This is a genomic window from Streptomyces sp. NPDC037203, assembly GCF_055605065.1.
The window spans coordinates 861,334-1,078,280 of sequence record NZ_JBVJUC010000001.1 but is presented as its reverse complement, the minus strand read 5'-3'; the positions used below and the strand labels follow the sequence as shown (position 1 = coordinate 1,078,280).

Here is a 216,947-nt window from a genome sequence, read left to right as displayed (position 1 = left end):
TTGGTGATCGTCTCGATCGTGGTGAACGTCTTGGACGCGACGATGAACAGCGTCTCGGCCGGGTCCAGGTCACGGGTGGCCTCGTGCAGGTCCGCGCCGTCCACGTTCGACACGAAACGGACCGTCAGCTCCCGGTCGGCGAAGCTGCGCAGCGCCTCGTACGCCATCGCCGGGCCGAGGTCGGAGCCGCCGATGCCGATGTTGACGACATTGCGGATCCGCTTGCCGGTGTGGCCCGTCCAGGCACCCGAGCGCACCCGGTGGGCGAAGTCGCTCATCTTGTCGAGCACGGCGTGCACCTTGGGCACCACGTTCTCGCCGTCCACCTCGATCACCGCGTCCCGCGGCGCCCGCAGTGCGGTGTGCAGCACCGCCCGGTGCTCCGTGACGTTGATCTTCTCACCGCGGAACATGGCGTCCCGCAGCCCGAACACATCGGTGGCGGCGGCGAGTTCCCGCAGCAGGGTCAGGGTCTGATCCGTGATCAGGTGCTTGCTGTAGTCGATGTACAGATCACCGACCCGGACCACGTACCGCTCGGCGCGGTCCGGATCCGACGCGAACAGGTCGCGCAGGTGCAGCGGTCCCTCGGCGCGGTGGTCGGCGAGCGCCGTCCACTCGGGTCGGCGGGTCAGACGGGGATAATGGACGTCGGCCATCTCAGGCGTTCTCCTTGGCGGCCTCGCCCCGCAGGGCGATGGCGTACATCTCGTCGGCGTCGAGGCGGCGCAGCTCCTCGGCGATGAGTTCGGAGGTGGGGCGGACCTTCAGCGCGAGGGTGCGCGGCGGCTGGCCCGGCAGGGTGAGCGTCGCGAGCGGGCCCTCGGGGCGGTCCACGACGATCTCGCCGTCGCGGGTGCCCAGCCGTACGGCCGTGACCACCGGTCCCTCGGTGACCACCCGGTCGACGCTCACCCCGAGCCGCGCCTCCAGCCAGCGGGCCAGCAGCTCGGCGCTCGGGTTGTCCGCCTCGGCCTCCACGGCCGCCGACGTCACCTTCGCCCGCGCCTGGTCGAGCGCGGCGGCCAGCATGGAGCGCCACAGCGTCAGGCGGGTCCAGGCGAGGTCGGTGTCACCGGGCGCGTAGTTGCGGGCGCGGGCCTCCAGGACCTCCATCGGCCGTTCCACCGCGTACAGATCGGTGATCCGGCGCTGGGCGAGCGCGCCGAGCGGGTCCTTGGACGGGTTGTCGGGCGCGTCCACCGGCCACCACACGACGACCGGGGCGTCCGGCAGCAGCAGCGGCAGCACCACCGAGTCGGCGTGGTCGGACACGTCGCCGTAGGTCCGCAGTACCACCGTCTCGCCGGTGCCGGCCTCCGAGCCGACCCGGACCTCGGCGTCGAGGCGCGAGTGGGTGCGGTCGCGCAGGGTGCGGGCGTGCCGCTTGATGACGACCAGGGTGCGCGAGGGGTGCTCGTGCGAGGCTTCCTCGGCGGCCCGGATCGAGTCGTAGGCGTTCTCCTCGTCCGTGACGATGACCATCGTCAGGACCATGCCCACGGCCGGGGTGCCGATCGCTCGGCGGCCCTGCACCAGCGCCTTGTTGATCTTGCTTGCCGTGGTGTCGGTCAGGTCGATCTTCATGGCCTGCGCCAGCTCCGTCCGTCTCGTGCGAGCATCTCGTCGGCTTCCCGCGGTCCCCAGCTGCCCGACGCGTACTGTGCCGGACGGCCGTGCGCCGCCCAGTACTGCTCGATCGGGTCGAGGATCTTCCAGGACTCTTCCACTTCCTGGTGACGCGGGAACAGGTTGGCGTCGCCCAGGAGCACGTCCAGGATGAGCCGCTCGTACGCCTCCGGGCTGGACTCCGTGAACGACTCGCCGTAGGCGAAGTCCATGGACACGTCCCGGATCTCCATCGAGGTGCCCGGCACCTTGGAACCGAAGCGGACCGTCATGCCCTCGTCCGGCTGGACGCGGATCACGATCGCGTTCTGGCCCAGCTCCTCGGTGGCGGTGGAGTCGAAGGGGGAGTGCGGGGCCCGCTTGAAGACCACCGCGATCTCCGTCACCCGGCGGCCGAGCCGCTTGCCGGTGCGCAGGTAGAACGGGACGCCCGCCCAGCGCCGGTTGTCGATGCCGATCTTGATCGCGGCGAAGGTGTCGGTCTTCGACTGGGGGTCGATGCCGTCCTCCTCCAGATAGCCGACGACCTTCTCGCCGCCCTGCCAGCCGCCCGCGTACTGCGCCCGCACGGTGTGCCGGCCCAGGTCCTCCGGGAGCCGCACCGACTTGAGCACCTTCAGCTTCTCGGTGAGCAGCGCCTCCGCGTCGAACGCGATGGGCTCCTCCATGGCGGTGAGCGCCATCAGCTGGAGCAGGTGGTTCTGGATGACGTCACGGGCGGCGCCGATGCCGTCGTAGTAGCCGGCCCGGCCGCCGATGCCGATGTCCTCGGCCATGGTGATCTGGATGTGGTCGACGTAGCTGCGGTTCCAGATCGGCTCGTACATCTGGTTGGCGAAGCGCAGCGCCAGGATGTTCTGGACCGTCTCCTTGCCCAGGTAGTGGTCGATGCGGAAGACCTGGTCCGGCTCGAACACGTCGTGCACGATCGCGTTCAGCTCGCGGGCGCTGGCCAGATCGTGACCGAACGGCTTTTCGATGACCGCGCGCCGCCAGGAGCCCTCGGGCGGGCTCGCCAGGCCGTGCTTCTTCAGCTGCTGCACGACCTTCGGGAAGAACTTCGGCGGCACCGAGAGGTAGAACGCGAAGTTGCCGCCGGTGCCGCGGGAGGCGTCCAGTTCCTCCACGGCGTCCTTGAGCTGCTTGAACGCGGTGTCGTCGTCGAAGTCGCCGGGGATGAAGCGCATGCCCTCGGCGAGCTGCTGCCACACCTCCTCGCGGAACGGGGTGCGCGAGTGCTCGCGCACCGAGTCGTGGACGACCTGCGCGAAGTCCTGGTCCTCCCATTCGCGGCGGGCGAAGCCCACCAGGGAGAAGCCTGGCGGCAGCAGACCGCGGTTGGCCAGGTCGTACACGGCCGGCATCAGCTTCTTGCGGGACAGGTCACCGGTCACCCCGAAGATGACCAGACCCGACGGACCCGCGATGCGCGGCAGACGCCGGTCGCGGGTGTCCCGCAGCGGGTTCACCCAGTCGGCGGCCGGGGCGATGGGCACCCGGACCTCCTCGGGTGCCGGGGCCGGGCTCGCTTTCTCGGTCATCGCGCGTCAACTCCCTTGCTCTCCAGGGACTTCGCCACCGCGTCCAGCAGGTCCTGCCAGGCCGTCTCGAACTTGGCGACGCCCTCGTCCTCCAGCTGCTGGACGACCTCGTCGTAGGAGATGCCGAGCCGCTCGATCGCGCCGAGGTCGGCGCGGGCCTGCGCGTAGCCGCCGGTCACCGTGTCGCCGGTGATCTCGCCGTGGTCGGCGACGGCGAGCAAGGTGGCCTCCGGCATGGTGTTGACCGTGCCCGGCGCGACGAGGTCGTCCACATACAGGGTGTCCTTGTACGCGGGATCCTTCACACCGGTGGACGCCCACAGCGGACGCTGCTTGTTCGCCTTGTCCCCGGCGAGCGCCAGCCAGCGGTCCGAGGCGAAGACCTCCTCGTACGCCTCGTAGGCCAGCCGCGCGTTGGCGAGGGCCGCGCGGCCCTTGAGCGCGAGGGCCTCGTCGGTGCCGAGCGCGGTCAGCCGCTTGTCGATCTCGGAGTCCACGCGGGAGACGAAGAACGAGGCCACCGAGTGGATGGTGGACAGGTCGATGCCGCGCTCGCGGGCCTTCTCCAGGCCGGCCAGGTAGGCGGCCATGACCTCGCGGTAGCGCTCCAGGGAGAAGATCAGGGTCACATTGACGCTGATACCGAGCCCGACGACCTCGGTGATCGCCGGCAGGCCCGCCTTGGTCGCCGGGATCTTGATCATCACGTTCGGGCGGTTGACCAGCCAGAACAGCTGCTTGGCCTCGGCGACGGTGGCCGCCGTGCGGTGCGCCAGACGGGGATCGACCTCGATGGAGACCCGGCCGTCGCGGCCGTTCGTCGCCCGGTACACGGAGTCGAGGACGTCGGCTGCGTCCCGCACGTCGGCGGTGGTCATCATGCGTACGGCCTCGTCGACCGTCACGCCGCGCACGGCCAGCTCGGTGAGCTGCTCCTCGTACCCCTCGCCGGAGCCTATGGCCGCCTGGAAGATCGACGGGTTGGTGGTGACACCGACGGCGCTGCCGCTCGCCACCAGGCCGGCGAGGCTGCCCGAGGTGATCCGCCCCCGCGACAGGTCGTCCAGCCAGACGGACACACCCTCGTCGGCAAGGCGCTTGAGGGCTCCCGGAGTCGCGATTGCTTCGGTCACAGTGATCATCTTTCCTTGTGTGTCGGTGTCAGGCGCGCGCGGCGGCGAGCGATTCGCGGGCCGCCGCGGCGACGTTCTCGGGGGTGAAGCCGAACTCGGTGAACAGGGTCCCGGCGTCGGCGGAGGCGCCGAAGTGCTCCAGGGAGACGATCCGGCCCGCGTCACCCACATAGCGGTACCAGGTCAGCCCGATGCCGGCCTCCACCGCCACCCGCGCCTTCACGGCCGGCGGCAGCACCCGCTCGCGGTAGGCGCGCGGCTGCTCCTCGAACCACTCCACGGACGGCATCGAGACCACCCGCGTGCCGATGCGCTCGGCCTCCAGCCGCTCCCGCGCGGCCACGGCGAGCTGCACCTCGGAGCCGGTCGCGATGACGATCACCTCCGGCACCTCCGTCGAGGACTCGCGCAGCACATAGCCGCCCTTGGCCGCGTCCTCGTTCGGCGCGTAGACCGGCACGCCCTGGCGGGTGAGCGCGAGCCCGTGCGGGGCAGGGCTGGTGGCGTGCCTCTTCAGGATCTCGGCCCAGGCGATCACGGTCTCGTTGGCGTCCGCCGGGCGGACGACATTCAGCCCCGGAATGGCGCGCAGCGAGGCCAGGTGCTCGACCGGCTGATGGGTCGGTCCGTCCTCGCCGAGGCCGATGGAGTCGTGCGTCCAGATGTACGTCACCGGCAGCTGCATGAGCGCGGACATCCGCACCGCGTTGCGCATGTAGTCGGAGAACACCAGGAAGGTGCCGCCGTAGACGCGGGTGTTGCCGTGCAGGGCGATGCCGTTCATCTCCGCCGCCATGGAGAACTCGCGGATGCCGAAGTGGACGGTACGGCCATAGGGGTCGGCGGTCGGCAGCGGGTTGCCCTCGGGGAGGAACGAGCTGGACTTGTCGATGTCGGTGTTGTTGGAACCGGCGAGATCGGCGGAGCCGCCCCACAGCTCGGGCAGCACCGGGCCGAGCGACTGGAGCACCTTGCCGGAGGCGGCGCGGGTGGCGACCGACTTGCCCTCCTCGAACACCGGCAGGGCGTCCTCCCAGCCCGCGGGCAGCTCGCCCCGGCTGATCCGGTCGAACAGGGCGGCCCGCGCCGGCTCCGCGGTGCGCCACTCGGCGATCCGCTTGTCCCAGGCCGCGTGCGCCTCGGCACCCCGGTCCAGGGCCCGCCGGGCGTGCTTCAGGACCTCGTCCTCGACCTGGAAGGACCGCTCCGGGTCGAAGCCGAGGAGGCGCTTGGTGGCCGCGATCTCCTCCGCGCCGAGCGCCGAGCCGTGGGAGGCCTCGGTGTTGCGGGCGTTCGGGGCGGGCCACGCGATGATCGTGCGCATCGCGATGATCGAGGGCCGCCCGGTCTCGTTCCGCGCCGCTTCGAGGGCCGCGTACAGGGCCGGGGCGTCCACATCGCCGTCGGCGGTGGGCTCGACGCGCTGGGTGTGCCAGCCGTAGGCCTCGTACCGCTTCAGCACGTCCTCGGAGAAGGCGGTCGCGGTGTCGCCCTCGATGGAGATGTGGTTGTCGTCGTAGAGGAAGACCAGGTTGCCGAGCTTCTGGTGGCCGGCGAGCGAGGACGCCTCGGCGGAGACGCCCTCCTCCAGGTCGCCGTCGGAGACGATCGCCCAGACGGTGTGGTCGAAGGGGGAGGTGCCCGCGGGGGCCTCGGGGTCGAACAGGCCGCGCTCGTAGCGGGCGGCCATCGCCATGCCCACCGCGTTGGCGACACCCTGGCCGAGCGGCCCGGTGGTGGTCTCCACGCCCGCGGTGTGCCCGTACTCCGGGTGGCCGGGGGTCCGCGAGCCGTGGGTGCGGAACGCCTTCAGGTCGTCCAGCTCCAGCTCGTAGCCGGCCAGGAACAGCTGGGTGTACAGGGTCAGCGAGGTGTGGCCGGGGGAGAGGACGAACCGGTCACGGCCGGTCCACTCCGGGTCCGCCGGGTCGTGACGCATCACCTTCTGAAAGATCGTGTACGCGGCAGGTGCCAGGCTCATCGCGGTCCCCGGATGGCCGTTGCCCACCTTCTGTACCGCGTCGGCCGCCAGCAGACGGGCGGTGTCCACGGCCCGCCGGTCGAGATCGGTCCACTCGAAGCCACCGGAAGTGTGCGTGCTCATCTTCAAGAAGTCCTCGTTCAGTACGGAAGGGCTGGCCGGACGCGTTCAACCTTAAAAGTCTGACTTTTTCGACGGAAGGGCGGGATGTGTCACCCTGTGGTGAATCTGGGACAGTGATCGCGGAGCAGGGACGGCGCGAAAAGGACATGGCTGACACAACTCCCCAAGGGGACGGCGCGGCGGGCGACGACGGCATCAGAACCCTCCCCTTCCCGACCGAGCTGGCCGTCGGCGGTGTCGGCATGCGGATCGGCCGGATGGGGGCCGACCGCTCCTGGCGGACCGACATCCCGCTGGACCGTGTCCACCGCATCGACTTCCACATCGTCCTGCTGTTCACCGAGGGCCCCGTCCGCCACATGGTCGACTTCACCGAGTACGAGGCCGCGGCCGGCGACCTGCTGTGGATACGACCCGGACAGGTCCACCGCTTCTCCCGCGAGTGCGTGTACCGCGGAACCGTGCTGACCATGCAACCCGGCTTCCTGCCCCGCGCCACCGTCGAGGCGACCGGCCTGTACCGCTACGACCTGCCGCCGCTGCTGCACCCCGACGCGGCCCGGCTCGAAGCGCTGCGGGCGGCCCTGGAGCAGCTGCGCCGCGAGTACGAGGACACGACGACACTCCCGCCCAGCCTGCACACGGCCGTCCTGCGGCACGACCTGACCGCGTTCCTGCTGCGCCTCGCCCACCTCGCCGCCAGCTCGGCCCCCGGCTCACGGCAGCAGTCGGACAGCACCTTCACCCTGTTCCGGGACGCGGTCGAGCAGGGCTTCGCCACCAACCACAGCGTCAGCGCCTACGCCGACGCCCTCGGCTACTCCCGCCGCACCCTGGTGCGGGCCGTGCGCGCGGCCACCGGCGAGACCCCGAAGGGCTTCATCGACAAACGCGTCGTCCTGGAGGCCAAGCGCCTCCTCGCCCACACCGAGCTGCCCATCGGCCGGGTCGGCGCGGCCGTCGGCTTCCCGGACGCGGCGAACTTCTCCAAGTTCTTCCACCTGCACACCGGGCGGACGCCGGTGGCCTTCCGCGCCGAACTGCGGTAGCCGCCAAGGCTCTTGACCCGAGATCGTTCTGGGGGCGTGCGAGGCGGTGCGGAGCGCCGCGAAGGTACGGCAGACCCGCTGGTGCCGGGCTCCTGGCCGCAGAGGGCGGAAGGGCTCTGCGCCCCGCCGCCCGCCGACCCGCGGTCCTTCAATCCAGCTGGTACGCGTACACGGTCGTCGCCACCGCGCACACGCCCGGTGCGACCACCTCGGTGCGCAGGGTGTGTGTCGCCGGGTCGTAGTCGACGCCCTCGGCCTCGAACGTGCCCTTGCACACGCTCCGCTGGGGGAGCCCGAAGAGGCTGGAGACGCGGCCGGTGACCGGCCTGCCGTCCAGCGGGTGCGGCAGGTCGACCTGGAGGAGCGGCCTGCTCTGCGGGAACAGCTCGCCCGAGCCGTCGTCGGACGCGCACACCAGCCGGGTGGCCGTCACGAAGTCGCAGCCCTGGATGTCGCGGACCGGCTTGTCCAGGCTGATCTGCCCGGCCTGGGCCAGCGTCCCGCCGGTGCGCGGGGTGGCCGGGTTGAGCAGCGGCGCGGGGAACACCTGGAGCCGGTCTTGGTCCTCCCATTCGCCGGAGACCAGCCACTGCCCGTCGGGCGAGACCGCGGCGAAGGAGTTGTTCACCTTCTCGCCCGCGTCCAGCGGGTGCACGTAGTCGTACCGCTTGCCGTCCGGCGTGGTCACCTCGTACATCTTCGACGTGGCCGTGTCCGCGCCCTGGTAGGCGTCGAAGACGTAGCCGCGCGCGATGTCCGGATCGCCCACGTGGTTCCAGCCCTTGACCCGCAGATCCAGCGGGATGTCCAGCAGGCCGCGGTGCAGCAGCGAGCCGTCGGCCCGGCTGGCGAGGCCCTGGCCGCCGCCCAGCGTGTCGGTGTACGACGTCCCGGCCGCCGTCCACCGGGCCGGCTCGGACGCCGACGCGCTCGGGGCGGCACACACGAGAGCGCCCACCAAGGCGGTGAGCGCGGCGAATTGACGCTTCATCAGGCTCCAGTCACTTGCGTGCGGTCGGAAACCGCATGCAACCACGGATCGGCGGCCACCGGGTGACGGGGGCGCGTCCGGTGTGCCGGTTCCGGTCGACGGCGGGGCGTACTCCGGTCCGCCGTCCCGGCGCCTTCCGGGGCCGGCCAGGGGCGGGGGAGTGCGCCGGGAGGCGGCGGGCGGGGATGATGTGCCCTGGCAGGGCGTACGGGACTCGGGAAAGGTGCGTGGGACGTGAGGCTGACGATTCTGGGCGGTGGCGGCTTCCGCGTGCCCCTCGTGTACGGCGCGCTGCTGACCGACCGCGCCGAGGGCCGGGTCACCGAGGTCGTCCTGCACGATCTGGACGCCGGCCGGCTGCACGCGGTCTCCCGCGTCCTCGCCGAGCAGGCCGCCGGGACCTCCGGCGCACCCCGCGTCAGCACCACCACGGACCTCGACGAGGCCCTGCGCGGAGCCGACTTCGTGTTCTCCGCGATCCGTGTCGGCGGCCTTGCGGGCCGGGCGGAGGACGAGCGGATCGCGCTGGCCGAGGGCGTCCTCGGGCAGGAGACGGTCGGCGCGGGCGGCATCGCCTACGGGCTGCGCACCGTGCCCGTCGCCACGGACATCGCCCGCCGTGTGGCCCGCCTCGCCCCCGACGCCTGGGTGATCAACTTCACCAACCCGGCCGGACTGGTCACCGAGGCGATGTCCCGGCACCTCGGCGACCGCGTCATCGGCATCTGCGACTCCCCGGTCGGCCTCGGCCGACGGCTCGCCCGCGTCCTCGGCGCCGACCCGCAGGACGCCTTCGTGGACTACGCCGGGCTCAACCACCTCGGCTGGGTCCGGGGTCTGCGCATCGGCGGCCGCGACGAACTGCCGAGGCTGCTCGCCGACCCCGCACTGCTCGGCTCCTTCGAGGAGGGCAGGCTTTTCGGCCCCGACTGGCTGCGCTCGCTCGGCGCGATCCCCAACGAGTACCTGCACTACTACTACTTCAACCGGGAGACCGTCCGCGCCTACCAGGAGGCCGACCGGACCCGCGGCGCCTTCCTGCGCGACCAGCAGGCCCGCTTCTACGCGGAGGCCGGCCGCCCGGACGTCTCCGCGCTGCGCGCCTGGAACCGCACCCGCGCCGAGCGCGAGGCCACGTACATGGCGGAGAACCGGGAGGCCGCGGGCGCCGGCGAACGCGAGGAGGAGGACCTCTCCGGCGGCTACGAGAAGGTGGCCCTCGCCCTGATGCGCGCCATCGCCCGCGACGCCCGTACGACCCTCATCCTCAACGTCCGCAACCAGGGCACCCTCCCGAGCCTCGACGCCGACGCGGTCGTCGAGGTGCCCTGCCTGGTGGACGCCAACGGCGCCCACCCCCTGTCCGCCGCCCCGCTGCCCGCCCACGCGGCCGGCCTGGTCGCGTCGGTCAAGGCGGTGGAGCGCGAGGTGCTCGCCGCCGCCGAGACCGCCTCACGGGCCACCGCGGTCAAGGCCTTCGCCCTGCACCCCCTGGTCGACTCCGTGGCCGTGGCCCGCCGGCTGACGGACGGCTACCTCGCCGCCCATCCGGGTCTGGCCTACCTCAAATAGGCCGACCCGAAAGGCTCTTGAACGGCGCACGTGATTATGTTCTTGTGGACCAGACAATGCGCTGATCGGAGGGGGACACGGAGTGGAGCCGACGGCCGGTCCCGGCCAGTTGCTGGCCATCAGCGACCTGCACATCTCCTACCCGGAGAACCGGGCCTTCGTGGAGCAGCTGCACCCGACGGGCGACGAGGACTGGCTGATCGTCGCCGGTGACATCGCGGAGACCGTGGCGGACATCCGCTGGACCCTCGCCACCCTCGCGGCCCGCTTCCGCACGGTCCTGTGGGCCCCCGGCAACCACGACCTGTGGACCCACCCCAAGGACTCCGTACAGCTGCGCGGCGTCGCCCGCTACGAGCACCTGGTCCAGGTCTGCCGCGAACTCGGCGTCCTCACCCCCGAGGACCCCTACCCGGTGTGGCACGGCCCCGGCGGCCCGGTCGCCGTCGCCCCGCTGTTCCTCGGCTACGACTACAGCTTCCTGCCCGCCGGCTGCACCACCAAGGCCGAGGGCCTCGCCTACGCCGAGGGCACCGGCATCGTCTGCAACGACGAGTACCTGCTGCACCCGGACCCGTACCCGAGCCGCGAGGCCTGGTGCCGCGACCGGGTGGCGCGGACCGAGGAGCGGCTCGCCGCGCTGCCCGGCGACCTGCCGACCGTACTGGCCAACCACTACCCGCTGCACCGGCACCCCACCGAAGTGCTGTGGCACCCCGAGTTCGCCATGTGGTGCGGCACCGAGCTGACCGCCGACTGGCACCGCCGGTTCCGCGTCGCCACCATGGTCTACGGCCATCTGCACATCCCCCGCACCACCTGGCACGACGGGGTCCGCTTCACCGAGGTCTCCGTGGGCTACCCCCGCGAGTGGCGCAAGCGCTCGGGGACGCCGGGCACGGCGCGCCGCATCCTGCCGATGGAGGTGGAAGCCGGTGATCGAGCAGCTGCTCCCGGAAGCGGTCGTGGCCGTGGAGGCACTGCCTGACGACCCGCTGTGGGACGCCCCGCTCCACCCGGAGGAGGAGGTGCTCGTCGCCCGCGCCGTGGCCAAGCGGCGCCGCGAGTTCGCCGCCGTGCGCGGCTGCGCCCGGCGTGCCATGGAGAAGCTCGGCGTCCCGGCGGCGCCGGTGGTCAGCGGCGAGCGCGGCGCCCCGCGGTGGCCCGCGGGCATCGTCGGCAGCATGACCCACTGCGAGGGCTACTGCGCCGCCGCGCTGGTCCGGGCCACCGACCTCGTCTCGATCGGCATCGACGCCGAACCGCACGGCCCGCTGCCCGACGGCGTCGCCGGCTCCGTCTTCCTGCCCGCCGAGACGGCACGCCTGGGGCGGCTCACCGAACAGGACCCCGCCGTGCACTGGGACCGGATCCTGTTCAGCGCCAAGGAGTCGGTGTACAAGGCGTGGTTCCCGCTCACCCACGCCTGGCTGGACTTCTCCGAGGCCGACATCACCCTGCGCCCGTCCCCCGACGGCGCTCCGCACGGCACCCTGCACGCCGAACTCCTGGTCCCCGGACCGCTCGTGGGCGGTAGCCGCCTCCAGGTCCTGGAGGGCCACTGGGCCGCCGGGGACGCACTGGTGGCCACCACGGTCGTCATCCCGCACCCCGCCTGACCGGCGACGGCACCCGCGCGCCCCCGGCGGCCCCCGTCACCGCGGCCGGATCCCGGCGACGGCGGCCACCGCCCGCCGTCCGTTCAGCCGGCCGACGGGCACCACTCGCCCAGCATCCGGAAGAACTCCTCCTCGTTGCCCGCGAGACCCGCCTCGGCGAGGGCCGTCTCCGCCTCGGCGAGCACCGAGGGCGGCACCAGGGCGGGCGGCGCCCCCTGCGGTGGACCGTCGAACGCGGCGCGCACCGTGTGCAGCAGCCGCAAGTAGGCCCGGACGGCGGTGCGCTCATGGTCGGTCAGGACGGCGGTCGGCATCGGTCGGCTCTCCCCGGATAGGCGTCACGGTCACGCGCGCTGCGGCGCACGCAGACCAGCTTGCCGCCCACCACTGACAATCGGGCGAAACCGCCCCCGGCGCCGCGCCCCCGACCGCCCTCAGGACTCCGGCCGCTTCACGCTCTCCAGGAGCATGTCCAGCCATTCCGCGACCTTGTCCCGGTGCTGGTCGGTCGGCAACTGCGCGGCCCGCCAGGCTATTCCGCGCACCCCGTGGTCCTGGAGCAGCCGCTCCAGCGGATCCTCGGCGGGCCCGGCCGCGGCCCGCTCCCGGTCGGCCAGCTTCTGGAGCAGCTCCTGCTCGGTGCGCTGGAGCGCGCCGGCCAGCGCCTCCGGGTCCTCCGCCGTCAGGAACCCGGCGTGCACCCGGAAGAAGCGCTGCAACGCGTCGCAGTGCTCCATGGTGGGCCGCCGGTCGCCGTTGATCAGGGCGCCGGCCTGCTGCCGGGACATGCCCGCGCCGTCGGCGATCTCCTGCTGGGTGTACTTGCGGCCGTTCGGCTTCAGCCGGGTGCGCCGCAGCAGCCCGAGCCGCTGCAAGAACCGCGCCTGGACGTCGGGTTCGCCCGCCGGACGCCCGCTGAGCAGGGCCTTGACCACCGGCTCGGGCACCCCGCAGGCGACCGAGAGCCGCGCGACGTCGAAGACCTCGGCCTGGGACACCCCGAGCCGCTCGGCGAGCGCGGTGACGCGGGCGACGACGGCCGGCAGCTGGGCGGTCGCCGCGGCGCCCGGATCCTCGTAGCCATCCGTCACCGACAGAACTCCTACGTCTCTCGAGCAAGGGCGACAGGTGCGTCCGTGCATTCCGCATGCCCGGTACCGGGACCGGCGGTCGCCGTGAACTTCCCGGAGATTAGCCGGTGCCGTGAACCCACATCCAGGTGTCGCCACAACTGTGGCGAATTTCAGCCGTCAACCGGCCTGGAATGCCACGATAGTTGACATCACTCCTCGCGGGGAAGCAGGATCACATCGCCGCGTGAAGGCCGCAGAGGCAAGAGGGGTGACCTCCCGATGGCACATCAGGCAGGAGGGCAGCGGCCGGCGCCGCGGCCCGTCCCCGAGACCTCCGAGACCCATTCGTACCTACAGGACTACGGCGTGCTGCTGGACGCCGTGCCCTTCCCGTCCCTGGTGGTGGACCACCGCTGGGACGTGGTGCTGGCCAACGACGCCTACGCCACGCTGTTCGGCGGGGCGCGCCCGCACCCCACGGCCATGCCGGGGGACAACTTCCTGCGGTTCGTGCTGTTCCACCCGGACGCCGGGCTCGTCCTCGGCGACCACGAGGCGGGCTGGTGCCTGCCCATGCTGGCCCAGCTCAAGGGCGCCATGGACGCGTACGGCCACGATCCCGAACTCCAGGCCATCCGCCGGGACATCGCCCAGGACGCGCTCATGGAGGCGGCCTACCGGCAGGGCCTGCCGCACTGGATCCGTGCCGTCGGCGAGCGCGGCACCCGGCTCGACGGGGCCGTACGGCTGCTGCTGCACCCCGATCCGCGCCGGGGCCCCAGCGAGTGCCGGATCGTGGACGAGACCCCGCAGGCGCTGCGCGAACTGGGCTGCCGACGCCTGACCCTGGTCCCGCGCGACTCCCGCCGGGCCGCCGCCCCGGTGCGCCGTCCGCGCAGGCAACGCGCCACGCCGGCGCACCTGACGGTCGTACCGCCGCCCGAGGACTGACACCACAGGGCCGCCATCCGGGGTCCGGCCGCCGCTGGCGGGCCCCGCAGCTTTCACACAGGTGTCACCTCACCCTTCCCTGACGTTCGCCGCGCTTGGCACACTCGGCGCGGCAGTCACGGATGTCAGGACGAGAGGACCCAACCCCCCATGACCGGAGTCAACCGCCGGCGCTTTCTCCAGATCGCGGGCGCCACGACGGCGTTCACGGCGCTGTCGAGCAGCATCCAGCGCGCGGCCGCCCTGCCCGCGAACCACCGCACCGGATCGGTCGAGGACGTCGAGCACATCGTCGTCCTGATGCAGGAGAACCGTTCCTTCGACCACTACTTCGGTTCGCTGAGGGGCGTGCGCGGCTTCGGTGACCCGCGCCCGGTCAGCCAGAACGGCCGCTCCGTCTGGCAGCAGTCGGACGGCACCCGCGACATCCTGCCCTTCCACCCGGACGCCGACGACCTCGGTCTCGCCTTCATCCAGGACCTGCCGCACGGCTGGAACGACGGGCACACCGCGTTCAACGGCGGCAAGTACGACAAGTGGGTACCGGCCAAGTCCGCGACGACCATGGCGTACCTGACCCGCGCGGACATCCCCTTCCACTACGCGCTCGCGGACGCCTTCACCGTCTGCGACGCCTACCACTGCTCCTTGATCGGCTCCACCGACCCCAACCGCTACTACATGTGGACGGGTTACACCGGGAACGACGGCAAAGGCGGCGGCCCGGTCCTCGGCAACGACGAGAAGGGCTACGGCTGGACGACGTACCCCGAGCGCCTGGAGCAGGCGGGCGTGTCCTGGAAGATCTACCAGGACGTCGGCGACGGCCTGGACGCGAACGGCGGCTGGGGCTGGATCGACGACGCCTACCGGGGCAACTACGGCGACAACTCGCTGCTCTACTTCGACGCGTACCGCAACGCCCGGCCCGGCGACCCGCTGTACGACAAGGCCCGCACCGGCACGAACGCCAAGGCGGGCGAGGGCTTCTTCGACCGGCTGAAGGCGGACGTCAAGGCCGGGACGCTCCCGCAGGTCTCCTGGATCGCCGCCCCCGAGGCGTTCACCGAGCACCCCAACTGGCCCGCCAACTACGGCGCCTGGTACGTCTCCCAGGTCCTGGACGCGCTCACCTCCAACCCCGAGGTGTGGGCGAAGACCGCCCTGTTCCTGACCTACGACGAGAACGACGGCTTCTTCGACCACGTCGTGCCGCCCTTCCCGGCCGCCTCCGCAGCCCAGGGCAAGTCGACGGTCGACCCCTCGGCCGACCTGTACCAGGGCGGCGCCGGATACACGGCGGGGCCGTACGGTCTCGGCCAGCGGGTGCCGATGCTGGTGATCTCGCCCTGGAGCAAGGGCGGTTACGTCTGCTCCGAGACCTTCGACCACACCTCGATCATCCGCTTCATCGAGCAGCGCTTCGGCGTGCGCGAGCCGAACATCTCGCCCTGGCGGCGCGCCGTGTGCGGCGACCTCACCAGCGCCTTCGACTTCTCCCGCAAGGACGCCGGGCCCGTCGCGCTGCCCTCGACGGCCGGCTACCTGCCGCCGGACCACGACCGGCACCCCGACTACGTGCCCAAGCCGCCCGCGAACCCCTCGCTGCCCCGGCAGGAGCGCGGCAGCCGGCCCACCCGCCCGCTGAAGTACGCGCCTCTGGTGGACGGTTCGGCGGACACCTCGGCCGGCACCTTCACCCTCACCTTCGCCTCGGGGGCGCAGGCGGGCGCGGTCTTCCTGGTCACCTCCGGCAACCGCACCGACGGCCCCTGGTCCTACACCACCGAGGCCGGCAAGACGCTCTCCGACACCTGGAACTCGGCCTACTCCAAAGGCTCGTACGACCTCACCGTGCACGGCCCCAACGGCTTCCTGCGCGTCTTCAGGGGACGCAACAAGGCGGCGGGCCCCGAGGCGACCGCCCGGCACACCGGCGACCACGTCGAACTCACCCTCACCAACCGGGGGTCCGGCACGGCCCGGCTGAAGATAGCCGACGGCTACGGGGGCGCCCCGGTCACCGTGTCCGTACGGCCCGGCGCGAGCGTCCGGCACACCGTGGACCTCACGCACAGCCACCTCTGGTACGACCTGACGGTGACCTCGGTGGACGACCCGGCCTACCTGCGCGGCTTCGCCGGGCACGTGGAGAACGGGCTGCCCGGCGTCAGCGACCCGGCGCTCGCGACGGAGTGAACGGGCGATGAACACCGCTGCCGCCGAGCTGGTCAGGTACCGGTCAGAGCAGGGTAGTGTGCCCCGGTGACCACGCAATCAAACACCCCGGCAGGCTGGTACCCGGACCCGCACGGCGCGCCGCAGACGCTCCGTTACTGGGACGGAAGCCAGTGGACCGAGCACACGAACGATCAGACCCAGCAGGGCCGGCAGGCCGCGGGGGCCCAGCCGGGCATACCGCAGCAGCAGGCCCAGCAGGCCGCACCGCAGCAGCAGTTCCCGCAGCAGCAGGCCGCTCCCGACGCACGGGTGCAGCGCCAGGTGCAGCAGCAGGCGGGCGTCGTGGCCGGCGGCCCCGGCGGCGGCACCCTGTTCACCGAGCCGGTGCTGGTGGTGAACCAGAAGGCCAAGCTGATCGAGCTGACCAACGAGTACAAGGTCATGGATCAGAACGGCCGCGAGCTCGGCTCGGTCACCGAGGTCGGGCAGGGCGTGCTGCGCAAGATCCTGCGCTTCGTCTCCAGCTGGGACCAGTTCCTGACCCACAAGCTGGAGATCCGCGACGCCTACGGCCAGCCGCAGCTGCTGCTGACCCGGCCCGCGAAGATCTTCAAGTCGCGGGTGATCGTGTCCCGCCCGGACGGCTCGCAGGTCGGCGAGATCGTCCAGCAGAACATGATCGGCAAGATCAACTTCGCGATGAACGCGAACGGCCAGCAGGTCGGCGCGATCAAGGCGGAGAACTGGCGGGCGTGGAACTTCGCGATCGTCGACCACGCGGACAACGAGGTGGCCCGGATCACCAAGACCTGGGAGGGCCTCGCCAAGACGCTGTTCACCTCCGCGGACAACTACGTCCTCCAGATCCACTACCAGCTGCCCGAGCCGCTGCTGAGCCTGGTGGTCGCGACGGCGCTGACCGTCGACACCGCGCTCAAGCAGGACTCGCGGGGCTGGAACTGACCGCCTCCCGTACGGGGGCACGCGGCACAGCGCACACAGCACGGCGGAACAAGGGATACGGCGACGGCGGCCGGGGCACGCGGAGACGCGCGCACCGGCCGCCGACGTCTGCCCGCACCGCGGTCACAGCGCCGTGAGGTGCCCCGGCTGTTCGGGCCGTCCGGGCTGCTCCGGCAGCCGGGGGCGCAGCGCGGGTTCGGCCGCCGCGGTCCCCGGCCGCAGGGCGAGCACCGCGGCCACCGGATGGTCGTCCGGCTCCTCGCCGTCCGCGCGCTCCCCGGCGCCCCGCGGCTCGGTGACGCGGGTGAGCAGCACCACGCCACGGGCGGCGAGCACCGCCCCGGCGAGCGCCAGCAGCACCCCGCCCGCGCCGCCGGTCAGGCCCTGTCCGAGCAGGGTCAGCCCGATCAGCGCGGCGGCCACCGGGTTGGCCAGTGTGACGACCGCCAGCGGGGCGCCGAGGCCCCCGCGGTAGGCGGTCTGCGACAGCAGCAGCCCGCCCACGGCGAACGCCGCGACCAGCACCGCGACCACGACCACCTCGGTGCTCAGCACCGGCCCCGAGCGGTCGGTGGCGGCCACGGTCACGGTCTGGGTGAGCGCGGAGGCCACCCCCGAGGCGAACCCGGACGCGGTCGCGTGCCGCAGTCCGGGCCGGGCGCCGGGCCAGGACAGGGCGCCGATCAGCGCGGCCGTCGTACCGGCCACCGCCACCGCCTCCGGCAGGCTCAGCACCCGCGCGGGCGCGGGACCGGACGCGGTGACCAGGACTGCGCCGAGACCGAGCAGGGTGAGCGCCGTACCGCGCCACTCCACCGCGCTGACCCGCCGCCCGGCCGCCCGCGCGCCCAGCGGCACGGCCGCCACCAGGGTGAGGGCGCCGAGCGGCTGTACGACGGTCAGCGGGCCGTACTTCAGGGCCACCACGTGCAGCAGCGCCGCCGACGCGTTCAGCCCGACCGCCGACCACCAGGCGCCGGTGCCGAGCAGCCGCAGCAGCCCGGTGCCGGGGTCGCGGGCGGCCAGCCGCTCCTGGGCGACCGCGGCGAGGGCGTAGGCCACTGCCGAGACCAGGGACAGCGCGACGGCGAGCAGCTCGGCGGGGTTCATCGGCCCGCTCCCGCCAGGACCCGCTGGCGCTGGCGCGGGACGATCCGGCCGGTGCCGGTGCCGGTGCCGGTGCCGGCACCGGGGCCCGGCGCCGTGGTGGCGCGGTGCGGGGGGCGGAGCAGCGCGAGGGCGATGCCCAGCATGGCGGTCGCGGCGAGCGCGTCGAGCCAGAAGTGGTTCGCCGTGCCCACGATCACCAGCAGGGTGACCAGCGGGTGCAGCAGCCACAGCCAGCGCCAGCGGGAGCGGGTGGCCGTGATCAGGCCGATCGCCACCATCAGCGCCCAGCCGAAGTGCAGCGAGGGCATCGCGGCGAACTGGTTGGAGAGATGGTCGTGGGCGGGCGGGCCGTACACGGAGGGGCCGTAGATCCGGGCGGTGTCCACGAGGCCGGTCCCGGTCAGCATGCGCGGCGGGGCCAGCGGGAACGTGAAGGGCAGCACCAGGGCCGCCGCGGTGATCGCCGCGAGGACCCGGCGGGCCCAGACGTAGTGGGCGGGCCGCCGGAGGTAGAGCCAGACCAGGAAGGCGAGCGTGGCCGGGAAGTGGACCGTCGCGTAGTAGGTGTTGGCCGCCCGCACGAGCACGTCGCCGTGGAGCAGCGCCGACTGGACGGCGGTCTCGCGCGGCAGGTGCAGGGCCCGCTCCAGGTGCCAGACGTGATGGGCGTTGTGGAAGGCGCGCAGGGTGTGGCCGGTGGCCAGCTGCCGGCCGAGCTTGTAGACGAGGAAGAGTCCCGCGACGAGCAGGAACTCGCGCAGGAGACCCGGCCGCGCGGAGGCGTCCGGGCCCGTTCTTGCCCCGGCAGGCTCGGTGAGCGCAGTCATCTCCCGGCCCCCTTCGCTGACGATCGTGTGTGGCAACGCTTCGGTACGGTGCGGCACCTCTTTGGTACGTGTCCGTACCGATACGTTGGTGTACCGATACGCAAGTGTACCGATACGATTGGGTACCGGTACACTGGCGTATCGATTGAAGTGCGACACACTGGAATCCGGGCACAGGGCGCCCGCGGAGGGCGCCCTTGAGTGAGGGGAAGCGCGAACATGACGTCGCAGGCCGCGGAGGGACCGGAGACGGTCGTCGCCTCGCGCCGCTCCAAGATCACGCCGGAGCGTGAGCGGGAGTTCTTCGACGCCGTGCTGGAACAGATCCGGGAGTGCGGCTACGAGTCCGTGACCATGGAGGGCGTCGCCTCCAGCACCCGGTGCAGCAAGTCCACGCTTTACCGGCAGTGGAAGAACAAACCCCAGTTCGTGGCCGCCGCGCTGCGGGCCCGCGGGCGGGTGCGCTTCGCCGGGATCGACACCGGGTCGCTCGCCGAGGACCTGCGCCAGGCCGCGCGGGCCGCCGGCGACTGGTCCGGCAAGGACACCAAGCTGCTCCAGGCGCTCGGCTCCGCGGTGACCCAGGACCAGGAGCTGGCCCAGGCGCTGCGCGAGGCGCTGGTGCACCCGGAGATCGCCGCGCTCCAGGAGATCCTCGACCGCGGCGTGGCGCGCGGCGAGATCCCCGCGGACCATCCCGCGCTGGAGTTCGTCCCCGCCATGATGTTCGGCGTGCTGCGCGTGCGGCCCGTGCTCAGCGGCCAGTACGCCGACGCCGGCTACCTGCTCCGGTTCGTGGAGGCCACCGTGCTGCCCGCGCTCGGACTGAGATGAGACCCAGGCCGCCGTTCACGGGATGACTGAACGGCGGCCTGCTCGCGCCGCACCGTGGGGACGGGGGCGGCGCGCACCCCCGGCCGGGTGGGGCCCCCTTGAGCGGAGGGGGCCCCGCCCGGCCGAACATTTCGGCACCCGGCAGGGTGCGGGGGCGGCGGAGAGGGGTCAGACGTTCTGGCCGCTGCCGCCGCCGGAGGAGACCTTGATGCCCTTCAGGATCTCGTCGATGACCCCGGTGTCCTGCCCCACGTCGATGCCGAAGCGCACGACGACCATCTGCCGGGAGTCGTTCGGGGAGGGGAAGGCGACCGACTCGACCAGACCGTCGGCGCCCTTGCTGGTGACGGCCCTCCAGCGCACCATGTAGCCCTTCTGCCCGGCCACCGTCACCGCCTGCGCGGCCAGTTGCCGGTGCGAGGTGATGCTGCCGTAGGTGCTGCCGCCGTACGACTCCTTGGCGTTCGCCGCGATATCCGCCTTCGCGACCTGCTCCGCGGTGTCGCCGTCGGTGCCCAGGGCCACGGCGGGCGCGGTGTAGGCGCCGCCCGCGGTGCAGGTCTGGGAGCTGTTGCCGGGGCACTTGTAGGAGTCGTCCGAGGTGACCTGCGCGCCGACGCTGATCGCCTGCCCGGTCCAGCCCTTCGGCACGGGCAGGCTGACGCCGTCGATCGCGTCCGGCACGGTCCCGCCGCCCTTGATCTTGGGCGCGGGCGAGGGCGAGGGACCGCCGGAGCCGCCCGAACCGTCGGAACCCCCCGGTCCGCCGAGGCCGCCCGAGCCGCCCGAGCCGTCCTCGCCGCCCGAGGCGCCGCCGGATCCGCCGGAGCCTCCCGGTCCGCCGAACCCGCCGCCGTTCTGCCCGCCGCTCGCGCTGTGCTGCGCCCCGGCGCGGTCGCCGCCCTGGCCGCCGCCGTCGTCCGTGAGCGCGTACACCCCGATCCCGATGCAGGCCAGCACCGCGACCGCCGCGGTGACGGCTATGCCGGTGCGCAGCCCGCTCCGGGCGGGGGGCTGGGGCGGGGCGGGGTAGGCGGGGTAGCCGGTGTACGCCGGGTAGCCGGGCTGACCGGGGGCCTGCTGGTGATAACCGGGCTGGCCGGGGGCCTGCTGGTAGCCGGGCTGGCCGGGAGGAGGCTGGTGGCCGGGGTAGGCGCCGTAGCCATAGCCGTGGCCGGGGGCGGCGGAGGGAGCCTGGCCGGCGGGCGGGGGAGTGGTCCCCGGCGCCGGACCGGCGAGGGGGGTTTGACCGGCGGGCGGCACGGGTCCTGCCGGTGCCGCCGGGCCGCCATGCGGGGCAGGGTCCGTCGGTGCCGCCGGGTCCGCCTGTGCCGCTGCCTCGGCCTGCGTCGCCGGGCCCGGACCCGCCGCCGTGCCGGTCTCCGGTGCCTGGGCGCCGACCTGGGTCTGACCGGTCCTTGACGCCTTGCCGTCGTCCGGTGCCTGGCCGGTCTTCGCCGCCGGGTCCGTGGTCGCGGCCGTGTCCACGGGCGGGGTGGGCGTACCGCCGGGCGCCGCTGCTGTCGGGGGACCCCACGTCGCGGCCGTCCCGGCGGGGCGGATCCGGTCCGTCCATGCCTCGCCGTCCCACCAGCGCTCGGCGGGCGGACCGTCATGCGTCTGACCGGGGTCGGGGTACCACCCCGGAGGAGTCACCTGCGTCATGGGCCCACCGTATGAGGCAACCGTGAAAGTGTGATGAGAGGATCTGTCGCCAATCACTCGACCCCGGACATTTCACCTCCCGATTTCTTCGGCCGCCCCGGTCCGGCCCCCCTCCCCGTCCTCCACCACCAGCCGCACCGGCGCACACGCCACGCGCTCCCGCATCGGGAACCCGTGCCGCCCCGGTGTCACCGAACCCAGCACGCTCGGCCGCCGCGCCCCCGTGCTGCGCGGATCGGTGCCCGCGAGGCCGTGCACCGTGAGGAAGCCGAGGACGGCGAAGGCGTACGCCTCCTTCGCGGCGGCGGGCAGCCCGAGCTCGTCCGAGGAGCGCAGCGGGACCCGGCCGAGCAGCTCCCGCAGCAGGCGCACCAGCACCGGGTTGCGCATGCCCCCGCCGGACCCGATCACCTCGCTCGCGCCGACGGACCGCACCGCGTCCGCGACCGTCCGCGCGGTCAGCAGGGCGAGCGTGGCGAGGACGTCCTGCGGTCGGGCCCCGTCGAAGGCGCCGGCGGCCCGCAGATACCCGGCGTGGAACAGCTCCTTGCCGGTGGTGCGCGGCGCCGGCCGCGCGTAGTACGGCTCCGCGAGCAGCCGTGCCAGCAGCCGCGGGTCGGGGCGGCCGCGCGCGGCGAGGGCGCCGTCCGCGTCGTAGGCCAGCCGTCCGCCGCTGAACTCCCGTACCGCCGCGTCCAGCAGCGCACAGCCGGGACCGGTGTCGAAGGCGGTGCCGTCCGGTGCGGTCAGGTTGGCGATGCCGCCGATGTTCAGCGCCACCGGGCGGCCCGGCCGGCCCCGCAGCCACAGCAGGTCGAACAGGCTGACGAGCGGCGCCCCCTGGCCGCCCGCCGCGACGTCCCGTGCCCGGAAGTCGGCGACCACGGGCAGCCCGGTCGCCTCCGCGATCCACGCGGGCTGCCCGAGCTGCAGGGTGCCGCGCACCCGTCCGTCCGCCACCCAGTGGTAGACCGTCTGCCCATGCGAGGCCACCAACTCCGCACGGCCCGCGCACAGTTCCCGGTCCGCCCGCACCGCCGCCGCCGCGAACGCCCGCCCGATCCCGGTGTCCAGGCGGCACACCGCGTCGAACCCGCACTGCGCGGGCGGCATCGCCCGCGCGAGCGCCGCGCGCAGCGGCTCCTCGTACGGCGCGCTGACCATGCCGAGCGGCCGCAGCGTCAACGTGTCCCCGGTCAGCCGCAGTTCACCGGCCGCCGCGTCCACGGCGTCGTACGACGTCCCGGACATCAGCCCGATCACCCGCACCGCTTCCTCCAACCCGCGCTCGGGGAAGCAGCATTCGGTGGCTCATCCCGCCGACTTCCCTCCTGTGGTGTCCTCTTCAGCAGCGCGAGCCCGCTCACCGCGCACGCCGCCGCCGCGTAGTAGCCCGGCACGTCCGGGTTCCCGGTCCGGCGCACCGCCTCCGTGATGAACAGGCCCGCGCAGCCGGAGAACACCGCGTTGGACAGCGCGTAGGCGAGACCCAGGCCGGTCCAGCGGACACGGGAGGGGAACATCTCCGCGAGCAGGGCCGGGCCGGGGCCCGCCAGCAGGCCCACCACCGCGCCGGCACCGGCCAGGGCGAGAGCCTTCGCCACGACCGGGGTGCCCGGATCCTGGAGCAGACCGAGCACCGGCAGCGCACCCGCCACCACCAGCACCACACCCGCGAGCAGCACCGGCCGCCGCCCCACCCGGTCGCTGAGCGCCCCCGCCGGCAGGATCGCCGCGGCGAACCCCGCGTTGGCCACCGCCGCGGCCACCAGCGCCTGCGTGAACCCGGCGTGCAGCGCACTCTGGAGGTAGGAGGGGAGCACCACGAGGAAGGTGTAACCGGCCGCCGACCAGCCCGTCACCCGCGCCGCGGCCAGCACGATCGCACCCCAGCCGAGCCGCACGGAAGGAGACGCGGGCCGCTCCAGGAACTCCGGCGTCTCCGCGAGGCCGGTGCGCAGCCACAGCGCCAGCAGACCCAGCGGCACGGCGAGCAGGAACGGCAGCCGCCAGCCCCACGCGGTGAGCCGCTCCATGCCCAGCACGGCCGCGGTCACCGCCGTGACCCCCGCGCCGCCCAGCAGTCCCAGCGCCACCGTGAAGGACTGCCACGCCCCGTACACTCCGCGCCGCCCCGGCGGGGCGAACTCCGTCAGCACCGCCACCGCGCCGCCGAACTCCCCGCCCGCCGCCAGCCCCTGGACGATCCGCAGCAGCGTGAGCAGCCAGGGCGCGAGGGCCCCCACCGCGCCGTACGTCGGAAGCGCCCCGATCAGCGCCGTCGCGCCCGACATCAGCGCCACCACCCCGATCAGCACCGGCCGCCGCCCGTACCGGTCGCCCAGCCGGCCGAACAGGAGCGCGCCGAGCGGCCGGAAGAAGAACGCGAGCGCGAAGGAGGCGTACGTCCGCACCAGCCCCTGCACCGCGCCGCCGCCCGCCGGGGTGAAGAAGCGCTCGGCGAGCACGGTCGCGAGGAAGCCGTAGACCGCGAACTCGTACCACTCCACGAAGTTCCCGGCCGATCCCGCCGCCACCGCCCGCGCTCCGGGGGCCCGTCGTGTCGTACGTCCGCGCGCAACGCGCCCCGTATGAGTCACTGCTGACGCTCCGTCCGCCGACGACACCGCTGATCGGGGCGGGTCCGCGTCGCCCGGCCGCCCGGACTTTCACTCGGCTGTGCAACAGCTGCCCCGACCGTCCACCACATATCCCACCGGACGGCTACGCTCGGGGTCTGTACGTCATTCGGGCGACCTTGGGGAGGGAAAGGGATGACGGAGGGACGGCCGGCGGCGGCCGCTTCGGCTCCCCTGTGGGAGCGGGACGCGGAGATCGGCACCGTCGCGCGGGCCATCGAGGAGCTGCGCGCCGACAAGTCCTCCGCGGGCGGCCTGCTCGTCTTCCGCGGCGAGGCGGGCCTCGGCAAGACCGCGCTGCTGACCGAGACCCGCCGTATGGCCGAGGGCCGCGGTTGCGCCGTGTGGTACGCACGCGGCGCCGAGACCCTGAGATCCGTGCCCTTCAACGTCGTACGGCAACTGCTCCAGCCCGCGCTGCTGTCGCTGCTGCCCGAGGAGGCCCGCGAGTACCTCGGCGACTGGTACGACATCGCCGGTCCCGCCCTCGGCATAGCCGAACCGCAGGAGGAGAGCGCCGACCCGCAGTACGTGTGCGACGGCCTCGTCGCCGCCGTCCGCCGGCTCGCCCGCCGCGAATGGCCGCTCGTGCTGCTGATCGACGACGCGCACTGGGCCGACCAGGAGACCCTGCGCTGGCTCGCCGCCTTCGCCGAACGCCTGGACGACCTGTCCGTCCTCGTCGTGGTCGCGCGCAGGCCCGGCGAGGTCAGCGGGGAGAGCGCCCGCCTCCTCGACGCGGTCGCCGAGGCCGCGGGCCGTCCCGTGAACAACCTGCGCGCGCTCACCCCGGACGCCGCGGCCGGACTCACCCGCGCCACCCTCGGCCGGCACGCCGACGACGCGTTCTGCCGCGAGGTCTGGGCCGTCACCGCGGGCAACCCGTACGACGCCGTCGAGCTCCTCGCCAAGGTGCAGGAGAGCGAACTGTCACCGGTGGAGGCCCGCGCCGGGGAGCTGCGCGCCCTCAACCGCGCGGCCCGCGGCGGCGGACTGGTCGACCGGATCAAAGAACTCGGCTTCCAGGCCACCCAGTTCGCCTGGGCCGCCGCCGTCCTCGGCACCGGCATCACCCTCGGCTCCGTCGCCCGCCTCGCCACCATGGACGAGGAGGACGCCCGGCACTGCGCCGAACTCCTGCGCACCGCCCGCATCCTCACCACGCCCGACCCCACGGCCGCCGAACACCGCGGCGCCGACCTGGAGTTCGTGCACCCGCTGATCGCCTCCGCCGTCTACAACTCCATCCCGGCGGGCGTGCGCACCGCCATGCACGGCGTCGCCGCCGAGATCGTCACCGAGCTGGGCCGGGGCGCCGCCGAAGCGGCCCGGCATCTGCTGGTGGTCCATCCGGAGGCCGACGAGAGGCTGGTCGAGCGGCTGCGCGAGGCCGCCCGCGAACACCTCGCCGTCGGCGCGCCCGACGCCGCCCGCGTCTGCCTGGAACGCGCCCTGGAGGAGCCGCCCCGCCCCGACATCCACGCCCACGTCCTGTACGAACTGGGCTGCGCCACCCTGCTGACCGCGCCCGCCGTCACCATCGGCCACCTGCGCAGCGCCCTCGGCATGCGCGGCCTGGACGGCGGCGAACGCGTCGACGCCGTGGTCCGCCTCTCCCAGGCCCTGCTCCACAACGACCAGTTGGAGGAGGCCGTCCGCACCGTCGAGGCCGAGGCCGCCCGGCACGAACCGGGGCCCGTGCGGATGCGGTTGCAGGCGTTCCAGTACATGTGGGAGGGCATCCACGGCGAGAGCGCCGCACCGGCCCGCTCCCGCAGCCTCGCCGAACTCGCCGCCACCTGCACCGGCCGCGACAACACCGAGCGCGCGCTGCTGATCCTGCGCGGCTTCGACGCCATGACGCACGGCGAGAGCGCCGCCGAGATCGTCGAACTGTGCGACCGGGCCCTCGTCAACGGACGGCTCGCGCCCGGCCTCGGCTGGACCGACCGGGAGTGGGGCATCGAGCTGCTGATGATGCTCGGCAGCGCCTACGTCTACACCGACCGGCTCGACCGCGCCGAGAGCCTGTTCGCCGAGGCCCTGCGCGTGTACACCGGCGCCGGCTGGCACGGCGGCCATCTCTCCCTGGCCAACGCCTACCTGGGTCTCGCCTACCGCAGACAGGGCCGCCTGAGGGACGCCGAGACCACCCTGCGCGAGGCCCTCGTCCTGGCCGAACGGGTCGGCCGCCGCCTGCCGCTGCACTGGTCCGCCACCTGCGGCCTGGTCGACACGCTGCTGGCCCGCGGCCGGGTCCAGGAGGCGTGGTCGGTCGCCGAGCAGTACGGCTTCGCCCCGCCGTACCCGTCCACCATCGTGCTGCCCGACGTCCGTTCGGTGCGCGGCCGGCTGCTGCTCGCCGTCGGCCGTACCGAGGAGGGCGTCAACGAGCTGGAGGCCGCCGAGAAGACCGCCGTCTCCCGCGGCGGCCACAACCCGGTCCTCGCACCCTGGTCGGTCGATCTCGCCAGGGCCCTCGCCGGTCAGGACCCGGCCCGCAGCAAACGGCTCGCCGCCGACGCCCGCCGGCAGGCCGAGCGCTTCGGCACGGACACCGCCATCGGCGAAGCCCTGCGCTGCGCCGCCGCCCTGGAGACCGGCAGCCGCGCACTCCAGCTCGCCCGCCGCGCCGTCACCTATCTGGAGGCATCACCCTCCCAGTACGAACACGCGGCGGCCCGCATCGAGTACGGCATCCTCGCCCGCTCCGCCGCCGACCTGAACCGGGGCCTCGACCTGGCCCGCTCCTGCGGCGCGGACGGCCTGGTGGCACAGGCGAGGGCGGCGCTCGACGAGGGCGGGACGCGGTGACCCCCGCGCGCCGCAGGCCGTGACCAGGCGGCGGCGAAGGAGCGCCCGTCGCGCAGCCCCTCCGCCCGCCCGGAGCCGAGAGTCTCGGTGGAGGGGTGGGGCTGCCGACGTACCGCACGACGACCGTCGGCGGCGCGGGCCGGGGGCCGTCCGTGTCGGTCGCGGGGGTGCCGTCCAGCGCGATCAGCCAGCCATGCCGGGACCGGTGCCCAGGTGAAGGTGAAGCGGGCCGAGGGGTAGCGCACGGTCCGTGAGTCCACCGCGGTGCCCCCGGCGGGCGCCGCGCCGTAGCGGAACCCGTGGCCAGCGCGCCCTGACCCGGAGCGGAACGCAGCAGGCGCGCGGGGCGCGGATAGAGGTTGCGCGGCGCGGCCCGCGCGCTGTCCCGGTTGTAGGCGCCGGGCGACTCGGGCCGCACCGGCGCCTGCCCGAGCAGCTCCAGATCGGACTCGCGGGCGCTGCGCACCTGCCCGACGCGGAGCCGCCCGCGGCCGCGAAAGCCGGGGGCGGGGTCGGTACCGGGTGCTCATCCTGCCGTCCGCCGGGTCCGCCGCACCCCGAGGGCAGGACGGCGACGGGCACACCTGCCGCCACCCCGCCCCCGCGCACAACGCGTCTCCCGCGCACCCTCGCCACCCCGTCCGCCGTCCGTCATCGCTCGTCCGCCGTCCCGCGTCCGGCCGAGCGCCCACGCGGGTGATACCCGCTGCGCCCCCGTCCGGCGCCCGCACCGTGCCCACCAGGAGGTTCGGCGCCCGGACACGCGGGTACCCGGCCGCCACCGCAAAACGGACGTACGCGACCAAGGGAGCGCGACCTCATGAAGGCAGTCACCTGGCAGGGCAGGCGGGACGTGCGGGTGGAGGATGTGCCCGACCCGAAGATCGAGGAACCCACCGACGCCGTCATCCGCATCACTTCCAGCGGGCTGTGCGGCTCGGACCTGCATCTGTACGAAGTGCTCACCCCGTTCATGACACCGGGCGACATCCTCGGTCACGAACCCATGGGCATCGTGGAGGAGGTCGGCGCGGAGGTCACCAACCTGAAGCCCGGCGACCGGGTGGTGGTGCCGTTCCAGATCGCCTGCGGCCACTGCTTCATGTGCGACTCCGGGCTTCCCACCCAGTGCGAGACCACCCAGGTCACCGGCGAGGGGATGGGCGCGGCCCTGTTCGGCTACACCCGGCTGTACGGCGCCGTGCCGGGCGCGCAGGCCGAGTATCTGCGGGTGCCGCAGGCGCAGTTCGGCCCGATGAAGGTGCCCGACGGCCCGCCGGACGACCGCTTCGTCTACCTCTCCGACGTGCTGCCCACCGCCTGGCAGGCCGTCGAGTACGCCGCGATCCCGCCCGGCGGCAGCGTCGCGGTCCTCGGCCTCGGCCCGATCGGAGACATGGCCTGCCGCATCGCCATGGCACGCGGCGCCGAACGGGTCTTCGGCATCGACCTCGTGCCCGAGCGGCTCGCGCGGGCGAACCGGCGCGGCGTGACGACGTACGACCTCCGGGCCTTCGACGACGAGAAGGCGCTGATCCACGCCATCAAGGACGAGACCGGCGGCCGGGGCCCGGACGCGGTGATCGACGCCGTCGGCACCGAGGCCCACGGCAGCGCGGCGGCGCGGCTCGCCCAGCAGGCCACCGCCCTGATGCCGCGCGCGGTCGCCGCACCCTTCGCGGAACGCTTCAGCGTCGACCGGCTCGGCGCCCTGTACATGGCGATCGACCTGGTACGACGCGGCGGCACCATCTCCCTCAGCGGCGTCTACGGCGGCATGGCCGACCCGCTCCCGCTGCTCACCCTGTTCGACAAGCAGATTCAGATGCGGATGGGTCAGGCCAACGTGCGCCGCTGGAGCGATCAGATCATGCCGTACCTCACCGACGAGGACCCGCTCGGCGTCGAGGACTTCGCCACGCACCGGGTGCCGCTGTCCGAGGCGCCGCACGCCTACGAGATGTTCCAGCGCAAGGAGGACGGCGCGATCAAGATCCTCATGAAGCCGTAGCGGCATCCTGAGGCCCACGGAGGACCCCGGCAGGGGAGGGCTCAGCCCTTCTCGCCGAGGATCTCCGCGAGGTCGTACCGCACCGGCTCCTCCAACTGGGCGTACGTGCAGCTCTCGGGCGTCCGGTCGGGGCGCCAGCGGCGGAAGCGGGCGGTGTGCCGGAAGCGCTGCCCGTTCTCCATGTGGTCGTAGGCCACCTCGGCCACCCGCTCGGGCCGCAGCGGCACCCAGGACAGGTCCTTCTTGCCCGACCAGCGGCTCGGCGCGCCCGGCAGCCGGGCGCTCTCGTGCGCGGCCTCCTCGGCCCAGGCCGCCCAGGGATGTCCGGTGACGTCGTCCATCCGCAGCGGCGCCAGCTCCTCCACCAGCTCGGCGCGCCGCTTCATGGGGAACGCGGCCGACACGCCCACATGCTGGAGCCTGCCCTCCCCGTCGTACAGCCCCAGCAGCAGCGAGCCCACCACCGGGCCGCTCTTGTGCAGCCGGTACCCGGCCACCACGACGTCCGCCGTGCGCTCGTGCTTGATCTTGAACATGGCCCGCTCGTCCTGCCGGTAGCGCAGGTCGAGTGGCTTGGCCACGATCCCGTCGAGCCCGGCGCCCTCGAACCGCTCGAACCACTGCCCGGCCACCGCGAGGTCCGTCGTCGCGGGCGCCACATGCACCGGCGGTGTGACGTTTGCGAGGGCCCGCTCCAGCAGCGCGCGCCGGTCGGTGAGCGGCACGTCCAGCAGGGCGTGGTCGTCCAGCGCCAGCAGGTCGAAGGCGACGAAGGAGGCCGGGGTGCGCTCCGCCAGCGTCCGCACCCGCGAGGCCGCCGGATGGATCCGCTCGGTCAGCGCGTCGAAGTCCAGGTGCCCGTCCCGCGCGATCACGATCTCCCCGTCGAGCACGCACCGCTCGGGCACCCGCTCTCCAAGCGCCTCGACCAATTCGGGAAAGTACCTGGTCAGCGGCTTGCCGGTGCGGCTGCCCAGCTCGATCTCGACGCCGTCGCGGAAGACGATCGCCCGGAAGCCGTCCCACTTCGCCTCGTAATGCATGCCCGGCGGGATGCTCGCCACCGACTTGGCGAGCATCGGCTTCACGGGCGGCATGACCGGCAGCTCCATGGCTCCGATTCTGCGCGCGCCCGGTCGCACGCGCCCGGCGTGCGCACCCGTGTGCGCCCGGTGTGCGAGCCGCGCGGGGGACGCCTACGGTGGCCGCATGGCCGAAGCGGTGGAACTGGAGGTGGCCGGGCGGACCGTACGGCTGTCCAGCCCGGACAAGGTGTTCTTCCCCGAGCGGGGCTTCACCAAGCTCGACCTCGCCCGGTACTACATCGCGGTCGGCCCCGGCATCCTGCGCGCCCTGCGCGACCGCCCCACCACCCTGGAGCGCTACCCGGACGGCATCGAGGGGGAGTGGTTCTTCCAGAAACGCGCCCCCAAGGGCATGCCCGGCTGGATCCCGACCGCCCACATCACCTTCCCGAGCGGCCGCAGCGCCGACGAGATGTGCCCCACCGAGGAAGCCGCGGTGGTGTGGGCCGCGCAGTACGGCACGCTCACCTTCCACCCCTGGCCGGTGCGCGCGGGCGATGTCGACCACCCCGACGAACTCCGCATCGACCTCGACCCGCAGCCCGGTACCGACTACACCGACGCCGTCCGCGCCGCCCATGAACTGCGCGCCGTCCTGGACGAGTTCGGCGGGCTGCGCGGCTGGCCGAAGACCTCCGGCGGCCGGGGGCTGCACGTCTTCGTGCCCATCGAACCCCGCTGGACCTTCACCCAGGTGCGGCGCGCCGCCATCGCCGTCGGCCGGGAGATGGAGCGCCGGATGCCCGAGCGGGTCACCATCAAGTGGTGGAAGGAGGAGCGCGGCGCCCGTATCTTCCTGGATTACAATCAGACCGCCCGCGACCGCACCATCGCCTCTGCCTACTCGGTACGGCCCCGCCCGGCGGCCACCGTCTCCGCGCCGCTGCGCTGGACGGAGGTCGGCTCCGCCCACCCCCGCGACTTCGACCTGGCCACCATGCCGGCCCGGTTCGCCGAACTCGGCGACGTACACGCCGACATGGACGACCACGCCTACTCCCTGGACGCCCTGCTGGAGCTGGCCCGCCGCGACGAACACGACCACGGCCTCGGCGACCTGCCGTACCCACCGGAGTACCCGAAGATGCCCGGCGAGCCCAAACGCGTCCAGCCGAGCCGGGCCCGCGAGAACCCGGCGCCCTGATCGCGTACGGCACCCCACCGGACCCGGAACGCTCGTTATCCTGGCGGTAACCGGCCGATGAGGAGTCCCGTGGTGCCCGAGGCAGTGTCGCGTCCCACCCTGGAGGCCGTGGCCACCCGTGCCGGGGTGTCCAGAGCCACCGTGTCACGGGTGGTCAACGGCGGGTACGGCGTACGGCAGCCGCTGGCCGAGCGGGTACGGCGGGCCGTGGCCGAACTCGGCTACGTCCCCAACCAGGCGGCGCGCAGCCTCGTCACCAAGCGGCACGACGCCGTCGCCGTCGTCATCGCCGAACCCGAGACCCGCGTCTTCACCGACCCCTTCTTCGCGCTCCAGTTGCGCGGTATCAGCAAGGAACTGACCGCCCACGACAACCAGTTGGTGCTGCTGCTCACCGAGGGCCGGGACGACCACACCCGAGTCGCCCGGTATCTCGCCGGGGGCCATGTCGACGGCGCGCTGGTCTTCTCCCTGCACCTGGACGACCCGCTGCCCGGACTCATCCACGACGCCGGGGTGCCCACCGTGTTCGGCGGCCGGCCGGGCTGGCGGGACCGCACCGGCACGCCGGTGTACGTGGACACCGACAACCGGGGCGGCGCGCGCACCGCCGTGCGCCATCTCGCCGGGCTCGGCCGGACCCGGATCGCGCACATCACCGGCGCCCTGGACCAGACGTCGGCCGTGGACCGGCTCGACGGCTACCGGGACGTCATGGCGGAGACGGCCGACGGGGGTGGCGATCCCTCGCTGGTCGTGGAGAGCGACTTCACCCCGGCCGGCGGGGAGCGGGCCATGCGGGAACTCCTCGGCCGCCGCCCCGATGTGGACGCCGTGTTCGCCGCGAACGACCTGACCGCGCTGGGCGCGCTGCGGGTGCTGCGGGAGCGGGGCCTGCGGGTGCCCGAGGACGTGGCCGTGGTCGGCTTCGACGACATGCTGCCGCTGGCCGAGCAGTCCGATCCGCCGCTGACCACGGTCCGTCAGGACATCGAGCAGATGGGCCGCCTGATGGCCCGCCTGCTGCTGCGCGGCACCTCCGGTCTGCGCGGCACCCCGGCCGCGCACGGCGCCTCCGTCCTGCCCGGCGCCACCGCCCTGGACGTGTCCACCGTCCTCGGCGACACCGACCCGGTGGGCCTGACTACGGGACCCGGCGTGATCCTGCCGACCACGCTGATACGCCGGGCATCCGCCTGAGCCGCCCCACCGCGAGCCCCCGGCAGCCCGCGTCCGGCTCTCCCCGGCCGCCCCCGTGCGAGCCGGCCTACCGCCTCGCCCCCGCGCCCGCTCGCTCCCGAGCACCGTGCCCCGTACGGATCGGCCAGCCCCGCGACGCGCCCCACGCCCTCGACCGTCACCGGCGGGACGCTCACCGACCCACCGAGCCGCTCCGCCCCGGCCGCCGCCGCGATGTCCGGCGTGTGCAGCTCGGCCCAGCACAGCGAGCCCGGCGCGTTCGCCAGGTCCACGCCCCTGATCCTGCCGGGCTGCCAGACCCCGAACCGCACACCGGCCCGGCCGCGCAGCACGGCCAGGTGTCCCTGGCCCCTCACGTCGACCGGCCCGAACAGCACCTGCCCATGGGCCTGTTCGGCCGCCAGCCGAACAGGGAGCCGTAGAAGGACCGCGCGCCGTCGATGTCCGGCGCGCCTACGTCCAGCCAGTTCGGCGCGCCGTCGGCGAAATCGGTGGTGAGCATGGCCGCCCTCCTCGAAGCGGTGCCGTCCGTGCACCGCCGACTCTGGCACCGGCCACCGGCGATCGCCGCCGGAGCACCGCCGGGCGCGCCCTCACCCTCGGTGACCTCGCAGGCCCGATCGGGTTTCCGGAAATTCCGCGCGCCGCCGTGCAACCGGACGGCACCGCAGCGCATCATCGATGCGGCCGGAGGCCCCGGCGCCGGCGTTGAGCGGGCGTTGATCGAATGTTTTTCGCCGATCGGCATGCTCCTGGTCATGCACCTCGACACCATCACCCCGGCCGACCCGACCTGGCAGGCGCAGGCCTTGTGTGCGCAGACGGGGCCGGACTTCTTCTTCCCCGAGCCGGGCAGCTCGGTCCGCGAGGCGAAGCGCATCTGCGGGATGTGCGAGCTGCGCCCGGCCTGCCTGGAGTACGCCCTCGCCCACGACGAGCGCTTCGGCGTCTGGGGCGGACTGTCCGAGAAGGAACGCCTCGCCCTGCGCCGCACCTCCGGCTGACCGGCCGCCCACGACCGGCCGCCGTCCCGCACCGGGGCCGTGCCCCGGCCGGCGTCCCGCTCAGCCCGCGGCTCGCGCCGCCATCCGCGCCTTGCGTGCCGCCAGCTTCTCGTCGAACCGGGAGGCCTCCAGGTCCAGGCCGCCCATGAACAGGCCGAGTTCCTCCTGGGCGCGCCGCCCCTCGGGTCCGAGGCCGTCGATCCCCATGACCTTCAGGTGGCGCAGTACCGGCTGGAGCACGTCGTCGTGGTGGATGCGCAGGTTGTAGACCTCGCCGATCGCCATCTGCGCGGCGGCCCGCTCGAAACCGGGAATGCCGTGTCCGGGCATCCGGAAGTTGACGACGACGTCCCGGACCGCCTGCATCGTCAGATCGGGCGCCAGCTCGAACGCGGCCTTGAGCAGGTTGCGGTAGAACACCATGTGCAGGTTCTCGTCGGTCGCGATCCGGGCGAGCATCCGGTCGCACACCGGATCACCGGACTGATGGCCGGCGTTGCGGTGCGAGACGCGGGTGGCCAGCTCCTGGAAGGCGACATAGGCGACCGAGTGCAGCATCGAGTGCCGATTGTCGGACTCGAAGCCCTCGCTCATGTGCGCCATGCGGAACCGCTCCAGCTGGTCCGGGTCCACCGCACGTGAGGCGAGCAGATAGTCCCGCATCACGATGCCGTGCCGGCCCTCCTCGGCCGTCCAGCGGTGCACCCAGGTACCCCAGGCGCCGTCGCGGCCGAACAGGCTGGCGATCTCGTGGTGGTAGCTGGGGAGGTTGTCCTCGGTCAGCAGGTTGACGACCAGGGCGGTGCGGCCGATGTCGGTCACCTTGGACTGGTCCTTCGCCCAGGCCTCCCCGTCCTCGAACAGGGCCGGGAAGTTGCGCCCGTCGCCCCAGGGCACGTACTCGTGCGGCATCCAGTCCTTGGCGACCTTCAGATGGCGGTTCAGTTCCCCCTCGACCACTTCCTCCAGCGCATACAGCAGCCGGGCGTCGGTCCAGGCGGCGGACGGGCCGGCGAGATGGGGGGAAGTGATCGTCACGGGAACTCCAGGGGGACGCCGAACAGGGAGCACAAACGGGGGGTACCGGCGAGCGGTGCCGGGAAACCTACGAGATCGTAAGCTACGAATCCGTAGGTTACGAAACCGTAGGTTAAGGTGCCGTAAGGGAATGCCGGTCAGGCGTACAGCTCCCGCAGCCGGACGGACAGACAGGTCACCGAGCCCTCCAGCTTCTCGAACTCACCGATGTCGACGGTGACCACCTCGTAGCCGAGATCGGTCAGCAGCTCGGCGGTCTTCGGAGCGCTCGCCGCCATCAGCAGCTTGTGTTCGCCGAGCAGCACCACGTGCGCGCCGGACTCCTCGGGCACCGAGAGGAAGCCGGGGAACAGCGAGGGGCGGTCCACCCTCGGGATGTGCCCGATGACGGTGCCGTCCGGCAGCGCGGTCACGGCCGACTTCAGATGCAGCACCTTGCTCACCGGCACGGCCACCACCCGCGCGCCCAGCGGCTCGAACGCGGCCCGCAGCTGCTGCACACCGGCCGCGTCGGTCCGCCCGCTGCGGCCGACGTAGACCGTGTCGCCGACCTTCAGGACGTCGCCGCCGTCCAGGGTGGCCGGATCCCATATCCAGTTCACCGAGCAGCCCAGGGCGGCCACCGCCTCCTCCACACCGGCGGTCTCCGGGCGGCGGGACGCACTGCCCGGCCGGGTGATCAGCGCGACATTGCGGAACAGGACGACGGTGTCCTCCACGAACACCGAGTCCGGGCAGTCGTCGGCCGGTTCGACCTCGAACGTCTCCCAACCGTGCGCCCGCAGCGCCCCGACGTACGCCTCCCACTGCTCGGTGGCGAGCCCGACATCGACCTTCTGCCGCTCGACATGCGTCACCAGGCCCTCGGCGAGACGCGGGCTCGGGCGGCGGACGAGGGCCTTCTTGCTGGGCACGACGGGCCTTTCCAGTCGGGGATGGGGTGCCTGCGCCGCTGGTGCGGCACTGGTCCGCCATCATGCAGCCCGGCGCGCCCGGCACAAAACCCCCCGCCCTCCGGCCGCGCCCCTCCCCCGTACCTAGGTGTGCTGTTCGGAAGACCCTAGCCCACCTCCTCCGGCGCGATCTCCGTCAGTTCTCCGTCCGCCAGCAGCAGCCACCGGGTGATGCCGATCGACTCCAGGAACGGCAGGTCGTGGCTGCTCACCAGGAGGGCGCCCTGGTACGAGGCCAGGGCCGAGGTGAGCTGCCGGACGCTCGCCAGGTCGAGGTTGTTGGTCGGCTCGTCCAGCAGGAGCAACTGGGGGGCCGGTTCGGCCAGCATCAGCGCGGCCAGCGTGGCCCGGAAGCGCTCGCCGCCGGACAGGGTGGCCGCCCGCTGGTCGGCGCGCGCGCCCCGGAACAGGAAGCGGGCCAGCCGCGCCCGGACCCGGTTGTTGGTGGCGCCCGGCGCGAACCGGGCCACGTTCTGGGCGACCGTCAGCTCGTCGTCCAGCACGTCGAGCCGCTGCGGCAGGAACCGCAGCGGGACGTGCGCGGTGGCCGTGCCCGCCACGGGGGCCAGCTCCCCGGCGATCGTGCGCAGCAGCGTGGTCTTGCCCGCGCCGTTGCGCCCGACCAGCGCGATCCGCTCGGGCCCGCGCAGATCGAGGACCCCTTCGATCCGTGCCCCGTAGGCCATCGCCAGGTTCTCCAGGGTGAGCACCTGCCGGCCCGGCGGTACGGCGGTGTACGGCAGGTCGACGCGGATCTCGTCCTCGTCGCGCACCGCGTCCACCGCGTCGTCCAGGCGCTCCCTGGCCTCGGCGAGGCGCTCCTCGTGCAGGATGCGGTGCTTGCCCGCCGACACCTGGGCGGCGCGTTTACGGGCGCCCATGACGATCTTCGGCTCGCGCTTGGCGTCCCACATCTTCTGCCCGTACCGCTTGCGGCGGGCCAACTTGACCTGTGCGTCGGACAGTTCGCGCTGCTGCTTGCGCACATCCGCCTCGGCGGCCCGCACCATCCGCTCGGCCGCCTCCTGTTCGACGGCCAGTGCCTGCTCGTAGGCCGAGAAGTTGCCGCCGTACCAGGCGACCTCGCCGGCGCGCAGTTCCGCGATCTGGTCGACCAGGTCGAGGAGTTCGCGGTCGTGGCTGACCACGACGAGTACACCGGACCACGCGGCCACGGCCTGGTGGAGACGGCGGCGCGCGTACAGGTCGAGGTTGTTGGTGGGCTCGTCCAGGAGCAGCACGTCCGGACGGCGCAGCAGCAGCGCGGCGAGCCGGAGCAGCACCGACTCGCCGCCGGACACTTCCCCGACGGTCCGGTCCAAGCCGAGGTGGCCCAGGCCGAGTTCGCCCAGGGTGGCCAGGGCGCGCTCCTCGACGTCCCAGTCGTCGCCGACCGTCTCGAAGTGCCGTTCGGCCGCGTCGCCCGCCTCGATGGCGTGCAGCGCGGCCCGCCGCTCGGCGATGCCGAGGGCCGCGTCGACGCGGAGCGCGGTGTCCAGCGTGACGTTCTGCGGGAGGTAGCCGATGTCCCCGGTGGCCTTGACCGTGCCGTCGGCCGGCACGAGTTCACCGGCGAGCAGTTTCAACAGGGTCGACTTTCCGGACCCGTTGACGCCGACGAGCCCGGTCCTGCCGGGGCCGAAGGAGAGGTCGAGCCCCTCGAACACGGTGGTGCCGTCGGGCCAGGCGAAGGACAGGGACGTACAGGTGAGAGAGGACGATGACATGGAGGCCTCGCGGGGGAGTGGGTGCGGTTTCGCGGACGCGTCTGAAGACACCGCGGGGCGGGAACCGAAGGGTCACCCGGAGGCCGTACAGAAAAGGAAAAAAGGGCCTGTGCCGGAGGACGGCTCGAACGCCGAGGGTCGTACGCCACGCACACCTCACCGGTGCGACGCGGTGTCTTCGAACCTCAGACGAGCAACGTCCTTCTCCGATCGACGGCAGCAGAGTCGAGATAAACGGTAGGAGCACCGCCGCCGGGAGTCAAAACATTTACCGGCGCGGCGTGCGCGGACCGCGTTCCCGCAGTCAGGCGTCCCGCATCAGTTCCGCGAGGTGGTGGTCCAGGTCGAGCTGGAGGTGTTCGAGGCCGACCGGGACCAGCTCGCCGGTCGCCTCCAGGAAGCGCCGTATCTCGCCCGCGCGCACATGCACGACGGCGGTGCCCTCCGGGGCGTGGAACTCCAGCACGACGCGGTCGTAGCCGTACGGCCGCACCCGCACGTCACCCTGGCCCTCGGGAGCGCGCAGCCCGGCGGCGAGCAGTTCGCGGGCGAAGGTCCAGCAGACCTCGACGCCTTCCAGGGTGGCCGGGGCCGGGAAGGTCATCCGCACGGCAAACGGGTCACAGCGGTCGTAGCTCAGCGTGGCGGGGATGCTCGGCATGCGCGGTGCGGCGGCGACGAGGCGGGCTTCTACGGGCTGCTCGATGACGGTGGACAACGCCTTGCTCCCTCGTGACGGCTGGACTGCGGCCAAGTGACTCCCGGCACTGGAGGAGACGACGGAACGGGCCGGGGCGTGCACCTGGGAGACGAGTGACCTCGGTCACCGCGTTCATGCACCCGAGGCCGCCCCCGCCGGGTACGGCAGACGGCCCTCTGGACGGCGCCCCGGCCGTGGGCTAGCTTCGCCCGCCATGAGGCGCATGGGGAACGCGAGGGACAAGAGGGACGCAAGGGGCGCGAGGGGCGCCCGGCGGGTGGCCAGGCTGACCGCGGCGGGAGTCGCGTGCGGCGCGGCGCTGGCCGCACTGACCGTCCCGTCGGCCGCGGCTCCCGCCCGCCCCCGGGACGTGCACTGGGCGGCGAAGGACCCCGGCACCCCCCAGGTCCGTTTCCGGGGCCTGGCCGCCGTCGACCGGCACACCGCCTGGCTGGCCGGCACCGGCGGCACCGTCCTGCTCACCCGCGACGGCGGCACGTCCTGGCGCGACATCTCCCCGCCCGGCGCGTCCGGCCTGGAGTTCCGGGACGTCGAGGCGTTCGATGCGCGGCACGCCGTGGTCCTGGCCATCGGCGAGGGCGAGGCGTCCCGGATCTACCGCACCGACGACGGCGGGGCGAGCTGGACGGAGTCCTTCCGCAACACCGACCCGGACGCGTTCTACGACTGCCTGGCCTTCTTCGACCGCCGCCACGGCCTCGCGATGGGCGACCCCGTGGACGGGAAGTTCCGCATCCTGTCCACGAGCGACGGCGGCCGCTCCTGGCGGGTGCTGCCCGCGGCCGGCATGCCGCCCGCCCTGGACGGCGAGGCGGGCTTCGCGGCCAGCGGGCAGTGCCTGGTCACCGCCGGCCCGGAGGACGTCTGGCTGGCCACCGGCGGTGGCGCCCGCGCACGCGTCCTGCACTCCGCCGACCGCGGGCTGACCTGGACCGCCACCGACACCCCGGTCCCGGCCGGAGACCCGGCCCGCGGGGTCTTCGCGCTCGCCTTCCGCGACCGCACCCACGGGCTCGCCGTCGGCGGCGACTACCGCGCCGGCGAGCCCTCGCCGCAGGCAGCGGCCGTCACCCGTGACGGCGGACGCACCTGGCAGCCCGCCGCCACGCCGCCGCCCGCCTACCGCTCCGGCGCCGCCTGGCTGCCGCACAGCCGCGCCGCGGCGCTCGCCGTCGGCCCGACCGGCACCGATCTGACCACGGACGGCGGCCGCACCTGGCACACGATCGGCACCGGCTCGTACGACACCGTCTCCTGCACCCCCGACCTCGGCTGCTGGGCGGCCGGCGAGCAGGGCAGGGTGGCCCGGCTGGAACGGTGAGGTAGGCGCGCCGGGAGCCGGGTACTCGCGCCCCGAAGGCGCCGAGCCTTCGAGGTGAAAGGAGCGATCATGCCAGCCGGTTCCAGCCCCAAGCGCGAACGCCAGTACGAGCACATCAAGGAGAGCGCGCAGGAGCGGGGCGAGAGCGCGGGACGCGCCAAGGAGATCGCCGCGCGGACCGTCAACAAGGAGCGCGCACGGTCCGGCGAGTCCAAGACCGCGAGCCGCACCTCCACCCGGGACATGTCGTCCAGCAGGCGCGGCGGGCAGCGGTCGGGCAACCGCACCGGCCCCCAGGGCCCGACCCGCGACCAGTTGTACAACGAGGCGAAGCAGCGCGGCATCGAGGGCCGTTCGAACATGAACAAGGACCAGTTGCAGCGCGCGCTGAACGCCAAGAAGGGCTGAGCCGACGCGGGGAAGGCATGGAGAAGGGGCGGCCTCGAAGCGAGGAAGGGCCCGCCCGCCGCAACCGCCGCCCGCCGCGAACCGTCACCCGCACCGCCCCGGCGGCGGTGCGGCGCGGCGCGGGCACGTACAGTCGGCCGTCATGACGACCCTAGGCATACCGGCGGGCTGGCCCACCAGCGAGGAGGAGGCCCGCGCGGTCCAGGACGAACTGCGCGGCCGGGTGGTGCTCGACGAGCCGGGTCCGCCGCCCGGCGCGGGCCATGTGACAGGGGTCGACGTGGCCTACGACGACGCGCGCGACCTGGTCGCCGCCGCGGCCGTCGTCCTGGACGCCGCGACGCTCGGCGTCGTCGCCGAGTCGACCGCCGTCGCACGGGTGTCCTTCCCCTACGTCCCCGGACTGCTCGCCTTCCGCGAACTGCCCGCGGTCCTGGCCGCGCTCGACTCCCTGCCCTGCGCGCCCGGTCTGGTCGTCTGCGACGGCTACGGCCTCGCCCATCCCCGCCGCTTCGGCCTGGCGAGCCACCTGGGCGTGCTCACCGGGCTGCCCGCCATCGGCGTCGCCAAGAACCCGTTCACCTTCACCTACGAGGATCCCGCCGCCGCCCGCGGCAGCTCGGCCCCGCTGCTGGCCGGCGCCGAGGAGGTCGGTCGCGCCCTTCGTACGCGCGACGCCGTCAAACCCGTCTTCGTCTCCGTCGGCCACCGCGTGTCGCTGTCCAACGCCCTCGCCCACACGCTGGCCCTCACCCCGGCCTACCGCCTCCCCGAGACCACCCGGCGCGCGGACGGCCTGTGCCGCAGGGCGCTCAAGGAGGCGGCGCGGGAAAGGCCCGCTCAGTCGGCGGTGAGCCGCCAGACACCGACTTCCCTGTACTCGGAGTCGTAGACGGGCGAGCCGTCGCCGGGCTCCAGCGCGTAGTGGTGCAGATTGCCGCCCCAGTAGCGCAGGATCCGGCCCAGCTCGGCGGCCCGCTCCTGTGCCGTCGCGTTGTCGTCCACGGTCACTTCCAGCACGAACTGCACGGTTCCCGCGCCTCCTTGGGCTTCGTCCGGTCGGAGCGCCGATCGTCGCACGGGGGCGGACGCGCACCGCGCGGTTCCGGCCGCTACCGCCGCGTCGCCACCCGGAAGGTGATCCCCGCCGCCCGCAGCCGCCGCGTCAGCGCGTCGCCCATCGCCTGGGCCGTCGTCACCTGGCCGGACGTCTCCGGCAGGTCGTCGAGGGCGAGGCAGAGCGCGGCCTCGGCGAACATCTTGGCGGTCTCGTCGTAGCCGGGGTCGCCGCCGGCGACCTCGGTGTAGACGCGCCGGCCGCCGCCCTCGCCGACGAAGCGGACCGAGAACCAGCTCCTGGCCCGCCTCTCGGCACTGGGCCCCTCACCCGGACGGAGCCGTCCGGACAGCCAGTGGCGCAGGGGCGGGAGCTGGGCGGCGGCCACCGCCGCGCCGACCGCGGCCGTCCCGCCGAGCGCGACGGGCAGCCGGCGGACCGCCGCGAAGTGCCGGTAGCGGAAGTCGGGCCCGTACCGGTCGAGGGCGCGTGCCGAACGGCTCACGATCCGTGGATCGATGGTGGGCAGCGGCAGCGCCCACGCGCCGACCTCCGGGGCGAACCGCGGCGGCCCCGCCGGCGCGCTCACCCGGCGCCCGTGGCGCCGCGGCTCGTACCGGGCCCGGTCCCGCGCCGCGGCCAGCATCGCCCGGCCGCGCGCGAACTGGTCGAGCGCCGAGGCCAGCGTGCCGCCGGAGAACGCCGCGTCGGCCGTCACATAACCGTCCACCCGCAGCGGCACGCCCTCCGGGAGCTGCCGCACCGTGAAGTACACGCCGAGGTCGTGCGGCACGGAGTCGAAGCCGCAGGCGTGCACCAGGCGCGCGCCGGTCTCCCGCGCGCGTGCGTCGTGCCGTACGTACATCAGGTCCACGAACTCCGGCTCGCCGGTGAGGTCCAGGTAATCCGTTCCGGCGTCCGCGCAGGCGGCGACGAGTCCCTCGCCGTGGCGCAGGTACGGCCCGACGGTCGTGGCCACCACCCGCGCCCGCCCGGCCAGGTCGCGCAGCGAGGCGGGATCGGCGGCGTCGGCGCGCAGGACGCCGGGGTCCGCGCCCGCGGGCAGCCCGTCCCGCAGCCGCCGCAGCTTCACCTCGTCGCGCCCGGCGATCGCCCAGCGCAGGTCCCGCGGCGCGTGCGCCGCCAGGTAGTGCGCGGTGAGTGCGCCGACGAAGCCCGTCGCCCCGTAGAGCACCACGTCGTAGGGACGGTCCAGCCCGCTCATGACCCACCTCGCCTGTCCATGACACCCCTTGGTCGCGCAGCCCGCGCCGCTGTCGGTGGCCGAGGCTAGCGTGAGGACCGGGTGCCGCGGTCGGCCGGGTGATGCCCGACGGGACGGGCACTTGGCTAAGCGCTTGCTCGTTCAGGTCTTGTGCCGGATGAACGGCGTTCATAGCATCACCGGTGTTACATCAGTTGTGTCACACGCTTGGGGGACGGCATGAGCACGGCGGCAGCAGCAGGGCGGGGCCCGCTCGGCGGCGTGCGCGTGGTGGAGCTGGCCGGCATCGGGCCCGGCCCGTTCGCCGCCATGCTGCTCGCCGACCTCGGCGCCGACGTGGTCCGGGTGGACCGCCCCGGCGGCCCCGGCCTCGGCATCGACCCGGCGCACGACATCACCAACCGCAACAAGCGCTCGGTCGTGGTCGACCTCAAGTCCCCGGACGGCGCCGCCCGCGTCCTGGACCTCGCCGAACGCGCCGACATCCTGATCGAGGGCTACCGGCCGGGCGTCGCCGAGCGCCTCGGTGTCGGCCCCGCCGACTGCCACGCCCGCAACCCCCGCCTGGTCTACGGCCGGATGACCGGCTGGGGCCAGCACGGCCCCCTCGCCCAGCGCGCGGGCCACGACGTGTCGTACATCGCCCTCACCGGCGCCCTCGGCATGATCGGCCGCCCCGGCGAACCCCCGGCCGTGCCCGCCAACCTCCTGGGCGACTACGCGGGCGGCTCGCTCTACCTGGCCGTCGGCGTCCTCGCCGCCCTGCACCACGCGCGGGCCACCGGCACCGGCCAGGTCGTGGACGCCGCGATCGTGGACGGCACCGCCCACCTGTCCGCGATGATCCACGGCATGCTGTCCGCCGGCGCCTGGCAGGACCGGCGCGGCGCCAACCTGCTGGACGGCGGCTGCCCCTACTACGGCACCTACGAGACCGCGGACGGCGCTCACATGGCGGTCGGCGCCCTGGAGGAGCGGTTCTCGGCAGAGTTCCTGCGCCTGCTCGGCCTGGACCACCTCCAGGACGCGCGCACCGACCTCACCCGCTGGCCGGAACTGCGCGAAGCGATCGCCGCCCGCTTCCGGGAAGGCACCCGCGAGCAGTGGACCGCCCTGTTCGCGGACTCCGACGCCTGCGTGGCCCCCGTCCTGTCGCTGCGCGAGGCCCCGCACCACCCGCACCTGGCCGCCCGCTCCACCTTCACCGACCACGGCGGCATCACCCAGCCCGCCCCCGCGCCGCGCTTCTCCGCCACCCCGACCGCCGTCCGCACCCCGCCCGCGCTGCCCGGCGCCGACACCGAGGCCGTGGCACGGGACTGGGACCTGCCCGCACGCGCGGGCGGCCGGCCGGACGCGGGCGCCGACTGAGCCCACCGACCTCTTGGCTGCGCCACCCGAACCCGCCCGGCCGACCCTCCCGAAAGGCACCCCAGTGAGCACCGAAGCGTATGTGTACGACGCGATCCGCACCCCGCGCGGCCGCGGCAAGGCGAACGGCGCCCTGCACGGCACCAAGCCCATCGACCTGGTCGTCGGCCTCATCCACGAGATCCGCGACCGCTTCCCGGACCTCGACCCGGCCGCCGTCGACGACATCGTGCTCGGCGTCGTCGGCCCCGTCGGCGACCAGGGCTCCGACATCGCCCGCATCGCCGCCATCGCCGCCGGGCTGCCGGACACCGTCGCGGGCGTGCAGGAGAACCGCTTCTGTGCCTCGGGCCTGGAGGCCGTCAACCTGGCCGCGGCCAAGGTCCGCTCCGGCTGGGAGGACCTGGTCCTCGCGGGCGGCGTGGAGTCGATGTCCCGCGTCCCGATGGCCTCCGACGGCGGCGCATGGTTCAACGACCCGCTGACCAACCTCGCCGTCAACTTCGTGCCGCAGGGCATCGGCGCCGACCTCATCGCCACCCTGGGCGGCTTCACCCGCCGGGACGTGGACGAGTTCGCGGCGCTGTCCCAGGAGCGCGCGGTCAACGCCTGGAAGGAGGGCCGCTTCGACCGCTCCGTGGTCCCGGTCAGGGACCGCGCCGGCCTGGTCGTCCTCGACCGCGACGAGCACCCGCGCCCCGGCACCACCGCCGACTCCCTCGCCAAGCTCAAGCCGTCCTTCGCCGACATCGGCGAACTCGGCGGCTTCGACGCCGTGGCGCTCCAGAAGTACCACTGGGTGGAGAAGATCGACCACGTCCACCACGCGGGCAACTCCTCCGGCATCGTGGACGGCGCCGCGCTCGTCGCCATCGGCTCCAGGGAGGTGGGCGAGCGCTACGGCCTCACCCCGCGCGCCCGGATCGTCTCCGCCGCCGTCTCCGGCTCCGAGCCCACCATCATGCTCACCGGCCCCGCCCCCGCCACCCGCAAGGCCCTCGCCAAGGCCGGCCTGACCATCGACGACATCGACCTGGTCGAGATCAACGAGGCGTTCGCCGCCGTCGTGCTGCGCTTCGTCGAGGAGATGGGCCTGCCGCTGGAGAAGGTCAACGTCAACGGCGGCGCCATCGCCCTCGGCCACCCGCTCGGCGCGACCGGCGCCATGCTCGTCGGCACACTCGTGGACGAACTGGAGCGCCAGGACAAGCGCTACGGCCTGGTCACCCTGTGCGTGGGCGGCGGCATGGGCATCGCCACCGTCCTCGAGCGCATCTGAACTCCCCGCGGAACCAAGCGACTTCAACGGAGACGACTGTCATGACCGAGAGCACCACCATCCGCTGGGAGCAGGACGACACCGGTGTCGTCACCCTGGTCCTGGACGACCCCAACCAGTCCGCGAACACGATGAACCAGGCGTTCAAGGCCTCCATCGAGGCGATCGCGGACCGCGCGGTGGCCGAGAAGGACTCCATCCGGGGCATCATCTACACCTCCGCCAAGAAGACCTTCTTCGCGGGCGGCGACCTCAAGGAGATGATCCAGGCCGGCCCCGAGGACGCCCGCGCCGTCTTCGACACCGCGACCGCGATCAAGAGCGCGCTGCGCCGCATCGAGACCCTCGGCAAGCCCGTCGTCGCCGCCATCAACGGCGCGGCCCTCGGCGGCGGCTACGAGATCGCGCTCGCCTCCCACCACCGCATCGCCCTGGACGCCCCCGGCTCCAAGATCGGCCTGCCCGAGGTCACCCTCGGCCTGCTGCCCGCGGGCGGCGGCGTCACCCGTACCGTGCGCCTGATGGGCATCACCGACGCGCTGCTCAAGGTGCTGCTCCAGGGCATCCAGTACAACCCGCGGCGCGCCCTGGAGAACGGGCTGGTCCACGAGGTGGCCGAGACGCCCGAGGAGATGCTGGCCAAGGCGCGCGCCTTCATCGACGAGCACCCCGAGTCCCAGCAGCCCTGGGACGTGCCGGGCTACCGGATCCCCGGCGGCACCCCGGCCAACCCGAAGTTCGCCGCCAACCTGCCGGCCTTCCCGGCCAACCTGCGCAAGCAGACGGGCGGCGCGCCCTACCCGGCGCCGCGCAACATCATGGCCGCGGCGGTCGAGGGCTCCCAGGTCGACTTCGAGACCGCGAGCACCATCGAGACCCGCTACTTCACCGAACTGGTCACCGGGCAGACCGCGAAGAACATGATCCAGGCGTTCTTCTTCGACCTCCAGGCGGTCAACTCCGGCGCCAACCGGCCCAAGGACATCGAGTCCCGCCAGGTCCGCAAGGTGGCCGTGCTCGGCGCCGGCATGATGGGCGCGGGCATCGCCTACTCCTGCGCCCGCGCGGGCATCGAGGTCGTCCTCAAGGACGTCTCCCTGGAGGCCGCGCTCAAGGGCAAGGGCTACTCCGAGAAGCTGTGCGCCAAGGCCGTCTCCCGCGGCCGTACCAGCCAGGAGAAGGCGGACGCGCTGCTCGCCCGGATCACGCCCACCGGGGACGCCGCCGACGTCGCCGGCTGCGACGCGGTGATCGAGGCCGTCTTCGAGGACACCGCCCTCAAGCACAAGGTGTTCCAGGAGATCGAGTCCGTGGTCGCGCCCGACGCGCTGCTGTGCTCCAACACCTCCACGCTGCCCATCACCACCCTCGCCGAGGGCGTGGAGCGGCAGGCGGACTTCGTCGGTCTGCACTTCTTCTCGCCGGTCGACAAGATGCCGCTGGTCGAGATCATCAAGGGCGAGCGCACCGGCGACGAGGCCCTCGCCCGCGCCTTCGACCTGGTCCGGCAGATCAGCAAGACGCCGATCGTCGTCAACGACTCGCGCGGCTTCTTCACCTCACGGGTGATCGGCCACTTCATCAACGAGGGCGTCGCCATGGTCGGCGAGGGCATCGAGCCCGCCTCCGTCGAGCAGGCCGCGGCCCAGGCCGGCTACCCGGCCAAGGTCCTCTCCCTGATGGACGAGCTGACCCTCACCCTCCCGCGCAAGATCCGCAACGAGACGAAGCGGGCCGTGCAGGAGGCCGGCGGCACCTGGACCGCGCACCCGGCCGAGGCCGTCATCGACCGCATGGTCGACGAGTTCGGGCGCCCCGGCCGCAGCGGCGGTGCCGGCTTCTACGACTACGCGGAGGACGGCAAGCGCGCCGGGCTCTGGCCGGGCCTGCGCGAGCACTTCACCAAGGCCGGGTACGAGATCCCGTTCAAGGACATGCAGGAGCGGATGCTGTTCGCCGAGGCGCTGGACACCGTGCGCCTGCTGGAGGAGGGCGTGCTGACCTCCGTGGCCGACGCCAACATCGGCTCCATCCTCGGCATCGGCTTCCCGGCCTGGACCGGCGGCGTGCTCCAGTACATCAACGGCTACGACGGCGGCGCCGGGGCAGGTGCCGGCCTGCCGGCCTTCGTGGCCCGCGCGCGGGAACTGGCCGGGACCTACGGCGAGCGGTTCGAGCCGCCCGCGCTGCTGGTGGAGAAGGCGGAGCGGGGCGAGACCTTCACGGACTCAGCCGCCTGACGGCCCCCGGCCGCCGAGCAGCCCGCTCAGTTCTTCGCGCAGCGAGCGCTGGAACGTGGTCAGCAGCGCCTGCACCACCAGCGGGTGCATGTGGGCCGACAGGTCCCGCACATCGCGGGTGTCCCGCTCGGCCACCTCGCCGCGGAAGAGTCGGGCGAGCTCACGGGCCGCGGCGCGCGAGTGCTCCAGCAGCACCTCGCGCGCCGCGAGGATCGTGCCCTGCGACAACGGCACGTCCAGCAGTTCGAGCCCGAGCCGCAGCAGCCCCGAGTCGACCCGGAAGCCGACCGTCGCGCTCCCGTCGCCCGCGTCGCACGGGACGAGGACCCCGGACGCCGCCAGCCGCTCCAGCTCCTCGTCGGCCAGTGCCCGTCCCGCCCGCCGCTCCAGCTCGGCGCGCGAGAGCGTCTCCACGGAGTCCGGCGCCCAGGAGGCGACCACGGCCCGGTGGATGGCCAGGTCGTGGGCGGACAGGTCGGACGGCAGCTGCCGCAGGTACCGCTCGATGGCCGCCAGCGTCATCCCCTGCCGCTGCAACTCCTCGATCAACGCCAGCCGCGCCACGTGCTCCGCCCCGTACCGGCCCACCCGCCGGGGCCCGATCACCGGCGGCGGCAGCAGCCCCCTGCTCCCGTAGAAGCGCACGGTCCGCACCGTCACACCCGCCCGCGCGGCCAGCTCGTCGACGGTGAGGCTCATCTCCCCGGCATCGGTCGTCATGTGCAGCAGTATCGCTGTCACACCAGTACTGTGAAACCCGCCCGGCCGCCCCGCGTGCCGCGTGGTGAACATCATGTGGACGCTGAGAAGATCGTGTGAGAAGCAACGCTCTGTGACGTAGGCCACCGCGTAAGGCCCGGCGTGTCTGAGAAGCTGCTGGCTTGGTCTGTACCGCGACTCATCGGGGTGGTGCGGGCCAAGCCCTGCACGACCCCCGGACCCCGAGGTCCGGGCGCACCAGGAAGTGGTACCACCCGTGAGCAAGGACGCCGTGGAATCGGCGCAGGCCGCCGCCCCGACCCGGGCGGCGCAGACGCCCGCCGACGCGGGCGACGCCGGCTACAGCAAGGACCTCAAGGCCCGCCACGTCAACATGATCGCCATCGGCGGCGCCATCGGCACCGGCCTCTTCCTCGGCGCCGGAGGGCGCCTGCACAACGCGGGCCCCGCGCTCGCCCTGGCCTACCTGGTCTGCGGCATCTTCGCCTTCTTCGTCGTGCGCGCCCTGGGCGAGCTGGTCCTGTACCGGCCCTCCTCCGGGTCCTTCGTGTCGTACGCGCGTGAGTTCCTCGGCGAGAAGGGCGCCTACGTCGCCGGGTGGATGTACTTCCTGAACTGGTCGACCACGGGCATCGCGGACATCACCGCGATCGCGCTCTACACCCACTACTGGAGCTTCTTCACGCCCATCCCGCAGTGGGTGCTGGCGCTGATCGCGCTCGCCGTGGTGCTCACCGTGAACCTGATCTCGGTGAAGATCTTCGGCGAGATGGAGTTCTGGTTCGCGATCATCAAGGTCGCCACCCTGGTGGCCTTCATGTTCATCGGCATCTTCCTGCTGGCCACCCAGCACCATGTCGACGGCTACACGCCGGGCCTGAGCCTCATCAGTGACCACGGCGGCGTCTTCCCGCACGGCCTGATGCCGGTCGTCCTCGTCATGCAGGGCGTGATCTTCGCGTACGCGGCCCTGGAGCTGGTCGGCGTCGCCGCGGGCGAGACCGAGCAGCCGGAGAAGGTCGTCCCGCGCGCGGTGAACTCGATCATGTGGCGCGTGGGCCTGTTCTACGTCGGCTCGGTGGTGCTGCTCGCGCTGCTGCTGCCCGGCTCGGTGTACTCCGCCGACCAGAGCCCGTTCGTGACCGTCCTGTCCAAGATCGGCATCCCCGCGGCCGGCGACGTGATGAACCTCGTGGTCCTCACCGCCGCCATGTCCTCGCTGAACTCCGGCCTCTACTCCACCGGCCGCATCCTGCGCTCCATGGCGATGGCCGGCTCCGCGCCCAAGTTCACCCGCGTGATGAGCCGCAGCCAGGTGCCCTACGGCGGCATCCTGCTGACCTGCGGCATCTGCATCCTCGGCGTCGGCCTGAACTACCTGGTGCCGAGCCAGGCCTTCGAGATCGTGCTGAACGTCGCCTCGCTCGGGATCATCAGCACCTGGGTGATCATCATGATCTGCCACGCGATCTTCGTCCGCCGCGCCCGCGCGGGCCTGGTGACCCGGCCGCACTTCCAGCTGAAGTTCTCCCCGGTCACCGAGATCGTCACGATCGTCTTCCTGCTGGTCTGCCTCGGCATGATGTGGGACGACCACGAGGTCGGCCGCAAGACCCTGCTGCTGATCCCGGTGATCGCCGTCATGCTCGTGGCCGGCTGGTTCGGCGTCCGCCGCCGGGTGGCCGCCGCCGGCGACCAGGAACAGCCCGCCCCGGCGAAGTAGCCGCCCCCCTCCTGAGGGAGCGGGCCGACCCCGCACGCCCCGCGGCCTGCCGCCCTCCTGGCTCACCACGCGCACGCGATGAGCCGGGAGGGCGTCGGCCGGGGCCGGGATCAGCCCTCGTGACCCTGGTGCGCGGCCTCGATCTGCTTCCAGGACTTCGGCGGCGCGACCGGCGCCGGCGCGGCCGCGAACCCGCGCGCCGCCGACGCCGCCGGCTTCACCGGCTCGTACAGCCAGGTGTCGAAGAGGCCCGCCAGCGGTTTGCCGGAGACCTGTTCGGCGTACTTCTCGAAGCCGGCCACCGACGCGTTGCCGTAGGCGTGCGCCTTCGGCCAGCCCTTCAGGATGCGGAAGAAGGCCCGGTCGCCCACCGCCTCGCGCAGCGCCTGGATCGCGGCGGCGCCCCGGTCGTAGACGGCGTCGGCGAACTGGTCGTCCGGACCGGGGTCGCCCGGCTTGACGGTCCAGAAGGGGTCGTCGGCCGGATGCGAGGAGTACACCTGCCCGGCGAGCTGCCGCGTCGTGCCCTGGCCCTCGTGCTCCGACCACAGCCACTGCGCGTACGTCGCGAAGCCCTCGTTCAGCCAGATGTCCTTCCAGCCCGCGAGCGACACGTCGTCGCCGTACCACTGGTGGGCCAGCTCGTGCACCACCACGGAGGGGTTGGCGCCCTTCGCGAACTGCTTGGGGCTGTAGTAGACACGGGTCTGGGTCTCCAGCGCGTACCCGGTGGTCGTGTTCGGGACGTATCCGCCCGCGGTGGCGAACGGATACGGCCCGAAATAGTTGCTCAGCCAGTCGACGATCTCCCCGGTGCGCTCCACACTCGCCCGCGCGGCCGTGTCCGTGGCGCCCAGGTCCTTGCTGTACGCGTTGATCACCGGCACCCCGTGCTTCGAACGGCTCCGGGTGACGTCGAACCTGCCGATCGCGAGCGTGGCCAGATAGGTCGCCTGCGGCTTGTCCTGCCGCCAGGAGTAGCTGGTCCAGCCCCGCTTCGAGACGGCCGATTCCAGCGAGCCGTTGGAGATCGCCTGCGTGCCCTGCGGCACGGCGACCGACACGTCGTACGTCGCCTTGTCGCTCGGGTGGTCGTTGCTCGGGAACCACCACCACGCCGACTCGGGCTCGTCCGCCGCGACCGCGCCGTCCGGTGTGCGGTGCCAGGTGGTGAAGCCGTAGGCACTCTTGGTGGACGGCACCCCGCTGTAGCGCACCACCACCGTGATCGGGGTGCCCTTCGCCAGCGGCTTCTTCGGCGTGATCACCAGCTCGTGCTGCTCGGCGTGGGTGAAGGACGCCCTGACGCCGTTGACCCGCACCTCGCTCACGTCGAGCAGGAAGTCCAGGTCGAAGCTGGACAGGTCCTGGGTGGTCCGCGCCCTGATCGTCGCGGTGCCCTGCAACTCGTCCGTCTTCGGCTGGTAGCGCAGCCGCAGACCGTAGTGCGAGACGTCGTAGCCGCCGTTGCCGTAGTACGGGTAGTAGGGGTCGCCGATGCCCGGCGCGCCGGGGGAGTAGCTCGCGGCCGATGCCGGGATCGCCAGCAGGAGGGAGGCAGCCGCCAGCGCGCCCGGCGCGATGATTCTGCGGTACACGTCAGCTCCAAGTCGTCGGGTCTGCGGGTCCGTTCACGAAACTCCGCGCGAAGCACCCCGTGCCGAGCACTCGTTCGGAGTACTCCGCCCGGAGGTCTCTGTCCGGAGCCTATTCACCCCCTGCGCCCCTTGCCCTGTCCATGACCCCTGCTGTCACACGATCGCCATTCGGCCGCAATGAGCCACCCGCGTGCCGTAACGCACTCTTCTGTACGGGAGTTGACCGGACTATCGTCCGCGCATGCCCAAGAGCACATCTGTCCGAGCGCCGCTGCGCACGCGCCTCGCCCCGTGGAGAGCGCTCGCGACGGCGGCCGTCGCCGCCCTGCTGGCCGCCTTCCTCACCCCGGCCGCCGCCCAGGCCGCGCCGCCCCGCGAGAGCGCCCCCGTCTACTCCTACGCCCACGCCGTCCGCGAGTCCGTGTGGGTGGACACCGGCCTCGACGAGGACGGCGACGGCCGGTCCGACCGCGTCGCCGCCGACATCGTCCGCCCCGCCGAACCGGCCCGCGAGGGCCGCAAGGTGCCGGTCATCATGGACGCCAGCCCGTACTACTCCTGCTGCGGGCGCGGCAACGAGAACCAGGTCAAGACGTACGACGCGAGCGGCCATGTCGTCCAGATGCCGCTGTTCTACGACAACTACTTCGTGCCCCGCGGCTACGCCGTCGTCGGCGTCGACCTGGCCGGCACCAACCGCTCCGACGGCTGCGTCGACGTCGGCGGACGCTCCGACGTGCAGTCCGCGAAGGCCGTCGTCGACTGGCTCAACGGCCGCGCCACCGCCTACACGAGCCGCACCGGGACACAGACCGTCAAGGCCACCTGGACCAACGGCAGAACCGGCATGATCGGCAAGAGCTGGGACGGCACCATCGCCAACGGCGTCGCCGCCACCGGCGTCAGGGGCCTGCGGACCATCGTCCCGATCAGCGCCATCTCCTCCTGGTACGACTACTACTTCGCCCAGGGCGCCCCGCTCTACGACGGCGGCCCCGACGACCTCGCCGGATACGTCGAGAGCGACGCGGCTCAGGCGCACTGCGCGGCCGAGCAGAGGAAACTCGCCGACGGCAGCCCCCGCAGCGGCGACTGGACCCCGCTGTGGACCGAACGGGACTACGTCAAGGACGCGGCGAAGGTGCGCGCCAGCGTGTTCGTGGCGCAGGGCATGCAGGACCTCAACGTCCGCACCAAGCACTTCGGCCAGTGGTGGAACGCGCTCGCCGAGCACGGCGTCGAGCGCAAGCTCTGGCTGTCCCAGACCGGCCATGTCGATCCCTTCGACTACCGGCGCGGCGCCTGGGTCGACACCCTGCACCGCTGGTTCGACCACGAACTCCTCGGCTACGACAACGGCATCGACCGCGAGCCGGTGGCCGACATCGAACGCCACCCCGACCAGTGGGTCACCTCCGCCACCTGGCCGCCCGCCGGCACCCGCGCCACCACCCTGCACCCGGCCTCCGGCACCGCGCCCGGCGTCGGCACGCTCGGCCTGAACCGCGCCACCGGCACCGAGACCTTCACCGACGATCCCAAGCTCGGCGAGACCGACTGGGCGGCCCGGCTGACCGCGTCCACGCCCGAGAAGGCCGGCTTCCTCACCGCGCCCCTCACCCACGACCTGCGCCTTTCCGGCATGTCCCGGGTGACGGTCACGGCGACCCCGACCACCGCCTCGGCCCATCTGTCCGCGGTGCTCGTCGACGTCGGCCCGGACACCATCCGCGACTACTCCGACGAGGCCGAGGGCATCACCACGCTGAAGAACCGCACCTGCTGGGGCGCGAGCACGGCCGGCGACAGCGCCTGCTACCTGGAGACCGCCGCGAAGACCGCCAAGGTGGACTACACCGTCTTCAGCCGCGGCTGGGCCGACCTCGGCCACTACGCCTCCCTCGCCAAGGGCGTCCCGCTCACGCCGGGCAGGTCCTACACGATGACGCTCACCCTGGCCGCCACCGACCACGTCGTGCCCAGGGGCCACCGCCTCGCCCTGATCATCGCGGGCACCGACCACGGCCTCATCGACCCGCCGGCCACGAAGCCGGCGCTGACGCTGCGGCTGGGCGCCACCTCGGCCCGCTTGCCGCTGGTGGGCGGCGCCGGGGCCTTCACCCGCGCGACCTCCGGTACGACGGCGAAGGCCCCGGCCCCGCAGCTGCTGCGGGGCCTGAGCACTCCGCGCAGGCCGGGCCGCGTGCCGGGTGACTGACGACTGACGGCAGTGCCCCCAGGGGGCGCGCGCGATACGCCCCGCGCCTACGCGGCCGGGTCCAGCACCAACCCGGCCGCCTCGCGCGCGCACCCCCACGCCACCGTCACCCCGGCACCGCCATGGCCGTACGAGTGCACCACGGACCGGCCGCCGGGCAAGGACACCCGCTCCAGCCGTACCGCGTCCCGGTACGGCCGCAGCCCCACCCTGTGGGCCAGCACCCGTGCCCCGGCGATCTCCGGCCGCACCCGCGCGCACCCGGCGATGATCTCCGCGGCCGTGGCCGGGTCCGGCTCCAGCGACCAGTCGTCCTCCTGCGCGGTGCCGCCGAGGATCAGCCCGTACGGCTGCGGGATGAAGTACGCGGCGACCGGCGAGGAATGGTCGACGGACGTGTAGTACGTGTCGATTCCGGGGTTCTCCACCAGCACCAGCTGTCCGCGCACCGGCCGCACCCTGTCGTCCCCGGCGAGCGAACGCGCCCCGAGCCCGGAGCAGTTGACCACCACCTCGGCGGGCACCTCGGCGAGGCCGGCCACCTCGCGCCGCACCACGCTGCCCCCGGCCCGCACCAGCCGCCGCCGCAGCCACGCCAGATGCGCCGGCATGTCGATCACCGGCAGCCGCGCCGCCAGCCCGTCCGGCACCGCCCGCAGCCCCGGCACCCGGCCCGCCCAGTCGCCCAGCCGGTCCAGGCGCGCCCCCTGATGGACGCCGTCGACCAGCCGTACGCCCGTCTCCTCGGGAGCGTGGGCCAGCTCCTCGTAGACCTGGAGGGTCTCCAGCACCCAGGCGCCGGCGAGCCGCTCCGGCTCGATGCGGTACGGCCACCACAGGCCGCCCGCGACCGCCGACGTGGTCTCCTCGGCGGGCTCCCGTGTCCATACGCTCACCCGGCGCCCGGCCTCGGCCAGCACGACGGCCGTGGTGAGGCCGACGACCCCGCCCCCGACCACGATCACTTCGGCATCCGTCTCACGGCCCACGCCGCTCACGCTGTTCACGGGTGGACCATAGGCCCTGCCCCGCCGCCCCCGTCAGGGCCCGGCGTGGATCGGCTGACGTGGGGATACTCACAGCCGCCGGGACCGGCGTCCTCCCGGCGGGACCGGCCCGGCCGACGGGGCGCACTAGGATCGGCGTCCTGATGACTGCCACCCTCGTCGCCAAGAATCTCGCCGCCGGGCACGGCGACCGCTCGCTCTTTTCCGGGCTCGACCTCGTCGTGGCGCCCGGCGATGTGATCGGGCTGGTCGGTGCCAACGGCGCGGGCAAGTCCACCCTGCTGCGGCTGCTCGCCGGGCTCCTCGACCCCGAGGAGGGCGAACTGCGCCTGTCCCCGCCCACCGCGACCGTCGGGCATCTGCCGCAGGAGCCCGAGCGCAGGACCGGCGAGAGCGTGCGGGAGTTCCTGGCCCGCCGCACCGGTGTCGCCGAGGCGCAGCGGCTCATGGACGAGGCCACCCGTGCACTGGTCGACGGCGCACCCGGCGCGGACGACGCCTACGCGGTGAGCCTGGAGCGCTGGCTGGACCTCGGCGGCGCCGACCTGGACGAGCGTGCGGCGGAGGTCGCCGACTCGCTCGGCCTCGCCGTCGGCCTGGACCAGCCGATGACCTCCCTCTCCGGCGGCCAGGCGGCCCGCGCCGGGCTCGCCTCCCTGCTGCTGTCCCGCTACGACGTCTTCCTCCTGGACGAGCCCACCAACGACCTCGACCTCGACGGCCTGGAGCGCCTGGAGCGGTTCGTCACCGGGCTGCGCGCGGGCGCCGTCCTCGTCAGCCACGACCGCGAGTTCCTCACCCGCACGGTCACCAAGGTCCTCGAACTCGACCTGGCCCAGGGTCGGGTGAACCTCTACGGCGGCGGCTACGAGGCCTACCTGGAGGAGCGCGAGACGGGCCGGCGGCACGCCCGCGAGGAGTACGAGGAGTTCGCCGACAAGAAGGCCGCCCTCCAGGAGCGGGCGCAGACGCAGCGCTCCTGGATGGACAAGGGCGTCAGGAACGCCCGGCGCAAGGCGGGCAACGACAACGACAAGATCGGCCGCAAGTTCCGCACCGAGGCCAGCGAGAAGCAGGCCGCCAAGGCCCGGCAGACCCAGCGCATGATCGAGCGCCTGGAGGTGGTCGAGGAGCCGCGCAAGGAGTGGGAGCTGCGGATGGAGATCGCGTCCGCGCCGCGCTCGGGCGCCGTGGTGGCGACCCTGCGGGACGCCGAGGTGCGGCGCGGGGACTTCGGCTTCGGGCCGGTCAGCCTCCAGATCGACTGGGCCGACCGGATCGCGGTCACCGGGGCCAACGGCGCCGGCAAGTCGACCCTGCTGGCCGCCCTGCTCGGCCGCCTCCCGCTGGACCGGGGACACGCGGCCCTCGGCTCGGGCGTGCTCGTCGGCGAGGTCGACCAGGCCCGTGGCCTGTTCCACGGTCCGGAGACGCTGCTGGACGCCTTCTGCGCGGCCGTCCCCGACACCGAACCGGCGGAGGTCCGCACCCTGCTCGCCAAGTTCGGCCTCAAGTCGGACCATGTGCTGCGCCCGGCCGCGACCCTCTCGCCGGGCGAGCGCACCCGCGCCGCCCTCGCCCTGCTCCAGGGCCGGGGCGTCAACCTGCTCGTCCTGGACGAGCCCACCAACCACCTCGACCTGCCCGCCATCGAGCAACTGGAGTCCGCCCTGGACGCCTACACGGGCACCCTGCTGCTGGTCACCCACGACCGCCGGATGCTCGACGCGGTCCGGGTGAGCAGGCGCTGGGAGGTCGCGGCGGGGAAGGTGACCGAACACTGAGGCGCCGGGCCCCGGAGGTACGGCATCCTCGGGGGCCCGGCGGTCGGGGCGTCAGGTCAGGAAGGCAGCACCTTCCAGGAACCGGTGCCGGTGCCGCGGTCGGTGTAGGGGCTGGTGGAGACGGCGTACTTGGCGCCGCCGCCCTGCGAGGAGACGCCGTTGGTGTCGAGGAAGCCGCCGTCGGCGGAGCCGTAGTCGTTGAGCAGATGCACGATGTCGTCGGTGCGGATGTGGCCGTCGTTCGGCGAGGACCGCACGCCGAAGATGTGCCACTTGCCGGTGCCCGGACCCCGGTCCTTGGTCGTGGTGGCGGAGACCTTGTACTTGGCGCCCGCCTGGGAGGAGACACCGTTGGTGTCGAGGTAGGTGTGGTGGCTGCCGTACTGGTTGATCAGGTACACGACGTCGCCGCTGAGCACCCGAGCGCCGGTGGCCTTGCCGGTGGCGGAGACGACCCGCCACTTCGAGGTGGCCGGACCGCGGCTGTCGGGCCGGTTGTTGGTGCTCACGTCGTAGGTGGCACCCGGCTGGCTGGAGACGCCGTTGGTGTCGAGGTAGCCGCCGTCCCCGCCGTACTGGTTCTGGAGCAGGATGATGCTGCCGTACGTCAGCTCGCCTCGGGCTGCGGCGCCGGTGGCCGCCGCCGGAGCGGCGAACGAGGCCGCCGTGGCGGCGACAGCGGCGGCGGCCGTGCAGGCCGCCAGGCGCTGCTTGGTGGTGCGGAACACAGAGTCCTCCCCATTGCTTCGCACGCACGGTCACGTGCACGGAAGCGAGTGTGGAGGGGCGAGGTGGGCGCTGTGCCCGCTTCGTGTATTTCCTCGGCCCAAACCCCCCGATACGGGGAAAAGTCTGTTTCCGCCGGTGCCCCCTGGGGCGCGAGACACCGAAGGGCCGGAGCCGCGGGGGCTCCGGCCCTTCACCGACCGTCAGCGGGCCGGCCGCGCGTGTGCGCCGGCTCCGCGCGGGTCAGCGCTTTCCGGGGTCCAGCAGGCCCGCGCGGCGCAGCGCGTCGGCCATGGCGCTGTTCGCGGGGGCCGGCGCCTGCCGTCCGCCCCGGTCGCCGCCCCGGCCCTGGCGCTGCCCCTGACCGCCCTGCCGCTGGCCTTGGCCGCCGCCCTGCCGCTGCCCCTGGCCCTGTCCCTGGCCGGCCTGACCGCCCTGCCGCTGCTGGGGCGGGCGCGCCCCGCCGCGCTGGCGCTTGCCCCCGCCGGACCGGTCCGCCGGAGCCGCCTCGTCGTCCAGGCGCAGGGTCAGTCCGATCCGCTTGCGCGGGATGTCCACGTCCAGGACCTTCACCTTGACGATGTCACCCGGCTTCACCACGTCCCGCGGGTCCTTGACGAACGTCTTGGACATCGCCGACACATGGACCAGGCCGTCCTGGTGGACGCCGATGTCCACGAACGCGCCGAAGGCCGCCACGTTCGTCACCACGCCCTCCAGGACCATCCCGGCGGACAGGTCGGAGATCTTCTCCACGCCCTCCTTGAAGGTGGCCGTCTTGAAGGCCGGACGCGGGTCGCGGCCCGGCTTCTCCAGCTCCTTGAGGATGTCCGTGACGGTCGGCAGCCCGAAGGTGTCGTCCACGAAGTCGGCGGGACGCAGCGAGCGCAGGACGCCCGTGTTGCCGACGAGGGAGGCCACTTCCTGGCCCGACGTCTTCACCATGCGCCGCACCACGGGGTACGACTCCGGGTGCACGCTGGAGGCGTCCAGCGGGTCGGAGCCGCCGCGGATGCGCAGGAAGCCCGCGCACTGCTCGAACGCCTTCGGGCCGAGCCGCGCCACCTTCTTCAGCTCCGAACGGGAGGTGAAGGGGCCGTTCGCGTCCCGGTGCGCCACGATGTTCTCCGCCAGCCCGGCCGAGACGCCGGACACGCGGGCCAGCAGCGGCACGGAGGCGGTGTTGACGTCCACCCCGACGCCGTTCACACAGTCCTCGACCACCGCGTCCAGCGAGCGGGAGAGCTTCGTCTCGGACAGGTCGTGCTGGTACTGCCCGACGCCGATGGACTTCGGGTCGATCTTCACCAGCTCGGCCAGCGGGTCCTGGAGGCGCCGGGCGATGGAGACCGCGCCGCGCAGTGACACGTCCATGCCGGGCAGCTCCTGGGAGGCGTAGGCGGACGCCGAGTACACCGAGGCGCCGGCCTCCGAGACCATCACCTTGGTGAGGTTCAACTCCGGGTGCTTCGCGATGAGTTCGGCGGCGAGCTTGTCGGTCTCGCGGGAGGCGGTGCCATTGCCGATCGCGATCAGTTCGACTGCGTGCTCCCTGGCGAGCCGGGCCAGCTTGGCGAGCGCCTCGTCCCACTTGTTGGCCGGGACGTGCGGGTGGATCACGTCCGTGGCGACGACCTTGCCGGTGCCGTCGACCACGGCGACCTTCACCCCGGTGCGGAAACCGGGGTCCAGGCCCAGCGTGGCGCGGGTACCGGCCGGGGCGGCGAGCAGCAGGTCGCGCAGGTTGGCCGCGAACACGTTCACCGCCTCGTCCTCGGCGGCCGTGCGCAGCCGCAGCCGCAGGTCGATGCCGAGATGCACCAGGACGCGGGTGCGCCAGGCCCAGCGGACCGTGTCCGTCAGCCACTTGTCGGCCGGCCGGCCGCGGTCGGCGATGCCGAAGCGGTGGGCGATGATCCCCTCGTACGAGGAAGGCCCCTCGGTGGCCTCCTCGGGCTCCAGGACGAGGTCCAGCACCTCCTCCTTCTCGCCGCGCAGCATCGCGAGGATGCGGTGCGAGGGCAGTTCGGTGAACGGCTCGGCGAAGTCGAAGTAGTCGGCGAACTTGGCGCCCGCCTCCTCCTTGCCCTCCCGGACCTTCGCGGCGAGCCGCCCGCGCACCCACATGCGCTCGCGCAACTCGCCGATCAGGTCGGCGTCCTCGGAGAAGCGCTCGGCGAGGATCGCCCGCGCCCCCTCCAGGGCGGCCGCCGGATCGGCGACGCCCTTGTCCGCGTCCACGAACGCGGCGGCCGCCGTCAGCGGGTCCACCGACGGGTCGCCGAGCAGGCCCTCGGCCAGCGGCTCCAGGCCCGCCTCGCGGGCGATCTGCGCCTTGGTGCGCCGCTTCGGCTTGTACGGGAGGTAGATGTCCTCCAGACGCGCCTTCGTCTCGGCGCCGCGGATCCGGGCCGCCAACTCCTCGGTGAGCTTGCCCTGCTCGCGCACGGACTCCAGGATCGCGGTCCGCCGCTCCTCCAGCTCCCGCAGGTAGCGCAGCCGCTCCTCGATCGTGCGCAGCTGCGCGTCGTCGAGCATCTCGGTCGCTTCCTTGCGGTAGCGGGCGATGAAGGGCACGGTCGAACCGCCGTCGAGCAGTTCCACCGCGGCCTTCACCTGCCGCTCCCGTACGCCGAGTTCCTCGGCGATCCTGCCTTCGATGGATCCTGCTTCGATGGACCCGGGTGTCGTCACGATCCCGTACCGCCTTCTCCACTGAGGTTGCGCGGCAATTGTGGCAGGTGGCACCGGCCACCGTGGATCAGGGCGGCTTCCGGCGGGGCGCGGGCCACGGCACCGGGTCCGGCGACCGGCACGTGCCGGCCATGGCGGAAAAGGTGGGAAATTCGTCATTGCGGCCATCCGGCGCGCACCCGAAGAATCGGGGGCATCCCGCAGCGCACCCTCCTCTTCGCCGTCTTCGACGGGGTCCAGAGCCTGGACGTCACCGGGCCGCTCGAAGTGTTCGCCGGCGCCGAGGCGCACGCCCCCGGCACCTACCGGATCCGCACCGCCTCGCTGGACGGCGGCCCGGTGCGCACGTCCAGCGGGCTGACGCTCGTACCGGACGAGGCGCTCACCACGGCGGCGGACCCGCACACCCTGCTGGTCCCCGGCGGTGAGGGCACCCGCGCCCCCGATCCCCGGCTGGTCGACTGGCTGCGCGTCCACGGCCCGCGCCCCGCACGGCTGGTCTCGGTGTGCACCGGCGCGTTCCTGCTCGCCGCCGCGTCCCTGCTCGACGGCCGCCGGGCCACGACCCACTGGGCCTCCTGCGAGCGGCTCGCGCGCGAGCATCCGGCCGTGCGCGTGGAACCCGAGCCCATCTATGTCCGCGACGGCCGCGTCGCCACCTCCGCGGGCGTGACCGCGGGCATCGACCTGGCGCTCGCGCTGGTGGAGGAGGACCTGGACCGGGACGTCGCGCTCCGCCTCGCCCGGCATCTCGTGGTCTTCCTGCGCCGCCCCGGCAACCAGGCCCAGTTCAGCGTCCAGCTGGCCGCCCAGACCGCGCTGCGCGCGCCGTTGCGGGACGTGCAGCGGTGGATCACCGAGCACCCGGACGGCGATCTGAGCGTCGACGCCCTGGCCGCCCGCGCCGCGCTCTCCCCGCGCCACTTCGCCCGCGCCTTCCGCGACGAGACCGGCGTGACACCGGGCCGCTACGTCGACCGGGTCCGCCTGGAACACGCCCGCCGGTTGCTGGAGGCCACCCCCGCCGGCGTCGAGGAGATCTCCCGGTCCAGCGGCTACGGCACCCCCGAGGCCATGCGCCGCGCCTTCCTGAAGGCGTTCGGCACCGCCCCGGCCGAATACCGCCGCCGCTTCCGCCCCGCCACCGTCGACTGACCACGACCCAGGACCGGACCGCGGACGACCGACTGCTGCCGGGAACCACCGTCGGCCGACCGCCACCGCCGTCGGCCGGACCGAAAGGACTCACCGTGCAGATCGCCGTCGTCGTCTACGACCGTTTCACCGCCCTCGACGTCGTGGGGCCCTACGAGATCCTCAGCCGCATCCCCGGCGTGCGCCTCACCTTCGTCGCCGAGCAGGCCGGACCCGTCCGCACCGAGACCGGTTTCCTCGCCCTCACCGCGGACCGGGCCCTGCACGAGCTGCCGGACCCGGACATCGTCGTCGTCTCCGGCGGCCTCGGTACCCTCGCCCAGCTGGAGAACCCGGTCCTGCTGGACTGGCTGCGCACCGCCGACATCACGAGCACCTGGACGACCTCGGTGTGCTCGGGCTCGCTGCTGCTCGCCGCCGCCGGGCTGCTCGCGGGCCGCCGTGCCACCAGCCACTGGACGGTGCTGCCGATGCTGGAGAAGTACGGCGTCCGGCCCACCGGCGAGCGGGTGGTGACCGAGGGCAAGTACGTCACCGCGGCCGGAGTCTCCTCCGGCATCGACATGGCGCTCACCCTGGTCGGCCGGATCGCGGGCGACGAACACGCCCAGGCCGTCCAGCTGTGGACCGAGTACGACCCGCAGCCGCCCTACGACGCCGGGTCCCCCGAGAAGGCGCCCGCCCATCTGGTCGAGGAACTCCGGGCGGGCGGGCGGTTCACCGTGTCATAGCCGCCGAGGGGCTCCGCCCACGCGGCCGGGGCCGGACAGGAGCCACCCTCCCCGGCCCCCGGCCGCGCCCCGGTGCCGACGGCGGCTCGTGGCCCGGATCGGTACCCGCGGTACCCGCAGCCCCAGGGGGCGCCGGGGTACGGGACGTGCCGCGCGTCGGCGGCGACGACGGGGTGCGGACGGGCCACCGGACGGGCGGCGGCCAGGGCACCGGCGGCGCGCCCCTGCGGGCCCCTATGCGCCCCGCGCTCCGATGGTCGCCTCGCCCGGCCGGGTCCCGCTCACGCAGGCCGCGTCCGCTCGTGTCCCGTCCGCACTCCGGTCAGGCCGGCGCTCACGCGGGCGGGGTCCAGGTGAAGTGCGGGGTGCGGCGTTCCAGGAAGGCGCTCACGCCCTCCGCGGTGTCACCGGCGGCGCGGGCCTGCTCGGTCCAGTGGGCGTCCCGGTCCGCGCGGCCGTCCGCGAACTCCTTGGCGGCGGCCTGGGTGAGCCCCGAGCGGGAGACCAGCGTCCGCGTCAACTCGGCGACCCGCTTGTCGAGTTCGCCCTCGGGCAGCACCTCGTCCAGCAGGCCGGTGCGCAGCGCCCGCTCCGTGTCGATCAACTCGGCCGTGAACAAGAGGTACTTGGCGGTCGCCGGGCCCACCAGGGAGACCAGGCGGCGGGTCGAGGAGGAGGGGTAGACGATGCCGAGCCGGGCCGGGGTCACCCCGAACAGGGCGCCCTCCTCGGCCAGCCGGAGATCGCAGGCCGCCGCGAGCTGCACCCCGCCGCCCACGCAGTACCCGCGCACCGCGGCCACGGTCGGCTTCGGGAACGCGGCCAGCGCCTCCTCCGCCGCCACCGCGAGCCCCTGCGCCGGTCCGGCCGACTCCCGCAGCGTGGAGATGTCCGCGCCCGCGCAGAAGGTGCCGCCCTCGCCGGTCAGCACCAGCGCCCGTACCGCGGGATCGCGGGCGAGCCGGGCCAGCAGCGGCGGCAGCGCCCGCCACATGCCGGCCGTCATGGCGTTGCGCTTGGCCGGATGGGCGATCACGACCGTGGCGACGGAGTCGGTGACCTGGTGGGACAGCTGGGGCTCCATGCGCGGGATGCTATCCGGCCGCGCCCCGGAGTTACGAGCCCGCCCGTGTGGGGGACAAAGGGGGAGAATGCCCGTAGGGGAGGGTCCGGGGGGACTGCCGAGGAGGTGGCGATGGCCAGGGTGCGAAAGCCCGAGGACAGGGCGGCATCGATGCGCCAGGGGTTCGGCCTGCTCGCGGTGCTCGGCGTGATCCTCGTCCTCGCCGGAATCGTCGGACTCGTCTACACCGGGGTCGCCACGCTCACCTCGATGCTGCTGTTCGGCTGGCTGCTGCTGATCGGCGGGGTCGTCGGCCTGCTGCACGCGATCCAGGCCCGCGGCACCAGCTACTTCTGGCTCGGCGTGATCGTGGCCGCCCTGAACATCGCGGCCGGCGTCGTCGTCATCCGGCTGCCGCACGCCGCCGCCGCGGCGCTCACCATGTTCGCCGCGCTGCTGTTCCTGTCCGCCGGCCTCTTCCGGATGGTCGGCAGCATGGTCGTACGCGGCCCCCAGTTCGGCTGGACCCTCCTGCTCGGCGTCTTCGACCTGCTGCTCGGCATCCTGGTCCTCGCCCACTGGCCCGGCAGCAGCCAGTACGTCATCGGTGCCTTCTTCTCGCTCGCCCTGCTGTTCGACGGCCTCGGTCTGGTCGCCACCGGCTACGGCGGCCGCCGGATCGTCGGTCTCGTCAGCGAGCAGCGGCAGGCGTGAAAAGCAGTCCGACACGTGACGTTGTCATAAGCAGTCGGTCGCAAAGCGCTCGATACCCGGCGACTTCTGGTCAGGTGTCCGGGGCGGAGCCGGTCGTTGCCAACACTCGGTGCGTGGCGACAATCGAGCGCGAGGGTGGCGACCGGACGATGGACAACCACGGGCGCGAGGACGATCCGCGCCCAGCGGAGGGCGCCGGGCAGACGCCTCACCCACTGCCGTACGAGGGCGTCTGGCGGTTCACCGCCGCCGCGGTGGACGCCTCGGTCCCGCAGGCCCGGCACGCGGTGCGGGACCTGCTGCTGCGCCAGGGTGTGCCGGTCTCCGAGGAACTGGTGCAGGGCCTGCTGCTGATCGTCTCGGAGCTGGTCACGAACGCGGTCAAGCACGCGGCCCTGCTGTCGCCCGTGCTGGCGGTGGAGGTCGCGGTCGGCGCCGAGTGGGTGCGGGTGGCCGTGGAGGACAACCACCCCTACCGTCCGGCGGCCCTGGAGGCCGACCACGGCCGGACCGGCGGGCGGGGGCTGCTCCTGGTGCGCGAGGTGGCCCGAGAGGCGGGCGGGGTGGTCGAGGTGGAGCACACGGCGAGCGGCGGCAAGGTGATCTGGGCCGCCCTGCCGCTCAAGCCCGCGTCCCCCTAGGGCGACGCCACGGACGCCGGGAAGGCGTCACCAGCCCGCGGCCGGGCCCGTCAGCTCGCGGACCGCGGGGCGGGCCGCGTCCAGCACCGTCATGAACCAGGCCGAGAACGTGTCACGGGCATGCCGCTCGGCCAGCTCCTGCGCGGTCACGAAGGCGGTCGCGGCGACCTCCTCCGCGTCCGGCGCGGGCGGCGTCTGCACCAGGCCGACGAACAGGTGGTTGAACTCCTGCTCCACCAGGCCCGAGGCCGGGTCCGGGTGGTTGTAGCGCACGGTGCCCGCCTCGGCCAGCAGCGAGGGCGACACGCCCAGCTCCTCGTACGTCCGCCGGGCGGCGGCGGCGAACGGCGCCTCACCGGGGTAGGGGTGGCCGCAGCAGGTGTTGGACCACACGCCGGGGGAGTGGTACTTGCCGAGCGCCCGCTGCTGGAGCAGCAGCCGGCCCTGCTCGTCGAAGAGGAACACCGAGAACGCGCGGTGCAACTGCCCCGGCGCCTGATGGGCGGCGAGCTTCTCCGCGGTGCCGATGGTCACGCCCTTCTCGTCGACGAGTTCCAGCAGGATCGCCTGAGCGGCGCCGTTCGTCGAGCTGTGCGTCTCGGTGGCAGGTGTGATCGGCATACCCATCCTTCGCCTCGGTCTTCGCCCCCCCAAGTCTGCCGTACGAATCCGGCACTCCCGGCACTTCCCGGCACACCCGCATGTCAGAGCGTGCGACGGCGCCGGAAGGGGGACCCGGTAGATCATCGTGCCCCCACCTCGCGGAAGGGAACCGTCCGGGTGCCGTCGAACGGATGAACGACTTCCGGGTCGTACGACCCTGCCGGTTCTCCGCGCCGCCCGGCGCCCGCGGCTCAGTGGCAGAGCCGCGCCTCGTGCTCCGCGTGTCCGCCCGGCTCCAGCTGGAAGGTGCAGTGCTCGACGTCGAAGTGCGTGCCGACGCAGCCTTGGAGCTCGTGCAGCATCTTCTCGTGCCCGATGGCGCTGAGCGCCTCCGAGCTGACCACCACGTGCGCGGAGAGCACCGGCATCCCGGAGGTGATCGTCCAGGCGTGCAGGTCGTGTACGTCCTCCACGCCCTCCAGCGCCAGGATGTGCGCCCGGACCTCCGCCATGTCGACGTCCTTCGGCGCCGCCTCCAGCAGCACGTCCAGCGTCTCCCGCAGCAGCTTCAGCGTGCGCGGCACGATCATCAGCCCGATGACCAGCGAGGCGATCGGGTCGGCGGCCCTGAAGCCGGTGAGCAGGATCACCGCGGCCGAGATCATCACCGCGACCGAGCCCAGCGCGTCGGCGGCGACCTCAAGGAAGGCGCCGCGCACGTTCAGGCTCTCCTGCTGTCCGCGCATCAGCAGGACGAGCGAGACGGAGTTCGCCACCAGGCCGATCGCGCCGAACAGGATCATCAGACCGCCGTGGGTGTCCGCGGGGGTGACGAACCGCTGGACCGCCTCGTACAGCACGTAGCCGCCGACGCCGAGCAGCAGCAGGCAGTTGGCCAGGGCGGCGAGGATCTCGGCGCGGGCGTAGCCGAAGGTGCGGTTGGCGCTCGCCGGGCGGTTGGCGAAGTGGATCGCCAGCAGCGCCATGCCGAGGCCCACCGCGTCGGTCGCCATGTGCGCGGCGTCCGCGATCAGCGCGAGGGAGTCCGCGAGGAAACCGCCGGCGATCTCCACCACCATGATCGTCAGGGTGATGCAGAGGGCGATCCGCAGCCTGCCGCGGTAGGCGGCGGCGGCCGTGCCCGTGGGCGGCGCGTGGGTGTGTGCGTGCCCGTGATCGTGCCCAGCCCCCATGGCGGAACCGTCCTTCCGTGGTCGTCCGGGTGCCCAGTCAACTACGGGCGGGGGGTATGGGGCAACGCGGCACTGAACACCGTTGTCATGTGCCCTGACCTGCGGAAACGATCCGCTGGTCAGGGCCTGGTCAGGGCGGTGCGGGCCGCTCGCGGATCCCCTCGCGGGCTACTTCGCGTGGTGCAGCCGCCAGCCCTCCCAGGCCGAGCGCACCATCTCCTGCACGTCGCGGCGGGCGCGCCAGCCCAGTTCCCGCGCGGCGCGTTCGGCCGAGGCGACCGCGCGGGGCGCGTCGCCGGGCCTGCGGGGCTCCACCACCGGTTCCCGGCGGTCGCCGGAGACCTCGCCGATGACCGTGATCAGCTCCCGGACCGAGACGCCCCGGCCGCGGCCGATGTTCAGCGTCAGATCACCGGCCGGAGCGTCACCGGCGAGGCGGCGCGCCGCGGTGAGATGGGCCTCGGCGAGGTCGGCCACATGGATGTAGTCCCGTACGCAGGTGCCGTCCGGCGTCGGATAGTCGTCGCCGAAGATCCGGGGGGCCTCGCCGCGGGTGAGCCGGTCGAAGACCATCGGCACGATGTTGAACACCCCGGTGTCCGCGAGTTCCGGCGCGGCCGCGCCCGCCACGTTGAAGTAGCGCAGGCACACGGTCGAGATGCCGTACGCCCGCCCAGCCGCCCGGACCAGCCACTCGCCGGCCAGCTTGGTCTCCCCGTAGGGGTTGACCGGGGCGCAGGGGGTGTCCTCCGTGATCAGGTCCACGTCCGGGTTGCCGTACACCGCGGCGGAGGAGGAGAACAGCAGTCGGCGCACGTCCGCGGCGGCCATGGCGTCCAGGAGGGTGGCGAGGCCGCCGACGTTCTCCCGGTAGTAGCGGGTGGGCTCGGCGACGGACTCGGCGACCTGCTTGCGGGCGGCGAGGTGGACGACGCCGGTGACACCGTGCTCCGCGAAGACCTCGCGCAGGCGGGGCGGGTCGAGGGTGGAGCCGGTGACCAGCGGGATGCCGGAGGGGAGCCGGGAGGGGACGGCGGTGGAGAGGTCGTCCAGGACGACGACCTTCTCGCCGGCGCCGGTCATGGCGCGTGCCACGTGCGCCCCGATGTATCCGGCACCGCCGGTGATCAGCCACGTCATGCCTCCCCACCCTATGCTCGGCCGGTCCGGCCGCATAGCGGCGGGCCGTCGTGCCGCCGGGGCGGCGCGGGTGCGCGCGGGCGGCATCCGCCGGCGGGCGGCCCGGCCCCCGCCCGCCCGGTACCGCGCGGTGTCCCGGTAGCCCTCGGCGACCGCTCGGGTACGCCACGTCGACGCATCTGTCCCGGATGCCCGAGTCTGCGGCCGCGGTTTGTGGGGGCGGGGCGGGATCGCCCATGATGATCGCGGCAAAGGACGGGTCCCCGGAGCGTGGGACAGGCCGTGAACGGCCGGTGAACACGGGCTTCTGTTCATCCGATACCCTCTGCCGACATGCCGCCCGGCTGCCGCAGGCAAGGGGCGCCCACCATGCAGAAGACCGGCGCCGACGCGCCGGCACCCAGGGAGTGAGTACGGTTGCCGACCGCCATCGTCACCGGTCAGCCGGTTCCCGGATCGTCGCTCGAGAGCGATCTGCGGTCCCTCGGCTTCGACGTCCGGATGGCGGAGAGCACCGCCGAGACCGAGACCCTGCTGGCCGCCGCTCCCGCCGGTGACCGCGTCGCCGTGGTCGACGCCGGCTTCGTCGGCCATGTGCACGCCCTGCGGCTCGGCCTGACCGACCCCCGCTTCCCGCTCGCCGCCGTCCCCGGCGCCGTCACCGCCCAGCCCGCCGCCCGGCAGGCGCTGACCCGTGCCGTGGCCCGCGAGACCTCCTCGGGCGGCGGCACCGCGGTCGCCGTCGGCAGTCTCGCCGACCGGATCGTCACCGAGCTGGATGCCGACGGCAGCGAGGTCCACCGCCCCGAGCTGGGCAGCCTCGTCGCCGTCGTACCCGCCGACCCGCAGGCCCGCAACGAGGCGCGGCAGGCCGTCGCCGCCGTGGACGACGAGGCGGTACGCCTGAAGTCGGCCGTGAAGTCCCGTGACGGCTTCTTCACCACGCACTGCGTCAGCCCGTACTCGCGCTACATCGCCCGCTGGTGCGCCCGCCGCGGTCTGACCCCGAACCAGGTCACCACCGCCTCGCTGCTCACCGCGCTGATCGCGGCCGGCTGCGCGGCCACCGGCAGCCGCGCCGGTTTCATAGCCGCCGGCGTGCTGCTGATCGCCTCCTTCGTGCTGGACTGCACCGACGGCCAGCTCGCCCGCTACGCCCTGAAGTACTCCACGCTCGGCGCCTGGCTCGACGCCACCTTCGACCGGGCCAAGGAGTACGCCTACTACGCCGGTCTCGCCCTCGGGGCGGCCCGCGGCGGCCATGACGACGTCTGGGCGCTCGCGCTCGGCGCGATGGTCCTCCAGACCTGCCGGCACGTGGTCGACTTCTCCTTCAACGAGGCCAACCACGACGCCAGCGCCAACACCAGCCCCACCGCCGCCCTCTCCGACAAGCTGGACAGCGTCGGCTGGACGGTCTGGGTGCGCCGGATGATCGTGCTGCCGATCGGCGAGCGCTGGGCGATGATCGCGGTCCTGACCGCCTTCACCACCCCCCGGATCACCTTCTACGCGCTGCTCGTCGGCTGCGCCTTCGCCGCCGCGTACACCACCGCCGGCCGGGTGCTGCGCTCGCTGACCCGCAGGGCGCACCGTACCGACCGCGCCGCGCAGGCGCTGGCCGACCTCGCCGACTCCGGCCCGCTCACCGAGGCGGTCGGGCGTGTGGCCCGGCGCGGGCTGCCCGGCCTCGCGGTTCCCGCCGCCGCCCTGCTCGGCGGTGCCGCGGTCGTCGCCTGCTCGGCCTTGTGCGGCCCTGGCTCGGTGCTGCCGGTGATCGGCGCCCTGGTCTACGTCCTCACCTCGGCCCTCGCCGTCGCCCGTCCGCTCAAGGGCGCCCTCGACTGGCTGGTCCCGCCGTTCTTCCGCGCCGCCGAGTACGGCACCGTCCTCGCCCTCGCCGGCAAAGCGGGCGTGAACGGGGCGCTTCCCGCGGCTTTCGGGCTGGTGGCGGCGGTCGCCTACCATCACTACGACACGGTGTACCGCATCCGCGGCAACGCCGGAGCGCCGCCGGCCTGGCTGGTGCGCTCCATAGGGGGGCACGACGGGCGCACCCTGCTCGTCACCGTCCTGGCCGCGGCGCTCACCGCCGCGCAGTTCACGGCCGCGCTCACGGTGCTCGCCGTGGTCGTCGCCCTGGTGGTGCTCGCGGAGAGCATCCGGTTCTGGGTGTCCGCAGGGGCGCCCGCCGTACACGATGAAGGAGAAACCGCATGATCGGCCTCGTGCTGGCGGCCGGCGCCGGACGGCGTCTGCGCCCCTACACGGACACCCTGCCCAAGGCGCTGGTGCCGGTGGGGCCCGCGGGCATAGAGGGCGAGCCCACGGTTCTCGACCTCACCCTCGGCAACTTCGCCCGGATCGGCCTCACCGAGGTCGCGATCATCGTCGGCTACCGCAAGGAGGCCGTCTACGCCCGCCAGGCCGCCCTGGAGGAGAAGTACGGCCTGAAGCTGACGCTGATCGACAACGACAAGGCCGAGGAGTGGAACAACGCCTACTCCCTGTGGTGCGGCCGGGACGCGCTCAAGGACGGCGTGATCCTCGCCAACGGCGACACCGTGCACCCGGTCTCCGTCGAGGAGACGCTGCTGGCCGCGCGCGGTGACGGCAAGAAGATCATCCTCGCGCTCGACACCGTGAAGTCGCTGGCGGACGAGGAGATGAAGGTCGTCGTCGACCCCGAGAAGGGGATGACGAGGATCACCAAGCTGATGGACCCGGCCGAGGCGACCGGCGAGTACATCGGCGTCACCCTGATCGAGGGCGACGCGGCCGAGGCGCTGGGCGACGCGCTGAAGACGGTCTGGGAGACCGACCCGCAGCAGTTCTACGAGCACGGCTACCAGGAGCTGGTCGACCGCGGCTTCCGGATCGACGTCGCGCCCATCGGCGACGTCGACTGGGTCGAGATCGACAACCACGACGACCTGGCCAAGGGGCGGGAGATCGCGTGCCGCTACTGACCCGGCTGATCCCCTCGCCGGTCGTCGTGGACATCCGTCCGGGTGCCCTGGACGACCTGGCCGGTGTCCTCGCCGACGAGCGCGTCTCCCAGTCGGGCCGCCTCGCCGTCGCCGTCAGCGGCGGCTCCGGCGCCCAGCTGCGCGAGCGCCTCGCCCCCTCGCTGCCCGGCGCGTCCTGGTACGAGGTGGGCGGCGGCACCCTGGACGACGCGATCCGGCTGGCCGGCGAGATGAAGTCCGGCCACTACGACGCGGTGGTCGGGCTCGGCGGCGGCAAGATCATCGACTGCGCCAAGTTCGCCGCGGCCCGCATCGGCCTGCCGCTGGTCGCCGTGCCCACCAACCTCGCGCACGACGGCCTGTGTTCGCCGGTCGCCACCCTGGACAACGACGCGGGGCGCGGCTCCTACGGCGTGCCGAACCCGATCGCGGTCGTCATCGACCTGGACGTGATCCGCGCGGCCCCGGCCCGCTTCGTCAGGGCCGGCATCGGCGACGCCATCTCCAACATCAACGCGATCGCGGACTGGGAGCTGTCCCACCGGGTCAACGGCGAGAAGATCGACGGTCTCGCCGCGGCCATGGCCCGCCAGGCCGGCGAGGCGGTGCTGCGGCACCCCGGCGGCATCGGCGACAACGGCTTCCTCCAGGTGCTCGCCGAGGCGCTGGTGCTCAGCGGCATCTCGATGTCGATCTCCGGTGACTCCCGGCCCTCCTCCGGCTCCTGCCACGAGATCAACCACGCCTTCGACCTGCTGTTCCCGAAGCGCGCGGCCGCCCATGGCGAGCAGTGCGGGCTCGGCGCGGCCTTCGCCATGTATCTGCGCGGGGCCCACGAGGAGGCCGCGCACACCGCCGAGGTGCTGCGCCGGCACGGACTTCCGGTGCTGCCGGAGGAGATCGGCTTCACCGTGGACGAGTTCGTCCGCGCCGTGGAGTTCGCGCCGGAGACCCGGCCGGGCCGCTACACCATCCTCGAACACCTCGACCTCAAGCCGACCCAGATCAAGGACATCTACGCCGACTATGTCAAGGCCATCGGTAGCTGAACTCCGTCCGGTCGTCCATCCCGCAGGGGTGAAGGACCGGCGCAGCGGTGAGCACTGGGCGGGACGCCTCTACATGCGTGAGGTCTCCCTGCGCATCGACCGCCACCTGGTGAACACCAGGGTCACGCCCAATCAGCTCACGTACCTGATGACCCTGTGCGGTGTGCTCGCGGCCCCGGCCCTGCTGGTGCCGGGGATCTGGGGCGCGATCCTCGGCGTGGTCGCCACCCAGCTGTACCTGCTGCTGGACTGCGTCGACGGCGAGATCGCCCGCTGGCGCAAGCAGTACTCGCTCGCCGGTGTCTACCTGGACCGCGTCGGCGCCTACCTCACCGACGCGGCCGTACTGGTCGGCCTCGGGCTGCGCGCCGCCGACCTGTGGGGCGGCGGCCGTATCGACTGGCTGTGGGCCTTCCTCGGCACCCTGGCCGCGCTCGGCGCGATCCTGATCAAGGCGGAGACCGACCTGGTCGGCGTGGCCCGGCACCAGACCGGCAGGCCGCCGGTGCAGGAGGCCGCCGCCGAGCCGCGTTCCTCCGGGATGGCGCTGGCCCGCCGGGCCGCCTCGGCGCTGAAGTTCCACCGGCTCATCCTCGGCATCGAGGCCTCGCTGCTGATCGTGCTCCTCGCCATCGCGGACCGGATCCACGGCGACCTGTTCTTCACCCGGCTCGGCACCGCCGTCCTCGCCGGCATCGCCCTGCTCCAGACGCTGCTGCACCTGGTGTCCATCCTCGCCTCCAGCAGGCTGAAGTGAGCGCGGCCATGCGGGTCGGCGCCGTCGTCATCACCATGGGGAACCGGCCCGAGGAGCTGCGTGCCCTGCTCGACTCGGTCGCCGGGCAGGACGGGGACCGCGTCGAGGTGGTCGTCGTCGGCAACGGCTCCCCGGTGCCCGAGGTCCCCGCGGGCGTACGCACCGTCGAACTGCCGGAGAACCTGGGCATTCCGGGCGGCCGCAATGTCGGCATAGAGGCGTTCGGCCCCGGCGGTCAGGATGTCGACATCCTGCTTTTCCTGGACGACGACGGCCTGCTCGCCCGGCAGGACACCGCCCAACTGTGCCGCGAGGCCTTCGCCGCCGACCCGGAGCTGGGCATCATCAGCTTCCGCATCGCCGACCCCGAGACCGGCGAGACGCAGCGCCGCCATGTGCCCCGGCTGCGCGCCTCGGATCCGATGCGCTCCTCGCGGGTGACCACCTTCCTGGGCGGCGCCAACGCGGTGCGCACGAAGGTGTTCGCCGAGGTCGGCGGGCTGCCCGACGAGTTCTTCTACGCCCATGAGGAGACCGATCTGGCCTGGCGGGCGCTGGACGCGGGCTGGCTGATCGACTACCGCTCCGACATGGTGCTGTACCACCCGACGACCGCACCCTCGCGGCACGCCGTCTACCACCGCATGGTGGCCCGCAACCGCGTCTGGCTCGCCCGGCGCAACCTCCCCGCCCCGCTGATCCCCGTCTACCTGGGGGTCTGGCTGCTGCTGACGCTGGCGCGCCGGCCCTCGCGTCCGGCCCTGAAGGCCTGGTTCGGCGGCTTCAAGGAGGGCTGGGCCACATCCTGCGGTCCGCGCCGTCCGATGCGCTGGCGCACGGTCTGGCGGCTCACCCGGCTGGGCCGTCCCCCGGTCATCTGAGAAGCTTCTTACTTGAACAGCAAGCTTCTTACCGAGAGAGTCCGGGTTCTTACTCGTGAGTCACACAACGCATGACGCCGGTTTCGCGGTGGGCGCGATACCGGCGCCCGACGAGGGGCTGACGCCGGCCGAGCTGGCCGCCCGGTACGGGCTCGCCGTCAGCGGCGCCCGCCCCTCGCTGGTGGAGTACGTCCGCCAGCTGTGGAGCCGGCGCCACTTCATCCTCGCCTTCTCGCAGGCGAAGCTGACGGCGCAGTACAGCCAGGCCAAGCTGGGCCAGCTGTGGCAGGTCGCCACCCCGCTGCTGAACGCGGCCGTGTACTACTTCATCTTCGGCGTCATCCTGCACGCCAGCCGCGGCATGTCGCATGACGTGTACATCCCGTTCCTGGTCACCGGCGTCTTCGTGTTCACCTTCACGCAGAGCTCGGTCATGTCGGGCGTGCGCGCCATCTCCGGGAACCTCGGGCTGGTGCGCGCCCTGCACTTCCCGCGCGCCTCGCTGCCCGTCTCCTTCTCGCTCCAGCAGCTCCAGCAGCTGCTGTTCTCGATGATCGTGCTGTTCATCGTGGCGATCGGCTTCGGCAGCTATCCCGGCATGTCCTGGCTGCTGATCGTGCCGGTACTGGCGCTCCAGTTCCTGTTCAACACCGGCCTCGCGCTGATCGTGGCCCGCATGGGCGCCAAGACGCCGGACATGGCGCAGCTGATGCCGTTCGTGCTGCGCACCTGGATGTACACCTCCGGCGTGATGTTCTCCATCAGCACGATGATGGCGGACCGCCCGGAGTGGGCGGTGCGGCTGCTCCAGGTCAACCCGGCCGCGATCTACATGGACCTGATGCGCTTCGCGCTGATCGACGGTTACGGCGCCTCGAACCTGCCGCCGCACGTGTGGGCGATCGCGGTGTTCTGGGCCGTGGCGGTCTTCGCCGGCGGCTTCGTGTACTTCTGGAAGGCGGAGGAGCGGTACGGCCGTGGCTGAGCAGAACGCCGAGCGGAACCTTCAGCAGGGCGCCACGGGCACCGGCGAGCGCCGCCCGACGGTCATCGCGGACGACCTGCACATCGTCTACCGGGTCAACGGCGCCAGGACCGGCAAGGGCAGCGCGACGGCCGCCCTCAGCCGGATCCTGCGGCGCGGCGAGGAGCGGGGCGTGCGCAAGGTGCACGCCGTGCGCGGGGTCTCCTTCGTCGCCTACCGCGGCGAGGCCATCGGCCTGATCGGCTCCAACGGCTCCGGCAAGTCCACCCTGCTGCGCGCCATCGCCGGCCTGCTGCCCGCGGAGCGGGGCAAGGTCTACACCGACGGCCAGCCCTCCCTGCTGGGCGTGAACGCGGCCCTGATGAACGACCTGACCGGCGAGCGCAACGTCATCCTGGGCGGTCTCGCCATGGGCATGTCGCGCGAGCAGATCAGGGAGCGCTATCAGGACATCGTCGACTTCTCCGGAATCAACGAGAAGGGCGACTTCATCACGCTGCCCATGCGCACCTACTCCTCCGGTATGGCCGCGCGGCTGCGTTTCTCCATCGCCGCCGCGAAGGACCACGATGTCCTCATGATTGACGAGGCCCTCGCCACCGGTGACCGCAAGTTCCAGAAGCGCTCCGAGGAACGCATCCGGGAACTGCGCAAGGAGGCCGGCACGGTCTTTCTGGTCAGTCACAACAACAAGTCCATCCGCGACACCTGCAACCGCGTGCTGTGGCTGGAACGCGGTGAGCTGCGCATGGACGGGCCGACCGAAGAGGTGCTCAAGGAGTACGAGAAGTTCACCGGCAAGTGAACTGTTTCGGCCACAGCCCCGTCGGCAACCTTCCGGCGGGGCTCCGCGTCTGCAAAGGAAGCGTCAACTCCGAAGGCTGTCAGGAATCTTGACGCCGATCGGTGTGTTGTTGTGATCTGCGGGACACCCCCCGGAAGCTAGATGCGTTGTACAACGTAAGCTGTACCGGTGCCGGAAAGCGGCAAGTGGGGCGATAATGCGCGACACCCTGCGCCAGGCCACGCCCCGCGAATTGCCGGGCGGCGTGTCCGAAATAGTGTGTATTGGGTCGGCAGTGTAGAACGGGAGATGTGACGGCAATGGCTACGGAAACTCCCCAGCTCAACGCAGCATGTGCCGTTGCCGCTCCGGGCGTCGCCCGATGACGGCCATCCAAGCGGCGCCGGACCTGGAACGCGCCACCCTCGACAAGGCCGCGAGCGAGAACTTTCCCGTGGCCCCCTTCTTCCTGCCCCGCGACTGGCGCGACGACCTCATGGCGGTCTACGGCTTCGCCCGTCTGGTCGACGACATCGGCGACGGCGATCTCGCCCCCGGCGGGGCCGATGCCGAACTGCTCGGCGTGTCGGCCACCGAGGCCGGCGACCGGCTGCTCCTGCTCGACGCCTTCGAGGCCGATCTGCGCCGGGTCTTCGACGCCACCCCGCGCCATCCCCTGCTGCGCCGCCTCCAGACCGTCGTACGCCGCCGGGGGCTCACCCCCGAGCCGTTCCTCGGCCTGATCGCCGCCAACCGCCAGGACCAGCTCGTCTCCCGGTACGAGACGTACGACGACCTCGTCGCCTACTGCGAACTGTCCGCCAACCCCGTCGGCCGGCTCGTCCTCGCCGTCACCGGCACCTCGACCCCCGAGCGGATCCGGCTCTCCGACGCGATCTGCACCGCGCTCCAGATCGTGGAGCACCTCCAGGACGTCGCCGAGGACCTCCGCCGCGACCGGATCTACCTTCCGGCCGAGGACATGAAACGCTTCCATGTCACGGAAACCGATCTTTCCGCGAAAACCGCGGGCGCATCGGTGCGAGCCCTGGTTGCATACGAAGCACAACGCGCCCGCGATCTGCTGAATGAAGGCGCCCCCCTGGTGGGTAGCGTCCACGGCAGGTTGAAGCTGCTGCTCGCAGGGTTCGTGGCGGGGGGAAGGGCGGCGGTCCGCGCGATCGCCGCCGCCGAATACGACGTACTTCCCGGCCCGCCCAAGCCAGGCAAGGTCCAGTTGCTGCGTGAGGCGGGCGTGATTCTGCGAGGAGAGGGGTGATCCGGACCGTGGAGTCTGCGTCGCACGTGTCCGCACCGGTGCTCGCCGCCTACCGCTACTGCGAGACGGTGACCGGACAGCAGGCCCGTAACTTCGCGTACGGCATCCGGCTGCTGCCCACACCGAAGCGGCGCGCCATGTCGGCGCTGTACGCGTTCTCACGGCGTGTCGACGACATCGGCGACGGCGACCTTGCCGACGACGTGAAGGTGGCACGGCTCCAGGAGACCCGAGCCCTGCTCGCCCGGATCCGCGAGGGCCGCATCGAGGAGGACCACACCGACCCGGTGGCCGTCGCCCTCGCGCACGCCGCCGACGCCTTCCCGATCCCGCTCGGCGGCCTGGACGAGCTGATCGACGGCGTCGAGATGGACACGCGCGGGGAGACCTACGAGACCTGGGACGACCTGAAGGTCTACTGCCGCTGTGTCGCCGGTGCCATCGGCCGCCTCTCGCTCGGCGTGTTCGGCACCGAACCGGGCGCCCGCGGCGTCGAGCGCGCCGCCGAGTACGCCGACACGCTCGGTCTCGCGCTGCAGCTCACCAACATCCTCCGGGACGTCCGCGAGGACGCCCAGGGCGGCCGCACCTACCTGCCCGCCGACGACCTTGCCAAGTTCGGCTGTTCGGCCGGGTTCGAGCGGCCGGTGCTCCCGGAGGGCTCCGACTTCGCGGGCCTCGTCCACTTCGAGGTCCGCCGCGCCCGCGCCCTTTTCGCCGAGGGCTACCAGCTGCTGCCCATGCTCGACCGGCGCAGCGGCGCCTGCGTGGCCGCCATGGCCGGCATCTACCGCCGCCTCCTCGACCGCATCGCGCGCGACCCCGAGGCCGTGCTGCGCGGCCGGGTCTCGCTGCCCGGACACGAGAAGGCGTACGTCGCGGTGCGCGGCCTGTCCGGCCTCGACACCCGGCAGGTCACCCGTCACGGCGCCGGGCGGCCCGTCGGGAGGCGCGCCTGATGGACCTCACCGAACCAGGGGACTTCCGCCGGGCAACCCCGCGCCCCGGCGTGGCGTCCCTGACTGCGACGACCGTACGTGCACCGTTCAACCAGCACGGCCGGCACGCACGGAAGGACGCAGCATGAGCGACGGCGCACGCCCCGCACCGGGCCGCCGCACCCCCGACAGAGCGCCCCGCGGGGCCGTCGTGATCGGCGGCGGCCTCGCCGGCACCACCGCGGCACTCGCCCTGGCCGACGCGGGCGTCCGCGTCACCCTGCTCGAAGGCAGGCCCAGGCTGGGCGGCCTCGCCTTCTCCTTCCAGCGCGGCGGACTGACCGTCGACAACGGCCAGCACGTGTACCTGCGCTGCTGCACCGCCTACCGCTGGTTCCTCGACCGGATCGAGGGCGCGGCGCTGGCACCGCTGCAGGACCGCCTGGACGTGCCCGTCGTGGACCTCGCCAAGCCCGAGGGCAGGCGGCTCGGCCGGCTGCGGCGCGACCCGCTGCCCGTCCCCCTGCACCTGGGGCGCAGCCTGGCCGCCTATCCGCACCTCTCGCTCGCCGAGCGCGCCCTGGTCGGGCGGGCCGCGCTCGCGCTCAAGGGTCTCGACCTCGCCGATCCGACCCTGGACACCCAGGACTTCGGCAGCTGGCTGGCCGAGCACGGCCAGTCCGCGCGTGCCGTCGAGGCCCTGTGGGACCTGGTCGGGGTCGCCACCCTCAACGCGGTCGCGGGCGACGCCTCGCTGGGGCTCGCCGCGATGGTGTTCAAGACCGGTCTGCTGTCCGAACCGGGCGCGGCCGACATCGGCTGGGCCCATGTCCCGCTCGGCGAACTGCACGACCGGCTGGCCCGCAGGGCGCTCGACTCCGCGGGCGTGCGTACCGAGGTCCGTTCACGCGTCACCTCCGTCTCTGCCATGGAGAACGGCGGCTGGTGCGTCGAGGTTCCCGGCGAGCGCATCGAATCCGACGCGGTCGTCCTCGCCGTACCCCAGCGCGAGGCGTACGACCTGCTGCCGCCCGGCGCCCTCGACGCCCCCGAGCGGCTGCTGGAGATCGGCACCGCCCCCATCCTCAACGTGCATGTGGTGTACGACCGCAAGGTCCTCGCGCGGCCCTTCTTCGCGGCCCTCGGCACCCCTGTGCAGTGGGTCTTCGACCGAACCCACGCCTCCGGGCTGCGCTCGGGCCAGTACCTCGCGCTGTCCCAGTCGGCCGCGCAGGACGACATCGACCTCCCGGTCGCGCAACTGCGCGAGCGCTACGTCCCGGAGCTGGAGAAGCTCATTCCGGGTACGCGCGGCGCCGTGATCGAGGACTTCTTCGTGACCCGCGAGCGCACGGCGACGTTCGCGCCCGCCCCCGGCGTCGGGCGGCTGCGCCCGGTCGCCCGCACCAAGGCAGCCGGCCTGTACCTGGCCGGAGCGTGGACCGCCACCGGGTGGCCCGCGACCATGGAGAGTGCGGTCCGCAGCGGAGTGAGCGCGGCCGACGCCGCGCTGCGCGCCCTGGGCCGGCCCCGCCCGAGCCGTCTCTTCGCCTTCGAGGAGGCGGCCTGATGCCTCGTCGGCAGCCGGCGGCAGGCCCCCGCACCTTCGGTACCGCAACAAGAGGAGAGACTGTGCCCACTGTGCCCCCGGCCTCGACGGAGACCGCGGTGGACGTCACCGCGCTGCTGGAGCGCGGCCGGACCCTGGCCACACCGGTCCTGCGTGCGGCCGTCGACCGCCTCGCTCCTCCCATGGACACCGTCGCCGCCTACCACTTCGGCTGGATCGACGCCGCCGGCAACCCGGCCGACGGCGACGGCGGCAAGGCCGTGCGGCCCGCGCTCGCCGTGCTCTCCGCCGAGGTCACCGGCAGCGCGCCCGAGACCGGCGTGCCGGGCGCCGTCGCCGTCGAACTGGTCCACAACTTCTCGTTGCTGCACGACGACCTGATGGACGGCGACGAGCAGCGCCGCCACCGCGACACCGTGTGGAAGGTGCACGGCCCCGCCCAGGCCATCCTGGTCGGCGACGCCCTGTTCGCGCTGGCCAACGAGGTGCTGCTGGAACTCGGTTCGGTCGAGGCCGGCCGCGCCACCCGCCGGCTGACCTCCGCGACCCGCGCCCTGATCGACGGTCAGGCCCAGGACATCTCCTACGAGCACCGCGACCGGGTCAGCGTCGAGGAGTGCCTGGAGATGGAGGGCAACAAGACCGGCGCGCTGCTCGCCTGCGCCTCCTCCATCGGCGCGGTCCTCGGCGGCGCGGACGACGCCACCGCCGACGCGCTGGAGCGCTACGGCTACCACCTCGGCCTCGCCTTCCAGGCCGTGGACGACCTGCTCGGCATCTGGGGCGACCCGGAGGCCACCGGCAAGCAGACCTGGAGCGACCTGCGCCAGCGCAAGAAGTCGCTGCCCGTGGTCGCGGCGCTCGCGGCCGGCGGCCCCGCCTCCGAGCGGCTCGGCGAGATCCTCGCCGCCGACGCCAAGAGCAGCGACTTCGAGAACTTCTCCGAGGAGGAGTTCGCGGCCCGCGCCGCCCTCATCGAGGAGGCCGGCGGCCGCGAATGGACCGCCGAGGAGGCGCGCCGCCAGCACGCCATCGCGATCGGCGCCCTCGACGCGGTCGCCATGCCGGACCGGGTGCGGGCCGCCTTCACGGCCCTCGCCGACTTCGTCGTCGTACGGAAGAGATGATCACTATCGGCCGAACAAGCCTCGCGTAGTCGCCGGCCGGTGTCGCGAAAGGAAGCACACCGGCCGACGGCGGACCCACAGCAGCACGACTCGCACGACTGCACGAAGGGGAAGCCATGACAGCGACGACCGACGGAAGCACCGGGGCCACCTTGCCGTCCCGCGCTGCCGCGGCCAGCGACACCACCCTCACCACCCCCGAGACGGCCGGGGTACCGGAAGCCGCCGCACGAGCCGCCCGCCGCGCCACCGACTTCCTGCTCGCGACGCAGGACGCCGAGGGCTGGTGGAAGGGCGACCTGGAGACCAACGTCACCATGGACGCCGAGGATCTGCTGCTCCGTCAGTTCCTGGGCATCCAGGACGACAAGACCACGCAGGCCGCCGCGAAGTTCATCCGCGGGGAGCAACGCGAGGACGGCACCTGGGCCACCTTCTGGGGCGGCCCCGGCGAACTGTCCACCACCATCGAGGCGTACGTCGCCCTGCGCCTGGCCGGCGACGCGCCCGACGCGCCGCACATGGCGCGTGCCTCCGCCTGGATCCGCGAGCGGGGCGGCATCGCCGCCGCCCGTGTCTTCACCCGCATCTGGCTGGCCCTGTTCGGCTGGTGGAAGTGGGAGGACCTGCCGGAGATGCCGCCGGAGCTGATCTGGTTCCCCGGCTGGATGCCGCTGAACATCTACGACTTCGGGTGCTGGGCCCGGCAGACGATCGTGCCGCTCACCATCGTCTCGGCCGAGCGCCCGGTGCGTCCCGCGCCCTTCGCGCTGGACGAGCTGCACACCGACCCGGCCAACCCCAACCCGCCCCGGCCGCTCGCCCCGGCGAACACCTGGGACGGCGCCTTCCAGCGTCTGGACAAGGGGCTCCAGCGGCTGCGCAAGGTCGTCCCGCGCCGGGTGCGCAAGGCCGCGATGAACGCCGCCGCCCGCTGGATCATCGAGCGGCAGGAGAACGACGGCTGCTGGGGCGGCATCCAGCCCCCGGCCGTGTACTCGGTCATCGCCCTGCACCTGCTCGGCTACGACCTCGAACACCCGGTACTGCGCGAGGGGCTGGCCTCGCTGGACCGGTTCGCCGTGTGGCGCGAGGACGGCGCCCGGATGATCGAGGCCTGCCAGTCCCCGGTGTGGGACACGTGTCTCGCCGCCATCGCGCTGGTCGACGCCGGACTGCCCGCCGACCACCCGCAACTGGTCAAGGCGGCCGACTGGTTGCTCGGCGAGGAGATCGTCCGGCCCGGCGACTGGGCCGTCAAGCGTCCGCAACTGCCGCCGGGCGGCTGGGCGTTCGAGTTCCACAACGACAACTACCCGGACATCGACGACACCGCCGAGGTCTCCCTCGCGCTGCGCCGGATCCGGCACCACGACCCCGAGCGGACGGACCGGGCGATCGGGCGCGCGGTGCGCTGGAACCTCGGCATGCAGTCGAAGAACGGCGCCTGGGGCGCCTTCGACGTCGACAACACCAGCCCGTTCCCGAACCGGCTGCCGTTCTGCGACTTCGGCGAGGTCATCGACCCGCCGTCCGCCGACGTCACCGCGCACGTGGTGGAGATGCTCGCCGCCGAGGGCCTCGCCCACGACCCGCGCACCCGGCGCGCCATCGCCTGGCTGCTCGCCGAACAGGAGGAAAGCGGGGCGTGGTTCGGCCGCTGGGGCGTCAACTACATCTACGGCACCGGGTCGGTGGTCCCCGCGCTCACCGCGGCCGGACTGCCCGGCTCGCACCCGGCGATCCGGCGGGCGGTGGCCTGGCTGGAGTCGGTCCAGAACGACGACGGCGGCTGGGGCGAGGACCTGCGCTCCTACAAGCACGCCAGGCAATGGGCCGGCCGGGGCGCCTCCACCCCCTCGCAGACCGCGTGGGCGCTGATGGCGCTGCTCGCGGCGGGGGAGAAGGACTCCCAGGCCGTCGAGCGGGGCATCCAGTGGCTGGCGGCCACCCAGCGGGAGGACGGCACCTGGGACGAGCCGTACTTCACCGGCACCGGCTTCCCCTGGGACTTCTCCATCAACTACCACCTGTACCGGCAGGTGTTCCCGCTCACCGCGCTCGGCCGGTACCTGCACGGCGACCCCTTCGAGCGGCAGCTGCTCGCCAAGGCCCCCCGGCCGCGGCCCGCGGCGGCCGAGCCCGCCGGGTCACCCCTGTTCGAGGCCAAGGGGAGCTGATGTGAACGTCCAGCCCGCTCCGGCCCCGCTGCTGATCGCCTGCGCGCTCGGCATCGAGCACCTCGCCCTGCGCTCGGGCGACCGCAGCGGGGCCGGCGGGCCGGTCACGTTCGTCCGTACCGGGATGGGGCCGCGGGCGGCGCGGCGCTCCCTCACCCGGCACCTGGCCCGGCCCGCGCTCACCGAGGCCGCCGTACTGGCCACCGGTTTCTGCGCGGGCCTCGCCCCCGGCATGCACCCCGGTGACCTGGTGGTCGCCGAGGAGACCCGCGACCCGCACGGGACCGTCCCGTGCGCGGGCACCGAACTGCTGGTGAAGGAACTCGCGCGGCTGCTGCCCGGCCGCACGGTCCACACCGGCCCGCTCACCGGCTCCGATCATGTCGTCCGCGGCCCCGAACGGTCCGCCCTGCGCGCGACCGGCGCGATCGCCGTCGACATGGAGTCCGCGGCCACCCTGCTCAGCGCCGTGACCGCGGGCGAACGCCCGGTCGCCGCCGTCCGGGTGGTCGTGGACACTCCCGAACACGAACTCGTCCGGATCGGCACGGTGTGCGGTGGAATATCAGCCTTCCGCGTTCTTCGTTCCGTACTTCCCGCATATTTCGAATGGCACCGTTCTTTGCTGCTCCCCCGGAGGTGAGCCCAGATGGCCATGCCGTTGCGCCAGTCCATCAAGGTCGCTACATACCTGGCCGAACAGAAGCTCCGCAAGCGGGACAAGTTCCCGCTGATCGTGGAGCTGGAACCGCTCTTTGCGTGCAACCTCAAATGCGAGGGCTGCGGCAAGATCCAGCACCCGGCCGGGGTGCTCAAGCAGCGCATGCCGGTCGCCCAGGCGGTGGGAGCGGTGCTGGAATCGGGTGCGCCGATGGTCTCCATCGCGGGCGGCGAGCCCCTGATGCATCCTCAGATCGACGAGATCGTGCGCCAGTTGGTGGCCAAGAGGAAGTACGTCTTCCTGTGCACCAACGCGATGCTGCTGCGCAAGAAGATGGACAAGTTCACGCCCTCGCCCTACTTCGCCTTCGCGGTGCACATCGACGGGCTGCGCGAGCGGCACGACGAGTCCGTTGCCAAGGAAGGCGTGTTCGACGAGGCGGTGGCGGCCATCAAGGAGGCCAAGCGGCGCGGCTTCCGGGTGACCACCAACTCCACCTTCTTCAACACCGACACCCCGCAGACCGTCGTCGAGGTGCTCAACTTCCTCAACGACGACCTGAAGGTGGACGAGATGATGATCTCGCCCGCCTACGCCTACGAGAAGGCCCCGGACCAGGAGCACTTCCTCGGCGTGGAGCAGACCCGCGAGCTGTTCCGGAAGGCGTTCGCGGGCGGCAACCGCAGGAAATGGCGGCTCAACCACTCCCCGCTTTTCCTGGACTTCCTGGAGGGCAAGGTCGACTTCCCCTGCACCGCCTGGGCGATCCCGAACTACTCCCTCTTCGGCTGGCAGCGCCCCTGCTACCTGATGAGCGACGGGTACGTGCCGACGTACCGGGAACTGGTGGAGGACACCGACTGGGACAAGTACGGCCGCGGCAAGGACCCGCGCTGCGCCAACTGCATGGCGCACTGCGGCTACGAGCCCACCGCCGTACTCGCCACCATGGGCTCCCTGACGGAGTCGCTGCGGGCGCTGCGCGAGACGGTCTCGGGAAACCGGGAGTAGGGCGATGACCGCCGTACCCCTGGGTGTCCCCGAGGTACCGGCCCGGCAGGTGGCCCCGCGGCGCACGTCGCGGCAGATCCACGTCGGGCCGGTACCGGTCGGGGGCGGGGCTCCGGTCTCCGTGCAGTCGATGACGACGACCCGTACGTCGGACATCGGTGCCACCCTCCAGCAGATCGCCGAACTCACCGCGTCCGGCTGCCAGATCGTCCGCGTCGCCTGCCCCACGCAGGACGACGCGGACGCCCTCGCCGTCATCGCGCGCCAATCGCAGATCCCGGTGATCGCGGACATCCACTTCCAGCCCAAGTACGTCTTCGCGGCCATCGAGGCCGGCTGCGCGGCGGTCCGGGTGAATCCGGGCAACATCAAGAAGTTCGACGACCAGATCGCGCAGATCGCGCGCGCCGCGAAGGACCACGGCACGCCGGTCCGGATCGGGGTCAACGCCGGTTCGCTTGACCGGCGGTTGCTCCAGAAGTACGGCAGGGCCACCCCGGAGGCGCTGGTCGAGTCGGCGCTGTGGGAGGCGTCCCTCTTCGAGGAGCACGGCTTCAGGGACCTCAAGATCTCGGTCAAGCACAACGACCCGGTCGTGATGATCGAGGCGTACCGGCAGCTTGCCGAGCAGTGCGACTACCCGCTGCACCTGGGCGTCACGGAGGCCGGCCCCGCGTTCCAGGGCACCATCAAGTCGGCCGTCGCGTTCGGGGCGTTGCTGTCGAGGGGCATCGGCGACACCATCCGGGTGTCGCTGTCCGCGCCGCCGGCCGAGGAGGTCAAGGTCGGCCTCCAGATCCTCCAGTCGCTGGGGCTGCGCGAACGGCGTCTGGAGATCGTCTCCTGCCCGTCCTGCGGCCGGGCCCAGGTGGACGTCTACCGGCTCGCCGACGAGGTCACCGCCGGGCTCGACGGCCTCGAAGTGCCGCTGCGGGTGGCGGTGATGGGCTGTGTGGTCAACGGCCCCGGAGAGGCCCGTGAGGCCGATCTGGGAGTTGCCTCAGGCAACGGAAAAGGGCAGATCTTCGTCAAGGGGGAGGTCGTACGGACCGTCCCCGAGTCCAGGATCGTCGAGACCCTGATCGAGGAGGCCCAGCGGCTCGCCGAACGGATGAAGTGAGTCCACGTAACTGCACCAAGCGAGAGGGGGCCACGAACGTGACGATTCTGGAGACGATCCGGCAACCGCGGGACCTGAAGGGGCTGTCCGGGGCGGAACTCGGGGTACTGGCCGGGGAGATACGCGACTTCCTGGTGCAAGCGGTGTCGCGCACCGGCGGTCATCTCGGGCCCAACCTGGGCGTGGTGGAACTGACCATCGCCCTGCACCGGGTCTTCGAGTCACCGGTCGACCGGATCCTCTGGGACACCGGCCACCAGACGTACGTGCACAAGCTTTTGACGGGACGTCAGGACTTTTCCAAGTTGCGCGGCAAGGGCGGCCTGTCCGGCTACCCGGCGCGCGAGGAGTCCGAGCACGACGTCATCGAGAACAGCCATGCCTCCGCCGCGCTCGGCTGGGCCGACGGCCTCGCCAAGGCGCGCGAGGTGAAGGGGGAGCGGGGCCATGTGGTCGCCGTGGTCGGCGACGGCGCGCTGACCGGCGGCATGGCCTGGGAGGCCCTGAACAACATCGCGGACGCCCCGGACCGGCCGCTGATCATCGTCGTCAACGACAACGCGCGTTCCTACGCCCCCACGATCGGCGGGCTCGCCGACCACCTGGCCACCCTGCGCACCACCGACGGCTACGAGAAGGTGCTCGCCTGGGGGAAGGAGATCCTCCAGCGCACCCCCGTGGTCGGCGCGCCCCTCTACGAGTCCCTGCACGGCGCGAAGAAGGGCTTCAAGGACGCCTTCGCCCCCCAGGGCCTCTTCGAGGACCTGGGCCTGAAGTACGTCGGCCCGGTCGACGGGCACGACATCGGGGCCGTCGAGTCCGCGCTGCGCCGCGCCAAGCGTTTCCACGGCCCGGTCCTGGTGCACTGCCTGACCGAGAAGGGCCGCGGCTACGAGCCCGCGCTCGCCGACGAGTTGGACCGCTTCCACGCCATCGGTGTGATGGACCCGGCGACCTGTGCCCCGCTCGCCGCCCCCGGCGGGCGGTCCTGGACCTCGGTGTTCGGCGAGGAGATCGCCCAGATCGGCGGGGAACGCGAGGACGTCGTCGCGATCACCGCCGCGATGCTGCACCCGGTCGGCCTCGGCGCCTTCGCCGAACGCTTCCCGGACCGGGTGTGGGACGTGGGCATCGCCGAACAGCACGCGGTCGCCTCGGCCGCCGGGCTCGCCACCGCCGGACTGCATCCGGTCGTCGCGCTGTACGCCACCTTCCTGAACCGCGCCTTCGACCAGTTGCTGATGGATGTCGCCCTGCACCGCTGCGGGGTCACCTTCGTCCTCGACCGGGCCGGCGTCACCGGCCCCGACGGCGCCTCCCACAACGGCATGTGGGACATGTCGCTCCTCCAGGTGGTGCCGGGCCTGCGGATCGCCGCCCCGCGCGATGCCGCGCAGCTGCGCAGCCAGTTGCGCGAGGCGGTCGCCGTGGACGACGCGCCGACCGTGCTGCGCTTCCCGAAGGAGAACGTCGGGCCGGACATCCCGGCGCTCGACCGGGTGGGCGGCATGGACGTGCTGCACCGCGCGGAGCAGCCGAAGGCGCTGCTGGTCGCGGTCGGGGTGATGGCGCCGGTCTGCCTGAAGGCCGCCGAGCTGCTGGAGTCGGGCGGCACCGGGTGCACGGTGGTCGACCCCCGCTGGGTCAAACCCGTCGACCCGGAGCTGCCCCGGCTGGCCGCCGGGCACCGGCTGGTGGCCGTGGTCGAGGACAACAGCCGCGCGTCCGGGGTCGGTTCGGCCGTGGCGCAGGCTCTCGCGGACGCCGGGGTGGACGTGCCGGTACGGCTGTTCGGCATCCCGGACCAGTTCCTGCCGCACGCCAAGCGCAGCGAGGTGCTGGCCGACATCGGCCTCACGCCCGTGGAGATCGCCGGGCGGATCGGCGGAAGCCTGGCGGCGCGGGACGACGAGGGCGCGCCGGGGAGTGCCACGTCCGGCCGCCCCGCGCCCGCGGCGCCGCCGGGGCTGGTCGCGCCCGAGCGGCGGTAGCCGCACACCGACATGGTTCCGTGCCCTTCCGGGGCGCTGACAAGGAGAAGGAATGACCACCGAGTTCGACCTCGGCGCCCTGCTCGCCGAGCGCGGAGCCGAGCGGTACGAGCTGCACGCGAAGTACCTCAACCCGCAGCTCCCGCGCATGCTGCACACCATCGGTTTCGACAAGGTCTACGAGCGCGCCGAGGGCGCCCACTTCTTCGACGCCGACGGCAACGACTACCTGGACATGCTCGCCGGGTTCGGGGTGATGGGCCTCGGCCGGCACCACCCGGTCGTCCGCAAGGCGCTGCACGACGTCCTGGACCTGGACCTCGCCGACCTCACCCGGTTCGACTGCCAGCCGCTGCCCGGACTGCTCGCCGAGCGGCTGCTCGCCCACAGCCCGCACCTGGACCGGGTGTTCTTCGGCAACAGCGGCACCGAGGCGGTCGAGACGGCCCTGAAGTTCGCCCGCTACGCCACCGGCCGGCCGCGCGTCCTGTACTGCGAGCACGCCTTCCACGGGCTGACCACCGGCTCGCTGTCCGTCAACGGGGAGAACGGCTTCCGCGACGGCTTCGCCCCGCTGCTGCCCGACACCGCCGTCCCCCTCGGTGATCTCGACGCCCTGGCGCGGGAGTTGAAGAGGGGCGATGTCGCCGCGCTGATCGTGGAGCCGATCCAGGGCAAGGGCGTGCACGAGGCGCCGCCCGGCTATCTGCGCGCCGCGCAGGAGCTGTTGCACAAGCACAAGGCCCTGCTGATCACCGACGAGGTGCAGACCGGCCTCGGCCGCACCGGCGACTTCTACGCCTACCAGCACGAGGACGGCGTGGAACCCGACCTGGTGTGTGTCGCCAAGGCCCTGTCCGGCGGCTACGTCCCGGTCGGCGCGACCCTCGGCAAGGACTGGATCTTCCGGAAGGTCTACTCGTCCATGGACCGCGTGCTGGTCCACTCGGCGAGCTTCGGGGCCAACGCGCAGGCGATGGCCTGCGGGCTCGCCGTGCTGTCGGTCATGGAGAACGAGCAGATCGTCGCGGGCGTGCGCACCACCGGCGACCTGCTGAAGTCCCGGCTCACCGAACTCGTCGGGAAATACGAGCTGCTGGCCGACGTCCGGGGCCGGGGCCTGATGATCGGCATCGAGTTCGGCAAGCCGTCCTCGCTGAAGCTGCGCAGCCGCTGGGCCATGCTCCAGGCCGCCCGCAAGGGGTTGTTCGCCCAGATGGTCGTCGTACCGCTGCTCCAGCGGCACCGGATCCTCACCCAGGTCTCCGGCGACCACCTCGAAGTGATCAAACTGATCCCGCCGCTCGTCTTCGGCGAGGCCGACGTGGACCGGTTCATCGAGGGCTTCACCGCGGTCATGGACGACGCGCACAGCGGCGGCGGCCTGATGTGGGACTTCGGCAGGACGCTGATCAAACAGGCGGTCGCCAACCGCTGACCGGTCAGCCGAGCGCCACCAGAAGTACCCACGGGCAGAGGAAGCCGGCCGCGCTGAGGGCGAGCGCGCGGGAGTGATCGAAGCGCAAGGCTTTTGCCTGGGAGGCAAGAAATTTGCCCCGCGGGCAAAAGAGGCGCTGAATAGAGGCATGAACGCCTCAGATGCCGCATCGCCGGCGGCGGGCCAGGGTGACGATCTGCCCGCCGTCGCGCCGCAGCTGCGCGCACTGCGCCGACGGGCCGGTCTCACCCTGGAAGCGGCGGCCCGCAACGCCGGACTCTCACCGGCCCATCTGTCCCGGCTGGAGACCGGGCAGCGCGGGCCCTCGCTGCCGATGCTGCTCGCACTCGCGCGTATCTACGGTACGACGGTCTCCGAACTCCTCGGCGAACGGGTCGCCGACCAGAACGCGATCGTCCGGGCCGCCGACATGGACCCGACGCGGGCCGCCGGGTGGACCTACTTCCAGGCCGGGGCCCCCGGCCGCGGGATGCAGGCGCTCCGGGTGCACGCACCGTACGGCGCGCAGGGCGACATCGTGCGCGTGCACCCCGGCGAGGAGTGGCTCTACGTCCTCAAGGGCCGGCTGCGGCTGCGCCTCGGCGACGCCACGCACCTGCTCGCCCCCGGCGACAGCGCCCACTTCGACTCGCTCACCCCGCACCGCCTCGCCGCCGAGGACCCGGACGGCGTGGAGCTGCTGTTCGTCCACACCCTGCTCCAGAGCCCCACGACCGCGCTGTGCCTGGGGCACCTGAACGGAGAGCCGTCATGAGCGACCTTGAGACCAAGTTCCCCCGTTCCCTGTGGGTCCGGCTGATCATCTACATCGCCCTCGGGCACGTCCTGGCCGCGTTCCTCTATCTGCTGTTCGCGATCGGCGGCAAGGGCTGAGCCCGCGCCGGGCGCGGGCCGCACGGACGGGTCAGTCCACCAGCCGCGCCCGCAGCCGCTCACGGGTCTCGGGAGTGAGCCGCAGGCCCTGCTCCAGATAGCCGTCCACGCCGCCCCAGGTCTCCTCGATGGTCTCGAAGGCGGCCGTCAGATACTCGGCGCGCGCATCGAACAGCGGGCTGAGCAGCTCCATCACCTCGGGCGTGTACGCGCTCTCGGCACTGCCGCTGCGCCGCACCTTGTAGCGGCGGTGCTTGGCGTTGGACTCCAGGTAGTCGGCGACGATCGCGTCCCGCTCCACCCCCACGGCGAGCAGGGTGACGGCTATCGAGATGCCCGCGCGGTCCTTGCCGGCCGCGCAGTGCATCAGGGCCGGCACGCTCTCCCCGGCGATCTCGTGCAGCACCCGAGAGTGCTCGGCGGTGCGGTCGCGCACGATGGACCGGTACGAGGCGACCATCCGGGCCGCGCCCTTGCCGTCGTCCAGGATCGCGCGCAGCTCGTCGAGGGCGCCGTCGCGGACCATCTTCCAGAACTCCGCGCCGTCCGCCGGGTCGCTCAGCGGCAGGTTCACATTGCGCACGCCGGGCAGCGCGATGTCCGGGCCTTCCAGCTTCTGGTCCGCCGCGTTGCGGAAGTCGAAGATGGTGTGCAGGCCCAGGGACGAGAGGAAGGCCGCGTCCTGCGCGGTCGCGTGCGCCAGGTGGCCGCTGCGGAACAGCACCCCGTGGCGCAGCCGGCGGCCGTCCATGGTCGGCAGCCCGCCGACGTCACGGAAATTGCGCACACCGGCCAGCTCCGGCTCGGTCGACGGGACCTGCTGCGTCACGGGGGCTCCTCCCGGTGGGTCCCCGCCGTCACGGCTCGCGGCGGGCGCTGCGTCGACCATACGGCATTCGTTTCGTGGGGCAATGAGTTGTCCACAGGGCTGGTCGGCGGGGAGGCGAGGTCCCGGACGAGACGCGTGCACGGGCTGCGGGGAGCGCGGGCCGCAGGGCTCCGCGAGTGGTTGGCGCCCTCGCCCGAGCGGCGTATCCGGGGCCCCAACAGCGCTGGTGGCGGACGTATTCCTGAAACGGGGAAACTTCCCAAGTGGCTCATCTCACCGTTCGTCAACCCCTTCCTACGGTCGCGTAGGTCACACCCCAAGGTGAATCATGATCCGACGTGGCAGACGATTCGAAGAATGACAGCAGATCAGTGATCGGGTCGTACGTGGCGGTGGGGGACAGCTTCACCGAGGGCGTCGGCGATCCCGGCCCCGACGGGGCATTCGTGGGCTGGGCCGACCGGCTGGCGGTCCTGCTCGCCGACCGTCGGCCCGAGGGCGACTTCCAGTACACCAACCTCGCGGTGCGCGGGAAGCTGCTGGACCAGATCGTGGCCGACCAGGTCCCGCAGGCCGTGGAACTCGCCCCGGATCTGATCTCCTTCTGTGCCGGCGGCAACGACATCATCCGTCCCGGCACCGACCCGGACGAGGTGGCCGAGCGCTTCGAGGCAGCCGTGGCCCGGCTCGCCGGGGCGGCCGGCACCGTCATGGTGACCACCGGGTTCGACACCCGCGGCGTCCCCCTGCTCAAGCATCTGCGCGGCAAGATCGCCACGTACAACGGGCATGTGCGGGCCATCGCCGACCGGTACGGCTGCCCCGTGCTCGACCTGTGGTCGCTGCGGTCCGTGCAGGACCGCCGGGCCTGGGACAGCGACCGGCTGCACCTCTCGCCCGAGGGGCACACCCGCGTCGCGCTGCGCGCCGGGCAGGCGCTCGGCCTGGAGATCCCGGCCGACCCGGAGCAGTCGTGGCCGCCGCTGCCGCCCCGCGGCACCCTGGAGGTCCGCCGCGACGACGTCCACTGGGCCCGCGAGCACCTCGTCCCGTGGATCGGCCGCCGGCTGCGCGGCGAGTCCTCCGGCGACCACGTCATCGCGAAGGGCGCCCTGTCCCCCGAGGACATCCGGACCCGCATCGCCTCCGTGGCCTGACCGGTCCAGGACACGTACCGCGCCGCCTCCGCGGGCCCACCGGTCCGGGAGACGCACCGCGCCGCGGTCCGACCGCGTCCGCGAGGCACACCGCCCCGCCCCGCACCTCAGCCGGTGCGGCGCGGGGCGCGCGCGTATGGGCGTACATGTCCGCGCGCCGCGCTCGCGCGCCGGCGTGCCCCAGGGCCGTGAATTACGCAACTCGATTTCGGAATTCCGTTTCGCGTTAGCCCGTTCCCGCCTGGAAATCGGTGACGCCGCCGACGGCTACTCGGGATGGCGGCCGCGGCCGTTCGGAAGCTCGCCCGAAGTGGTCTCCTCCAGAAGGGCGGTGTACTTCCGCGAGAGCTCCTCGTACCGCTCGTCCGTCCCCTGCCCGCCGCGCTTGCGTCGGGACACGACGTACAGCGCGAGCGGCCCGGTGATCATCGAGACGACCGGAATCAGCGGCCACCACGGCATGGATCCTCCCCTGGGTGCGTGGTGCCCCGGCAACCGGCCGGCCCACCTGCTCGCAGCGTATGCCCTTGCGATCGGATCGCCAACGCCCCATCGCCCCGCGGCCCTTGAGTCGCCCTCGGGTCACCGGACGTTTTCCTCCGGACACTGGACGCCGCCGCATCTTCGAATCTAAGTTCCCGTCTCAGTAGTGGATGTGGGCCTGCCGCCGACCCCCTGGCATGCCCGACGCCGCCCTTTCGCAAGGCCGTTGTGTACCCGCCCCGACGCTGAAAGGCCACGGTGAAGACAGGCACCCCAGCGCCCGACAGCGCTTCCCCGGCACCCGGCACCGGCAGACCCCGGTTCCTCGTGCTCGGCCTGCTCGCCATCACCGACGGCCGGGACACCGTCGTACTCCAGCCCTCCCGCCCCGCCTCGCTGCTCGCCGTCCTGCTGCTCCACCCCGGTGCGGTCGTCGGCTCCGAACTGCTCCAGCGCGTGGTCTGGGGCAACCGGCCGCCGGCGGGCGGCAGATCGGCGCTGCACACCTGCGTGCTGCGGCTGCGGCGACTCTTCGCCAAGTACGGCGTCGCCGACCATGCCATCGAGGCCGTGCCCGGCGGGTACCGGCTGCACGCCGACGCCGGCACCCTCGATCTGCTGCGGTTCCGGGAACTGCTGGCCCGCTCCTACGCCGCCGACGACCCGGAGTCCGCGCTGCGGCTCGCCCGCGCGGCGCTCGCGCTGTGGGGCGAACCCCTGCTGACCAACGTGCACTCCGACGAGATCCACCGCGATCTCGTGCCCCGCCTGGCCGAGGAGCGACTCCTCGCGGTGGAGCGGGTCTTCGACGGCGAACTGCGCCTCGGCCGGCACCGCGAGCTGATCCCCGAGGCCCGCGAGGCCGTGCGCGCGCATCCCGGACACGAGGGGCTGTCCGCCCTGCTCGTCGAGGCGCTGTACCGCTCCGGCCGGCGCGCCGAGGCGCTCGCCGAGTACCGCAGGATCCACGCCCACCTCACGGAGGAACTCGGCGTGGAGCCGGGGCCGGTGCTGCGCTCCCTGCAACTCGCCGTGCTGCGTGGTGAGTTACCAGAAGGGCCGGGCGGGGCGCCCGCCCGCGGCGCGCCGGCCGCGTCGCTGCCGTCCGGCGCGCGGCCCCTGCCGCTGCCGGTCGGGTCCGGCGGGGCGGGCCGGTCCCGCGAGTCGGACGGGTTCGGCGGGTTCGGCGGGCCTGGCGGGTCCGGTGGCTCCGGTGGGCCGGGTGAGGCCGCCCTGGCCGGTGGGTCCGGCGAGCCGTCGGCGGGGCTCGGGCGGGGCTCGCCCAGTGCCCCCGGCGCCCTGGTGCTCAGCTCGCTCGTGGACGCCGGGCTGCTCCAAGAGGACCCCTCCGGCCGCTACCGCGTCCACGACCTGCTGCGCCTCTTCGTCGAGGCGGCCGGTGCCAGCCTCCCCGGCACCCCCGCCGTCCCGCACGATCCGGTGGACCTGCCCGACCCGGCCGCCGGCCGGGCCTCCCCGTGAGCATCGAGCCGAACCTCCCCGTAGCATCGAAAGGTCTCCCCGCCCATGCCCCACGCACCCGCCTCCTACGAGGAGATCGCGCAGTCGCGGCCCCGCATCCGCCGGGACGTCCTCTACACCCGGACCCCGGACGGAGTGCTTTTCCACAACGCGCACGGCGGGTTCAACCTCCGCACCCGCAACGCGTACCGCTTCGCCACGCTGATCGTCCCGCACTTCGACGGCGAGCGGCGGGTCGAGGAACTGTGCGCGGGGCTGGGGGACAAGCAGCGCGACATGGTGGTCCAACTCGTGCGCGCCCTCTACGCGCGTGGCTTCGCGCGGGACGCCGGACCCAGACCCCCGGCCGACACCCTCCCGCCACAGGTCGCCGAGCGTTTCGCGCACCAGCTCGACTACCTCGACCACTACGCCGACGACGCGCCCGGACGGTTCGCCCGCTTCCGCGCCACCCCGGTCGCCGTCCTCGGTGACGACGCCCTGGCCCGCTGGGCCGCGCTCGGCCTGCTGCGCAACGGCGGCGGCGCGGTCGCGCTCACCGAACCTGCCTGTTCCTACGGCGAGTTGCGGGCGGAACGGCACGGGGTGGAGGGCAGCGCCGACATCGACGCCGAGGCCGCGGCCCTCGCCGAGGCGGGCTGCGCCCCCCGGCTCGTCCGCCTCGGGGAGGCCGCCGACGGCACCTACGGCTGGGCCGAACTGGAGGGCTGGGACACCGTCCTGGTGACCCCCGCCGCCGGACCCCGGCAACTGCTCCGGCTGCTGACCGAGGGCGTGCCGGCCGGGCGCCGGCTGCTCGGCGCGTGGACCTTCGGCGGCCGTGCCGTCATCGGGCCCGAGATGACCGCCGGGGGCACCGGCTGCTGGTGCTGCGCAGCGCTGCGGCTCGGCGCGGGCGCCGACGCGGCCGACAGCGCCGACCTGTGGGCGTCCGTGGGACCCGCCGCACCGCTCGGCGCGCCCGCGCCCCTCATCGGCGGCCCCCTCGCCGGGATGCTCGGCAACCTGCTCGCCTTCGAGGTGTTCCGCCTGGTCACCGGGGCACTGCCCGCCGAGACCCGCGGCCGGCTCGTCGTCCAGGACCTCGACTCCCTCGACGTGCTCGCGCAGCCGCTGCTGCCGCACCCGCGATGTCCCCACTGCTCCGCCGCCCCCGCCGGCGAGCACGCGGAGAGCGCCGACGCCCTGCGTACCGCCCACCCCGAGGAGGACCAGGTCGCCGCCGCGCCCGCCGACGGCGCCGCCGACGAGGACGCCGCCCGTACCGCGCTCGCCGCGCTGGAGCGGCGCGAGATCCTGGTGGGCGAGGCGGCGGGCGTCTTCACCGCGTACGCCGACGACGAGTGGGAGCAGACCCCGCTCAAGATCGGCACCGTACGGCTGGGTCTCGCGCCCGGACGGACGCGCACCGTGTCCGCCGCGGACGTCCACCATGTCGCCGGGGCCCGGCTGAGCGCGGTCTTCCGCGCCGCCGAGGTGTACGTCGAGCACGTCGTCCCGCCCCCGGTGCTGACGGCCGCCGCGCTGGAGGCCGCCGCCGGGAAGTGGCCCCGCCTCGCCCCCGCCGAACTCTCCGTCTCCAGCGGCCTGGAGGTGGCCGCCGACCGCCTCGCCCACTTCAGCGAGGCCGCCTCGCTGCTCGACGGGCGGACCGTGCTGGTGCCCGCGGGCGCCGTGCGCACCTTCGGCGGCTGGAACGCCGAGGGCCTGTTCGAGCGGACCTCCGCCGGCACCGGCGCCGCGGGCAGCCCCCGTGCCGCGCTCGCCCGCGCCCTGCGCACCGCGCTGGCACGGGACGCGCTGGGCGCCGCCGTCCGCCGTACGAACCCGGTGCGCACCGTGGACCCCGAAACCCTCACCGGCGACCCGGAACTGCGGTTCCTGCTGCGGTCGGCGGAGAACCTCGGTGTCACGGCCGAAGTCCTGGATCTCGGCAGCCCGTCGCTGCCGGTGGTGCTCGCCCGGATCACCGACCCGGCCGGCGGCGGGGTGCGCTGGGCCACCGGCAGCGGGCTGCGGTACCGGGAGGCGGTCCTGGAGGCGCTGCGCGATCTGCTCGGCGCCGAGCAACTCGGCCACCAGACAGTGGGGTTCGACGGCGGGGACCCGCTGTGGGCCGACCTGGACGCGGCGACCCTCGTCCCCGGCGGCGTCGTACCGGCCCCCGGCACGGCGACCACCTGGGCCGCCGTCCTCGACGGCCTCGCCGCGGCCGGACGGGACGCCTTCGCGGTGCGGGTCACCGCCCCCGACCTCGCCGCGGGCTCCGTGTTCGCGTCGCGTGTCCTGCTGACCCGCGGGACCCGCCGTGCCCACTGAGACCGCGACCGCACCGCACCCCGCACCGCCCCCGGCCGCCGGGCCGTGGGACGTGGTGTGCGCCGCGCTCACCACCGCCCTCGCCGGACGGCCGGGCACCCCGCGCGCGGAGGTGACTCCGCTCGGTGTCCGTGACGAACTCGCCCCCCGAAAAGGGGAGTTCACGCGCGATGCGATACCGGTGGGCCTGTACGGACACCACGCCGTGGTCGGTCCCGTACCCGCCGAGGGCGCGCCCGGCTGCCCCCGGTGCCTCGCGCGCCGCTGGCAGGCGGTACGGGCCGGATACCTGCGCGACGCACTGGAACGCGGCGACGCGCCGCGGGCCACCGGGACCCCGCCCTGGCTGGCCGGCTTCACGGTGGACGCCCTCGCCGCTCTGGTCGCGGCGGCGGCCCGCGGGGACCGGGGCGGCCGGCACCCGTGGGTGTGGCTGCTGGACCTGGAGACCCTGCGCGTCTCGCGGCTCGCGCTGGTGCCCGACGGCGAGTGCCCGTCCTGCGGAACCCGCCCGGACGACACCGCCGAGGGCGCCCGGATCACCCTGGACCCCGGCGCCAAACACGACCCGGCCGACTTCCGTTCGCGCCCGCTCTCCGCCTACGACCTGGTGCCGGAGGCGTTCGTCAACCCCGTCACCGGCGCGCTCGGCCCGTCCTTCGCGCCCGACCTGGCCTCCGCGTCGACCTCCTCGGTGATCGGCGCCTTCACCACCCGCTCGGGCGACTACCTGCGGGAATGCTACTGGGGCGGCCACACCGGCTGCTACGGCGGCAGCGTCCGCGTCGGGGTGCTGGAGGGCCTGGAGCGGTTCGCCGGGATGCGGGCCCGCGCCAAGCGGACCGTGGTCGCCGCGGCCCTCGACGACCTCGGGGACCTCGCCGTCGACCCGCGTGTCACCGGCCTGTACTCCGACGCCTTCCACGCCGCCGCCCCCGAGGTCCCGCGTTTCGCGCCGGACCGCCCGGTGGACTGGGTGTGGGGCTGGTCGCTGCGCGACGACCGGCCGGTCCTCGTGCCCGAGGTCGTCGCCTACTACCACGCGCCCGGCGGCATCCGGCGGCGCTTCGTCCAGGAGAGCTCCAACGGCTGCGCCTCCGGCGGCAGTCTGGCCGAGGCCGTCTACCACGGGCTGATGGAGACCGTCGAACGCGACGCCTTCCTGCTGGCCTGGTTCGGCCGGCTCCGGCTGCCCGAGATCGATCCGGCGAGCAGCACCCGGCCCGCGACCCGCGCCATGGTCGACCGGCTGGCGATGTACGGCTACCGCGCCCGGTTCTTCGACACTCGCGTCACCTTCCCGGTCCCGGTGGTGACCGCCGTCGCCGAACGCGTCGACGGCGGCCCCGGACTGCTCTGCTTCGGCGCGGGCGCCTCCCTCGACCCCGAGGCGGCGCTCGCCGGCGGGCTCTGCGAGATCGCCACCGACGCGGTCAACCTGCGCCGCCGCACCGCCCGCGACGCACCCCGGCTGCGGCGGATGGCACGGGACTTCGGCGAGGTGCGGGTGCTGCACGACCACCCGCTGCTCTACGGGCTGCCCGAGATGGGCCGGTACACCGACTTCCTGCTGCGCGACCGCACCGACGCCGAACGGGTGCCGCTCGCCTCCCTCGCCGCGGGGGAGGACGCCCTGCGGCCCGCCGCCGACCTGCGCACCGACGTGCGGGCCTGCGTCGCCGCCGTCGCCGCGCACGGCTTCGATGTCGTCGTGGTCGATCAGACCTCCCCGGAACAACGGGAGTTGGGCCTGCACACCGTCAAGGTGCTGGTGCCCGGCCTGCTCCCGATCGACTTCGGCACCAGCCGGCAACGTGCTCCGCTGATGCCCCGGATGCGCACCGCCCTGCGCGAAGCGGGCTTGCGAAGCGACGACTTGACGCCCGCCGACCTCAACCCGGCCCCGCACCCCTTCCCCTGACCCGACGCACCCTTGCCCAGATGCCCCCATGTCCCGCGCACGGCTCGGCCGGCCTCGACCACAGACAGCAGAAAGGGAAGTGACCATGGGATACGCCCATGAGTACGCGACCGCGGTGATGCGGCGGGGCCGGATCCCCATGGAACCCGCCGACTTCGTGCCCGACTGGGCCGACCGCCCCCGCAAGGGCAAGTTCTTCCCCGGTGCCCCCGTCCTGCCGCTGCCCGACGGCGGCTGCGCGGACGACGCCACGGTCGACCGGGGCCTGTCCGGGCCGCGCGGCACGGGGGCGTTCACCCTGCCGCTGCTCGGCGCGATGCTCCGCGACTCCTACGGGCTGACCGGCCGCCGGCTCGCCGTCCAGGCCAACAGCGACCTCGGCTCACTGCCCCACCACACCCACGCCAACTGGTCGCGCGGCACCTCCTCCGGCGGCGGTCTCTACCCCGTCGGCATCCACTGGATCAGCGGCGCCGGCGGCCCCCTCGCCCCCGGCGTCTACTACTACGACACCCCCCGCAACGCCTTCGCCCGCACCCTGTCCGGCGATGTCACCGGCGAGGTCCGCGCCGCCCTCGGCGATCTCGAAGAGGCCGCCGGGACCGACCAGTTCCTGGTGCTGGGCGTGACGTTCTGGCAGAACGCCTTCAAATACAACAGCTTCTCCTACCACGTCGTCACGATGGACATCGGCGCCCTGCTCCAGACCTGGCGGATGTGGGCCCGCGCGCACGGGCTGCACATCGGCGCCGCGCTCTGGTTCGACGAGCCCCGCCTCGGCCGGGTGCTCGGGCTGGACCCCGAGCGGGACGGGGTGTTCGCGGTGGTGCCGCTGCGGTGGGAGGGGGCGGACGGGCGGGGTGACGCTCCGGAGACACCCGGCGCGCGGGTCCGCAGCGTTCCCGACGAGCGGTCCCGGCGCGTGCTGGCCTTCCCGACCGTGCACGCGATCCACGCGGCCACCCTGGAGGGCGCCGCCGACCGTCCGGCGCCCGGCACCCTGGACTCCGCGCTGGTCACACCGCCCGGACCCGGTGACCGCGTCGCGCTGCCCGCGCCGCTCCCGCTGGACGCGACCGTACGCCGGGCGCTGCGCGCACGCCGCAGCAGCTTCGGCCGGTTCAGCGCGGCGACCCCGCTGGACCCGGCCCGGCTGTCCGCCGCGCTGGCCGCGGCCGTCGCCGCCGGCACCCTGGACAGCGACGCGGAGACACCGGGCGCGGCACCCCTCACCCGGCAGTACGTCTTCGTCAACCACGTCCGGGACATCGCGCCCGGCGTCTACGAACACGACTGCCAGAGCGATGAGTTGGTGCTGCTGAAGGCCGGTGACTTCGGCGGCTTCCTCCAGGAGAACTACTTCCTCGCCAACTACAACCTGGAGCAGGCCGCCGCCGTCCTGGTGCCCGCGGCCCGTACCCACGCCGTGCTGGACGCGGTCGGGGACCGGGGCCTCAGGCTCGTCAACGCCGTCATCGGGGCCACCGCGCAGGCCGTGTACACGGCCGCCGCGGCCGCGGGCATGGGCTGCGGTGTCGCGCTCGGATTCGACTGCGTCTCCTTCGTGGAGGAACTCGGGCTCGCCGCACGCGGTGAGATCCCGCTGCTCGTGATGATGATCGGCAACGAGGCGCCCCGCCCGGCCGGTTACCGCTACGACATCGTGGCCCCGTGACCCGAGGACCCCGCCCCGGCACCGGGGCGGCCGCACACCCCACAGGAAAGGGGGAGGGCGTGAGCCCGACCGCCACCACCCCGACCGCGGACGTCCCCGCGGAGAACGGTCCGGGGCCGGACACCTCGGTCTCACCTTCCGGCACCCCGGCCGCGGACACCCCCGTGCCGCCTCCCGCCACCCCGGCCACGGACACCCCGGTCCCTCTCTCCGGCGCCCCGGCCGCGGGTGGGGCGGCCGAGCCATCGGGGGGCGCCCCCGCCGCATCCGCGGCCCTGACCCTGCACCGGCGCTTCATGCTGCGTGTCGCCGGTCTCCCCGTGGACACCGCCCTCGCCCTGCGCGCCCCCGAGGCCGCCGACTGGGCCGCGAGGACCGCCGCCGAGCAGGACCGGCTCGCCGCGCTCGGCGCCCGGCTCAGCGATCCGCTCTCCGCCGCGGTCGGCGCCACCGACGACGCGGCGCTGCGCCGCAGGCTGCTCGCCCTGCGCCGCCAGGTCTTCAACAACCGCCTGCCCGGCGACCTGCCGGCTGCCCGCGCGCTCGCCGAGGGACTCGGCGGGGCCACCGGAGCCGATCTCTCCGAGTGGCTGGCGGCCCGCGTCCGCTGGGAGGAACTGCGCGCCGAGGGCGAGCGCGTGCTCGGCGCCGGGTTCGGCCGCACCCGTGCCGCGCTGCGCGAGCTTGCCCTGGACGACCGGCTGCGCCGGGGCCTGCTGCTCGCGTCGCCCACGCTGGAGGAGCGGCTCGACGCGTTCGCCGCCGACCCGGCGCCGGTGCCGGGCAAGCGCGCCCGCAAGATGGAGCGCTCCCTGCTGTCGTACGTCTACCGCACCGCCTGCAAGACCAGCCCGTTCAGCACGCTCACGGGTGTCGCCGTCGGCCGGTTCGGGGACGAGGGGGACGGTACGGCGCCCACGCGGGTCGGCGACGACTGGACGGGCCACCCCCGGCTGAACGTCGTCGCGCTCGCCCGCCTCGCCGAACTCGTCGCCGCCGACCCCGGACGCCGCGCCGACCTCCCGGTCGCCCTGGCCTCCGGCTGGAAGCTGGACGAGGACCGTGTCCGCTATGTCCAGCGGGCCGTCACGGCGGGCGACGACAGCGCGGCTGTCAGCTTCGACGCCGCCCAGGACCGGCTGTTCTTCCTGCGCCGCCAGGGCACCCTCGACGGCATGCTGGCCCTGCTGCGCGACCGCGAAGCAGCGCCCCGGTACGGTGAGTTGGCGCGCTGGCTGGCCACCACCACCGGGGCCGGCGAGGACGAGGCCGAGCACTATCTCGCCGCCCTGCGCGACCTCGGCATGCTCCAGCTCCCCAGCCTCGCCACCGGCGTGCACAGCGGCGACCCGGTGCGCGCCTTCCAGGACTCGCTGCGCGCCCTCGACCGGCCGTGGGCCGGGGAACTCGCCGCCCGCCTGGACGGACCCGCCCGCATCCTGGCCCGCTTCCCGGTGGCCGACATCCCCACCCGCCGCACCCTGCTGCGCACCCTCAGAACCGAACTCCTCGCACTGCAAGCCGAATTGGGCGCCGAGCAGCCGTCCCTCCCGCAGACCCTCGTCTACGAGGACGTCTCCGCCGGCACCACCACCGCCGACCTCGCCGAGTGGACGCGGCTCGCCGAGGGCCCGCTGCGTTCGCTCGGGCGGCTGCTGCCCGCCTTCGACGTGGCGCTGCCCCAGCGCCTCACCCTCAAGGGCTTCTTCCTCGCCCGCTTCGGCCGCGGCGGGCGCTGCGAGGACCTGCTGCGCCTGGTGCACGACTTCCACGAGGACATCTTCCGCCAGTACCTCCAGTTCACCTCCGCCAAGGACGGCTTCCTGCCGGACGGCAGCCATGCCCCGGAGGAGAACTGGCTCGGGCTGCCCGAGATCACGGCGCTGGACCGGGCCCGCGCCGTGTTCACCGCCCGCATGCGCGAACGCTGGGCCGAACTCCCGCCGGACGCCGAGGAACTCGTACTGGGCGACGCTCTCGCCGACGAGGTCGCCGGGGCCCTCGGCGCCGCCGCCCCGGCGTTCCAGCCCTACAGCCACTTCCTCCAGCTCGCCCGCCGCGACGGCGAACCCCTGGCCGTCCTCAACGACTCCTTCGGCGGCCTCTGCTTCCCCTTCACCCGCTTCACCCACTGCTTCGACGGCCCCGAAGGCCCCGGACTGACCACGGCCATCCGCGCCGAACTGCGCGAACTCCTGCCGCCCGGCGCCGTGTTCGCCGAGGTCACCGCGGGTTCCGCGACCACCAACCTGAATCTGCACGGCCGGCTGACCGACCACGAGATCGTCTGCCCCGGCGAGACCAGCACGGCGCCCGAGGAGGCCCGCCTGCATCTGGACGACCTGTACGCCGAGCACGACGAGGCCACCGACCGGCTGCTGCTGCGCTCCCGCCGCCTGGGCCGCGAGGTCGTCCCCCTCTACCTCGGCTACCTGGTGCCCATGGTGCTGCCCGAGATCCCGCGCACCCTGCTGCTGTTCTCCCCGACCGCCCGCCCCAAACCCGACGTGTGGCGCGGCGTGCCCGCTGGGCCCGAGCGCGCCGGAGTCACCCGGCGCCCCCGCGTCCGCCACCACGGCCTCGTCCTCCAGCGCCGCTCCTGGACGGTCGCCGCCGGACGCCTCCCGCTGCGCACGCCGGGCGACACCGACGCCGACTGGTACCTCGGCTGGCACCGCTGGCGTACCGAACACGCGCTGCCCGAGCAGGTGTTCGCCACCGTCCACGAGGAGCGTGACGGCGAAGCGGCCGGCGGCTGGTCCGGCTCCGTCAAACCCCAGTACGTCGACTTCGCGAGCCCGCTCTCGCTCGCCGGGCTCGAAGGACTCCTGGCCGGCAGGCGCGCCCGGACCGTCTTCGAGGAGATGCTGCCCGGCGCGGACGAACTGCACGTCACCTCGCCCCGCGGCCGGCATGTCGCCGAACTCGCCGTAGAGATGCTGCCCGCCCCGGCCGGCCCGCCGAAGAAGGACGAAGCCCGATGACCGCACCCATCCCCGCCGCGGACACCACCCCCGCCGCCGGCACCACCCCGGCTGTGGACACCACCGCCGAGGGCGCGCCCGGCGACTGGCTCGCGGTGCACGTCTTCTACGCCGCCAGCCCCCGCCCGCTGCTCCTTGAGTGCGTCAAACCCCTGGTGGACCGGCTCACCGGGGAAGGGCTGCTCGACGGCTGGTTCTTCATCAACTACTGGCTGGAGGGCCCCCATCTGCGGCTGCGCCTGAAGCCGGCCCGCGCCGCCGGCACCGAGGCCGTCCGCGAGCGCACCCACGCCGCCCTCGACGCGTTCCTGCGCGAACGCCCCGCCCTCTACGAGGTCAAGGCCGGCTTCTTCGCCGAGCTGTACGAAACCCTGTTCAACCTGGAGTACAGCGAGGAGGAACGCGCCCGGTTCGTCGGCCCCGACGGACGGATGCGGCTGCGCCCCAACAACAGCTACGAGGACCGGCCTTACGAGCCCGAGTACGGCAAGTACGGCGGCCCCGCCGGCATCGCGCTCGCCGAGTGGCACTTCCAGCACTCGAGCGACCTCGTCATCGAGGCCACGCGCACCATGAACCTCCATCTGCGCACGGTGCTCCTCGGCCTGTCCGCCCAGCTGATGATGGTCGTCTCCGGCACCTTCCTCGCCGACGACGAGGCCCTGCTGACCTTCCTCGACCGCTACCACGGCTTCTGGAACAACGCGTTCAGCACCACCAACTACACCACCGACAAGGGCTACGAGCGGGCGTACGCCGCCATGGGCGACCGGCTCCCCGAACGCTTCCGGCACATCCGCGAGGCGGTGGCCCGCGCAGAGCTGGACCGGCTGCCGGCCTTCCTGCGCGGCTGGGCCGTCCACTGCGCCGAACTCCGCGACCGGGCAGCCCACTTGGCCGAACGAGGCGAGCTGGTCTTCCGCTCCTTCGACGGCACCCGCGACATCCACGCCACCGATCCGGCCCACGCCCTGCCCATGCTCCTGTCGCCCTACGCGCACATGACCAACAACCGGCTGGGCATCACCGTCCGCGACGAGGCGTTCCTCTCCTACGTCCTCGCCCGCGCCCTGCGCGACGGCGCTCCCGAGGACACCAGATGACCACCGACACCTTCCTGGCCGCCCGGCCGCGGCTGCACCCCGACATCGTCCTCGGCCCCAGCCTGCTGCGCGGCCCGAACCGTATCCATCTGCTGAAGGACCCGCGCACCGGACGGCGCCTGGAGGTCGGTCCCAAGGAGCACTTCATCATCATCCGGCTCGACGGCACCCGGTCCCTGGCGGAGATCGGGCACGCCTACGCGGCCGAGTTCGGCACCCGGCTCGGCGAGGCCCAATGGGGGCAGATGCTCAGGCTGTTGGGCACCCGCGGCCTGCTCGACGGCGGCCCCGCGCCGACGCCGCCCGCGCCGGTGCCGACCCCCGCCGAGCGGCCGAGCGGCCTCCTCGCGGGACACACCCGGATGGTCGCCGACGCCCCCGCCCTCATGGACCGCCTGCACCGGCTCACCGCCCTGGACCGCAGGCCCGCCCTGCTCGCCGTGCTCACCGCGCCGGCCGTCGGCGTGCTCGCCGCCGTCGCCGCCGACGCCGGGACCCTGTGGCGGCAGACCGTGCACACCGCCGAGCAGCCCGTACTGCTGATCGCCGTCGGCTGCGTCCTGTGGTGCAGCCTCGCCCTGCACGAGCTGGCCCACGGCCTGTTCGCGCGCACCTGGGGCGGCCGGGTCAGCGAGATCGGGCTGCGCTGGATCCTCGGCGCGACCTACCTCTACTGCCAGGTGGACGACGTCCAGTTCCTCGGCAGCCGGGCCCGCAAGGTCGCCACCGCCTGCGCCGGCGTCCTCGCCAACCTCCTGTTCCTGGTGCCGTTCTACGTGGTCTGGCTGCTGCTCCCGGCCGGTGCGCAGGCCCGGCCCGCCCTCGGCGCGCTGCTGCTGCTCGGCGTCGTCACCGGCCTCGCGAACCTGCTGCCGCTCGCGCCGCTCGACGGCTACCGCGCCCTCGGCCACGCCCTCGGGGTCTCCGGCCTCGCCGAGGGCAGCCGCGCCTTCACCGCCCTCGCCGCCCGCGCCCTGCTGCGCCGCGGGCCCGGCCTCGGCGCCTACCCGCCCCGGCTGCGTCTGCTGTACGGCGGCTTCGCCCTGCTCACGGCTGTACAGACGGCCGGGTTGCTCGCGCTCGCCGGGGCGGTCCTGCGCCATCTGCTGCCGGACCGCATGGCGGCCCTCGCCTGGTGGGCTCCGACCGTGTTGCTCGCCGCCGTCCTGCTGGTGTGGGCGCTCGGCGCGGCAGGCCGGCGGCTGCGCGGGCGTCGTACGGAAGGCCGTACCGAGGACCGCCCGCAGCACCCTTCCCGGCAGCGCGCGCAGAGCCCCGCCGGAGGCCGGACGCAGGACCCCACGCGGCCCGCCGCACCCACCTCCCCGGACGCGGGACCCGGCCACGTCGCCGCTGCCCGCGCCCTGTTGCACCCCGCAAGGAAAGGCGAGATGAACGAACCCCACGCACAGACCGGGACCGCTCCCGGCCCCGCCGGCGCCACCGAGCCGGTCGTCGTCCTGGACGGCGTGATCAAGCGGTACGCGGACGTCACCGCGCTCGACGGCGTCTCCCTCACCGTGCGGCGCGGTGAGTTCTTCGGCATCCTCGGGCCCAACGGCGCCGGCAAGACCACCCTCGTGGAGATCGTCGAGGGCATGCGCGAGGCGGACGGCGGCACCGTCAGCCTGCTCGGGCAGAGCCCCTGGCCTCGGGACACCGCGCTGCTCGCCCGGATCGGCGTCCAGACCCAGGCCTCCGCGTTCTTCGCCCGGCTCACCGCGGGCGAACACCTGCGCACCGTCGCCGCGCTCTACGGCATGGGCCCGGACACGGTGCGTACCGCCCTGCAGCGGGTCGGGCTCAGCGAGAAGGAGAACGCGCGCGTCGACCACCTCTCCGGCGGCCAGCGGCAGCGCCTCGCCATCGCCACCGCGCTGCTGCACGAACCGGAGCTGATCTTCCTGGACGAGCCCACCGCCGCCCTCGACCCCGAGGCGCGCCGCGAACTGTGGGCGCTGCTGCGCTCGCTGCGCTCCGAGGGCCGCACCATCGTGTGCACCACCCACCACCTGGACGAGGCCGAGGCGCTGTGCGACCGGGTGGCGATCGTGGCCGGCGGCCGGATCGTCGCCCTCGACACCCCGCGGGGCCTGATCCGTGCGCTCGGCGCGCCCGCCCGACTCATGCTCCCGGCAACCGAGTTGACGCCGGAGGCCGCGCTCGCGCTGCCCGGCGTGGACCGGGCCGGCGTCGAAGGAGACGAACTCGTCCTGGAGACCTCGGCCGTCAACCACGTCCTCACCGCCCTCGGCGACCTGGTCGACATCGAATCGGTCACCGTGCGCACCGCCACCCTCGAAGACGCCTACCTCAGCCTCACCGGCCATGGAACGGAGCACCGCAGTTGACCGCCTACGCCGCACTGACCAGGGCCGGCTACGCCGCGAGCGTGCGCGACCGCACGACCCTCTTCTTCACCTTCGCCTTCCCGCTCGCCTTCCTCGTCCTGTTCGGCCTGATCTTCCAGGGCCAGCACGTCAACGGCGGGATGGCGTCCATCAACTACACGGCCCCCGGTGTCCTTTCCTGGGGTGTCGGAAACGCGTGCGTGTTCTCCGTCGGGTTCGCCCTGATGCAGTGGCGCCGCGACGACCTGCTGCGCCTCATCTGGCGCACCCCGACCCCGCTGCGCTCGCTGATCGCCTCCCGCTGGACCCTGGCGCTCGGCGTCGCCGCCACGCAGACGCTGCTGTTCACCGCCGTGGCGCTGCTGCCGTTCTTCGGACTGAAGCTGAACGGCCCCTGGTGGGCCGGGATTCCACTGCTCGTGCTCGGCGTCACCGCGTTCCTCGCCATGGGCCTGGTCGTCGGCAGCCTCGCGAACACCCCGGAGTCGGTGGCGGCCATCGCCAACCTGGTGATGGTGCCGATGGCCTTCCTGTCCGGCTCGTTCTTCCCCGACGACCTGATGCCCGGCTGGCTGCGCACGGTCGCCAAGGTGCTGCCGCTGCACTACCTCAACGACGGCCTCACCGATGCCATGGGCGGCCGCGGCGACCTCGGGGACATCGGCCTGGACTGCGTCGGACTCGTCGTCTTCGCCCTGATCTTCGGCCTGATCGCCACCCGGATCTTCCGCTGGAGCAACCGGACATGACCACCGTCACCGCCCCCGCTCCCGCCCCGGCGACGGCGCCCCTGGAAGCCGCACGCGCGGCCCTCCAGGACCTCCTGGCGGCCCGCGCCGCCGCGGCGGGACTGCCCGCCCCGGCCGTCTCCCGCATCGGCGACACCAACGTCCTCGGCGACCGGCCCGTCCCGGCCGCTCCGGTGCCCCCGCACAGCGCGGACATCCATCTCGCCGCCCAGTCCGTCCTGTTGGGCCCCTGGGGCGGCCCCGCCGGGGCGGGCCGGGGCTGCGGCACCTGTCTCGCGATGCGCCGCCAGCGGCTGCGCACCCGCACCGAGCGCGACGCGCTGGAGACCGGCACCGAGACCACGGCCGCCGGCCGCTGGCCCGCCCTGCCCGACCACTTGGCGGACGCCGTCTGGTCCCTGCACCGCCTCGTCACCACCGGCGCGGTCCGGCACCAATCCGGGGGAGCGGACGACGCGTTGCCCCGCGTCACCGAGCTCGACCTGGAGACCCTCCAAGTCCGCACCTTCCCGCTGCTGCCCGACCCGATGTGCCCGCACTGCCGCCCCGCGACCGGCGAGGCCGTGGCCGCGGCGGCGGCCGAGCACACCGCCGGGCCCCTGACCTCCCGGCCCAAGTCCAGCCCCGACGCGTACCGTTCGGGCCACCCCGGCGACTTCCCGGTACCGGTCAAGGCGCTCGCCAACCCGGTGTGCGGGGTGCTGGGCGGCGGCACCTGGATCGACGTGACCTCGCCCACCACCGCGCCCGTCGCGGGCAGCGTCTTCATGCGGGGCTACGCCGGACTCACCGACGTCACCTGGAGCGGCCAGGCCAACTCCTTCGCCCGAAGCCGCGAGTTGGCCTTCCTGGAAGGGCTGGAGCGCTACGCGGGCACCCACCGCCGCCACCGCGCTCCCGTCGTCACCGCCGCCTACGACGACCTCGGCGACCGCGCCCTGGACCCCCGCGCCTGCGGGCTGTACGCGCCGCGCACCTACGCCGAGGACCCGATGGTCGAACCGTTCGACCCGGCCCGGCCGATGCCCTGGGTCACCGGCTGGTCGCTGCGCGAGGAGCGGCCCGTGCTGGTGCCCGCCCGGCTCGTCTACTACAGCGCGGGCACCCGCGAGGACAACTTCGTCTTCGAGTGCTCCAACGGCTGCGCCACCGGTGCCAGCCTGGAGGAAGCGGTCTTCTTCGGCCTGCTCGAACTCCTGGAGCGGGACGCCTTCCTGCTCGGCTGGTACGGCAACCTGCCGCTGCCCGAGATCGACCTGCACTCGGTCGGCGGCAAACGAGTGCGGGCGATGGCGGCCCGCGCCGAACTCCAGGGCTACGACGTCCACGTGTTCGACAACCGGGTGGACCTGCCGGTACCGGTCGTCACCGGCCTCGCCGTCCGCCGCGACGACGGACCCGGCACCCTCGCCTTCGCGGCCGGCGCCTCCTTCGACCCGGAGACGGCCGTGGAGTCGGCGCTCTCCGAGATCCTCACCTACATCCCGCACCTGCCCCGCCAGGTCGCCGAGCGGCCCGCCGAACTCGCCGCAATGGCAGAGGACTTCGACAAGGTCGTACGACTGCCCGACCACGCGGCCCTGTTCGGGCTGCCCGCCATGCGCGAGCACGCCCGCAGCTACCTGGCCCCACCCCGAGTGGCCACGCTCGCCGAGCTGTTCGCCGACTGGGAGCGGCGCCGGCCCCGCACCGCCGATCTGCTGGACGACGTCACCCTGCTGCGCGATCTGCTGGCCGGTGCGGACTGCGATGTCATCGCCGTCGACCAGACCACACCCGAGCAGCGGCGGATGGGGCTGCGCACGGTCGCCACGCTCGCCCCCGGACTGCTGCCGATCGACTTCGGCTGGCTGCGCCAGCGGGCGCCGCACCTGCCGAGGCTGCGGACCGCGCCGTACCGCGCGGGGCTGGTGGACACCCCGCTGCGGGACGCGGACCTGCGGCTGGTGCCGCACCCCTTCCCCTGACGGGCCCCGGAACGCCCACGGACCCCGGAGTGTGCGGGGCCCCCGGAACGCGAAGGGTCCCCGGCGGGGCCGGGGACCCTTCCACCGACGCCGGACGTCAGGCGGTGCAGGAGGTGGTGCTGGTGGTGCTGGAACAGGTGCTCGTGGAGGAGCAGCTCGTGGACGAACCGAGCATGACCTCGCTGGCGTCCGAGTAGTCGGTGATCTCGAAGGTCTCCGACTCGAGGTCCAGGATCTCCTGGGCGAGGGAGGCGAGGGCGTTGTCGGACATGACGACTCCTTCCGTTGCGGGGACGAGCGGTACGGCCGGTCGGACGGTTCGGGCCACGACACCCCGCCGGGGCGGGGAAGCCGGGGCCTTCCGGCACTCCACAGTTCTACGCGCGTCCGCGCGCACCCCCCTTGCCGTTCGCTGTCACCTCGCTGACACCCGCCCGAGGAGCCACTGACATGAGCACCGAGCACACCCGGACCAACCCCGAACTCCCCGGTCTCCCCGAGCTGTTGAAACCGGCCGCCGAGTTCTACCTCGACCTGCACCGCAACCCCGAACTCTCCGGCGCCGAGGCGCGCACCGCCGCCCGGTTCGCCGCATGGGCCGCCGCCGACGGCTACCGGGTGCTGCGCGGCATCGGCGGCCACGGCGTCGCGGCCGAACTGCGCAACGGCGACGGCCCCGCCGTGCTGCTGCGCGCCGAACTCGACGCCCTGCCCGTCGCGGAAGCCACCGGCGCGCCCTATGCCAGCACCGTCACCGCCGCCGGGCCCGACGGCCGCCCGGTCCCCGTGATGCACGCCTGCGGCCACGATGCCCACCTCGCCTGCGTGGCGGCCGCCGGCCGCTGGCTCGCGGCCCGCCGGGGGCTGTGGCGGGGCACCCTGCTCCTGCTCGGCCAGCCCGCGGAGGAGACCCTCAGCGGCGCCCGCGCCCTGCTGGAGGACGGTCTCTACGACCGCGTCACCCCGCCCGACGAGATACTCGCCCAGCACACCGCGCCCTTCCCCGCCGGGATGGTGGCACACGCCGAGGGCCCGGTGCTGGCCGGCAGCCGCACCCTGTCCGTCGCCTTCGAGGGCGAGGGCGGCCACGCCGCCACCGCGCATCTCGCCGCGGACCCGCTGCGGGCCGCCGCCGGGCTGGTGACACGGCTGCCGGAGATCGCGGCCGGCGAGAGCGATCGCCCCACCGTCACCGCCACCGCGCTGCGCGCCGGGGACGCCGGGCAGCCCGGAAACGTCATCCCCGACCGCGCCGACCTGCTCGTCTCCCTGCGCGGCTTCTCCGAACCGGCCCTCGACCGCGCCGCCGCCGAGGTCGCACGGCTGGCCCGCACCGAGGCCGCGACCGCCGCGCTGCCGCCCCACGTCACCGTCACCACCGCCTCCCGCTCCGGCGTCACGACGAGCGACCCGGAGGTCACCGCCCACGTCCGCACCGCCCACCGGTCCGCGTTCGGCACCACCCGCGTCACGGCCTGGCCCCCCGCCCTGGCCACCGAGGACTTCCCGCTCCTGACCGGCGCGGGGGCGCATCTGCACGGCCGCACCGGCATCCGCGGCTGCTACTGGATGCTCGGCGCCACCGGCCCTGCCCAATGGTCCGCCGCCCCCGGCCCCGACCCCGCCGGCAAACTCCGCGCCCTCCCACCGAACCACTCACCCCGCTACCTGCCGAGCGTCCGCCTGACCTTGCAGACAGGCATCACGGCACTGGTGAGCGCGGCGCTGGCGCGGCTGGGGCGGAGGTGAAAGCGCGGCGGCCGGGCCCCGCCACGCTGCCCCGCCGAACCCGGGCCCTCCGCCCTGCACAGCGCCCGAAGGCGTCCGCGAGCCGCGTGCCAGGCCCGCCCCCTCCTCCAGCGTGCGACTGGAGGCCGGGTCGGTGCCGGGTGAGGGGCGTGCGCCGTCCACGGACCGGACCGGCGTTCAGGAGGACCGGGTCGTGTCCGGGTTGCCGGATGGTCCGACCATAATGGGGGGCCCACCACTCAACCGGGAGGTACCGTGACCGGTCCGCGTTCCTCGACCTCAGGGCCCCGTGTGCCGCGCCCGGCGGCCTTCGGAGCGGACCCGGACGGTGAGCGCCTGGCACGCATCCGCCGCTCCCCGCACTTCAAGGACGGCGTCTTCCAGAACCCCGGCGGCGCCGCGCGCACCCGGCCCTCCGGCTCGGCGCTGGACTTCGCGAAGGTCTTCTTCGACAAGGAGACCCGGCCGCTGCGCGCCCCCGCGGGGACCATCCCGGTGCACCCCACGACCTTCGCCGACCTCGCCCGGCCGCCCGCCACGGGGCTGCGGCTGACCTGGATGGGCCACTCCAGCGTGCTCGCGGAGATCGACGGCCACCGGGTGCTGTTCGACCCGGTCTGGGGCGAGCGCTGCTCCCCCTTCCCCTTCGCCGGGCCCAAGCGGCTGCACCCCGTGCCGCTGCCGCTCGCCGCACTCGGCGACGTCGACGTGGTGGTGATCTCCCACGACCATTACGACCACCTCGACCTGCCCACCATCAAGGCGCTGGCCGGCACCGGCACCGTCTTCGCCGTACCGCTCGGCGTCGGTGCCCACCTCGAACACTGGGGCGTCGCCCCGGACCGGCTGCGCGAACTGGACTGGCACGAGTCGACCCGGATCGGCGGGATCACCCTCACCGCCACCCCGGCCCGCCACTTCTGCGGCCGCGGCCTGCGCAACACCCAGCACACCCTGTGGGCCTCCTGGGCCGTCGCCGGCGAGGAGCACCGGATCTACCACAGCGGCGACACCGGCTACTTCGACGGCTTTCGGGACATCGGCGCCGCCCACGGCCCGTTCGACGCCACCATGATCCAGATCGGGGCGTACAGCGAGTTCTGGCCGGACATCCACATGCGGCCCGACGAGGGTCTGCGCGCCCACCTGGATCTGCAGGGCGGCGCCCCGCACGGCGTGCTGCTCCCGATCCACTGGGGCACCTTCAACCTCGCCCCGCACGCGTGGGCCGAGCCGGGGGAGTGGACCAAGGAGGTCGCCGAGGAGGCCGGCCAGGCGGTCGCCCTGCCCCGCCCCGGCGAGCCCTTCGAGCCGGCCGGGAAGCTGCCGGCGGAGGCGTGGTGGCGTGGCGTGTCCGGCGAGGTGCGCCGGACCTGGCGCTCGGTCGGCGCGCTGGTCGCGGAGCCGCCGAAGCGCGGCTGAGGCGCCTCGGCCGATCGCGCCGAGACCGCCATCAGGGTCCCGGACCGTCGAGACAGGTGTCCTCCGGTCTCGACGGTGCCCACCGCCCGGCGCGTCGCGCCGGGCGGGGCGGCTCGTCGGGTCCGGGCCCGCTGGAAATCGGCTCCCCGCGGGCGGGGCGGTCGCCGTTCGCGCTACCCGCTCACCCGGTCCGGCGGGCAGCCCGGTCCGGCGCGCCGCCTCTTCGGCCCCCTCGCGGGTGAACCCCCTCAAGACGACGGCATCCGCGCCCCCGTCGAACCCCCTCAAAGCGACGGCACCCCTCGCCCCCGTCGCCTCCGCGCCGCTCATCGGCCAGGGCCGCCCGGCACGCGCGTATCGAGGGCCAAGGGGGACACGCTCAGTGACATCCGACGATGCTCCGGGGTGCGGTTCCGGGTGGCCCGATGGGAGCGCAGGTGCGTCGGCCGAGGGTGGATCGGGGCCCGAGACGAGCGGTGGTCGTCCTGACGTGGTCGCTCTTTCTGACCGCTTTTGATCGGAACCTATCGTTCTTTTTCGGGCCGATCGGGGGAGGCCCGGCCCGGTTATCGGTCTTTCGTACGGGGCCTCATACCAGAGCGGGACGCTGGGCGGGGAAGTTTGGCAACTGCCCCTCGCACATGAGGCGGAGGTGACTACCGTGAGTGTCCGACCCCAGGCCCGACGGACCAGTACGAGGACGCAGATGTCTCACCTTCGCGCACCGGGCACCCGTGCCGACCGCCGGGAGGGCGGGCGGCACGGACGGCCGGTCGCCCGACCCGCTCCCGCACTGCCCGAGACGCACATACGGCCCCAGCTGATGCGGCTCGCCGTGCTGCCCCCGCTCGCGGTCGCCCTCGGCGGCACCGCCGCCGTCCTGTTCACCATCCGCTCCACCGGCGCCCGCACCGGCCCCGTCCTGTGGGCCGTGCTCGGCGGCGCGGTCGCCGTGGCCGTCGCCGGCATCCTGATCGCCGCCGTGGCCGCCGACCGCGCCGCCCGCACCGTCGCCGACCGCGTCGACGACCTGCGCCGCACCGCCGCCCGCGGCGAGGCCGAGCTGCGGGAACTCGTGGACGCGCTGCGCCAGGGGGCGGCCCCGGCGCAGCGCGTGACCCGCCGCCGCCCGCCCGCCGACGCCGACGACTTCGAACTGCTCGCCGCCGACCTGGCCCGCGCGCAGGACGGCGCCGTCACCGCCGTCCTGCGGGCCGCGCAGCTCTCCAGTCACGCGGGCAACGAGCAGAAACTCGAAGTCTTCGTCAACCTCGCGCGCCGGCTCCAGTCCCTCGTGCACCGCGAGATCTCCATCCTGGACGACCTGGAACACGAGATCGAGGACCCCGACCTGCTCAAGGGCCTCTTCCACGTGGACCACCTGGCCACCCGCATCCGGCGGCACGCCGAGAACCTCGCCGTGCTCGGCGGCGCCGTCTCCCGGCGCCAGTGGAGCAACCCGGTGAGCATGACCGAGGTGCTGCGCTCCGCCATCGCCGAGGTCGAGCAGTACTCCCGCGTCAAACTGGTGCCCCCGATCGACGGGGAACTGCGCGGCCACGCCGTCGCCGACGTCATCCACCTGCTCGCCGAACTCATCGAGAACGCCACGGTGTTCTCCGCCCCCGGCACCCAAGTGCTGCTGCGCGCGGGCCTCGTCACCTCCGGCCTCGCCGTCGAGGTCGAGGACCGCGGGCTCGGCATGCCCGTCGGCGAACAGAACCGGATGAACGCCCTGCTCGCCGACCCCGACCAGGTCAACGTCGCCAGCCTGCTGGCCGACGGCCGCATCGGCCTCTACGTCGTCTCCCAGCTCGCCCGCCGGCACGGCATCGGCGTACGGCTCCAGGGCAACATCTACGGCGGGGTCCAGGCCGTACTCGTCGTCCCCGAGGCCCTGTTGGGGGCCCCGCAGGCGGAGTCGGCGGCACCGGCCGCCACCCTGCCGCCCACCCCGCCCCAGCCGGTACGGCCCGTGCCCGCGCCCGCGGCTCCGCCCGTGTATCCAACGTCCTTCGCGGATACGGAAGTCCACACCCACGACGACCCGCCCCCGCTCCCGGTCCGCGGCGCCCACCGCGAGCGCCCCACCCCCGCCGAGGCCGCACCCGGCATCCGGGCCCGGCACCGGGCGGTGGTCGAGGAGCACCAGGGCGTCATGCCCACCCCGCGCGTCGACACCGTGCGCGGCACCATGGCCAAGCCCCGACTGCCGCGCCGCAGGGCCCAGGAGAACCTCGTCCCCCAGCTCCGCGGCGGCCCCGCGCCCCGCCAGGAGGACGACACCCTCGGGGGACACGACCCCGGACTGATGGCGGCCTTCCAGCGCGGCATGGGCCTCGCCGAAGCGGCCCACCCGGACACGGACGCCGGGCACGGGAACACCGGGCCCGCGCCCTCCTCCGTGCTCACCCCCGCCGAGCCGGCACCCCTGCGGATCCTCCACCGCGAGCAGGTTCCGCCCCAAGAGGCAGCGGCACCAAGCCGCTTGGAGCACGGCCACGCCGACCCGTCGTCCCCGCCCGCCGGCCCGGCCGGGGGCAGCGCACCGGCCGGCTGACTGCCGTACACCGTCGACCCCCGCACCCCCGTCGTACCACGCCCCCGCCCCCCGAGCCGCGACCGCCGACCCCCAGCCGTCACCCCCGACCCCCAGCGCCGTCCCAGACCTTCGTACCCCAAGGAGTCGATCCACCATGGCGAGCGATGCGCCGACCGCTCACGCATCCGATCTCGACTGGCTGCTCAGCGGCCTTGTGCAGCGTGTACCGCACACCAGCAGCGCGGTGCTGCTGTCCTGCGACGGACTGGTGAAGTCCGTGCACGGCCTCGACCCGGACAGCGCCGACCACATGGCCGCCCTCGCCTCCGGCCTGTACTCGCTCGGCCGCAGCGCGGGCGTCCGGTTCGGGGACGGCGGCGACGTACGGCAGGTCGTGGTGGAACTCGCCGCCACCCTGCTGTTCGTCACCACCGCCGGCTCCGGCACCTGTCTCGCCGTGCTGGCGGGCCGCGAGGCCGACGCGGCCGTGCTCGGGTACGAGATGGCGATGCTGGTCAAGAGCGTGCGCCCCTATCTGGTCACCGCCCCCCGGCAGCAGGCCGTCGAATCCACGGCGCCGGGGCATTGAGCGTGGCCGCGGCCGGCGACGGGCCCTGGCTGGACGACGCGGCCGGACGGCTGGTACGCCCGTTCACGGTCAGCAACGGCCGCACCGAACCCAGCGTCGCACTCGACCTGATCTCGCAGGTGATGGCCACCGGCGTCACCCCGCTCGGCTACCTCGGCCCCGAACACGCCCAGGCGCTCGACCTGTGCCGGGGGCCCGTCTCGGTCGCCGAGGTCGCGGCCCACCTGAAACTGCCCGCCGCGGTCACCAAGATCCTGCTCGCGGACCTGGTCGACTGCGGGCTGCTGACCACCAAACCACCCGCGTTCCGCCACACACCCACCGACCGGTCCCTGCTGGAGGCAGTGCTCGATGGACTACGACGACAGCTCTGACCCGTTCCCCACCGCGCTCAAGATCCTCGTGGCGGGCGGGTTCGGGGTCGGCAAGACCACCTTCGTGGGCGCGGTCAGCGAGATCGCCCCGCTGAGCACGGAGGAGCTGCTCACCACGGTCAGCGCCGCGACCGACAGCCTCGAAGGCATCGAGAACAAGATGGAGACCACGGTCGCCATGGACTTCGGCCGGATCTCCCTCGATCCGGACCATGTGCTCTACCTGTTCGGCACCCCCGGCCAGGAGCGGTTCTGGTTCATGTGGGACGAGCTGTCCGAGGGCGCGCTCGGCGCGGTGATCCTCGCCGACACCCGCCGGCTCCAGGACTGCTTCGCCGCCGTGGACTTCTTCGAGGAACGCGGACTCGGGTTCATCGTCGCCGTCAACGAGTTCGACGGCGGCCACCGCTACGACACCGAGGAGGTGCGCGCCGCCATCGACCTCGACCCCGAGGTGCCGGTGGTGCGCTGCGACGCCCGGATCTCCAGCTCCGGCGTGGCGACCCTGCTGGTCCTCGTCCGCCATCTGCTCGCCCACACCCCGGAGCCCGCGCCGAGCCACGGCGCCGCGCACCGGTGAACCGACCGACCGCCCACGGAGTTCCCCAGATGAGGCACCCGCACAGCGACGGAGCCCGGCCATGAGCTACGAGCCGCCCCGGCCGGTCCGCGGTCTGCTGCTCACCCCGGAGGACAAGGAGGCCCCCGCCCGCGTCCGGCGGCTGCGGGCGCTCGGCCTCGGGGAGCGGACCGACCCCGCGCTCGACGCCTTCGCGGACCATCTCGCCCGCCTCACCGGCGCGCCCTACGCCATGGTCAACTTCATCGGCGAGGAACGGCAGTTCTTCGCCGGGCTGCGCGTCCCGGCCGTCGCCCCCGTCCTGCGGGAGGACGGCAGCCCGGCGCTGTGGGGCCGGACGCTCCCCCGCGACCACGGGTTCTGCCCCCATGTGGTGGTCCGGCGCAAGGCCCTGGTCCTGGAGGACGTCCGCGACTACCCCCGGTTCGCGGGCAACCCGGTCGTGGACGAGTACGGCATCCGCTCCTACCTCGGCGCCCCGCTCCTCGACGGCACCGGAATGCCGCTCGGCACCGTGTGCGCCGCCGACACCGGGCCGCGCGCCTGGGGCAGGGAGGGGCTGGAGACCATCAAGGCGCTCGCCGCCGATCTCGTCGTACGGATCGAACGCAGCGCACGCGACGGGCTGCCCATCTGACCACCGGCACCGGTGACAGGGGGCCTGAGAGTGTGACAGGGGAGGCGTGAAGGAAAGCTGTGGCGGCGGTTAAGAAAAGCTCGATGGATTACGGCGCGTCGATACGGCAGATTGCACGGTGATTCCACTTCTCTGACCCTGTGCGGCGCGACCCTTCGGCATGCCCGCGCACGGGACCTCACCCACAGGAGCCGCACGCGTGAAGGCGCTGGTCAAGGACAAGGCGGAGCCCGGACTCTGGCTGACGGACGTCCCGGAGCCCGCGATGGGGGCCGGCGACGTGCTGATCAAGGTCCTGCGGACCGGTATCTGCGGCACCGACCTGCACATCCGGGCCTGGGACGGCTGGGCGCAGCAGGCGATCAGCACGCCGCTGGTGCTCGGGCACGAGTTCGTCGGCGAGGTCGTCTCGGTCGGCCGGGACGTCACCGACGTCCAAATCGGCGACCGGGTCAGCGGCGAGGGCCACCTGGTGTGCGGCAAGTGCCGCAACTGCCTGGCCGGGCGCCGCCATCTGTGCCGGGCCACCGTCGGCCTCGGCGTCGGCCGCGACGGCGCGTTCGCCGAGTTCGTGTCCCTGCCCGCGACCAACGTCTGGGTGCACCGCGTCCCGGTCGATCTGGACGTCGCCGCGATCTTCGACCCGTTCGGCAACGCCGTGCACACGGCGCTGTCCTTCCCGCTGGTCGGCGAGGACGTCCTGATCACCGGCGCCGGCCCGATCGGCCTGATGGCCGCCGCCGTCGCCCGGCACGCGGGCGCCCGCAACGTCGTCGTCACCGACGTCAGCGAGGAGCGCCTCGAGCTGGCCCGCAAGATCGGCGCGACCCTCGCGCTGAACGTCGCCGGGACCACCATCGCCGACGGACAGCGGCAGCTCGGCCTGCGGGAGGGCTTCGACATCGGCCTGGAGATGTCCGGCCGGGCCGAGGCCATGCGCGAAATGATCGCCAACATGACGCACGGCGGCCGGATCGCCATGCTCGGTCTGCCCGCCGCGGAGTTCCCCGTCGACTGGGCCCGGATCGTCACCTCGATGATCACCATCAAGGGCATCTACGGCCGGGAGATGTTCGAGACCTGGTACGCGATGTCGGTGCTGCTGGAGGGCGGCCTCGATCTCGCCCCCGTGATCACCGGCCGGTACGGCTACCGCGACTTCGAGGCGGCCTTCGCGGACGCCGCGAGCGGCAAGGGCGGCAAGGTCATCCTCGACTGGACCGCGTAAGTCACCCGCTTGGCGTAAGCCACCCGCATTGCTTAGGAGCTTCTGTCATGTTCGACACCGTCCGCGACGACCTGCGCGCCACCCTCGACGAGATCCGCGCCGCCGGCCTGCACAAGCCCGAACGGGTCATCGGCACCCCGCAGTCCGCCACCGTCAGCGTCACCGCCGGCGGCCGCCCCGGCGAGGTCCTCAACTTCTGCGCCAACAACTACCTCGGCCTCGCCGACCACCCCGAGGTCGTCGCCGCCGCCCACGAGGCCCTGGACCGCTGGGGCTACGGCATGGCCTCCGTCCGCTTCATCTGCGGCACCCAGGAAGTGCACAAGGAGCTGGAGGCACGGCTCTCCTCGTTCCTCGGCCAGGAGGACACGATCCTCTACTCCTCCTGCTTCGACGCCAACGGCGGTGTCTTCGAGACCCTGCTCGGCGAGGAGGACGCGGTGATCTCCGACGCCCTCAACCACGCCTCCATCATCGACGGCATCCGGCTCTCCAAGGCCCGCCGCTACCGCTACGCCAACCGCGACCTCGCCGACCTGGAGGCGAAGCTCAAGGAGGCGTCCGGCGCCCGGCGGCGGCTGATCGTCACCGACGGCGTGTTCTCCATGGACGGCTACGTCGCCCCGCTGCGCGAGATCTGCGACCTCGCCGACCGCTACGACGCGATGGTCATGGTCGACGACTCGCACGCCGTCGGCTTCGTCGGCCCCTCGGGTCGCGGCACCCCCGAGCTGCACGGCGTGATGGACCGCGTGGACATCATCACCGGCACCCTCGGCAAGGCCCTCGGCGGCGCCTCCGGCGGCTATGTCGCCGCCCGCGCCGAGATCGTCGCCCTGCTGCGCCAGCGCTCGCGCCCGTACCTGTTCTCCAACACCCTCGCCCCGGTGATCGCCGCCGCCTCCCTCAAGGTCCTCGACCTGCTGGAGTCCGCCGACGACCTGCGGGTGCGGCTGGCCGAGAACACCAAGCTGTTCCGCACCCGGATGACCGCGGAGGGCTTCGACGTCCTCCCCGGCGACCACGCCATCGCCCCGGTGATGATCGGCGACGCGGCGCGGGCGGGCCGGATGGCCGAACTGCTCCTGGAGCGCGGCGTCTACGTGATCGGCTTCTCCTACCCGGTCGTCCCGCAGGGCCAGGCCCGTATCCGCGTCCAGCTCTCCGCCGCGCACTCCACCGCGGACGTCGACCGCGCGGTGGACGCCTTCATCGCGGCGCGCGCGGAGCTGGGGGCCTGATCAGGGGATTCCACCTGGGATAATCGGGGGCATGATCGAGGCACGGCGGCTCCACATCCTCCGTGCGGTGGCCGACCACCGCACGGTCACCGCGGCGGCCGCCGCCCTCTACCTCACCCCCTCCGCCGTCTCCCAGCAGCTGACCGCCCTGGAGCAGGAGACCGGCCACCGGCTGGTCGAGCGGGGCGCCAAGGGCGTACGGCTCACCCCCGCCGGCGAGATCCTGCTCGGGCACACCAACGTGGTCCTCGCCCAGCTGGAGCGCGCCGAGGCGGAACTCGCGGCCTACGGCTCGGGCGAGGCCGGCACGGTCACCGTGGCGGCCTTCGCGACCGGCATCGCCCAGGTCGTGGCCCCCGCCGTGGCCCGCCTCGCCGGCACCGCGCCCGGCATCCGCATCCGGGTGCGGGACGCGGAGGGCGACGCCAGCCTGCCGATGGTCCTCGACCGGCAGGTGGACGTGGCGGTGGCCGTCGAGTACCGGGGCGCGCCGTCCGCGGACGACCCCCGGCTCACCCATGTCCCGCTCTACGCCGAGCCGTTCGACGCCGTGGTCCCCGTCGGCCACCGCCTCGCCGACTCGGCGGAGGTGCCGCTCGCCGAGCTGGCCAAGGACCCCTGGATCGGGCCGTACCCCGGCAACCCCTGCCACGACGTCGTCGTACTGGCCTGCGAGAGCGCCGGCTTCCAGCCCCGCCTCGAACACTCCTCGGACGACTTCCGCGCGGTGGTCGCCCTCGCCTCCGCCGACGCGGGCGTCGCCCTCGTGCCCCGCTCCGCGCTGCGCGGCATGGACCTCAGCGACGTGGTCGTACGGCCGGTCGACGGCGTGGCCCCCACCCGCCGCGTCTTCGCCGCGGTGCGCCGGGGTGCGGAGGGGCATCCGCTGATCAGGCCGGTGCTGACGGCGCTGGGCGGGGCGGCGCGGGGCTGACCACCGGGCATTGTCAGTGGCCGGCGCTACGGTGCGTGGCATGCCGGATGCCGAAGCTGTACGACGTATCGCGCTGTCCTTCCCCGACACCACGGAGAAGACCGCCTGGAACATGCCCACCTTCCGGGTGGCCGGGAAGATGTTCGCGACGCTGCCCGAGGACGAGACGTCCGTCGCCGTGCGCTGTCCGAAGGAGGAGCGGGACGAACTGGTGCTGGCCGAGCCGGAGAAGTTCTGGATCGCCGGGCACGAGGCGCAGTTCGCCTGGATCAGGGCGCGGCTCGCGGCCCTGGAGGACGAGGCCGAACTCCGGGACATCCTCGCCGACTCCTGGCGCCAGGCCGCCCCGCCCCGACTCCACGAATCCCACCCGGAGTTGGGCGCCCCGCCCGCCCGGTGAAATGCCCCGCGGCCCGGTGCAGGACAGCGGCATGATCCCGTCGCCCTCCTCCTCGCCGTGCCCGCGGTCCGCGACCTGGTACGAGCGGACGCGCCCCGGCCGCGAGCCGACGCCCGGCCGTCACCCCGCCTCACACCCCGGCGCGCGCCCCCAGGAACCCCCCGATCCGTTCCCGCAGACTCCGCGCGTCCAGGCCGTGCGCTGCGGTGTGCTCCTCGACCGTGCCGTACCGGCGCAGCTCCCGGCGGCCGACCCCGAGGCCGAGGACCCGATGCGGGAGGTCCGCGAGGGCGTCGTTCACCGCGGCGGTCGACGTGCCCGCGAGATACGGCTCGACCACGACCACGTCCGTCCCCGCCGCACCGGCCGCCCGGCGCAGACCTGCCGAGTCGAACGGCCGTACGGTCGTCGCGTAGAGCACGGTCACATCCATGCCCTCGGTCGCGTCGAGCACCGCGTCCAGCAGCGGGCCCACCGCGAGCACCACACCGGCCCGGCCCTGCCGCAAGGTCACGAACCGCTCGCCGTCCACCGCGTGCGCCCGCCGGTTGGACTGCACGGACAGCCGTACGTACACCCGCTCGTCGCCCGCCGCGACCGCGTGCCGCAGCAGGGTCTCGGCCTCGTCGGGGTGGCCCGGCACATGCACGGTCCAGCCGTCCAGGGTGTCCAGCAGGGCCACATCACCCGGCGCCATATGGGTGAACCCGCCGGCCGGCCAGTCGAAGGAGGCGGCGGCGCTCACCAGCACCGCCCCCGTGCCCTGATGCCCGAAGTCCAGTTTGACCTGCTCGAACGGCCGCTCCACCAGGAAGCTGGCGAAGGTGTGGACGACGGGCCGCAGCCCGGTCAGCGCCATCCCGGCCGCCGCCCCCACCAGCAGCTGCTCGCGGATGCCGACGTTGACCACCCGGTCGGGATGCCGGGCGATGGCCTCGGTGAAGGCGTCCTTGCCGATCTCGGCGAGGACGACCGCGACACGCGGGTCCTCGTCCAGGAGCCGGGAGACGACGGGAGCGAAACGGTCGCGCATGGTGTCCATGGAGATGTCGCCCTTTCGGAGCGTGAGACTTTCGGAGCGTGAGAGAGGTTTTCGGGGACGCGGGGGGCGTTGTCAGGCGTTCTTCGGCTCGACGCGGGCCACGACGACGTGCGGCCGCCCCGGATGCGGTGCGGTGAACGCCTCGTACAGGGCCGCGTGGTCCCGCCCGTCGACGGTCGCCGCCGACCAGCCCGCGGCCTCGAACCGGGCGGCGATCCCGCCGGGCCGGGCGTGGCTGGCGGAGGAGTTGTCCACCACGACGGTGTGCAGCCGGTCCAGACCGGCGGGCCCGGCGAAGGCGATCGCCTCGTGATTGCTGCCCTCGTCCAGTTCGGCGTCCCCGATCAGCACCCAGACCGCGGGATCGCCGAGGCCCCGGGCCCGCAACCCGAGCGCGGTCCCCACGCCGATGGGCAGCCCGTGCCCGAGCGAGCCGCTGCCGATCTCGGCCCCCGGCACCAGCATCCGGTCCGGGTGGTGCCCGAGCGGGGAGTCGTATCCGCCGAAGCCGGGCAGCCAGTCGACCGGCAGGAAGCCCTTGGCGGCCAGCACCGCGTAGTACGCCATCGGACCGTGCCCCTTGCTCAGCAGGAACCGGTCCCGGCCCGGATCCTGCGCCCGCTCCGGCGTGACGCGCAGGACCCGGTCGTAGAGCACCCACAGCACATCGAGCGTGGAGGTGGCCGCCGGGCCGTGCTTCTCGTCCCCGGTCATGAGACTCATCAGCCGGGGCAGGTCGGCGTACTCGTGGGCGCGGTGGTCGTCCGTTGTGATCGTCATGGACGACAGCGTGCAACCTCAACCTAACTTGAGGTCAACCCCCTGCGCCGGGCGCGATCACCGAGCCGAGTGCGGTATTGTTGCCCTGCGCGTTGCGACCGGCGAAACCGCAGGTCAAACGGCAACGGGACGTGGCGCAGCTTGGTAGCGCACTTGACTGGGGGTCAAGGGGTCGCAGGTTCAAATCCTGTCGTCCCGACTGGAGACAGTCGCAGATCAGGGGCGGGTTTCGGAGCGATCCGAAACCCGCCCCTCGATCATTTCCGGCCGGCGCGCGTCGGCAACCGCGGGCCGTCCGAGATGCGTGCCCCTCCGCCAGGTGAGTTCATGGGTCGTGACGTGGCTCCAGGCGTTCGCCGGAGCCACGCCGTCCCTGTTCGGAAGATCGCAGGAGGGCTGTCATGGCCGGCACCCCGGACAAGACTCTCAACGGCAAGGTCGCCTTCGTCGGCGGCGCGTCCCGCAATCTGGGCGGGCTGATCAGCACGACCCTCGGGGCCGAGGGCGCCCTGGTCGCGGTGCACTACAACAGCGAATCCTCCCGTGCCAAGGCCGAGGACGTCGTCGCGCAGATCAACCAGGGTCCGGGCGAGGCGTTCGCCGTCCAGGCCGACCTGACGAAGGTCGCCGAGGTGGAGAAGGTCTTCGACGAGGTGCTCAGCCGCTTCGGCAAGCTCGACTACAGCATCAACACCGCTGGCATGGTGCTGAAGAAGCCGCTCACCGAGATCACCGAGGAGGAGTACGACCGGATGTTCGCGGTCAACTCCAAGGCCGCGTTCTTCGTGATGCGCGAGGCGGCGCGCCGGATGGAGGACGGCGGGAAGATCATCACGATCGTCACCTCGCTGCTCGCCGCGTACACCGGCCTGTACTCCGTGTACGCGGGCAGCAAGGCGCCGGTCGAGCACTTCACCCGCGCCCTGTCGAAGGAGCTGTTCGGCCGGAACATCTCGGTCAACAACGTCGCACCGGGCCCGATGGACACGTCGTTCTTCTACCCCGCCGAGGACGACGATTCCGTGGCTTACCACAAGTCGTCCGCGATGAACGGCGAGCTGACCAAGATCGAGGACATCGTGCCGTGGATCCGCCACCTGCTGACCGAGGGATGGTGGGCCAACGGCCAGACGATCTTCCTCAACGGCGGCTACACCACCCGCTGACCCGGTCGAACCGGGCCCGGCCCCCCGGCCGGGCGCAGGCGGACGGGCAGGGCCAGGTGCCCGTTGCTGATCAGGGTCGGCAGCGGCCGCAGCTCCCCGGCGGGTACCGCGAGCCGCATCTCGGGGAAGCGCGCGAACAACCGCCGCAGGGCGGTGGCGACTTCGAGGCGGGCGAGCGGGGCGCCGAGGCAGAAGTGGACGCCGTGCCCGAACGCCAGGTGGTCCTTGGTGGTCCGGGTGGCGTCGAAGCGGTCGGCGTCCCCGCCGTACCAGTCCGGGTGGCGGTTGGCGGCGGCGTAGGAGGCGAGGATGGCCTCCCCGGCCCGGATCGTCCTCCCGTCGGGCAGCGGGATGTCCTCGACCGCGAAGCGCAGCGGCAAGTGCTTGACGGCCGACTCGTGGCGCAGGGTCTCCTCCACGACATCGTCCCAGCCGCACCGCCCGGCCCGGACATGCTCCAGCTGTGCGGGGTCGGTCAGCAGGGAGGCGACGGCGTGGTCGATGACGTTGACGGTGGTCTCGTATCCGGCACTGATCATCAGCACCAGGGTGCCGCGCAGTTCGGCGTCCGTGAGGGAGCCGCCGTCGCCCTCCTCGTCGCGGGCGGCGATCAGCAGCGAGGTCATGTCGGCGCCGGGCGCGGCACGCTTCGCCGCGATCAGCTCGTCCAGCTGCCGGTAGAGGACGGCCGTGTTCGCCGTGGCCTCCTCGGCGGACAGGGTGGTGGCGAACACCCGGTCCACCACCGTACGCAGCCCGCTCGACCGGGCGGGGGAGAGGCCCAGCATGCGGCCGATGACCGCGATGGGCAGGGGGTAGGCCAACCGCTCGCGCAGGTCGACCACTTCACCGGGAGGGAGGGCTTCCAGGCCGTCGAGAATGCCGGTGACGAGGTCCTCGACCACGGGCGCCAGGGCGGCGATGCGGCGGGCGGAGAACGCCGGGGCGACCAGTCGGCGCAGCCGGCGGTGGTCGCTGCCGTAGGCGGTGAACATGTTGTCGACCGCCACCCAGAGGGCGAGCGGCCAGGTGGGGACGGTGGCGGCGAAGGCCGGCCAGTGCGCGCGCCCGTCCTTGGAGACGGCCGCGCTGGTCAGGAGCTGCTTCAGGAGGCCGGGCTCGGAGACGGACCACGCGGTCACCCCGAGGATGTCCACGGGGGTGGCCGCCCCACGGGCGTGCAGCGCCCGGTGCTCGGCGTGGTGGTCGCAACCGGTGGGGTCGAGGACGAGCGGCTGGTCTTCGGACACGGCCGGGGCTCCTTCGGCGGGCGACGGGAATGGCGGCGGGCCGGACGGCGGGGAGAGGAGACCAGCACGGAGCGGCACACCGGACCGGCCTCGACGCCCCGAGAGCGTCGTGCGCAGCGGGTTCGGGAATGCCATGTCCGCACGCCTCCGTCGAGAGGTGTCACGAACCGCGTGCCGACGGGGGAGGCCGAGTCCGGCTTCCCCCGGCAGCCGGCCGTGTGAGCAGGGTAGAGGCCGCGCGCCGGGTCGAGGGGCCGTGACCGGGGAAGATACGCCGGGATGACTTCCCGGCATCCCCTACGGCGAGTACCGCCGCCGCGTCCTCGCCTCCCACACCCGCGACAGGAGTTTCCCGCCGTGCGAACCGAGGCCCACCGGGACAGCCGGGACGCACCGTGACGGCCCGGCTCCGCGGGCGTCAGCCCTCCCGGCCGGGGAGCATCGCCAGAGCGCGCGAGCGCTGGGCGACGAGGTCGGCGTAGGTGCCGTCGCGCTCCGCCCAGCGGTGCATGAGGACGCCGCGCACGAGGATCTCGTCGGGGGTGGGCTCCGCCGAGAGCAGGTCCATGACCTCGGTGGCGAAGGCGTCCAGCGGCAGCGCGTGCGGGTTCACCTTCTCCTGGCCCGCCGTGGCGACGGCCGGCGGGACGAGTTCCACGACGCCGACCCCGGTGCCGTCGAGCTGCGCGCGCAGCGCCTCGGAGTAGGCGTGCACCGCGGCCTTCGAGGCGGCATAGGTGGGCATGGGCGGGAAGGGCAGGAAGGCGATGCCGGAGGTGACGGTGACGAAGGTGCCGGCGCCCCGCCCGACCAGGTGCGGGGTGAAGGCGTCGACGACCCGGATGGTGCCGAGCAGATTGGTGTCGATCGTCGCCCGTGCCGCCTCGAAGTGCGCCGGGTCGCGCAGGTCCTCGAGGAGCATGACGCCCGACATCGTCACCACCGTGTCCAGCTCGGGATACCGGTCGAGCACGGCGTCACGGGCGGTCGCGACGGAGGAACCGTCGGTGACGTCGACCTCGAACGTGCCGAAGCCTTCCCTGGCCAGTTCCGCGAGCGCCGCGGGGTTGCGGCCGCCGACGGCCACGGTGCTGCCCGCCGCGGCGAACCGCCGGGCCAGCTCCCGCCCGATGCCCGAGGTGCCGCCGACGACGAGAACGGTGCGGTCGGTGAGATCCATCAGATTTTCCTCTTCTGTCCGAGACGGTTCGTCTTGAAACGGTGCTCCCCAGCCTGGGCCGCATCCGCCGGCCGTGGCAGGGCCCCCGTTCTCCCTGGTCCTGTCAGGACCCCCGCCGGCACACCCGCCCCGCATTACGGTGGCGGTATGAAAGACGAGGAATCCGGCAACCGGCTCGGCGCCTACCTGCGCGCCCGGCGTGAGCTGGTCACGCCGGCGCAGGCGGGGCTCCCGCCCGGCGGCAACCGCCGGGTCCCCGGACTGCGCCGCGAGGAGGTCGCCCTGCTCGCTGGCATCAGCCCCGACTACTACCTGCGCCTGGAGCGCGGGCGGGACAAGAACCCCTCACCGCAGGTCCTCGCCTCGCTCGCCCGCGTCCTGCGGCTGGACGACGTCGAGCGGACGTATCTGCTCGGCCTCGCGGCGGCCCGCCCCAGGGCCCCGCGCCGCAAGCGGCCCGAGCACGTCCCCGCGCGGGTGCACCAGCTGCTCGCCCACCTCCAGATCCCCGCGTTCGTGGAGGGCCGCGCCTTCGACGTGCTGGCCTCCAACCCCATGGCCCGCGCGTTCTCCCCTCGTCTGCGGCCCGGCGAGAACCGGCTGCGCTCCCTCCTCCTCGACCCCGAGGAGCGGGCCTTCCACCAGGACTGGACGAAGGCCACCGCCGACTTCGTCGCCGCCCTGCGCACCACCATCGGGGACGACACCGACGACCCCCGCTTCGTGGAACTCGTCGGCGAACTCGCCCTGTCCAGCAGCCGGTTCCGCACCCTGTGGGCCCGGCACGACGTCCGCGGGCTGGACGGCGGCACCACCACCGTCCACCACCCCGTCGTCGGCGATCTGCGCCTGCACCGCGACAAACTGCCCGTCGAGGACGTCATCCTCGTCGTCTACTACCCCGACAAGGACAGCGACAGCGACGAGAAACTGCGGCTCCTCGCCGCGCTGTCCCAGAGCGATTCCCCGGACGCCGGGCGCCGCGTACCCCCGGTGCCCGAGGGGTAGAGGACGGACGTGAGGGGACCGGGGGAAGAGGGACTGGACGCGGCGCGGGTCGCCGAGGTGCTGGTGCCGGGGACGCCGGGGCGGCGCGGGTCCGGGTACCGGGTCGGCGACGGCCATGTGCTGACGGCCGCCCATGTCGTCACGGGGACGACGGCCGTACGGGTACGGTTCGACGCCGACCGGCCGGGGGAGTGGAGCGCCCCCGCACGCGTCGTGCTCTCGGCGGGGGCCGCCGACGTCGCGCTGCTGGAGATCGAGGACGTACCGGCGGACCGCGGCGGCGCCGCACCGCCGCGCTACGCCGCCGTACCCGACGCGGACGTGGTGCTGCCCTTCAGCGCGATGGGCTTCCCGCGGTTCAAGCTCCGGGAGAGCGGGGGCGGGGGCGCGCTCGGCCGGTTCCGGGACTCCTGCCATGTCACCGGCACCGTCTCCGTCCTGTCCAACCTCCGCGAGGGCACCCTGGAACTGGCCGTCGCCGCCCCGCCCGCCGACCCCGAGCCGCACCGCTCCCCCTGGGAGGGCATGTCCGGCGCGCTCGTATGGTGCGGCGGCGCGGTGATCGGCGTGGTGAGCGCCCACCACCGGGCCGACGGGCTCGGCAGACTCGCGGCGGGGCGGGTGGAGCGGTGGTACGAGTCGCTCACCGCCGCCGAGTCGGACCGCCTCCAGCGATACGCCGGCCTTCCCCCGCGCCCCGCGCTCGGCCTCGCCGACGGCGTCGAGGGGCGCCGCCCGGCCGTCGGTCTCACGGGACTCCCCGGGGACCTGCCGCTGCGCGAACTCGCGGAGCTGGTCGACGCGTTGACCGCCGTACCGGCGCTGCGCGGCGGCAACGGCATGGGCCTCGTGCTGGACAGCATCAGTGACCGGGTGGCGGCCAACAGCCCCCGCGACCCCCGGCTGCGCATGGACGTCTACGGCATCGTGCGCACCTGCCTGCGCTATCCGGGCACCCTCGATCAACTCCTGGAAGCGGTACGGCTGCTGGAGGGCCCCTCGCCCGAAGTGGACCGGGTGGACGGCGCGGCGGCCCGGCTCGCCCGGTTTCACGGCTGACTCGATCTCGCGGCGCCGCGAGGCCGCAGGGTTGCGGGCCGTGCGGCGCTGGGTCATGCTGGTCAAGGCACTGATAGTGCATAACTGGTAGGTACGGGAGGGGACTTGGCAGCCGTGGAGCATCCGATGCCTGCCGTCGAGTCCGGTCTCGTCGATCTCTCGGGCATCTCCCTCGAAGCACTGCGCTCCATGGACGGCGGGACATTCACCGAGTCCCTGGAGCAGCTGCTGCACCATATCGACGGGCCGCAGGCCATCACGCTGTCGTACAGCCCGTCCCGCTTCGACTGACCGACGAGGTGATCAGCAGGGTGCTGTGGGGGACACGTGGCCGCTGACGCCACGCCGACGGGGGAACAACTGCCGTACCACCGGCTCTCGGCAACCGCTCTGCGGGCGCTCGCGGCCGGCGAGGGCGACGGCACGGTCATCGCGGAACTGCTGCGCGCGGAACGCAGCCGCCGGCTCCTGCTGCTGCGGGCGCTGCGCAACGCGGCCCGCCCCGGCGACACCGGCCCGGACGGCACCGACGCCTTCGCGCAGGGCTGGGACCTGCTGGAACGCGTCCAGCGACACGCTCCCGAGGTGTGCGAGGACCTGCTGATGTCCCCGAACACCGGCATGTGGGTCTCGCTCGCCGTGCGCCGGATCCGGGGCCGGGTCTACGAGGACGCGCCGCACTGGGTGGTCATGGGCCATCTCGCCGCCCTCGCGGCCGCCGCCGCGGCCCGCGCCGGACTGGACTTCGGCATCACCGTGCCCGTGCGCCACGGCCTGGTCCCGCTGCCCACGCTGGGCTGCGCGGTCCTCGCCACCCCCGGCCCGTGGGGCACCGCGCAGGTCACGGGGCGCGCCGGCCGGGTGCGTGTCACCGGTGCGGACGGTGCCGTGGAGGTACCCGCCGACCCGGAGCGGCGCACGCGGGACTGGATACCGGTGCGCCGGACGACGCTGGGAACCGGGGGACGGGCGAAGCACCTGGTGCTGGAGGAACTGGACCCGTACCGCACCTTCCCGCACCCCAGCGAGCCCAGCCTGCTGCCCCCGGCGGAGGCGGCGTACTGGGAGTCCTCGCTCGCCGCGGCCTGGCAGGTGCTGCTGCGCGACGATCCGGAGAGCGCCGACGCGATGCGGCGGGGCCTGCTGTCGGTGGCGCCCACCCCCCGGAGAGAAAGGTTTCGGCCGCATAGCAGCACGGCGGGGGACGCCTTCGGCGGCGTCACCGCGTCCCGCCCCGACGACGTCCCCCAGCTCGCCGCGACCCTCGTACACGAGTTCCAGCACACCAAGCTCGGCGGACTGATGCACCTGGAGCCGCTGACCGAGGCACCGGCGGCCCCCGAGCCGCCCGAAGCCCTGCTCTACGCCCCCTGGCGCGACGACCCGCGCCCGCTCGGCGGACTGATCCAGGGCATCTACGCCTTCTTCGGCGTGACCCGCTTCTGGCGCGCCCACCGGCACACCGCCGACCCCGCCTACGCCCCCCTCGCGCACTTCGAGTTCGCGCTGTGGCGCACCCAGGTGTGGGCCACCCTGAACGCCGTGGGCGGACACGAACGGCTCACCCCGCTCGGCCGCTACGTGGTCGGGTGCCTCACCGAGCGCTGCGCCGCCTGGATGGCCGACGAGGTGCCCGAGGCGCCGCTGCGCCTGGCCGAGGAAGCAGCCGCCGACCACCGCGCCCGCTGGCGCGCCCACCACCTGCGGCCGCCGGAGCAGGCCGTCGAGGAAGCGGTCCGCGCCTGGCAGCAGGGCGCCCCGGAACCGCCGCCGGTGCTCACCGCACGGCCCCTCCTGGTCCCCGACCCCGAGGTCCGCTTCTCGGACAGCACGGCGGTCCTGGCCCGGCACCACCTCGGCGATCCCGGCGGAACCTGGCGGCGCCCCGGCGGCGTCGACGGCGCGGACCCGGCCGAACTGCTGCTGCTCCACGGTGAACACGCCGCGGCCCGCGCCGCGTTCGCCGCCCGGCTGTCGGCCAAGGGGGCACCGGCGTCCGCCTGGGCCGGCCTCGGCCGGGCTCTCGCGGCCGACCCCGGCCACCAGGCCGCCGCCGGACTCCTGCGCCACCATCCCGAGCGCGCCCGCGCCGTCCAGGACGCGCTGGAGGCGAGGACCGGGCGCCGCGCGGACCCGGTACGCCTGGCGGCCTGGCTGGGGGCGTGAGGCGGTACGGCCCGGCGGACGGCCGTGGGGGGGCCCGCCGCTTCGGCGCGGCCCCCGCACCGCGTCACAACGGCAGCGGATCGATGTCGCAGTTGGCCCGCCCGCGCTCCCTGAACTGCACCGTCGCCGGGTGCCGCGTCCCCGAGTCCGACTGGAGGCGCGGGGCGTCCAGGACCCGCTCCATGCGGGCCAGGGTGTCCTCGCGCAGCGCCCTGCACTCGGCGTCGGCACCGGTCGCGAGCAGGTCCAGGGACAGGTTGGCCGCGCAGGCCAGCGTGGTCGGGTGGTCCTCGCCGAAGGACTCCCGGCACCGGGCCAGCGTGTCCTCGCCGCGTCCCCGCGCCTCCTCGTGCCGGCCCACGGCGGCCAGGTCGCTGGCCAGGTTGATGGCGCAGACGAGAGCCAGCGGATGCCCCGCGCCGAGCCGGTCGGTGAGCGAGGCCAGCGCCGCCTCGTCCAGCCGCCGCGCCTCCTCGGGCCGGCCCAGCAGCCGCAGGGTGACGGCGAGGTCGATGTCCGCGGACAGGACGTGCGGGTGGTGCGGGTCGTAGATCTGCCGGTACCCCTCGCAGGCCTTCACGCCCCGCGTCCGGGCCGCCTGGAGGTCGCCGTTCTGCCGCAGCGCGATCGACAGGGCCAGCGCGGAGGCCAGCGACTGCGGGTGCGTCTCGCCGTAGCGGCGGGTGAACTGGGCGTGCGCCTCGGTGGCCAGCTCCAGCGACCGCGCGTGGTCGCCCGCCTTGCGGTACGCCTCGCTGAGCTGGCGCTTGGCCTCGACCGTGGTCGGGTTGTCACGGCCGAACACGTCCTGGCAGGCGCTGAGCACGGACTCCTGGAGGGCGCGCGCCCCGATGTAGTCCCCCGTCTCGCGGGTGTCGATGGCGACGTGGTTCTCGGAGTGCAGGGTCCGCCGGTCCTCGCGGCCGTACAGCCGCATCTTCAGGCTCAGGGTGCGCTGGTCGAGTTCCATCGCCCCCTGGAAGTCACCGACCAGACGCAGGCTCACACAGAGGTTGTGCGCGATGTTCAGCGTGGTCGGGTCGTCCTCGCCGAAGGCCCGGTGCGCCCGGTCGTACGCGATCCGGTCCAGCTCGGCGCCGGTGGCGAACCTGCCCTCCACGCGCCGTACCGCCGCCTCCAGCTGGAGCGCGTCGAGCGCGTCCTCCCGGTTGTCCTCGCCCTCCGCCGGAGCGGTGCGCTCGTACACCTCCCGCAGATGGCTCACCAGCCGCGCCGCGTCGTCGAACCGGCCCACCACCCAGTACATGAAGCAGAGCCACTGCCCCATCAGCAGGGTCTGCTGGTCCTCCTCGCCGAAGATCTCCAGCCAGGACGTCCACGCCTGCTCGGAGAAGTCGAGCGACACCTCGTGGTCGCCCCACCAGTACAGGTACTCGGCGATGTTGCGCACGAGCTGCCGGACCCAGGGCTGGTCGGACTTGACCGCCCCGGCGGCGATGACATGGCTGTACAGCTCCGCGTACCGGGGCCAACTCGCCGCTTCCATCGGCGCCTTGGGGTCGGCGGCGGCCAGCAGGGTGTGCGCGCCGTGCCGCATCCGGGCCTGTTCCTCGGGCGACATGCGGTTGTTGAGGACCAGCTGCACCAGGCGGTGCATCTCGATGGAGTTCGTCCGGTGGTCGATCCGCGCCAGCGAGTACCGGTTGACCTCCCTTATGGCGCGGGCCAGCCGCATCGGGTCGTTCAGCGCGGCGTCCAGCTCCGGGAAGATGCTGCTGTTGCCGAGGCCGGAGAAGATCGAGCGGGAGATCGGGTCGGGCGCGAAGTAGGAGCACAGCTGGAGCAGGCGCAGGGCCGCGGGGCTGCGGGTCTCCAGGTGGTCCAGGGACACGTTCCAGGCGGCGGCGACGGGGAGCTGGTAGTCCGGCGGCGGGGCCACCTCCAGCAGCTCCATGCGCTTGTTCTCGAACAGCCGCAGGTACTCCGACGCCGGCATCCCGGTCTCGGCCCGCCAGGCCGCGGCCTGTTCCAGGGCCAGCGGCAGATCGCCGAGCGCCTCGGCCAGCGCGTCGGCCTCCTCCTCCCGCAGCGGCGGCCCCGAACGGCGCAGCAGCTCCTTGCTCTCCTCACGGGTGAACACGTCCACTTCGAGGGCGCCGCCCACCTGCCCCCAGCGCCGGTTGCGGGAGGTGACGAGGATGGTGCCGTGGCCGCCCTGCGGGAAGTAGTGGCGCACCTGTTCGGGGTTGTCGGCGTTGTCGAAGATGAGCAGCCAGCGCGCGTACGGCCGGCCCTCGCGCAGCGCCTCCCGCACGGCCGGGCCCGCGATGTTGGCCTCGGTGGTGGTCACCAGGCCCAGCCGCTGGGCCAGTTCCACCAGCGCCTGGCCGATCTGTCCGGGCCGCTCGGAGGGGATCCACCACACGATGTCGTACTCGGACTGGTGCCGGTAGGCGTACTCGATCGCGAGCTGGGTCTTGCCGACGCCGCCCATCCCGTGGATTGCCTCCGGCAGCACCGTGGTGGTGCCCTCCCGCAGCCGCTGGTCGAGCAGCTCCAGCAGCTCGTCGCGCCCGGTGAAGTTGGGGTTGCGCGGCGGCAGGTTCCCCCAGACGCGCGGCTGTGCGGTGCGCTCTCCCTCCACGGCTTCCTGAGGCGGTGTCGGCATCGATGAGGCTCCTTCGGAAACGGTCCGGGATTCCGGCCCGGCGGCGGGTCCGTCCGCACCGGAGGCCGGGGCGGTCGGCTCGGATCCCGTGGATGTGCGGCGCGTCTTGTCCAGGGTGAACTTCTCCAGGCTGACCGCGTAGCGCCGATCGTGCCAGCTCAGCACCTTGGCCAGCATCGCGGCGCGCTGGTCGTAACGCCCCGACAGGGCGCGCAGCGCGGTCAGCTCCACCCGGAAGAAGGTGATGTTGCGTCTGTTGACGCTGGGCATCGCCAGCGTGTCCAGCGGTTCGTCGGGAGCGGGCAGCGGGGAACGGGTCGACTCGTCCCCGGCCAATAACGCCCGGACGTCGTACAGCACCCGCGCGGTCGCGCTGCGGCGGCCCAGCGCCAGCAGTTCCTCGCGGACGTCGGGCGCGAAGTCGAACACCACGTCCGTCGGGCCGTCGCCGCGCGCCGGTACGGGCCGTACCAGACCGCTCATCAGCAGTTCGGAGACGTGCACCGGGCCCGCCTGCGGGGTGGCGGCGACGAGCGCCCGGATGACGGGCAGGCTCAGCGGCGCGGCGGCCAGCCGGGTGGCCAGCGTGAACGCCGTGGGGCTGGCCGCGGCCCGGAAGTCGGAGACCCGTTCGGCGGCCGGCACCGGGCTGTGCGGATCGGGCACGTCCTGCGCCCACGGCAGGGCACGCGCCGCGTCGGGCCTGCTTTTCCACTCGCGCGCCTGCACGGCGGCCAGATCCAGCCACTCGGACTCGGCGCCGGACACCAGCCGGAGCAGCACGGCCGCCCACCGCCCGGACAGCGCCAGCACGGGTACGACGACCGGGACGGCCGCCGCCTCCCCGTCCGGCCCGCCGTCCGTCCGCGAACCGGCCGGCGCCTCGCGCTCGGCCCAGCTCCAGGTGCTGTTGGCGGCCCACGGGCGCGGGGCGCGGACGCGCACCCGGTACACGTCGAGCCCGGTGCGGAACCACAGGTGCGGGGGGAGCAGCTGCACCACGGCGACCGGCTGCGCGCGCCCCCACGCCCGCAGCAGCGGATGCACGGTGCCCAGGCGCCAGCCGGTGGCGATGCCGTCGGTCAGCACCAGGACCACCCGGCGCACGCCCGCGGCCGGCGCGCCCAGCGGCTCCTCGGTGCGCGCCTGCGCGGGATCCGTCTCGTCGGTCCCCAGCAGCCGTACCAGCCGCACCCGGACGAAGCGCCCGGAGCGCTCCAGCTCCCCGGCCAGATCCTCCTCGACGGCCTCGTCCCACACCCGCATCGTGGGATGCGCGTCGACGACGAGCACGGCCTCCACCGGCCGGGGTCCGTCCTCGCGGCCGAGCCCGCTCAGCACACGGGCGGCCTCCCGGCGGACCCGCGCGGCCCTGGCCCCTCGCTGTTCGTCGTCATCGTGCATGGGTGCTCTCAAGGCGCCGTAGTGACGGTGAGAGTGCGGTGGAGTCCCGCAGACTCCAGGCATGCGTGACATCCACGCACCAAGCCTCGCAGCGTGGGCACCCCCGAAGCAAGGACGCACGGAAGCACGCGGACGGTGTACGCCGCAGCACGGCGGAGGCAGGGCGGCGGACCCGGAACGGACGCGGGCCGGTGGAATCACGCTGGTGCATGTCGGGCACCCCACTCACAACGCGCGGTCGGTCGGTGGACACGGGGACCCGGCCGGCCGCCTCACGGCTTCACCGGCACGTGCGCCGGCCCCGGCGGCTCGGGCTTGCGTTCCGGATCGTCGAGCAGGATCGCCAGATGGCGCCCCACATGGTTGTCCCACCCCTCCGGCCCCATGGCCAGTGCCTCCTTGCGCCAACGTCCGGTCCGCTCCAGCAACCCGGCCAGCCCCCGGTCCTGCACGATCTCGGCCACCGCCTCCTTGAAGGCGGGATCCGAGCAGTCGCCGCGGTGCCAGATCATGGCCGGAACACCCGCCCTCAGCCCCGCCAGATACTCCTGGCGGCTGGTGGCGGAGTCCGTGCCCGGCGGCTCGCTGAGCACCAGGCAGACGGCCTGCTCGTCCTCCTTGAGCTCCCGCTCCAGATGGAAGTGCGAGTGGCCGGGGCGGTTCCAGTACGAGTGCGTCTCCGCCGGACGCTCCTTGAACTGGCGCCACTTGTTGTGCCAGGTCCGGTGCCAGGCCGCCTTGCGCAGCCGTTCGAAGCTGCGGATCAGGACCGTGTAGTCCATCACCAGGGGAGTGGGCGAGCCGGAGGCCGCCTCCTTGTGCCACCACTCGACAGGTTCCCCCAGCAGTTCCCACGGAAGGATGAATTCGAGTACGACGGGTTGCCGCAGGTCCGACCAGCGTTCCTCGGTCTGCTCGATGAGCGTGTCCACCTCGGCCGGCAGATCGTCGCGGTGCAGATGCAGCGTCTCGCCCGGCACCGGGTGCCAGCTCTCCGCGTCCGACTGGCGCCAGTGCGAAAGGTAGTACCGGTCGGGATCGACCCCGTCCGGCTCGAACTGGATCATCAGATAGGCGGGCATGAGCGAGGCCGGCTGATCGGTGATGCTGTCGCGCTGCCACTCGGCCATCTGGTCCTCGAAGCCCCAGACGCGGGCCTGCCTGCGGTTCCAGCGGCGCAGCCGCTCGGCGGCCTCCCGCAGCCCGTCCTCGGCCAGTTGGTCCGCGGCCAGCGACAGGAACGCCATGCTGACGGGCAGTTCACGCGCCGCCGAGTTGCCGCCGGCCAGGCGTAAGAACACCGCCCAGCCCGTGTCGCACCAGGGCGGCAGCTCCTGGGTGCGGGAGCGGCTCGCGCGGCGCGCCATCGCCGCGAGCGCGGCCGCGGAGCGCAGTTCCGTCAGGTCCGGGCGGAGCGGGTGCAGATCGGCGCCGTCGAAGAAGTCGACCGCCTCCCACTCGTCCACCAGACGGCGCAGCGCCAGCACGGTGACGGACTGCTCCTCCACATAGCCGAGGCAGCGCACCAGACAGGGCAGCCCGTCGGGGACCCGCGCGCACACCTCCACGAGCTGGAGCAGATACGGGCGCAGCGTCCTGTTCTGCAACGGCTCGACGGGTGTGCCCAGTTCCTGGCTCAGCATGGTCACCAGCAGGTCGGCACTGGCCGGGTGCCGCAGGGTGGCCGATGCCTGGAGCACGTCGACGACGCCGGCCACCAATTCGTTGCGAACCCGCGCGGGGTTCCGCCCTTCCACCCCCGTGACCTCCGATCGTCACCTGCCGCCGGTTCTCTCCCACCGGCGGTGCCGACCAGCGTACGGCCACCCGTCCCGCCCCGTCAGGGTGTCGGGACCGCGCGGGGGCCGCCCGCCTCGGCGCTGCGTGTCAGCGCTCTCCCGCTTCTTCCTCCCCCGAGATCAGCACCTTCACGTGTGTTCCGTCCGGGGCGACGAGTTTCGGGTGCAGCGTGAGGCGGATCCGCTGGGTGCGCGAGGACTCCGACTGCCCCTCGGCACCGGCCTCCACCACCCAGAACCGCACCTTGCCGCCCGCTCCGCCCCGGCGGCTCACCACGACGTCCGCCTCGATCTCGACGGTCCCGAGCTCCAACCGCACGGCCCCGGCCGGTCCTTCGGTCAGGGCGGTGTTCAGCTCCTGGCCCAACTCCCTGATCATTTCCGCCAGTTCGATCACATGGCGATCCTATCGGCGCCCTCGTGATATCAACAGCCGAACACCCCGGAGAGCGGCGATCGTGGCATATACCGGCCGAATGATTGACAAGCCATAACCCACCTGTTTTTCCCCGCGTTTACCTCCGCGCGGGCGAGTGCCCGCGATCAAGTCTGGAAGGCAGGGAACCTATGAAACGGGTTACCCGAAACGGTGTGATCGCCCTCGCGGCCGCCTCGGGCGCGATCGCTGTGGCGGGGCCGGTGTACGCCGACTCCACGGCGGACGGTGCCGCGGTCGGCTCACCGGGGCTGATCTCCGGCAACGGGATCCAGCTGCCGGTACACGTCCCGGTGAACCTGTGCGGGGACACGGTGGACGTGGTGGGGCTCCTCAACCCCGCGATGGGCAACAGCTGCGCCAACACGGGCGGCGGCGGCACCACCAGGGGCGGCGCCGCCAACGGGGGCGGGGCCGCGGCCGCCTCGGCGGAGAAGGGTTCGCCGGGCGCCGTGTCCGGCAACGGCATCCAGCTGCCGGTCGATCTGCCGGTGAACATCAGCGGCGACAGCGTCAACGTGGTGGGGCTCCTCAACCCCGTCTTCGGCAACCACGCCGAGAACACGTCGAGCACCCACGCCACGCGGCCGGTGACGCCCCCGCGGGTCACCCCGCCGACGCACACCGCGCCCCCGGCCCACCCGCACGTACCGCCCGCGCACACCGTCCCGGAGCCGTCCGCGGCGGTGCACCAGCCGGCCGGCACCCTCGCCCACACCGGCGCCGACGGCACCCTCACGGCCGCCTTCGCGGGCGCCGCCTCGCTGGTCGGCGGCGCGGCCCTGTACCGGCGCTTCCGTCCGGGAGCGATGGGCTGATCCGGATCGTATGACATGACCAAAGGGCCCCGCGGAACACGTTCCGCGGGGCCCTCCGCACGAGTGGTCTTCCCTCAACTGCCCTGCCGCCGGTGGCCATATCGCCGGCGTGCCGGCGCAAGCGGTCCCGGCGACCGTCAGGCGGCGGCCCGGCTGTCCCGCCGCGACACCGCGAGGAACGCCACGAACGCGACGATGGCCACGGTCCACGACAGCGTGACCGGGCCCAGTCCCCAGTCGAGGCCGCCGCGCCCGGTCGGAAGGGCCATCCAGTCCGCGAGGGAGGCGCCGAGCGGGCGCGTGATGACGTACGCCGCCCAGAAGGCGGTCACCGCGCCGAGGACGCCGCCGCGGTGGGCGAGGGCCGGGACCGCGATGGCCACCGCGAACAGGACGGCCGAGCCCAGGTATCCGAGGCCGATGCTCGCGCTCAGGTCGCCCGCCGCGGTGCCCAGGGCGAAGGTGGCGAGCACGGCCGCCCAGTAGAAGACCTCCCGGCGGCGGGTGCGCACGGTGTGGATCGACAGGGTGCGCTCACTGGCGTACCAGAGCGCGAACACGGCCGCGAGGGCGACGAGAAAGAGCGGGGTGGACAGGGTGTACGGCACGCCGAGGCCCACATGGAGCACGTCCGCGGCCATGGTGCCGAACACGCTGACCATGACGATGGCCGTCCAGTAGATCCACGCCACGTACCGGCGCACGGCGAACTGGAGCGCGATCGCGGCGGCGAACGCGAGGCCGCCGAGACCGACCGCGGGGATCGGGCCCAGCACCTTGGCCAGCAGGTCGGAGGCGGTCTCGCCCATGCCGGTGGTGAGGACCTTGATGATCCAGAAGTAGACGGTGACCTCCGGCACCTTGCTCGCGCCCTCCCGCAGGCGCGCGTGCATGCGGCCATCGGGCCGGTGATCGAGGACGTGCTCTGTGCTCATGCCTCGCACCCTCGCATGCGCGACGGACCCGCCCCCAGCCTCCTTTGCCATTGTTTTTGCGGCTTCTCGTGCGGTTGTTGTCCGCGTCTTACCGAATCCGGGCTCAGTACACCAGGCCCACATGGGCCAGCGCCTGCTTCAGCAGCGCGCCGTGGCCGCCCGGCATCTCGCTCTGCAGCACCTCCGAGGCCGCCTCCTGGGGGCTGAACCACTCCAGGTCCAGGGCGTCCTGGCGGGGCCGGCAGTCGCCGGTGACCGGGACCACGTAGGCGAGGGACACCGCGTGCTGGCGCGGGTCGTGGTACGGGGTGATGCCCGCCGTCGGGAAGTACTCGGCCACGGTGAAGGGCTGGAGCGAGGCCGGGATCCGGGGCAGGGCCACCGGGCCGAGGTCCTTCTCCAGATGGCGCAGCAGCGCGTCGCGGACCCGCTCGTGGTGCAGCACCCGTCCGGAGACCAGGGTCCGGCTGACCGTGCCGTCCGGGCCGATGCGCAACAGCAGTCCGATACTGGTGACTTCGCCGCTGTCGTCGACCCGCACGGGCACGGCCTCCACGTACAGGATCGGCATCCGGGCCCTGGCCATCTCCAGCTCGTCCGTGGTCAGCCAGCCGGGCGTGGTCTCGGTCATGTCAGACATTGCTTGATCATACTTTCCGGGTGGGGCGGCCGCGGGGGTCGCGGGCCGGTTCGGATACGGGCGGTCCATAGAGCCGGCGGGCGTTGTCGCGGCCCGTCCAGGATGCGATCCGCAGGGCGTCGGACAGGGACAGCTCATCGGCCTCCACGCGCTCGTGCAGCAGCTCGGCGAGGCCCCGGCGGAAGCACAGGGCGCCCAGGTGGTGGAACTCCGCCACGCCGCAGGCGTCGGAGCTGTACAGCAGTTTGCGGAACGGGGTGATCTCCAGAGCCTCCGCCAGCACCGTCCGCGCCCGTGTGGGACCGGTGTGGTGCAGGGCGAGCCCCACGTCCAGGTACACCCGCTCGAACACCGCCGCCAGATAGGCGGCCTGGCGGTGGTAGGGCCAGCAGTGCAGCAGCAGCACGGGGATGGTGCCGGCGACGCGGTGCAGCCAGTCGGTGAGCAGCGCGGGGTCCGCCCGGTGCAGCCGTACGTCCGCGTCCCCGAAACCGGTGTGCAGCTGGAGCGGTAGCCCCAAGTCGACGGCCAGCCACAGCAGTTGCCGTACCAGGACCGGGTCCGCCAGCCGGCCCCCGGCGGCGAGCCAGCGCTGCGCGGCCGCGGTCACCTCGGCGTCCGCGGGCCGCCGCGGGTCGAGGGCGAACCCGGTGCGGTAGGCGGCCACCGACTTCACCGCCACCACCCCCGGCCGCCGCACCGCCTCCTCGGCGGCCGCGCGGAGGACGGCCGTGTACTCGTCCGCCTCCACGCCCCGCGCGGCCACCTCCTCGGCGATCCGCTCCAGGCGTACGACCTCGCAGGCGGCGGCACCGGACGCCGCGGCCAACTCGGCGGGGGAGGTGAGCGGTCGGGGGGAGTACCCGGTGTCCACGCAGAACACCCCGACACCGGCCGCCGCCAGGAACCGCCGGTTCACCTCCCGCCACCCCAGCTCCGCGCGCCGGGCCGCGTACGCCTCCGGCGGCGCGTGCCGGGGCAGGTCCAGCAGGGGCGCGCAATGGCGTCGTACGGCGATGCCCACCGGGCTGTCGAAGGGCGAGACACCGGGCCATGCCTCGCCCTCGGTGAGCAGCGACTCGAACTCCCCGAAGGACAGGTCGGCCGTCGCCGCGCCGTGGCAGTGGTGGTCCACCAACTCCAGTGCGGCCAGCGCCTCGTGGACGGGACCGGCGGACGCCATGGTCAGTACGCCCAGCGGTAGGCCGCCGCCACCCGCGCGTCGTCCAGCCCCTCGGCGGCGGCCGCCTCCCCGAGCCGTACGGCGCTCACCGCGTCCGCGAGGACCGGGCCGAGCGCGGCCCGCAGCACCTCGTCCGCGCGGAACTCCGCCACCGCTTCCGGCAGCCTGGCCGGCAGCCGTCGTACGCCGAGCCTCGCCGCCTCGTCCGCGCCGAAGCGTGCCGGGTCGCCGGTGATCTCCGCGGGCAGCGGGCGCCCGGCCGCGAGCCCGTCGAGTCCCGCGGCGATCAGACAGCCGAGCACCAGGTACGGGTTGGCGGCCAGATCGACGGGTTTCACCTCCAGGTTGGCCTCCTGCCGCTGCCGGCCCGCGCTGCCGGTGACCAGCCGCAGCGCCGCCTCACGGGTCTCGTGGCCCCACGCGGTGAAGACGCCCGCCCACTGGGCGGGCCGCAGCCGCAGATAGCTGGCCGGGCTGGGCGCGTTGATCGCGGTCAGCGCGGGCAGCCGGGCCAGGATCCCGGCCGCGAAGGACTCCGCGCCGGGCGTCAGGCCGTAGCGGCCCGCGCCGCCCGCGTGCAGGTTGACGCCGTCGCGCCAGCAGGACAGGTGCACATGGCCGCCGTTGCCGACGCTCCCGGCGAGGACCGCGGGGGAGAACGACACCCGCAGGCCGTGCCGCAGGGCCACCGCCCGGATCGTCTGGCGCACCAGCACGCTGCGGTCGGCCGCCGCCACCGGGTCCAGGGCGCCCGCCGACAGCTCGAACTGCCCGGCCGCGTACTCGGGATGGACCTGGTCGACGTCCACGTCCTGGGCGTCCAGCGCGCCCAGCAGATCGGCGAGGTAGTCGCCCAGCTCCACCTGGCGGATCGCGCCGTACGCCGGTCCGGACACCGCCGGCACGAACTCCCCGGCGGGCGCCGAGCCGAGCCCGAGCGCCCACTCGATCTCGAACGCCGCCTTGAAGGCCAGCCCGTGCCGCTCGGCCGCCTCGGTGACCATGCGGCGCAGGAAGGTGCGGGCGCAGCCGGGGTGCCGCTCGCCCTCCTGCGTGATCCGGTCCACCGGCGCCCATGCCCAGCCGGGCTGCCCGGCCAGCGCCACCAGCTGGTCCAGATCGGGGTAGAGCCTGAGGTCCCCGTCGGGGGAGCCGAGGACATCGGTGCTGACGATCGAGTCGTCGGCCAGGAAGGTGTCGAAGACCGGGGACATTCCCACGCCCCAGGAGACGGCGGCCTCCAGCCGGGCCGTGGGGACGGTCTTCACGCGGGTGACGCCCGCGGTGTCCACATACGCCAGCACGATGCCGCGCACGTCCTGCGCGGCCAGCGTGGTGGTCAGCGCGGCGACCCGGCGCAGATCGGCCGGACGGCCGCCGGGCACGGGGTCGGCGAGAGTGGTCATACATGTCCTTTGCGGGCGGGGCGCGGTGGGGGAGGGCGGTTCAGGCGGAGGCCCCGGGCGGGGGGAACCGCTCCGGCGGGGTCAGCGCTTCACCGCGACCGCGCCGAGCTGCGGGACCGGGGCGGCGTCCGGTCCGGCGCGCCACTGGGAGCAGGGCACCAGGCCCGGCTCCACCACTTCGAGGCCGTCGACGCCGTCGAGGAAGGAGGCGATCTCGGCGCGGCTGCGGGCGGTGATCGGCGGGGTGGCGTGGGCGTTCCAGAACTCCATCGCGGCGGCGTTGCCCGCGCCGCCCACCTCGGGGTCGGTGGTGGGATGGGTGAGCACCAGATGGCTGCCGGCGGGCAGCGCGCCCATGAGCCGCCGCACGATGCCGAGGGCCTCCCCGGTGTCCAGCACGAAGTTGAGGATGCCCAGCATCATCAGGGCGACCGGCCGCTCCAGGTCGAGCGTGTCGGCGGCGCGCCGCAGGATGGCGTCCGGGTCGTGCACATCGGCGTCCACGTAGTCCGTGACGCCCTCGGGAGAGCTGGTCAGCAGCGCGCGGGCGTGCACCAGCACGATCGGGTCGTTGTCCACGTACACGACCCGTGACTCGGGGGCGATGCGCTGGGCGATCTCGTGGGTGTTCTCCACGGTCGGCAGGCCGGTGCCCACGTCCAGGAACTGCCGGACGCCCTGTCCGGCGGCGAGGTGGCGCACCGCGCGCGCGAGGAACCCCCGGTCCGCGCGGGCCACCTGCCGGATCACCGGGAACATCCCGGCGACCCGCTCGCCGACCCGCTGGTCGACCTCGTAGTTGTCGCGGCCGCCGATCCAGTAGTTCCACACCCGCGCGTTGTGTGCCACGGACGTGTCCAGCCGCGCTCCGGTGGTCACAGCGTCACGTTCGGTCACGTCGTCTGCCCCTCTCCCGTGCGGGTGCCCGCCGTCATTGTGCCGCCGGCCGATCGCGCTGTCCCGTGAACCGCGCGCGGTCGGCGGTTCGGGGCGGTTCGGGGACGTTCCGGCCCATGAGGGACACTGGACGGGTACCCTGACCCCGGCCGGAAGCAGGACATGTCCGCCATACCCACGCCCCTCCTCGACATACCGGGCCTCCCGGCCGGTCCCGCGGACATCCGGCTGATCGTCACCGACATGGACGGCACCCTGCTGGACGACGACAAGCGGATCCCGTCGGGTCTGTGGCCGATGCTCGCCGAACTGCGCGGGCGGGGGGTGCTGTTCAGCCCCGCGAGCGGCCGTCAGTACGCCACGCTGGCGCGGCAGTTCGCGGATGTCGCCGAGGGTATGGTCTTCATCGCCGAGAACGGCGCCTATGTGGTCCGCGACGGTGCCGAACTCGGCTCCGTCCCGCTGGAGCGCACGGCCGCGACGGGGGTCGCCGGGGCGGTACGACGGCTCAACGCGGCCGGCGGCGACGCGGGCGCCGTGGTCTGCGGCAAGCGCGCGGCCTACGTGGAGCGGAGCGACGAGGCGTTCCTCGCTGAGGTGCGCCGCTACTACGTCGAGCACCGCGTCGTCGACGACGTCACCGCGGTGGACGACGACTTCGTCAAGGTCGCCGTCTACGACTTCCACTCCGCCGAAGGGTCCGCCGCCCCCGCGCTCGCCCCCTTCGCCGCCACCCACCAGGTGGTGGTCTCCGGGGAACACTGGGTCGACGTCATGGCCCCCGCTGCCAACAAGGGCACCGCGCTGCGCGCCCTCCAGCGGACCCTGGGCATCACCCCCGCCCAGACCATGGTCTTCGGCGACTACCTCAACGACCTGGAGATGCTGGACGCGGCCGACTGGTCCTTCGCCATGGCCAACGCCCACCCGGCCGTGGTGGCGCGCGCCCGCCACCTGGCCCCGTCCAACAACGAGAACGGCGTCCTGCGGACCATCAGCCGGGTGCTCGGCCTGTAAGTCCCGGACGCGCGGGGCCGGTTCGCCGGATGACGGCCGGTGCGGGCGATGGACGTCGGCGGCGACACCGGCGGTGGCACCCGCAGCAACCCGGCCGTGGTCCCCGCGCGGCACGGTCAGGCGGCGCGCCGGAGGCAGTCCTCGGCCACGTCCTTGTCGAGCGCCGCCCGCACCAACGCGGCGGCCAGTACGGCCGGTTCGGTGTCGCCGGCCAGTTTCGTCAGCTTTTGGGGGTCCTTCGGAAGACCGAGCCGGTCCGCGCCGTCCAGCGCCTTGCCGTCCAGATACGGGCCGACCTCCGGCCACACGCGCTGTGCCTCGCGCAGGAAGATGTCGGCGCCGGCCGGGCCGATCCCCGGCTCCTCCTGGAGCAGCCGCTTCAGCTTCCCCGTGTCGCCGTGCGCCTCCTCGCGCAACCGCCGCAGGTCACCGCCCCAGCGCTCGGCCAGCAGCTCGGCGCCGTCGCCGAGCTGGGTGGCGGTCCGCTCGTCGTAGCGCCGGTAGCCGCCCCTGCCCAGCGCGTCGACCCGGCGCTGCCAGTCCGCGTCGGCCATCCGACGCGGACTGTCCAGCCGGTCCTCGTGCAGGGCACGGGCGGCGGCCACCGCCACCGAGGCCCGGATCCGGGCGCTGAGCAGCAACGACAGCACCAGCAGCCGGTACAGCGGCTGCGGCGTGTCCGCGAGCTTGATGCCCGCCTCCTCGGCGTACGTCCGCCCGTGCGCGGACACCAGCTCCCGTACGACGCGTTCGTCCCGGTTCATGCCGCCACTCCTCGCCGCGGTGGGCGTCAGGGCTTGAGCGGATCGTGGCCCAGCGTCATCAGCCGGTGCCGCCGCCGGGTGTCCTCCGGCGCCGTCTCGGGCTCCGGCTCGTTCTCCATGTCCACCAGGTCACCGACGGTGTCGACGACCTTGTACATCACGCGGACGTCGTCGTCGGTGAGATCGGTGCGGCGCTTCTGGAGGATCGCGAGAACGTGCCGGCCGGTGGCGGTACCCGCCTCGTCGGGCAGCGGCTCCGTGCTCTCCTCGGCGTCGCGGACCCTGAGCCAGGCCGCCAGCTCCGCCGAAGTCATGTTCACCACGCGGTGGAAGTCCTCCCACAGCGCCTCGGTCTCCAGGGCGTCGGCCATCAGGCTCTCCTTTCCCTCGGAGTCTCCTCGGAGTTTTCCTCGGATCCCTGGCACGGGTGTCAGTGCGACTGGTTCTCCGCCGCGAACATCCACCGCTCCTTCTCCAGATCGGCGGTGATCGCGATCAGCAGGTCCTGCGTCACCGGGTCCGGCTCGTCGGTGGCCGCGATCCGCTCGCGCAGCCGCACGATGGCCGTCTCCAGGGCGGAGACCATCAGCTCGACCACGTCGGTGTCCTTCAGCCAGCCGTCCTTGGCGCCGGGCAGCGCGAGAGTCGCGGCGATCGTCTCGGGCCGTCCGTCCGGCGACACGCCCAGCGCGGCGGCACGCTCGGCGACCGTGTCGGAGTGGGCACGGGCGGTCGCCACCACCTCGTCCAGCTGAAGGTGGATCGAGCGGAACCGGGGGCCGACGATGTTCCAGTGCGCCTGCTTGCCGATCAGCGACAGGCCCAGCAGGTCCACCAGGGTGTCCTGGAGCGCGGTCGCCGTGATCTTGAGTGCCTTCTCCGGCAGCGTGCTTTTCACCACGGTCATGGTGCGTGCGTCCCCTTCCATGGAGCTTGATCTCGTCCGAAAAGGCGGGTGCCCCGCGCCGGGGGGACGCAAACAGCCCTGCTCAGCGCCTTGGCGCCGGGTCTTGACAGGCGCCTGGCCTCAGCGCTCCAGCACCCGGTCCAAGAACCGCGTCACCTCCGCGAACGCCTCGTCCTTCACCGTCTCGTGGAACACCTCGTGCCGCGCGCCGGGGAAGATCCGCTCGGTGAGCGCGCCGCCGGCGAGCCGTTCGACGCCGGGCCGGCTCCCGGACAGCGGCACCAACCGGTCGTCGTCGCCGTGCAGCCACAGCACCGGCAGCCCGCCCACGTCACCGCCCCCGGCCACGGCGTCCAGGGCCCGGACGAAGGCCTGGAGGGTCGGCCGTTTCATCGGTCCGTGCCAGACCAGCGGATCGGCGGCGTACGCGGCGCCCACCGCCGGATCGCGGGAGAGCGCGCCCGGACTGATCGGGGTGTCCGGGATCTCCGGCAGCGCCAGCAGCCGCCCCGGCAGTTCCCAGTCGCCGATCACCGGCCCGGACAGGATCAGCGCCGCCGGCTCCGTGCGGTGCAGCTGGGCGTAGCGGGCCGCGATCAGCCCGCCCATCGAGTGGCCCACCAGGACCAGCGGCAGCCCCGGATGCGCCGCGCGGGCGAGCCGGGCCACGTGGTGCACATCGGCGACCACGTCCTCGAAGTCCTCGATCAGCACCCGCTCCCCGGCCGACCGGCCGTGCCCCATATGGTCGGGCGCGTACACGGCGGCGCCCTGGCCGGTGAGGACGGCGGCGAGTCCGTCGTACCGGCCCGCGTGCTCGCCGTACCCGTGCACCAGCAGGGCGAGGAAGCGGGGGGCGGGATGCGGCCAGGCGCGGACGGCGAGTTCGCCGCGGGTGCCGTCGACGACGTGCGCGCGAACGTGGGGCATCTCTCCTCCAACTGCCTCGGTACGGTCCGGGAGGATCTTCCCAGTGGCCCGCCTCCGGGTCTATAGTCCAAAACTAGCAGTGCTAATTAAGTGCTGTTCCGGTCCGCTGATCCACACCGTCGTAGGTCAGGAGTCGAAGCCGTGCGTCCCGTCCACTTCGCGGCAGCCCGCCGTACCCCCATCGGCAAGCTGCGCGGCGCCCTCTCGCCCGTCCGGCCCGACGACCTGGCGGCGGCCGTGATCCGCCGGCTGGTCGCCGACGTGCCCACGCTCGACCCCGCCCGGATCGACGACGTCTACTGGGGCGCCGCCAACCAGGCCGGCGAGGACAACCGCAACGTCGCCCGGATGGCCGTCCTGCTCGCGGGCCTGCCCGAGTCCGTGCCCGGCGCCACCGTCAACCGGCTGTGCGCCTCCGGCCTCGAAGCCGTCACCACGGCCGCCCGCACCATCGCCGCGGGCGAGGCCGACATCGTGATCGCCGGCGGCTCCGAGTCCATGAGCCGCGCCCCCTTCGTGCTGCCCCGCCCCGACGAGGCCCTGCCGCACCGCATGGAGACCGCCGACACCCGGCTCGGCTGGCGCCTGACCAACCCCGCGATGAAGGACCTGCACGGGGTGCTCGCGATGGGCGAGACCGCCGAGGAGGTCGCCACCCGGTACGGCATCTCCCGTGAGCGGCAGGACGCGTTCGCCCTGCGCAGCCACCAACTCGCCGCCGCCGCCCGCAAGAACGGCCTCTTCGCCGACGAGATCCTGCCCGTCGAACGCCCCGACGGCATCGTGGTCGAGCAGGACGAGTGCATCCGCGAGGACACCTCCCTGGAGAAGCTGGCCCGCCTCAAGCCGGTCTACCGCGCGGGCGGCACGGTCACCGCGGGCAACACCTCGCCGATGAACGACGGCGCCGCCGGCCTGCTCCTGGTCAGCGAGGAAGCCCTCGGCGAACTGGGATTGGAGTCACTCGGCCGGTATGTCGCCGGTGCCTCCGCGGGCGTCCACCCCGACGTCATGGGCATCGGGCCGGTGCCCGCCACCCGCAAGGTCCTCGCGCGGGCCGGCTGGCTCGTCGGCGACCTCCAGGAGGCCGAGCTGAACGAGGCGTTCGCCGCCCAGGTCCTCGCCTGCGTCGACCAGCTCGGCATCGACCCCGAGCTGGTCAACCCCACCGGGGGCGCCCTCGCCCTCGGCCACCCCCTCGGCTCCTCGGGCGCCCGCATCCTGACCACCCTGCTGCACCGCATGCGCCGCACCGGCGCCGAACGCGGACTCGCCACCATGTGCGTGGGCGTGGGCCAGGGCAGCGCGGTGCTGGTCGAGAGGGACTGACCACCGTCCGACGGCCCTGACAGCCATCCGACGCGGGCGGCCCCCTTGCCACGGGGGATTCCCGCCGAAGGACGATCGTACGAGCGGCCCGGCGCGCCGGGCCGCAGCAAGGAAACGGAGCCGCACCCCATGGCAACTCTGTCCGTCGCCGCCATCCTGGCCGAGAACGCCAGGCGCCGCCCGGCCCACACCGCACTCGTGGAAGGGGAGCGGCGGCTGAGCTTCGGCGAGGCATGGCAGGCGGCGCTGGCCGGGGCGGGCGCGCTCACCGGCCTCGGCGTACGCCCCGGCGACCGGGTCGCCCTCATGGCCCCGAACACCACGGAGTTCCCGCTCGCCTACTACGCCATCGCCGCGGCCGGCGGTGTCGTCGTCCCCGTCCATCTGCTGCTCTCGCCGACCGAGATCGAGCACGTGCTCAAGGACAGCGGCGCCACGCTGCTCCTCGTCCACCCGGCGCAGGCCCCGGCCGGCCGGGCCGCCGCCGACGCCCTCGGCGTCCGGGCGGTCACCCTGGGCGCGGAGTTCGACGCCCTCGCCGCCGCGGCCGAGCCGCTGCCGGCGTACGTCACACGGGCCGCCGACGACCCGGCCGTGATCCTCTACACCAGCGGCACCACCGGCATCCCCAAGGGCGCCGTGCTCAGCCACTTCAACCTGGTGATGAACGCGACGGTCAGCGCCTTCGACGCCAACGACGTCCGCCCCGACGACATCGCCCTGGGCGCGCTGCCCCTCTTCCACGCCTTCGGGCAGACCGTCTCGCTCAACGCCACCTGGCGGGCGGGCGCCACGCTCGTACTGCTGCCCCGCTTCGACGCGGCCCGCGCGATCGCGCTGATGGCGAAGGAGAAGGTCAACACCTTCCACGGCGTGCCCACCATGTTCGTCGCGCTCGCGGCGGCCGCCGCGGACGCCGGCACGCTGCCCGAGCTGCGGGTGTGCATCTCCGGCGGCGCCTCGCTGCCCGTCGCCGTCCTGGAACGGTTCGAGGCCGCGTTCGGCGCGCGGATCTACGAGGGGTACGGCCTGTCGGAGACCTCGCCGACCGCCACCGTCAACCAGCCCGTCTTCGGCACCAAGGCCGGCACCATCGGCCACCCGCTGTGGGGCGTCGACGCGGAGATCGCGCGCGCCGACGTGGAGGGCCGGATCGAACTCCTGCCGCCCGGCGAACTGGGCGAGGTCGTCATCCGCGGCCACAACGTCTTCTCCGGCTACCTCGGCCGCCCGGAGGCCACCGCCGAGGTCCTGGTCGACGGCTGGTTCCGCACCGGCGACCTCGGCACCAAGGACGAGCAGGGCTTCCTGAAGATCGTCGACCGCAAGAAGGACGTCATCATCCGCGGCGGCTACAACGTCTATCCGCGCGAGGTCGAGGAGGTCCTGGTACGGCACCCCGGCATCGCCCAGGTCGCCGTCATCGGCCTGCCCGACGAGCTGCACGGCGAGGAGATCTGCGCGATCGCCGTCCCGGCACCCGGCGGCGCCCCCGACCCGGCCGCCGTCATCGAGTGGTCCAAGGAGCACCTGGGCCGCCACAAGTACCCGCGGCGCGTGGAGTTCACCGAGGAGCTGCCGCTCGGCCCGAGCATGAAGGTGCTCAAGCGGGAACTGCGCACGCGGTTCGCGGGCTGACGGCCCGAGGGCTTTGTGCGGGGCCGGTGCTCATGCATAGCATCGGCCTCCGCATGAACATGATGACGCACTGGCACATATCCGGCTGGGAGTTCGCCGCCCTCGCCCTCGCGGCCCTCCTGGTGGGCTTCTCCAAGACCGCGGTGAGCGGCGCCAACACCATCAGCCTCGCCGTGTTCGCGGCGATCCTGCCCGCCCGCGCCTCCACCGGCATCCTGCTGCCCCTCCTGATCGCCGGTGATGTGCTGGCCGTCCTCACCTACCGGCGGCACGCCCACTGGCCCACCCTGTGGCGGCTGTTCCCGGCCGTCGCGGTCGGCGTGGTGATCGGCACCCTGTTCCTGATGTGGGCCGACGACGGCGTCGTACGGACCTCGATCGGCGCGATCCTGCTGCTGATGACCGGCCTCACCCTGTGGCGCCGGCGCAGCGAGAGCACGGGCGCGGACGACGCCGCGCCGGACGCGGTGACGACCCGCGCAGGCCGCCTGAAGGCCCGCTCCTACGGCGTGCTCGGCGGGTTCACCACGATGGTCGCCAACGCGGGCGGCCCCGTGATGTCCCTGTACCTCCTCTCCGCCGGCTTCCGGAAGCTGGGCTTCCTCGGCACCTCGGCCTTCTTCTTCCTCATCGTCAACGTCTCCAAGGTCCCCTTCAGCGCCGCCCTCGGCCTGATCGACAGCCGCTCCCTGCTCCTCGACGCCGCGCTCGTCCTGTTCGTCGTCCCCGGCGCGCTGCTCGGCCGCTGGGCCGTACACCGGATCAACCAGCGCCTCTTCGAACGGCTGGTGATCGCGGCGACGGTACTGGGCGGCATCCAACTCCTCGTGGGCTAGGGCCACCTCGTAGGCTCGTCCCATGTCTCCGCAGCCCGCCCGGCCACCGCGGTCCTCGCCGTCCTCGGGGCCCGGCCCGGCCCCGCGCCCGCCGGTGCCCCGGCACGTCCTCGTCCTCGGCGGTACCGCCGAGGCCCGCCGTCTCGCCGCCGCGCTGGTCGCGCACCCCGCCGGGATCCGGGTGACCACCTCCCTGGCCGGGCGCACGGCCCGGCCGGACGCGGTGCCGGGGGAGATGCGGACCGGGGGCTTCGGCGGAGCCGAGGGACTGGCCCAGTGGCTGCGGGCGCACCGGGTGGACGCGGTCGTGGACGCCACGCATCCGTTCGCCGCCTCGATCACCGCCCACGCGGCCCGCGCGGCGGCGGCCACCGGGGTCCCGGCGGTCGTGCTGCGCCGCCCCGGCTGGCGTCCCGCACCGGGCGACCGCTGGTACGACGTCCCGTCCCTGGAGGCGGCCGCGGACGCGCTGCCCGGACCGGGCGGCCGGGTCTTCCTCACCACCGGGCGCCTGGGCCTGGCCGCCTTCGCCCACCTGGCCGACCGGCACTTCCTGGTCCGCTCGGTGGAACGGCCGGGCCCGCCGCTGCCGCCGCACACCGAAGTCCTGCTCGCCCGCGGCCCGTTCACCCTCGCCGGCGAGCGGGAACTGCTGCGCGTGCACCGCATCGACGTGCTGGTCACCAAGGACAGCGGGGGCGAGGCCACGGCGGCGAAACTCACGGCCGCCAGGGAACTCGGGCTGCCCGTGGTGGTCGTACGCCGCCCGGCGCTGCCCGCAGGGGTGACCGCCGTACCCGACGTGACGGCCGTGCTGCGGTGGCTGGACCCGGCTACCGCCGGTCGGGGTTGCGGCGCAGCAGATACGTGTCCATGATCCACCCCTTGCGCTCCCGCGCCCGGGCCCGCACCCGCTCGATCTCCGGGCCGGCCTCGGCGAGCGGACCGGAGACGAGGATCTCGTCCGGGGTGCCTATGTAGGCGCCCCAGTAGATGTCGATGTCCTCGTCCGCGTACCGCCGGAAGGCCTGGTGGGCGTCGAGCATCACCACCACGTCGTCCACCCCCTCCGGGAAGCCCTCGGCGAGCCGCCGCCCCGTGGTGATCTGCACCGGCCGGGCGACCCGGTTCAGACCGGTGCGATGGCGGGCGACCAGCGCGGAGACACTGCTGACACCGGGCACCACGTCGTACGCGAACACGACCGAGCCCCGCTCCAGCACCTCCTGAAGGATCCCGAGCGTGCTGTCGTACAGCGCGGGATCGCCCCACACCAGGAACGCGCCGGTCTCCTCGGGACCCAACTCCTCGGCGATCAGCCGCTCGTAGATACCGGCGCGGGCGCTGCGCCAGTCCCCGACGGCCGGTGAGTACGCCGATCCGCCCGCCGTGCGGTCCCGCTCCGGATCGCGGGCCTCGACCACCCGGTACGACCCCTCGGGCAGATGCGCGTCGAGTATGTCCCGGCGCAGCCGGGTGAGATCGCTTTTCTCCTCGCCCTTGTCGAGCAGGAAGAACACATCCGTGCCGCGCAGCGCCCGCACCGCCTGGAGGGTCAGCTGCTCGGGGTCGCCCGCGCCGATACCGATGACATGAATCTCTCGCACGCCACCGAGTCTGCCGTACGCCACTGACAACGCGTCCACCGCCTCCGGGCGGTTGGCCACCGCACGGCACCGGCACACGGATCCGCCACCGCATTCCCACCGGCTCCGGGGGCGCCGCGCGGCCGTCAGAGCCCGAGCCGGGGCGCCTCCACCACGGCGTCCACGGGGCCGCCCCCCGCCTCCACCCTCCCGGCCAGCTCCCGCGCCCACCGGACGACCCCGGCGAGGTCCATCCCGTACGGCCGGTCCTCGCCGCGGTCCCGCTCCCACTCCTCGACCGCGCCGGCCCCGCGCCGCAGCAGCCGCGCCCCGCCGACCGTGTTGCCGCGGGCCGCGTGCGTGAGCCCCACCGCGAGCTGGGCCAGCCCCCGCCACAGCGGCCGCTCGTCCTCGGGGCCCGACTTCCAGGCGTCCTCGAACACCTCGTGCGCGTGGAACGGCCTGCCCGCGTCGAGCAGTGCCTGAGCCTCGGCGACCGACTCCCGCGGCGCCCGCACGACGCCCTCCGGCTGCCGCGGCACCCCCTGCGCGCCGTACGCCAACGGCCGCCCGAGCCCGTCCCGCGGCCGCGCACTGCGGGCCCGCCCCTCCGCGTCCCGGTCCCGCTCTCCGGCTCCACCCGCATGCGTCATACCGCCGATTCTCCCCCCGCCCCGGCCCTCTTCCCGCGCACCCCCGCGCGTGCGGTAAAGTTCTGTTCGCGCGATCACGCGGTCCACCGCGAGTCAGCGCATCGGGACGTGGCGCAGCTTGGTAGCGCACTTGACTGGGGGTCAAGGGGTCGCAGGTTCAAATCCTGTCGTCCCGACTTGAGAGAGTCGCAGTTCAGGGCCGGGTTCGATCGATTCGAATCCGGCCCTCGGCCGTTTCCGGGGAGCGTTCGGGTGTGCGTGGCGGGAGTCCGGCGCGTGCCGCTTCCCGACAGCCGATGATCAGCCGTTGATCACCCGTGCCGGTGCCGGACGGGACCGGTCGTCCCCGTCCGGGGCCGGGCTCCTGCTCGTGAAGGGCCTGACGTGGGGCCGGCCTCGAGGTCCGGGTCACCGTGCCGTTGATCGGTCGGTGATCGGCCGTCGGAGCGGGCCCAGACAGGACGTTGATCGACGCCTTATTGGTTTTTGGCCAGTGCTCGCGTGTGTGCCCGCCCGGCCTCGCAGGCCCCGAGATCAGCGACAGACAGGACGCGGGTCTGCTGCTCGACCGGATCGGGCTGACCGCGGTGCTCGCGGCCTTCGGCTGCTGCTACCTGGTCGTCACCCTCTTCCCGCTGGTCTTCCCGGTCTGGCGTGAGCTGGACGCCGACGGCGTCCCGGACGGCGCCGGGACACCCGTGCCCGCCGGAACGGGGGAGTAGGTGCCGCGTTCGGCAGCCATTAAGGTTTCGCCGTGAACGAGTTCGGTGAATTGTGCATCTTCTTTGCCGGGCAGCGGGGGATGAAGGTGAAGACGGTGTCCGCCGGCACGTGATCCGCGCCGGCACACCCTGTCCTACGAGCAGACAAGCCGAACACGGACAGCGCGACAGGAAAAGAGTCATGCATATGGCGGATCTCCGCTTTTCGGTGCTTGGTCCCCTGCAAGTGCGCCGGAGTGGCACCGCGTTGGCGGTCGGGTATCCGCAGCAGCAAGCCATGCTGGTGGCACTGCTGCTCAGGGCGGGGCGCAGCGCAGGCGGCGCCGAGCTGACCGAGGCACTCTGGGGCGCGGAGCCGCCGGTCCGGGCGATGTCCACCGTGCGCACCTACGCCTGGCGGTGGCGGAAGATCCTGGCCGACGCCGCGGCGCCCGAGGTGCTGGTCTCCTGCGGGGACGGCTACCGGCTCGCGGTGCCGGACGACTCGATCGACGCGCTGTGCGCCGGGGAACTCGCCGCGCAGGCGGAGCGGGCAGGCGCCGAGGGGCGGCCCGCACACGCGCGCCGGCTGCTCTGTGAGGCGCTCGCCCTGTGGCAGGGCGAGCCGCTGGCGGGCATACCCGGCCCGTTCGCCGAGCGCCAGCGCCGGCGCCTCGGCGAACTGCGGATCGCCCTGCTCGAACAGCGCCTGACCTACGAACTGGACCTCGGCCACTCCGCCCAGTGCGTGCTGGAGCTGACCGAGCTGACTGCCGAACACCCCCTGCGCGAGCGGCCGTACGGGCTCCTGATGCGCGCGCTCTACCAGGCGGGCCGGGTGGCGGACGCGCTCGACGTCTTCCGCCGCGCCCGCCAGGTACTCGTCGACGAACTGGGCGTCGAACCGGGCCCCGACCTGACCGAGCTGCACCGGCGCATCCTGCGGCGGGACCCGGCGCTGCTGTCGTCGCCCGCGCGCAACGCCTGGTGGGATCCCGCCCGTGCGCAGGACGAGGCAGCGGACGGCGCTCCGGCTCCCGCACCCGACCCGCAGGGCCCGCGGCACGCCACCGGGCCCGAGCAGCCGGCCGGGCCGCGCCCCCTGCCGCGACCCGCTCAACTCCCGCCAGGCGAACCTGACTTCATCGGGCGCGAGGCCCTCGTGGCAGTGCTCAGCGAGGCCCTGTGCGAGCCCGGCCGCCGCACCCCCGCGATGGTGGTGCTGGCCGGCATGGGCGGTGTCGGCAAGACGGCGCTGGCACTCCATGTGGCCCACCGGGTGCGGGAGGCGTTCCCGGACGGGCAGTTGCACGCCGACCTGCACGGCGGCGACGACGTGCCGAGCGCGCCCGATGTCGTGCTGGCCACCTTTCTCGCCGCCCTGGGGGTCACCGCCGAGTCCCTGCCGGAGGATCTGGAGGCCCGTGCGGCCCTGTTCCGGTCGATGGTCGACGAACGCCGGCTGCTCATCGTGCTGGACAACGTCCGCGACGCCCGGCAGTTGCGCCCGCTGCTGCCGGGCGCGGCCGGCTGCGGTGTGCTGGTGACCGGCCGCACCCGGATGGCGGGACTGCCGGTGAGCGTCCAGGCCGACGTCGACGTCTTCGACAGCGCGGAGGCGGTGCGTCTGCTGGGCCGGGCCATCGGCGACGAGCGGGTGCGGGCGGAGCAGGCGGCGGCCCTCGGCCTGGTCGAGGCGTGCGGCTTCCTGCCGCTGGCGGTACGGATCGTGGCCGCCCGGCTGGCCGCCCGGCCCCAGTGGTCGATAGCGAGCCTGAACGAGCGGCTGGCGGTGGAGTGGCGCCGCATCGACGAACTCCGCATCGGCGAGCTGACGGTGGAAGCCGTCTTCGAACTCGGCTACCGGCAGCTGACGGCGCAGCAGGCGATGGCGTTCCGGCTGCTCGCCGCCGTGGACTGCGCGGACCTGGGGGTGGCCGCCGCCGCGTCGATCCTGGCCGTGGACGAGGCCACGGCCGAGGACCTCCTCGAATCCCTGGTCGACACGCGCATGCTCGCGTCGACGGTGCCCGGCAGGTACAAGTACCACGACCTGCTCCGCGCCTTCGCCCGGCGCAAGTCGGCGCACGAGCTGCCCGAGGAGGCGGCGGTAGCCGGGGACCGGCTGCTCGCCTTCCTGCTGGCGACGGCCTGCCAGGCCTTCCAGCAGGCCGTGCCCGGCGACCCCATCGCGGACGCCTTCGGCTCCCCGGCCGCGACTGTTCCCGCCTTCGGCGGTGTCGCGCAGGCGCAGGCGTGGGTCCGGGCCGAGGCGGAGGGTGCGCGGGTGCTCGCCGCCCAGGTGGCGGCGGAGACGGTGGCGCGGAGCACCGCGGCACCGGGCACCCCGAGCGGCACCGCGGCACCGGGCGCCCCGAGGGACGTGGCACGGCTGCGGCACGCCATCGATCTGCTGATCGCGCTCAGCCCGTTCGACGCCGACGCCCGGTACGCCGAACTCGCCTCGACGGCCGACGCGTTGATCCACGCCTCGGTGGCGAGCGCGGACCGCCGGGCGGAGGGCCGGGCACGCTTCCTGCGCTGTACCGTCGCGCTCGCGGCGACCCGGCTCGGCGACGCCGAGACGCAGGCACGGGCGGCCGTGGCGGCCTGCCGTGAGGTCGGCGACACGGTGATCCTGCGCCAGGTGCTCAACGACCTGGGGCTCATCGTGCAGTACCTCTCGCGCTACGACGAGGCGGTCCGCCACTTCGAGGAGGCCATCGCGCTCGCCCGCCGCCTCGGCCACCGGGCCGGGGAGGTCGCCACCACGGTCAACGCCGCGTTGGCCAGGGTGCGCGGCGGAGATGCCGCGGAGGCGGCGCGGATGTGCCGTCAGGTGCTGGACGGCACGGCGGACGAGCGGGACGACGCCGGCCGGGCGTACGCCATGTACGTTCTGGGCCTCGCCCTGCACGCGCTCGGCGACTACGCGGGCGCGGTGACCCGGCTGGAACAGTGCCTGGCCCTGGCCGGGAAGGCCGGTCTGCGCTACCGGGCGGCGCACGCCCGCTACCGCCTCGCCGACAGCCTGCGCGCCGGTGGCTCTCCGGCGCGGGCCCTCCCGCACGCCGAGCGGGCACTGGCGGAGTGCGAGGAGATCGACGCCGAACGGGACCAGGGCAACGCCCTCATGGTCCTGGGCCGGATCCTCGCGGACCTGGGCCGCGGACCGGAGGCACGCGACCGCTGGCAGCAGGCCCACGCGCTGTTCACACGGCTCGGCCTGCCCGACGCGGCCGAGGCGGCCGCGCTGCTGGAGGGAGGGACTCAGGCGGAGTGCAGACAGTCCGCCTGAGCCGGCCACCGAGTCTTCAGGCGTCCAGCCGACCGCCGGAGAGCCCCGTCACTGTCGGGGCGAGACGACGTTGGAACCCGTGCTGTTCCACGCCACGTCGAGCTGCTTGCCGTGCTGCCCCGCCGTCGAGGCCGCCGTGGCCGCGCTGCCGAGCAGTACACCGAGCAGAGCGGCACCGGCCACCACGGTCCGTACCCGGGAGCGTCCTGCACGCGTGTCGTGGCTGTTCATGAAGTCCCCTTGTGTGAAGTGCTGTTGGTCGTTGCCGATCCTGCCAGGCGGCGATCAGCGGGCGATCAACGTCCGATCCACGTCGCCCCGACTCCCAGCCTGCCGGTTCGGCACGGGAGATTTGTAGCCCCCGCCGATTCTGTCCGCGTTCCTTCCACGGGCCCGCCCCCGGTCGTGGGCGGAAACCGGATGGGGGCCGATCGGGTACGCGCCGAACCTAGCCTGACGCCCGTCAGGGGCGGTCGAGACCGAGGTGAGGCGTCGGATGTCAGGCATCGCAGGATGGGTCGATCGCGCACGGGAACTGGCGGGGGAACACGCCGCGGTGGCCCGGATGTCGTCCGACCTCGCCGTACGGGGCCGCCGCTCCGCCGACAGCTGGGCGGGACCTCACGCGGCCCTGATCCAGCGCACCGACCAGGCCTGGACCGGTTCCGGGCGGCCGGCCGTGGCGCGGGAGAACGGCCGGACGGTCGCGGTCGCGGTCTGCGACGGATACCTCAAGAACGCCGCCGAGCTCTGGGCGGCCGTCGGCAGCGCGGGGACGGCCGCCGGGTCGCCGCCGTCGCCCTCCGAGCTGATCGCGCGCGGATACCTGCGGTGGGGCGCCTCGGTGGTCGCCCGGCTGGACGGGGCGTTCGCCTTCGCGATCTGGGACGAGATCCGCGGCGAACTGCTGCTCGGGCGCGACCGGATGGGCGTCAAGCCGCTGAGCTGGTTCCCGACCGCCGACGGCGCGCTGTTCGCCTCCGACCTGGCCGTCCTCGCCCGGCATCCGCTGGTCTCCCCGGTTCTCGACCCCGAGGGCGTGTGCGCCGTCGTCACCCAGCTGCGCCGCACCGGGCACAGCGCGCTGCGCGGCGTACACGAGGTACCGCCGGCCTCCCTGGTGCGCATCACCGCGGACGGCACCCTGACGCGCCGTTACTGGACGCTGGAGGCCCGCGAACACGTCCTGGACCCGCAGGCGACGATCGCCCGCGCCGACGAACTGCTGCGGGACTCCGTCGCCAGGGACATCGCCGGGCACGAGCCCGCGGTCCTGCTGTCCGGCGGCCTCGACTCCAGCCTGCTGACCGGGCTCGCGACCGGCAGCACGAAGCGCAGACCCGTGACCTTCACCGTGTCGTTCGCCCAGCGCACCGCGAAGGTGCCGGACCTGCCCTTCATCCAGGACGTCGTCCGCTTCTGGGACTGCGAACACCACGACGCCGTCGTCGAGGTGGCGGACGTCTGCGATCCGGTGACCCTGGCGGAGGTCCTCGCGGCCAAGGACTACCCCTCGCCCTTCGGCGACAAGAACGTCACGCCCTACCTCCTCAGCCGGCACGCGGCCGGACGGGTGCCGGTGGCGCTGTGCGGGGAGGCCGCCGACACCATGTTCGGCGGTCTGTACGGCGACCTGGACTCGCTGCAGGAACTGCGCACCTTCCCCTGGCTGGACCAGTCCCGCCGCTTCGGCGTCCCGTATGGCATCGGCACCGGCCTGTTCAGCGGTGAACTGCTGCGCTCCGTCGACGTCGACGGCTACCTGGACCGGGTGTTCCAGGCCGCTCTGGCCGAGGTGCCGACCCTCCCGACGGACTCACCGGCCCGCCGGGCCGTCCGGCAGCTGGACCACCTGACCACCGGACGCCTGCTGGAGCAGACCATGCTGCACGCCGAGCGCCTCGGCACCGCGGCGGGGCTCCACCTGCGCTTCCCCTTCGCCGACCACTCCCTCTACTCCTTCATGTACAACGTCCCTCCGGAGTGGAAGTTCGTCGGGGGCCGGACCAAGAGCCAGCTGCGGGAGATCGCCAGGGACCTGGTACCGCCCTCGGTGCTGAACCGGATCAAGTCGACCTACCCGGCCGCCTACGACGAGCGGTACAAGTCCTTCCTCCTGGGCCGGCTGCGGGACCTGCTCGACGACTCCTCGGCGCCGGTCCGCCCGCTGCTCGACGTGGACCGCGCCACCGCGATCACCGACGACCCGCGCCTCATCGACCGCGGCGGATGGTTCGGCCGGGCCGACGTCGAGATGATCCTCCAAGTCGATGCCTGGATGCGCCGACTGCGCGTCGGCCTGAGCCTGTGACCCCCCTCCCGCGGCCGGGTGACGAGAAGTGAGACCTGCCATGCCGACCACCCCCCTGTCCGACTACCCCCTCCACCGGATCTTCGCCCGGCAGGCGGAACGGGTGCCCGACCGGATCGCGGTCACCGACGCCGAACGGCGGCTGACCTACGCGGAGGTCGCCGACCGGGTCCGGGTGCTCGGCGCCGTACTGCGCGAGCGCTGCCCCGGCCCCGGCCGCCGCATCGGACTCCACCTCGGCCGCACCGCCGACCTCGTGGTCGCGGTCCTCGCGGTCTGCGCGGCCGGACACGCCTATGTGCCGCTCGACCCCGCCTACCCGGCCGAGCGCCGCGCGTACATGATCGAGGACAGCGGCATCACCGTCGTCCTCGCCGACCAGGACCTGCCCGGCTCCCTCGGCGCGGGTCTGGACGTGATCCGCGTCGACCGGCTGGACCCCGCCCGGCCGCAGGCCGACCCGCCGCCCCCGCCGGTCCCGGCGGGACAGGACGGCGGCGACGCCGTGGCGTACGTCATCTACACCTCCGGCTCCACCGGGCGGCCCAAGGGCGTCGAGGTCCGCCAGCGCAGCGTCGTCGCGGTGATCGAGGCCTTCGGCGCGCGCTACCGGGCCACCGAACACGACGTGTGGACCCTGTTCCACTCGTACTGCTTCGACTTCTCCGTCCTGGAGATCTGGGGTGCGCTGGCCACCGGGGGAACGCTGGTGGTCGTACCGGCCGAGGCGGTGCTCTCGCCCCGCGCCTGCGCGGAGCTGCTGGTGCGCGAGGGCGTCACGGTGCTCGGCGCCGTCCCCTCCGTCTTCCGCTACCTGACCGGGGCCGCGCGATCGCTGCCCGAGCCGCCCGCCACCGTCCGCCGGGTCGTCCTGGGCGGCGAGGTCATCGACCCGGCCGACGTCCGCAGGTGGCGCGAACTGGTGGGCGCCGACTGCGAGTTCGTCAGCTGCTACGGCCCCACCGAGACCACCGTGCTCGCCAGCACCGCGACGCTGCCGAACGACCCGGCCGATGCCGTCGGAGACCTGGGCACCCCGCTGGACGGCTGCGAGCTGCTCCTCCTCGACGAACGGCACCGGCCGGTCCCGGACGGCACCCTCGGCGAGATCTGGATCGGCGGCCCCGGCGTCGCCGTCGGCTATCTCAACCGCTCCGGGCTCACCGAGGAGCGCTTCCGGTACCTGGATCTGCCGGGGCGGCGCGGGCGCTACTACCGCACCGGCGACCTGGCCGCGGTGCGGGACGGCCGTATGCGCTTCGCCGGAAGGGCGGACGACCAGGTGAAGATCAACGGCTTCCGGATCGAACTCGGCGAGGTCGAGGCGGCCCTGCGCCGACTGCCGGGCATCCGGGACCTGGCCGTGGTCCTCGGCGAGAGCCGCGCCGGCGGCAAGCAGCTCACCGCCTACTACGTGCCCGATCCGGCGCTGCCCGAGCCCGAACCCGCCGCGCTGGCCGGCCGGGTCCTGCCCCGGCACATGGTCCCCGGCCGCTTCGTACGGATGGCCGAGCTGCCGCGCAGCCCCTCCGGAAAGACCGACCGGCGTGCCCTCGCCGAGGGGCGCCCCGGCGTGACCCACCAGCCTGAGAGGACCCGATGAACACCGCACCGCACACGATCCCGCTCTCCGCCGGGCAGGAGGCCATGCGCGTCGCCTGGGAGCTCGCGCCCGACCAGCTGACCCACATCATCCCGCTGCCGCTCCTGGTGGACGGCACGATCGACCCGGACCGGCTGCGCGCGGCCGTCGGGGTGCTGGGCGAGACCTTCCCGCAGCTGCGCGCGCGGGTGACGGCCGGCCCGGACGGCAACCGCCTCGACTGGTCCGGCGCGCCGGACATCCCGGTCCGCGTCTCGGCCACCGACCTCGACCGCGACCTCGCGGTCCGCCGGGCCTGGCAGGTCCCGTTCGACCTGCGCCGGGGACCACTGGCCCGCGTGGAGCTGATCGACGGGCCGGACTGGACGGTCCTGCTGCTGGTGACCCATCACCTGGTCAGCGACGGCGCCTCCGTGCTGCTCCTCCTCGACGCGCTCCGGCAGGCCTACGCCGGCGATCCGGTCACCGTACGCAACGACCCCGCCGTGCTGGAGCGGCACGCCCGCCGCTCGGTCGAACTCGCCGAGACGGACGCCGGAGCCGCCGACCGGGACTACTGGCGGCGCGAACTGGGCTCCGGTACACCGGGCCTGCCGCTGCCGGCCCCGACCGACGAGCCGCGGTACACGATGGTGAGCGAGAGCATCCCGGCGGACCTCTCCGACGCGCTGCGGCACCGGGCGAAGGCGGCGGGCGTCTCCTACGTGACGGCACTGCTCGCCGGGTACTACGCCTTGCTGCGCCGCTACAGCGGCGCGGCGGACATCCTCTCCTTCCTGCCGTTCCACGGCAGGACCGCGCCGGAGACCCGCGAGCAGATCGGATACTTCGTCAACCCGCTCCCGGTCCGCTGCCGGATGGCACCCACGGACACCTACTCCGAGCTGCTCCAGCAGGTCCGCGGCCAGGTCAAGGCCGCGATGAGCCACGGCGAACTGCCGCTGCCCGCCATCATGCGCGCGGCGGGCCTCGTCGGCCCCCAGGCACGCGAACTGACCCACCGCAGCGTGTTCCAGTTCTGGCACGCGGGACTGCGCGACGGCCTGGACGTGCAGGAGCTGCCGATGGTGGGCCCGGACACCAAGGCCGTCCTGAGCATGCTCGACATCGAGAGCAGCGCCGGATTCACCCTCGCCGTCATGGTCCGCGAGGACAGCGCCGGCACCCACGTGCTGTGGAAGGACCCGGCCGGCACCCTCGGCCCCACCCTGCTGACGGCAATGGCCGCCGACTACCAGGACGTGCTCTGGAGCATCGCGGAACACCCCGACGCACCGCTGATCGACGTCCTCGCCGCGACCGGCGCGTCGGCGTCGGTCACCGGGGCGGCGGACGGCGTCCGGGAAGCGGACGCGGCGGCGGTCCGGACGATGGTCGAGGTCTGGCAGGAGGTCCTGGGCATCGACGGGATCGGCCCGCAGGACTCGTTCTTCGAACTCGGCGGCCACTCGCTGCTCGCCGAGAGCCTGGTGATCAGCGTCGCCCGCAGATTCGGCCGCGAGGTGCCCCTGGCCACCCTGTTCGACTGGCCCCGGCTCGGCGACTTCACCGACCAGGTGCTCGGGCACCGGTCGTGACGACCGCCCCCGCGCCGGTCCGGCTCCTGCGGCACCCGACACTGCGGCTCCTGCTCGGCGCCGAATCCGTCTCCGTCCTCGGCAGCGGGCTCAGCACGGTGGCGATCCCCTGGCTGGTGCTCACCCGGACGCACTCGCCCGGCGACATGGGCCTGGTGATGGGCGCGGGGCTCGGCGGCACGGTGGTCTCCGGGGTGCTCGGTGCCGCGTGGGCGGGCCGGCTCGGACCGCGCCGGGTGATGATCCTCGGCGACTGCGCCCGCGGCACCCTGGTCGCCCTGCTGGCCGTGCTCGCCGTCTGCGGCGGACTGAGCGTCACCGCCGCCGCCCTGGTGATGTTCGCCATGGGCGGCTGGCTCGCGCCGTACGCGGCCGGCCAGCAGGCGCTCCTGCCGGACCTCACGGGGGAGGACGAGGACCTGCTGAGCCGCGCCGCCGCCGCGCTGCAGAGCGCCATGCGGCTGGGCCTGATGATCGGCCCCGCGCTCGGCGGACTGCTCGTCGGCTGGCTCGGCCCCGCCCCGGTCGTCGTGCTGGACGCGGCGAGCTTCGCCGTCTCGGCCGTCCTGCTCGGGCTCCGCCTGCCGCCCGCCCCACCGGACGCCACCCGGCCGCGGACGGGCGGCCGATCGCTGACCGCCGGACTGCGGACCCTGCTGGCGGACCCGCTGCTGGCCACGTGGTCCCTGGCGCTGACCCTCTCCGAATTCGCCTGGCAGGGACTGTTCGCCGCCATCCCGGTGATCGCCCTGACCGTCGGCCACGGCCGGCCCGCCGTGGCCGGGCTGCTGTCGGCGGGCTTCGCCGGCGGAGCGCTGCTCGGCACGCTGCTGGTGGGACCGCTGCTGCGCCGCCTGTCCGCGCCGGTGCTCGCGGTGACCGGCCGGGTGCTGCTCGCCGTGTCCTTCTGGGCGCTGCTGCTGCCGCTCGGCGTGACCGCGCTCACCGGCACTCTGGCGGTCGCCGGCCTGCTCAACGGTGTGTCCAGCGCCCCCGTGGCGGCCGTACGCGCCCTGCGGATTGAGGCCCGGCTGCGCTCCGAGACCCTCACCGTCGCCATGGCGCTCGCCCTGACCGGCGCCGGAGTGGGCTGGATCGCCACCGGCTCGGCCGTCGACCGGGTGGGCCTGCGCGGGGTGTTCCTCGGCCTGGCGGTGGCCCAGGCCGTGGCCGCCCTGCTGCATGCCGCGGGGCTGGCCGCCGTACGACGCCGGGACGCCGGGCCCGGCCCCGCAACCGAACCGCGAGGAGACCCCGATGACACAAGCCGCCACGCCCGGACCGCCTGACGGCTGGCACAGCGTCCCGCACCGCATGAGCATAGGTCTGCGGTACCAGCAGCGAGCCGACGGGACCATCCCTTCCGAGAACGTCACCTGCTTCCTGTTCACCTTTCCGGGCGCATCGGCCGACCCGGCGCGGCTGGAGCGCGCACTGCGCTGGACGGTCCGCGCGAACCCGGCGCTCGGCAGCCGCTACCGGGTGCACGCCGACCTCGGGCCGCAGTACCAGACGCAGCCGCCGTGGGAACCGCTGCTCGACGTGGTGGACCTCGGCGCCGCCGGCTGGGAGGAACTGCGCACGGCCGCGCGGCACATCGCGGACGCCGAGATCCGCACCCCCTTCGACCTGCGGGAGGGCCGCCTGCTGAAGGTGGTCTGCGTACGCCGCGAGGGCGGCGGCTTCGGCCTGGTCGTCAAGATCGACCACACCGTCTGCGACGGCATGTCCTACGCCCAGTTCCTCGACGACCTGCGCGAGGCCTACGAGGGCGGCGACGAGAGCCGGTTCCTCGCCGCCCGGCGCCGAGCCTCCCTGGCACGGGTGGCCGCCGCCGAACGGCGGGCCCTGGCCGGGGGCGGGGAGTCGCAGCTGCGCGAGGCCTGGCGCCGCCGGCTGCCCGCCGGCATTCCCGAGATGGTCCTGGAACGACCCACGCCCTGGCGGGAGTTGACCTCCGAGGGGGAGTCGGTGTCGGTCCGCCTGACCGGGCCGGACTACGGGCGGCACGTGCGCGAGGCCGAGGAGCTGCGGGTGTCCCGCTTCATGCTCGCCACCGCCAAGGTGCTCCACACCATGCGGCCGAGCGTCCTGGGCGACGGCCTGAGCTTCTTCTCCCCGTTCCCCGGCCGGTTCGTGCCGCAGGCGAGGGGAGTCCTGGGCAATTTCGTCAGCGTGCTGCCCGTCACCGTGGACGTACCGCGCGCGGCCGGTCTGCCCGAGACCGCCTCGGCGGTCCGCGAGGGCGTGCTGTGGACGATGCAGCACCAGGGCCTTCCGTACGACGCGGTGGTGGAGGCGGTGGGGAACGGCGACGGAACCAGCGGCGAATTCTCCTACGAGCGGCGGTCGGTCTTCATCTCCGGGAACCCTCCGCTCGCCTTCCGGCTCGGTGGCGTGCGGGGCGAGATCGGCGTGCCCGAACTGACCGACGCGATGTTCGACGTCAGCCTGTGGATCTCCGATTCCGGCGAGGACCTGCGGTGCAGCGCCGTCTTCCGGCGGCAGTTGCTGAGCCGCCCGCTGGTCGAGTCGTGGCTCGGTTCCCTCCGCATTCCGTCGACCGGCCGGGCACCGAGAACGGCACGGAACAAATCGGGGACGCCGGGCCAGCAGGATGAAGCATGAAGACGGCGACACCAGCCGTGCGAATCGGAGGTGCATTCGTGTCGATAGTCGAAGAGGGCACGCTGGGAGCGGACTCCGCGGTCGGCGTTCCGCGATTCCTGAAAATTCTTGACGACCCGCTGTATTCGACGCTCGTCGATCTGCAGGACCTCGTCAACTACGAGACGGCACAGTTCTGGCGCGACCGCGGTGTGCGGGCCCTGCACCTGCCTGTGACCACCTCGTCCATCTCGTCGCCGATGGGACTCGGCAGCGACTCGCTGCCGGTGCAGGTGGACCTGTTCGGCATCCCGACCTACCTCGCCGACTCCATGCAGTTCCTGCTGGAGTACGGCTGCCGGCTCGCCGGCGAGGGTTGCTACTACCTGATGCCGAGCTTCCGCGGCGAGGAGACCGACCCCACCCACCTCGCGCAGTTCTTCCACAGCGAGGCGGAGATCCCCGGCGGCCTCGAGGACGTCATGGACGTCGCCGACGCCTATGTGCGGCACCTGGCCTCGGCCGTGGTACGCGAGCTGGCGGAGCCGGTCGGCCGGATCGCCGGCGGCACCGACCACCTGACGGAGTTCCTGGCCCGCCCCAGCGCGCGGATCACCTTCGACGACGCCGTCGAGGCCCTGGACGGCGCCCCCGAGTACTTCCAGTTCCACGACCAGTGGCGCACCATCACGCGGGCCGGTGAGCGCCGGCTGATGGAGCTGTACGGTCCCGCGGTCTGGCTGACCCACTCCGACCACCTCTCGGTGCCCTTCTACCAGGCGCTGGACGAGACGGGCCACAAGGCCCTCAACGCCGACCTGCTGATCGGCCCCGGCGAGGTCGTCGGCTGCGGCGAGCGGCACGTCGACGCCGAGCAGGCCCGCAAGGCCCTCGCCGCCCACGCGGTGCCCGAGGAGGACTACGACTGGTACCTCCGGATGAAGCAGGCGAAGCCGCTGCGCACCAGTGGCTTCGGCATGGGCGTCGAGCGGTTCTTCATGTGGGTCCTGCGGCACGGCGACATCCGCGACCTGCAGCTCCTGGAGCGCGCCAACGGCCTTCCGGCCACCCCCTGAGCCAGTCCCTGGCCCTACCCCGAACCACCCACCCATCACCCGAAACCGAACCAGTAGGGATCCCCTCCATGAACCTGGGCAACCTCACCGCCGGCGACATCCTGGCGATGAACTACAACGAGCTGATCTCCGTCGTGCGCGAGACCAACCGCCCGCCCGGCGGCGTCGCGAGCGTCTCCCACCTGGCCACCCGCGCCCACCTGAGCAAGGACAGCCACGTCCTGGAGATCGGCACCAGCACCGGGATCACCGCCATCGAGCTGGCCCGCCTGGTCGGCTGTCGAGTGACCGCGATCGACATCAACGAGCGCAGCATCGAGGAGGCCCGCCGCCGGGCCGAGAGCCTGGGCGTCGCCGACCTCATCACCTTCGAGGTCAACGACGCCACCTCCACCGGCTACGCCGACGACTCCTTCGACCTGGTCTTCTGCGGCAACGTCACCTCGCTGATCCCGGACCGCGACCGCGCCCTGACCGAGTACACCCGCGTGGTGCGCCCCGGTGGTTTCATCGCCGCGATCCCGATGTACTACGTCAAGCAGCCGTCGGAGAAGCTGCTCGCGGACGTCACCGAGGCGATCCAGGTGACGGTGGAGCCGCTGGAGGAGTCCTACTGGCTCGACTTCTTCCTCGGCGACGGGCGCATCCCCTTCCACCAGGAGAAGTACACCTTCGACTGGATCTCCGACGAGGTGGTCGACGGCTTCGTCAAGGACATCCTGGCCCGCCCGCACCTGGAGGAGCTGTCCGCCGACGCGCGCGCCGCCCTGGTCGAGCAGTACGCCGCCTTCATGCGCCTGTTCCGCGACAACCTCTCCCAGATGGGCTACACCGAGCTGCTCGTCCGGTGCGAGGCCGACGAGCTGGGTGAGCCGGAGCTGTTCACCGCGAGCCCGGTGGGCACGCAGCGCTGACACCGCACGGCCGTCGCCGGGAGCACCCCTCCCGGCGACGGCCCCTGCGCCGACCGACCCGCCGACCGACCCGAGGACGTCCGTGAAGCTGCCCTTGACCGAGTACCGCTCGCCGCGGCTGCTGCGGGACGCGGTGGACCTGCTGGCCGATCCGGACCAGGAGGCGGTTCCCCTGGCCGGCGGCCAGAGCCTCGTACCGCTGCTGGCCGCGCGGGCCCGCAGCGCGCGCACGCTCGTCGACCTCAGCCGCGTCGACGGCCTGTCGTACCTCGCCACCACCCCCGGACAGCTGCGGATCGGGGCGATGACCCGGCACCGCACCCTGGAGACCGACCCCCGCGTCGCCGACGCGGCCCCGCTGCTCGCCCGCGCCGCCGCGCGTACCGCCCACCCCGCCGTACGCAACCGCGGCACCCTCGGCGGGACCGTGGCCTTCGCCGCGCCGGGCTCCGAACTGCTCACCGCAGCCGTGGCGTTGGACGCCACCGTCGAACTCGCCGGTCCCGGCGGTGCCCGCCTCCGCGACCTGCGGTCCTGGATCACCGGGCGTTACACCACGCGCCTCGCCCCCGGCGAACTGGTCGTCGGCGTACGCGTGCCGGTGCGCCACGGGCGGATCGGGCAGGCGCTGCACGACCTGGCCCACCCCACCGGCGGCCGGCCCCTCGCCTGTGTGGCGGCCGTCGTCGAGGCGGCACCCGACGGGACACTCCGGCGGGCCGAACTGACCGTCTCCACCCGCGTCTCGGCGCCTGCCGTCCTGGACGTCACCCACCGGGTGGCCGACGCCGAGGACGCCGCCGCCGACACCGTGCCGCTCGACGTCCCCGAGGCGGAGACCAACGGGCCGCCCGCCGCCTACTGCCGGCACGCCGCCCGGATCCTGGCCCGCCGGTCCCTCTCCCACGCGATCGCCCGAGCCCGCCGAGAGGTCTCATGAACCCGCCCGACAGCGCCCTGCTCCCGCCGGCCGAGGACGGCCCGCCCGCCCCCGCCGGGCCCGCCCCCACGCCGATCGACGCCCTTCCCCGGCCGGCCGACGGCGGCACGAGCCTCGCCGACGAACTGCGCGAACGCCACGGGCGCAAGAGCGTCCGGCTGGGCTGCGAGGAGGGCGTCTGCGGCTCCTGCACGGTGCTGGTCGACGGCCGGGGCGCCCGCTCCTGCACGGTCCCGGCCGGCCAGGCCGCCGGGAGCGAGATCCGTACGGCCGAGGACGCCGCGGCGGACCCGCTGCTGCGCCACCTCCAGGAGGTGTTCTGGGCGGAGCACGCCTTCCAGTGCGGATTCTGCGCCGCCGGCTTCCTGATGGAGAGCTACGCGCTGCTCACCGAGAACCCCCGCCCCACCGAGGCGGAGGTGCGGACGCGGCTGGCCGGCAACCTGTGCCGGTGCACCGGGTACGAGAGCATCGTCCGCGCCGTGCTGACCGCCGCCGCCACCTTCCCCGCCGGCCCCCGCCCGCGGTCCTGCGCCGCCCCCGGCCAGGACGGCATCGGCGGCCGTGCCCTGCGCCCGGAGGACCGCGCCTTCCTCACCGGCGACGCCCGCTATGTCGCCGATCTCGACGTGCCGGGCATGCTCCACGCCCGCTTCGTGCGGAGCCCGCACGCCCACGCCCGGATCACCGGGATCGACGTCGCACCGGCCCTCGCCGCACCGGGCGTGGTCGCCGTGTACACCGCCGCCGACCTGGCGGACTCGCTGTCCATCACCGTCGGCTGCCCCCTGCCCGGCTACACCTCGCCCGCCTTCGCCCCGCTGGAGGGCGAGCGGGTCCGGTTCGAGGGCGACCCGGTGGCACTCGTGATCGCCGAAAGCGCCCGGACGGCCGAGGCCGCCGCCGAGCGGGTCGCGGTCGGCTACCGGGTGCTGGAGCCGGTCATGGACGCCGTGAAGGCCGCCGACGGCGACCACCCTCCGCTTTTCGACGAGATGGACGGCAACGTCCTGTACGCCGAGCACCGGCGCCACGGCGACGTGTCGGCCGCGTTCGCCGGGGCCGCGCGCGTGGTCCGGCACCGGCTCCGGCAGGAGCGCTGCCAGAACGCGCCGCTGGAACCGCGCGGCGGCCTCGCCGCGTTCGCCCCGGCGGCCGGCCGGCTCAGCTACGACGTGGCCTCCCAGTCGCCCAACTCGCACCGCGCGTTCCTCGCCCAGGTGCTCGGCCTGGACCCGGAGCTGATCCGGGTCCGGGTGCCGCCGAACATGGGCGGCTCGTTCGGCATCAAGGGCGGGGTGTACCGCGAGGACGTGGCCGTGTGCTGGGCGAGCATGCGCCTGGGCCGGCCGGTCCGCTGGATCGAGGACCGGCGCGAGCACCTCACCGCGGCGGGCCAGGCCCGCGGCGAGGAGATCGACATCGAGGTGGCGCTCGACCCGGACGGGGCGATCCGGGGGCTGCGCGCCGCCCTGATCACCGACCAGGGCGCCTACCCCGTCCCGCCGATCGCCAGCGCCGTCTTCGTGGGGCTCGTGGGCTGCCTGCTGCCCAACTGCTACGACATCCCGGCGTACGAGTTCAGCGGCCGGCTGGTGCTCACCAACCGCACGCCCTACGTGGCGTACCGCGGCCCCTGGGAGATGGCGACCTTCGCGGCCGAACGCACCATGGACCTGATCGCCCGTGAGCTGGGCGAGGAACCGGCGGACTACCGGCTGCGCCGGCTGATGCCCGTCGACGGCCCCGACCCGCGCACCGTCGTCGGCGCCTCGCTGACCGACATCCCCCGTCTCGGCTCGACCCTGCGGCTGGGCCGCGACCGCGCCGGGCTGGACGCCTTCCGGGCGCAGCAGGCGCGGGCCCGCGCCGAGGGCAGATACCTCGGTCTGGGCATCACCACACTGCTCGAACCCGCGCCGGGCCCATGGAGCCTGAGCGAGGCGGTCGGCTCGCACATGGGCCCCGAACCGGTCCGGCTGGTGCTGGCGCCGAGCGGACGGCTGACCATCCGGACCGCCCAGATCCCGCACGGCCAGGGCCATGTGACCACGCTGTCCCAGATCGCCGCCTCCACCCTGGGCCTGTCCATGGCCGACATCGACGTCGTCTTCGGGGACACCGCCGAAGTGCCGTACAGCCTCGCCGGAACGGGCGCCAGCCGGGCCGCGGCGCTGGCGGGCGGGGCGGTGCTGCGCGCCGCCCGGACGCTGCGCGAACGGCTGCTGACCGCCGCGGGCGACGAGGCCGGGCAGCCCGCGCACCGGCTCGACCTGGCCGCCGGCAAGATCGTCTCCCACGCCGACGGCAGCGTGCTGACCGACCTGCCGGGACTGCTGGAGCGGCGCTTCGGTACCGCGGACGGCTCACTGGACGTGACCGAGGTGTTCGACGGCGCGGAGACCGGCTGGGCGGAGGCCACCCACTGCTGCTGGGTCGAGGTCGACCCGGACCTGGGGACCGTGGCGGTGCGGCGCTACCTGATCGTCACGGACAGCGGACGGATCATCAACCCCGCGGTCGCCGACGGCCAGTTGCGCGGCGGGGCGGCCCAGGGCATCGCGACCGTGCTGTACGAGCGGTCCGGCTACGCCCCGGACGGCCGCCAGCTGTCGGCCGGACTGACCGACTACCTGCTGCCCACCACGCTCACCACCCCGCCCGTCGAGATCGTGCACCTGGAGTCGGAACGGCCCGGCGACGTGCCGTTCCGCGGACTCGGCGAGGGCGGGGCGGTCCTGGCACCCGCCGCCGTCGTGGCCGCCGTCGAGGACGCACTCGCGCACCTGGGAGTCCGCCTCACCGAGCGGTACCTGCCGCCCTGGCGGCTCCTGCGGGTGCTGGCGCGACATCAGACACCCACCGCTTCGCCGGAGTACCGATGAGACTGAACAGAATCCCCCACGGCGAGCTGCTCGGACAGCCGCTGCCGCCCCCCGAGGCCGCGGACGCGGACCTGCCCCAGCAGCTCGGGCTCGCCCGGTTCACCGACGCGGGCTTCCCCTGGTTCTCGCCGGTCGGCCAGCGGCTGATCGGCAACATCCGCCAGGTGGTGCGCCGGGAGATGGAACTCGCCGGGTACGCCGAGTTCCGCGGACCGGCCGTGAGCCGGATCGACACGGTGGCGCCGGCCGGCTGGCTGGAGAAGTACGCCGGTGAACTGATCCGGTTCTCCGAGCCGTTCGACCAGTACACGCTCTCCGCCACCAGCGAGGAGCCCCTGCTGGCCTACCTCGGCCGCTCCGGCCTCGGCTCCCACCGGCAGCTGCCGATGCGGCTGTTCGAGTTCCGGGAGATCTTCCGGTTCCGCGACCGGCCGCAGGGCATCTACAACTCCCGGCAGTTCCAGTGCTGCCTGTTCGCCAGCCTGGACGCCGACCACGAGGGCTACCTGCGCAGCGCCCGGCACGCCCAGGAGACGCTGCGCGCGGTGCTGGACGCGCTCGGCCTGCGGGCGGAGCTGGTCAGCGACGAGACCACCGGCGGCTTCGAGTTCATCTTCCCCTACGCGCGGGGAGACCGGCCGCGCAACCGGACCATTCCCTACCACCGGGACGCCTCCCGGCCGACCACGCCCGAGGACGCGCTGCCGCAGGGCGGCATCGCCATGGGGTACGGCTACGAGCACGTGGAGAAGTTCGACGTCCGGTTCCGCGACGCGGACAACCGGATACGGGTGCCGGTGATGGGCACCTACGGCCTCGGCATCCAGCGGTGCGTGCTGGCCCTGCTGGAGCAGCACCGCACCCCCGACGGCGTCGCGCTCCCCGCCGCCGTACGACCGTTCGACGTGCTGGTGACGGCGCAGGGCCGGTCGGCCGGTGCGGCCGAGGCGGCGGACCTGGTCTACACGGACCTGCTGCGGCACGGCGTCCCCGCCGTGCTGGACGACCGCAACGGCGCCTCGTTCGGCGCCCGCATGCGCTTCGCCGACGCCGTCGGCGTCCCCTGGCGGGTGGTCGTGAGCGGACCGGGCGAAGGGGACCTGGAGCTGCGGGCCCACCGGGCCGCCGCCGAACCGCCCCGCCGGCTGTCACCGGCGGACCTGCGCGAACACCTGGCCCGGCGCGGCCGCGAGGAATGGGCGCGGCAGCCGGACCGCACGACCGAGACGACCGAGACGACCGGAGTGAGCCGATGACGACCGCGACGACCCCCCGATGGCCCGCCCTGCTGCCGGCCGGCGCCCGGATCGGCGTGTGGGCGCCGAGCTGCCCCGCCCCGGTGCTGTTCCCGCGGCGCTTCGCGCGGGGGCTGAGCGCGCTGCGGGACCAGGGATACACCGTCGTCACCGGGGAGACCTGCCGGTCCGCCGAGGGAGCGGGCACCCTGCGCCCCGAGGCCGTCGCGGAGGAACTGCACACCATGCTGGAGGAGACCGACGGTGTGATCGCCGCCGTCGGTGGCTGGACCCTCACCCCCGTCCTGCCCCACCTGGACTTCGGGCACATCGGGCGGGCCGCCAAACCGCTGGTCGGCTACAGCGACCTGACGTCGCTGATCAACCTGGTCCCGCAGCGGTCCGGTCTGGTCGCCTTCCACGGGCCGATGACCGTCTCCGAATGGGGCGAGGCCGACGGGCCCTGGGAGCAGACCCTCACCGAGTTCGACCAGGTGCTCGGCCAGGCGCACGACTGGCGCGAGCGGACCGTCGGTACCGCGGCCGAGTGGTCGGACGAGAACCTCTTCTGGGACCGCGAGGACACCCGGCGCAGGAAGGGCAACAGCGGCGAACAGCGGACCCGCACCCTGCGGCCGGGCGAGGCGGCCGGGCCGCTGTGGGGCGGCTCGCTCCTCGTGCTCGGCCTGCTGCTCGGGACCTCTCTGTGGCCCGAGCCCGCCGACGGCTCACTGGTCTTCCTGGAGATCGACGGCATGGCACCGGACGAACTGTGGGCCCGCCTGGAGCAGTTCCGGCTCGCGGGCGTCTTCCGGCGCGCGAGCGGAGTACTGGTCAGCCGGGTGAACGGTCCGGGCAAGACGCCCTCCGGGTTCGCCGACCACGACGAGGTGCTGCGGATGTGCCTGCCCGACGGGCTTCCGCTCGCCGCCGGTTTCGACCTGGGGCACACCGACCCGATGTGCACCCTGCCGGTCGGCGGCACGGCGCGGCTGGACTGCCCGGCCGCCGGTGTGCCGCGGCTCACCCTGTCGCGCGGCCCGGTCGCGGCCCGCTGAACCCGGCGCTCCGCTCAGGCGCAGCGGCAGTCGGGCCGCCGGCCGGGCACCGGCAGGTGCGTGGCGGCGGGCGCCGGGGCCTCCTCGGGCCCCGGCTCGGCGGCCCGCGCGAGGGCGAAGGCGCGTACCAGCTCGTGCAGGTGGTAGCGGCCGGGGGTGGGCAGGGGGAGGAGCAGACAGGCGTCGACCAGTTCCTCCAGGAGTTCCTCCGCCCGCGCGACCGGGACGGCGGCGAGGCTCCCGGCGGCACGGCCGTCGAAGCCGCCGGCGGGGGCGGTGCCCAGGCTCAGCAGCATCCGCTGCTGATCGGGCCGCAGCCGGCCGTACGAGAGCAGCAACTCGTCGGCGACGCTGCGATCGGCCAGCGTCAGCTCCTGCAGGCGCAGGTTCTCGCGCCGCAACCGCCAGGTGGCGTACGCGAGGTTCCAGGAGCGGCGGTGGTTGAGCCGGGTCCCCATGATCCGGACGGCCAGCGGAAGCCGGCCGCACTGGCTCACCAGGGTGCGCGCCTCCTCCGCGTCGTCCATCCGCCGCCCGCCGATGATCTTGGCCAGCAGGTCGGTCGCGTCCCGCTCCGGCAGGGGGCCGACCGACAGCGGCACCGCGCCGTCCAGGTCGTTGATCATCACCCGGCTGGTCACCAGGACCATGCAGCCGCCGGTGCTGGGCAGCAGCGGCCGGATCGCGGCCGTGTCGTCCACGTTGTCCAGCACCAGCAGGACGCGCCGCCCGGCCACCCGCCTGCGCCACATGGCCAGACGGCCGTCGACGTCGTCCGGGATGTCCCGTGCCGGTTCGCCGAGCGAGACCAGGAGCCGGCGCAGCGCGTCGGCCGGCGGCAGCGGCCCGCTCGCGCGGGTGAACCCCCGCATGTCGACGAAGAGTTGGCCGTCGGGGAACGCGCCGGCCAGCCGGTGGGCGGCGCGCACCGCGAGGGCCGTCTTGCCGACGCCGGGCATGCCGTTGACGGTGACCAGGGTGGGTGCCTCGGCCGAGACGCCGGCCGCCAGCCGGGCCAGCGTGTCCAGTTCCTCCTGCCGGCCGGTGAAGTCCGGCAGGTCGTAGGGCAGCATGCCGTGGACGGGCGGGGCCGGCTCGGGCGCCGTGACGGCGGCGGTCTCGCGGCCGCTCCCGGCCGGCCTGGCCTGCTCGGGAAGCAGCAGACCCGGATCGTCGTTCAGGATCCGCTCCTGCAACCGGGCCAGCGCGGCGCCCGGATCGATGCCGAGTTCGAGCAGCTCCGCACGCCCCTGCGCGAACGCGTCCAGCGCCTCGGCGCGCCGGCCGATGCGGTAGAGGGCCAGCATCAGCCGCTCGCGGAGCGTCTCGTGCAGCGGGTGCTCGTCGACCAGCGACTGCAGGACCGGCACCAGGGACCGGGCCTCGCCGCACGAGAGCCGCAGGTCGATCCAGCGTTCGGTGGCCACCAGCCGGCGCTCGTCGAGGTCGCGGCCGGCGCAGGTGAGCACCGAGCCGGTCATCCCGGCGAGCGCCTGGCCCCGCCAGAGCTCCAGCGCCGACCCGAAGTGGGCGATCGCGGCCGGGGCGTCGCCCTCGGCGGCCGCCGTCTCGCCGCGCGAGAGCAGCGTCTCGAACCGCCGGGCGTCCAACTGGTCGTCCCGCAGTACCAGCCGGTAGCCGGGCGGCTCGGTGATGATCCGGCCGCCCGCCGGAAGCTTGCGCCGCAGGTCCCACACCATCTTGCGGACCTGGTTGGCGGCGGTGATCGGCATCTCCTCCCCCCAGGCCGCCTGGACCAGGCGGGAGATGGGCGTCACCCGGTTGGCACACAGCAGCAGGGTCGCAAGTACCTGACGCTGCTTGGCACCGCCCGGATTGACCCGGCCCGCACCGCTCCAGATCTCCAGCGGACCGAGCACCTTGAACTCGATGTCGCGCACGTCCGCGCGGGGGCCTGCTTCCACCTTGTCACGATGTGCCATGTGCGCACTTCCGATTCTCTGACAGTCGCGGTACCGCGATCGGGGGACGGGCCAGAGCGTCGCAGACGCCGATCTATGCCTGTTCTACGTGCCGATCAACGCGGCCGTCAGGGGCCGGAACCACCGTGGTACCGGCGCGGAACAGCGCGCTGATGTGATGCGGAGCGCCGGGCGTCCCGGATGGACCCGCGTCAGGAGCAGCGGCAGATGGAACGAGTTCTGAAACTGATACGCGACCGTATGCGCGAGCGGCCAGGGGCCCTCGCCGTGGTGGCCGCGGACGGCCGGTTGAGCCGGTCCGAGTTGTGGCGGCGGGCGCGGCGGCTGGCGGACCGACTGGCCGCGGCGGGCCTGCGCCCCGGCGAGGTGGTCGCCGTCCACACCGGACGCACCGCGGAACTGCCCGTCGCCGTGCTGGGCACGATGCTGGCCGGCGGCGCCTTCTGCGTCCTCGACCCCGCCTACCCGCCGGCCCGGATCCGGCGGATGCGCGAGGACAGCGGAGCGCGGTTCGAGGTCACCGCGGGACTGCGGCTGGCGCCCGGCCGGCCCGCCGGGGCACCGGGACCGGCCCCCGCCCACCGGGAGCACCTGGCCTACGTCGTCTTCACCTCCGGTTCCACCGGCAACCCGAAGGCGATCGGGATGCCGTACCGGAGCCTGGACAACCTGGTGGACTGGACCCTGGCGAGCACCGGTGGCGGGCCGCTGCGGACCCTGCAGTTCGCACCGCTCGGCTTCGACGTCTTCGTCCAGGAGGCCCTGACCGCCTGGTGCGGCGGCGGTCCGCTGTACCTGCCGACCGAGGACGAGCGCCGGGACCTGGTCCGGCTGGCGGAACTGCTCGACGAGTGGCGGATCGAGCGGCTTTTCATACCGCCCGTCGCGCTGCTCCGACTCGCCGAGGTCGCCGCGCACACGGGCCGGTACCCGCGCGCGCTGCGCGAGGTGGCCGCGGCGGGGGAGGCACTGCGCATCACCCCGCAACTGCGCCGCTTCTTCGCGGCCCTGCCGGACTGCCGGCTGCACAATCACTACGGCCCGGCGGAGACCCACGTGGTCACCGCGCACACCCTCGCCGGGCCGCCTGAGCAGTGGCCCGACTCGCCGCCGATCGGCCGCCCGATCCCCGGCTGCGAAGCCCGTGTGATCGACGGCGAGTTGTGGCTCGCGGGGGCCGGCGTCTCGGTCGGCTATCTGAACGACCCGGAGCTGACCGGGCGCCGCTTCGTCCCCGTGGAGTGGTCCGCCGGCCTCGCCTACCGGACCGGCGACCTGGCCGCCCGGCGGGCAGACGGGACGCTCGAATACCTCGGCCGGGCGGACGACCAGGTCAAGATCCGCGGCCACCGGGTCGATCCCGGCGAGGTCGAGGCGGTGCTGGGGCAGCACCCGGCCGTGCGCGAATGCGCCGTCGTCGCCCGGCAGTCCGGCGCCGAGCGGCAGCTCGTCGCCTACGTGGTGGGGGACCCGTCCGGCGTCCGCGCGCACCTCGCCGGGCTGCTGCCCGAGTACCTGGTGCCCCGGCAGGTGGTCGCGGTGCCCGAACTGCCGCTGTCCGCGAACGGGAAGACCGACCGCTCGCGCCTGCCGGACCCACCGGCCGGCCCGGCCGGGGGCGGGCCCCCGCGGGGCGAGTGGGAGCGGATCGTGTCCTCGGTGTGGTCGTCCGTGCTCGGCCGGCCGGACATCGGACGCGATCAGCACTTCCTCGAACTGGGCGGCAGCTCCCTGACGGCCGCCGTGGTGCTCGCCCGGCTCCAGGACCGCCACCGGGGCCGGATCGACCTCCGCGACTTTCTCGCCGCGCCCACCGTGCGCGGCCTCGCCCGGCTGCTGAGCGACGAGCGCGGCAGCGCCGCAAGGGAGTGACGATGCACGCACAGACCCGTGACCTGTACCTCGACCTCATGAAGAAGGTGCTGTCCAACACCATCTACGAGGACCCGCCGATCCCCGCCCCCTGGTCCCCGGCGACCGCCTACGACTCCCTCAACCGCCGCCTGGGCGTGGACTGGCCCAGCACGGCCCACACGATGATCGGGCTGCTCCGCCTCGACAACATCCAGCACTGCGTCGAGCGGGTCCTGGCCGACGGCGTCCCCGGCGACCTCATCGAGACCGGGGTCTGGCGGGGAGGGGCGTGCATCTTCATGCGTGCCGTCCTGCGCGCCCACGACGTGCGGGACCGCCAGGTCTGGGTCGCCGACTCCTTCCAGGGCATGCCGGTGCCGGACGAGTCGAGCCACCACGGCGACCGGGAACTGGCCACGCACCACCACAACGACGCGATCGCGGTCGATCTGCCCACCGTGCGGGCCAACTTCGAGCGCTACGACCTGCTGGACGACCAGGTCCGCTTCCTGCCCGGCTGGTTCCACGAGACGCTGCCCGGCGCCCCCATCGAGCGGCTGGCCGTGCTGCGGCTCGACAGCGACCTGTACGACTCCACGTTCCAGACGCTCGAAACGCTGTACCCCAAGCTGTCGCCGGGCGGCTTCGTGATCGTCGACGACTACCACATCCCCGTCTGCCGGGAAGCCGTGCACGACTGGCGTCTGCGGCACGGCGTGCGGGACGCGATCGAGGACATCGACGGCCTCGGCGCGTTCTGGCGCCGCACCTCCTGAGGAGAGAACCACCATGGTTGAGGTCCTGAACGCGGTCCGCGCCCTGGTCGCGGCCCAGTTCGGCATCCCCGTGCCGGCGGTCGACCCCGACCGCTCGCTCGTCGCCCTGGGCGGTGATTCGCTCAGCCTGCTCGCGCTCACGAGGAAGGCGCACGACCGGTTCGGGGTGCGGGTCCCGGTGCGCGAACTGTTCGAGGACGAGCTGACGGTACGCGAGCTGGCCAGGCGGCTGGCCGGCGACCGTGCGGACGCCGGCGACACGCCCGCCGCCCGACCGCCCGCCGGAGCCGTCGACTTCAGTCTCTACTTCTTCGGGAACTACCCCGAGGGCGACAACACGGCCCGGTACCGCGACCTGATCGAGGCCGCCGAGTTCGGCGACACCCACGGCTTCCACGCGCTGTGGTTCCCCGAGCGCCACTTCCACTCCTTCGGCGGCCTGTTCCCCAACCCCTCCGTGCTGGCCGCGGCCCTGGCCACCCGGACCACGTCCATCCGCCTGCACGCCGGCTCGGTCGTCCTGCCGCTGCACCACCCGATCCGGGTGGCCGAGGAGTGGTCGGTCGTCGACAACCTCTCCGGCGGCCGTGCCGGTCTGTGCGTGGCCGGCGGCTGGCACGCCAACGACTTCGTGCTGGCACCGGAGACCTACGGCCGCCAGCGCGAGGAGATGTACGAGAGGCTGGCGACGGTGCGGCGGCTGTGGGCCGGTGAAGGGCTCCCCGCCCGCTCGGGCAGCGGCGAGCCGGTCGAGGTGCGCCTCACCCCCCGGCCCGTGCAGCCGAGGCTGCCGCTGTTCGCCGCGGTCCTCTCCAACCCGGCCAGCTACGAGCGGGCCGCACGGGAGGGGCTCGGCGTGGTGACCAATCTGATGCAGCAGAGCGTGGAACAACTCGCGGCGAACATCGCGCTCTACCGCAAGACCAGGGCGGAGCACGGGCTGGCGCCGGAGGAGGGGCGGGTCGTCGTCCTCGTCCACACCTACCTGGGCGAGGACCAGGACCGGGTGCGGGCGGAGGCGTACGAGCCCTTCTGCGGGTATCTGCGCTCCTCGCTCTCGCTGTTCGACAACACGATGAACAGCCTCGGCATCGACGTCGATCTCGCCCGGACCCACGCCGACGACGTCGACTTCCTGCTCGGCCGGGCCTACCGGCGCTACTGCGAGAGCCGGGCGCTGATCGGCACGCCGGACGGGGTGCGCCCGGTGCTGGACGCCCTGGTGCGCGCCGGCGCGGACGAGATCGGCTGCTTCATCGACTTCGGCCTCCCCGGCGACCGGATGCTGGCCGCGCTGCCGCATCTCGCCGGACTCAAGGACCGGTACGCCGGGCCCGCGGCCGACGCGCCGGTGCGGGCCGACACGCCGGTGCAGACCGCACCCGTACAGACCGCACCCGTGCAGGTCGTACCGGCGTCGCCCGCGCAGCAGCGCATGTGGTTGCTGGACCGGATGTATCCGGGGCGGACCGTCCACCACGAGCCCAAGGCGCTGCTGCTCGAAGGCCCGCTGGACGTGTCCGCCCTGCGCGAGGCCCTGCGCGGCGTGTCGGCCCGGCACCCCGCGCTGCGGACGGTGTTCCAGGACGGCGACGACGGGCTGCGGCAGATCGTCCGGCCCGTGTTCGAGCCGGAGTGCCCGGAGGTGGACCTCACCGGCAGCACGGACGAGCAGGCCGTCGAGGAGCTCCACCGCACGGCCGGCGCGCCCGCCTTCGACCTGTCCGAAGGACCGCTGTGGCGGGTCCGGCTGGCCAGGCTGGGGCGGGAACGCCACCTGCTGTACCTGGTGGCCCACCACATCGTCTTCGACTCGCTGTCCACCGCCGTGTTCTGCCGCGACCTGGCCGCCCACTACCGCGGCGAGCCCGGCGGCCTCCCGGAGATCGAGGGCCCCTGGCGGCCCCGCACCAGCCCCACCGCCGAGAGCCTGGAGTACTGGAAGCTCACGCTGGCCGACGCGCCGCCGCTGCGGCTCCCCTTCGACCGGCCCCGCGGCACCGCCCCGGCGGCCGGCGCGAGCCTGGTGCACGAGATGGACGCCGCGCTGGCCCGTGAGATCCGCTCCCTGAGCCGCTCGCTCGGCGGTACGCCGTTCACCGCCCTGCTCGGCGCCGTCGGCTCGGTGCTGGGCAGGTTCGGGGGCACGGAGGACGTCGTCCTCGGCACCGCCGTGACCAACCGGCCGGCCGGCACCGAGGATCTGGTCGGCATGTTCGTGGAGACCGCGGCCGTCCGCCTGGACCTGTCCGGCGATCCCTCGTTCGCCGAGCTGTTCCGCCGGGTGCGGGGCTCGGTACTCGGCGCGATCGACCACCAGGACGTCCCGTTCGACCTGGTGGTGGAGACGGTGAATCCCGAGCGCCTCGCGGGCGTCAACCCACTGTTCACCGTGCTCGTGGAGTACGAGGAGGAACAGCCGGCGCAGTTCGGCGGGACCGGCCTCACCGCCCGGCTCCTCGACGTGCCCCGCGAGCAGGCACCGTTCGACCTGACCCTCTACCTCACCGCGCATCCGGGCGGCGTCCGCTGCACCGCGGAGTACGACGCCGGGCTGTTCGACCGGGACACCGTCGCCCGGCTGCTGGAGTACGTCGAGGACCTGCTGCGCCAGGCCGTCCGGCGGCCCGGCACCCCGCTTTCCGGCCTGTCCGGGCTGATCGCGCGGGACGAGCGGGCGCTCGCCGACCGCGAGGGCCCGGCCGGCACCGCCGAACCGGCCTGCCTGCACGAGCTGTTCGAGCGGGCCGCCGCGGCGGCACCGGACAGCCCCGCACTCGTCGGCGACGGCGTCTCCATGACCTACGCCCAGCTCGACGCCGCCGCCAACCGCCTGTCCCACCGGCTGATCCGCGACGGCGTGTCGCCGGGGGACACCGTCGGCGTCTGCCTGCCGCGCGGTACGGGACTGATCACGGCCCTGCTCGCCGTGCTCAAGTGCGGTGCCGCGTACGTGCCGATCGATCCCGCGCTCCCCGCCCCGCGCCGCCGGCTGATGATCGACGACAGCCGTGCCGTGCTCGTGCTGACCGACACCGACACCGGCACCGACGAGGACCTGCCGGACACACCGCCCGGGCTCCCGGTGGACCCCGACTCCCTCGCGTACTGCCTCTACACCTCCGGCTCCTCCGGCGCCCCCAAGGCGGTCGCCGTGCCGCACCGCGGGCCGGTCAACCTGGTGCGCTGGCAGCTGTCCGCCCACGAGCCGCTGCGGACCCTGCAGTGGACCTCGCCGGGGTTCGACGTCAGCGTGCAGGAGATCTTCACCACCCTGGCCGGCGGCGCCGCACTGGTCCTGCTCGACGACGCGGTCCGCTACGAGCCGACCGAGGTGGCCGACGTCATCCGCCGCCACGGCGTGCAGCGGCTGTGCATGCCGTTCACCCCGCTGGCCGCCCTGCTGGACACGGCCGGTCCGATGCCCTCGCTGCGCGAGGTGTTCTCGGCCGGCGAGCAGGTCCGGCTGGTGCCGGCGCTCGCCCGGTTCCTGGCCGCCCAGCCGGAGACCCGGCTGCATCACCAGTACGGGCCGACCGAGGCGTCCGTCATCGTCACCTCGCACCTCGTCGACCCGGACGGCGGGACGGAGCCGCCGATCGGCCGCCCCGTCACCGGCGCCGTACTGCGGATCGAGGACGCGCACGGCCGGCCGGTGCCGCCCGGCGTCGCGGGGGAACTGCTCATCGGCGGCGCACCGGTCGCGGCCGGCTACCTCGGCGACGAGGAGCGGACCGCCGAACGCTTCGTGACGGCCGCGGACGGACGGCGCTTCTTCCGCACCGGCGATCTGGTCCGCCAGAACCGCGACGGCGAACTGGAGTACGTGGGCCGGATCGACGACCAGATCAAGATCCGCGGCCAGCGGACCGAGCCCGGCGAGGCCCAGGCGGCGCTCAGCCGCCTGCCCGAGGTCGCCGAGGCGGCGGTACTGGCCCGCACCGAGCCCGAACCCCGGCTGGTGGCCTACGTCGTGCTGCGCGAGCAGATGCCGGACTGGGCCTCCGCGCTGCGGGGGAGGCTGGCCGAGTCCCTGCCGGGCCACCTGATCCCCGAGGCGTGGGTCCTGCTGGACCGGCTGCCGGTGGGCGGCAACGGCAAACTCGACCGCGCCCGCCTCGCCCGGCTGGAGCCGGAGCCGGAGAAGGTGCCGGCCGACCGGTCGCCGGCCACGGAGACCGAGGAAGTGGTGCACCGGCTCTGGTGCCTGGAGCTGGGCGCCGAGCAACTCCCGGTGGACGCGCCCTTCTTCGAGGTGGGGGGCAACTCGCTGAACGCCGTCCGGATGCTCGAACGGGTCCGCGGCGAACTGGGCAGCAGGGTACCGATGACCCGGTTCCTGGAAGCGCCCACGATCCGCGCCCTGGCCGCCCATTTCGGAGACCCGGCATGAGCCCGCAGCGCGCGGCGGTCCAGGAGGCCGTGACCGCGATCCTGGGCCGTCCTGCCGACGAGGACACGCCCTTCCAGGAGCTGGGACTGACCTCGCTCATGACGACCAGGCTGCGCATCCGCCTGGAGAAGGCCCTGAACCGGACGATCCCGCTCGCCGCCCTCACGGAGCACTACACCATCGCCGCGCTGGCCCGCCACCTCGCCGGCGACGACGAGCCCCCGGCGACGCGGCCCGCCGCCGGCACCGCGCCGGCGGGCGGCTCGCAGGCGCCCGCGCCCGCGCCCGCGCCCGCGACCGCGTCCGCGTCCGCGCCGGCGGCTTCCCCGGCCCCGGCAGGTGCCCCGGCAGATGCCCTGGCGGGACCCGCCGAGGACCGCCGGGTGGCCGTCATCGGCATGGCCGCGCGCTTCCCCGGCGCCCGCGACATCGGCGAGTTCTGGCACAACCTGCGCTCCGGCGTCTGCACCGTGGGGGAGCCGGTGGCCGACGCCGACGCCTTCGACGCCGACTTCTTCGGGATCACCCCCAAGGAGGCGCGGCGGACCGACCCCGCGCACCGCCTGCTGCTGGAGTGCTGCTACCACGCGCTGGAGGACGGCGGCTACGCGGGGACCTTGGACGACACCAGGATCGGCGTCTACGCAGGCAGCGGCATGAACCTCTACGGCCCGCAGCCGCCCTACCACAGCCGGGCCGCCGCCACGGACGACCCGGTCGAGGCGATCGGCGACCTGATCGGCGGCCAGGGGGACTTCCTGGCCACGCGGGTCGCCTACCATCTGGGCCTGACCGGACCGGCCGTCACCGTCCAGACGGCCTGCTCCACCTCCCTGGTCGCGGTGCACCTGGCGGCCCAGGCGGTGCTGACCGGGGACGCCGACCTCGCGCTCGCCGGCGCGGCGGCCGTCCGCTACACGCCGGTCCCGGACTACCGGCCCGGCCCCGGTTACATCCTCTCCGAGAGCGGTGTCCCGCGCGCCTTCGACGCGAAGGCGGACGGCACCGTCGGGGGCGACGGGGTGGCCGTCGTCCTGCTCAAGCGCCTGGACCGGGCGCTGGCGGACGGCGACACGGTGCACGCGGTCATCCTCGGATCGGCGGTCAACAACGACGGCCGGGCCAAGCCGGGCTTCACCGCCCCCTCCGTGCGCGGCCACGCCGAAGTGGTCCGCCAGGCCCTCGCGCGGGCCGGCGCCGCCCCGGAGACGATCGGCTACGTCGAGGCGCACGGCACCGGCACCGAGGTGGGCGACCCGGCCGAGTTCCGGGCCCTGTCCCGAGCCCTGTCCGGGGACGGCCGGCGCGCGGACCGCTGCGCCCTGGGGTCGGTCAAACCCTCCGTCGGCCACCTCGACACCTGCTCCGGGATGGCCGGCCTGATCAAGACCGTCCTGATGCTGGCCCACGGCGAACTGGTGCCCACCGTCAACGTCACCGAGCCGCACCCCGGACTGCCGTGGCAGGACAGCCCGTTCGCCCTCCTCACCCGGCACGCGCCGTGGCCGGCGGGCGGCACGCCCAGACGCGCGGGCGTGAGCGCCCTGGGGTTCGGCGGCACCAACGCGCATGTCGTCCTGGAGGAGCCGCCCCGCCCCGGCTCCCGGAGCCGGACCGCGGACCCGGAGGAGGTGCTGGTGCCGCTCAGTGCCCCCGACCCGGAGTCGCTGCTGCGCCTCGGCCGCCTGCTCCGGGACCGGCTGTCGGGGCACGGCGACCTCCCGGCCGGGGACGTGGCCCGCACCCTCGCCCTGGGACGGCCGCACCACGCCTGCCGGACTGCGGTGTCCGGCCGTACCGCCGCCGACCTCGCGCGGGCACTGGACGGGCTGCCCGCCCAGCCGCCCGCCGCCCCCGCCCCGCTCGGGCCCCTCGCCTTCGCGTTCTCCGGGCAGGGCGGCGGCCCGGTGGACCTGGAGCGCCACCGCGAGCACCCGGAGTTCCGGGCGGTGGTCACGGCCCACCGCGAACTGCTCGGGCATCCGCAGGTCGAGCACCTGGTGTACCAGGTGGCCGTGGCCCGGATGTGGCGGTCGGCGGGCGTGGAACCGGACTACGCCCTCGGGCACAGCCTCGGCGAACTGGCCGCCCTCTGCGTCGCCGGAGCGCTCACCGTGCCGGAAGCCGTCCGCTTCGCGGCGGTCCGCGACCGGCTGACGCGCTCCACCGGGCCCGGCGCCATGCTCGCCCTCGTCGCCCCGCTCGATCTGGCGCTGGACGCGGCGGCCGAGTCGGGATGCGACCTGGCGGCGATCAACACACCCACCGCCCATGTGCTCTCCGGTACGGAAGACGCCGTCGGCCGCGCCGAGTCCTGGCTCGACCGGCGGAAGGTCCCGCACCGCCGGCTGGCCGCGACCACCGCCTTCCACTCGGCCCTGCTCGACCCCGTCCTCGGCGAACTCGCCGCCGAGGCCGCGCGCCTGGACTGGCGGCCACTGCGCATCCCGCTGGCCAGCCCGGCCTACGGCGAACTGCTCCCGGCCGGCTCGATTCCGGACCCGGACTTCCTCACCCGGCAGGCCCGGTTCACCGTGCTGTTCGACGCCGCCCTGCGCGACCTCGGCGCGGCCGGGTGCCGCGACTTCGTCGAGATCGCGCCCACGGCCGCCCTCGCCGGACTCGGCCGGCGCGTGCTGCCGGGAAGCGGCTGGCTCTCGTACGGCCACGACGCGCTGGCCGAGCTGTACCGGCGCGGCGCACGGCTGGACTGGGCCGCGCTGACCGGCTCCGGGCCGCGCGCACCGCTGCCCGGCTATCCCTTCGCCCGCACCAGGTTCCCGTGGTGACCGGCGTGGCGGCGCGGGACGAGCCCCTGCTGCTCGTGCTGGACTATCCCGGCTTCCGCCTGGAGGCGCGGGTGGACGAGATGCGGCTCACCGACGAGACCGGTCTGCGGCAGGAGGAGTTGCTGCGCACACCGCTGCCCGCCGCCGCCGACGCGGCCGGCTATCTGGCGGAGCTCCTCGCGCGCCGCCCCGAGGGGCAGTGCCGCGCGGTGCTGGCCTACTGCGCCTCGGCCCCGCTCGCCGACGCGCTGGCCGACCGCCTCGCCGTCGCCGGCCGCCGGCCGCCCCTGGTCCTCTTCGACGCCGAGCCCGTGACCGCCTCGACCGTGCTCGACGCCTACCGGGACACCCTGGCCCAGCTGGGCGCGCGAGCGGCGGCCCCGGAGACCGGGGAACTCGCCCTGCTGGCGGACCGCCCGGAGCGCTTCCTCGCCACCGCGCGCCGCAACCTGGTCGGGCACGTGTCGGGGGCCCTGCGCGGCGACGGCTGCGCGCCCGCCGAAGCCGAGGCGCTCGCCGTCCAGTTGACCGCCTCCTGCCTGGACTGGCTGAACCACCTGCTCGTCGCCCTGCACGCACCCCGGCCGGCGCCGACCGGACCCGTGCTGAACATCGTGTCGGCCGACACCCCCGGAGGCGATGTGCGGGTGCCGTGCGAGCGCGCCTCGCTCCTGCGGGACCCGCGCGCCCGCGAGGCGACGCTCTCCTTCCTCGCCGCTCACGGCGCCCTCCCCACCGAATAGGAGCACCCAGTGGAACACCCGGCCTCCAGCGCCCAGCGGCGGATGTACTTCCTGCACCAGTTGGCCGGACCGACCCCCGTCTACCACGTGCCGGTGTGCCACACGATCCGGGGCGGCCTCGACGTCGGGGCCCTGCGGGCGGGCGCGCGGCGCCTGGTCGCCGCGCACGAGGCACTGCGGACCCGGTTCGCGCTGCGCGACGGCCGGCTGACGCAGATCGTGGACGACGCGGGCCGGCTGGACTTCGGCTACGAGGAACCGGCCGGCGCCGCCCACGGCCGGCTGGCACCGGACGAGGTGCGGCGCTGGCTGGAGACCGAGCGGGACCGTCCCTTCGACCTGCACACCGGCCCGCTGATCCGGTTCCGGTTGCTGCGCCGGGGGCCGGCCGAGTGGGTCCTGCTGGTGTGCATGCACCACATCGTCACCGACGGCTGGTCCATCGAGGTGCTCCTGGACGAACTCTTCACCGACCGGGCGGAACCCGCCCTCCAGTACCCGGAGTTCACCGCCCGGCAGGAGGAATGGCTGGCCGGTCCCGAGGCGGATGAGCAACGGCGGTACTGGCAGGAGCGGTTGGGCGGAGAGCTGCCGGTGATGCGGTTCCCTCCGCCGTACGGCGCCCCCGGCCCCGACGGCAGCCACGGGTTCCGGCTGGGCGGCCGTGCCGTCGCGCGGCTGCGCGCGTTCGCCGCCGAGAACGGCGGCACGCTGTTCACCGTGCTGCTGACCGCCTACAGCGTCCTGCTCGGCCGGTACACGGGCCTCGACGACATCCTCGTCGGCACCCCCGTGGCGGGCCGCAACGACGCCCGGTTCGACCGCACGGTCGGGCTCCTGGCCAACACGGTCGCCGTCCGCACCGCCCTCGACGGGCGGGCCGGCTTCCGCGCGCTGTCCCGCAGCGTGCGGGACAGCGCGTTCGACGCCCTGGACCACCAGGAACTGCCCTTCGACAGCGTGGTCGGCGCCATCGGGGCCGAACGCGGTGCCGGCCACTCCCCGGTCTTCCAGGCGGCCTTCAGCCTGCACGGCACAAGCCCGGCGCGCACCCCGCTGCCCGGCGTCGTCCTGGAGCCCGTGGACCTGCCGTGCGAGTACGCCAAGTTCGCGCTCACCCTGGACGTCCGCGACGACGGCCAGGACCTGCACTGCGCGCTGGAGTACCGGGGCGACACCCTCGACCCCCGGCTGGTGGCACAGTTCGCCGAGCACTACGGCGAACTGCTCCGGACCGTGCTGGACGACCCCGACCGGCCCCTGGCCGACCTGCCGATCGCGCCGCCCCCGCCGAGCCTCGCACCCCTCGCCTTCGACACGCCATCCTGCTGCCACGAGACGTTCGCCGAGCGGGCGGCGCAGCGGCCGGACGCCGTAGCCGTCGTCTGCGGCGAGCAGAGCGTCACCTACCGCGAACTCGACCACCGCGCCAACCGGCTGGCCCACCGCCTGTGCGAACTGGGCGCCGGTCCGGGCGTGCTGGTCGGCCTGCGGGCGCCCAGGTCGATCGAACTGGTCGTCGGTCTGCTCGGCATCCTCAAGTCGGGTGGCGCCTACCTGCCGCTGGATCCGGCCGACCCGCCGGCCCGCACCCGCTCCCTGCTCGAGGACGCGCGGCCCCGCCTGGTGGTCTCCGCCGACACCCTGGACGGGTACCCCGGCCCGCTGGTGCATCCCGCGGACCCGGATCTGGCCCGCCACCCCGTCACCCCGCCCGACACCAAAGTGGGGCCGGACGACCCGGCCTACGTCATCTACACCTCCGGCTCCACCGGCCGTCCCAAGGGCACCGTGGTCCCGCACCGCAACATCGGCCGACTCTTCGCCGCCACCGACGCCTGGTTCGGTTTCGGCCGCGACGACGTGTGGACACTGTTCCACTCCTACGCGTTCGACTTCTCCGTGTGGGAGCTGTGGGGCGCCCTGCTGCACGGCGGCCGGCTGGTCGTCGTCCCCTTCGAGGTGAGCCGGAGCCCGCTGCACTTCCACGACCTGCTGTGCCGGGAGGGGGTCACCGTCCTGAACCAGACGCCGTCGGCGTTCATCCAGCTGATCCACGCCGACCGGGAGGCGACCGGACACCTGTCGCTGCGCCACGTCGTGCTGGGCGGGGAGGCGCTCAACCCCGCCGTCCTGCGCGACTGGTACGCCCGGCACGCCGAGGACACCCCGCGCCTGACGAACATGTACGGCATCACCGAGACCACCGTGCACGCCACCTGCCGCCCCCTGACGGCGGCGGACACCGGGCACGACGGCGCCGGCAGCCCCATCGGCGTGCCCCTCCCCGACCTGCGGATGCACGTCCTCGACCGGCACGGCCGGCCGGTGCCGTGCGGCGTTGTCGGCGAACTGTACGTCGAGGGCGCCGGACTGGCCGCCGGGTACCTCGACCGGCCGGAGCTGACGGCCGCCCGCTTCGTGGACGGACCGGACGGCCGCCGGTACCGCACCGGGGACCTCGTACGGACGCTGCCGGACGGCGGCCTGGAGTACCACGGCCGGTCCGACGACCAGGTGAAGATCCGCGGCTTCCGGGTCGAGCCGAGCGAGGTCACGGCCGCGCTCGCCGCCCTCGACGGCGTCTTCGACGCCATCGTGGTGCACCGGGACGGCCGGCTCGTCGGCTACGCCGTCACCGACCGCACCGCCGACGCGCTGCGCGAGCGGCTGGCCGCCCGGCTGCCCGGCCATCTGGTCCCGGCCCACCTGGTGGTGCTCGACCGGCTGCCGCTCACCGCCAACGGCAAGGTCGACCGGCAGGCCCTGCCCGACCCGCGGGAACAGTCCGTGGCACCCTTCACCGCCCCGGCGACCCCCGCCGAGACGGTGCTCGCGGAGATCTGGCAGGACGTCCTGGACCGGCCCCGGATCGGCGTCGACGACAACTACTTCGCGCTGGGCGGCGACTCGATCCGCAGCATCCAGGTCGTCGTCGGCGCCAAGAACAGGGGACTGCACCTGGAGGTGGCCGACCTGATGCGCCACCAGACCATCCGGGCCCTCGCCCGAGTCGTCACCCCCGCCACCGCCGACGTCACCGACCGGGAGCCGTTCGCCCTGCTGCCCGCGGCGGACCGCGCCCGGACCGGACCCGGCATCACCGACGCCTACCCGATGTCCCGCCTGCAGTGCGGCATGGTGTTCCACGGCGAGCAGTCGGGCCACTACCACAACGTCAGCAGCTACCTGCTGCGCGCGGCCTTCGACGCACAGGCGTGGTCCGACGCGGTGTCCGGGCTGATCGACTGCCACGAGCTGCTGCGCACCTCCTTCGCGCTCACCGGGTTCTCCCGCCCCGTCCAACTGGTGCACGCGAGTGTCCCCGTCCCGCTGTCCGTGGAGGACCTGCGCGGGCGCCCGGACCAGGAGGAGCTGGTCGCGGCCCGCTTCGCACACGAACGCGGCGCGCGGTTCGACGTGGCGAAGCCGCCCCTCGTCCGCTTCCACGTCCAGCGCCTGTCCGAGGACACCATGCGGCTGTTCGTCACCGAGCACCACGCGATCGTGGACGGCTGGAGCGAGCGCTCCCTGCTGACGGAACTGCTCCACCGCTACGCCCGCACCGGACCGGTCCACGCCCCCGCCGCGCGCTTCCGCGACTACATCGCACTGGAGGAGGCCGCCGTCGCGGACCGCGGGCACCAGGACTTCTGGAGCGGGCAGCTGGACGGCATGACCCTCGCCCGGCTGCCCCGCTGGCGCCCGCCGGCCGGCCCCGCCGCGATGAGCCACCTCGAGCGTCCGTTGGCCGGGGAACTCTCCACCGCCGTACCGGCCCTGGCCCGCAGGCTCGGCGTACCGGTGCGCACGGTGCTGCTCGCCGCCCACCTGCGCGTGCTGAGCCTGCTGACGGCCACCGACGACGTGGTCAGCGGCGTGGTCTGCAACGGCCGCGTCGAGGAGCAGGACGGCGACCGGGTCGTGGGCCTGTTCCTCAACACCCTGCCGCTGCGCGTCCGGCTGACCGGCGGCACCTGGACCGAGCTGATCCGCGCGGTCCACGCCGCCGACCAGGAGATCCAGCCCCACCGCCGCTTTCCGCTGGCGGAGATCCTGCGGATCACCGGCCGCCCGGCCCTGTTCGAGACCTTCTTCAACTTCACCCACTTCCACGTCGAACGCGACGCCCCCCATTCCCTGGTGGAGATCGTGTCCGAGGACAGGGCCGGGGAGGTGGAGTTCCCCTTCGGCGCCGAGTTCTCCGTGGACAGCGCCACCGGCCGGCTGCGCCTGGCCCTGCGCTACGACACGGCCCAGTTCACCGAGCGGCAGACGGCCCTGGCCCACGGCTACTACGTGGCCGCGCTGGACGCCATGACGCGCCGGCCCGACGCCGCCTACCCCAGCTGCGTCCTGCTCTCCCCGGCCGAACAGGAGCAGCAGCGCGCCTGGAACCGGACCGGGCGGCACTATCCGCAGCAGCACGTGCTCCACCAACTGGTCACCGAGCAGGCCCGCCGCACACCCGAGCTGGCCGCCGTACGCTTCGAGGACACCGAACTGACCTATCGTCGACTCGAAGAACGAGCCGACAGGTTGGCCGCGGCGCTCTGGCACCGCGGAGTACGGCCGGGGCAGTTCGTCGGGCTGCTGCTGCACCGGTCGCCGCGGCTGCCCGTCGCGCTGCTCGCCGTGCTCAAGTGCGGCGCCGCCTACGTCCCCTTCGACCCCGGACATCCGCGGCGCCGCCGGGAGGCCCTGGCCGAGCAGGCGGGCCTGAAGCTGACGCTGACCGAGGCGGACGTGGCGGACCTGGAGCGCGAGGCAGCCGGGCCGGCCCTGCCCGGCGTCCCGACCGGCGCCGCGGCCGTCGGCCCGGACGCCCCCGCCTACCTCATCCACACCTCCGGCTCGACCGGCACCCCCAAGGGCGTCGTGGTCCCGCACCGCGCGGTGTGCAACCGGCTGCTGTGGATGCAGCACGAAGAACCGCTGGCCGCGGGCGAGAAGGTGCTGCAGAAGACCCCGTACACGTTCGACATCTCGGTGTGGGAACTGTTCTGGCCGCTGATCGGCGGCGGCACCCTGGTGCTCGCCGCGCCGGACGGCCACCGCGATCCCCGCTACCTGGCCCGGCTGATCCAGGACGAGTCCATCACCACCGCGCACTTCGTCCCCTCCATGCTCCAGGCCTTCCTGGAGGAACCCGAGTCCCGGCTCTGCACCAGCCTCACCCGCGTGGTCAGCGGAGGCGAGGCGCTTCCCCGCGAACTCCAGGACCGGTTCATGGCGCTGCTGCCGGCCGTCGCGCTGCACAACCTCTACGGACCGACCGAGGCGACCATCGAGGTCACCGCCTGGCGCTGTGTCGAGGACGACCGCGGCACGGTCCCCATCGGCCGCCCCATCGCCAACGCCGAGACCTACATCCTGGACCGGTACGGCCACCCGGTGCCCCTGGGCGTCCAGGGCGAACTCCACGTGGCGGGGGTGCCGCTGGCGCTGGGCTACCACGGCCTGCCCGAGCTGACCGCGCAGCGCTTCCCGGTGCGGACCCTGCCGGACGGGACATCGCGGCGGATGTACCGCACCGGCGATCTGGCCCGGCAACTCCCGGACGGCGAGATCGAGTTCCTCGGCCGGGCGGACCACCAGGTGAAGCTCAGGGGCTTCCGCGTGGAACCCGGCGAGATCGAGGCCGTGCTCGTCCGCCACGAGGCGGTGCACGAGTGCGCGGTCGCCCTGCGTGGCGGCCGGCTGGTCGCATACGTCGTGGGCGAACCGATCGGACCGGCCGAACTGACCGGCTTCGCCAGGAACTGGCTGCCGGACTACATGCTGCCGTCCGCGGTGGTACGGCTGGACGCCATGCCGCTGACCCGCCACGGCAAGCTCGACCGCGCCGCACTGCCCGAACCCGGCCCCGTGCGGGGCGAGCCGGAGCGGCCCGCGACACGGACGCAGGCCCGCGTGGCGGCCGTCTGGGAACGGGCACTCGGCACCGGCCCGGTCGGCGTGCACGAGGACTTCTACCTGGCCGGCGGGGACTCCCTGACGGCCCTGCGCCTCATCGCGCTGCTGCACGAGGAGTTCGGCGAGCGGCTGCCGGTCGGCGAGGTGCTCGGCCACCCGACCGTCGCGAAGCAGGCGGCACTCCTGGACCGGGCCGGCCGCGGCGCGGACCGGACGCGGGCGCCCCTCTTCCTCGTGCACCCGGTGGGCGGCACGATCCTCTGCTACCGGGAACTGGCGGCCGCCCTCGGAGCGGTGTACGGACTGTCCGCCACCGGGCCGACGACCGGGATCGAGGCCATGGCCCGGGAGTACCTGGCGGAGATCCGCCGGGTCCAGCCCGAGGGCCCCTACCGGCTGGGCGGCTGGTCGTTCGGCGGTGTGGTCGCCTTCGACATCGCCTGCCGGCTGCGCGCCGAGGGCGAGACGGTGGAACTGCTCGCCATGCTGGACAGCGGCTTCACCGGTGCCGAGCCCCCGGACGAGGCCGGGCTGCGCGCCTGGCACCTCCGGGACGCGCCCGACGCGGACTACGACGTCTTCCGGGCCAACGTCCTCGCCCTGAGCCGCTACCGGCCGCCGACGTACGACGGCCGGGTCCTCTTCCACCGGGCCGCCGGCAACACCGACGCCGAGCGCTGGCGGGAACGGGTGACCGGCCCCTTCGAGCTGCGGCCGGTGGACGCCGACCACCAGCGGATCGTCCGCCATCCGCAGGTGATCGCCGACCTGCTGGCGGAGGTGGGCTGACCGTGGCGGCCCTGTGGCGCAACGCCGCCTTCCGCAACCTCTGGCTCGCGCAGACCGTCTCGCAGTTCGGCGCCAACGTCACCGTGGTCGCGCTGCCCCTCACGGCCCTGGCGCTGCACGGCAGCCCGCTGGAGATGGGCCTGCTCAGCGCGGCCGGCACGCTGCCCTACCTGCTGGTCAGCCCGTTCGCGGGAGTGTGGCTCGACCGCCACTCCAAACGCCGGCTGCTGATCCTGGCCGACCTCGCGCGCAGCGGGCTGCTGCTCGCGATCCCGCTCTGCGCCCTGACCGGCACGCTCTCCCTTCCCCTCCTGCTCGCCGTCGCCCTGCTGGTCGGAGCGGGCACGGTGGTGTCCGACATCGGCTACACGGCCTGCCTGCCGACCCTGGTGCGCACCGAGGACCTGGTGCGGAGCAACAGCAGGATCGAACTCAGCTCCTCGGGATCGCTGATCCTGGGGAACTCGATCGGCGGCATGGCCGTCCAGCTGCTCACCGCGCCCCTCGCACTCCTGGCCAATACGGCGGCATACCTGCTCTCGGCCGCCTTCACCTGGCGGATTCCGCCGGACCCGCCCGCCGTCCGGGCGCCGCGCGAGCGGGGCGAGGTATGGCGGGAGGTGCGCCTCGGTGCCGCCTTCGTCCTCGGCAGCAGGCCCCTGCGGGCGCTGACCGGCGCGTCGGGGACCTTCAACCTCTTCCTTTTCCTCAGCGAGCCCGCCTTCCTCGTCTTCGTCACCCGCACGGTGGGGCTGACGCCGTTCCAGGTCGGGCTGGTCTTCTCCGCCTCCGGTGCGGGGGCCTTCGCCGGGGCCCTGGCCGCCACCCGTGCCGCCGAGCGGCTCGGGGTCCCGCTGGCGCTGACCGGATCGCTCGCGGCCGCCGGGGCGGCGTCGGCGATCGTCCCGGCGGCGGCCATGGCACCGCACAGCGTGGCCCCCGCCCTCATCGCCGTCGCGCACTTCGTGATGAGCGCCACCGTCATCGTCTTCAACGTCACACAGCGCAGCCTGCGCACCTCGCTGACCCCGGCGGACCTGTACGGCCGGATGAACGCCTCGATCCGCATGATCGTCATGGGTGCGGCGCCCGTCGGCGGCCTGCTCGGCGGGTGGCTGAGCGCCACCGCCGGACCGCGGGCCGCACTCGTCGTCGGCGCCCTGGGCATGGCGACGGCCTGCGCCTGGCTGCGCCCCTTCCGGCGGGCCGCACGCGACGGGCACGGGGCCGTGCCCGCCCGACGCCCCGTCATCGGTGCATCGTCCACGGCCGCGGCTCCGCCAGGGCCAGCCGGGGCTTCCGGGCGGCCCAGTGGTGGACCGCCGTCGTCATCGCGGCGGCCGGGTCCCGGACGGGATGCGTCGGGGTGAAGGGGGCGGCCATGCTGGTGTAGCTCTGGAACATGGCCAGGAGCTTGACGGCCTCGCTCTGGAAGGGGGAGAGGTAGCGGTCGGCGAGGGGCAGGAAGAAGCGGGTCCAGGTGTCCGGGGAGACGATCGGGGGACGGGCGATCGGCGGGGCGCCGCGGGCGGCACGGAAGGCGTTGAGCGCCGTACAGGTCACGTCGATCAGGGTGGCGAGGCGCAGGCTCGCGGGTCCGGCCGCCACGGTCTCGATGCGGGAAGCGGGGGGCGGAGCACCGAGGGCCGCGCCCGCGATCGCCCGTGCCACCTCGTCCACCGGACTGATCTCCGCGAACCCCTCCGGGTCGCCGACGACGACCGCGGCGAGCCCGGACACCAGGGCGTGCAGCAGCGTGTACGGCCCGGAGAAGCGGGCGATCCCGCCGTCGCGCCGTCTGCCCACGACCAGCGGGGGGCGGACGATCGTCAGCGGTCCGGCGTGCTCGGTGCGCACCACCTTCTCGCCCACCGCCTTGGACCACTCGTAGCCGTTGCGGAAACCGTCGAACTCCGTTTCGGCCCCGGCCCGTTCACCGGCGACGTACGCCGTGGACACATGCACCAGATGCGTGTCCGGGCCGGCGAGCGCGAGGACCGCGCGCAGGGGGTCCACGTTGGCGGCGAGCGCCTCGGCGCGGGTCATCGTCCAGCGGGTGGAGGCCGCGGTGTGCACGATGACGTCCCAGGGGCCGGCGAGCCGTGCCGGTACCGGCCCCCGCCCGAGCGGCCAGGGCACGATGTCCGCGTCCGTCGCGCGCCGTGCCGTACGCACCAGCACATGCGGCGGCGCGTCGGACGCGCGCAGGGTGTCGACGGTCTCGGTGCCGATCACACCGGTGGCACCGGTGACGAGGATGCGCATGGTTCCGTCTCCGAGCGGGCGTCAGGGTCAGGGGGCGGGGGAGAGGACGAGGCAGGCGTTCTGGCCGCCGAAACCGAAGGAATTGGAGAGCACCGGCGCCGGACCCACCGTCCGGGGCGCGCCGGTGACCAGGTCCACGAGGTCCGCCTCCGGGCTGGTGCGGGTGTTGGCGATCGCCGGGACGAGGCCCGCCGACGCGCAGCGCAGCGCCAGCGCCGCCTCCAACGCCCCGGAACCGCCGATGAGATGACCGGTGACGCCCTTCAGCGCCGTGACCGGCGGGGACTGCCCGGCGAAGCAGCGGTCGATCGCGGCGGCCTCGGCCCGGTCGTTGAGCAGCGTGGAGGTGCCGTGCGCGTTGACATGGCCGATGTCCGCGGGCGACAGCCCCGCGTCGGCGAGCGCCGAGCGCATGCAGGCCGCGGCGACCGAGCCGTCCTGGTGCGGGGCCACGATGTGGAAGGCGTCGCAGTTGTCCGCGTAGCCCGTGATCTCCCCGTGGATGCGCGCCCCGCGCGCCACCGCGAGGTCCCACCGCTCCAGCACCAGCAGCGCCGCGCCCTCGCCGACCACGAACCCGTCCCGGTCGGCGGCGAAGGGCCGACTGGCCAGCCACGGCTCCTCGTTGCGCAGCGACACCGCCCGCATCCGGGCGAAGCCGCTCATGATGACGGTCGTGACCGGAGCGTCGGCGCCGCCCGCGAGCGCCACGTCCAGTTCGCCGTGCCGGATCTTGCGGGCCGCCTCGCCGAGCGCGGTGGTGCCGCTGGCGCACGCGGTGGCGTAGGTGGTGCACGAGCCGCGGAAACCGAACCGCATCGCGATCCGGCACGCCGGGGAGTTGGTCATGGTCCGCGGCACGGTGTGCACCGGCATGCCCATCGGGAAGCCGCCGTGGTCCAGCGCGGTCGCCTCCATGCTGGGCAGGCCGCCGATACCGGTGCCGAGCTGCACCCCCGTGCGCTCCGGAGCCAGATCGCCGGGCAGCGCGGCGTCGGTCACCGCGTCGGCCGCCGCGCACAGCGCCAGCATGGTGACCCGGTCGATCTGCCGGGCCTCGCGCCGGGTCAGGTACGCCTCGGGCTCGAACGGCGGTACCAGGCAGGCGAAGGCCACGGGCACGGCCTCGGCCACCAGCCGATCGACGGTCGCCGCCGTGGACTTGGCCGCGAGAAACGTCCGGAACGCCTCCTCGGGCGTGTTGCCCGCGGGCGACTTCACCCCGATGCCGGTGACGGCCACCCGGAACCGGCCGTGCGCGTCACGGCCGCTCACCGTGGCTCCGCGAGCCGGGCTTCCAGCAGGTCCACGGCCTGGCCCAGGGTCTCCGCGGCCGTCAAGTCGCCTACCGGGATGCGCAGTCCGAGAGCGGTCTCCAACCGCGAGCCGATCTCCATGAGTTCGAGACTGTCGGTCCCGAAGTCGTCCACCAGGCGGGTGGTGTCGTGGAGGTCCTCCGGTTCGGTACCGATCACGTCGCAGACGACGGTACGCAGCAGGAGGCCGAGTTGTGCACGGGTCCGGGCGGGCATGGGCGTTCCGTTCTCCTTCGGCGTCGGCACGGCGCGGACGGGCGGCGTGGTCATCTCTCGGTGCACCGGGCCGCGGCCGTGGCCGTGGCGTGCTCCAGGGCGGCCAGCGCCTCCGCCACCTCCGGCGGACCGCAGGCGAGCGAGGGCAGCAGCCGCACGGTGGTGGGGCGGCTCAGACAGGGGGAGACCAGCAGGCCGGCGTCGGCCAGACCGAGGACGACCTCGCCGGCCAGACGGGGGGTGGCGTAGTCGATGCCCCACAGCAGCCCGCGCCCGCGCACCTCGCGCACCGCGTCGGCGTGCCGCCCCCGCAGCCGGGCCAGTCCATCGGAGAGGGCGTCGCTCAACGCCGCACCGTGTGCCGCCAGTTGCTCGATCGCCGCCAATGCCGGGGGCAGCGCGGCGCACGCCAGCGGATGACCGCCGAACGTGGCCGAGTGCAGGAACGGGTCCGCCTCCAGCGGCGCGTACAGCTCCTCGGAGCACACCACCGCCGACAGCGGTACGACGCCGCCGCCCAGTGGCTTGCCCACCAGCACCGCGTCCACGGGCAGCCCCTCGGCGAGGGCGACCGACCGCTCGCCGCAACGCCGCAGTCCGCACTGGATCTCGTCGGCGATGACGAACGCGCCGTGCCGCCGGGCATCCGCGCACCAGCGCCGCAGCACGGCCACGGGCAGCGGTACGACGCCGTTCTCGCCCTGCACCGGTTCGAAGACGACGGCCGCCAACTGACCCGATTCGGCTGCTCGTTCGACGGCGTCGGGGTCCTCCGGGTCCGCGTGCGCCACGTCGATCACGCTGCCGCGCAGCCCGCTGCGGAACAGTGGGCTGTGGGTGAGCGCCAGCGCGCCGGTGGATTTGCCGTGGAACCCGCCGCGCACCGCGAGGACCCGGCTCCGCCCCGACGCCAGCCGGGCCAGCTTGACCGCCACCTCCACCGCGTCGGCGCCGTTCAGCCCGAAGTACACCTTGGGCAGGGCGCCTTCGAAGTACCGCACCAAAGTGGCGGCCGCCCGCGCCGTCACCGGGTTGGCGAGACTGCGGGTGGCGGTGGGCAGGGTGTCCAGCGCCCGGCGCACGCCCGCCACGACCGCCGGGTGCCGGTGGCCGAGCAGCGGTACGGCGTACGAGCCGAAGTCGAGCACGCTGCGACCGTCGGAGAGGGTCACCCGGCACCCCTCGGCCCCCACCTCCACGGCACCCCGCCCCGCGAAGCTCCCGGTCAGCGCGAGCCGGGGCGAGAAGTGCCGCCGCACGCGATCGAACGTCCGCTGCGCGTCTCGGAGTTCGTCGTCCACACCGGCCTCTCCCGTCCCCACACCCCCGTACCCACCCGTCACCGCGGCGCTTCCGCCGTCCCCGGTCATGGCCGTGCCGCCGCGTTCGCCTGCCGCCTCGGCCCGTCCGTCGGCTGTCGTCACCGCCCCGCCCCCGCGTCCACGTCCCCGTCCGCCTCCGCCCCGCCCCCAGGCTGCTCCGCGCGCCCCTCCAGCCGCCGCTCCAGCGCCCGCAGCATCTGTGCCGCGTTCTCCCGCAGTGCCTCCGAGGCGACCGGGTTGAGCATGTCGGACAGCAGCGGGATGCCGATGTCGAAGTCGACGTGCAGGGACACCGTGCTGTGGGCCGCCCCGGCCGGTGTCACGGCCCAGTAGCCGGAGAAGTCGCCCAGGTCACCGGCGACTTGGCGGAAGTCGAACCGCCGCGCCGCGTGATCGAGCACCTCGGCCTCGGTCCAGCGCAGGACCGAGCCCTTGAGATGGACGGACCACGCCGTCGTACGACGCCGGGCGTCGCCGCGCTCGACCACCGTCACCGACTCCACGTTGTCCATGCAGCCCGGATAGGACTCGACATCGGCCACGGCGGCCCATGCCGCGTCGGGCGGGGCGGCGATGCGCAGTTCCACGTCAACTCGGGGCATGCGGGGACCTCTTCTCGGGCGCGGACGGCGGAGCGGCGGCGACGGGCGCCGCAAGCAGCCCGGCGTGCGGGCCGAGAGCTTCCGCCAGGGCGGTGTCCAGGGCGCGCGGCAGCAGGGCGCGCAGCAGGGCGCGGGGCAGCGGGCGCCGGTGGGTGAGGGCGTAGGACTGGGCGACCAGGTGGCAGCCCAGCTCCACCTTCGGTGCGTACGCGGTCTGCGCGAAGCGGATATGCGTGCAGCCCGATTCGATGGCCAGCCGGATCGCCGCGTAGTGCACCGCGTGGTACAGCCGCGCCTCGTGGGCGATCCGGTAGTCGAGGCCGATCCGCGCCCCGGTCGCGCCGGTGCCCCGGAACAGGCACAGCAGGAACGCCACCAGTCGCTCGCCCTCGAACGCGGCGACCAGCGCCCGACGGGGCTCGGCGGCGCCCGCGAGGGCGGCGAGGAACGACGCGTCCAGGCGGTCCAGCGTCTGGTCCGCGCGCTCCATCACCTGCTCGTACAGGGCGAGCATCTCGGGCAGCAGGGGAGTGAAGTCCTCGACGATCTCGATGCGTGCGCCCGGCCAGGCCGCGAACTTGCGCAGCTTGCTGCGGGCGTTGCGCCGCGGCTTGGCCGGCAGCGCACGGACGTAGTCCTCGAACGAGTCGTATCCGAGCCGTAGTTCGGTGTCCGGCATGCTGCGCGTGAAGAAATATCCCGCGCGCGCCAACTCCGGCCGCAGCAGCGCCATTTCCGCGTCGGCGAAGTCCTTGAACACCACGGTCCCCAGTCCCGCCAGGGCGGCCGCGTCCCCGACCGCCGACACGAGCAGCCGTACGGCCTCCGGCGGCAGCGGACCGGCCGCCGGGATGTGCCCCTGGCCCAGCAGATGGCCGCAGAACAGCATGGGCACCCGCAGCAGGCCGGGGCACACGGCGCGCAGCGGGCGCAGCAACCGGCGTTCGCGCGGGCCCACCACGTCGTCCAGGCGCAGGGCGGGAAAGAGGCACAGCGGCAGTACGGCGGCCACCTCGCCGTCCCGGCGCAGCAGCAGGTAGCGGTAGCCCGCGGGGCCGAGGCGACCGCGCTCCATCGCCGCGAACACCCCCTGGGACCACAGCGGATCGTCGGCCGGGGCCAGCTTCCGCCAGACCTGTGGCGGCACGGCGCCGACCGTGCCCGCGACCTCGACCCGGTAGGGCGCCCGCGCCGCCGCGGGCGACGGTTCGCCCGGTCGCGGCGCCGCACCACGCTCTCGCCTCATGGATGCCTCCTCGGCGGCTGGGATCGGCGGCTGGTGTCGCCGGCTGGTCTTGGCGGCCGGAGCCCGTGCGCACGGCGCCGCTCAGCCGATGCGCAGCCGGGCGCCGTCGAGGTGCTCCCTGAGCGGCTCGGCCATGCGGGCGCGCGACGGCGGATGGAAGGCGAGCCCGGTCGCGGCCGAGGCGAGGTACGTGCCGTCGGGCGAGCCGATGAACGCCATCCCGCCGAGGGCGGACAGACACCGGGGCGCCGTGCGGGCGATGGCGTCCTGCGCCGCGTACCGGGCGTGCAGCGCCCGCACCAGGAGCGTGTCGTCCCACGCTTCGGTCTCCATGGCCGTCGCCACTGCCTCCACGGCGAGCATGGCGGCCTCGACATCGACCAGGAACGGCGTCGGATCGCCGCCGTAGCCGCCGGGTCTGGTCAGCACCCGCTCGACCAGGCCGCTGATCACCCCCAGATACCCGGCGGTCAGCAGGAGTTCGAACCAGAGGAAGCCCGCGACATTGAGCGCGTCGGGCACCGCGTCGGCCGTGACCTCGGTGGCGACGACCATCTGCGGATCGAGCTGCACCTCGGTGAGCACCACCTCGTCGCTCTCGGCCCCCGCCAGCACCGGGCTGCCCCAGAACGGCCGCACGCTCAGTCCGGGGGTCTTCGCCGGTACCAGCGCCACGGCGAGGCGCGCCACCCCGTCCTCGCCGGTGAGCGCCACGGAGGCGGTGAGCAGGTCCATCGAACGGGACAGGCTGCATGGCTTCTTGCTGCCGTTCAACACCACGCGCCCGCCGCGCAGTTCGGCCCGGATGTGCGGGCGCAGGATGTTCTGGCCGGTGTTGCCCTCCGCGAACCCGGAGGCCAGCAGCAGCCGTTCCCTGGCGACGGCGGTCAGCAGCAGGCCCTCCATCCCGGTGCCGTGTTTCGCGGTCTCCACCAGTCCGGCGACGGAGAAGTGATGCATGGTGGTGGCGACCGCGAGGGACGGGCAGCGGGCGCCGACGGCCCGCTGCGCCCGGACCGCCTGGAGCACCGTGGCTCCGGCGCCGGAGTGCTCGGCGGGCACCAGCAGTCCCGGCCCGCCCGCCGTGCGGAACGCCTCGATCGCGGGGCTCGGCGCGCGTTCCAGGTCGGTCAGCGGATGCGCGGCGAGCGCGGTGTCCAGGCCGGGGAGCAGCCGGTCGAGCACGGCGCGTTCGGTGTGCAGGAAGTTCACGGACGTCCCTTCTGTGGGCCGGGGCCCGACGGGGCCGCTCAGCCCGAGGTGACCAGGGGCAGCCGGGTGAAGGCCCGCATGCTGATGCTGTCCCGGCGCACCGGGCGCCGGGCGTGGTCCAGTCCGGGGAAGCGCGCCAGCACCTGCCGTACGACGGCGGCGCCTTCGAGGCGTGCGAGGGCCGCGCCCAGGCAGTAGTGGGCGCCCGCGCTGAAGCTGAGCACCCGGATGTCGGGCCGCAGCACGTCGAAGGTGTCGGGGTCCGGATGCCGGGCCGGGTCGCGGCCCGCGGCGGCGAGCACGGTGGTGATGTTGCCCCCCTGCGGGATCGCGACGCCGCCCACGGTCAGCGGCCGGGTGGCGATCCGCTCCGTCATCCGCACCGGGGTGTCCCAGCGCAGGGACTCCTCCACGGCGTTGGGCACCAGCGCGGGGTCCTCGCGCAGCAGGGCCAGCTGGTCGGGGTGGCTGAGCAGGGCGTGCACGGTCAGTCCGAGCAGGCTCGTGGTCGTCTCGAACCCGGCCACGAACACCAGCAGCAGCAGGTCGAGCAGTTCGCCCTCGCCGAGCCTGCCGTCGTCGGCCTCGCGCACCGCGAGCAGCGCGGAGACCAGATCGTCGGCGGGTTCGCGGCGGCGCAGCGCGACCAGCCGGGCGAAGTACCCGCGCAGGGCGGTCACCGCCTCGTCGGCGCGTTTCCAGTCCTCGTCGGTGCGCACCGGCTCCAGCAGTCGGCTGGCGTCCTGCCCGTAGTGGTGGAAGCGGTCCTGGTCGGCGTGCGGGACGCCGATCAGGTCGCCCACGACGGCCACCGGCAGCGGGTATCCCACCAGTTCCTGGAAATCGGCCGCGGCGCCGCCGCGGGTGGCGTCGGCGAACCGGTCGAGGAGGGCGGCGGTGGTGGTCTCGATGCGATCGGTGAGGGCGGCGACCCGGCGGGCGCTGAACCGGTCGGCCACCAGCCGCCGCAGCCGTACGTGATCGGTGCCGTTGGCGCGCAGCAGCGAGGAGTAGAAGAACACGGCGGCCGGATGCTCGCGCCAGTCGGGCAACTCCGTTTCGCACCAGGTGAGATCCGGCGTGAGACAGGAGGGATCGCTCAGCACCTGCTGGCAGTCGGCGAACCGGGTCAGGAAGTAGGTGTCGAGCGTCTCGTGGTAATAGACGGGAGCGATACGGCGCAGTTCGGCCAAAGCCGGATAGGGGTCTTCCTTCCCCTCGGCCGTGAACATCGACGAAAGCAGCGTTTCCGAATCCACCGTTGCGGCCTTTCCGGCCATCCGGTCCGGGAGCGGAGTGGCACGACGCCAGTATGTCCCTCGGCTGGTGCGGCTGCCATGCCGGTGAATTCTCCGGCCAATTATGACCCACCTCTGGCCGGATCCGATAAGGGGCGTGAAATACGCGCCCTCTTCACTACCCGAGGTGCGACGGGGTGGTGAAACAGGGTGAATTTATAAGTCATATAAGCGGGCTTTGCGTGCGGTTAAGGCGGCGGCCGGGACGGTAAATCATGGCTTTACCGCGATCCCGCGGCGAAACTCTGGAACACGGCCATGTCCGGACAAACACTTGACAGTGGCCCTGGCGGGCACTTGTATCGCGTACCCGACGCAGCAGCGCCCTTCACGTCCGCGCCGGCATCACCCCCCGAAGGGACCACGTGACCATGCCGCACGACCTCGACCGCATCCGGATCGGCTCCGCCCCCGACTCCTGGGGCGTCTGGTTTCCGGACGACCCCCGGCAGGTGCCCTGGGACCGCTTCCTGGACGAGGTCGCCGACGCCGGCTACGCCTGGATCGAACTGGGCCCCTACGGCTACCTCCCCACCGACCCCGCGCGGCTCGCCGAGGAGGTGGGCCGCCGCGGGCTCAAGGTCTCCGCGGGCACGGTCTTCACCGGGCTGCACCGCGGCCCCGCCGTCTGGGCGGACACCTGGGCCCACGTCTGCCGGGTCGCCGCGCTCACGCAGGCGATGGGCGCCCGGCACCTCGTGGTGATCCCGTCCTTCTGGCGCGACGACCGCACCGCCGAGATCCTGGAGCCGCCCGAGCTGACCGCCGAGCAGTGGGGCCACCTCGCCCGCGGCATGGAGCGGCTGGGCCGCCGGGTGAAGGAGACGTACGGCCTCGACATCGTCGTCCACCCGCACGCCGACACCCATATCGACACCGAGGCCCATGTCGCGCGCTTCCTCGACGCGACCGACCCCGGCGCCGTCGGCCTCTGCCTGGACACCGGCCACTACGCCTACTGCGGCGGCGACAGCGTCGAGTTGATCGAGACGTACGGCGAGCGCATCGGCTATCTCCATCTCAAGCAGGTCGACCCGGCCGTCCTCGCCGAGGCCGTCGCGCAGGGGCTGCCCTTCGGCCCCGCCGTGGCGCGCGGAGTCTTCCGCGAACCCCCGCACGGCGTACCGGAGCTGGGACCTGTGCTGGAGGCGGCGCAGAAGCTCGGAGTGGATCTCTTCGCCATCGTGGAACAGGACATGTATCCGTGCGAGCCGGACAAGCCGCTGCCGATCGCGGTGCGCACGCGGCGGTTCCTGCGGTCCTGCGGGGCGTGAGCAGCGAAGGGGCGAGGCGCACGGAAGGTGCTGCGCGTCCGCAGGACCGAACCGGCGTCCCGCCCGAACGCCGCGCTGCCGTATGGGAGTTCATCGCCCGTCTCGTCCGCTGGGCGCCGACCCGCGAGGACATCGCCGCCCTCCTCCTCGTCGGCTCCTGCACACGCGGGACCGCCCCGGCACTGCCGGCCATGACGCCGGGGCCGGGCGCCGTTCCCGCGCGACCCGCGCGGACGCCGTTCCTGCGCAACCCTGACGGATTCACGCCAGGCGCCGCCGGGAACCAACCGGAGGCACGCGGGCGTTGTTGAGGTGAACGGGGGCGCCCGCGCAGACGGGAGGACGAGGATGACACACCGTACGGAACCTCGTGAGACGGCTCCGGAACCCGCCGAGGCGGCGGCCCGGCGCCGGGAGCGCTTCGGGACCCTGCCCGAGCGGATACGTCCCGAGGACACGGTCGAGACCAGTCCGGCCACCCTGCCGGACCCGGCCCGCGACCGGTATCACGCGGACGAATGGCTGGTGCGGTACTGCGGCTGACGAAGCCCCCCGGTACCGCGGGGCTGACGAAGCCCCCCGGTACCGCGCGCGTCAGCCCCGCCGCACCTCCGCGACCGGCACCGGGCGGTGCTCGGCGCGGGAGAGCGTGCAGGCTTCCGCGATCCAGCCGGCCTCCAGGGCGTCCTCGACGGTGCACGGGGACGGCCTGGTGCCGGCCACCACCTCGGTGAAGGCGGCGAGTTCGGCGCGGTAGGCGTCTGCGAAGCGGTCCATGAAGAAGGCGTGCGGGGTACCGGACGGGAAGCTGCCCCCGGACCCGACCGGGCGCAGCGGCAGCCGGTCGTCCAGGCCCACCGCGACGGCGTCCGCGCTGCCGTGCAGCTCCATGCGGACGTCGTAACCCCGGCCGTTGTGGCGGGAGTTGGAGACCAGCGCGAGCGTGCCGTCGTCCAGGGTGAGGACCGCGCCCGCGGTGTCGGCGTCACCGGCCCGCGCGATGTGGTCGGCACCCCGGTTGCCGCCGACCGCGTAGACCTCGGCGACCTCGCGGCCCGTCACCCACCGGATGGCGTCGAAGTCGTGCACCGAGCAGTCCCGGAAGATGCCACCGGAGGCGGCGATGTACGCGGCCGGCGGCGGCGCCGGGTCCAGCGTCGTACAGCGCACGGTGTGCAGCGTCCCCAGCTCGCCCGCGCGTACGGCGGCGCGCGCGGCGGCGAAGCCCGCGTCGAAGCGGCGCTGGTAGCCGATCTGCACCGGCACCCCGCTGCCGCGCACACCGTCGCGCACCGCCACCCCCTCCGCCACGGTGCGGGCCACCGGTTTCTCGCAGAAGACCGGGACACCGGCCGCCACACCGGCCCGGATCAGCGCGGGATGGGCGTCCGTGGCCGCCGCCACCACCAGCGCGTCCACCCCGGCGGCCAGCAGCGCCCCCGGCGAATCCGCGACCTCGGCCCCGAACCGCTCGGCGGCGGCCGCCGCGGCCTGCGCGCACGGGTCGGCGAACACGAGCGATTCGACGGCGTCGAGCCCGGAGAGGGTCTCGGCGTGGAAGGCACCGATGCGGCCGAGGCCGAGGATTCCGATACGCATGGGTGTTGCCGCTCCTCAGGGGTCGGACGATAGGGCTCTCAAGGACGACGGGCGCCGGGCGACTCGCCTACAGACGGACCCAGTCGCCGCTCGCCGCGGACTCGGCCATCGCGTCCAGGAGGACCGCGGTGCGCACCGCGTCCGCGAGCGTCACGCCGTACGGTCTGCCCTCGGCGATGGAGCGCACGAACCGGTGGGCCTCGACGACCTTCAGATCGTCGTAGCCCATCGCGTTGGCGGCGGCCGGCTGGAACGCGGCGAACTCGCCGTCGCCGGGCCCGGCGTACACGGTGCTCACCGGCTGGTCCTGGAAGGAGGAGCCCCGGCTGACCGCGAGTTCGTTCATCCGCCGGAAGTCCCAGAAGACCGCCCCGCTGGTGCCGTGCACCTCGAAGCCGTAGGCGTTCTGCTCGCCGACCGAGACCCGGCAGGCCTCCAGGACGCCGCGGGCACCGGAGGCGAAGCGCAGCAGACAGCCCACGTAGTCCTCGTTCTCCACGGGGCCGCGTTCACTGCCGCCGGCGCGGGCGTGACCGGTGGCGGCACCGCTCGGGCGGGCGCGCTCGGGGACGAAGACCGCGGTGTCGGCTGTGACCGCGGTGATGTCGCCGAGCAGGAAGCGGGCCAGGTCGGCGCCGTGCGAGGCCAGATCGCCGAGCACCCCCCGACCGCCGCGCTCACGCTCGTAACGCCAGGTCAGGGCGGTGTCCGGGTGGGCGGCGTAGTCGCTGAACAGCCGGATGCGGACATGGGTGACGGTGCCGATCCCGCCCGCCGCGATCAGATCGCGGGCGGCCTCCACGGCGGGCGCGTTGCGGTAGTTGAAGCCGACCGTGCCCTGCACCCCGGCGCGCGCGACCGCGTCGGCGACGGCACGGGCGTCCCCGGCGGACAGACCCACCGGCTTCTCGATCCACAGGTGCTTGCCGGCCTCGGCCATGGCCACCCCGATCTGGCGGTGCAGGAAGTTCGGCGCGGTGACGCTCACCGCCGCGACGCGGGGATCGGCGGCCACCTCCCGCCAGTCGCGGGTCGCGGTGGCGAACCCGAACTGCCCGGCGGCCTCCTCGGCCCGGCCCGGCACCTCCTCGGCGACCGCGATCAGCCGGGGCCGCAGCGGGAGCCGCGGGTAGTGGTGGGGGAGACGGGCGTACGCCCGCGCGTGCACCCGGCCCATCCAGCCGAACCCGACGACGGCGACACCCAGCTCCTCCACCCTGCCCGCCTCTCCGCGCCGGTCCCACGGGACCGGACCGGCGTCCCGCTCCCGGCCACCTTTGTCCGGACATGGCGGTGCTGTCAACGCCCCGAACGGGCCGTGGTGCCGAAATCGCCGGTCCTCGGGGGCGCCTCCGGCTCGGATTTCACCGCGGGCCCTTCCACCCCGGCGCCCCCTGGAGATTGATGGCGTACGCCTTGCGGAGCGTCTCGTGCACGGTCCACGTCGTGCGGTCGCCCGCCCGCAGCACCGCCATGTCACCCGGTCCGACCCGCAGCGTCGGGCCGTCCTCGACCTCGATCGTGGCCGAGCCGCTGATCACCACGAACAGCTCGTCGGCCTCCGTGTCGGTGACCACGCCCGGCGTGATCTGCCAGATCCCGCGGAGCTGCCGGCCGTCCGCCGACTCCCAGACCACCTTCCCGGTGACCTCGGGGTTCCCGGAGACGATCTGTCCGGGGTCGAGGGGCTCGGGTTCGAGGGCGGCGTCGGGGATGTGGAGCGCGAAGCTGTGCGTCATGGCCCGACCCTAACGGCGCCCGCGCCCCGGCCGCCGTCGACAGAGTGTGCGGCATCGGCCCTGGTCGCAGGACACTTCGTCGGGCCGCGTGGACTGGCGGGGGCGCGGGGCGGGGGTGATCGTGGAAGACATGGCCGACTCCACCGCGGCGGACGGCCGGGCACACGTGGAGGGCGGGCCGCGCCCCGGCGGGCACAGCACCCGCGAGGCGCTCCTCTTCGGCGGGGTCTACGGCGCCGTCCTCGCCAGCTCGATGGTCGCCGCCCTCACCCGCTACGGCGCCAGCACCCCCGCGACCCGCCGCTACGACGCCCTGTGGCTGGTGGTCACCGCGCTCGCCTCCGCACTGGCCCACGGCTACGCCCACTACATCGCCGAGCGCGCCCCGCACCGCCGCTGGGACGGCCTGCGCGCCCTGCGCAACGAGTGGCCGCTGGTCGCGGCCGTCCTGCCCACGGTCTTCCTGCTCGCCGGCGCGGGCTGGGAATGGTGGCCGGCCAAGGGCGTCGAATACCCCGCCTTCACCCTGAACATCGTGATCCTGTTCACCCTCGGCCTGACCACGGCCCGCAAGGCGGCCCGCCCCTGGCCCGCCGCCGTCCTCATGGGCCTCGGCGACGCCCTCCTCGGCCTGATCGTGGTCGTCGCCAACACCCTCATCAAATGACCCCGGCCCCGACGTCGCCAGGCACCCGAGCGCATACGGTAAGGTTGACCTGCGTGATCACGCGGCACCCCGCGTGAGGCCGCAACGGGACGTGGCGCAGCTTGGTAGCGCACTTGACTGGGGGTCAAGGGGTCGCAGGTTCAAATCCTGTCGTCCCGACTCGGCAGAGTCGTGATCGAGGGCCGGTTTCGGAGAAATCCGAGACCGGCCCTCGATCGTTTCCGGGGACGACGAGCGGGTACGCATGCCTCTCCGGCGGAGAGCGAAGGATTTCGTCGTCGATCACGCCTGGCGCAACGGATCGGGAAGATCCATGGCGGCTGCGCGATGGAATCAGTACCATCCTGCACTGTCCGCTCAGGCCGCAGGACCACTGCCCGGCCGTATCCAGACAGGAAGCGCCGATGAACTCCCCCGCTCCGGAACGCCAGTTGCCGGTCACCGAGCGCACTCGTCACCGCCGCTTGCGGGAACAGGGCAGCCTGGACCGGGACCGGCTCGACGCGATACTCGACGCCGGCTTCATCTGCCACCTCGGCGTCACCGTCGACGGAACGCCCATGGTGGTACCGACCGTCTACGGCCGCGACGGCGGCACCCTGTACCTCCACGGCTCGGTCGCCAGCCGCAGCCTGGTCGCGTCGCCCGACGCCACGGTCTGCGTCACGGTCACCCACGTCGACGGACTCGTCCTGGCCCGCTCGGTGTTCGAGCACGGCGTCAACTACCGCAGCGCCATGGTCTACGGCACGCCCCGCCTGGTCACGGACGCCGATGAGAAGCTCGCCGGCCTGCGCTGCCTCACCGAGCACGCCACGCCGGGCCAGTGGGACTACGCCCGCGGCCCGAACCGCAGGGAACTCGCCGCGACCGCTCTGCTCGCCCTCTCTCTGGACGAGGCGTCGGTCAAGATCCGTACCGGTGCCCCGGACGACGGCGACGGCGACGACGCCCGGCTCGGCCTGTGGGCCGGCGTTCTCCCGTTGCGCGCCACCTGGGGCGCCCCGGAGCCGGACCCGGCGCTGCCCGAGGGCATCGAGCCCCCCGCCCATCTGACACGGCGGGCCGGCACACGGGCGAACTGAACCGCGTCGGTCACGGACCCGCCGGCTCCCCGGCGGGGACCAGCCCGACCGGCGCCGGCCGTGCGGGGATCGCCGGCCTCATCACCCTTCGCGGCGGCACTCCAGCGCCGCGAGCCTCCCGTCCCGTACCTCGGCGATCCGGTCGGCGACCGCCAGGCGGGTGGGGTCGTGGGTGACCAGGACCGTGGCGGTGTTCCGGTCGCGGGTGAGCCGGGTGAGCAGATCGAGGACGGCGGTGCCGCGCTCGTGGTCCAGGGCGCTGGTGGGTTCGTCGACGAGCAGCACCGTGGGGTCGTTCATCAGGGCGCGGGCGATGTTGACCCGCTGCCGCTGGCCGCCGGAGAGCTGGTGGGGGCGGCGCCCGGCCTGCCCGGCGAGGCCGACCGCGTCCAGCAGCGCCATGGCCCGGCCGCGCGCCCCGGCGGGGGAGCGGCCGTCGATGTGGGCCATCACCTGGAGCTGTTCGGCGGCGGTGAGCGAGGGCAGCAGATTGGGCTGCTGGAAGACGATGCCGATCCGCTCCCGGCGCAGTCCGGTCAGCTCGGCCCGGCTCAGCCCCGCGGTGCGGACGCCGTCGATGGTGACGGTGCCGCTGTCCGGCGTGATCAGCGTGGCGGCGACGGCCAGCAGACTGGACTTGCCCGAGCCGGAGGGGCCGACCACGGCGGTCAGGCTGCCCCGGGGGACCTCCAGGGCGACCCGGTCGAGGGCGGTCAGCCGGGTGTCGCCGTCGGGATAGGTGAGGGTGATGTCGCTCAGGCACAGGCTCATCGGGCACTCCCCAGGGCGGTCAGCGGGTCGACGGAGGTGATGCGGCGGATGGACAGCGCGGCCCCGAGGGCACCGAGTACGACCGTCACCGCGGCCGGGACCAGGAGCGTTGCGGGGGAGAGGACGAACGGCACGGCGCCGCCCGCGACGAGGGCGCCCAGCGCGGCGGCGATGCCGGTGCCGAGCAGCGTGCCGGCGACGAGCAGCACGACGGCCTGGCCGAGCGCGTCCCTGAGCAGATAGGCGGTGGAGGCGCCCAGGGCCTTCAGCACGGCGACGTCGGCGCCGCGCTGAATGGTCCACACGGTGAAGAAGGCGCCGATGACCAGCGCGGAGATGGCGAACAGGAAGCCGCGCATCAGCTGGAGGGAGCCGTTCTCCGAGGTGTAGGAGCCGATCGCGGAGAGCGAGTCGGCCCTGGCGACGGTCCTGGTGCCGGCCCGCCGGTCGATCGCCGCGAGGTCGGCCCCGGCATCGGTGGTGAGGGCGATGACGGTGGCGGCCGGGCGTTCCCCGTCGCCGGCGGGCGGCGCGGTCCCGCGCCACACGTCGAGGCTGGTCCAGACGACCGGGGTGTGGCTGAAGAAGGCGTCGCCCCGCACCGCGGCCACCGTCAGCCGCCGCCCGGCGAGGGTGAGGGAGCCGCCCTCGCGCACGCCGAGGGCGTCGGAGGCGCCGGTGGACAGCACCGCCGTACGCCCGTCGAGCCTGCCGCCGGCCGGGGCGAGCGGGGAGCCGGGGCGGACGCCGAAGACACTGACCCCGGCGCTCCGCTGCCCGGCGGTGGCCTTGGTGGTGCCGATCCCCAGCGGTTCGGCGCGCTCGACGCCGGGGGCCGCCGCCCACTGCCGCCACTGGGCCCCGGTGACGGCGGAGTCGGCGTACGACAGACCCTGGCCGCCGGCGGGCGCCTGGAAGGCGATCTCGGTGGCGGGCAGGCCGGTGATCGCCGACACGTTCTGCCGGCCCAGCCCGGCCGTCAGTCCGGACAGCAGCCCCACCAGCAGGGTGATCAGTACGACGACGGTTCCCATCAGGGCGAAGCGCCCCTTGGCGAACCCCAGGTCTCTCCAGGCGACGAACACGGCCTCGGCTGTCCTCTCCAGTGGTGGAAGCGGTAGGCCCCCACCGTCGCCGCCGGCCCCCCGTGCGCGCGTCCGGCGCGGGACGGCATTTCGCGGGCCGGAAGGCGGGACGCGGGTTCCACCTTTCGACAGAGGCCGCCGGCCTGGAGCCTCTCGTAGCCTGTAAGGCACTGTGAACACCGCTTCCCCCGCTCCGACCCCGACCGCTCGGGCCCTGTCCTGGTGTCTGCACCTCCTGGTCGTCGGCCTGCTCACGCTGGTCGCCTGGCGGGCGGTGACCGATGGCCGGGCCGCCGCCTGGCCCGCCGTCACCGCCGCCGTGGCGTGCGCCGGGGTCTACGCGGCCGGGCCCCCGCTGCCCGCCGTCCGCCGCTCCCGGCGGGCCGCGGCGCTGTGGCTCGCCGTGGTGGGCGCCGTATGGCTGGTCCTGCTGGTGCTGTCCCCCGACGCCGTGTGGGTGGCGTTCCCGCTGTACTTCCTCCAGCTCCATCTGCTGCCGCGCCGGGCCCAGATCGCGGCCGTGGCCGCCACCGCGGCGGCGGCCGTCTGCGGCTTCGCCGCCCACCAGGGGTCCTTCGGCGCGGCCATGCTGATCGGGCCCGCGCTCGGCGCCGCGGTCGCGGTCGCGGTGGTGCGGGGGTACGAGGCCCTGTACCGGGAGAGCGAGCGGCGCAGGCGGCTGATCGAGGAGCTGACCGCCACCCGCGCCGACCTGGACCGGGTCCAGCACACCGCGGGGGTGCTGGCCGAGCGCGAACGCCTGGCCCGCGAGATCCACGACACCCTCGCCCAGGGCCTGTCCAGCATCCAGTTGCTGCTGCGCGCCGCCGAACGCGCCCTGCCCGGCCGGCCCGATGCCGCCGCCGGCCATGTGGCGGCGGCCCGGCAGGCCGCGGTGGACAATCTCGCCGAGGCCCGCCGTTTCGTCGCCGCCCTCAGCCCGCCCGCCCTGGACGGCGGCACGCTGGCCGACGCGCTGGCCCGGCTGTGCGCCACCACCGGCACCCACCACCGGATTCCCGTGCGGTTCCACCTCACCGGCGACCCGGTCCCGCTGGCCACGGCACACGAGGTCGCCCTGCTGCGCATCGCCCAGTCCGCCCTCGCCAACACCGTGCGCCACGCCCGCGCCACCGGCGCCGACATCACCCTCGGCTACCGCGGCGACCACACCGCCCTCGACATCACCGACGACGGCACCGGCTTCGACCCCGCGCTGCTGCCCGCGCCCGACCCGGAGAGCGGCGGCTTCGGCCTGGCGGCCATGCGCGCCCGGATGCACGACCTCGGCGGCACCCTGACCATCACCTCCGCGCCCGGCCACGGCACCTCCCTGGCCGCGCGGCTCCCGCTCGCCGCCCCCGCCGACCGCATGCCCACGCCCACACCCACACCCGAGGCCCGTCCGTGACCGACGACAGCTCCCCGCGCACCCCCATCCGCCTGCTCCTGGCCGACGACCACCCCGTGGTCCGGGCCGGGCTGCGCGCGGTGCTGGAGACCGAGCCCGGCCTCGTGATCGTGGCCGAGGCCGCCACCGCGGAGGAGGCCGTCGCCCGCGCCGCCGGGGGCGATGTCGACGTCGTGCTCATGGACCTTCAGTTCGGCAGGGGCATGGGCGGCGCCGAGGCCACCGCGCGGATCACCGCCAGGGCCGGGGCGCCGCGTGTGCTCGTCGTCACGACGTACGACTCCGACGCCGACACGCTGCCCGCCATCGAGGCCGGCGCCACCGGCTACCTCCTCAAGGACGCGCCGCCCGAGGACCTGGCCGCCGCCGTACGCACCGCCGCGGCCGGCCGCACCACCCTCGCCCCCGCGGTCGCCGAGCGCCTCATGAACCGGCTGCGCGCGCCGGGCACCGCCCTGACCCGGCGCGAGACCGAGGTGCTCACCCTGGTCGCCGACGGCCTCTCCAACCAGGCCGTCGCCCGCCGCCTCCACCTCACCGAGGGAACCGTCAAGTCCCACCTGGCCCGCGTCTACACGAAGCTGGGCGTCGACTCCCGCACAGCCGCGGTCGCGACGGCCACGGACCTGGGGCTGATCCGGCGCTGAGTCCGGCGCGGTGCGCGAGGCGCGCACCGGAACACCAACCCGGCGCCGTGCCCGCCTACGCCAGGTCGCGCATGCGCCGGATGCCGCTGCTCCACACGGCCAGCGGGGTCAGGAAGGCGAGGGCGCAGATCAGCCACATCGCCCCCCGGTTGCCGAGGGCGCCGGCCGTGGCGCCGGCGGTGAGCGCGCCGAACGGCACCGCCCCCCAGGAGATGAACCGGACGGTGGCCATCACGCGGGGCAGCAGCTCCGGCGGGGTGACCGTCTGCCGGTGCGTGCGGGTGAGGATGCTGAGCACGACGATGCTGGCGCCGAAGCCCAGGTTGCCGAGCGCGAACAGCAGCAGTCCCCAGCCACCGCCCGCGAGCGGCATCAGCAGCGCGACGGACGCGCCGAACAGGGTGGAGGCCAGGATGGTGCGGGCGCTGCCGATGCGGCCGGCGAGGCGCGGGGTGAGCGTGGCACCGAGGAGGCTGCCGAGCCCCTCCATGGCGATCAGCACACCGACGAGTCCCGCCGGTGTGTGGAGCGTGCGCACCAGGAAGACCGGGAGCAGAGCCAGGAAGGCGCCGCAGGTGAAGTTGGCCAGTGTGGCCGCAGCGACGCAGGGGCGGATGACCTTGTGGTGGGTGACGAACCGCCAGCCCTCCTTGATCTGCCCCACCATCGACTCCGCCGGCCCCCCGGACCTGACGGGGGCGGGCCGGGGCAGGCTGCGCAGCAGCACCGCGGAGACGACGTAGCTGACGACGTCGAAGACGAGGGTGAGCGCGCCGCCGAAGATCTGGACCAGGAGACCGCCGAGCGAGGGGCCGCCCAACTGGGTGGCCGACACCGAGGCGGACGTCAGGCTGTTGCGGGCGGTCAGTTCCTCCTTGCTGACGATCGACGGCAGAAACGTCGAGTTGCCCACGTCGAACAGGACCGTCGCGAGCCCGATCACCAGTGCCACCAGGACCAGCTGGGCCAGATGCAGGACGCCGAACGCGGCCGCCACCGGTACCGACACCAGGGCCGCCGCCCGGACCAGGTCCATCGCGACCTGCGTACCGCGCAACGGCAGCCGCTGCACGATCACCCCGGCGGGCAGGCCGATGGCGATCCAGGCGGCGTACTGGGCCGCGGTCAGGAAACTGACCTGGAGGCTGGAGGCGTGCAGCACCCCGACCGCCACCAGGGGCAGGGCGACGGTGGTGATCGCGTCCCCGGTGCTGCTGATGGTGGACGCGGTCCAGTACCGCCAGAACGCGGAGGAGGAGCGCCGGTCCGCCGCCGGTTCGAGCGGTCTGACGTCCTGATGAGCCGTCACGAGATCTCGACCTCCATGGTCAGGTCCCGGCACCGCTGGATGACGAGGTTGACCCAGACCTGGGGCTGGTCGGGATCGAAGGACCGCATGGTCTCCAGGGCCCAGTACTCCTCGAACGCCAGCGCGTCCGGCCGGGCCTCGCGGAACCGGCGTGCCCGCCACTTCGGCGTGCGGGAGCCGAAGTTGCCCTTGCTCTCCAGCAGGGCGTCCACGGTGTGCCCGAGCGCCTTGCGGGCGGACAGCACCGCGCTGTCGAAGTCACCCGCGGCGAGCTGGCCGCCGGCGTCCTCGATGGAGGAGTCGGCCTCGGCGAGCGAGCGGGTGGTCACGAAGGCCCGGAAGGCGGACTTCTCGACCTTGCGCCGGCACTCGTCGGCCCAGGCGGCACCGCTGAGGGTGAGGCAGGTGCTCATCCGCTCCAGGAACAGCTCCTCGGCGTCGATCAGCGCCTTGGCCGTGGAGCTGCCGGCCTCGAACTGTTCCCAGCTGACTTTGTCGATCATCTGCTGGACCTGGCTGTCGAGCCAGTACTTGATCTCCCAGCGGCGGCCGTCCACGTGCAGCACGACCGCGGGCACGACACCGGGCTGCAGCGGCACGGGGATGGTACGCGCGCTGTCACCGGTCCACGGGGTGGAGGAGACGACGTTGAAGTCGTAGTCGCTGGACTCGTTGGACCAGCCGCGGGCGACCGAACCCACACAGCACACCGCGAGGCAGTCCGCCGGTATGAGCCCGCGGCGATCCATCTCCTCCAGGCAACCGGTCAGACTTGTACTCATCGCTCTACCTCCTGGGAAATTTCTCGCCTCAGCGTTCAGCACGGCCGCTCATGCCGTCAACCGCCACGTGAGACAGGGGTGTTGAGGCCGGAATGGGCGGCTACCGGTCGTGCTCAGCGCCATACGGCGAAGGGGGTGTCGGTCTCCTCGGGCGCGAAGGAGCCGTGGTCGTAGCGGTAGGCGGCATCGGTGAGGAACTTCTCCCCCTCGGCCACCAGCAGGATGTCGCCGACCCGGTCCCGTGCGGCCGAGCCCGGCGCGAAGACCCGGTTCGCCGGCATGACCCGCACATCGCGGGGGAGCGCCGCGCGCAGTCGTGCGGACAGGCCGGGGCCGCCGTCGCGGTCCTCGGGATACAGCCAGCGCATGCGTCCGGCGCCGCCCATCGTGAAGCCGTGCCGCTGTCCCATGTGGTCGAGCAGGTCCGCGAGCGCGGGGTCGTGCACCGTGGGCACCAGACCGTGGTCGGCGTGGGCCACCACCACGACGCCCCGCGCGACCAGCGCGTCGGCGAACGCGCCCAGAGCCGTGAGGACTTCGGTGGTGTGGGTGTCGTACCCGTGCCGGTGCACGTGCTGGTCGACCTCCACGTAGCACCACAGGAGGCAGGGCTGTCCGCCGCCGTGCCGGGCGAGTGCCTCCTCGACCGCCGTGCGGACGCGGGCGGTCACCTCGGCGGACGTCCGCCCGCGGTAGGCGCCGTGCTCCGTGTAGAAGGAGTGGCCCGCGAGCGGGTGGGCGTGTGCCAGCAGGGCGTCGCGCCAGGCGGAACCGTAGTGCTCCATGTCGCCGAGCACCGCGAGCGGTGTCCGGCCGCGGCGGGCCGCGTCGGAGAAGACGTTGTCGGCGGCCGGGGTCAGGCCGGCGCCGTGGTAGTCGAGGAAATTGATCAGCTCGGGGCCGCCCGGGGGCGCCGAGAAGACCACTCCGGGCACCGCGTGGTCGTCGACGCCGAGTCCGGTCAGGGAGCTGAGCCAGCAGGCGGAGGACGTCGTCGGGGAGACCGCACGCATCAGCCGGACGTCGGCGGACGGCCAACAGGGGCGCGCCGCAGCGAGGTTGACACCGTCCAGCGCGAGCACGACGACGTGCCGCCGCGGGTTCTCGGCCATCACACGGTCGAGCCGGCCGCGGAAGTCGGTGAGGGACATCGGTGCAGGGGCGTTCACCGGGGAGGGACCACACTCTCTGTCGGACGTACCCGGCGGAAACCGGATCTGACGGGGCGTCGGGCGGACGGCGCACGGAACGTCGTCGGCGCCGTCCGGGGCACCCCCCACCCGGCGGTCCTCACTGGGCCCGGCGCAGTGCCTGGCCCGCGGTCTGCGCCGGTGCGCGGGTGGGGCCGAACAGACGGACCGTGAGGTCGCCCGGCTGATGCAGCCGGATGCGGGGGTTGAGACCCTCGCCGCGCATCGGCTGCGCCTGAGGGGTCCGGGCGGGGGCGGGCGCGGTGCGGTTCAGCCGCTCCTCGGCCAGTGCGCCGATGATGTCGGCCCACTGGCGGGTGTGGCCGGGCATCTGCGGCCTGCGGGAGGACTCGCGGATGCGGTTCCACAGACCTGCCTCGCTCCACTGCGTGAAACGGCGGTGGGTGTTCTGCCAGGACACGGTGAACGTCTTCGGCAGCGCCCGCCAGGGCACCCCGCTCACCAGGACGTACACGATCGCGGCGAACATCGCCTCGTCGTCGGCGCGTTGGGTGCCGCCACCCTGCGGCCGCGCCGCGGGGCGCGGGAGGTAGGGACGGGCCAGCGGCCACAGCGCCATGGGGGCGAGCCAGGCGAAACGGCCGGCGCCCGGTGTCGTCGCCTGGGACTGCGGGTAGGGCACCGGCGCCTCGGGCAGACGTGCGGCGCCGGGAGCGGGTGTCTGCCGCAACGGGGAGACGGTCTGCGGGTACCGGGTCACTTGGCCTCCAAGGCGGTCGCAAGGGCACGGAAGACCAGCGCGGTCGAGGCCGCGCCCGGATCCTGATGGCCGACACTGCGCAGGCCGAGATAGGAGGCCCGGCCGCGCCGGGCCTGCATCGGCTCGGTGGCGCGCGCCCCTTCGGCGGCAGCCGTGGCCGCGGCCCGCGCGCAGGCCGCGAGTCCGGCTCCGGCCGCGGCCTCGCGGGCGAACGCGTCGGCGGCCGGCCCGTACGCGTCGTACATGGTCTTGTCGCCCGGCCGGGCGGCGCCCAGGCGCTGGATGCTGTCACGGGCCGCGGCGAGCGCTGCCGCGAGCCGGTGCGCGTCGGTCTCGGGTCCGGGAGAGTCGAGGGTCTTGCCCAGGGCTTTGAAGGAGTTGCCGAACAGCGGTCCGGAGGCCCCTCCGATGGACGAGACGAGGGTGTCGCCCGCGGCGACCAGAAGCCGGCCCGCCGTCGCGTCGTCCGTTCCGCCCGCCTGGAGGGACCGCACGACCGCGGCGTACCCGCGTTGCATGTTGACGCCGTGGTCACCGTCGCCGATGGCCGCGTCCAGGTCGGTCAACCGGTCCTTCTCCTGGTCGATGAGCGCTGCCGTCGTGCACAGCCACTCGTGTATCCGTGCGGGGTCCAACGGTCGTCCTCCCGTGCATGTGTGGTCGTCAGCTTGTGCCACCCGCGGCAGCCGGGGCGCGGCGCCGGGGTGCTCACCGGTGTCGTGCAGAGGTCGAGGAGGCGAAAGCCGGCGCGGCGGACGGTGACGGGCACGTCCGCCGCGCCCGACCCGCTGACGCCAGGGCCGGCCGGCGTCTGCGGGAGGGTCTGGACGAGGGACGGCCCGGCCGTGCCCGGTACGGCGACCGCGAACAACTCGGCCGGGCCCGGCGGGAGATGGACGGGGAGGAGCGCGTCGTTGCGCCGGAGACGGGAGCCGGGCCGGCGACTTCTCTGTGCACCGGATCGTGCCCCGGTCCGCCGGGGTGGACGATCCCCCTCGCGGTGAGCGTGTCGGACGCAAACGCCGCGGCCGTGTTGATCAGCCTCTTCAGGACGCCCCCTACCATGAGCGGCCGCTCGCACCGAGCGGTCGTCAGACCCGTGCACGCCTGGTCATGACGAACGCGGTACCTGAGCCAACTCATCCGCGCGATCAGAACACTGTTCTCCATCGCTGAACGATTACCTGAAAGTTAGATTTCCGTACCCCGGCTGTCAAGGGATGGCCATGCCCGACAATCCACGGTTTTCGCTGGTGGGCAGGGGTTTCGGGGGAGAGATGTCCTGTTCAGAGAATGGTCGGGCGACCGGTGGCTCGGGACGCTCCCAGTTCGCGCGAAAGGTTCCGTGCCGTCTCGCGGGCCGCGATCGCGTGCGCCTCCCGGTTCGGCTCGGCGAGCAGCCGCTCGACCGGGCCGACGACCCCGATGGCGCCCGCCACCGCCCCGGTGCGGTCGAAGACGGGCGCCGCGATGCCGGCGTCCCCCAGCGTCGACTCCTGGCTGTCCAGGGCGTAGCCGACGTCCTGGGCGCGCTCCAACTGGGCGGTCAGCTCCGCCGGTTGGGTCACGGTCCGGCCGGTGAGCGAGTCCAGGGGCCCGTCCAGGGCGCGCTTGCGCACCTCGGGGGCGGAGAAGGCGATGATGGCCTTGCCGAGGGCGCAGGCGTTCCAGGGCAGCCTGGCGCCGGTCTCCAGCGTCTGCACGCCTCCCCGCGGGCGCGGCGCGTGATGGACCACCAGCACCTCGTCCCGGACCAGCACACCCACCCAGACGGCTTCGTCGGTCCGTGCGGCCAGCAGGTCGGACCAGGTCACCGCGCGGGTGCGCAACTCGTGGGTGTCCAGGTAGGCGTTGCCGAACGTGACCAGCGCGGGGCCCAGGCGGTACTTGCCGGACTCGGGGTCCTGTCCCACCAGGTCCTCGCACTCGAGGGTGCGCAGCAGGCCGTGGACGGCCGACTTCGAGACGCCGACGCGCTCGGCGAGCTCGGTGACGCCCAGCCGCGGTGCGGCCGTCAGCTCCCGCAGGATGTGAACGGCACGCCTGACCGACTCAACCACCACGCTCTTTTCCTCATGCTCCGGTGTGGGTTCTGTATTGATGAATCATGTTCTGGTATTTAGGCTACGCGTTCATGAACCCGTCCGTCGGCATCGTCCTGGTGTCACACAGCGTAAAGCTTGCCGACGGGGTGGCGGAGCTGGTCGGGCAGATCGGATCGGATCGCGTGCCGGTCGTCGTCGCGGGAGGTGACGACCATGGCGGGCTGGGCACCAGCTACCGCCGTGTCCGCGAGGCGCTCGGCGCGGCGGACCGGGGGGCCGGTGTCGTCGTGGTGCCGGACCTGGGCAGCGCGGTGCTGACGGTGCGTGCGGTCCTCGAAGACCACCGCCGCCCGGATGTCGTCCTCGCCGACGTGCCCTTCGTGGAGGGCGCCGTCGCGGCCGCGGTGGCCTCTGCGGGCGGCGCGGATCTCGCCACCGTCCTCAAGAGCGCGCAGGAGTCACGTCATGTCAGCAAGTTCTGAGGCCGCGCCGCCCGTGTGCCGTGCGCCCTTCAGGGGGTGGCCGTGCGGCCCAGGCGGGATTCCAGTCCGGCCAGCCGGTGTGCGGCGAGCGGCACACTGAGCCGGCCCACCCCGACGAGAGCGCCGGTCCGGGCCGACCACACCGGCTGCACCTTGCCCTGGACACCGCGGGACAGCAGCGAGTCCACCGCCGCCTGCGGCTCCTCGGGGAAGATCACATAGGGCAGGCCGCCCGCCGCGGCGACCGGCTCCGGCAGCCCGGCGGCCGCCAAGAGGTCGCGTACATACGGCTTGTTCACCGTGATCCGGTCCCGCAGACCGGCGGTCACGTCGCCGAGCCCGAGGACGCGCCGTCCGATGCGCAGCGACAGCGAGGAGGCGCCGAGCGGCGCCACCGCGTCGCGGACCCTCGCGGTCAGGGCGGCGGACGCGACGCAGTAGCCCAGACGCACTCCGCCGAGGCCGTACGCCTTGGACAGTCCGCGCACGACGATCAGGTTGGGCACCTCCGCGGCGAGGTTCGCCGCGCTGAACCCGGCGGGGCAGTAGTTGGCGTTGGACTCGTCGATCAGTACCACCGCACCCCGCTTCGCGGTGTCCGCGCACAGCTCGCGCACCGCGTCGAGACCGGCGAAGCGGTCGTCGGCGAGCGCGGGGCGCTCCAGGAGCACGATGTCACCGGGCGGCCCGGCGCCGAAGGGCACACAGCGGCCGCCCGCCCTGGCCACCCAGTGCGGGTGGTCGGGGTAGACGTCGGTCAGGACCTCCACCGTCGCGCCGGCGGCCAGCAGGCTCAGGTCGTGCAGCAGCGGGCCGACGCCGGCGCCGCAGGTCACCGACGCGGACCAGCCGGGGCGCCCGAAGAAGTCGGCGACCGCAGGACCGAGTACGCCTTCGCCGTAGGGGTCCTTGACCATGTAGTCGCCGGTGTACGGCAGGCCCTCGGCCACCTCGGCGGTCAGTTCCTGCGCCACCACCGCCATGACGTCCGCGCCCAGCAGGTCCCGTTCGTCCTGCGTCCAGGCGAGGTTGAGCAGGTCCGCCCCGTCGGACAGGGCACCCAGCTTCTCGTACGAGCCGATGGCGAGGGGCATGGAGGGGGGACCGCCTTCCGGATCGGTGACGGCCTGGGGGGGGGGGGGGGGGCCCCCCCCCAGCCGGTCGCGGGGGGGGGGGCCAGTGTCCCCCCACCCCGAAAACACCCCTTTCCCGACAGAAAGCCCGCAAACCCCACCCCTCCCCCACCCCGAGGAGACTG

General features: G+C 73.5%; 176 protein-coding genes, 3 tRNA genes and 3 pseudogenes. 108 read left to right on the top strand and 74 right to left on the bottom strand.

Annotation, left to right across the window (positions count from 1 at the left end):
• From ACZ7EC_RS04505 to tkt, 5 genes are all read right to left on the bottom strand, one after another.
• Positions 1–659 (bottom strand): glucose-6-phosphate isomerase (locus ACZ7EC_RS04505; protein ID WP_471057741.1); only part of this gene is annotated, 659 nt, incomplete at its 3' end.
• Between the two features lies 1 nt (position 660).
• On the bottom strand, positions 661–1,587 hold the full coding sequence (opcA, locus tag ACZ7EC_RS04500; RefSeq protein WP_471057738.1) for a glucose-6-phosphate dehydrogenase assembly protein OpcA: 927 nt from the start codon (positions 1,585–1,587) through the stop codon (positions 661–663).
• Positions 1,584–3,170: a glucose-6-phosphate dehydrogenase gene (zwf, locus tag ACZ7EC_RS04495; protein WP_471057735.1), complete on the bottom strand. Its 1,587-nt coding sequence runs from the start codon at positions 3,168–3,170 to the stop codon at positions 1,584–1,586. Before zwf ends, opcA begins: the two co-directional genes overlap by 4 nt.
• A complete protein-coding gene (tal, locus tag ACZ7EC_RS04490; RefSeq protein WP_471057732.1) occupies positions 3,167–4,312 on the bottom strand; it encodes a transaldolase in 1,146 nt (381 codons plus the stop codon). Before tal ends, zwf begins: the two co-directional genes overlap by 4 nt.
• 19 nt (positions 4,313–4,331) lie before the next feature.
• Positions 4,332–6,407, bottom strand: a complete 2,076-nt coding sequence (gene tkt / locus ACZ7EC_RS04485) for a transketolase (RefSeq protein ID WP_471057729.1) — start codon at positions 6,405–6,407, stop codon at positions 4,332–4,334.
• Between the two features lie 146 nt (positions 6,408–6,553).
• On the opposite strand from tkt, the gene ACZ7EC_RS04480 reads away from it, so the two are divergent.
• Complete coding sequence (locus ACZ7EC_RS04480) at positions 6,554–7,456, top strand: helix-turn-helix domain-containing protein (RefSeq protein WP_471057726.1); 903 nt, start codon at positions 6,554–6,556, stop codon at positions 7,454–7,456.
• Positions 7,457–7,604: 148 nt separating this feature from the next.
• Here the strand turns inward: ACZ7EC_RS04480 and ACZ7EC_RS04475 are convergent, their stop codons facing one another.
• Entirely contained in the window at positions 7,605–8,447 is an 843-nt protein-coding gene (locus ACZ7EC_RS04475) for a hypothetical protein (RefSeq protein ID WP_471057723.1), read from the bottom strand.
• 234 nt (positions 8,448–8,681) lie between these two features.
• Between ACZ7EC_RS04475 and ACZ7EC_RS04470 the strand changes: the two genes are divergently transcribed.
• From ACZ7EC_RS04470 to ACZ7EC_RS04460, 3 genes are all read left to right on the top strand, one after another.
• Positions 8,682–10,019 carry a 6-phospho-beta-glucosidase gene (locus tag ACZ7EC_RS04470; protein WP_471057720.1) on the top strand — a complete coding sequence of 446 codons (1,338 nt, stop codon included), beginning with the start codon at positions 8,682–8,684 and terminating at the stop codon, positions 10,017–10,019.
• Between the two features lie 82 nt (positions 10,020–10,101).
• The gene (locus tag ACZ7EC_RS04465; RefSeq protein WP_471057717.1) at positions 10,102–11,007 is read left to right on the top strand and encodes a metallophosphoesterase family protein; all 906 of its coding nucleotides are present in this window, start codon (positions 10,102–10,104) and stop codon (positions 11,005–11,007) included.
• On the top strand, positions 10,955–11,638 hold the full coding sequence (locus ACZ7EC_RS04460; RefSeq protein ID WP_471057714.1) for a 4'-phosphopantetheinyl transferase family protein: 684 nt from the start codon (positions 10,955–10,957) through the stop codon (positions 11,636–11,638). The genes ACZ7EC_RS04465 and ACZ7EC_RS04460 overlap by 53 nt, the downstream gene beginning before the upstream one ends.
• 83 nt (positions 11,639–11,721) lie before the next feature.
• On the opposite strand, the gene ACZ7EC_RS04455 is transcribed toward ACZ7EC_RS04460, so the two are convergent.
• Positions 11,722–11,952, bottom strand: a complete 231-nt coding sequence (locus ACZ7EC_RS04455; protein WP_471057711.1) for a hypothetical protein — start codon at positions 11,950–11,952, stop codon at positions 11,722–11,724.
• Between the two features lie 120 nt (positions 11,953–12,072).
• A complete protein-coding gene (locus ACZ7EC_RS04450) occupies positions 12,073–12,729 on the bottom strand; it encodes a helix-turn-helix domain-containing protein (RefSeq protein WP_397983013.1) in 657 nt (218 codons plus the stop codon).
• 261 nt (positions 12,730–12,990) lie between these two features.
• Here ACZ7EC_RS04450 and ACZ7EC_RS04445 point away from each other — a divergent pair, with 261 nt between their 5' ends.
• The 3 genes from ACZ7EC_RS04445 (at position 12,991) to ACZ7EC_RS04435 (ending at position 16,806) form a co-directional block, all read left to right on the top strand.
• Entirely contained in the window at positions 12,991–13,662 is a 672-nt protein-coding gene (locus ACZ7EC_RS04445; RefSeq protein WP_471057708.1) for an MmyB family transcriptional regulator, read from the top strand.
• 150 nt (positions 13,663–13,812) lie between these two features.
• Positions 13,813–15,861: a phosphocholine-specific phospholipase C gene (locus tag ACZ7EC_RS04440; protein ID WP_471057705.1), complete on the top strand. Its 2,049-nt coding sequence runs from the start codon at positions 13,813–13,815 to the stop codon at positions 15,859–15,861.
• A 66-nt stretch (positions 15,862–15,927) separates the two neighbouring features.
• Complete coding sequence (locus ACZ7EC_RS04435) at positions 15,928–16,806, top strand: LURP-one-related family protein (RefSeq protein ID WP_471057702.1); 879 nt, start codon at positions 15,928–15,930, stop codon at positions 16,804–16,806.
• 123 nt (positions 16,807–16,929) lie between these two features.
• On the opposite strand, the gene ACZ7EC_RS04430 is transcribed toward ACZ7EC_RS04435, so the two are convergent.
• Together ACZ7EC_RS04430 and ACZ7EC_RS04425 are read right to left on the bottom strand one after the other, a co-directional pair.
• Entirely contained in the window at positions 16,930–17,916 is a 987-nt protein-coding gene (locus ACZ7EC_RS04430; RefSeq protein WP_471057699.1) for a DMT family protein, read from the bottom strand.
• Entirely contained in the window at positions 17,913–18,743 is an 831-nt protein-coding gene (locus ACZ7EC_RS04425) for a phosphatase PAP2 family protein (RefSeq protein WP_471057696.1), read from the bottom strand. The genes ACZ7EC_RS04430 and ACZ7EC_RS04425 overlap by 4 nt, the downstream gene beginning before the upstream one ends.
• A 219-nt stretch (positions 18,744–18,962) precedes the next feature.
• Between ACZ7EC_RS04425 and ACZ7EC_RS04420 the strand changes: the two genes are divergently transcribed.
• Positions 18,963–19,577, top strand: coding sequence for a TetR/AcrR family transcriptional regulator (locus tag ACZ7EC_RS04420; RefSeq protein ID WP_471057693.1), 615 nt, complete (start codon positions 18,963–18,965; stop codon positions 19,575–19,577).
• 168 nt (positions 19,578–19,745) lie between these two features.
• Here ACZ7EC_RS04420 and ACZ7EC_RS04415 read toward each other — a convergent pair whose 3' ends face one another.
• The 4 genes and pseudogenes from ACZ7EC_RS04415 to ACZ7EC_RS04400 all read right to left on the bottom strand — a co-directional run bounded on the left by ACZ7EC_RS04415 (position 19,746) and on the right by ACZ7EC_RS04400 (position 23,779).
• The gene (locus tag ACZ7EC_RS04415; protein ID WP_471057892.1) at positions 19,746–20,840 is read right to left on the bottom strand and encodes a hypothetical protein; all 1,095 of its coding nucleotides are present in this window, start codon (positions 20,838–20,840) and stop codon (positions 19,746–19,748) included.
• A gap of 321 nt (positions 20,841–21,161) precedes the next feature.
• Positions 21,162–21,242: pseudogene (locus ACZ7EC_RS04410) on the bottom strand (hypothetical protein); the annotation flags it as partial.
• Between the two features lie 72 nt (positions 21,243–21,314).
• Complete coding sequence (locus ACZ7EC_RS04405; RefSeq protein WP_471057690.1) at positions 21,315–22,511, bottom strand: anhydro-N-acetylmuramic acid kinase; 1,197 nt, start codon at positions 22,509–22,511, stop codon at positions 21,315–21,317.
• Entirely contained in the window at positions 22,502–23,779 is a 1,278-nt protein-coding gene (locus ACZ7EC_RS04400; RefSeq protein ID WP_471057687.1) for an MFS transporter, read from the bottom strand. Before ACZ7EC_RS04400 ends, ACZ7EC_RS04405 begins: the two co-directional genes overlap by 10 nt.
• A gap of 237 nt (positions 23,780–24,016) precedes the next feature.
• Between ACZ7EC_RS04400 and ACZ7EC_RS04395 the strand changes: the two genes are divergently transcribed.
• Together ACZ7EC_RS04395 and ACZ7EC_RS04390 are read left to right on the top strand one after the other, a co-directional pair.
• The gene (locus ACZ7EC_RS04395) at positions 24,017–26,695 is read left to right on the top strand and encodes an ATP-binding protein (protein ID WP_471057684.1); all 2,679 of its coding nucleotides are present in this window, start codon (positions 24,017–24,019) and stop codon (positions 26,693–26,695) included.
• A gap of 820 nt (positions 26,696–27,515) precedes the next feature.
• Positions 27,516–28,706, top strand: coding sequence for a zinc-dependent alcohol dehydrogenase (locus ACZ7EC_RS04390; RefSeq protein WP_471057682.1), 1,191 nt, complete (start codon positions 27,516–27,518; stop codon positions 28,704–28,706).
• 41 nt (positions 28,707–28,747) lie between these two features.
• Here the strand turns inward: ACZ7EC_RS04390 and ACZ7EC_RS04385 are convergent, their stop codons facing one another.
• Positions 28,748–29,818 (bottom strand): ATP-dependent DNA ligase, encoded by a 1,071-nt coding sequence (locus tag ACZ7EC_RS04385; RefSeq protein ID WP_471057679.1) that lies wholly within the window; start codon positions 29,816–29,818, stop codon positions 28,748–28,750.
• A gap of 97 nt (positions 29,819–29,915) precedes the next feature.
• Between ACZ7EC_RS04385 and ligD the strand changes: the two genes are divergently transcribed.
• Together ligD and ACZ7EC_RS04375 are read left to right on the top strand one after the other, a co-directional pair.
• Positions 29,916–30,935: a non-homologous end-joining DNA ligase gene (ligD, locus tag ACZ7EC_RS04380; protein ID WP_471057675.1), complete on the top strand. Its 1,020-nt coding sequence runs from the start codon at positions 29,916–29,918 to the stop codon at positions 30,933–30,935.
• A gap of 72 nt (positions 30,936–31,007) precedes the next feature.
• Complete coding sequence (locus tag ACZ7EC_RS04375; RefSeq protein WP_471057672.1) at positions 31,008–32,135, top strand: LacI family DNA-binding transcriptional regulator; 1,128 nt, start codon at positions 31,008–31,010, stop codon at positions 32,133–32,135.
• Positions 32,136–32,239: 104 nt separating this feature from the next.
• Here ACZ7EC_RS04375 and ACZ7EC_RS04370 read toward each other — a convergent pair.
• Positions 32,240–32,637 (bottom strand): annotated as a pseudogene (locus tag ACZ7EC_RS04370) (VOC family protein); the annotation flags it as partial.
• Positions 32,638–32,893: 256 nt separating this feature from the next.
• Between ACZ7EC_RS04370 and ACZ7EC_RS04365 the strand changes: the two are divergent.
• On the top strand, positions 32,894–33,139 hold the full coding sequence (locus tag ACZ7EC_RS04365; RefSeq protein WP_421677609.1) for a WhiB family transcriptional regulator: 246 nt from the start codon (positions 32,894–32,896) through the stop codon (positions 33,137–33,139).
• Between the two features lie 60 nt (positions 33,140–33,199).
• On the opposite strand, the gene ACZ7EC_RS04360 is transcribed toward ACZ7EC_RS04365, so the two are convergent.
• From ACZ7EC_RS04360 to ssgD, 4 genes are all read right to left on the bottom strand, one after another.
• Positions 33,200–34,177, bottom strand: coding sequence for an acyl-ACP desaturase (locus tag ACZ7EC_RS04360; protein WP_471057670.1), 978 nt, complete (start codon positions 34,175–34,177; stop codon positions 33,200–33,202).
• Between the two features lie 137 nt (positions 34,178–34,314).
• Positions 34,315–35,091 (bottom strand): dimethylargininase, encoded by a 777-nt coding sequence (gene ddaH, locus ACZ7EC_RS04355; RefSeq protein WP_471057667.1) that lies wholly within the window; start codon positions 35,089–35,091, stop codon positions 34,315–34,317.
• Between the two features lie 146 nt (positions 35,092–35,237).
• The gene (locus ACZ7EC_RS04350; RefSeq protein WP_471057665.1) at positions 35,238–36,857 is read right to left on the bottom strand and encodes an ABC-F family ATP-binding cassette domain-containing protein; all 1,620 of its coding nucleotides are present in this window, start codon (positions 36,855–36,857) and stop codon (positions 35,238–35,240) included.
• A 304-nt stretch (positions 36,858–37,161) separates the two neighbouring features.
• On the bottom strand, positions 37,162–37,575 hold the full coding sequence (gene ssgD, locus ACZ7EC_RS04345) for a spore wall synthesis regulator SsgD (RefSeq protein ID WP_471057663.1): 414 nt from the start codon (positions 37,573–37,575) through the stop codon (positions 37,162–37,164).
• A 205-nt stretch (positions 37,576–37,780) separates the two neighbouring features.
• Between ssgD and ACZ7EC_RS04340 the strand changes: the two genes are divergently transcribed.
• From ACZ7EC_RS04340 to ACZ7EC_RS04330, 3 genes are all read left to right on the top strand, one after another.
• Positions 37,781–38,899 carry a WD40/YVTN/BNR-like repeat-containing protein gene (locus ACZ7EC_RS04340; RefSeq protein WP_471057660.1) on the top strand — a complete coding sequence of 373 codons (1,119 nt, stop codon included), beginning with the start codon at positions 37,781–37,783 and terminating at the stop codon, positions 38,897–38,899.
• A gap of 69 nt (positions 38,900–38,968) precedes the next feature.
• The gene (locus ACZ7EC_RS04335; RefSeq protein ID WP_471057657.1) at positions 38,969–39,307 is read left to right on the top strand and encodes a plasmid stabilization protein; all 339 of its coding nucleotides are present in this window, start codon (positions 38,969–38,971) and stop codon (positions 39,305–39,307) included.
• Between the two features lie 142 nt (positions 39,308–39,449).
• A complete protein-coding gene (locus ACZ7EC_RS04330) occupies positions 39,450–40,199 on the top strand; it encodes an endonuclease V (protein ID WP_471057654.1) in 750 nt (249 codons plus the stop codon).
• On the opposite strand, the gene ACZ7EC_RS04325 is transcribed toward ACZ7EC_RS04330, so the two are convergent.
• The gene (locus ACZ7EC_RS04325; protein WP_471057651.1) at positions 40,148–40,336 is read right to left on the bottom strand and encodes a hypothetical protein; all 189 of its coding nucleotides are present in this window, start codon (positions 40,334–40,336) and stop codon (positions 40,148–40,150) included. The genes ACZ7EC_RS04330 and ACZ7EC_RS04325 overlap by 52 nt on opposite strands.
• Positions 40,337–40,419: 83 nt before the next feature.
• Positions 40,420–41,589 carry a saccharopine dehydrogenase family protein gene (locus tag ACZ7EC_RS04320; protein WP_471057648.1) on the bottom strand — a complete coding sequence of 390 codons (1,170 nt, stop codon included), beginning with the start codon at positions 41,587–41,589 and terminating at the stop codon, positions 40,420–40,422.
• Between the two features lie 219 nt (positions 41,590–41,808).
• On the opposite strand from ACZ7EC_RS04320, the gene ACZ7EC_RS04315 reads away from it, so the two are divergent.
• From ACZ7EC_RS04315 to ACZ7EC_RS04305, 3 genes are all read left to right on the top strand, one after another.
• Positions 41,809–42,960 carry a CaiB/BaiF CoA transferase family protein gene (locus ACZ7EC_RS04315; protein ID WP_471057646.1) on the top strand — a complete coding sequence of 384 codons (1,152 nt, stop codon included), beginning with the start codon at positions 41,809–41,811 and terminating at the stop codon, positions 42,958–42,960.
• Positions 42,961–43,024: 64 nt separating this feature from the next.
• Positions 43,025–44,239, top strand: a complete 1,215-nt coding sequence (locus ACZ7EC_RS04310) for an acetyl-CoA C-acetyltransferase (protein WP_471057643.1) — start codon at positions 43,025–43,027, stop codon at positions 44,237–44,239.
• 41 nt (positions 44,240–44,280) lie between these two features.
• Positions 44,281–46,479 carry a 3-hydroxyacyl-CoA dehydrogenase NAD-binding domain-containing protein gene (locus tag ACZ7EC_RS04305; protein WP_471057641.1) on the top strand — a complete coding sequence of 733 codons (2,199 nt, stop codon included), beginning with the start codon at positions 44,281–44,283 and terminating at the stop codon, positions 46,477–46,479.
• On the opposite strand, the gene ACZ7EC_RS04300 is transcribed toward ACZ7EC_RS04305, so the two are convergent.
• Complete coding sequence (locus ACZ7EC_RS04300) at positions 46,468–47,199, bottom strand: MerR family transcriptional regulator (protein WP_471057889.1); 732 nt, start codon at positions 47,197–47,199, stop codon at positions 46,468–46,470. The genes ACZ7EC_RS04305 and ACZ7EC_RS04300 overlap by 12 nt on opposite strands.
• 256 nt (positions 47,200–47,455) lie before the next feature.
• On the opposite strand from ACZ7EC_RS04300, the gene ACZ7EC_RS04295 reads away from it, so the two are divergent.
• Positions 47,456–48,922, top strand: coding sequence for an amino acid permease (locus tag ACZ7EC_RS04295; protein ID WP_471057638.1), 1,467 nt, complete (start codon positions 47,456–47,458; stop codon positions 48,920–48,922).
• A gap of 110 nt (positions 48,923–49,032) precedes the next feature.
• Here the strand turns inward: ACZ7EC_RS04295 and ACZ7EC_RS04290 are convergent, their stop codons facing one another.
• Positions 49,033–50,520, bottom strand: a complete 1,488-nt coding sequence (locus tag ACZ7EC_RS04290; RefSeq protein WP_471057634.1) for a M1 family metallopeptidase — start codon at positions 50,518–50,520, stop codon at positions 49,033–49,035.
• A 241-nt stretch (positions 50,521–50,761) separates the two neighbouring features.
• Between ACZ7EC_RS04290 and ACZ7EC_RS04285 the strand changes: the two genes are divergently transcribed.
• Positions 50,762–52,738, top strand: a complete 1,977-nt coding sequence (locus ACZ7EC_RS04285; protein WP_471057631.1) for a Xaa-Pro dipeptidyl-peptidase — start codon at positions 50,762–50,764, stop codon at positions 52,736–52,738.
• A 47-nt stretch (positions 52,739–52,785) separates the two neighbouring features.
• Here the strand turns inward: ACZ7EC_RS04285 and ACZ7EC_RS04280 are convergent, their stop codons facing one another.
• Entirely contained in the window at positions 52,786–53,703 is a 918-nt protein-coding gene (locus ACZ7EC_RS04280; RefSeq protein WP_471057886.1) for an FAD-dependent oxidoreductase, read from the bottom strand.
• A 185-nt stretch (positions 53,704–53,888) separates the two neighbouring features.
• Between ACZ7EC_RS04280 and ACZ7EC_RS04275 the strand changes: the two genes are divergently transcribed.
• On the top strand, positions 53,889–55,529 hold the full coding sequence (locus ACZ7EC_RS04275; RefSeq protein WP_471057628.1) for an ABC-F family ATP-binding cassette domain-containing protein: 1,641 nt from the start codon (positions 53,889–53,891) through the stop codon (positions 55,527–55,529).
• Between the two features lie 56 nt (positions 55,530–55,585).
• Here ACZ7EC_RS04275 and ACZ7EC_RS04270 read toward each other — a convergent pair whose 3' ends face one another.
• Together ACZ7EC_RS04270 and ACZ7EC_RS04265 are read right to left on the bottom strand one after the other, a co-directional pair.
• Positions 55,586–56,257, bottom strand: a complete 672-nt coding sequence (locus ACZ7EC_RS04270) for a hypothetical protein (protein WP_471057625.1) — start codon at positions 56,255–56,257, stop codon at positions 55,586–55,588.
• Positions 56,258–56,498: 241 nt separating this feature from the next.
• Positions 56,499–58,949, bottom strand: coding sequence for a Tex family protein (locus ACZ7EC_RS04265; RefSeq protein WP_471057622.1), 2,451 nt, complete (start codon positions 58,947–58,949; stop codon positions 56,499–56,501).
• 195 nt (positions 58,950–59,144) lie between these two features.
• On the opposite strand from ACZ7EC_RS04265, the gene ACZ7EC_RS04260 reads away from it, so the two are divergent.
• Positions 59,145–60,104 (top strand): GlxA family transcriptional regulator, encoded by a 960-nt coding sequence (locus tag ACZ7EC_RS04260; protein WP_471057883.1) that lies wholly within the window; start codon positions 59,145–59,147, stop codon positions 60,102–60,104.
• Between the two features lie 95 nt (positions 60,105–60,199).
• The gene (locus ACZ7EC_RS04255; RefSeq protein WP_471057619.1) at positions 60,200–60,835 is read left to right on the top strand and encodes a DJ-1/PfpI family protein; all 636 of its coding nucleotides are present in this window, start codon (positions 60,200–60,202) and stop codon (positions 60,833–60,835) included.
• Between the two features lie 334 nt (positions 60,836–61,169).
• Here the strand turns inward: ACZ7EC_RS04255 and ACZ7EC_RS04250 are convergent, their stop codons facing one another.
• Complete coding sequence (locus tag ACZ7EC_RS04250) at positions 61,170–61,919, bottom strand: enoyl-CoA hydratase/isomerase family protein (protein ID WP_471057616.1); 750 nt, start codon at positions 61,917–61,919, stop codon at positions 61,170–61,172.
• 111 nt (positions 61,920–62,030) lie between these two features.
• Between ACZ7EC_RS04250 and ACZ7EC_RS04245 the strand changes: the two genes are divergently transcribed.
• Positions 62,031–62,612: an HdeD family acid-resistance protein gene (locus tag ACZ7EC_RS04245; protein WP_471057612.1), complete on the top strand. Its 582-nt coding sequence runs from the start codon at positions 62,031–62,033 to the stop codon at positions 62,610–62,612.
• Between the two features lie 149 nt (positions 62,613–62,761).
• Entirely contained in the window at positions 62,762–63,253 is a 492-nt protein-coding gene (locus ACZ7EC_RS04240) for an ATP-binding protein (protein WP_471057880.1), read from the top strand.
• A 27-nt stretch (positions 63,254–63,280) separates the two neighbouring features.
• On the opposite strand, the gene idi is transcribed toward ACZ7EC_RS04240, so the two are convergent.
• The 3 genes from idi to galE all read right to left on the bottom strand — a co-directional run bounded on the left by idi (position 63,281) and on the right by galE (position 66,189).
• Positions 63,281–63,874 carry an isopentenyl-diphosphate Delta-isomerase gene (gene idi, locus ACZ7EC_RS04235; RefSeq protein WP_471057609.1) on the bottom strand — a complete coding sequence of 198 codons (594 nt, stop codon included), beginning with the start codon at positions 63,872–63,874 and terminating at the stop codon, positions 63,281–63,283.
• Between the two features lie 233 nt (positions 63,875–64,107).
• The gene (locus ACZ7EC_RS04230; RefSeq protein WP_471057606.1) at positions 64,108–65,049 is read right to left on the bottom strand and encodes a cation diffusion facilitator family transporter; all 942 of its coding nucleotides are present in this window, start codon (positions 65,047–65,049) and stop codon (positions 64,108–64,110) included.
• A 168-nt stretch (positions 65,050–65,217) separates the two neighbouring features.
• A complete protein-coding gene (galE, locus tag ACZ7EC_RS04225; RefSeq protein ID WP_471057603.1) occupies positions 65,218–66,189 on the bottom strand; it encodes a UDP-glucose 4-epimerase GalE in 972 nt (323 codons plus the stop codon).
• Positions 66,190–66,606: 417 nt separating this feature from the next.
• On the opposite strand from galE, the gene ACZ7EC_RS04220 reads away from it, so the two are divergent.
• The 20 genes from ACZ7EC_RS04220 to ACZ7EC_RS04125 all read left to right on the top strand — a co-directional run bounded on the left by ACZ7EC_RS04220 (position 66,607) and on the right by ACZ7EC_RS04125 (position 87,823).
• Complete coding sequence (locus ACZ7EC_RS04220) at positions 66,607–68,409, top strand: DUF5941 domain-containing protein (protein WP_471057601.1); 1,803 nt, start codon at positions 66,607–66,609, stop codon at positions 68,407–68,409.
• Complete coding sequence (locus tag ACZ7EC_RS04215; RefSeq protein ID WP_397982971.1) at positions 68,406–69,158, top strand: phosphocholine cytidylyltransferase family protein; 753 nt, start codon at positions 68,406–68,408, stop codon at positions 69,156–69,158. Before ACZ7EC_RS04220 ends, ACZ7EC_RS04215 begins: the two co-directional genes overlap by 4 nt.
• Positions 69,146–70,207 carry an iron-containing alcohol dehydrogenase family protein gene (locus tag ACZ7EC_RS04210; protein ID WP_471057598.1) on the top strand — a complete coding sequence of 354 codons (1,062 nt, stop codon included), beginning with the start codon at positions 69,146–69,148 and terminating at the stop codon, positions 70,205–70,207. Before ACZ7EC_RS04215 ends, ACZ7EC_RS04210 begins: the two co-directional genes overlap by 13 nt.
• Positions 70,185–70,964, top strand: a complete 780-nt coding sequence (locus ACZ7EC_RS04205; protein ID WP_471057595.1) for a CDP-alcohol phosphatidyltransferase family protein — start codon at positions 70,185–70,187, stop codon at positions 70,962–70,964. The genes ACZ7EC_RS04210 and ACZ7EC_RS04205 overlap by 23 nt, the downstream gene beginning before the upstream one ends.
• A gap of 8 nt (positions 70,965–70,972) precedes the next feature.
• The gene (locus tag ACZ7EC_RS04200; protein ID WP_471057877.1) at positions 70,973–71,845 is read left to right on the top strand and encodes a glycosyltransferase family 2 protein; all 873 of its coding nucleotides are present in this window, start codon (positions 70,973–70,975) and stop codon (positions 71,843–71,845) included.
• Between the two features lie 55 nt (positions 71,846–71,900).
• On the top strand, positions 71,901–72,830 hold the full coding sequence (locus ACZ7EC_RS04195; RefSeq protein WP_471057592.1) for an ABC transporter permease: 930 nt from the start codon (positions 71,901–71,903) through the stop codon (positions 72,828–72,830).
• Positions 72,823–73,635, top strand: coding sequence for an ABC transporter ATP-binding protein (locus tag ACZ7EC_RS04190; protein ID WP_471057589.1), 813 nt, complete (start codon positions 72,823–72,825; stop codon positions 73,633–73,635). The genes ACZ7EC_RS04195 and ACZ7EC_RS04190 overlap by 8 nt, the downstream gene beginning before the upstream one ends.
• Before the next feature lie 361 nt (positions 73,636–73,996).
• Positions 73,997–74,893, top strand: a complete 897-nt coding sequence (hpnC, locus tag ACZ7EC_RS04185; RefSeq protein WP_471057586.1) for a squalene synthase HpnC — start codon at positions 73,997–73,999, stop codon at positions 74,891–74,893.
• Positions 74,890–75,852, top strand: a complete 963-nt coding sequence (hpnD, locus tag ACZ7EC_RS04180; RefSeq protein ID WP_471057583.1) for a presqualene diphosphate synthase HpnD — start codon at positions 74,890–74,892, stop codon at positions 75,850–75,852. The genes hpnC and hpnD overlap by 4 nt, the downstream gene beginning before the upstream one ends.
• Positions 75,852–75,980 (top strand): DUF6380 family protein, encoded by a 129-nt coding sequence (locus ACZ7EC_RS04175; RefSeq protein WP_471057580.1) that lies wholly within the window; start codon positions 75,852–75,854, stop codon positions 75,978–75,980. The genes hpnD and ACZ7EC_RS04175 overlap by 1 nt, the downstream gene beginning before the upstream one ends.
• Positions 75,977–77,401, top strand: a complete 1,425-nt coding sequence (gene hpnE / locus ACZ7EC_RS04170; RefSeq protein WP_471057578.1) for a hydroxysqualene dehydroxylase HpnE — start codon at positions 75,977–75,979, stop codon at positions 77,399–77,401. Before ACZ7EC_RS04175 ends, hpnE begins: the two co-directional genes overlap by 4 nt.
• Positions 77,401–78,528 carry a polyprenyl synthetase family protein gene (locus ACZ7EC_RS04165; protein WP_471057575.1) on the top strand — a complete coding sequence of 376 codons (1,128 nt, stop codon included), beginning with the start codon at positions 77,401–77,403 and terminating at the stop codon, positions 78,526–78,528. Before hpnE ends, ACZ7EC_RS04165 begins: the two co-directional genes overlap by 1 nt.
• Before the next feature lie 116 nt (positions 78,529–78,644).
• Positions 78,645–80,708: a squalene--hopene cyclase gene (gene shc / locus ACZ7EC_RS04160; RefSeq protein WP_471057572.1), complete on the top strand. Its 2,064-nt coding sequence runs from the start codon at positions 78,645–78,647 to the stop codon at positions 80,706–80,708.
• 1 nt (position 80,709) lies between these two features.
• Positions 80,710–81,351, top strand: a complete 642-nt coding sequence (locus ACZ7EC_RS04155; RefSeq protein ID WP_471057569.1) for a phosphorylase family protein — start codon at positions 80,710–80,712, stop codon at positions 81,349–81,351.
• 6 nt (positions 81,352–81,357) lie between these two features.
• The gene (gene hpnH / locus ACZ7EC_RS04150; protein WP_471057566.1) at positions 81,358–82,380 is read left to right on the top strand and encodes an adenosyl-hopene transferase HpnH; all 1,023 of its coding nucleotides are present in this window, start codon (positions 81,358–81,360) and stop codon (positions 82,378–82,380) included.
• 4 nt (positions 82,381–82,384) lie between these two features.
• Positions 82,385–83,500: a flavodoxin-dependent (E)-4-hydroxy-3-methylbut-2-enyl-diphosphate synthase gene (gene ispG, locus ACZ7EC_RS04145; RefSeq protein WP_471057563.1), complete on the top strand. Its 1,116-nt coding sequence runs from the start codon at positions 82,385–82,387 to the stop codon at positions 83,498–83,500.
• Between the two features lie 38 nt (positions 83,501–83,538).
• Complete coding sequence (gene dxs / locus ACZ7EC_RS04140; RefSeq protein ID WP_471057561.1) at positions 83,539–85,491, top strand: 1-deoxy-D-xylulose-5-phosphate synthase; 1,953 nt, start codon at positions 83,539–83,541, stop codon at positions 85,489–85,491.
• A gap of 52 nt (positions 85,492–85,543) precedes the next feature.
• Entirely contained in the window at positions 85,544–86,929 is a 1,386-nt protein-coding gene (locus tag ACZ7EC_RS04135; protein ID WP_471057558.1) for an aspartate aminotransferase family protein, read from the top strand.
• A gap of 148 nt (positions 86,930–87,077) precedes the next feature.
• The gene (locus ACZ7EC_RS04130) at positions 87,078–87,704 is read left to right on the top strand and encodes a helix-turn-helix domain-containing protein (protein WP_471057554.1); all 627 of its coding nucleotides are present in this window, start codon (positions 87,078–87,080) and stop codon (positions 87,702–87,704) included.
• Positions 87,701–87,823 (top strand): DUF6126 family protein, encoded by a 123-nt coding sequence (locus tag ACZ7EC_RS04125; protein ID WP_471057544.1) that lies wholly within the window; start codon positions 87,701–87,703, stop codon positions 87,821–87,823. Before ACZ7EC_RS04130 ends, ACZ7EC_RS04125 begins: the two co-directional genes overlap by 4 nt.
• Positions 87,824–87,854: 31 nt before the next feature.
• On the opposite strand, the gene ACZ7EC_RS04120 is transcribed toward ACZ7EC_RS04125, so the two are convergent.
• Positions 87,855–88,652, bottom strand: a complete 798-nt coding sequence (locus ACZ7EC_RS04120; RefSeq protein ID WP_471057541.1) for a tyrosine-protein phosphatase — start codon at positions 88,650–88,652, stop codon at positions 87,855–87,857.
• Positions 88,653–89,023: 371 nt separating this feature from the next.
• Here ACZ7EC_RS04120 and ACZ7EC_RS04115 point away from each other — a divergent pair, with 371 nt between their 5' ends.
• Entirely contained in the window at positions 89,024–89,809 is a 786-nt protein-coding gene (locus ACZ7EC_RS04115) for an SGNH/GDSL hydrolase family protein (RefSeq protein ID WP_471057874.1), read from the top strand.
• 267 nt (positions 89,810–90,076) lie between these two features.
• Here the strand turns inward: ACZ7EC_RS04115 and ACZ7EC_RS04110 are convergent, their stop codons facing one another.
• Positions 90,077–90,271 (bottom strand): hypothetical protein, encoded by a 195-nt coding sequence (locus ACZ7EC_RS04110; RefSeq protein ID WP_471057538.1) that lies wholly within the window; start codon positions 90,269–90,271, stop codon positions 90,077–90,079.
• A gap of 279 nt (positions 90,272–90,550) precedes the next feature.
• Here ACZ7EC_RS04110 and ACZ7EC_RS04105 point away from each other — a divergent pair, with 279 nt between their 5' ends.
• The 9 genes from ACZ7EC_RS04105 to ACZ7EC_RS04065 all read left to right on the top strand — a co-directional run bounded on the left by ACZ7EC_RS04105 (position 90,551) and on the right by ACZ7EC_RS04065 (position 106,843).
• Positions 90,551–91,774, top strand: a complete 1,224-nt coding sequence (locus ACZ7EC_RS04105) for an AfsR/SARP family transcriptional regulator (protein WP_471057535.1) — start codon at positions 90,551–90,553, stop codon at positions 91,772–91,774.
• Positions 91,775–91,819: 45 nt separating this feature from the next.
• A complete protein-coding gene (locus tag ACZ7EC_RS04100) occupies positions 91,820–94,093 on the top strand; it encodes a TOMM precursor leader peptide-binding protein (protein ID WP_471057533.1) in 2,274 nt (757 codons plus the stop codon).
• On the top strand, positions 94,083–96,014 hold the full coding sequence (locus ACZ7EC_RS04095; protein WP_471057530.1) for a TOMM precursor leader peptide-binding protein: 1,932 nt from the start codon (positions 94,083–94,085) through the stop codon (positions 96,012–96,014). The genes ACZ7EC_RS04100 and ACZ7EC_RS04095 overlap by 11 nt, the downstream gene beginning before the upstream one ends.
• Positions 96,015–96,099: 85 nt before the next feature.
• The gene (locus ACZ7EC_RS04090) at positions 96,100–97,689 is read left to right on the top strand and encodes a nitroreductase family protein (protein ID WP_471057527.1); all 1,590 of its coding nucleotides are present in this window, start codon (positions 96,100–96,102) and stop codon (positions 97,687–97,689) included.
• A gap of 296 nt (positions 97,690–97,985) precedes the next feature.
• Positions 97,986–100,673: a lantibiotic dehydratase gene (locus ACZ7EC_RS04085; protein ID WP_471057871.1), complete on the top strand. Its 2,688-nt coding sequence runs from the start codon at positions 97,986–97,988 to the stop codon at positions 100,671–100,673.
• Complete coding sequence (locus ACZ7EC_RS04080; RefSeq protein ID WP_471057524.1) at positions 100,670–101,776, top strand: lantibiotic dehydratase C-terminal domain-containing protein; 1,107 nt, start codon at positions 100,670–100,672, stop codon at positions 101,774–101,776. The genes ACZ7EC_RS04085 and ACZ7EC_RS04080 overlap by 4 nt, the downstream gene beginning before the upstream one ends.
• 1,391 nt (positions 101,777–103,167) lie before the next feature.
• A complete protein-coding gene (locus ACZ7EC_RS04075; protein WP_471057869.1) occupies positions 103,168–104,127 on the top strand; it encodes an ABC transporter ATP-binding protein in 960 nt (319 codons plus the stop codon).
• Positions 104,124–104,876: an ABC transporter permease gene (locus ACZ7EC_RS04070; RefSeq protein ID WP_471057521.1), complete on the top strand. Its 753-nt coding sequence runs from the start codon at positions 104,124–104,126 to the stop codon at positions 104,874–104,876. The genes ACZ7EC_RS04075 and ACZ7EC_RS04070 overlap by 4 nt, the downstream gene beginning before the upstream one ends.
• A complete protein-coding gene (locus tag ACZ7EC_RS04065; RefSeq protein ID WP_471057518.1) occupies positions 104,873–106,843 on the top strand; it encodes a TOMM precursor leader peptide-binding protein in 1,971 nt (656 codons plus the stop codon). Before ACZ7EC_RS04070 ends, ACZ7EC_RS04065 begins: the two co-directional genes overlap by 4 nt.
• 97 nt (positions 106,844–106,940) lie before the next feature.
• Here the strand turns inward: ACZ7EC_RS04065 and ACZ7EC_RS04060 are convergent, their stop codons facing one another.
• A complete protein-coding gene (locus ACZ7EC_RS04060; RefSeq protein ID WP_037657426.1) occupies positions 106,941–107,114 on the bottom strand; it encodes a thiazolylpeptide-type bacteriocin in 174 nt (57 codons plus the stop codon).
• 179 nt (positions 107,115–107,293) lie between these two features.
• Here ACZ7EC_RS04060 and ACZ7EC_RS04055 point away from each other — a divergent pair, with 179 nt between their 5' ends.
• The 11 genes from ACZ7EC_RS04055 (at position 107,294) to ACZ7EC_RS04005 (ending at position 118,539) form a co-directional block, all read left to right on the top strand.
• Positions 107,294–108,592, top strand: a complete 1,299-nt coding sequence (locus ACZ7EC_RS04055) for an amidohydrolase (protein WP_471057515.1) — start codon at positions 107,294–107,296, stop codon at positions 108,590–108,592.
• Positions 108,593–108,847: 255 nt separating this feature from the next.
• Entirely contained in the window at positions 108,848–110,014 is a 1,167-nt protein-coding gene (locus ACZ7EC_RS04050) for an MBL fold metallo-hydrolase (protein WP_471057512.1), read from the top strand.
• A 706-nt stretch (positions 110,015–110,720) separates the two neighbouring features.
• On the top strand, positions 110,721–112,574 hold the full coding sequence (locus tag ACZ7EC_RS04045) for a sensor histidine kinase (protein ID WP_471057509.1): 1,854 nt from the start codon (positions 110,721–110,723) through the stop codon (positions 112,572–112,574).
• A gap of 136 nt (positions 112,575–112,710) precedes the next feature.
• Positions 112,711–113,145 (top strand): roadblock/LC7 domain-containing protein, encoded by a 435-nt coding sequence (locus tag ACZ7EC_RS04040; RefSeq protein ID WP_471057506.1) that lies wholly within the window; start codon positions 112,711–112,713, stop codon positions 113,143–113,145.
• 2 nt (positions 113,146–113,147) lie between these two features.
• Positions 113,148–113,519 carry a DUF742 domain-containing protein gene (locus ACZ7EC_RS04035; protein ID WP_471057866.1) on the top strand — a complete coding sequence of 124 codons (372 nt, stop codon included), beginning with the start codon at positions 113,148–113,150 and terminating at the stop codon, positions 113,517–113,519.
• Positions 113,497–114,099 (top strand): GTP-binding protein, encoded by a 603-nt coding sequence (locus tag ACZ7EC_RS04030; RefSeq protein WP_471057503.1) that lies wholly within the window; start codon positions 113,497–113,499, stop codon positions 114,097–114,099. Before ACZ7EC_RS04035 ends, ACZ7EC_RS04030 begins: the two co-directional genes overlap by 23 nt.
• A 61-nt stretch (positions 114,100–114,160) precedes the next feature.
• Positions 114,161–114,736: a GAF domain-containing protein gene (locus tag ACZ7EC_RS04025; RefSeq protein ID WP_471057500.1), complete on the top strand. Its 576-nt coding sequence runs from the start codon at positions 114,161–114,163 to the stop codon at positions 114,734–114,736.
• A 199-nt stretch (positions 114,737–114,935) separates the two neighbouring features.
• A complete protein-coding gene (tdh, locus tag ACZ7EC_RS04020; RefSeq protein WP_471057497.1) occupies positions 114,936–115,964 on the top strand; it encodes an L-threonine 3-dehydrogenase in 1,029 nt (342 codons plus the stop codon).
• Between the two features lie 47 nt (positions 115,965–116,011).
• On the top strand, positions 116,012–117,205 hold the full coding sequence (locus ACZ7EC_RS04015; protein WP_471057494.1) for a glycine C-acetyltransferase: 1,194 nt from the start codon (positions 116,012–116,014) through the stop codon (positions 117,203–117,205).
• A gap of 31 nt (positions 117,206–117,236) precedes the next feature.
• Positions 117,237–118,139 (top strand): LysR family transcriptional regulator, encoded by a 903-nt coding sequence (locus ACZ7EC_RS04010; RefSeq protein ID WP_471057491.1) that lies wholly within the window; start codon positions 117,237–117,239, stop codon positions 118,137–118,139.
• 40 nt (positions 118,140–118,179) lie between these two features.
• Positions 118,180–118,539, top strand: a complete 360-nt coding sequence (locus ACZ7EC_RS04005; RefSeq protein ID WP_471057488.1) for an MmcQ/YjbR family DNA-binding protein — start codon at positions 118,180–118,182, stop codon at positions 118,537–118,539.
• A gap of 130 nt (positions 118,540–118,669) precedes the next feature.
• On the opposite strand, the gene ACZ7EC_RS04000 is transcribed toward ACZ7EC_RS04005, so the two are convergent.
• Positions 118,670–119,581 carry a transketolase family protein gene (locus tag ACZ7EC_RS04000; protein WP_471057485.1) on the bottom strand — a complete coding sequence of 304 codons (912 nt, stop codon included), beginning with the start codon at positions 119,579–119,581 and terminating at the stop codon, positions 118,670–118,672.
• 72 nt (positions 119,582–119,653) lie between these two features.
• Complete coding sequence (locus ACZ7EC_RS03995; protein WP_471057481.1) at positions 119,654–120,361, bottom strand: transketolase; 708 nt, start codon at positions 120,359–120,361, stop codon at positions 119,654–119,656.
• A gap of 125 nt (positions 120,362–120,486) precedes the next feature.
• Between ACZ7EC_RS03995 and ACZ7EC_RS03990 the strand changes: the two genes are divergently transcribed.
• Positions 120,487–120,560, top strand: a tRNA-Pro gene (locus ACZ7EC_RS03990).
• 202 nt (positions 120,561–120,762) lie between these two features.
• Positions 120,763–121,527: an SDR family oxidoreductase gene (locus ACZ7EC_RS03985; RefSeq protein WP_471057478.1), complete on the top strand. Its 765-nt coding sequence runs from the start codon at positions 120,763–120,765 to the stop codon at positions 121,525–121,527.
• Here ACZ7EC_RS03985 and ACZ7EC_RS03980 read toward each other — a convergent pair.
• Both ACZ7EC_RS03980 and ACZ7EC_RS03975 read right to left on the bottom strand, forming a co-directional pair.
• A complete protein-coding gene (locus ACZ7EC_RS03980) occupies positions 121,512–122,777 on the bottom strand; it encodes a cytochrome P450 family protein (protein WP_471057475.1) in 1,266 nt (421 codons plus the stop codon). The genes ACZ7EC_RS03985 and ACZ7EC_RS03980 overlap by 16 nt on opposite strands.
• Before the next feature lie 418 nt (positions 122,778–123,195).
• Positions 123,196–123,957 carry an SDR family oxidoreductase gene (locus ACZ7EC_RS03975; RefSeq protein ID WP_471057472.1) on the bottom strand — a complete coding sequence of 254 codons (762 nt, stop codon included), beginning with the start codon at positions 123,955–123,957 and terminating at the stop codon, positions 123,196–123,198.
• A gap of 147 nt (positions 123,958–124,104) precedes the next feature.
• Here ACZ7EC_RS03975 and ACZ7EC_RS03970 point away from each other — a divergent pair, with 147 nt between their 5' ends.
• The 4 genes from ACZ7EC_RS03970 (at position 124,105) to ACZ7EC_RS03955 (ending at position 128,190) form a co-directional block, all read left to right on the top strand.
• A complete protein-coding gene (locus tag ACZ7EC_RS03970) occupies positions 124,105–124,965 on the top strand; it encodes a helix-turn-helix transcriptional regulator (RefSeq protein WP_471057469.1) in 861 nt (286 codons plus the stop codon).
• Positions 124,966–124,974: 9 nt separating this feature from the next.
• A complete protein-coding gene (locus tag ACZ7EC_RS03965) occupies positions 124,975–126,024 on the top strand; it encodes an effector-associated domain 2-containing protein (RefSeq protein ID WP_471057466.1) in 1,050 nt (349 codons plus the stop codon).
• A gap of 126 nt (positions 126,025–126,150) precedes the next feature.
• On the top strand, positions 126,151–126,315 hold the full coding sequence (locus tag ACZ7EC_RS03960; protein WP_397982923.1) for a hypothetical protein: 165 nt from the start codon (positions 126,151–126,153) through the stop codon (positions 126,313–126,315).
• Positions 126,316–126,351: 36 nt separating this feature from the next.
• Positions 126,352–128,190, top strand: a complete 1,839-nt coding sequence (locus ACZ7EC_RS03955) for an HEXXH motif domain-containing protein (protein WP_471057462.1) — start codon at positions 126,352–126,354, stop codon at positions 128,188–128,190.
• A gap of 64 nt (positions 128,191–128,254) precedes the next feature.
• Here ACZ7EC_RS03955 and fxsT read toward each other — a convergent pair whose 3' ends face one another.
• The 3 genes from fxsT to ACZ7EC_RS03940 all read right to left on the bottom strand — a co-directional run bounded on the left by fxsT (position 128,255) and on the right by ACZ7EC_RS03940 (position 134,419).
• Positions 128,255–132,223 carry an FxSxx-COOH system tetratricopeptide repeat protein gene (gene fxsT, locus ACZ7EC_RS03950; RefSeq protein WP_471057459.1) on the bottom strand — a complete coding sequence of 1,323 codons (3,969 nt, stop codon included), beginning with the start codon at positions 132,221–132,223 and terminating at the stop codon, positions 128,255–128,257.
• 272 nt (positions 132,224–132,495) lie between these two features.
• On the bottom strand, positions 132,496–133,980 hold the full coding sequence (locus ACZ7EC_RS03945) for a VMAP-C domain-containing protein (protein WP_471057456.1): 1,485 nt from the start codon (positions 133,978–133,980) through the stop codon (positions 132,496–132,498).
• Positions 133,981–134,110: 130 nt separating this feature from the next.
• Complete coding sequence (locus ACZ7EC_RS03940; protein ID WP_471057453.1) at positions 134,111–134,419, bottom strand: trypco2 family protein; 309 nt, start codon at positions 134,417–134,419, stop codon at positions 134,111–134,113.
• 194 nt (positions 134,420–134,613) lie between these two features.
• On the opposite strand from ACZ7EC_RS03940, the gene ACZ7EC_RS03935 reads away from it, so the two are divergent.
• A complete protein-coding gene (locus tag ACZ7EC_RS03935; RefSeq protein WP_471057450.1) occupies positions 134,614–135,276 on the top strand; it encodes a chaplin in 663 nt (220 codons plus the stop codon).
• 137 nt (positions 135,277–135,413) lie between these two features.
• Here ACZ7EC_RS03935 and ACZ7EC_RS03930 read toward each other — a convergent pair whose 3' ends face one another.
• The 5 genes from ACZ7EC_RS03930 to ACZ7EC_RS03910 form a co-directional block, all read right to left on the bottom strand.
• Complete coding sequence (locus ACZ7EC_RS03930) at positions 135,414–136,211, bottom strand: COG4705 family protein (RefSeq protein WP_471057447.1); 798 nt, start codon at positions 136,209–136,211, stop codon at positions 135,414–135,416.
• A gap of 103 nt (positions 136,212–136,314) precedes the next feature.
• The gene (locus ACZ7EC_RS03925; protein WP_471057862.1) at positions 136,315–136,842 is read right to left on the bottom strand and encodes an NUDIX hydrolase family protein; all 528 of its coding nucleotides are present in this window, start codon (positions 136,840–136,842) and stop codon (positions 136,315–136,317) included.
• A gap of 16 nt (positions 136,843–136,858) precedes the next feature.
• Positions 136,859–138,034 (bottom strand): amidohydrolase family protein, encoded by a 1,176-nt coding sequence (locus tag ACZ7EC_RS03920; RefSeq protein WP_471057444.1) that lies wholly within the window; start codon positions 138,032–138,034, stop codon positions 136,859–136,861.
• 2 nt (positions 138,035–138,036) lie between these two features.
• Entirely contained in the window at positions 138,037–139,440 is a 1,404-nt protein-coding gene (locus ACZ7EC_RS03915) for a type I glutamate--ammonia ligase (RefSeq protein WP_471057441.1), read from the bottom strand.
• Between the two features lie 81 nt (positions 139,441–139,521).
• The gene (locus ACZ7EC_RS03910) at positions 139,522–140,319 is read right to left on the bottom strand and encodes an SAM-dependent methyltransferase (RefSeq protein WP_471057438.1); all 798 of its coding nucleotides are present in this window, start codon (positions 140,317–140,319) and stop codon (positions 139,522–139,524) included.
• Between the two features lie 180 nt (positions 140,320–140,499).
• On the opposite strand from ACZ7EC_RS03910, the gene ACZ7EC_RS03905 reads away from it, so the two are divergent.
• Positions 140,500–141,354, top strand: a complete 855-nt coding sequence (locus ACZ7EC_RS03905; protein WP_471057435.1) for a Cof-type HAD-IIB family hydrolase — start codon at positions 140,500–140,502, stop codon at positions 141,352–141,354.
• A gap of 116 nt (positions 141,355–141,470) precedes the next feature.
• On the opposite strand, the gene ACZ7EC_RS03900 is transcribed toward ACZ7EC_RS03905, so the two are convergent.
• The 4 genes from ACZ7EC_RS03900 to ACZ7EC_RS03885 form a co-directional block, all read right to left on the bottom strand.
• The gene (locus ACZ7EC_RS03900) at positions 141,471–142,118 is read right to left on the bottom strand and encodes an endonuclease (RefSeq protein WP_471057432.1); all 648 of its coding nucleotides are present in this window, start codon (positions 142,116–142,118) and stop codon (positions 141,471–141,473) included.
• A gap of 26 nt (positions 142,119–142,144) precedes the next feature.
• Positions 142,145–142,489: a DUF3140 domain-containing protein gene (locus ACZ7EC_RS03895; protein ID WP_471057430.1), complete on the bottom strand. Its 345-nt coding sequence runs from the start codon at positions 142,487–142,489 to the stop codon at positions 142,145–142,147.
• Positions 142,490–142,548: 59 nt separating this feature from the next.
• A complete protein-coding gene (locus ACZ7EC_RS03890) occupies positions 142,549–143,025 on the bottom strand; it encodes a Dps family protein (RefSeq protein ID WP_471057858.1) in 477 nt (158 codons plus the stop codon).
• 120 nt (positions 143,026–143,145) lie between these two features.
• Positions 143,146–143,955, bottom strand: a complete 810-nt coding sequence (locus ACZ7EC_RS03885) for an alpha/beta hydrolase (RefSeq protein ID WP_471057427.1) — start codon at positions 143,953–143,955, stop codon at positions 143,146–143,148.
• Between the two features lie 141 nt (positions 143,956–144,096).
• Between ACZ7EC_RS03885 and ACZ7EC_RS03880 the strand changes: the two genes are divergently transcribed.
• The 4 genes from ACZ7EC_RS03880 to ACZ7EC_RS03865 all read left to right on the top strand — a co-directional run bounded on the left by ACZ7EC_RS03880 (position 144,097) and on the right by ACZ7EC_RS03865 (position 148,635).
• Positions 144,097–145,284 (top strand): thiolase family protein, encoded by a 1,188-nt coding sequence (locus tag ACZ7EC_RS03880; RefSeq protein ID WP_471057424.1) that lies wholly within the window; start codon positions 144,097–144,099, stop codon positions 145,282–145,284.
• Between the two features lie 129 nt (positions 145,285–145,413).
• Entirely contained in the window at positions 145,414–146,922 is a 1,509-nt protein-coding gene (locus ACZ7EC_RS03875) for a long-chain-fatty-acid--CoA ligase (RefSeq protein WP_471057421.1), read from the top strand.
• A 53-nt stretch (positions 146,923–146,975) separates the two neighbouring features.
• Positions 146,976–147,758 carry a sulfite exporter TauE/SafE family protein gene (locus ACZ7EC_RS03870; protein ID WP_471057418.1) on the top strand — a complete coding sequence of 261 codons (783 nt, stop codon included), beginning with the start codon at positions 146,976–146,978 and terminating at the stop codon, positions 147,756–147,758.
• Positions 147,759–147,852: 94 nt separating this feature from the next.
• Positions 147,853–148,635 carry a cobalt-precorrin-6A reductase gene (locus tag ACZ7EC_RS03865; RefSeq protein ID WP_471057855.1) on the top strand — a complete coding sequence of 261 codons (783 nt, stop codon included), beginning with the start codon at positions 147,853–147,855 and terminating at the stop codon, positions 148,633–148,635.
• Here ACZ7EC_RS03865 and cobF read toward each other — a convergent pair.
• Both cobF and ACZ7EC_RS03855 read right to left on the bottom strand, forming a co-directional pair.
• The gene (gene cobF / locus ACZ7EC_RS03860) at positions 148,592–149,365 is read right to left on the bottom strand and encodes a precorrin-6A synthase (deacetylating) (protein WP_471057414.1); all 774 of its coding nucleotides are present in this window, start codon (positions 149,363–149,365) and stop codon (positions 148,592–148,594) included. The genes ACZ7EC_RS03865 and cobF overlap by 44 nt on opposite strands.
• A gap of 125 nt (positions 149,366–149,490) precedes the next feature.
• Complete coding sequence (locus ACZ7EC_RS03855) at positions 149,491–149,997, bottom strand: DUF309 domain-containing protein (protein ID WP_471057411.1); 507 nt, start codon at positions 149,995–149,997, stop codon at positions 149,491–149,493.
• A gap of 102 nt (positions 149,998–150,099) precedes the next feature.
• On the opposite strand from ACZ7EC_RS03855, the gene ACZ7EC_RS03850 reads away from it, so the two are divergent.
• From ACZ7EC_RS03850 to ACZ7EC_RS03840, 3 genes are all read left to right on the top strand, one after another.
• A tRNA-Pro gene (locus ACZ7EC_RS03850) sits at positions 150,100–150,173 on the top strand.
• Between the two features lie 327 nt (positions 150,174–150,500).
• Positions 150,501–150,719 carry a hypothetical protein gene (locus ACZ7EC_RS03845; protein WP_471057408.1) on the top strand — a complete coding sequence of 73 codons (219 nt, stop codon included), beginning with the start codon at positions 150,501–150,503 and terminating at the stop codon, positions 150,717–150,719.
• Between the two features lie 277 nt (positions 150,720–150,996).
• The gene (locus ACZ7EC_RS03840) at positions 150,997–153,996 is read left to right on the top strand and encodes an AfsR/SARP family transcriptional regulator (RefSeq protein ID WP_471057405.1); all 3,000 of its coding nucleotides are present in this window, start codon (positions 150,997–150,999) and stop codon (positions 153,994–153,996) included.
• A 48-nt stretch (positions 153,997–154,044) separates the two neighbouring features.
• Here the strand turns inward: ACZ7EC_RS03840 and ACZ7EC_RS03835 are convergent, their stop codons facing one another.
• Complete coding sequence (locus ACZ7EC_RS03835; protein WP_471057402.1) at positions 154,045–154,227, bottom strand: hypothetical protein; 183 nt, start codon at positions 154,225–154,227, stop codon at positions 154,045–154,047.
• Positions 154,228–154,492: 265 nt separating this feature from the next.
• On the opposite strand from ACZ7EC_RS03835, the gene ACZ7EC_RS03830 reads away from it, so the two are divergent.
• The 11 genes from ACZ7EC_RS03830 to ACZ7EC_RS03780 all read left to right on the top strand — a co-directional run bounded on the left by ACZ7EC_RS03830 (position 154,493) and on the right by ACZ7EC_RS03780 (position 170,202).
• Positions 154,493–156,307 (top strand): asparagine synthetase B family protein, encoded by a 1,815-nt coding sequence (locus ACZ7EC_RS03830; protein ID WP_471057399.1) that lies wholly within the window; start codon positions 154,493–154,495, stop codon positions 156,305–156,307.
• Between the two features lie 40 nt (positions 156,308–156,347).
• Entirely contained in the window at positions 156,348–157,910 is a 1,563-nt protein-coding gene (locus tag ACZ7EC_RS03825) for an amino acid adenylation domain-containing protein (protein ID WP_471057396.1), read from the top strand.
• Positions 157,907–159,487, top strand: coding sequence for a condensation domain-containing protein (locus tag ACZ7EC_RS03820; protein ID WP_471057392.1), 1,581 nt, complete (start codon positions 157,907–157,909; stop codon positions 159,485–159,487). The genes ACZ7EC_RS03825 and ACZ7EC_RS03820 overlap by 4 nt, the downstream gene beginning before the upstream one ends.
• Positions 159,484–160,776 carry an MFS transporter gene (locus ACZ7EC_RS03815; protein ID WP_471057389.1) on the top strand — a complete coding sequence of 431 codons (1,293 nt, stop codon included), beginning with the start codon at positions 159,484–159,486 and terminating at the stop codon, positions 160,774–160,776. The genes ACZ7EC_RS03820 and ACZ7EC_RS03815 overlap by 4 nt, the downstream gene beginning before the upstream one ends.
• Positions 160,745–162,115, top strand: coding sequence for a condensation domain-containing protein (locus tag ACZ7EC_RS03810; RefSeq protein WP_471057387.1), 1,371 nt, complete (start codon positions 160,745–160,747; stop codon positions 162,113–162,115). The genes ACZ7EC_RS03815 and ACZ7EC_RS03810 overlap by 32 nt, the downstream gene beginning before the upstream one ends.
• 38 nt (positions 162,116–162,153) lie before the next feature.
• Complete coding sequence (locus ACZ7EC_RS03805) at positions 162,154–163,170, top strand: amino acid--tRNA ligase-related protein (RefSeq protein ID WP_471057384.1); 1,017 nt, start codon at positions 162,154–162,156, stop codon at positions 163,168–163,170.
• Positions 163,171–163,238: 68 nt separating this feature from the next.
• Positions 163,239–164,084, top strand: coding sequence for a class I SAM-dependent methyltransferase (locus ACZ7EC_RS03800; protein WP_471057381.1), 846 nt, complete (start codon positions 163,239–163,241; stop codon positions 164,082–164,084).
• Positions 164,085–164,166: 82 nt separating this feature from the next.
• Positions 164,167–165,024 carry an FAD binding domain-containing protein gene (locus ACZ7EC_RS03795; RefSeq protein WP_471057378.1) on the top strand — a complete coding sequence of 286 codons (858 nt, stop codon included), beginning with the start codon at positions 164,167–164,169 and terminating at the stop codon, positions 165,022–165,024.
• Positions 165,021–167,909, top strand: a complete 2,889-nt coding sequence (locus ACZ7EC_RS03790) for a molybdopterin-dependent oxidoreductase (RefSeq protein ID WP_471057375.1) — start codon at positions 165,021–165,023, stop codon at positions 167,907–167,909. The genes ACZ7EC_RS03795 and ACZ7EC_RS03790 overlap by 4 nt, the downstream gene beginning before the upstream one ends.
• A complete protein-coding gene (locus tag ACZ7EC_RS03785) occupies positions 167,906–169,165 on the top strand; it encodes an aminoacyl--tRNA ligase-related protein (RefSeq protein ID WP_471057372.1) in 1,260 nt (419 codons plus the stop codon). Before ACZ7EC_RS03790 ends, ACZ7EC_RS03785 begins: the two co-directional genes overlap by 4 nt.
• Positions 169,162–170,202, top strand: coding sequence for an LD-carboxypeptidase (locus tag ACZ7EC_RS03780; protein WP_471057369.1), 1,041 nt, complete (start codon positions 169,162–169,164; stop codon positions 170,200–170,202). Before ACZ7EC_RS03785 ends, ACZ7EC_RS03780 begins: the two co-directional genes overlap by 4 nt.
• A 14-nt stretch (positions 170,203–170,216) precedes the next feature.
• Here the strand turns inward: ACZ7EC_RS03780 and ACZ7EC_RS03775 are convergent, their stop codons facing one another.
• Positions 170,217–172,145 carry an AfsR/SARP family transcriptional regulator gene (locus tag ACZ7EC_RS03775; protein WP_471057366.1) on the bottom strand — a complete coding sequence of 643 codons (1,929 nt, stop codon included), beginning with the start codon at positions 172,143–172,145 and terminating at the stop codon, positions 170,217–170,219.
• Positions 172,146–172,352: 207 nt separating this feature from the next.
• On the opposite strand from ACZ7EC_RS03775, the gene ACZ7EC_RS03770 reads away from it, so the two are divergent.
• The 7 genes and pseudogenes from ACZ7EC_RS03770 to ACZ7EC_RS03740 all read left to right on the top strand — a co-directional run.
• A complete protein-coding gene (locus ACZ7EC_RS03770; RefSeq protein WP_471057363.1) occupies positions 172,353–174,017 on the top strand; it encodes a non-ribosomal peptide synthetase in 1,665 nt (554 codons plus the stop codon).
• A gap of 2 nt (positions 174,018–174,019) precedes the next feature.
• Positions 174,020–174,775 (top strand): TylF/MycF family methyltransferase, encoded by a 756-nt coding sequence (locus ACZ7EC_RS03765; protein WP_471057360.1) that lies wholly within the window; start codon positions 174,020–174,022, stop codon positions 174,773–174,775.
• A 13-nt stretch (positions 174,776–174,788) separates the two neighbouring features.
• Positions 174,789–179,168, top strand: a complete 4,380-nt coding sequence (locus ACZ7EC_RS03760) for a MupA/Atu3671 family FMN-dependent luciferase-like monooxygenase (protein WP_471057357.1) — start codon at positions 174,789–174,791, stop codon at positions 179,166–179,168.
• Positions 179,165–181,957, top strand: coding sequence for a type I polyketide synthase (locus tag ACZ7EC_RS03755; protein WP_471057354.1), 2,793 nt, complete (start codon positions 179,165–179,167; stop codon positions 181,955–181,957). The genes ACZ7EC_RS03760 and ACZ7EC_RS03755 overlap by 4 nt, the downstream gene beginning before the upstream one ends.
• Positions 181,951–182,700: a carbohydrate kinase family protein gene (locus tag ACZ7EC_RS03750; protein WP_471057351.1), complete on the top strand. Its 750-nt coding sequence runs from the start codon at positions 181,951–181,953 to the stop codon at positions 182,698–182,700. Before ACZ7EC_RS03755 ends, ACZ7EC_RS03750 begins: the two co-directional genes overlap by 7 nt.
• A 9-nt stretch (positions 182,701–182,709) precedes the next feature.
• A complete protein-coding gene (locus ACZ7EC_RS03745; protein ID WP_471057348.1) occupies positions 182,710–189,405 on the top strand; it encodes an amino acid adenylation domain-containing protein in 6,696 nt (2,231 codons plus the stop codon).
• A 2-nt stretch (positions 189,406–189,407) separates the two neighbouring features.
• Positions 189,408–190,583, top strand: a pseudogene (locus ACZ7EC_RS03740) (MFS transporter); the annotation flags it as partial.
• A 70-nt stretch (positions 190,584–190,653) separates the two neighbouring features.
• On the opposite strand, the gene ACZ7EC_RS03735 reads toward ACZ7EC_RS03740, so the two are convergent.
• The 8 genes from ACZ7EC_RS03735 to ACZ7EC_RS03700 all read right to left on the bottom strand — a co-directional run bounded on the left by ACZ7EC_RS03735 (position 190,654) and on the right by ACZ7EC_RS03700 (position 198,816).
• Positions 190,654–191,670: an SDR family oxidoreductase gene (locus ACZ7EC_RS03735; protein WP_471057345.1), complete on the bottom strand. Its 1,017-nt coding sequence runs from the start codon at positions 191,668–191,670 to the stop codon at positions 190,654–190,656.
• Positions 191,671–191,697: 27 nt separating this feature from the next.
• The gene (locus tag ACZ7EC_RS03730; RefSeq protein WP_471057342.1) at positions 191,698–192,945 is read right to left on the bottom strand and encodes a beta-ketoacyl-[acyl-carrier-protein] synthase family protein; all 1,248 of its coding nucleotides are present in this window, start codon (positions 192,943–192,945) and stop codon (positions 191,698–191,700) included.
• Positions 192,942–193,202 (bottom strand): acyl carrier protein, encoded by a 261-nt coding sequence (locus ACZ7EC_RS03725; protein ID WP_471057339.1) that lies wholly within the window; start codon positions 193,200–193,202, stop codon positions 192,942–192,944. Before ACZ7EC_RS03725 ends, ACZ7EC_RS03730 begins: the two co-directional genes overlap by 4 nt.
• 50 nt (positions 193,203–193,252) lie before the next feature.
• Positions 193,253–194,503, bottom strand: coding sequence for an aspartate aminotransferase family protein (locus ACZ7EC_RS03720; RefSeq protein WP_471057336.1), 1,251 nt, complete (start codon positions 194,501–194,503; stop codon positions 193,253–193,255).
• 119 nt (positions 194,504–194,622) lie between these two features.
• Positions 194,623–195,126 carry a type II toxin-antitoxin system RatA family toxin gene (locus ACZ7EC_RS03715; RefSeq protein WP_471057333.1) on the bottom strand — a complete coding sequence of 168 codons (504 nt, stop codon included), beginning with the start codon at positions 195,124–195,126 and terminating at the stop codon, positions 194,623–194,625.
• Positions 195,113–196,372 (bottom strand): GNAT family N-acetyltransferase, encoded by a 1,260-nt coding sequence (locus ACZ7EC_RS03710; protein ID WP_471057330.1) that lies wholly within the window; start codon positions 196,370–196,372, stop codon positions 195,113–195,115. The genes ACZ7EC_RS03715 and ACZ7EC_RS03710 overlap by 14 nt, the downstream gene beginning before the upstream one ends.
• An 81-nt stretch (positions 196,373–196,453) precedes the next feature.
• A complete protein-coding gene (locus ACZ7EC_RS03705) occupies positions 196,454–197,584 on the bottom strand; it encodes an acyl-CoA dehydrogenase family protein (RefSeq protein ID WP_471057327.1) in 1,131 nt (376 codons plus the stop codon).
• Between the two features lie 38 nt (positions 197,585–197,622).
• The gene (locus ACZ7EC_RS03700; protein WP_471057324.1) at positions 197,623–198,816 is read right to left on the bottom strand and encodes a cytochrome P450; all 1,194 of its coding nucleotides are present in this window, start codon (positions 198,814–198,816) and stop codon (positions 197,623–197,625) included.
• Between the two features lie 437 nt (positions 198,817–199,253).
• Here ACZ7EC_RS03700 and ACZ7EC_RS03695 point away from each other — a divergent pair, with 437 nt between their 5' ends.
• Positions 199,254–200,156: a sugar phosphate isomerase/epimerase family protein gene (locus ACZ7EC_RS03695; RefSeq protein WP_471057321.1), complete on the top strand. Its 903-nt coding sequence runs from the start codon at positions 199,254–199,256 to the stop codon at positions 200,154–200,156.
• A 348-nt stretch (positions 200,157–200,504) separates the two neighbouring features.
• Positions 200,505–200,699, top strand: coding sequence for a hypothetical protein (locus ACZ7EC_RS03690; RefSeq protein WP_471057318.1), 195 nt, complete (start codon positions 200,505–200,507; stop codon positions 200,697–200,699).
• A gap of 51 nt (positions 200,700–200,750) precedes the next feature.
• Here ACZ7EC_RS03690 and ACZ7EC_RS03685 read toward each other — a convergent pair whose 3' ends face one another.
• The 3 genes from ACZ7EC_RS03685 to ACZ7EC_RS03675 all read right to left on the bottom strand — a co-directional run bounded on the left by ACZ7EC_RS03685 (position 200,751) and on the right by ACZ7EC_RS03675 (position 203,494).
• Positions 200,751–201,755: a Gfo/Idh/MocA family protein gene (locus ACZ7EC_RS03685; RefSeq protein ID WP_471057315.1), complete on the bottom strand. Its 1,005-nt coding sequence runs from the start codon at positions 201,753–201,755 to the stop codon at positions 200,751–200,753.
• 67 nt (positions 201,756–201,822) lie between these two features.
• Entirely contained in the window at positions 201,823–202,971 is a 1,149-nt protein-coding gene (locus ACZ7EC_RS03680) for a Gfo/Idh/MocA family protein (protein WP_471057311.1), read from the bottom strand.
• Positions 202,972–203,119: 148 nt separating this feature from the next.
• Positions 203,120–203,494 (bottom strand): cupin domain-containing protein, encoded by a 375-nt coding sequence (locus ACZ7EC_RS03675; protein WP_471057308.1) that lies wholly within the window; start codon positions 203,492–203,494, stop codon positions 203,120–203,122.
• A gap of 130 nt (positions 203,495–203,624) precedes the next feature.
• Between ACZ7EC_RS03675 and ACZ7EC_RS03670 the strand changes: the two genes are divergently transcribed.
• From ACZ7EC_RS03670 to ACZ7EC_RS03660, 3 genes are all read left to right on the top strand, one after another.
• A complete protein-coding gene (locus tag ACZ7EC_RS03670; protein ID WP_471057305.1) occupies positions 203,625–204,161 on the top strand; it encodes a hypothetical protein in 537 nt (178 codons plus the stop codon).
• An 85-nt stretch (positions 204,162–204,246) separates the two neighbouring features.
• Positions 204,247–204,320 (top strand) — tRNA-Pro (locus tag ACZ7EC_RS03665).
• A 245-nt stretch (positions 204,321–204,565) separates the two neighbouring features.
• A complete protein-coding gene (locus ACZ7EC_RS03660; RefSeq protein WP_471057302.1) occupies positions 204,566–205,246 on the top strand; it encodes a pyridoxamine 5'-phosphate oxidase family protein in 681 nt (226 codons plus the stop codon).
• An 81-nt stretch (positions 205,247–205,327) separates the two neighbouring features.
• Here the strand turns inward: ACZ7EC_RS03660 and ACZ7EC_RS03655 are convergent, their stop codons facing one another.
• Positions 205,328–206,017, bottom strand: a complete 690-nt coding sequence (locus ACZ7EC_RS03655) for an ABC transporter ATP-binding protein (protein WP_471057299.1) — start codon at positions 206,015–206,017, stop codon at positions 205,328–205,330.
• Positions 206,014–207,102 (bottom strand): ABC transporter permease, encoded by a 1,089-nt coding sequence (locus ACZ7EC_RS03650; protein WP_471057296.1) that lies wholly within the window; start codon positions 207,100–207,102, stop codon positions 206,014–206,016. The genes ACZ7EC_RS03655 and ACZ7EC_RS03650 overlap by 4 nt, the downstream gene beginning before the upstream one ends.
• Positions 207,103–207,274: 172 nt before the next feature.
• On the opposite strand from ACZ7EC_RS03650, the gene ACZ7EC_RS03645 reads away from it, so the two are divergent.
• Both ACZ7EC_RS03645 and ACZ7EC_RS03640 read left to right on the top strand, forming a co-directional pair.
• A complete protein-coding gene (locus ACZ7EC_RS03645; protein WP_471057294.1) occupies positions 207,275–208,513 on the top strand; it encodes a sensor histidine kinase in 1,239 nt (412 codons plus the stop codon).
• A complete protein-coding gene (locus ACZ7EC_RS03640; protein WP_471057291.1) occupies positions 208,510–209,160 on the top strand; it encodes a response regulator in 651 nt (216 codons plus the stop codon). Before ACZ7EC_RS03645 ends, ACZ7EC_RS03640 begins: the two co-directional genes overlap by 4 nt.
• Before the next feature lie 55 nt (positions 209,161–209,215).
• Here ACZ7EC_RS03640 and ACZ7EC_RS03635 read toward each other — a convergent pair whose 3' ends face one another.
• The 6 genes from ACZ7EC_RS03635 to ACZ7EC_RS03610 form a co-directional block, all read right to left on the bottom strand.
• Positions 209,216–210,469 carry an MFS transporter gene (locus ACZ7EC_RS03635; RefSeq protein ID WP_471057288.1) on the bottom strand — a complete coding sequence of 418 codons (1,254 nt, stop codon included), beginning with the start codon at positions 210,467–210,469 and terminating at the stop codon, positions 209,216–209,218.
• Complete coding sequence (locus ACZ7EC_RS03630) at positions 210,466–211,251, bottom strand: hypothetical protein (RefSeq protein ID WP_471057285.1); 786 nt, start codon at positions 211,249–211,251, stop codon at positions 210,466–210,468. Before ACZ7EC_RS03630 ends, ACZ7EC_RS03635 begins: the two co-directional genes overlap by 4 nt.
• A gap of 113 nt (positions 211,252–211,364) precedes the next feature.
• Entirely contained in the window at positions 211,365–212,402 is a 1,038-nt protein-coding gene (locus tag ACZ7EC_RS03625; protein ID WP_471057281.1) for an alkaline phosphatase family protein, read from the bottom strand.
• A gap of 139 nt (positions 212,403–212,541) precedes the next feature.
• Positions 212,542–213,162, bottom strand: a complete 621-nt coding sequence (locus ACZ7EC_RS03620) for a transposase (RefSeq protein WP_471057278.1) — start codon at positions 213,160–213,162, stop codon at positions 212,542–212,544.
• Positions 213,159–213,797: a dihydroxyacetone kinase subunit DhaL gene (dhaL, locus tag ACZ7EC_RS03615; protein WP_471057275.1), complete on the bottom strand. Its 639-nt coding sequence runs from the start codon at positions 213,795–213,797 to the stop codon at positions 213,159–213,161. Before dhaL ends, ACZ7EC_RS03620 begins: the two co-directional genes overlap by 4 nt.
• A 651-nt stretch (positions 213,798–214,448) precedes the next feature.
• Complete coding sequence (locus ACZ7EC_RS03610; protein ID WP_471057272.1) at positions 214,449–215,225, bottom strand: IclR family transcriptional regulator; 777 nt, start codon at positions 215,223–215,225, stop codon at positions 214,449–214,451.
• A 44-nt stretch (positions 215,226–215,269) separates the two neighbouring features.
• On the opposite strand from ACZ7EC_RS03610, the gene dhaM reads away from it, so the two are divergent.
• A complete protein-coding gene (gene dhaM / locus ACZ7EC_RS03605; RefSeq protein ID WP_471057269.1) occupies positions 215,270–215,689 on the top strand; it encodes a dihydroxyacetone kinase phosphoryl donor subunit DhaM in 420 nt (139 codons plus the stop codon).
• A 29-nt stretch (positions 215,690–215,718) separates the two neighbouring features.
• On the opposite strand, the gene ACZ7EC_RS03600 is transcribed toward dhaM, so the two are convergent.
• Complete coding sequence (locus ACZ7EC_RS03600; RefSeq protein ID WP_471057266.1) at positions 215,719–216,783, bottom strand: aminotransferase class I/II-fold pyridoxal phosphate-dependent enzyme; 1,065 nt, start codon at positions 216,781–216,783, stop codon at positions 215,719–215,721.
• Positions 216,784–216,947: the final 164 nt, after the last annotated feature.

Bases quoted from the DNA above. Each gene is read 5' to 3' on its own strand.
- ACZ7EC_RS04245 (WP_471057612.1), top strand. From the start codon at position 62,031: ATGGCCAGGGTGCGAAAGCCCGAGGACAGGGCGGCATCGATGCGCCAG.
- ACZ7EC_RS03885 (WP_471057427.1), bottom strand. From the start codon at position 143,955: ATGCCCCACGTTCGCGCGCACGTCGTCGACGGCACCCGCGGCGAACTC.
- galE (WP_471057603.1), bottom strand. From the start codon at position 66,189: ATGACGTGGCTGATCACCGGCGGTGCCGGATACATCGGGGCGCACGTG.
- ACZ7EC_RS04480 (WP_471057726.1), top strand. From the start codon at position 6,554: ATGGCTGACACAACTCCCCAAGGGGACGGCGCGGCGGGCGACGACGGC.
- ACZ7EC_RS04100 (WP_471057533.1), top strand. From the start codon at position 91,820: ATGCCCCACGCACCCGCCTCCTACGAGGAGATCGCGCAGTCGCGGCCC.
- ACZ7EC_RS04055 (WP_471057515.1), top strand. From the start codon at position 107,294: ATGAGCACCGAGCACACCCGGACCAACCCCGAACTCCCCGGTCTCCCC.
- ACZ7EC_RS03920 (WP_471057444.1), bottom strand. From the start codon at position 138,034: ATGGCGTCCGCCGGTCCCGTCCACGAGGCGCTGGCCGCACTGGAGTTG.
- ACZ7EC_RS03890 (WP_471057858.1), bottom strand. From the start codon at position 143,025: ATGACCGTGGTGAAAAGCACGCTGCCGGAGAAGGCACTCAAGATCACG.
- ispG (WP_471057563.1), top strand. From the start codon at position 82,385: ATGACCGCCGTACCCCTGGGTGTCCCCGAGGTACCGGCCCGGCAGGTG.
- ACZ7EC_RS03905 (WP_471057435.1), top strand. From the start codon at position 140,500: ATGTCCGCCATACCCACGCCCCTCCTCGACATACCGGGCCTCCCGGCC.
- ACZ7EC_RS04010 (WP_471057491.1), top strand. From the start codon at position 117,237: ATGATCGAGGCACGGCGGCTCCACATCCTCCGTGCGGTGGCCGACCAC.
- ACZ7EC_RS03760 (WP_471057357.1), top strand. From the start codon at position 174,789: ATGGTTGAGGTCCTGAACGCGGTCCGCGCCCTGGTCGCGGCCCAGTTC.
- ACZ7EC_RS03975 (WP_471057472.1), bottom strand. From the start codon at position 123,957: ATGGATCTCACCGACCGCACCGTTCTCGTCGTCGGCGGCACCTCGGGC.
- ACZ7EC_RS03765 (WP_471057360.1), top strand. From the start codon at position 174,020: ATGCACGCACAGACCCGTGACCTGTACCTCGACCTCATGAAGAAGGTG.
- ACZ7EC_RS04445 (WP_471057708.1), top strand. From the start codon at position 12,991: ATGGCACATCAGGCAGGAGGGCAGCGGCCGGCGCCGCGGCCCGTCCCC.
- ACZ7EC_RS04420 (WP_471057693.1), top strand. From the start codon at position 18,963: ATGACGTCGCAGGCCGCGGAGGGACCGGAGACGGTCGTCGCCTCGCGC.
- ACZ7EC_RS03825 (WP_471057396.1), top strand. From the start codon at position 156,348: ATGCCGACCACCCCCCTGTCCGACTACCCCCTCCACCGGATCTTCGCC.
- ACZ7EC_RS04240 (WP_471057880.1), top strand. From the start codon at position 62,762: ATGGACAACCACGGGCGCGAGGACGATCCGCGCCCAGCGGAGGGCGCC.
- opcA (WP_471057738.1), bottom strand. From the start codon at position 1,587: ATGAAGATCGACCTGACCGACACCACGGCAAGCAAGATCAACAAGGCG.
- ACZ7EC_RS04215 (WP_397982971.1), top strand. From the start codon at position 68,406: ATGATCGGCCTCGTGCTGGCGGCCGGCGCCGGACGGCGTCTGCGCCCC.
- ACZ7EC_RS03710 (WP_471057330.1), bottom strand. From the start codon at position 196,372: ATGAGGCGAGAGCGTGGTGCGGCGCCGCGACCGGGCGAACCGTCGCCC.
- ACZ7EC_RS04230 (WP_471057606.1), bottom strand. From the start codon at position 65,049: ATGGGGGCTGGGCACGATCACGGGCACGCACACACCCACGCGCCGCCC.
- ACZ7EC_RS04395 (WP_471057684.1), top strand. From the start codon at position 24,017: ATGACGGAGGGACGGCCGGCGGCGGCCGCTTCGGCTCCCCTGTGGGAG.
- ACZ7EC_RS04110 (WP_471057538.1), bottom strand. From the start codon at position 90,271: ATGCCGTGGTGGCCGCTGATTCCGGTCGTCTCGATGATCACCGGGCCG.
- ACZ7EC_RS03820 (WP_471057392.1), top strand. From the start codon at position 157,907: ATGAACACCGCACCGCACACGATCCCGCTCTCCGCCGGGCAGGAGGCC.
- idi (WP_471057609.1), bottom strand. From the start codon at position 63,874: ATGCCGATCACACCTGCCACCGAGACGCACAGCTCGACGAACGGCGCC.
- tal (WP_471057732.1), bottom strand. From the start codon at position 4,312: ATGATCACTGTGACCGAAGCAATCGCGACTCCGGGAGCCCTCAAGCGC.
- ACZ7EC_RS03770 (WP_471057363.1), top strand. From the start codon at position 172,353: ATGGAACGAGTTCTGAAACTGATACGCGACCGTATGCGCGAGCGGCCA.
- ACZ7EC_RS04350 (WP_471057665.1), bottom strand. From the start codon at position 36,857: ATGTCATCGTCCTCTCTCACCTGTACGTCCCTGTCCTTCGCCTGGCCC.
- ACZ7EC_RS03810 (WP_471057387.1), top strand. From the start codon at position 160,745: ATGACACAAGCCGCCACGCCCGGACCGCCTGACGGCTGGCACAGCGTC.
- ACZ7EC_RS03785 (WP_471057372.1), top strand. From the start codon at position 167,906: ATGAGACTGAACAGAATCCCCCACGGCGAGCTGCTCGGACAGCCGCTG.
- ACZ7EC_RS03775 (WP_471057366.1), bottom strand. From the start codon at position 172,145: ATGGCACATCGTGACAAGGTGGAAGCAGGCCCCCGCGCGGACGTGCGC.
- ACZ7EC_RS03755 (WP_471057354.1), top strand. From the start codon at position 179,165: ATGAGCCCGCAGCGCGCGGCGGTCCAGGAGGCCGTGACCGCGATCCTG.
- ACZ7EC_RS04275 (WP_471057628.1), top strand. From the start codon at position 53,889: ATGACTGCCACCCTCGTCGCCAAGAATCTCGCCGCCGGGCACGGCGAC.
- ACZ7EC_RS03870 (WP_471057418.1), top strand. From the start codon at position 146,976: ATGAACATGATGACGCACTGGCACATATCCGGCTGGGAGTTCGCCGCC.
- ACZ7EC_RS04060 (WP_037657426.1), bottom strand. From the start codon at position 107,114: ATGTCCGACAACGCCCTCGCCTCCCTCGCCCAGGAGATCCTGGACCTC.
- ACZ7EC_RS04425 (WP_471057696.1), bottom strand. From the start codon at position 18,743: ATGACTGCGCTCACCGAGCCTGCCGGGGCAAGAACGGGCCCGGACGCC.
- ACZ7EC_RS04090 (WP_471057527.1), top strand. From the start codon at position 96,100: ATGGGATACGCCCATGAGTACGCGACCGCGGTGATGCGGCGGGGCCGG.
- ACZ7EC_RS03725 (WP_471057339.1), bottom strand. From the start codon at position 193,202: ATGCCCGCCCGGACCCGTGCACAACTCGGCCTCCTGCTGCGTACCGTC.
- fxsT (WP_471057459.1), bottom strand. From the start codon at position 132,223: ATGCACGATGACGACGAACAGCGAGGGGCCAGGGCCGCGCGGGTCCGC.
- ACZ7EC_RS03970 (WP_471057469.1), top strand. From the start codon at position 124,105: ATGAAAGACGAGGAATCCGGCAACCGGCTCGGCGCCTACCTGCGCGCC.
- ACZ7EC_RS04205 (WP_471057595.1), top strand. From the start codon at position 70,185: ATGTCAAGGCCATCGGTAGCTGAACTCCGTCCGGTCGTCCATCCCGCA.
- ACZ7EC_RS03835 (WP_471057402.1), bottom strand. From the start codon at position 154,227: ATGAACAGCCACGACACGCGTGCAGGACGCTCCCGGGTACGGACCGTG.
- ligD (WP_471057675.1), top strand. From the start codon at position 29,916: ATGGCCGAAGCGGTGGAACTGGAGGTGGCCGGGCGGACCGTACGGCTG.
- zwf (WP_471057735.1), bottom strand. From the start codon at position 3,170: ATGACCGAGAAAGCGAGCCCGGCCCCGGCACCCGAGGAGGTCCGGGTG.
- ACZ7EC_RS03630 (WP_471057285.1), bottom strand. From the start codon at position 211,251: ATGAGTACAAGTCTGACCGGTTGCCTGGAGGAGATGGATCGCCGCGGG.
- ACZ7EC_RS04085 (WP_471057871.1), top strand. From the start codon at position 97,986: ATGCTGCGTGTCGCCGGTCTCCCCGTGGACACCGCCCTCGCCCTGCGC.
- ACZ7EC_RS03855 (WP_471057411.1), bottom strand. From the start codon at position 149,997: ATGACGCATGCGGGTGGAGCCGGAGAGCGGGACCGGGACGCGGAGGGG.
- ACZ7EC_RS03915 (WP_471057441.1), bottom strand. From the start codon at position 139,440: ATGACCACTCTCGCCGACCCCGTGCCCGGCGGCCGTCCGGCCGATCTG.
- ACZ7EC_RS03670 (WP_471057305.1), top strand. From the start codon at position 203,625: ATGGCCGACTCCACCGCGGCGGACGGCCGGGCACACGTGGAGGGCGGG.
- ACZ7EC_RS04075 (WP_471057869.1), top strand. From the start codon at position 103,168: ATGAACGAACCCCACGCACAGACCGGGACCGCTCCCGGCCCCGCCGGC.
- ACZ7EC_RS04015 (WP_471057494.1), top strand. From the start codon at position 116,012: ATGTTCGACACCGTCCGCGACGACCTGCGCGCCACCCTCGACGAGATC.
- ACZ7EC_RS04330 (WP_471057654.1), top strand. From the start codon at position 39,450: ATGACGACCCTAGGCATACCGGCGGGCTGGCCCACCAGCGAGGAGGAG.
- ACZ7EC_RS03625 (WP_471057281.1), bottom strand. From the start codon at position 212,402: ATGTCCCTCACCGACTTCCGCGGCCGGCTCGACCGTGTGATGGCCGAG.
- ACZ7EC_RS03660 (WP_471057302.1), top strand. From the start codon at position 204,566: ATGAACTCCCCCGCTCCGGAACGCCAGTTGCCGGTCACCGAGCGCACT.
- ACZ7EC_RS03985 (WP_471057478.1), top strand. From the start codon at position 120,763: ATGGCCGGCACCCCGGACAAGACTCTCAACGGCAAGGTCGCCTTCGTC.
- ACZ7EC_RS04285 (WP_471057631.1), top strand. From the start codon at position 50,762: ATGCCCAAGAGCACATCTGTCCGAGCGCCGCTGCGCACGCGCCTCGCC.
- ACZ7EC_RS04200 (WP_471057877.1), top strand. From the start codon at position 70,973: ATGCGGGTCGGCGCCGTCGTCATCACCATGGGGAACCGGCCCGAGGAG.
- ACZ7EC_RS03930 (WP_471057447.1), bottom strand. From the start codon at position 136,211: ATGAGCACAGAGCACGTCCTCGATCACCGGCCCGATGGCCGCATGCAC.
- ACZ7EC_RS04365 (WP_421677609.1), top strand. From the start codon at position 32,894: ATGCACCTCGACACCATCACCCCGGCCGACCCGACCTGGCAGGCGCAG.
- ACZ7EC_RS04040 (WP_471057506.1), top strand. From the start codon at position 112,711: ATGGCGAGCGATGCGCCGACCGCTCACGCATCCGATCTCGACTGGCTG.
- ACZ7EC_RS03695 (WP_471057321.1), top strand. From the start codon at position 199,254: ATGCCGCACGACCTCGACCGCATCCGGATCGGCTCCGCCCCCGACTCC.
- hpnC (WP_471057586.1), top strand. From the start codon at position 73,997: ATGACGGCCATCCAAGCGGCGCCGGACCTGGAACGCGCCACCCTCGAC.
- ACZ7EC_RS03895 (WP_471057430.1), bottom strand. From the start codon at position 142,489: ATGGCCGACGCCCTGGAGACCGAGGCGCTGTGGGAGGACTTCCACCGC.
- ACZ7EC_RS04080 (WP_471057524.1), top strand. From the start codon at position 100,670: ATGACCGCACCCATCCCCGCCGCGGACACCACCCCCGCCGCCGGCACC.
- ACZ7EC_RS04030 (WP_471057503.1), top strand. From the start codon at position 113,497: ATGGACTACGACGACAGCTCTGACCCGTTCCCCACCGCGCTCAAGATC.
- ACZ7EC_RS03875 (WP_471057421.1), top strand. From the start codon at position 145,414: ATGGCAACTCTGTCCGTCGCCGCCATCCTGGCCGAGAACGCCAGGCGC.
- ACZ7EC_RS03685 (WP_471057315.1), bottom strand. From the start codon at position 201,755: ATGCGTATCGGAATCCTCGGCCTCGGCCGCATCGGTGCCTTCCACGCC.
- ACZ7EC_RS04430 (WP_471057699.1), bottom strand. From the start codon at position 17,916: ATGAACCCCGCCGAGCTGCTCGCCGTCGCGCTGTCCCTGGTCTCGGCA.
- ACZ7EC_RS03700 (WP_471057324.1), bottom strand. From the start codon at position 198,816: ATGTTCACGGCCGAGGGGAAGGAAGACCCCTATCCGGCTTTGGCCGAA.
- ACZ7EC_RS04125 (WP_471057544.1), top strand. From the start codon at position 87,701: ATGAGCGACCTTGAGACCAAGTTCCCCCGTTCCCTGTGGGTCCGGCTG.
- ACZ7EC_RS03715 (WP_471057333.1), bottom strand. From the start codon at position 195,126: ATGCCCCGAGTTGACGTGGAACTGCGCATCGCCGCCCCGCCCGACGCG.
- ACZ7EC_RS03600 (WP_471057266.1), bottom strand. From the start codon at position 216,783: ATGCCCCTCGCCATCGGCTCGTACGAGAAGCTGGGTGCCCTGTCCGAC.
- ACZ7EC_RS03790 (WP_471057375.1), top strand. From the start codon at position 165,021: ATGAACCCGCCCGACAGCGCCCTGCTCCCGCCGGCCGAGGACGGCCCG.
- tkt (WP_471057729.1), bottom strand. From the start codon at position 6,407: ATGAGCACGCACACTTCCGGTGGCTTCGAGTGGACCGATCTCGACCGG.
- ACZ7EC_RS03690 (WP_471057318.1), top strand. From the start codon at position 200,505: ATGACACACCGTACGGAACCTCGTGAGACGGCTCCGGAACCCGCCGAG.
- ACZ7EC_RS04320 (WP_471057648.1), bottom strand. From the start codon at position 41,589: ATGAGCGGGCTGGACCGTCCCTACGACGTGGTGCTCTACGGGGCGACG.
- ACZ7EC_RS03735 (WP_471057345.1), bottom strand. From the start codon at position 191,670: ATGCGCATCCTCGTCACCGGTGCCACCGGTGTGATCGGCACCGAGACC.
- ACZ7EC_RS03800 (WP_471057381.1), top strand. From the start codon at position 163,239: ATGAACCTGGGCAACCTCACCGCCGGCGACATCCTGGCGATGAACTAC.
- ACZ7EC_RS03995 (WP_471057481.1), bottom strand. From the start codon at position 120,361: ATGACGATCACAACGGACGACCACCGCGCCCACGAGTACGCCGACCTG.
- shc (WP_471057572.1), top strand. From the start codon at position 78,645: ATGACAGCGACGACCGACGGAAGCACCGGGGCCACCTTGCCGTCCCGC.
- ACZ7EC_RS04130 (WP_471057554.1), top strand. From the start codon at position 87,078: ATGAACGCCTCAGATGCCGCATCGCCGGCGGCGGGCCAGGGTGACGAT.
- ACZ7EC_RS04065 (WP_471057518.1), top strand. From the start codon at position 104,873: ATGACCACCGTCACCGCCCCCGCTCCCGCCCCGGCGACGGCGCCCCTG.
- ACZ7EC_RS03655 (WP_471057299.1), bottom strand. From the start codon at position 206,017: ATGAGCCTGTGCCTGAGCGACATCACCCTCACCTATCCCGACGGCGAC.
- ACZ7EC_RS04175 (WP_471057580.1), top strand. From the start codon at position 75,852: ATGGACCTCACCGAACCAGGGGACTTCCGCCGGGCAACCCCGCGCCCC.
- ACZ7EC_RS04455 (WP_471057711.1), bottom strand. From the start codon at position 11,952: ATGCCGACCGCCGTCCTGACCGACCATGAGCGCACCGCCGTCCGGGCC.
- ACZ7EC_RS03675 (WP_471057308.1), bottom strand. From the start codon at position 203,494: ATGACGCACAGCTTCGCGCTCCACATCCCCGACGCCGCCCTCGAACCC.
- ACZ7EC_RS04045 (WP_471057509.1), top strand. From the start codon at position 110,721: ATGTCTCACCTTCGCGCACCGGGCACCCGTGCCGACCGCCGGGAGGGC.
- ACZ7EC_RS04305 (WP_471057641.1), top strand. From the start codon at position 44,281: ATGACCGAGAGCACCACCATCCGCTGGGAGCAGGACGACACCGGTGTC.
- dhaM (WP_471057269.1), top strand. From the start codon at position 215,270: ATGTTCTGGTATTTAGGCTACGCGTTCATGAACCCGTCCGTCGGCATC.
- ACZ7EC_RS04475 (WP_471057723.1), bottom strand. From the start codon at position 8,447: ATGAAGCGTCAATTCGCCGCGCTCACCGCCTTGGTGGGCGCTCTCGTG.
- ACZ7EC_RS04135 (WP_471057558.1), top strand. From the start codon at position 85,544: ATGACCACCGAGTTCGACCTCGGCGCCCTGCTCGCCGAGCGCGGAGCC.
- ACZ7EC_RS04000 (WP_471057485.1), bottom strand. From the start codon at position 119,581: ATGGACACCATGCGCGACCGTTTCGCTCCCGTCGTCTCCCGGCTCCTG.
- hpnH (WP_471057566.1), top strand. From the start codon at position 81,358: ATGGCCATGCCGTTGCGCCAGTCCATCAAGGTCGCTACATACCTGGCC.
- ACZ7EC_RS04385 (WP_471057679.1), bottom strand. From the start codon at position 29,818: ATGGAGCTGCCGGTCATGCCGCCCGTGAAGCCGATGCTCGCCAAGTCG.
- hpnE (WP_471057578.1), top strand. From the start codon at position 75,977: ATGAGCGACGGCGCACGCCCCGCACCGGGCCGCCGCACCCCCGACAGA.
- ACZ7EC_RS03780 (WP_471057369.1), top strand. From the start codon at position 169,162: ATGACGACCGCGACGACCCCCCGATGGCCCGCCCTGCTGCCGGCCGGC.
- ACZ7EC_RS04165 (WP_471057575.1), top strand. From the start codon at position 77,401: ATGCCTCGTCGGCAGCCGGCGGCAGGCCCCCGCACCTTCGGTACCGCA.
- ACZ7EC_RS03830 (WP_471057399.1), top strand. From the start codon at position 154,493: ATGTCAGGCATCGCAGGATGGGTCGATCGCGCACGGGAACTGGCGGGG.
- ACZ7EC_RS04025 (WP_471057500.1), top strand. From the start codon at position 114,161: ATGAGCTACGAGCCGCCCCGGCCGGTCCGCGGTCTGCTGCTCACCCCG.
- ACZ7EC_RS03840 (WP_471057405.1), top strand. From the start codon at position 150,997: ATGCTGGTGGCACTGCTGCTCAGGGCGGGGCGCAGCGCAGGCGGCGCC.
- ACZ7EC_RS04340 (WP_471057660.1), top strand. From the start codon at position 37,781: ATGGGGAACGCGAGGGACAAGAGGGACGCAAGGGGCGCGAGGGGCGCC.
- ACZ7EC_RS03900 (WP_471057432.1), bottom strand. From the start codon at position 142,118: ATGAACCGGGACGAACGCGTCGTACGGGAGCTGGTGTCCGCGCACGGG.
- ACZ7EC_RS04315 (WP_471057646.1), top strand. From the start codon at position 41,809: ATGAGCACGGCGGCAGCAGCAGGGCGGGGCCCGCTCGGCGGCGTGCGC.
- ACZ7EC_RS04300 (WP_471057889.1), bottom strand. From the start codon at position 47,199: ATGACGACCGATGCCGGGGAGATGAGCCTCACCGTCGACGAGCTGGCC.
- ACZ7EC_RS04005 (WP_471057488.1), top strand. From the start codon at position 118,180: ATGCCGGATGCCGAAGCTGTACGACGTATCGCGCTGTCCTTCCCCGAC.
- ACZ7EC_RS03960 (WP_397982923.1), top strand. From the start codon at position 126,151: ATGCCTGCCGTCGAGTCCGGTCTCGTCGATCTCTCGGGCATCTCCCTC.
- ACZ7EC_RS03925 (WP_471057862.1), bottom strand. From the start codon at position 136,842: ATGACCGAGACCACGCCCGGCTGGCTGACCACGGACGAGCTGGAGATG.
- ACZ7EC_RS04250 (WP_471057616.1), bottom strand. From the start codon at position 61,919: ATGGAGCCCCAGCTGTCCCACCAGGTCACCGACTCCGTCGCCACGGTC.
- ACZ7EC_RS04440 (WP_471057705.1), top strand. From the start codon at position 13,813: ATGACCGGAGTCAACCGCCGGCGCTTTCTCCAGATCGCGGGCGCCACG.
- ACZ7EC_RS04335 (WP_471057657.1), top strand. From the start codon at position 38,969: ATGCCAGCCGGTTCCAGCCCCAAGCGCGAACGCCAGTACGAGCACATC.
- ACZ7EC_RS04390 (WP_471057682.1), top strand. From the start codon at position 27,516: ATGAAGGCAGTCACCTGGCAGGGCAGGCGGGACGTGCGGGTGGAGGAT.